Annotated in this window: 147 protein-coding genes, 1 tRNA gene and 3 pseudogenes; 66 read left to right on the top strand and 85 right to left on the bottom strand. The window is 72.6% G+C overall.

The window, feature by feature from the left end:
• Window positions 1-1,179: 1,179 nt before the first annotated feature.
• The 7 genes from ABZ370_RS28370 to ABZ370_RS28400 form a co-directional block, all read right to left on the bottom strand.
• Entirely contained in the window at window positions 1,180-2,031 is an 852-nt protein-coding gene (locus tag ABZ370_RS28370) for an amidohydrolase family protein (RefSeq protein ID WP_358626177.1), read from the bottom strand.
• 9 nt (window positions 2,032-2,040) lie between these two features.
• Window positions 2,041-3,036, bottom strand: coding sequence for an aldo/keto reductase (locus tag ABZ370_RS28375; RefSeq protein ID WP_358626179.1), 996 nt, complete (start codon window positions 3,034-3,036; stop codon window positions 2,041-2,043).
• Window positions 3,037-3,060: 24 nt separating this feature from the next.
• Window positions 3,061-4,101: an ABC transporter permease gene (locus ABZ370_RS28380; protein ID WP_358626181.1), complete on the bottom strand. Its 1,041-nt coding sequence runs from the start codon at window positions 4,099-4,101 to the stop codon at window positions 3,061-3,063.
• Window positions 4,098-5,681, bottom strand: coding sequence for a sugar ABC transporter ATP-binding protein (locus ABZ370_RS28385; RefSeq protein ID WP_358626423.1), 1,584 nt, complete (start codon window positions 5,679-5,681; stop codon window positions 4,098-4,100). The genes ABZ370_RS28380 and ABZ370_RS28385 overlap by 4 nt, the downstream gene beginning before the upstream one ends.
• Before the next feature lie 51 nt (window positions 5,682-5,732).
• On the bottom strand, window positions 5,733-6,767 hold the full coding sequence (locus ABZ370_RS28390; protein WP_358626183.1) for a sugar ABC transporter substrate-binding protein: 1,035 nt from the start codon (window positions 6,765-6,767) through the stop codon (window positions 5,733-5,735).
• Window positions 6,768-7,010: 243 nt separating this feature from the next.
• Window positions 7,011-7,787, bottom strand: coding sequence for an SDR family oxidoreductase (locus tag ABZ370_RS28395; RefSeq protein WP_358626185.1), 777 nt, complete (start codon window positions 7,785-7,787; stop codon window positions 7,011-7,013).
• Window positions 7,784-9,190: an enolase C-terminal domain-like protein gene (locus ABZ370_RS28400; protein ID WP_358626425.1), complete on the bottom strand. Its 1,407-nt coding sequence runs from the start codon at window positions 9,188-9,190 to the stop codon at window positions 7,784-7,786. Before ABZ370_RS28400 ends, ABZ370_RS28395 begins: the two co-directional genes overlap by 4 nt.
• Window positions 9,191-9,446: 256 nt before the next feature.
• On the opposite strand from ABZ370_RS28400, the gene ABZ370_RS28405 reads away from it, so the two are divergent.
• The gene (locus tag ABZ370_RS28405) at window positions 9,447-10,532 is read left to right on the top strand and encodes a PAC2 family protein (protein WP_358626187.1); all 1,086 of its coding nucleotides are present in this window, start codon (window positions 9,447-9,449) and stop codon (window positions 10,530-10,532) included.
• An 893-nt stretch (window positions 10,533-11,425) separates the two neighbouring features.
• Here the strand turns inward: ABZ370_RS28405 and mshC are convergent.
• The 4 genes from mshC to ABZ370_RS28425 all read right to left on the bottom strand — a co-directional run bounded on the left by mshC (window position 11,426) and on the right by ABZ370_RS28425 (window position 15,129).
• On the bottom strand, window positions 11,426-12,655 hold the full coding sequence (mshC, locus tag ABZ370_RS28410) for a cysteine--1-D-myo-inosityl 2-amino-2-deoxy-alpha-D-glucopyranoside ligase (protein ID WP_358626189.1): 1,230 nt from the start codon (window positions 12,653-12,655) through the stop codon (window positions 11,426-11,428).
• A 169-nt stretch (window positions 12,656-12,824) separates the two neighbouring features.
• Window positions 12,825-13,736, bottom strand: a complete 912-nt coding sequence (locus ABZ370_RS28415) for an SCO1664 family protein (RefSeq protein ID WP_358626191.1) — start codon at window positions 13,734-13,736, stop codon at window positions 12,825-12,827.
• Entirely contained in the window at window positions 13,700-14,290 is a 591-nt protein-coding gene (locus tag ABZ370_RS28420; protein ID WP_358626193.1) for a DUF3090 domain-containing protein, read from the bottom strand. The genes ABZ370_RS28415 and ABZ370_RS28420 overlap by 37 nt, the downstream gene beginning before the upstream one ends.
• A 143-nt stretch (window positions 14,291-14,433) precedes the next feature.
• Entirely contained in the window at window positions 14,434-15,129 is a 696-nt protein-coding gene (locus tag ABZ370_RS28425; protein ID WP_358626195.1) for a histidine phosphatase family protein, read from the bottom strand.
• 168 nt (window positions 15,130-15,297) lie between these two features.
• On the opposite strand from ABZ370_RS28425, the gene ABZ370_RS28430 reads away from it, so the two are divergent.
• The gene (locus tag ABZ370_RS28430) at window positions 15,298-16,290 is read left to right on the top strand and encodes a magnesium and cobalt transport protein CorA (protein WP_358626197.1); all 993 of its coding nucleotides are present in this window, start codon (window positions 15,298-15,300) and stop codon (window positions 16,288-16,290) included.
• 63 nt (window positions 16,291-16,353) lie between these two features.
• Here ABZ370_RS28430 and ABZ370_RS28435 read toward each other — a convergent pair whose 3' ends face one another.
• Together ABZ370_RS28435 and ABZ370_RS28440 are read right to left on the bottom strand one after the other, a co-directional pair.
• Window positions 16,354-17,154, bottom strand: coding sequence for a ferritin-like domain-containing protein (locus ABZ370_RS28435; protein ID WP_358626199.1), 801 nt, complete (start codon window positions 17,152-17,154; stop codon window positions 16,354-16,356).
• Between the two features lie 271 nt (window positions 17,155-17,425).
• Window positions 17,426-18,475: an LLM class F420-dependent oxidoreductase gene (locus ABZ370_RS28440; protein WP_358626201.1), complete on the bottom strand. Its 1,050-nt coding sequence runs from the start codon at window positions 18,473-18,475 to the stop codon at window positions 17,426-17,428.
• Window positions 18,476-18,676: 201 nt separating this feature from the next.
• Here ABZ370_RS28440 and ABZ370_RS28445 point away from each other — a divergent pair, with 201 nt between their 5' ends.
• Complete coding sequence (locus ABZ370_RS28445) at window positions 18,677-19,657, top strand: aldo/keto reductase (protein WP_358626203.1); 981 nt, start codon at window positions 18,677-18,679, stop codon at window positions 19,655-19,657.
• 1,124 nt (window positions 19,658-20,781) lie between these two features.
• Window positions 20,782-22,689 (top strand): annotated as a pseudogene (locus tag ABZ370_RS28450) (ATP-dependent RecD-like DNA helicase); the annotation flags it as partial.
• A gap of 70 nt (window positions 22,690-22,759) precedes the next feature.
• On the opposite strand, the gene ABZ370_RS28455 reads toward ABZ370_RS28450, so the two are convergent.
• On the bottom strand, window positions 22,760-23,437 hold the full coding sequence (locus tag ABZ370_RS28455; RefSeq protein WP_358626204.1) for a hypothetical protein: 678 nt from the start codon (window positions 23,435-23,437) through the stop codon (window positions 22,760-22,762).
• A gap of 47 nt (window positions 23,438-23,484) precedes the next feature.
• Here ABZ370_RS28455 and ABZ370_RS28460 point away from each other — a divergent pair, with 47 nt between their 5' ends.
• Window positions 23,485-23,673, top strand: coding sequence for a DUF5703 family protein (locus tag ABZ370_RS28460; RefSeq protein ID WP_079038522.1), 189 nt, complete (start codon window positions 23,485-23,487; stop codon window positions 23,671-23,673).
• A 106-nt stretch (window positions 23,674-23,779) separates the two neighbouring features.
• On the opposite strand, the gene ABZ370_RS28465 is transcribed toward ABZ370_RS28460, so the two are convergent.
• Together ABZ370_RS28465 and ABZ370_RS28470 are read right to left on the bottom strand one after the other, a co-directional pair.
• On the bottom strand, window positions 23,780-24,685 hold the full coding sequence (locus ABZ370_RS28465) for a chaplin (protein WP_358626206.1): 906 nt from the start codon (window positions 24,683-24,685) through the stop codon (window positions 23,780-23,782).
• Window positions 24,686-25,020: 335 nt separating this feature from the next.
• Complete coding sequence (locus ABZ370_RS28470; RefSeq protein WP_358626208.1) at window positions 25,021-26,361, bottom strand: M20/M25/M40 family metallo-hydrolase; 1,341 nt, start codon at window positions 26,359-26,361, stop codon at window positions 25,021-25,023.
• 245 nt (window positions 26,362-26,606) lie between these two features.
• Here ABZ370_RS28470 and ABZ370_RS28475 point away from each other — a divergent pair.
• Window positions 26,607-26,691 (top strand) — tRNA-Leu (locus ABZ370_RS28475).
• 199 nt (window positions 26,692-26,890) lie between these two features.
• Here the strand turns inward: ABZ370_RS28475 and ABZ370_RS28480 are convergent.
• Window positions 26,891-27,049, bottom strand: a complete 159-nt coding sequence (locus ABZ370_RS28480) for a hypothetical protein (protein ID WP_358626210.1) — start codon at window positions 27,047-27,049, stop codon at window positions 26,891-26,893.
• A 472-nt stretch (window positions 27,050-27,521) separates the two neighbouring features.
• Here ABZ370_RS28480 and ABZ370_RS28485 point away from each other — a divergent pair, with 472 nt between their 5' ends.
• The 3 genes from ABZ370_RS28485 to ABZ370_RS28495 all read left to right on the top strand — a co-directional run bounded on the left by ABZ370_RS28485 (window position 27,522) and on the right by ABZ370_RS28495 (window position 29,273).
• Complete coding sequence (locus ABZ370_RS28485) at window positions 27,522-28,061, top strand: carbonic anhydrase (RefSeq protein WP_358626212.1); 540 nt, start codon at window positions 27,522-27,524, stop codon at window positions 28,059-28,061.
• A gap of 565 nt (window positions 28,062-28,626) precedes the next feature.
• Complete coding sequence (locus ABZ370_RS28490) at window positions 28,627-28,857, top strand: antitoxin (protein ID WP_358626214.1); 231 nt, start codon at window positions 28,627-28,629, stop codon at window positions 28,855-28,857.
• Window positions 28,854-29,273, top strand: a complete 420-nt coding sequence (locus ABZ370_RS28495) for a type II toxin-antitoxin system VapC family toxin (protein WP_358626216.1) — start codon at window positions 28,854-28,856, stop codon at window positions 29,271-29,273. The genes ABZ370_RS28490 and ABZ370_RS28495 overlap by 4 nt, the downstream gene beginning before the upstream one ends.
• A gap of 97 nt (window positions 29,274-29,370) precedes the next feature.
• Here ABZ370_RS28495 and ABZ370_RS28500 read toward each other — a convergent pair whose 3' ends face one another.
• A complete protein-coding gene (locus tag ABZ370_RS28500; protein WP_358626218.1) occupies window positions 29,371-30,201 on the bottom strand; it encodes a CDP-alcohol phosphatidyltransferase family protein in 831 nt (276 codons plus the stop codon).
• 170 nt (window positions 30,202-30,371) lie between these two features.
• Between ABZ370_RS28500 and ABZ370_RS28505 the strand changes: the two genes are divergently transcribed.
• From ABZ370_RS28505 to ABZ370_RS28525, 5 genes and pseudogenes are all read left to right on the top strand, one after another.
• Window positions 30,372-31,343: a zinc-binding alcohol dehydrogenase gene (locus tag ABZ370_RS28505; RefSeq protein WP_358626220.1), complete on the top strand. Its 972-nt coding sequence runs from the start codon at window positions 30,372-30,374 to the stop codon at window positions 31,341-31,343.
• A 105-nt stretch (window positions 31,344-31,448) separates the two neighbouring features.
• Entirely contained in the window at window positions 31,449-31,847 is a 399-nt protein-coding gene (locus ABZ370_RS28510; protein WP_358626222.1) for a 6-carboxytetrahydropterin synthase, read from the top strand.
• An 83-nt stretch (window positions 31,848-31,930) separates the two neighbouring features.
• Window positions 31,931-33,001 carry a glycosyltransferase family 4 protein gene (locus ABZ370_RS28515; protein ID WP_358626427.1) on the top strand — a complete coding sequence of 357 codons (1,071 nt, stop codon included), beginning with the start codon at window positions 31,931-31,933 and terminating at the stop codon, window positions 32,999-33,001.
• The gene (locus ABZ370_RS28520; RefSeq protein WP_358626224.1) at window positions 32,998-33,855 is read left to right on the top strand and encodes a class I SAM-dependent methyltransferase; all 858 of its coding nucleotides are present in this window, start codon (window positions 32,998-33,000) and stop codon (window positions 33,853-33,855) included. Before ABZ370_RS28515 ends, ABZ370_RS28520 begins: the two co-directional genes overlap by 4 nt.
• A pseudogene (locus tag ABZ370_RS28525) lies at window positions 33,852-34,781 on the top strand (lysylphosphatidylglycerol synthase transmembrane domain-containing protein); the annotation flags it as partial. The gene ABZ370_RS28520 and the pseudogene ABZ370_RS28525, both read left to right, overlap by 4 nt.
• A 183-nt stretch (window positions 34,782-34,964) precedes the next feature.
• Here ABZ370_RS28525 and ABZ370_RS28530 read toward each other — a convergent pair.
• Window positions 34,965-35,603: pseudogene (locus ABZ370_RS28530) on the bottom strand (RibD family protein); the annotation flags it as partial.
• Window positions 35,600-36,361, bottom strand: a complete 762-nt coding sequence (locus ABZ370_RS28535; protein WP_358626226.1) for a creatininase family protein — start codon at window positions 36,359-36,361, stop codon at window positions 35,600-35,602. The gene ABZ370_RS28535 and the pseudogene ABZ370_RS28530, both read right to left, overlap by 4 nt.
• Window positions 36,362-36,482: 121 nt before the next feature.
• On the opposite strand from ABZ370_RS28535, the gene ribA reads away from it, so the two are divergent.
• The 4 genes from ribA to ABZ370_RS28555 all read left to right on the top strand — a co-directional run bounded on the left by ribA (window position 36,483) and on the right by ABZ370_RS28555 (window position 41,020).
• Window positions 36,483-37,160: a GTP cyclohydrolase II gene (ribA, locus tag ABZ370_RS28540; RefSeq protein WP_358626228.1), complete on the top strand. Its 678-nt coding sequence runs from the start codon at window positions 36,483-36,485 to the stop codon at window positions 37,158-37,160.
• Between the two features lie 139 nt (window positions 37,161-37,299).
• Window positions 37,300-37,887, top strand: a complete 588-nt coding sequence (locus ABZ370_RS28545; RefSeq protein WP_358626230.1) for a 2Fe-2S iron-sulfur cluster-binding protein — start codon at window positions 37,300-37,302, stop codon at window positions 37,885-37,887.
• Entirely contained in the window at window positions 37,884-38,885 is a 1,002-nt protein-coding gene (locus tag ABZ370_RS28550) for a xanthine dehydrogenase family protein subunit M (RefSeq protein WP_358626232.1), read from the top strand. Before ABZ370_RS28545 ends, ABZ370_RS28550 begins: the two co-directional genes overlap by 4 nt.
• Window positions 38,882-41,020, top strand: a complete 2,139-nt coding sequence (locus ABZ370_RS28555; protein WP_358626234.1) for a xanthine dehydrogenase family protein molybdopterin-binding subunit — start codon at window positions 38,882-38,884, stop codon at window positions 41,018-41,020. Before ABZ370_RS28550 ends, ABZ370_RS28555 begins: the two co-directional genes overlap by 4 nt.
• Window positions 41,021-41,065: 45 nt before the next feature.
• Here ABZ370_RS28555 and ABZ370_RS28560 read toward each other — a convergent pair whose 3' ends face one another.
• A complete protein-coding gene (locus ABZ370_RS28560) occupies window positions 41,066-42,265 on the bottom strand; it encodes a glycosyltransferase (protein ID WP_358626235.1) in 1,200 nt (399 codons plus the stop codon).
• Between the two features lie 324 nt (window positions 42,266-42,589).
• Here ABZ370_RS28560 and ABZ370_RS28565 point away from each other — a divergent pair, with 324 nt between their 5' ends.
• Complete coding sequence (locus tag ABZ370_RS28565; protein ID WP_358626237.1) at window positions 42,590-44,500, top strand: glycosyltransferase family 2 protein; 1,911 nt, start codon at window positions 42,590-42,592, stop codon at window positions 44,498-44,500.
• Between the two features lie 17 nt (window positions 44,501-44,517).
• On the opposite strand, the gene ABZ370_RS28570 is transcribed toward ABZ370_RS28565, so the two are convergent.
• The 4 genes from ABZ370_RS28570 to ABZ370_RS28585 form a co-directional block, all read right to left on the bottom strand.
• The gene (locus ABZ370_RS28570; protein ID WP_358626238.1) at window positions 44,518-45,531 is read right to left on the bottom strand and encodes a glycoside hydrolase family 6 protein; all 1,014 of its coding nucleotides are present in this window, start codon (window positions 45,529-45,531) and stop codon (window positions 44,518-44,520) included.
• 110 nt (window positions 45,532-45,641) lie between these two features.
• On the bottom strand, window positions 45,642-46,250 hold the full coding sequence (locus tag ABZ370_RS28575; protein WP_358626429.1) for a cytochrome b/b6 domain-containing protein: 609 nt from the start codon (window positions 46,248-46,250) through the stop codon (window positions 45,642-45,644).
• Window positions 46,251-46,332: 82 nt separating this feature from the next.
• Window positions 46,333-47,067: a molybdopterin-dependent oxidoreductase gene (locus tag ABZ370_RS28580; RefSeq protein WP_358626239.1), complete on the bottom strand. Its 735-nt coding sequence runs from the start codon at window positions 47,065-47,067 to the stop codon at window positions 46,333-46,335.
• Window positions 47,068-47,198: 131 nt separating this feature from the next.
• Window positions 47,199-48,854, bottom strand: coding sequence for an FAD-binding dehydrogenase (locus ABZ370_RS28585; RefSeq protein WP_358626241.1), 1,656 nt, complete (start codon window positions 48,852-48,854; stop codon window positions 47,199-47,201).
• A gap of 213 nt (window positions 48,855-49,067) precedes the next feature.
• Between ABZ370_RS28585 and ABZ370_RS28590 the strand changes: the two genes are divergently transcribed.
• Genes ABZ370_RS28590 through ABZ370_RS28605 form a run of 4 tightly spaced genes read left to right on the top strand, consistent with a single transcriptional unit; the run spans window position 49,068 to window position 51,148 of the window.
• The gene (locus tag ABZ370_RS28590; RefSeq protein ID WP_358626242.1) at window positions 49,068-49,871 is read left to right on the top strand and encodes a hypothetical protein; all 804 of its coding nucleotides are present in this window, start codon (window positions 49,068-49,070) and stop codon (window positions 49,869-49,871) included.
• Window positions 49,872-49,899: 28 nt separating this feature from the next.
• On the top strand, window positions 49,900-50,436 hold the full coding sequence (locus tag ABZ370_RS28595; RefSeq protein ID WP_358626244.1) for an NUDIX domain-containing protein: 537 nt from the start codon (window positions 49,900-49,902) through the stop codon (window positions 50,434-50,436).
• Window positions 50,437-50,459: 23 nt separating this feature from the next.
• Window positions 50,460-50,840 (top strand): DUF202 domain-containing protein, encoded by a 381-nt coding sequence (locus tag ABZ370_RS28600; RefSeq protein WP_358626431.1) that lies wholly within the window; start codon window positions 50,460-50,462, stop codon window positions 50,838-50,840.
• Window positions 50,828-51,148, top strand: coding sequence for a DUF202 domain-containing protein (locus ABZ370_RS28605; protein ID WP_358626246.1), 321 nt, complete (start codon window positions 50,828-50,830; stop codon window positions 51,146-51,148). Before ABZ370_RS28600 ends, ABZ370_RS28605 begins: the two co-directional genes overlap by 13 nt.
• 22 nt (window positions 51,149-51,170) lie before the next feature.
• On the opposite strand, the gene ABZ370_RS28610 is transcribed toward ABZ370_RS28605, so the two are convergent.
• Window positions 51,171-52,100: an NADP-dependent oxidoreductase gene (locus tag ABZ370_RS28610; RefSeq protein ID WP_358626248.1), complete on the bottom strand. Its 930-nt coding sequence runs from the start codon at window positions 52,098-52,100 to the stop codon at window positions 51,171-51,173.
• 201 nt (window positions 52,101-52,301) lie between these two features.
• Between ABZ370_RS28610 and ABZ370_RS28615 the strand changes: the two genes are divergently transcribed.
• Together ABZ370_RS28615 and ABZ370_RS28620 are read left to right on the top strand one after the other, a co-directional pair.
• The gene (locus ABZ370_RS28615) at window positions 52,302-53,327 is read left to right on the top strand and encodes a phosphotransferase family protein (RefSeq protein WP_358626250.1); all 1,026 of its coding nucleotides are present in this window, start codon (window positions 52,302-52,304) and stop codon (window positions 53,325-53,327) included.
• 8 nt (window positions 53,328-53,335) lie between these two features.
• Window positions 53,336-54,550, top strand: coding sequence for an acyl-CoA dehydrogenase family protein (locus ABZ370_RS28620; protein ID WP_358626252.1), 1,215 nt, complete (start codon window positions 53,336-53,338; stop codon window positions 54,548-54,550).
• Between the two features lie 63 nt (window positions 54,551-54,613).
• On the opposite strand, the gene ABZ370_RS28625 is transcribed toward ABZ370_RS28620, so the two are convergent.
• The 5 genes from ABZ370_RS28625 to ABZ370_RS28645 form a co-directional block, all read right to left on the bottom strand.
• Window positions 54,614-55,207 (bottom strand): TetR/AcrR family transcriptional regulator, encoded by a 594-nt coding sequence (locus ABZ370_RS28625; protein WP_358626254.1) that lies wholly within the window; start codon window positions 55,205-55,207, stop codon window positions 54,614-54,616.
• A 26-nt stretch (window positions 55,208-55,233) separates the two neighbouring features.
• Window positions 55,234-56,877: an AMP-binding protein gene (locus ABZ370_RS28630; protein ID WP_358626255.1), complete on the bottom strand. Its 1,644-nt coding sequence runs from the start codon at window positions 56,875-56,877 to the stop codon at window positions 55,234-55,236.
• The gene (locus ABZ370_RS28635; protein WP_358626257.1) at window positions 56,874-57,650 is read right to left on the bottom strand and encodes an SDR family oxidoreductase; all 777 of its coding nucleotides are present in this window, start codon (window positions 57,648-57,650) and stop codon (window positions 56,874-56,876) included. The genes ABZ370_RS28630 and ABZ370_RS28635 overlap by 4 nt, the downstream gene beginning before the upstream one ends.
• 170 nt (window positions 57,651-57,820) lie before the next feature.
• A complete protein-coding gene (locus ABZ370_RS28640; RefSeq protein WP_358626259.1) occupies window positions 57,821-58,873 on the bottom strand; it encodes a LysR family transcriptional regulator in 1,053 nt (350 codons plus the stop codon).
• Window positions 58,874-59,024: 151 nt separating this feature from the next.
• Window positions 59,025-61,850 carry a penicillin acylase family protein gene (locus tag ABZ370_RS28645; RefSeq protein ID WP_358626261.1) on the bottom strand — a complete coding sequence of 942 codons (2,826 nt, stop codon included), beginning with the start codon at window positions 61,848-61,850 and terminating at the stop codon, window positions 59,025-59,027.
• Window positions 61,851-62,038: 188 nt separating this feature from the next.
• Between ABZ370_RS28645 and ABZ370_RS28650 the strand changes: the two genes are divergently transcribed.
• Complete coding sequence (locus tag ABZ370_RS28650) at window positions 62,039-62,650, top strand: hypothetical protein (RefSeq protein WP_358626263.1); 612 nt, start codon at window positions 62,039-62,041, stop codon at window positions 62,648-62,650.
• Window positions 62,651-62,874: 224 nt separating this feature from the next.
• Window positions 62,875-63,336, top strand: a complete 462-nt coding sequence (locus ABZ370_RS28655) for a MaoC family dehydratase (RefSeq protein ID WP_358626264.1) — start codon at window positions 62,875-62,877, stop codon at window positions 63,334-63,336.
• Between the two features lie 18 nt (window positions 63,337-63,354).
• Here the strand turns inward: ABZ370_RS28655 and ABZ370_RS28660 are convergent, their stop codons facing one another.
• Window positions 63,355-63,990, bottom strand: coding sequence for a TetR/AcrR family transcriptional regulator (locus ABZ370_RS28660; protein ID WP_358626266.1), 636 nt, complete (start codon window positions 63,988-63,990; stop codon window positions 63,355-63,357).
• 71 nt (window positions 63,991-64,061) lie between these two features.
• Here ABZ370_RS28660 and ABZ370_RS28665 point away from each other — a divergent pair, with 71 nt between their 5' ends.
• A complete protein-coding gene (locus ABZ370_RS28665) occupies window positions 64,062-64,583 on the top strand; it encodes a DUF402 domain-containing protein (RefSeq protein WP_358626268.1) in 522 nt (173 codons plus the stop codon).
• Between the two features lie 21 nt (window positions 64,584-64,604).
• Here ABZ370_RS28665 and ABZ370_RS28670 read toward each other — a convergent pair whose 3' ends face one another.
• From ABZ370_RS28670 to ABZ370_RS28685, 4 genes are all read right to left on the bottom strand, one after another.
• Window positions 64,605-65,753, bottom strand: coding sequence for a Zn-dependent alcohol dehydrogenase (locus tag ABZ370_RS28670; protein WP_358626270.1), 1,149 nt, complete (start codon window positions 65,751-65,753; stop codon window positions 64,605-64,607).
• The gene (locus ABZ370_RS28675; RefSeq protein WP_358626272.1) at window positions 65,750-67,069 is read right to left on the bottom strand and encodes an MFS transporter; all 1,320 of its coding nucleotides are present in this window, start codon (window positions 67,067-67,069) and stop codon (window positions 65,750-65,752) included. Before ABZ370_RS28675 ends, ABZ370_RS28670 begins: the two co-directional genes overlap by 4 nt.
• Window positions 67,070-67,071: 2 nt before the next feature.
• The gene (locus ABZ370_RS28680; protein ID WP_358626274.1) at window positions 67,072-68,505 is read right to left on the bottom strand and encodes a citrate:proton symporter; all 1,434 of its coding nucleotides are present in this window, start codon (window positions 68,503-68,505) and stop codon (window positions 67,072-67,074) included.
• Between the two features lie 217 nt (window positions 68,506-68,722).
• Complete coding sequence (locus tag ABZ370_RS28685; RefSeq protein WP_358626276.1) at window positions 68,723-69,367, bottom strand: TetR/AcrR family transcriptional regulator; 645 nt, start codon at window positions 69,365-69,367, stop codon at window positions 68,723-68,725.
• A 65-nt stretch (window positions 69,368-69,432) separates the two neighbouring features.
• On the opposite strand from ABZ370_RS28685, the gene hmgA reads away from it, so the two are divergent.
• The 3 genes from hmgA to ABZ370_RS28700 all read left to right on the top strand — a co-directional run bounded on the left by hmgA (window position 69,433) and on the right by ABZ370_RS28700 (window position 72,887).
• Complete coding sequence (gene hmgA / locus ABZ370_RS28690) at window positions 69,433-70,770, top strand: homogentisate 1,2-dioxygenase (RefSeq protein ID WP_358626277.1); 1,338 nt, start codon at window positions 69,433-69,435, stop codon at window positions 70,768-70,770.
• 40 nt (window positions 70,771-70,810) lie between these two features.
• The gene (locus ABZ370_RS28695; RefSeq protein ID WP_358626279.1) at window positions 70,811-71,560 is read left to right on the top strand and encodes a GntR family transcriptional regulator; all 750 of its coding nucleotides are present in this window, start codon (window positions 70,811-70,813) and stop codon (window positions 71,558-71,560) included.
• Window positions 71,561-71,720: 160 nt separating this feature from the next.
• Entirely contained in the window at window positions 71,721-72,887 is a 1,167-nt protein-coding gene (locus ABZ370_RS28700; protein WP_358626281.1) for a type ISP restriction/modification enzyme, read from the top strand.
• A gap of 258 nt (window positions 72,888-73,145) precedes the next feature.
• Here the strand turns inward: ABZ370_RS28700 and ABZ370_RS28705 are convergent, their stop codons facing one another.
• Window positions 73,146-73,409, bottom strand: coding sequence for a hypothetical protein (locus ABZ370_RS28705; RefSeq protein ID WP_358626283.1), 264 nt, complete (start codon window positions 73,407-73,409; stop codon window positions 73,146-73,148).
• Window positions 73,410-73,660: 251 nt separating this feature from the next.
• Between ABZ370_RS28705 and ABZ370_RS28710 the strand changes: the two genes are divergently transcribed.
• The 4 genes from ABZ370_RS28710 (at window position 73,661) to ABZ370_RS28725 (ending at window position 80,096) form a co-directional block, all read left to right on the top strand.
• The gene (locus tag ABZ370_RS28710) at window positions 73,661-75,172 is read left to right on the top strand and encodes a DUF4331 domain-containing protein (RefSeq protein WP_358626285.1); all 1,512 of its coding nucleotides are present in this window, start codon (window positions 73,661-73,663) and stop codon (window positions 75,170-75,172) included.
• A 147-nt stretch (window positions 75,173-75,319) separates the two neighbouring features.
• Complete coding sequence (locus ABZ370_RS28715; RefSeq protein WP_358626287.1) at window positions 75,320-76,672, top strand: tetratricopeptide repeat protein; 1,353 nt, start codon at window positions 75,320-75,322, stop codon at window positions 76,670-76,672.
• Window positions 76,673-76,923: 251 nt separating this feature from the next.
• The gene (locus tag ABZ370_RS28720) at window positions 76,924-78,426 is read left to right on the top strand and encodes a nickel transporter (protein WP_358626433.1); all 1,503 of its coding nucleotides are present in this window, start codon (window positions 76,924-76,926) and stop codon (window positions 78,424-78,426) included.
• A gap of 44 nt (window positions 78,427-78,470) precedes the next feature.
• Window positions 78,471-80,096, top strand: coding sequence for a serine/threonine-protein kinase (locus tag ABZ370_RS28725; RefSeq protein WP_358626289.1), 1,626 nt, complete (start codon window positions 78,471-78,473; stop codon window positions 80,094-80,096).
• Here ABZ370_RS28725 and ABZ370_RS28730 read toward each other — a convergent pair.
• The gene (locus ABZ370_RS28730; protein ID WP_358626290.1) at window positions 80,066-80,872 is read right to left on the bottom strand and encodes an SGNH/GDSL hydrolase family protein; all 807 of its coding nucleotides are present in this window, start codon (window positions 80,870-80,872) and stop codon (window positions 80,066-80,068) included. The two genes, ABZ370_RS28725 and ABZ370_RS28730, sit on opposite strands and share 31 nt — an antisense overlap.
• 462 nt (window positions 80,873-81,334) lie before the next feature.
• On the opposite strand from ABZ370_RS28730, the gene ABZ370_RS28735 reads away from it, so the two are divergent.
• The 6 genes from ABZ370_RS28735 (at window position 81,335) to ABZ370_RS28760 (ending at window position 89,694) form a co-directional block, all read left to right on the top strand.
• On the top strand, window positions 81,335-81,700 hold the full coding sequence (locus ABZ370_RS28735; RefSeq protein WP_358626292.1) for a hypothetical protein: 366 nt from the start codon (window positions 81,335-81,337) through the stop codon (window positions 81,698-81,700).
• A 3-nt stretch (window positions 81,701-81,703) separates the two neighbouring features.
• On the top strand, window positions 81,704-82,816 hold the full coding sequence (locus tag ABZ370_RS28740) for a GNAT family N-acetyltransferase (protein WP_358626294.1): 1,113 nt from the start codon (window positions 81,704-81,706) through the stop codon (window positions 82,814-82,816).
• Window positions 82,817-83,231: 415 nt separating this feature from the next.
• Window positions 83,232-84,044, top strand: a complete 813-nt coding sequence (locus ABZ370_RS28745) for a glycosyltransferase family 2 protein (RefSeq protein WP_358626296.1) — start codon at window positions 83,232-83,234, stop codon at window positions 84,042-84,044.
• Window positions 84,041-85,120, top strand: a complete 1,080-nt coding sequence (locus tag ABZ370_RS28750) for a glycosyltransferase family 2 protein (RefSeq protein ID WP_358626298.1) — start codon at window positions 84,041-84,043, stop codon at window positions 85,118-85,120. The genes ABZ370_RS28745 and ABZ370_RS28750 overlap by 4 nt, the downstream gene beginning before the upstream one ends.
• A 130-nt stretch (window positions 85,121-85,250) precedes the next feature.
• Window positions 85,251-86,012 carry a polysaccharide deacetylase family protein gene (locus ABZ370_RS28755; protein WP_358626435.1) on the top strand — a complete coding sequence of 254 codons (762 nt, stop codon included), beginning with the start codon at window positions 85,251-85,253 and terminating at the stop codon, window positions 86,010-86,012.
• A 115-nt stretch (window positions 86,013-86,127) separates the two neighbouring features.
• Window positions 86,128-89,694, top strand: coding sequence for a polysaccharide biosynthesis C-terminal domain-containing protein (locus ABZ370_RS28760; protein WP_358626437.1), 3,567 nt, complete (start codon window positions 86,128-86,130; stop codon window positions 89,692-89,694).
• A 55-nt stretch (window positions 89,695-89,749) separates the two neighbouring features.
• Here ABZ370_RS28760 and ABZ370_RS28765 read toward each other — a convergent pair whose 3' ends face one another.
• Complete coding sequence (locus ABZ370_RS28765; protein WP_358626300.1) at window positions 89,750-91,075, bottom strand: xylan 1,4-beta-xylosidase; 1,326 nt, start codon at window positions 91,073-91,075, stop codon at window positions 89,750-89,752.
• Window positions 91,076-91,399: 324 nt separating this feature from the next.
• Between ABZ370_RS28765 and ABZ370_RS28770 the strand changes: the two genes are divergently transcribed.
• Window positions 91,400-92,497, top strand: coding sequence for a DUF5925 domain-containing protein (locus ABZ370_RS28770; RefSeq protein ID WP_358626439.1), 1,098 nt, complete (start codon window positions 91,400-91,402; stop codon window positions 92,495-92,497).
• Window positions 92,498-92,525: 28 nt separating this feature from the next.
• On the opposite strand, the gene ddaH is transcribed toward ABZ370_RS28770, so the two are convergent.
• The 3 genes from ddaH to ABZ370_RS28785 form a co-directional block, all read right to left on the bottom strand.
• Window positions 92,526-93,302 carry a dimethylargininase gene (gene ddaH / locus ABZ370_RS28775; protein ID WP_358626302.1) on the bottom strand — a complete coding sequence of 259 codons (777 nt, stop codon included), beginning with the start codon at window positions 93,300-93,302 and terminating at the stop codon, window positions 92,526-92,528.
• Complete coding sequence (locus tag ABZ370_RS28780) at window positions 93,299-93,682, bottom strand: GntR family transcriptional regulator (protein ID WP_358626304.1); 384 nt, start codon at window positions 93,680-93,682, stop codon at window positions 93,299-93,301. Before ABZ370_RS28780 ends, ddaH begins: the two co-directional genes overlap by 4 nt.
• Window positions 93,683-93,786: 104 nt before the next feature.
• Complete coding sequence (locus tag ABZ370_RS28785) at window positions 93,787-94,926, bottom strand: methyltransferase domain-containing protein (protein WP_358626305.1); 1,140 nt, start codon at window positions 94,924-94,926, stop codon at window positions 93,787-93,789.
• 85 nt (window positions 94,927-95,011) lie between these two features.
• Here ABZ370_RS28785 and ABZ370_RS28790 point away from each other — a divergent pair, with 85 nt between their 5' ends.
• From ABZ370_RS28790 to ABZ370_RS28810, 5 genes are all read left to right on the top strand, one after another.
• Window positions 95,012-95,179 carry a hypothetical protein gene (locus ABZ370_RS28790; protein ID WP_358626307.1) on the top strand — a complete coding sequence of 56 codons (168 nt, stop codon included), beginning with the start codon at window positions 95,012-95,014 and terminating at the stop codon, window positions 95,177-95,179.
• 99 nt (window positions 95,180-95,278) lie between these two features.
• Window positions 95,279-95,614 (top strand): helix-turn-helix transcriptional regulator, encoded by a 336-nt coding sequence (locus ABZ370_RS28795; protein WP_358626309.1) that lies wholly within the window; start codon window positions 95,279-95,281, stop codon window positions 95,612-95,614.
• A 118-nt stretch (window positions 95,615-95,732) separates the two neighbouring features.
• Window positions 95,733-97,028, top strand: a complete 1,296-nt coding sequence (locus ABZ370_RS28800) for an MFS transporter (protein WP_358626441.1) — start codon at window positions 95,733-95,735, stop codon at window positions 97,026-97,028.
• Window positions 97,003-98,784, top strand: coding sequence for a beta-galactosidase (locus tag ABZ370_RS28805; RefSeq protein ID WP_358626311.1), 1,782 nt, complete (start codon window positions 97,003-97,005; stop codon window positions 98,782-98,784). Before ABZ370_RS28800 ends, ABZ370_RS28805 begins: the two co-directional genes overlap by 26 nt.
• A 113-nt stretch (window positions 98,785-98,897) precedes the next feature.
• Window positions 98,898-99,947 carry a LacI family DNA-binding transcriptional regulator gene (locus ABZ370_RS28810; protein WP_358626313.1) on the top strand — a complete coding sequence of 350 codons (1,050 nt, stop codon included), beginning with the start codon at window positions 98,898-98,900 and terminating at the stop codon, window positions 99,945-99,947.
• A 125-nt stretch (window positions 99,948-100,072) separates the two neighbouring features.
• On the opposite strand, the gene ABZ370_RS28815 is transcribed toward ABZ370_RS28810, so the two are convergent.
• From ABZ370_RS28815 to ABZ370_RS28845, 7 genes are all read right to left on the bottom strand, one after another.
• The gene (locus tag ABZ370_RS28815; protein WP_358626315.1) at window positions 100,073-100,375 is read right to left on the bottom strand and encodes a hypothetical protein; all 303 of its coding nucleotides are present in this window, start codon (window positions 100,373-100,375) and stop codon (window positions 100,073-100,075) included.
• Between the two features lie 135 nt (window positions 100,376-100,510).
• Window positions 100,511-101,701, bottom strand: a complete 1,191-nt coding sequence (locus tag ABZ370_RS28820) for a type III PLP-dependent enzyme (RefSeq protein ID WP_358626317.1) — start codon at window positions 101,699-101,701, stop codon at window positions 100,511-100,513.
• A 44-nt stretch (window positions 101,702-101,745) separates the two neighbouring features.
• Complete coding sequence (locus ABZ370_RS28825) at window positions 101,746-103,488, bottom strand: IucA/IucC family protein (RefSeq protein ID WP_358626319.1); 1,743 nt, start codon at window positions 103,486-103,488, stop codon at window positions 101,746-101,748.
• Between the two features lie 68 nt (window positions 103,489-103,556).
• Window positions 103,557-105,683 carry an IucA/IucC family siderophore biosynthesis protein gene (locus ABZ370_RS28830; protein WP_358626321.1) on the bottom strand — a complete coding sequence of 709 codons (2,127 nt, stop codon included), beginning with the start codon at window positions 105,681-105,683 and terminating at the stop codon, window positions 103,557-103,559.
• Window positions 105,680-106,912, bottom strand: a complete 1,233-nt coding sequence (locus ABZ370_RS28835; protein ID WP_358626443.1) for an ATP-grasp domain-containing protein — start codon at window positions 106,910-106,912, stop codon at window positions 105,680-105,682. The genes ABZ370_RS28830 and ABZ370_RS28835 overlap by 4 nt, the downstream gene beginning before the upstream one ends.
• A 151-nt stretch (window positions 106,913-107,063) precedes the next feature.
• Window positions 107,064-109,073 (bottom strand): carboxyl transferase domain-containing protein, encoded by a 2,010-nt coding sequence (locus ABZ370_RS28840; protein WP_358626323.1) that lies wholly within the window; start codon window positions 109,071-109,073, stop codon window positions 107,064-107,066.
• 115 nt (window positions 109,074-109,188) lie between these two features.
• Window positions 109,189-109,686, bottom strand: a complete 498-nt coding sequence (locus ABZ370_RS28845) for a MarR family transcriptional regulator (protein ID WP_358626325.1) — start codon at window positions 109,684-109,686, stop codon at window positions 109,189-109,191.
• A 109-nt stretch (window positions 109,687-109,795) separates the two neighbouring features.
• Here ABZ370_RS28845 and ABZ370_RS28850 point away from each other — a divergent pair, with 109 nt between their 5' ends.
• Window positions 109,796-110,212, top strand: coding sequence for an organic hydroperoxide resistance protein (locus tag ABZ370_RS28850; protein ID WP_358626327.1), 417 nt, complete (start codon window positions 109,796-109,798; stop codon window positions 110,210-110,212).
• A gap of 96 nt (window positions 110,213-110,308) precedes the next feature.
• Here ABZ370_RS28850 and ABZ370_RS28855 read toward each other — a convergent pair whose 3' ends face one another.
• The 3 genes from ABZ370_RS28855 to dnaE all read right to left on the bottom strand — a co-directional run bounded on the left by ABZ370_RS28855 (window position 110,309) and on the right by dnaE (window position 115,895).
• Entirely contained in the window at window positions 110,309-111,172 is an 864-nt protein-coding gene (locus ABZ370_RS28855; RefSeq protein WP_358626329.1) for an alpha/beta fold hydrolase, read from the bottom strand.
• 230 nt (window positions 111,173-111,402) lie between these two features.
• Window positions 111,403-112,410 carry a helix-hairpin-helix domain-containing protein gene (locus ABZ370_RS28860; RefSeq protein WP_358626331.1) on the bottom strand — a complete coding sequence of 336 codons (1,008 nt, stop codon included), beginning with the start codon at window positions 112,408-112,410 and terminating at the stop codon, window positions 111,403-111,405.
• A complete protein-coding gene (gene dnaE, locus ABZ370_RS28865) occupies window positions 112,407-115,895 on the bottom strand; it encodes a DNA polymerase III subunit alpha (RefSeq protein ID WP_358626333.1) in 3,489 nt (1,162 codons plus the stop codon). Before dnaE ends, ABZ370_RS28860 begins: the two co-directional genes overlap by 4 nt.
• Before the next feature lie 229 nt (window positions 115,896-116,124).
• On the opposite strand from dnaE, the gene ABZ370_RS28870 reads away from it, so the two are divergent.
• Together ABZ370_RS28870 and ABZ370_RS28875 are read left to right on the top strand one after the other, a co-directional pair.
• The gene (locus ABZ370_RS28870) at window positions 116,125-116,577 is read left to right on the top strand and encodes a PPOX class F420-dependent oxidoreductase (protein ID WP_358626335.1); all 453 of its coding nucleotides are present in this window, start codon (window positions 116,125-116,127) and stop codon (window positions 116,575-116,577) included.
• A 373-nt stretch (window positions 116,578-116,950) separates the two neighbouring features.
• Window positions 116,951-117,397 (top strand): subtilase-type protease inhibitor, encoded by a 447-nt coding sequence (locus ABZ370_RS28875; RefSeq protein ID WP_358626337.1) that lies wholly within the window; start codon window positions 116,951-116,953, stop codon window positions 117,395-117,397.
• An 80-nt stretch (window positions 117,398-117,477) separates the two neighbouring features.
• Here the strand turns inward: ABZ370_RS28875 and ABZ370_RS28880 are convergent, their stop codons facing one another.
• A complete protein-coding gene (locus tag ABZ370_RS28880) occupies window positions 117,478-118,554 on the bottom strand; it encodes a S1 family peptidase (RefSeq protein ID WP_358626339.1) in 1,077 nt (358 codons plus the stop codon).
• Window positions 118,555-118,820: 266 nt separating this feature from the next.
• Entirely contained in the window at window positions 118,821-119,774 is a 954-nt protein-coding gene (locus tag ABZ370_RS28885) for a slipin family protein (protein WP_358626341.1), read from the bottom strand.
• 165 nt (window positions 119,775-119,939) lie between these two features.
• On the opposite strand from ABZ370_RS28885, the gene ABZ370_RS28890 reads away from it, so the two are divergent.
• Window positions 119,940-121,118: a UDP-N-acetylglucosamine--N-acetylmuramyl-(pentapeptide) pyrophosphoryl-undecaprenol N-acetylglucosamine transferase gene (locus ABZ370_RS28890; protein WP_358626343.1), complete on the top strand. Its 1,179-nt coding sequence runs from the start codon at window positions 119,940-119,942 to the stop codon at window positions 121,116-121,118.
• Between the two features lie 15 nt (window positions 121,119-121,133).
• Here the strand turns inward: ABZ370_RS28890 and ABZ370_RS28895 are convergent, their stop codons facing one another.
• Genes ABZ370_RS28895 through rfbB form a run of 4 tightly spaced genes read right to left on the bottom strand, consistent with a single transcriptional unit; the run spans window position 121,134 to window position 124,695 of the window.
• Window positions 121,134-121,565, bottom strand: coding sequence for a low molecular weight phosphotyrosine protein phosphatase (locus ABZ370_RS28895; protein WP_358626344.1), 432 nt, complete (start codon window positions 121,563-121,565; stop codon window positions 121,134-121,136).
• Complete coding sequence (locus ABZ370_RS28900; protein WP_358626346.1) at window positions 121,562-122,701, bottom strand: DegT/DnrJ/EryC1/StrS family aminotransferase; 1,140 nt, start codon at window positions 122,699-122,701, stop codon at window positions 121,562-121,564. The genes ABZ370_RS28895 and ABZ370_RS28900 overlap by 4 nt, the downstream gene beginning before the upstream one ends.
• Window positions 122,698-123,666, bottom strand: coding sequence for an ATP-grasp domain-containing protein (locus ABZ370_RS28905; RefSeq protein WP_358626348.1), 969 nt, complete (start codon window positions 123,664-123,666; stop codon window positions 122,698-122,700). Before ABZ370_RS28905 ends, ABZ370_RS28900 begins: the two co-directional genes overlap by 4 nt.
• A gap of 6 nt (window positions 123,667-123,672) precedes the next feature.
• Window positions 123,673-124,695 (bottom strand): dTDP-glucose 4,6-dehydratase, encoded by a 1,023-nt coding sequence (rfbB, locus tag ABZ370_RS28910; protein ID WP_358626349.1) that lies wholly within the window; start codon window positions 124,693-124,695, stop codon window positions 123,673-123,675.
• A 229-nt stretch (window positions 124,696-124,924) separates the two neighbouring features.
• On the opposite strand from rfbB, the gene ABZ370_RS28915 reads away from it, so the two are divergent.
• Complete coding sequence (locus ABZ370_RS28915; protein ID WP_358626351.1) at window positions 124,925-126,214, top strand: helix-turn-helix transcriptional regulator; 1,290 nt, start codon at window positions 124,925-124,927, stop codon at window positions 126,212-126,214.
• Window positions 126,215-126,429: 215 nt separating this feature from the next.
• Here the strand turns inward: ABZ370_RS28915 and ABZ370_RS28920 are convergent, their stop codons facing one another.
• From ABZ370_RS28920 to ABZ370_RS28955, 8 genes are all read right to left on the bottom strand, one after another.
• Window positions 126,430-127,335, bottom strand: coding sequence for a S1 family peptidase (locus ABZ370_RS28920; protein ID WP_358626353.1), 906 nt, complete (start codon window positions 127,333-127,335; stop codon window positions 126,430-126,432).
• Window positions 127,336-127,680: 345 nt separating this feature from the next.
• Window positions 127,681-128,985 (bottom strand): NtaA/DmoA family FMN-dependent monooxygenase, encoded by a 1,305-nt coding sequence (locus ABZ370_RS28925; protein WP_358626355.1) that lies wholly within the window; start codon window positions 128,983-128,985, stop codon window positions 127,681-127,683.
• Window positions 128,982-130,130 carry an LLM class flavin-dependent oxidoreductase gene (locus ABZ370_RS28930; RefSeq protein ID WP_358626357.1) on the bottom strand — a complete coding sequence of 383 codons (1,149 nt, stop codon included), beginning with the start codon at window positions 130,128-130,130 and terminating at the stop codon, window positions 128,982-128,984. Before ABZ370_RS28930 ends, ABZ370_RS28925 begins: the two co-directional genes overlap by 4 nt.
• A 30-nt stretch (window positions 130,131-130,160) precedes the next feature.
• Entirely contained in the window at window positions 130,161-131,123 is a 963-nt protein-coding gene (locus ABZ370_RS28935) for an ABC transporter substrate-binding protein (protein ID WP_358626359.1), read from the bottom strand.
• Window positions 131,124-131,152: 29 nt separating this feature from the next.
• On the bottom strand, window positions 131,153-131,905 hold the full coding sequence (locus ABZ370_RS28940; protein WP_358626445.1) for an amino acid ABC transporter ATP-binding protein: 753 nt from the start codon (window positions 131,903-131,905) through the stop codon (window positions 131,153-131,155).
• A gap of 5 nt (window positions 131,906-131,910) precedes the next feature.
• Window positions 131,911-132,801, bottom strand: a complete 891-nt coding sequence (locus ABZ370_RS28945) for an amino acid ABC transporter permease (protein WP_358626361.1) — start codon at window positions 132,799-132,801, stop codon at window positions 131,911-131,913.
• Window positions 132,802-132,874: 73 nt separating this feature from the next.
• Window positions 132,875-134,776, bottom strand: a complete 1,902-nt coding sequence (locus tag ABZ370_RS28950; protein WP_358626363.1) for an FAD/NAD(P)-binding protein — start codon at window positions 134,774-134,776, stop codon at window positions 132,875-132,877.
• Between the two features lie 432 nt (window positions 134,777-135,208).
• Window positions 135,209-136,441, bottom strand: coding sequence for a DUF5685 family protein (locus ABZ370_RS28955; protein ID WP_358626365.1), 1,233 nt, complete (start codon window positions 136,439-136,441; stop codon window positions 135,209-135,211).
• 233 nt (window positions 136,442-136,674) lie between these two features.
• Between ABZ370_RS28955 and sepF the strand changes: the two genes are divergently transcribed.
• Window positions 136,675-137,109, top strand: coding sequence for a cell division protein SepF (sepF, locus tag ABZ370_RS28960; RefSeq protein WP_358626367.1), 435 nt, complete (start codon window positions 136,675-136,677; stop codon window positions 137,107-137,109).
• A gap of 16 nt (window positions 137,110-137,125) precedes the next feature.
• On the opposite strand, the gene ABZ370_RS28965 is transcribed toward sepF, so the two are convergent.
• Window positions 137,126-138,313: an acyl-CoA dehydrogenase family protein gene (locus ABZ370_RS28965; RefSeq protein WP_358626369.1), complete on the bottom strand. Its 1,188-nt coding sequence runs from the start codon at window positions 138,311-138,313 to the stop codon at window positions 137,126-137,128.
• A 97-nt stretch (window positions 138,314-138,410) separates the two neighbouring features.
• Window positions 138,411-140,183, bottom strand: a complete 1,773-nt coding sequence (locus ABZ370_RS28970) for an MFS transporter (protein WP_358626371.1) — start codon at window positions 140,181-140,183, stop codon at window positions 138,411-138,413.
• A 368-nt stretch (window positions 140,184-140,551) separates the two neighbouring features.
• Here ABZ370_RS28970 and ABZ370_RS28975 point away from each other — a divergent pair, with 368 nt between their 5' ends.
• Window positions 140,552-141,736 (top strand): hypothetical protein, encoded by a 1,185-nt coding sequence (locus tag ABZ370_RS28975; RefSeq protein ID WP_358626373.1) that lies wholly within the window; start codon window positions 140,552-140,554, stop codon window positions 141,734-141,736.
• 252 nt (window positions 141,737-141,988) lie between these two features.
• Complete coding sequence (locus ABZ370_RS28980) at window positions 141,989-143,038, top strand: phosphatase PAP2 family protein (protein WP_358626375.1); 1,050 nt, start codon at window positions 141,989-141,991, stop codon at window positions 143,036-143,038.
• Between the two features lie 151 nt (window positions 143,039-143,189).
• Here ABZ370_RS28980 and ABZ370_RS28985 read toward each other — a convergent pair whose 3' ends face one another.
• Window positions 143,190-143,405 carry an I78 family peptidase inhibitor gene (locus ABZ370_RS28985; protein WP_358626377.1) on the bottom strand — a complete coding sequence of 72 codons (216 nt, stop codon included), beginning with the start codon at window positions 143,403-143,405 and terminating at the stop codon, window positions 143,190-143,192.
• A gap of 338 nt (window positions 143,406-143,743) precedes the next feature.
• Between ABZ370_RS28985 and gvpO the strand changes: the two genes are divergently transcribed.
• From gvpO to ctaD, 9 genes are all read left to right on the top strand, one after another.
• The gene (gene gvpO, locus ABZ370_RS28990) at window positions 143,744-144,046 is read left to right on the top strand and encodes a gas vesicle protein GvpO (RefSeq protein WP_358626379.1); all 303 of its coding nucleotides are present in this window, start codon (window positions 143,744-143,746) and stop codon (window positions 144,044-144,046) included.
• Window positions 144,047-144,097: 51 nt separating this feature from the next.
• On the top strand, window positions 144,098-144,571 hold the full coding sequence (locus ABZ370_RS28995) for a gas vesicle structural protein GvpA (protein ID WP_358626381.1): 474 nt from the start codon (window positions 144,098-144,100) through the stop codon (window positions 144,569-144,571).
• Window positions 144,571-145,290 (top strand): GvpL/GvpF family gas vesicle protein, encoded by a 720-nt coding sequence (locus ABZ370_RS29000; RefSeq protein ID WP_358626383.1) that lies wholly within the window; start codon window positions 144,571-144,573, stop codon window positions 145,288-145,290. The genes ABZ370_RS28995 and ABZ370_RS29000 overlap by 1 nt, the downstream gene beginning before the upstream one ends.
• The gene (locus tag ABZ370_RS29005) at window positions 145,290-145,496 is read left to right on the top strand and encodes a gas vesicle protein GvpG (RefSeq protein WP_358626385.1); all 207 of its coding nucleotides are present in this window, start codon (window positions 145,290-145,292) and stop codon (window positions 145,494-145,496) included. Before ABZ370_RS29000 ends, ABZ370_RS29005 begins: the two co-directional genes overlap by 1 nt.
• Complete coding sequence (locus ABZ370_RS29010) at window positions 145,475-145,864, top strand: gas vesicle protein (RefSeq protein WP_358626387.1); 390 nt, start codon at window positions 145,475-145,477, stop codon at window positions 145,862-145,864. Before ABZ370_RS29005 ends, ABZ370_RS29010 begins: the two co-directional genes overlap by 22 nt.
• Window positions 145,861-146,772 carry a GvpL/GvpF family gas vesicle protein gene (locus ABZ370_RS29015; RefSeq protein WP_358626388.1) on the top strand — a complete coding sequence of 304 codons (912 nt, stop codon included), beginning with the start codon at window positions 145,861-145,863 and terminating at the stop codon, window positions 146,770-146,772. The genes ABZ370_RS29010 and ABZ370_RS29015 overlap by 4 nt, the downstream gene beginning before the upstream one ends.
• Window positions 146,769-146,969 (top strand): gas vesicle protein, encoded by a 201-nt coding sequence (locus ABZ370_RS29020; RefSeq protein WP_358626390.1) that lies wholly within the window; start codon window positions 146,769-146,771, stop codon window positions 146,967-146,969. Before ABZ370_RS29015 ends, ABZ370_RS29020 begins: the two co-directional genes overlap by 4 nt.
• Window positions 146,966-147,244, top strand: coding sequence for a gas vesicle protein K (locus ABZ370_RS29025; RefSeq protein WP_358626391.1), 279 nt, complete (start codon window positions 146,966-146,968; stop codon window positions 147,242-147,244). Before ABZ370_RS29020 ends, ABZ370_RS29025 begins: the two co-directional genes overlap by 4 nt.
• A 104-nt stretch (window positions 147,245-147,348) precedes the next feature.
• Entirely contained in the window at window positions 147,349-149,133 is a 1,785-nt protein-coding gene (ctaD, locus tag ABZ370_RS29030; protein ID WP_358626393.1) for a cytochrome c oxidase subunit I, read from the top strand.
• Here the strand turns inward: ctaD and ABZ370_RS29035 are convergent.
• The 3 genes from ABZ370_RS29035 to ABZ370_RS29045 all read right to left on the bottom strand — a co-directional run bounded on the left by ABZ370_RS29035 (window position 149,042) and on the right by ABZ370_RS29045 (window position 152,283).
• Window positions 149,042-150,058 carry a YafY family protein gene (locus tag ABZ370_RS29035; protein WP_358626395.1) on the bottom strand — a complete coding sequence of 339 codons (1,017 nt, stop codon included), beginning with the start codon at window positions 150,056-150,058 and terminating at the stop codon, window positions 149,042-149,044. The genes ctaD and ABZ370_RS29035 overlap by 92 nt on opposite strands.
• Before the next feature lie 48 nt (window positions 150,059-150,106).
• Window positions 150,107-150,970: a hypothetical protein gene (locus ABZ370_RS29040; protein WP_358626397.1), complete on the bottom strand. Its 864-nt coding sequence runs from the start codon at window positions 150,968-150,970 to the stop codon at window positions 150,107-150,109.
• Between the two features lie 74 nt (window positions 150,971-151,044).
• Window positions 151,045-152,283 (bottom strand): glycosyltransferase family 4 protein, encoded by a 1,239-nt coding sequence (locus ABZ370_RS29045; RefSeq protein ID WP_358626399.1) that lies wholly within the window; start codon window positions 152,281-152,283, stop codon window positions 151,045-151,047.
• Window positions 152,284-152,552: 269 nt separating this feature from the next.
• On the opposite strand from ABZ370_RS29045, the gene ABZ370_RS29050 reads away from it, so the two are divergent.
• Both ABZ370_RS29050 and ABZ370_RS29055 read left to right on the top strand, forming a co-directional pair.
• On the top strand, window positions 152,553-153,407 hold the full coding sequence (locus ABZ370_RS29050; protein WP_358626401.1) for a hypothetical protein: 855 nt from the start codon (window positions 152,553-152,555) through the stop codon (window positions 153,405-153,407).
• A gap of 61 nt (window positions 153,408-153,468) precedes the next feature.
• Window positions 153,469-153,837 carry a hypothetical protein gene (locus ABZ370_RS29055; protein ID WP_358626403.1) on the top strand — a complete coding sequence of 123 codons (369 nt, stop codon included), beginning with the start codon at window positions 153,469-153,471 and terminating at the stop codon, window positions 153,835-153,837.
• A gap of 69 nt (window positions 153,838-153,906) precedes the next feature.
• Here ABZ370_RS29055 and der read toward each other — a convergent pair whose 3' ends face one another.
• The 13 genes from der to ABZ370_RS29120 all read right to left on the bottom strand — a co-directional run bounded on the left by der (window position 153,907) and on the right by ABZ370_RS29120 (window position 168,846).
• The gene (der, locus tag ABZ370_RS29060; protein WP_358626405.1) at window positions 153,907-155,370 is read right to left on the bottom strand and encodes a ribosome biogenesis GTPase Der; all 1,464 of its coding nucleotides are present in this window, start codon (window positions 155,368-155,370) and stop codon (window positions 153,907-153,909) included.
• Between the two features lie 54 nt (window positions 155,371-155,424).
• Window positions 155,425-156,105 carry a lysophospholipid acyltransferase family protein gene (locus ABZ370_RS29065; protein ID WP_358626407.1) on the bottom strand — a complete coding sequence of 227 codons (681 nt, stop codon included), beginning with the start codon at window positions 156,103-156,105 and terminating at the stop codon, window positions 155,425-155,427.
• Window positions 156,102-156,806, bottom strand: a complete 705-nt coding sequence (gene cmk, locus ABZ370_RS29070) for a (d)CMP kinase (protein ID WP_358626409.1) — start codon at window positions 156,804-156,806, stop codon at window positions 156,102-156,104. The genes ABZ370_RS29065 and cmk overlap by 4 nt, the downstream gene beginning before the upstream one ends.
• 90 nt (window positions 156,807-156,896) lie before the next feature.
• The gene (locus tag ABZ370_RS29075) at window positions 156,897-157,982 is read right to left on the bottom strand and encodes a prephenate dehydrogenase (protein WP_358626411.1); all 1,086 of its coding nucleotides are present in this window, start codon (window positions 157,980-157,982) and stop codon (window positions 156,897-156,899) included.
• The gene (gene aroH, locus ABZ370_RS29080; RefSeq protein ID WP_358626413.1) at window positions 157,979-158,341 is read right to left on the bottom strand and encodes a chorismate mutase; all 363 of its coding nucleotides are present in this window, start codon (window positions 158,339-158,341) and stop codon (window positions 157,979-157,981) included. Before aroH ends, ABZ370_RS29075 begins: the two co-directional genes overlap by 4 nt.
• A gap of 150 nt (window positions 158,342-158,491) precedes the next feature.
• Window positions 158,492-159,517 carry an ADP-ribosylglycohydrolase family protein gene (locus ABZ370_RS29085; RefSeq protein ID WP_358626446.1) on the bottom strand — a complete coding sequence of 342 codons (1,026 nt, stop codon included), beginning with the start codon at window positions 159,515-159,517 and terminating at the stop codon, window positions 158,492-158,494.
• The gene (locus ABZ370_RS29090; RefSeq protein WP_358626415.1) at window positions 159,514-160,629 is read right to left on the bottom strand and encodes a pseudouridine synthase; all 1,116 of its coding nucleotides are present in this window, start codon (window positions 160,627-160,629) and stop codon (window positions 159,514-159,516) included. The genes ABZ370_RS29085 and ABZ370_RS29090 overlap by 4 nt, the downstream gene beginning before the upstream one ends.
• The gene (gene scpB / locus ABZ370_RS29095) at window positions 160,629-161,306 is read right to left on the bottom strand and encodes an SMC-Scp complex subunit ScpB (RefSeq protein ID WP_358626417.1); all 678 of its coding nucleotides are present in this window, start codon (window positions 161,304-161,306) and stop codon (window positions 160,629-160,631) included. Before scpB ends, ABZ370_RS29090 begins: the two co-directional genes overlap by 1 nt.
• Window positions 161,303-162,601 carry a segregation/condensation protein A gene (locus ABZ370_RS29100; RefSeq protein ID WP_358626447.1) on the bottom strand — a complete coding sequence of 433 codons (1,299 nt, stop codon included), beginning with the start codon at window positions 162,599-162,601 and terminating at the stop codon, window positions 161,303-161,305. Before ABZ370_RS29100 ends, scpB begins: the two co-directional genes overlap by 4 nt.
• A gap of 780 nt (window positions 162,602-163,381) precedes the next feature.
• Window positions 163,382-163,990: a hypothetical protein gene (locus ABZ370_RS29105; RefSeq protein WP_358626419.1), complete on the bottom strand. Its 609-nt coding sequence runs from the start codon at window positions 163,988-163,990 to the stop codon at window positions 163,382-163,384.
• Entirely contained in the window at window positions 163,975-165,150 is a 1,176-nt protein-coding gene (locus ABZ370_RS29110) for a ParA family protein (protein WP_358626421.1), read from the bottom strand. The genes ABZ370_RS29105 and ABZ370_RS29110 overlap by 16 nt, the downstream gene beginning before the upstream one ends.
• A 384-nt stretch (window positions 165,151-165,534) precedes the next feature.
• The gene (ald, locus tag ABZ370_RS29115) at window positions 165,535-166,650 is read right to left on the bottom strand and encodes an alanine dehydrogenase (RefSeq protein WP_358626449.1); all 1,116 of its coding nucleotides are present in this window, start codon (window positions 166,648-166,650) and stop codon (window positions 165,535-165,537) included.
• Window positions 166,651-166,914: 264 nt separating this feature from the next.
• Entirely contained in the window at window positions 166,915-168,846 is a 1,932-nt protein-coding gene (locus tag ABZ370_RS29120; protein ID WP_358626451.1) for a tetratricopeptide repeat protein, read from the bottom strand.
• Window positions 168,847-170,207 lie beyond the last annotated feature (1,361 nt).

Below are 170,207 nucleotides of genomic sequence, written 5' to 3' on the forward strand. Positions count from 1 at the left end.
GGGTCGGTCCCCCACCCCGCCCATATCCGACCGGGGGCCCCGCCCGGACCCCCGCTCATCAACCGCCGGTGGGGGTGGTTGGGGGCGCCCCGCCCCCCCGACCGCGCTGCGGGGGCGGCGGTAGGGCACCGCCGCCCCGGACCCGGCTCCTTGAGCCCCGGATGAGCTGGGTGGGGACACCTCCGCCCGCGCCCGCTGCGGGGGCTCGGAGGGGCGCTGAGGTACCTCCGCCCTGGACCCGACTCGATGAGCGCCCGAGGGGCTCGGGGCAAGGCACCGCCGCCCCGGCCGCGGCCCGTTGAGCGCCGGAAGGGCGAGTGGGTGGACCCCTCTGCCCCGGACCCGGCTCCTTGAGCGCTGCAGGGGTGGGGGTGAGCACGTCCGCCCCGAACCCGACGCCTCAAGCGCCCGAAGGGCTGGGAGTGAGGCACCTCCGCACCGGACCCAACTCCTTGAGCGCCGGAAGGGCATGGGTGGGGCCCTTCCGCCCAGGCCCGCTGGGGGGCTCCAGAGGGGCTCGGTGGTGGGACCCGGCGCGTCGAGCGCCCGTAGGGCTGGGTGGTGGGGTATCTCCGCCACCGCCCCGGCCCGTTGGCCCGAAGGGCTGGGGTGGGTCACGTCCACCCTGGAGCCGCGCCTTGAGCACTGGAGGGGCTGGGTGGGGGCCCTTCCGCCCGGGCCCGCTGCGGGGGCTCCGGAGGGGCTCGGTGGTGGGACCCGGCGCGTCGAGCGCCCGTAGGGCTGGGTGGTGGGGTACCTCCGCCACGGACCCGGCCCGTTGGCCCGAAGGGCTGGGGTGGGTCACGTCCGCCCCGGACCCGGCGCCTTGAGTGCTGGAGGGGCTGGGGGTGGGGCACGGCCGCCGGGCCGCCGGTGCGGGGCGGTGTTGGGGCACCTTCGCCCTGGACCCGGCCCGTTGAGCGCCGGAAGGGCTGGGTGGTGGGGTACCTCCGCCCCGGCCGCCGCTGCGGGAGCTCTGAAGGGGGGGCACTTCCGCCCCGGGCCCCGCGCCTTGAGTCCTGGTGGGGCCGGGGATGGGGCACAGCCGCCCGGCCGCCGCTGCAGGGGCGGTGGTTGGGCACCCTCCGGCCCGGGCACGGTCCCTTGAGCGCCCAAGGGCGGGGGCAAGACACCTCCGTGCTGGGGGCGGTCCGGGGGCGAAGGCCGGGCGGGGGGCTGCTAGGGGCTCAGGTTGTAGGCGCGGGTGGCGTTGGTGGCGAAGACCGACTCGCGTTCAGCGTTGGTCAGGGGCGCGGTGGCCTGGGTGGCGAGGGTTACTACGTCCGCGTACGTGGCGGCCAGTTCGCATACCGGCCAGTCCGAGCCGAACAGCACCCGCTCGGGGCCGAACGCGTCCAGGACGTGACGGGCGTACGGGAGGATCTGGTCGGGCTTCCAGGTCTGCCAGTCGGCCTCGGTCACCAGGCCCGAGAGCTTGCAGTCGACGTTCGGCAGGGTGGCCAGTTCGGTCAGGAGGGCGGTCCAGGGGGCGCGGGCGCCGCTCGCGATGGGCGGCTTCGCCGCGTGGTCCAGGACGAAGCGCAGGCCGGGCAGTTCGCGTACCGCGGCGATCGCGGCGGGGAGTTCGCGCGGGGTGACCAGCAGGTCGTAGACAAGGCCCGCGTCGGCGGCGGCGGACAGGCCGCGGCGTACATCGGCGCGGGCCAGCCAGTCCGGGTCGGCCTCGTCCTGGACCTGGTGGCGCAGGCCGACCAGCCGGTCGCCGCCCGGCCCGGCGGCCAGGGCCGCGAGCACGCCGGGCAGGCCGGGATCGGTGAGGTCGGCCCAGCCGACGACGCCCGCGATCCGGTGCTCGGCGCCCGCCAGGGCGAGGAGTTCGCGCGTCTCGTCGTACGAGGAGCTGGACTGGACGACGACGGTGGCGTCGATGCCGTGCTCGTCGAGGTGCGGGACGAGGTCCGCCGGGGTGTACGTGCGGGCGATGGGGTCGGCCCAGGGGCCGTCCATCCATGGCTGGGGCCGACGGGACAGGTCCCATAGGTGGTGGTGGGCGTCGATGCGGCGCGACACGGGCTCTCCTCAGACCGGCAGCGGGATGTCGTCGTCGAGCAGGCCGCGCCGGACCAGCGCGTGCCACAGCTCGTCGGGGATGTCGTAGCCGAACATCTCGGCGTTGTCCCGCACTTCGGCCGGACCGGCGGCGCCGACGACCGCCGACGCCACGGCCGGGTGGCCGAAGGGGAAGCGCAGGGCGGCGGCCCGCAGCGGCACCCCGAACTCGGCGCAGACGGCGGCGAGCCGACGGGCCCGCTCGGCGATCTCAGGCGGCGCCTCCTGGTAGTTGTAGCGCGCGCCGGGACCCGGGTCGGCGAGCAGCCCGGAGTTGTAGACGCCGCCGACCACCACGGAGGTGCCGCGCCGCTCGCACACCGGCAGCAGATCGTCGTAGGCGGTGCGCTCCAGCAGGGTCCAGCGCCCGGCGCACAGGACGACGTCCACATCGAGGTCGGCGACGAAGCGGGCGAGGATGTCGCTGTAGTTCATGCCGAAGCCGATGGCCCGGACGAGCTTCTGGTCGCGCAGTTCGGCGAGCGCCGGGAAGGCCGTCTCGTACACCTCGCGGATGTGGTTCTCCGGGTCGTGGACGTAGACGATGTCGAGGGCGTCGACCCCGAGGCGTTCCAGGGAGGACTCCAGGGAGGCGCGGATGCCGTCCCGGGTGAAGTCCCACTCGCGGACGCGGTCGGGCGTGTCCGCGAACCCGTCCGCCTGGACGGGTTCGCCGGGCGCCCGGTCCCGCAACCGCCGCCCCACCTTGGTGGAGAGCGTGTACGAGGAGCGGGCGCGCCCCGCGAGCGCGCGCCCCACCCGCTCCTCGGACAGCCCGACGCCGTAGTGCGGCGCGGTGTCGAGATAGGTGCAGCCGACTTCCAGGGCGACGTCGACGGTCGCCAGGGCACGTTCCTCGGGCACCGCGGCGTACAGGTTGGCCAGCGGGGCGCAGCCGAGCCCGAGGGGTGGTACGTGGACGCCCGAGCGCCCCAGTTCACGCGGCCCCTGTGGTACCTGCGCCATGACTTCTCGCCTCTGTTCCTGTTCTCAGTCCTGCTTCTCGCCGCTCGCGTAACGGGAAATGATCAGCGCGACGATGATGATGGAGCCGTTGATGAACTGGTTCCACAGTGGCGGCACGCCACCGAGGGTCATCACATTGACGACTAATTGCAGCGTAAGCACACCCGTGAGGGCTCCGAAGAGCGTGCCGCGGCCGCCCTTGAGGCTGATGCCGCCGATGACCGCGGCGGCGAACACCTGGAAGATCCAGCCGTTGCCCTGGGTCGCGGCGACCGAGCCGTAGTGGCCGGTGTAGAGGATTCCGGCGAAGGCGGCCAGCATGCCGCCGACGCTGAGCACGATCCAGGTGATGCGGTCGACGCGGATACCGGCGGCGCGCGCCGCCTCGGGGTTGCCGCCGATCGCGTACAGGGCGCGGCCGTGCCGCAGATAACCCAGCGCGAGGCCGCCGAGCGCGTACAGGCCCAGGCACAGCCACACGGCGGCGGGCGCGCCCAGCCACTCGGCCTTGCCGAGGTAGCGGAACGACTCGGGGACGTTGACGATGGACTGGCCCTCGGCGATGCCGACCTGGAGCCCGCGCAGCATGGTGAGCATGCCCAGGGTCGCGATGAAGCCGTTGACGCGCAGCTTGAGCATCAGGAAGCCGTTGGCCGCCCCGATCAGGCCGCCGACCGCCAGGCACAGCGGGATGGCGGTCCATACGGGCAGCAGCCCGAGCCCTTCGAAGCGGGCGCCGTGGGACGGCAGCACCAGCCAGAGGGCGATCACGGGCGCCACGGCGATGGTGGACTCCAGGGAGAGGTCCATCCGGCCGCTGATCAGGATCAGCGCCTCCCCCAGCACCAGCAGCCCCAGCTCGGTGGACTGCTGGACGACGCCGATCAGGTTGTCCTCGGTGAGGAACGCGGGCGAGACGATGAAGCCGATCACGCCCAGCACGAAGATCACCGGGACCAGGGACAGATCGCGCCAGCGCGCGATGTCGATCCGCGGACGACCCCGGGCCCCCGCCGGGCCGTCCGCCACCGCCTCGGCGGGCTGCTGCCGTGCGGTACCGATCATGTCTGTGGTCCTCCCGTGCGGTCCGTGCGGTCTTCGGTTCCCCCGGCCGTGCTGTCCGTGCCCGGTTCCGTCATGCCCTCCATCGCGGCGACCAGCTGGCGGTCGCTCCAGCCGCTGCCGAACTCGGCGACGACCCGTCCGTGGAAGAACGCCAGGACCCGGTCGCAGACCCGCAGGTCGTCCAGCTCGTCGGAGACGATCAGCGCGCCGCTCCCGGCCGCCGCGACATCCCGTACGACGCCGAGCAGGGCATCCTTGGACTTCACGTCCACCCCGGCGGTCGGCCGGATCGCGACCAGCACGCTCGGTTCGCGCGCCAGCGCCCGCGCGATGACGACCTTCTGCTGATTGCCGCCGGACAGGCCGGAGACGGGCTGTGCGGGCCCCGAGGTCTTGATGTCGAGCGAGGTGATCATGCGCTGGGCGAACGCGCGGGTCCGGGACGGCAGCACCGTGCCGTACGGCCCGAGCTGGTCGGTGACGGTCAGCGTGGCGTTCTCTGCGACGCTGCGGCCCAGGACGAGCCCCTGGTCGTGGCGGTCCTCCGGGACGTACCCGATGCCCGCGTCGATGGCGTGCGGCACGCTGCCGGAACGTACCGGCCTGCCCCGTACGGAGACCCGGCCGCCGCCCGGCTTGCGCAGGCCGACCAGAGTCTCGCCGATCGCGGTGTTGCCGCTGGCGGTCGCCCCGGCCAGGCCCAGCACCTCGCCCGGCCGCACCACCAGGTCCAGCGGCGCGAACTCGTCCTCCAGGGTGAGCCCTTCGGTGCGCAGCACCGGCTCGCCGTCCGGGTCGGCCTTCCGCGCGGTGACGGGAGCGCGGACGGGAGCGCGGGCGGCGGTCCGGGAGTCGCCCCCGGGGGCGCCCTCGCCGTCGCCCGTCATCGCCGCGACCAGGTCCTCCTTGGGGAGGTCGGCGACCGGGGCGGTCAGCACATGGCGGGCGTCGCGGAAGACGGTGACGGTGTCGCAGAGGTCGTAGACCTCCTGCAGATGGTGCGAGATGAACAGAAAGGCGACGCCCTGACGGCGCAGTTCGAGCAGCTTGGTGAAGAGCCGGTCGATGCCGCCCGCGTCGAGCTGTGCGGTGGGCTCGTCGAGGATGATCAGCCGGGCGCCGAAGGAGAGGGCGCGGGCGATCTCCACGAACTGCCGCTGCTCGACGCCGAGGTCCTTCGCCCGGGTCCGGGGGTCCACGTCGACGCCGTACTCCCCCAGCAGCGCCCGGGCCTCCTCGCGCAGCGCGCGCCACCGGATGCGCCCGGTGCCCTGGAAGCGGCCCAGGTAGAGGTTCTCGGCGACCGTCAGATGCGGGACCACCATCGACTTCTGGTAGACGCAGGCGACCCGGCGCTGCCAGGCCGCGGTGTCGCCGTAGCCGGGGGCGGGTTCGCCGGAGAAGGTCACCTCGCCCTCGTCCGGGCGTTCCATGCCGGTGAGGACGGACACGAGTGTGGACTTGCCCGCCCCGTTGCGTCCGACGAGGGCGTGCGCCTCCCCGGACCGCACCGCCAGCTGGGCGTGGTCCAGGGCGACGGTCGGTCCGAAGCGTTTGACGACGCCCTCCGCCCGGACCACGGTGGGCTCTGCTGCCGCTGCCTCTGCTGCTGCCTCTGCCGCTGTCACCGGCTACTTCTTTTCGAGCTGGTTGGCCCACAGCTTCGGGTCGTCGACGTTCGTCTTGGTGACGAGCGGCGCCGGAAGCTGGTCCTCCAGACCGTTCTTGATCTTCACGATCTGCGAGCCGTGATCGGTCGGACCAGGCTGATACGTCTTGCCCTCAAGCGCCGCCTTGGCGTAGTTCAGCGCCCACTGGGCGTAGAGGTCGGCGGGCTGGGAGAGGGTGGCGTCGATCTTCCCGGCGCGGATCGCGTCCAGCTCCTCGGGGATGCCGTCGTTGGAGATGATGGTGATGTGCCCCGCCGAGCCTGCGGGCTTGAGCAGCTTCTTCTGCTCCAGCAGCGCCAGGGTGGACTGCAGGAAGGCGCCACCGGCCTGCATGTAGATGCCGTCGAGCTTGCGGTGCTGGGCCAGCAGGCTCTGCAGCTTCGCGGAGGCGACGTCGCCCTTCCAGTCGGTGGGCAGCTCGTGCACCGTGATGCCCGGGTATTTCTTCTTCATGCACGACGCGAACGCCTGTGACCGGTCCCGGCCGTTGATGGAGCTGAGGTCGCCCTGGAGCTCGGCGACCCGGCCCTTGCCGCCCAGCTGCTTGCCCAGGTATTCGCACGCCTTGGTGCCGTACGCCCGGTTGTCGGCCCGTACCACCATGTAGATCTTGCCCGCGTCGGGGCGGGTGTCCACGCTGATGACGGGGATCTTCTTCTCCTCCAGCTGTTCCAGGGTGGAGGAGACGGCCCCGGTGTCCTGGGGGGCCATGACAATCGCCTTGGCGCCCTGGTCGGTGAACGCCTGGACGTTGGAGACGAGCTTGGAGATGTCGTTCTGCGAGTTGGACAGCGGGAGCGCGGAGACCGTGCCCTTGTCGATGCCCTTCTCCAGGTACTGCTGGTAGGAGTTCCAGAAGTCGGTGTCGGTGCGCGGCATGTCGATACCGACCTTGCCGCCGCCGGAGCCGTTGCTCTCACGGTTGCAGCCGGCCAGCCCGGCGACGGCGAGCAGCACGGCGCAGGCCGCGGCTCCGGTCGTGCGGAGTCTCGTCATCGAGTCCCGTCCTTGGTCGAGTGGTGCGACGTGCGTGGTGCGGCGGTACGCGGTGCGCGGTGCGGGTGCGTGGTGCGGCAGTGCGGGCACGTGGTGCTGCTCGTGCGGGGCGCGGTACGGGTGCTCGGCGCGACGGCGCGGGGTGGTGCGGCGGCGCGGCGTGGTGCGGCGGTGCGGCGTGGTGCTTCGGTGCGGCGTGGTGCTGTGGGGTTCGGCGTGGTGCTGTGGGGTTCGGCGTGGTGCTCAGGTGGCGGGGCGCAGGCGCAGCCCCTGCATCCCTCCGTCGACGGCCAGCGCGGTGCCGGTGACGGCCGCGGCGGCGGGACTCGCCAGATACGCGACGGCCGCGGCGACCTCCTCGGCGGACACCAGCCGCCCGGTCGGCTGACGGGCCTCCAGCGCCGCGCGCTCGGCCGCCGGATCGGCGGCCTGGCCGAGCAGCCGCCCCACCCACGGGGTGTCGACGGTGCCGGGGTTGACGCAGTTGACGCGGATGCCCTCCCGTACGTGGTCGGCGGCCATGGCGAGGGTCAGCGACAGCACCGCACCCTTGCTGGCGCTGTACGCGGCGCGCTGCGGCAGTCCGGCGGTGGCGGCGATCGAGCAGGTGTGGGTGATGGACACGGCGCCGGGCCGGTCCGCCGCCGCGGCGCGCAGATGCGGCAGCGCGGCCCGCGCGGTGCGCACCAGGCCCAGCACGTTGACGTCCAGCAGCCGCTGCCACTCCTCGTCGGAGTTGTCCTCGACGGTGCCGATCGCGCCTATCCCGGCGTTGCCGACGACGGTGTGCAGGGCGCCGAATTCGGCCACCACCGCCTCCACCGCGGTCCGCACGCCCTCGTCGGAGGTGACGTCGGTCTTGACCGGCAGCGTGCCCGCCGGGGCGCCCGTCGGGTCCCGGTCGAGCACGGCGACCCGCGCACCGCGGTCGCGCAGCGTGGCGGCGATGGCGGCGCCGATGCCCGAGGCGCCGCCGGTGACGAGCGCGGCCAGCCCTTCGAAGTCGCCGGTGGGGCTCAAGAGGTCTCCTCCTGTCGTGCGGACTGCGGTGCGGTGTGCTGTGGTGCGGCTTGCTGTGCTGTGGCGTTGCGTGGTGTGGCGTGCTGCGATGGGGCGTTGCGGGCCTGCCATTCGGGCCCTTCGGGGTAGCGGTAGGCGGCGATCGACTCGGGGAGCATCCGGGCGGAGAAGCCCGGGGCGGCCGGGGCGCGGTACCGGCCCGCCTCGACGACCGCCGGGTCGGCGAAGTGTTCGTGGAGGTGGTCGACGTACTCGATGACCCGGTCGTCCCAGCTGCCCGAGACGGCCACGAAGTCGAACATGGCCAGATGCTGCACCAGTTCGCACAGGCCCACGCCGCCCGCGTGCGGGCATACCGGCACCCCGTGCTTAGCGGCGAGCAGCAGGATCGCCAGGTTCTCGTTGACCCCGGCCACGCGTGCCGCGTCGATCTGCACGAAGTCGACGGCTTCGGCCTGAAGCAGCTGTTTGAAGACGACGCGGTTGGCGACATGTTCACCGGTGGCGACCTTGACCGGCTGTCCGGCGCGGATGGCGGCGTGGCCGAGGATGTCGTCCGGGCTGGTCGGCTCCTCGATCCAGTGCGGGTCGTACGGCGCCAGGGCGCGCATCCAGCGCAGCGCCTCCGCGACGTCCCAGCGCTGGTTGGCGTCGACGGCTATCCGGATGTCCGGACCGACCGCCTCACGGGCCAGCCGCATCCGTCTGAGGTCCTCGTCGAGGTCGCCGCCCACCTTCAGCTTGATCTGGTCGAAGCCGTCGGCGACCGCCTCCTGGGCCAGCTTGATCATTTTCTCGTCGGAGTAGCCGAGCCAGCCCGCCGAGGTGGTGTAGGCGGGGTAGCCGCGCTCGCGCAGCAGCGCGGCGCGCTCGGCGCGGCCGGGCTCGGCGGCGCGCAGGATGGCGAGGGCCTCGTCGCGGGTGAGGGCGTCGGTGAGGTAGCGGAAGTCGACGAGGTCGACCAGCTCCTCGGGCGACATATCGGCCAGGAACTGCCACAGCGGCTTGCCCGCGTTCCGGGCGGCGAGGTCCCAGGCGGCGTTGACCACCGCACCGGCCGCCATATGCATGACGCCCTTCTCGGGGCCGAGCCAGCGCAGCTGCGAATCGTGGGTGAGATCACGGTAGAGGTCGGCCAGCCCGGCCGCGGTGAGCGGGGCGGGGCGGCCGACGACCTGGGGGCGCAGGGAGCGGATGGCGGCAGCGGTCACGTCGTTGCCGCGGCCGATGGTGAAGACGAAGCCATGTCCTTCCGCCCCGGTGGTGTTATCGGCGTCCGTACGGAGCACCACATACGCAGCGGAGTAGTCGGGGTCCGGATTCATGGCGTCCGAGCCGTCGAGCTGCTCCGAGGTGGGAAACCGGATGTCATGGACCTCGAACCCAGTGACGGTCGGGCGCAAACTCAATGGGGGCTCCCTGAACGAAGCGCGATAGAACATCGGACCTTTAGCGGTGATCCGATGTATAGCGCTGACTTGGGGGTCTCGTCCAGAGGTGTGCCGCAACTTTCGGGAAACAGGTCGGATGAATCACAGTGGGTTGCTGTAGAGGGGCTGCGGCGGGGCCCCCCTGAAGCCGTAGGCTTGGGGCGCACGCAAAAGAACTGCAGCCGGAGGCGGTACGAACCCGTCCGCCCCGGTCGGAAGGAGGCGCTGGGTGATCGAGCTTGAGGGGGTTCCCGAGCTGATCGACCCGGTCATGATCTGTGCCTTCGAGGGCTGGAACGACGCCGGAGACGCCGCCTCCACCGCGGTCGGGCACCTGGACCGGGAGTGGAAGGGCGAGGTCTTCGCCTCCCTCGACGCCGAGGACTACTACGACTTCCAGGTGAACCGGCCGACCGTCGCGCTGGACAACGGGGTCCGCAAGATCACTTGGCCCACCACCCGGCTCTCCGTGGTCCGCGCGGAGAACGGCGAGAAGACCCGCGACCTGGTGCTGGTGCGGGGTATCGAGCCGAGCATGCGGTGGCGGTCGTTCTGCAACGAGATCCTCGGCTACGCCCATGAGTTGGGCGTCGAGATGGTCGTCGTCCTCGGGGCGCTGCTCGGCGACACCCCGCACACCCGGCCGGTGCCGGTCAGCGGTGTCACCTCCGACCCGGACCTGGCCCGCACCCTCGACCTCGAGGAGACCCGCTACGAGGGCCCGACCGGCATCGTCGGCATCCTTCAGGAGGCCTGCACCCACGCCGGTGTCCCCGCGGTGAGCCTGTGGGCGGCCGTCCCGCACTACGTCTCCCAGCCGCCGAACCCGAAGGCGACCCTGGCCCTGCTGAACCGCCTGGAAGACCTGATCAGCGTCCGCATCCCGCTCGGCGAACTGGGCGAGGACGCGCGCGCCTGGCAGCTGGGCGTGGACCAACTGGCCTCGGAGGACAGCGAGGTCGCCGAGTACGTCCAGTCGCTGGAGGAGGCCCGGGACACGGCGGAGCTGCCGGAGGCGTCGGGCGAGGCGATCGCGCGGGAATTCGAGCGCTACCTGCGACGCCGGGACGGCTCACCGGGCACGCCGGGGGGCCATGCGACGGAGACGGGCACCGGCGGCGTGGCGGACGCCCGCGAGGGCGCCCCGTACCTGCGCGACCCCGGAACGGGCCACCCCCGCCCCCGGAAGCCGTCCGCGAAGGACGACGACGGCGACGAGGCCTCGGGCAGCGGCAGCGAGGACGCCGGGAGCACCGAGAGCGCGGAGAGCGCGGAGAGCAACGACGCGGAAGACCGCCCGGACGACCAGGGCTGACCCTCCGGACAACCCCCCCCGCCCCGCACCGACGCCCAGTGGGCTGTGCCCCGCCCGAAGGGAGAGGCACTGGCGGGGCCGGGGACGCCCCTTCCGCAGCGTGCCGCACCGCCGTTGAGCGGCGAACGTCCCCGCGACGGGGCCCGGAGGGGGCCAGAGGGGCAAAGCCCGTGGGAACGGGCCCGGGCGGACCTCGCGTAGCGCGCTGCGCCGCCGCTGAGCGGCGATCGTCCCGCCCGCGGCGGGACCCGGAGGGAGCACGGGCCCGGGGGCACCCTTGCGCAGCGTGCCGCGCCGCCGCTCAGCGGCAAGGGCGGCTCTCCCGCAGCCGAGGCCCGGGGCGAAGTCCCCGGAGATCGCGGCGCCGGGCAGGCCCGGCGGAGTCCCCCCGGGGGGCCGGGCCCGGACGGAGCTACCGCAACCTGCTGCGCCGCCGCTCAGCGGCGAAGCCCCTCCTGCGCGCCCGGCCCCGGGCCGGAGCCCTCACGGGCCAGACCGGGGGCCGAGGGCGGAGCCCTACCGCTACGGGGGCGCGGAGCAAAGACCAACAGGCCGCCGAGGGCCGGGGCAGAGTCCGGCAGAGTCCCCCCGGGGGCCGGGCCCGGACGGGCCTACCGCAACCTGCTGCGGCCGCCGCCCAACGGCGAAGCACGCCCGGACCCGGGCCGAAGCCCACGGGCCAGGCCGGGGGCCGAGGCCGGAGCCCTACCGCTACGGGGCGCGGAACGATGACCAGCAGGCCGCCGGGGGCCGGGGCAGAGCCCGGCGGGCCCAGGGGCTGAGCCCCGGGCCCGGCGGAGTCCACGGGGCTGAGCCCCGGGAGCGGGGCCCGGGCCCGGTGGGGGGCCGGGGGCGGAGCCCCCGGGGTCGGGGAGGGGCGGGGTGGGGAGCTCCTACAGGGCGACGCCCAGTAGCGCGTCCACCGCCCTCGACGCCAGGCCCGGGGCGCCCTCGTCCGTGCCGCCGGATGACGACTGGGCGGCCGCCCAGCGGTCGACGGCCGCGAGGGCCGACGGGGAGTCGAGGTCGTCCGCCAGAGCCACCCGTATCTCCTCCACCAGCGCGTCCGCCGACGGGCCGTCCGGGCGCGAGACGGCGGCGCGCCAGCGGGCGAGGCGGGCCTCGGCGTCCCGCAGGACGCCGTCGGTCCACTCCCAGTCGGAGCGGTAGTGGTGGGCCAGCAGGGCGAGCCGGATGGCCGCCGGGTCGACGCCGTCGCGCCGCAGCGCGGAGACGAAGACCAGATTGCCCTTGGACTTGGACATCTTCTCGCCGTTCAGCCCGACCATCCCGGCGTGCACGTACGACTGCGCGAACGGCCGCTCGCCGGTAAGGACCTGGGCGTGCGAGGCGCCCATCTCGTGGTGCGGGAAGGCGAGATCCGAGCCGCCGCCCTGAACGTCGAAGCCCATGCCGAGGTGGTCGAGGGCTATGGCCACGCACTCGATGTGCCAGCCGGGGCGGCCGGGGCCGAGGGAGCCACCGTCCCAACTCGGCTCGCCCTCACGGGCGGCCACCCACAACATCGGGTCCAGCGGGTTCTTCTTGCCCGGGCGCTCCGGGTCGCCGCCGCGCTCGGCGGACAGCATTCGCATGGCCTCGGCGTCGAGGCGGCTGACCGAGCCGAAGGCGGGGTCGGACTCCACGGAGAAGTAGACGTCGCCCTCGACCTCGTACGCCGCGCCCGCGTCCCGCAGCCGCTCCACGAGCGGCACGATCCCCGGTATGGACTCGACGGCACCGATGTAGTGGCGCGGGGGCAGCATCCGCAGGGCCGTCATGTCCTCGCGGAAGAGGGCGGTCTCGCGCTCGGCGAGGGCTGTCCAGTCGTCGCCGTTCGCCACGGCCCGCTCCAACAGCGGATCGTCGATGTCGGTGACGTTCTGGACGTAGTGGACCTGGCGCTTGGTGTCGAGCCACACGCGCTGAACGAGGTCGAACGCGTTGTAGGTCGCCGCATGACCCATGTGGGTCGCGTCGTACGGCGTGATGCCGCAAACGTAGATGCGGGCGACGGGGCCGGGGGTGAGGGTGATCGGTCCCCCGGTCGCGGTGTCGTGAATCCTCAGGTCGCGGCCACTGCCAGGCAGGGCGGGAACCTCGGAAGCGGGCCAGGCATACATGCAATGAGCGTAACCGGATGCCGGTTCCGGATACGAACCGGACCGGCCCTGCTGACCGTTTGTTGGCCGAATAGACGGTCTTGCGCATTCGCCCGTGAGCTGCTTCGTAGCCGTTCCACGGTGATCGGCAGCGGTCGGCAGCGGTCGGCAGCGGTCGGCGGCGGTCGGCTCAGACCGGCGGCCACGGAATGGCGGGCCACTGGCCGCTGGGCGCGGGGTGCACCCCGGTCCGCAGCAGCGCCGCCACCCGGGCCCGCAGCGCCTCGATCTCGGCGCCGGTGATCAGCTTCGCCAGCCGGGCGCCGAGCGACCCGTCGTCGGCGAGCTGGTCCGCCAGCCCGCGCAGCACGTCCAGCACTTCGTCCGGCAGCGGCTCCCCGGCCCATCCCCACAGCAGGGTGCGCAGCTTGTCCTCGGCGTTGAAGGTCACACCGTGATCAATCGCATAGAGCCGACCGCCCGCGGCGGGCAGCAGATGGCCGCCCTTGCGGTCGCCGTTGTTGATCACTGCGTCGAGGACGGCCAACCGCCGCAGCCGTACGTCATCGGCGTGCACCAGCAGCGCGGTGCGGCCCTCGCCCACCTCCGCGAAGCCGACCGCCTTCCAGCCGGGGCCCGGCTCGTCGCCCTCGATGAGCGCGAGCAGCTCGGTCCCGTCGGCGGCCGGGTCGTCGGAGTCACCGGACCCGTCAGAACCGTCAGAGCCATCGGGGCCGTCAGAGCCGTCGGGGCCGTCCCCCTCGGCCACCTCGACCCACAGCTGGCACATGCCCCGCCCGTACGGCCCGTCACGCAGCACGGTGGGCGGGACCAGGCCCCAGCCGGTCGCCTCGGAGATCTCGTACGCCGCGACCTCGCGCTGGGCAAGGGTGCCGTCCGGGAAGTCCCACAGCGGCCGCTCCCCCGCCACCGGCTTATAGACGCACGGCGCGCTGTGGCCGTCGTACTCGACCGTGCAGTAGAGCACCGCGTTGGACGCCTCCCGGACCCGGCCGCGCACCGTCAGCTCGCCCAGGGCCAGCAGCTCGGACGGCTCCGGGGGCGTCAGGCTTCGCGGCGGTATCCGTTCTGGCGCGGACATACGTGTCCCTCCGGGTCGAGCGGCAGGCTGCACAGCGGGCAGGGCGGGCGACCGGCGTTGACGACGTCCAGCGCCCGCTTGGCGAAGGCGCGGGCCTGGATGCCGGTGAGCCGGACCCGCAGCATGGGCGGCCCGTTCACGTCGTCCTGCAGGAGCCGTTCCTCGGCCTCGGCGAGGTCCTCCTCGGACTCCGCTTCCAGCTCGACGAGCGCCTGCGCCTCCACGATCATGCGCTGTTCCTCGCCGTCCCAGGCAAGGGCCATGGTGCCGACGCGGAATTCCTCTTCCACGGGGGCGTCCAGGGGTGCGGTGTCGCTGAGTTCGGAGGGGGCGACGGCCGGTACCGGGGCGTTGCCGCCGGTGCGCCGCACCACCTCGTCGAGCAGCTCGTCTATCCGCTCGGCAAGCGCCGCGACCTGGGTCTTCTCCAACGACACACTGGTGGTCCGGCCACCCGAGGACGCCTGCAGGAAAAAGGTACGGCGGCCAGGCAGCCCGACCGTACCGGCGACGAATCGGTCCGGCGGGTCAAAGAGGAACACCTGACGGGACAACGTCCTGCTCCATTTGCGTCGACTGGTCGGCTGGTTGACTACTGCGGCTGGCGGTTCCGGCGGGGCCGCCGGGGGTCACGGCTGCCCGGTCGCGGCTGCCGCGGCGCCTCCGCGCCGCGGCACCACCCTACTGCGCTCGGAGATCATGGTGCCCCCGCGTCGCCGCCCACCGCCGCGTCCCCGCCGCGGTCGGCCGGGGCGCTCTCCCGGGGCACGAGTCCCGCGAAGTCGCCGGTGTCGCCGAGCCGTACGACGAAGGGCCGGTTGGGGGTGTAGCGGATCGCGGTGACCGAGCAGGGCTCGACCGAGATGCGCTGGAAGAGGTCGAGGTGGAGACCGAGCGCGTCCGCGACGATCGCCTTGATGATGTCGCCGTGCGAGCACATCAGATAGGTCGCGTCGGCGCCGTGCTCCTCCGCGATCCGGGTGTTCCAGTCGCGCACCGCGTCGACCGCGCGTGCCTGCATGGCGCGCATGGACTCGCCGCCGGGGAAGGCGGCGGCGGACGGATGCTGCTGGACGATGTTCATCAGCGGTTCATCGGCCAGCTCGGCGAGTTTGCGGCCCGACCAGTCGCCGTAGTGGCACTCCCCGATCCGCTCCTCGGTGTGCGTCGGCAGTTCGGGGCGGGCGGCGAACAGCGGCGCGAGGGTCTCCTGGCAGCGCTGCAGCGGGCTGGTGACGGCGGCGGCGAGCGGCAGCCCGGCGAGCCGCCCGGGCAGCTCCGCGGCCTGGGCGGCGCCGCGCTCGTCGAGGGCGACACCGGGCGTCCAGCCCGCGAGGACGCCTGCCGTGTTCGCGGTGGACCGGCCGTGCCGGACGAGGATCAGCGTGGGCATGCGTGCCACCCTACGACCCCTCCGGACCCGCTCAGGATGGGTGTGCGCCCGTAGTGTGCGCCCGTCGTGTGCGCGGGCAGGTGCGCGGGCGGGTACGCCGCGTGGGCACTGCGGGTGCGCGCCGGGTGTGCTGCCCCGCGGTGCGCTTTCTTACCCGGGCGAGGGACAATGCCCGGCGTGATCGTGGATTGTGCCATTTACCAGGACGGGTGCCGGACCGAGGGACCCGCCGACTTCTCCGACGCCCTCGACCAGGCGCGCCTGACCGGGGACTCCTTCCTCTGGATCGGGCTGCACGAGCCGACGGAGAAGGAGTTCGGGCTCGTCACCAGCGAGTTCGGGCTGCACCCGCTGGCCGTGGAGGACGCGCTGACCGCGCACCAGCGGCCCAAGCTGGAGATCTATGACGACTCGCTGTTCCTCGTACTCAAACCGGTGCAGTACGAGGAGAAGGCCGGGACCGTCACCGCAGGTGAGCTGATGGTGTTCGTCGGTGACTCCTTCGTGGTGACCGTACGGCACGGCGAGGCCAATCCGCTGAGCGCGGTGCGCGAGCGGCTGGAGCACACCCCGGAGGTGCTGGCGCACGGGCCGACGGCGGTGATGTACGCGGTCGCCGACGCGGTCGTGGACCACTACCTGGATGTCGCGGACGGGCTCCACGAGGACCTGGACGAGCTGGAGACCGAGGTCTTCGCACCGGACGGCAACGCGGGCCACAACACGGCGGGCCGGATCTACGCCTTCAAGCGCGAGGTGCTCGAATTCCGCCGCGCGACGGGCCCGTTGGCGGAGCCGATGACCCGGCTCGCGGGCGCCGGGGTGCCGTTCGTCCACGAGGGGTCGCGGCCGTTCTTCCGTGACGTCCATGACCACCTGACCCGGGTGAACGAGCATGTGGAGGGCCTCGACCGGCTGCTGTCGGACATCCTCTCGGCCCATCTGGCGCAGATGGGGGTTCGGCAGAACGACGACATGCGCAAGATCTCGGCGTGGGCGGCGATGGCGGCGGTACCGACGCTGATCGCCGGTATCTACGGCATGAACTTCACGCACATGTGGGAGCTGCGCCAGCCGTGGGGCTATCCGGCCGCGGTGGGGCTGATGGCGGGCGTGATCGGGCTGCTCTTCCGCATGTTCAAGCGCCGCGGCTGGCTCTGACGCGGGAGGCCGCGGTTCATCGCCGTACGCGGCCGTATACGGCCATACGGGCGGGGGCGGGGCTCAGGCGAACTCGGGCGCCTCGGGAGCGGCCGTCTCCGTACCGGCGCCCAGCGCGTCCCGCCGCTCGGGCATCCGCAGCGTCACCATGCGGCGCCAGCCGCCCAGCCGCTCGTACCCGTACCCGGCCTTGACGCCCGCCGTCAGCACCGCGGACTTCCGCTTCGACCAGCCGAGGATGCGCCCCATCTGGGTCATCACGGCGAGGCTGACGCACCGGTGGACCTCCATCTCGACGAGCGCGCACTCGCGCAGCGCCCGGTGGATGGTCCGGCCGTACCCGGCGGCGGCCAGCCGCAGCAACTCCTCGTGGCAGTAGGCGAGGTGGTTCTCCTCGTCCTTGGAGATCATCGTGACCGCCCGGCCGATCTCCGGATGGTCGCCGAAGCAGGCGCGCAACATGGCCATCTGCGCGGCGGCGCGCTGCTCGGTGACCCGGCTGTGGGCGAGGTAGACGACGATGTCGTGCTCGGTGAGCGGTTCGTCGCGGCGCAGCTTCTCGTGGGCGAGGCCGACGCCGCGGGCCTCCAGCAGCATGGTGTAGTCCGCCGTGCGCGGTACCCCGACCGGCTCCAGACCGCGCTTGCGGAGCAGGGCGTTGAAGATCCGGCCGTGCTTGTCCTCGTCCGCGCCATGCCGGGTGATCTTGGGCGCGAGGGCGCGCTGGGTCTCGGGCACGAGCGCGGCGATCCGGCCGTTCTCCCAGCCGCCCTGCGCCTCGCCGCTGGCCGCGATGGAGCAGAACAGCCGGAACGACTCGTCGTTGCCGAGGATCTCCTGGAAGACGCTTTTCGCCGAGAGCATCGCTGCCACCTCCGGGCACGGCATGCACGCACGGAAAGTGCACGCATTGACGCGCGCTGACACGCACTGAAAAGAGTCAAATGCCGGGTATCGGAAGTGGCAACAGGTGGGACGTCCGGCTCATCCGTACGAGGGAATCACGAGCGAATACGGAGGGTCCCGCCGTGCGCGTAACCCCATGGCCCCGGCGGCGTTGTGCTCGGTGACGGCCGTGGCGGGGAAGACCCCCGAGCCTCCACCACGGCCGTGGAAACCTCCGCATACGCGTGTGCTACGCGAGCCCGGCGCGCTCCAGCGCCTCGACACCGGCCCGCAGCCCGGCCACCCGCTCCTCCAGCGTGAAGCCCGCGGGGCTGAGCGACAGGGTGGTGACACCGGCCTCGGCGTAGGCCTTCATACGGTCGGCGATGCGGTCCACCGGGCCGAGCAGCGCGGTGGAGTCGATCAGCTCGTGGGGAATGGCGGCGGCAGCGCCCTCCTTGTCCCCGGCCAGGTACTTCTCCTGGATCTCGGCGGCCTCCTTCTCGTACCCCATGCGCTGCGCCAGCTTGTTGTAGAAGTTCTGCTTGGCGCTGCCCATGCCGCCCACGTAGAGCGCGGTGTACGGACGGAACTGGTCGGCCAGCGCGCGGACGTCCTCACCGACCGCGAGCGGGACGGTGGGCACCAGGTCGAAGCCGTCGAGGGTCTTGCCCGCCTTCTCACGGCCCGCCCGCAGCGAGCCGAGGGTGGTCGCCTCGGCGTGCTCGGGGGCGAAGAAGATGACCAGCGCGCCGTCGGCGATCTCGCCGGTCTGCTCCAGGTTCTTCGGGCCGATGGCCGCGATGTAGAGCGGGATGTACTCGCGCACCGGGTGCACGGTGAGCTTGAGGGGCTTGCCGGGGCCGCCGGGCAGCGGCAGGGTCCAGTTCGCGCCCTCGTGGGTCAGCCGCTCGCGCGACATCGCCTTGCGGATGATCTCCACGTACTCACGGGTGCGGGCCAGCGGCTTGTCGAACCGCACGCCGTACCAGCCCTCCGAGACCTGCGGCCCCGAGACGCCGAGCCCGAGGCGGAACCGGCCTCCGGAGAGGGAGTCCAGGGTGGCGGCGGTCATCGCCGTCATCGCGGGCGTACGGGCCGGGATCTGGAAGATGGCGGAGCCGACGTCGATGCGCTCGGTCTGCGCGGCGACCCACGAGAGCACGGTGGCGGCATCCGATCCGTACGCCTCCGCGGCCCAGCAGACCGAGTAGCCGAGCCGGTCGGCCTCGCGCGCGACCGCGAGGTTGTCCGCGTCCATCCCGGCGCCCCAGTAGCCGAGGTTGATTCCGAGCCGCATACCCATGCCACACCTCTTACTGATCAGTAACGTCGCTGTTCCGGGGACTCTAGCGCGCGGAACCCCGGTACGTCAGGGGTGGGTCCGGGGTAGGCCGGGGACAGCTCGTGGGTGATCCACCGAGGGCTGATGGTGGGTTATCCACAGGCTGACACGGTCCGCTTCCCGGCCAGTAATCTCGATGTTCATGGAGCGACGTACATGGAGCTAAGGCACCTGGGCCGCACCGGCCTGCGCGTATCCCGGCTCGGGCTCGGCACGCTCACCTGGGGGAGGGATACCGGCGAACACGAAGCGGCGGATCAGCTCAAGGCGTTCTGGGAAGCGGGCGGGACGCTGATCGACACCGCCGATGTGTACGCGGACGGAGAGGCGGAGTATCTGCTCGGGCGGCTGATGGAGGGGCTGGTGCCGCGGCGCGATCTGCAGATCGCCACCAAGGCGGGCAGCGTCCCCGACCCGGACCGCCGTTTCGACGGCTCCCGCGGCCACCTGCTGGCGGCCCTGGACGCCTCGCTGGAGCGGCTCGGCACGGACCATGTCGACCTGTGGCAGGTGCACGCCTTCGACCCCGTCACCCCGCTGGAGGAGACCCTCCAGGCGCTCGACATAGCGGTCAGCAGCGGGCGGGCGCGGTATGTCGGCGTGTCCAACTTCTGCGGCTGGCAGCTCGCCAAGGCCGCCACCTGGCAGCTGGCCTCGTCCGGTGCCCACACCCGGCTCGCCAGCACCCAGATGGAGTATTCGCTGCTCCAGCGCGGCATCGAGCGCGAGGTGCTCCCGGCCGCCCTGGACCTCGGCATCGGCCTGCTGCCGTCCTCGCCGCTGGGGCGTGGCGTACTGACCGGAAAGTACCGCCACATGACGCCCTCCGACTCCCGCGGTGCCTCCGGGCTCGCCGCCTTCGTCGCCCCCTACCTCGACGAGGAGGCGAGCCGGATCGTCGACGCCGTCGCCATAGCCGCCGACGGTCTGGCGACGAGCGCCCTGCATGTCGCGCTCGCCTGGGTGCGCGACCGCCCGGGCGTGACCGCGCCCATCGTCGGCGCGCGCAACGCTCAGCAGTTGCGTGCGGCGCTGTCGGTGGAGGCCCTTAGTCTTCCGGACGAGATCTGCCAGGCGCTCGACGATGTGTCGGCGCCCGTGCACCGCTATCCCGATCAGGACTGGAGCACGCTGTGACGACCGACCACCTCGCCGGCGACCCCGCGCCCGAGGAGGCCACCGGGGCGAGCGCGGACCGCGCCGCGCCCGCCGCCCAACCGGCACCGGCACCGGCGCCGTCGGCGCCCGAGCGCCCCACCGGCGCGCCGGGCCCGGATCGGGACGGAGCCCCTGCCCCCGACGACGCGTCAGCGGCCCCCCGGCCGGGCGGCGAGCCCCAGGGCCGCCCCGCCGAGCCCGCCCCACCGGCCGCCGCGGCAGACTCGCCCCAGCCCGGCGAACCCGGGCAGCCCGACGCCGCGAGCCCCACCTCCGAAGCGGAACCCGACGCTCCCGAGCCCGGCACGCCCGAGCCCGACGCACAGGGCGAAACCGGGGCCGGTGCCGGGCCCACGGCGAGTCGGGCGGACGCCGCCGGGCAGACAGCCCCCGCAGCCGGTACACCGGCCGCCGAAAGCTCCGCCGCAGCACCCGGCCAGCCCGACGCCGCGAGCCCCACTTCCGAGGCGGAACCCAGTGCTCCCACGCCCGGGACCGACACGCCCGCCGAGGCCGCAGCCGGTTCGCCGGACGCACCGGCATCAGCCGCTGCCCCACAGCGCCCGGAGCAGCCCAGTACCAACGGGGACACCGACGCCGAGCAGACAGCCCCCGGAACCGGCACACCGGCCGCCGAAAGCTCCGCCGCAGCACCCGGCCAGCCCGGCACCGCGAGCCCCGCCGCCGAAGCGGAACCCAGCGCTCCCACGCCCGGGGCCGACGCGCCCGCCGAAGCCGGGGCCGGTTCGCCGGACGCACCGGCATCAGCCGCTGCACCGCAGCACCCGGAGCAGCCCGGCGCCAACGGGGGCACCGTCCCGCAGACAGCCCCCGAAGCCGGGACACCGGCCGCGGGCAGCGCCGCCGCAGAATCCGGGCAACCCGGCGTGGACGCGCGCGATGGCTCCGCCTTCACCTCCTCACCGGGGCACCCCGCCACAGCCGAAGCACTTGGGCGGGCGGGCGGGGCGCACGCCCAAGGCGGCCCGGGGGCACAGGACACCGGGGGGCCGGGTGCTGGTTCAGGCGCCGCCCCGGCCGCCGGGGCGGACGCCGGGCGGGCGTCTGCGGGCTCTGGGGGGCGGTCGGCGGCGGCTGAGGCGTTGGCTGCCGCCGTGCGGGCCGTGGAGAGCGGCGAGCGGTCGGCGGCGTCGTTCTTCAACGAGCCCCGCCCGGCCCCCGCCAAGCCGCGCGAACCGGCCCGGGCCAAGCCGCGCGAACCGGCCCGGGCCGCCGCTGCCGCTCCCGTCGCGCCACCGGCGCGTCCCGCGGCGGCGGGGGTGGCCGGAGTCCGGGAGGTGCTGGCGGCGGGCGGAGCGCCCGAGGCGCTGGCCGTACCGGTCGCCGAGACCCTCGGCGAGCGCGCCGCCGAGGCGCTGCGCGAGGACCCCTGGCAGCTGCTGGCCGTCCCCGGGGTGCGCCCCGACCAGGCCGATGGGTTCGCCCGCGCGCTGCTGGGGCCGGACTGCGGGCCGGGCGACGAGCGTCGCTCGCAGGCGCTCACCGGCTGGCTGCTGGAGCGCGCCGCCCTCGAAGGGCACACCGCGCTGGAGTCCTCCGCGCTGCGCGCCGCCCTCGCCAAGGTGTCCGTGCCGGACCCGGACGAGGCGCTGCAGGCGGCCATCGCGGGCGGCGGTGTGCTGGTCTTCCAGGACGCCCTGGAGACGCCCCCCGGCGCCCAGCCCGCACCCGCCACGCCCGACGACGACGAGGAGGAGCCCGAGCAGCCGGTCCGGGTGCTGCTGGGGCTCGACCGGTACGCGCTCGCGGAGGAGAGCCTGGCGGACGGTTTCGCGCGGCTGATCACCACCTTCGCCGATGTGCACACGCCCGCGCCGGACTGGGAGGCGGCGGCCACCGCCGCGCCGTCCCCGTCCGCCGCGGAGCTGATCCGTACCGTCGCGGCGCACGGCCTGGTCACGCACAGCGGCGGCGAGGCGGCCCGCGCCGAACCGGCGGCGCTGGTCGTCGCCGCGCGGTCGTCGGGGCTGCGGGTCTGCGCCGCCGCGCACAGCGAGGACGGCAGGCGGCGGCTGGCCGCGGAGGTCGGCGCCGACGCGGCCGTGACCGTCGCCGGGCTGCTCTCCGGCGGCGAGGGCCCGGGGCGCGACGAGGATGGCGCGCTGGCGCTCGACCTGATCGCCGTGCTGGACGCGCCCCAGCTGGACGTGGAGACGGCGGCGATGCTCGTCGAGTCCCTGCCGGACGGCGCCCGGCTGGTGCTGAGCGGGGACCCGGGCGTGCTGTGGTCGGCCGGGCCGGGCCGGGTGTTCGCGGATCTGGTGGCGGCCCGCCGCTGCCCGCAGGTGGTCTCCCGTACGCCCGACCCGGGGCCGATCGGCGAGCTGGTCTCGGGCATCGGCATCGGTGAGCTGAACCAGGTGGAGGCGCCGGGCAAGGAGGTCGTGATCGTCCCCGCGCGCGACGCGGGCGAGGCCGTGCACCGCACGGTGCAGCTGGTCGCGGATTCGGTGCCGCGCGCGATCGGGGTGCCGCCGGAGCAGACGCAGGTGATCACGCCGGGCCATGGTGGCGCGGCCGGGACGCGTGCCCTGAACACCGCGCTGAAGGAGCGGCTGAACCCCGGCCCCGGCCGGTTCGCCGGTTTCGACCCCGGCGACCGGGTCGCCTATACCCCGGCGCCTGGCCGTGCGATCCCGGGCACGGTGGTGTCGGCGGACGCGGAGGGGCTGCGGCTGGACTGCGCGGGTGCGCCGGTGGTGGTGCCCCGCGAGCAGGTCGGCGACCTGGTGCGGCACGGCTGGGCCCTCACCGCCCATCAGGCGGCCGGAACCCGCTGGCCCGCGGCGGTCGTGGTGCTCCCGGGGGACGCGGCGGCCGGGCTGACCCGCGCCTGGATCTACACGGCTTTCAGCCGGGGTGAGCGACATCTGTCCGTGGTGCACGGCGCGGACGCGGCGCTGCCACGGGCGGTCGCGGAGATCCCGTTCAAGGACCGCACCACGCGCCTGCGGTCCCTGCTCCAGACTCAGGCCCCGCCCACGGGGTGACGGGCGGTACGGGCCCTACGGCCGCAGGGCGGGCGGCCGAAGGGTCCGGGGTGCGGCGGTGCTGCCGGGGTCAGCTCCCCGGGCCCAGCACCTCGAGATCGTCTTCCTCCTCGTCGTCCAGCTCCTCGTCGAAGACCGAGCTGACGTCGAAACGGCAGACGATCTGCTCCGGATCGGCCTGGTCGAACGGGGCGGACAGCCACTCGCCCGGTTCGGCAGGTTCCTCGACGGCCGAGACCCAGAGGGTCGAGTCGCCCTCCTCAAGGCCGAACTCCTTGTGCCGGGAGGCGATCTCGTCCGGCTCGAACTCGCCGAACACGACGCCGAGAGCGGCATGGACGCTCTCACCGGCACCGGCCGTCCCACCGCCCAGGCGGCCGTTCCCGGTGTCGATGTCCGGATCGAGGTCGACGATGCGCTGGGCCTGCGACAGCAGCCGCTGCGGTTCGACCACCGCGTAGTCCCGGCGGATCAGCACGCTGAGCGCACTGGGTTCGTCCGGCCCCGCGTAGGCGGGCAGGCTGTCATCGCCCGGGATCTCGAAGGGCGTCACTTCGTCGTAGGTGTCATAAAGCAGCTCATCGTAGACCTCGGCTGCCGCCGCCAGTTCGTTGAACGCGGCGTAGACGGTCGGGTCGCCTTCCCCCGACCGGCGTTCGACGGCGTCGAGGTGACGGTCCAGTGCGGCCTTCACCGCTTCAGCGGCGGCACGTACCTCGGCAGCGGATGGCTGCGCAGCATCAGACATAGTGCAGACGCTATCCGTACCAGGGCAGTTCCCGCACAATAGATGCGATGCCGGAATACGAATTCTGCGACGTGTATGTGCCACGCGGGGTGTCCCGCAACGCCGCTACCCGCCTGCTCACCGACCATGCCGAATACGGACACTGGGAGTTGGATCGGCTAAGACTCAACCCCGACGGCAGCCGAAGAGTGCGGCTGCGGCGTCGTATCATCCGCCAGCTCCGCGCCACCTGGTGACGCGCAGCGGGCCCCGCACGAAGCGGGGCCCGCTGCGATCGGACCGGATCAGACCAGGTCAGACGGTGTACGTGGCCTTTGCGCGGCCTTGCGGAAGCGGAACGGGTCAGCGCCGCGCGACGCGCGCCCGGCGGTAGAGCACCGTGCCCGCGAGCAGCATGCCCGCGGCGGCCGGAATGGCCAGTTCCATCGGTCCGGCACCGGTGTGGGCGAGCTGCTCGCTGCCCGTGAGGTGGGAACCGCCGAGGTTCGCGGCCGGGTCGACGGTGTGCGCACCGTTCTGGTGCTGCCCGTTCCCGTTGTTGCCGTCGTTCCCGTTGTGGCCAGGGGTGTCATCTCCCGGGTTGTTCGGCTGGCCGGGGTTGCCGGGGGTACCGGGCTGACCCGGGTTTCCGGGGTTACCCGGGGTGCCAGGGTTACCGGGGTTCCCAGGGTTGCCCGGGTTCCCGGGGTTACCCGGATTTCCGGGGTTCCCAGGGTTGCCCGGGTTCCCGGGGTTACCGGGATTGCCCGGGTTCCCCGGGTTGTTCGGTACGGCTTCGACCATGCCGCAGCCGCCCGCGCTGTTCCCTGTCGCGATCACCCCGATGCCGTTCCCGCACACGTTGACCGGAACGTGCACCGGGACCTGGACGTTGTTGCCGGAGCCGACCCCCGGAGAGGTCTGGCTGCTGCCCTGCGCGGAGGAGCCGGAGGAGCTCCCCGCCTGGGAGCCGCTGGACGCACTGCCCGAGCTGCCCGAGGTACCGGAGCTGCCCGATCCGCCGGTGCCCTGCTGCGTACCGCCGCCGCACCGGGCGTCGTTGAGGAACCCGAGGACGTTCACGGTGTTTCCGCACAGGTTCACCGGCACGTGCACCGGCACCTGGATGTTGTTGCCCGACACGACCCCGGGCGAGTGCCCGGCGCTGCCGTTCGCCCCCGAATCCGCGTGTGCGTAGCCCCCGGTCACGGCCAGAACGCCGCTCGCCGCCGCTACGGTGATCAGGCCCTTTTTCGCAACCTGTCGCATAACTTTTCGCTCCCCTGCCGGTGGCCCGGCCGGAACCCGTGCGGGCGGTGTTCGCCCGAACCCCCATGCCCGGACGGCCCCGGAGTGCGTGGCGCACACTCCGGGCCCGCCGGGATCACGTTCCGGTGGACCGTGACTCGACGTCACGTGATCGATGCGGTAGTCGCCGAAGGCCGGGGTTCATCATCCCGCCCCCTCTTCGGCATCGCGGCCCGTTCACGAGCCGCACACCCCATGTAACGAGGAAGGAGCAATCAAGCTATCAAGCTACGACACCATTCACCCTTTTGTGATGCATTCAGTATGTGTGAACGATTAGGCCATCCAGGGTGTGCTCAGCACCCGTCGAGGAACCGGTCCAGGACCCGTACGCCGAACTTCAGCCCGTCCACCGGAACCCGCTCGTCCACGCCGTGGAACATCCCGGCGAAGTCCAGCTCCGGGGGCAGCTTCAGCGGCGCGAAGCCGAAGCAGCGGATGCCGAGGTCGTCGAAGGACTTGGCGTCCGTGCCGCCGGACAGGCAGTACGGCACGGCGCGCGCGATCGGGTCCTCGGCCTTGAGCGCCGTCTGCATGGCCTCGACCAGCGACCCGTCGAAGGTCGTCTCCAGTGCCTTGTCCGCGTGCACGTCCTCGCGCTTGACCCGCGGGCCGAGGATGCGGTCGAGGTCGGCCAGGAACTCGTCCTCCAGGCCCGGCAGGAAACGGCCGTCCACGTGGGCCGTCGCCTGCCCGGGGATGACGTTGACCTTGTAACCGGCGCCGAGCATGGTCGGCGCGGCGGTGTTCTGCAGCGTCGCCCCGATGAGTTTCGCGATCCCGCCGAGCTTGGCCAGCGTCTCGTCCATGTTCTCCGGGTCGAGAGGGGTGCCGAGCGCGTCGGACAGCTCGTCCAGGAAGGACCGTACGGTCTTGGTCACCCGGATCGGGAACTTGTGCCGCCCGAGCCGCCCGACCGCCTCCGACAGCTCGGTGATGGCGTTGTCGTTGTTGGTCATCGAGCCGTGGCCCGCGGTGCCGTCCACCGTGAGCCGCATCCAGTGCATGCCCTTCTGGGCGGTCTCGATCAGGTACAGCCGCAGGTCCTCGTTGACCGTGAAGGAGAAGCCGCCGACCTCGCCGATCGCCTCCGTCACGCCCTCGAACAGCTCCGGGTGATGGTTGACCAGGTGCCGCGCCCCGAAGACGCCACCCGCCTCCTCGTCGGCGAGGAAGGCGAGCACGATGTCGCGCGGGGGCTTGCGGCCGGTGCGCAGCCGCTCCCGTACGACGGCGAGCGTCATGGCGTCCATGTCCTTCATGTCCACCGCGCCCCGGCCCCAGACGCAGTCGTCGACGATCTCGCCGGAGAAGGGGTGGTGGGTCCAGTCCTCGGCGTTGGCCGGTACGACGTCGGTGTGGCCGTGGATGAGCAGCGCGGGCCGGGACGGGTCCTCGCCCTCGATACGGGCCACCGTCGAGGCCCGGCCCTTGGCGGACTCGACGATCAGCGGTTCGAGCCCCACCTCGGCGAGCTTTTCGGCGACGTACTCGGCGGCGGCCCGCTCCCCGGGCCCGGAGTGGTCGGGGCCGTAGTTACTGGTGTCGATCCGGATCAGATCACGGCACAGATCGACGACCTCGTCCTCGCCCCTGACCGTTCCGGCTTTCGTCCCGCCCGCTTGCGACTCACTCACGCTGCCTCCTCATCGTTCCCGCCCCCAGGCCGGGTCCACCCGGACCGGCCCGCCACGGGGCTCCTCCGCCATCCTCCACCCCCCGACGCCGCAGCCCAAGGCCGCAATATGGCTGTCATTCCCCATACACACTCTCCGCCCCTCGCCCCCGCTCCCCGCCTCCGACCTCGGGTGATCGAGCACGCCCGGATGTTTGCTATGGTTTTCCACGTCGGAACGGCCACGGGCCGAACGGCAGACACCTGGTCCGGGTGGCGGAATGGCAGACGCGCTAGCTTGAGGTGCTAGTGCCCTTTATCGGGCGTGGGGGTTCAAGTCCCCCCTCGGACACGTATTGATAGCCCACAGGCTTCGCGAGAGTGCTGGTCGAGTCTCATCTCGGCCAGCACTTTGTGTTTCCCGGAATCGTACGTGAGCCGCACTCCGAGCTGCCGGTAGATGTCGGCCTTGCCCTCGGGCTCGGCTTGCCGCAGAACAGCGGCCAGGTCCGTGATCGAGCCCATGAGCCGGTCGATCTCGTCGCGGGATATCAGGCCTCGCCGCCCTTCGAAGACGCGCAGAACTTGGCTTCGGCCCTGGCCCGGCGGGCTTGGGTTTCGGTGATCCCCTGGGTGGCGACGGCGGGGGCGCCGACCTGCGGAGGGAAGACCCCCGACTGCGGCCGCAGCAGCCACAGCGACCAGGACACGGCGAGTGCGCACGAAAGGACCTCCAGCGACGACTACGGGGCGGCGTGCCGACCTTGCCGCTGACCTGCCCAGTCCGCCTCGAAGCCCAGTTGAGGACCGATGGATTTGACGGGCGCTCGATCCCACCGGCGACCAGCCTTCGGTGCCGTGTTCTGGTTACCGCCCCACACAGGCGTCCGCGTTCGCCACCGCGACCAGGTCATGCTCCGCTGCCAAGGACATCGCCGAAGCGACCGGCGATCAGGACCTGCATGTCGCCCGCTTCGACCTCGTCGACGCCACCGCTGACGGTGGAGGCAGTCCGACGGAACGGGAGCGTCGAGTGCGCTCCGGACAATGCGGCTGCGGCAGCGCACGCGGATCTGGACGGAGAGCGGGGGTGTGGTCCGCGGCACCGTGTCATGCTGGAGGTGGAGGGGAAACGGGGTGCTCGCCCTCCGCCAAGGTTTCTTGATCTTGAAGGGACCAGCCATGCCGAACATCACCCCGTACCTGGAGCGCAACCGCGCTTTCGCGGCCTCCGGCGCCCAGGCCGACGTTCCCGAGATTCCCTTCGTCCCGTTCGGACAGCTGTACCTGATCACCTGCATCGACCCGCGCGTGGAGCCCGCGGCCATCATCGGCGTCCGGCTCGGGGAAGCGATCGTCGCGCGCAACGTCGGCGGCCGTGTGACCCCCGCGGTCATCAAGGACCTCGCCTGGATAGTGCACCTGCACGAGAACAAGACCCCCGACGCGGACTGGTTCGAGATCGCCGTCATCCACCACACCGACTGCGGCTCGGGACTGCTCGCCGACGACGATCTGCGCGCCGGCTACGCCGCACGCGGCGGCTGGGACGAGCAGACCTCCTTGAAAATGGCCGTCCTGGAGCCGTCCAAAACGGTCCAGGAAGACGTCGCCAAGCTGTGCTCGGCGCCCGAGCTCGCGCCGGGCATCGGCAACATCGCAGTCGGCGGCTACGCCTACGATCTCGCCACGGGGAAGGTCACCACGGTCGTCCGTGAGTGATCGCGGACGCTCAGCGGGTCGGCCCAGCAGATCGACACCGACGTGGCCGAGGTCCGGTGCACCGCACAGCGCCACCACCGCGGCCCACCCTTGCGGAACTTTCGGCTTCGTTGCTCTCCGCGGTCCGGATGTACCTGGACGAGCCAGAGCGTATTGATGCCATGGTGACCTGGACCGACATCGAGTGGCCGGTGGTGAGCACCCGGATTCCGGTCGTCGGCAGCGGCGTCACGCACCCGCACGCCACGCTTCGCGCCTGCGCGGCTGAGACCGGTCACCGAGGAAGGGCGTCGTCAGTTCAGTCGATCGCCATATCCACATGGAAGAGTGTGCGTTGAGGCATCGAGCACAAGCCCTTATCGGTTCAGCGACGTTTACTCAGCGAGGGAAGTCCGCTGGGTATGGCGCGGACGCTGGCGTCTGGTCCGTAAATCGGTGTAGCCCGGGGTGTTGCCTGCGGGACGAAGACTCCGCTCGCCGCACGTCTTCCATTCGCCGAAACTCATTCGGCAAACTTCCCAGCGAGTCGCCTGCATTTTGCCTGCAATGCTGCTAAAATGCAGGCATGACTGCTCTGACCATTCGCGATGTCCCTGATGACGCCCTTGCCACGCTGAAGGTCCGCGCCTCGAAGGCGGGCAAGTCGCTCCAGGCCTACGCGCTCGACGTCCTCGTCGGCGAAGCCGCCAGGCCCACGCTCACCGAGGCCGCCGCCCGCGCGGAAGCCGAGGCCGGGGCGAGCTTGAGTACGTCGGACGTGCTGGCCGCGATCGACGACGCGAGGGCGGGCCGTTGATCGTCGTCGACTGCTCGGCGCTCGTCTTCTTCCTGAGCGACGAGGGCCCCACCGGGCACCGTGTACGTGAGCGTGTCGCCAAGGAGGACCGTCTCGCCGCACCGCACTTGATCGATTACGAGATCATGTCCGCCTTGCTCGGCCTGGCACGCGGTCGGCGCGGCGGCGAGCCCAAGTTGAGCGAGAAGCAGCTCCGCAAGGCTGTGGCCACGTACCGCGATCTGGCGATCGACCGGCATGAGACGTTGATTCTCTGGGAGCGCGTCAAGGGCTTGTCGAGCAACCTCTCCGCCTACGACGCGCAGTACGTCGCCCTGGCCGAGAGTCTGGGTCTGCCGTTGATCACCAGCGACGCCAGGATCGACAAGAGCGGCGTCGCGCGCTGCGAGATCGAGACGTTCGAGACCTCTGCCTGAAGCAGCCACCGCGTGGCTTCCCCTCCTCGCGGAAGTGCTTCGCGGCTGTGTCGGGGCGTCGGCCCCCGCCCGCAGTTCCCGAGGGCCTTTCACGCGGTCATGCGCTGCGGGCCGGGAGTGCGGCGTCGTCCGGAGTGACGCGGGGGACCGGGCGTGTGAGGTGGGTGACGCGGGGGATGGGGCGGGTGGGGGGCGTCCGTCGTTCGGTGCGGGTGGCCTTGGCCTGGTTCCACAGCCATCCGATGTCCCGGGCGAAGGACCAGACCAGCGAGGTCAGGGCCAGGATGACGACCGCGAGGTTCGCGGGGGGCGGGAGGAGGCCGGTGGCTGCTGCGAGGAGGGCGACGCCCTGGAGGGCGGCCACCGTCTTGCGGGCCATGCTGTGCGGCAGGGCCGCGTTCATCCAGGGCAGGAAGCGGGCGGCGGCGACGAAGGCGTAGCGCATGCCGCCGATCAGCAGCACCCAGGGGCCCAGCGCGGTGGCGACGTAGACGCTGAGCACCAGGATGAGGATGGCGTCGACCTCCATGTCGAACCGGGCGCCGAGCGCCGAGGAGGTTCCGGTGCGGCGGGCCACCTGGCCGTCGACCGCGTCGAGGATCAGGGCCACCGCGGTGAGCGCGGTGAGGACCGCGGCCCGGGGCGGGCTCGTGAAGGAGTCGGCGACCAGTGCGGTCACGCCCCCGACGAGGGTGGCCCGGGCCAGGGTGACGCGGTTGGCGGGCCCGAAGGAGGACAGCCAGGAGCGGGAGACGGCGCGGGTCAGCACGGCCCAGGTGACGGCCGCGAAGGCGAGGCCGGTGAGCCAGCCCGCGGGCCCCAGGTCGAGCGAGGCACCCAGAAGCGTGAGCAGGAGGACCTGTACGCCCGCTCCCGCCGCGGTCTCCTGCCGCAACAGCCTCGCGTTGTCAGTGTGGTTCAGGGCCACCGGGCACCCCTCCGGCTGTGTGACAGTGTCGATTGGCGCCGCGTAGCGTGTGCGCGGCTTGATGATGTCCCGTACGTGGCGCGTCTCCCGTTTGTTCAGCGCCATGCGCGGCCCGTTGTTTCCGCTTGTCCCCGCGCGGAGTTTCCGCTCGATTCCTCAGGAGGACGCAGATGGAGCGCGTCGCCCGTGCTTTCTGGCTCAACTCCCCCGGTCACGGCGGGATACGGGATGTGGTGCTGCCCGAGCCCGCCGAGGGTGAGGTGGTGGTGCGCGCGCTGTGCTCCGGTGTGAGCCGTGGCACGGAGGCGCTGGTGTTCCGGGGCGGGGTGCCGGAGAGCCAGTACGGCGCGATGCGGGCGCCGTTCCAGGAGGGTGATTTTCCCGGGCCGGTGAAGTACGGCTACCTCAATGTGGGGGTGGTCGAGGAGGGGCCGCGGGAGCTGGTGGGCCGCACCGTCTTCTGTCTGTTCCCGCATCAGACGCGGTACGTGGTCCCGGCCGGCGCGGTGACGCCCCTGCCGGAGGGCGTGCCCGCCGAGCGGGCGGTGCTGGCCGGGACGGTGGAGACCGCGGTGAACGCCCTGTGGGACGCGGCGCCGCTGCTCGGCGACCGGATCGCGGTGGTCGGGGCGGGGATGGTCGGGGCGTCGGTGGCCGCGCTGCTGGCCCGCTATCCGGCCGTACGGGTCCAGCTGGTGGACGCCGACCCGGCGCGCGCCGAGGTCGCCAAGGCGCTCGGTGTCGACTTCGCGCTCCCCCAGGACGCGGAGGGCGACCGTGATCTCGTGGTGCACGCGAGTGCGAGCGAGGCCGGGCTCACGCGTTCGCTGGAACTCCTCGCTCCGGAGGGCACGGTCATCGAGCTGAGCTGGTACGGCGACCGCCGGATCAGCGTGCCGCTCGGCGAGGCGTTCCACTCCCGGCGGCTGACCGTGCGCGCCAGTCAGGTGGGGACGGTGTCCCCGGCCCGGGGCGGCCGCCGCGGCTACGCGGACCGGATGGCGCTCGCGCTGGAGCTGCTCGCCGATCCCGCGCTGGACGCGCTGGTCACCGGGGAATGCGCGTTCGAGGAACTACCGGATGTGATGGCCCGGATCACCGCCGGTGAGCTGCCGGGGCTCTGCCACCGGGTGCGTTACTGAACGGTGTCCTGGTCGCCGACCGAACTAGGCTGAGCTGGGGCTGAACACGGGGAAGGCATCGGCCGTACTAGAAGCCGAGATGTGCCGCCGGACCGGGAGGGCCCGTTGTTCACCATCACCGTCCGCGATCACCTGATGGTCGCCCACAGTTTCAGCGGAGAGGTCTTCGGACCCGCACAGCGTCTGCACGGAGCCACGTTTCTGGTGGACGCCACCTTCCGCCGCGCCACGCTGGACGACGACAACATCGTCGTCGACATCGGACTGGCCACCCAGGAACTGGGCGCGGTGGTCGGCGACCTCAACTACCGGAACCTCGATGACGAGCCCGCGTTCAAGGGGATCAACACCTCCACCGAGTTCCTGGCCAAGGTCATCGCCGACCGGCTCGCGGAGCGGGTGCACGCCGGGGCGCTCGGCGAGGGCGCGCGCGGCCTGTCCGGGCTCCAGGTCACCCTGCACGAATCGCATGTGGCCTGGGCGAGTTACGAGCGTGACCTGTGACCGCGCACGTGGAGAGCCCGGGGAGCCTGCTCGGCCTCGGCGGCGGTGCCGTCCCACCGCCGGCGCGCGAAGTGCACGTCGTCATGCCCGGCGGGGTGGACGATCCGGCCTCGCCGAGCGGCGGCAATACGTACGACCGGCGGATCTGCCGGGAGCTGCCCGGCATCGGCTGGGACGTCCGCGAGCACACGATCGCGGGCAGCTGGCCGCAGCCCGGGCCCGCGGCGCGCGCGGAACTGTCCCGGCTGCTGGCGGACTTGCCGGACGGCGGCATCGTCCTCCTCGACGGCCTCGTCGCCTGCGCCGTCCCCTACCTGGTCGTTCCCGAGGCGGAACGGCTGCGGACCGCGGTGCTGGTGCATCTGCCGCTGGGTGAGGAGACCGGGCTGGCGCCCGGCCGGGCGGCGGACCTGGACGCGCTGGAGCGCAAGACGCTGGGCGCGATGCCCGCGGTCGTGGCCACCAGCGGCTGGGCGGCCCGTCGGCTCGTGGCGCACCACGGGCTCGCCCCGGGCCGGGTCCATGTGGCCGCGCCCGGTGCCGATGTGGCGCCGCAGGCGTCCGGCACGGACGAGGGCACGCGGCTGCTGTGCGTCGCCTCGGTGACCCCGCGCAAGGGCCAGCACCGGCTGGTGGAGGCGCTGGCGGAGGTCACCGATGTGCCGTGGACGCTGGAGTGCGTCGGCGGTCTCGACCAGGACCCCGGCTATGTGGAACGGCTCCGCGAGCTGATCGCGGAGTGCGGGCTCGGCGACCGGGTGCGGCTCACCGGCCCGCGCGGCGGCGCGGAGCTGGAGGCGAGCTTCGCCGGTGCCGATCTGCTGGTGCTCGCCTCGTACGCCGAGACCTACGGAATGGTGGTGACCGAGGCGCTGGCGCACGGCGTTCCGGTGCTGGCCACCGCCGTGGGCGGGATTCCGGAGGCGCTCGGGTACGCGCCCGAGGGCAGTGTGCCGGGCCTGCTCGTCACCCCGGACGACCCGGACGCGCTCAGGGCGGCGCTGCGCCGCTGGCTGGGCGACCCCGATGTACGCCGCCGGCTGATCACGGCCGCCCGCGGCCGGCGCACCGCGCTGGACGGCTGGCAGACGACCGTCCGGGATCTGTCCGGTGCGCTGGAACGACTTCGCCGCGAACCCCGGAGGGCCGCGTGACCACCACCGATACGCCTCACTACGCACCCGAGTGGCTGGAGTTGCGCGAAGGCGCGGACGCCGCCGCCCGCGCGCCCGAACTGCTGGTGCCGCTGCGCGACCGGCTCGCCGAGGCGGCCGAGGGCACCGCGCGGGTGATCCATGACCTGGGCTGCGGCACCGGTTCGCTGGGCCGGTGGCTGGCGCCCCGGCTGGAGGGCCCGCAGGAGTGGGTGCTGCACGACCACGATCCCGCGCTGCTGGAGCTGGCCGCCGAGCGGGCGCCGCGTACGGCCGCCGACGGCGGTCCGGTCACGGTGCGCACGCACCGCGGTGACCTGGGCTCGCTGACCGCGGACGATCTGGCCGGTGCCGCGCTGGTGACGGCCTCCGCACTGCTGGACGTGCTCACCGCCGAGGAGGTGGAAGGGCTCGCCGCGGCCTGCGCCGGGGCGGGTTGTCCGGTGCTGCTGGCGCTGTCGGTGGCGGGCCGGGTCGAACTGACGCCGGGGGACCCGCTGGACGAGGAGATCGCGGAGGCGTTCAACGACCATCAGCGCCGCTCCGGGATGCTCGGGCCGGACGCGGTCGCGGTGGCCTCCGAGGCCTTCGCCCGGCACGGTGCGACGGTACGGACGCACGCGAGCCCCTGGCTGCTGGGCGCCGGGGAGTCGGCGCTGGCGGCGGAGTGGCTGCGGGGCTGGGTGGGCGCGGCCGTGGAACACCGGCCGGAGCTGGCGCCACGCGCCGAGACGTATCTGCGGCGGCGGCTGGCGGAGGCCGCGGCGGGCGGGCTGCGGGTGGTGGTGCACCATGACGACCTGCTCGCCCTGCCGCGTCCGGTGCACCCCGGACCGACGGACGGACTGTCATGAGCGCGACGATCCGGGCCCGGCTCGGCACCCTCGCCGGAGCGGCCATCATCGCGGTGCTGCTGTGGCAGATGGGCACCGGCGCCTTCCTGGCGGGCTTGCGCCGCATCGACGGTCTCACCCTGCTGGCCGCCCTCGGGCTCGGCCTGCTGACCACCGTGTTCAGCGCCTGGCGCTGGTGCGTGGTGGCTCGGGCGCTGCGCATCCGGCTGCCCCTGGTCCAGGCCGTCGGCGACTACTACCGCTCCCAGTTCCTCAACGCGGCGCTGCCCGGCGGTGTCCTCGGCGATGTGCACCGCGCGGTACGGCACGGGCGGACCGAGGGCGATGTCGCCCGCGGCGTGCGCGCCGTGGTGCTGGAGCGGACCGCGGGTCAGGTGGTGCTGGTGATGGTCGGCGTGGCGATTCTGCTCGCCCGGCCTTCGTTCGCCCTCTCCGAGGCCGGGCGGGTGCTCCACGCCGTGGCCACGACGCCCGGCGCCGCGGCCGCGCTGCTCGCGGTGTGCGGGCTCGGGGCCGTGGCCGTCGTACGGCTGCGCCGCAGGCCCGGCACCTCGCGGGGGCGCCGGGCGCTGCGCGCCGCGCTCACCGAGGCGCGGCTCGGGCTGCTGGCCCGCGCGAGCTGGCCGGGGGTCGTGATCTCTTCCGCGGTGGTGCTGGCGGGCTATCTCGGGATGTTCCTGCTGGCCGCGCGGGCAGCGGGATCAACCGCTCCGGCGGCCGAGCTGGTGCCCATCATGGTGCTGGCCCTGCTCGCCATGGCGCTGCCGCTGAACGTCGGCGGCTGGGGTCCCCGCGAGGGCGTCACCGCGTGGGCCTTCGGCACCGCGGGCCTGGGCGCCGCCCAGGGACTGACGGTCGCCGTCGTCTACGGGGTGCTCACCTTCGCCGCGAGCCTGCCCGGTCTGGGTGTGCTGGTCGGGCAGTGGGCCGTCGGGCTGCGGCGTTCCCAGGTCGAGCTCGAAGAGGGTGTCCTCGCCGAGGCGGGCCCGGCGGGTCCGGGGCCGCAGGGCGTCGCGCATGACGGAGGTGCCGTCGAAGCGCAGCCCGGGGATGCCGTCGCCGAGCAGAACCGGTGCCACGGTGACGTACAGCCGGTGCAGCGCGCCGTCGTGCAGAAAGCGCGACACCGTGACGCCGCCGCCCTCGATCAGCACCCGGCCGAGCCCCCGCGCCGCAAGCGCCTCCATCAGGCGCTGCGGCGCGAACGCGGCACGGTCCGGCAGGGTCAGTACGTCAACTCCGTCCGGCGCCGTCCGCCCGTCGCCGGAGTCCGCCCCCACCACCCACAGGGTCGGCGCTGAGCCGTCGGTGAAGACCCGGCGATGCGGAGGTACCCGGCCGTGGGGATCGAGAACGACGCGCACCGGATGCGGTCCGGAGCAGGCGCGCACGGTGAGCTGGGGGTCGTCCGCGACGGCGGTCCCGGCCCCGACCACCACGGCGTCGGTGAGGGCGCGCAGCCGGTGCAGATGGCACCGGTCCTCCTCGCCGGTGACGTAGTCGGCGTCGCCCGTGCGGGTCGCGATGAACCCGTCGAGGCTCTGGCCGAGCTGGGCGATCGTCAGCCGCGGCCCGGCCAGGCAGAGCGGCAGATAGCACTCGGCGAGTTCGTCCGCGTCCGGGGTGGCGTCCTGCCGCCAGCGCACCGCGCCGTCCGCGCCGCGCACCAGCCCGGCGGTCCGGGCCTCGGCCACGGTCCGTATGGAGCGCAGCCGCTCCCAGGCCTGTGCCGTGTCCAGGGTCGTCATCGCGTCTCCGTTTCCTGCCGCTCGCCGACCACAGAAAGGTACTCGGCGAAGGATTCGGTGAGTGCGGCGAGAAGTTCCTTTCCCTTCCCGGCAGACGCCAGGGAAGGACGGCCTATGACACCGGACTCGGTGTACTCGGCCATACCGAGGGTCAGCAGATGCTTCCGGTCGTCGGCGAGACAATCGGAGGTTTCATAACCGGGACGGACGAGTTCGGGATGGGCGTGCAACAGGATGGAGGTCTCCACTTCTCCCGCGTGCATATCGCTGTACGACGGGGTCAGGACACCGGCCCTGGTGCGGGCGGTGTCCCAGTCGGCCGAGCCCGGGAAAAGCGCCATGCGGGTACCGGTGCCGGCGGATTCCTGAACAATGTTGCGCAGGACGTAATTTCCGCCGTGCCCGTTCACCAGAATCAGCGAGCCGATACCGGAGCGGCGCAGCGATCCGGCGATGTCGCGTACCACGGCGTTCAGGGTCGCGGCGGATATGGAGACGGTCCCCGGCCAGTCCGCGTGCTCGTGCGAGCACGAGACGGTGACGGGCGGGAGGAGTTGGACCGGATACGCCGCGGCGATCTCCCGGGCGATGGTGCAGGCGATGACCGTGTCCGTCACCAGCGGGAGGTATGCGCCGTGTTGCTCGAAGCTGCCGATGGGCAGGACGGCGACACCGGCCCGCCGGTCCCGCACCTCCTCCGTGGTCGTCGGCGGCAGGAGCCCCGAGGCCCACTGGTCCGGCGTTTCCGAATCGCTCATGTTCTTCGGGCCTTTCGTTCTTCGTGCTGCGTTCTTCGTGCTCTGGGTGCGCGGCCAATCATCCGGCCGACTTTGCCATTTTCCCCTACGCCACCCGGCGTTTACCAGATAGGGTTGCAACATGACAGCAAGTGATAGCGTGTTGGTCGACAGTGCACGTCGATCGGATGTCGAACGAGTGGTGAATCTCCGGCTGTCCACCGTGCACGGCGAGTTTCTCGCTTTCGGCTACCAGGACCATAATCGCGGAGACGAACAGATCGCGCTGGTATACGGCGATGTCAAGGGCGAGGACGCACTGACGCGCGTGCATTCCGAGTGCCTGACCGGAGACGCCTTCGGCTCCCGGCACTGCGAATGCGGCGACCAACTGTCCGCGGCGCTGCGCGCCATCGTGAGCGAGGGGCGGGGCATCCTCGTCTACCTCCGCGGCCACGAGGGCCGGGGTATCGGCCTGCTGGCCAAGCTCCAGGCGATGCAGCTGCAGGCGGAAGGGCTCGACACGGTCGAGGCCAACCTCGCCCTCGGCCTCCCGGACGACGCCCGCGACTACCAGGTGGCGGCGGAGATGCTGCACGACCTCGGGGTGCGCTCCATACGGCTGCTCTCCAACAACCCGCGCAAGCGGGAGGCGCTGCTGCGTTACGGCATCAAGATCAGCGAGCAGGTTCCGCTGCTGATCCAGCCGTGCGAGGAGAACCTGCCCTACCTGCTGACCAAGCGGGAGCGGATGGACCACTACCTGCCGCATCTGGACGGTGTGCTGTCCTCCGTCGACGGCGGCGCGAAGCGGTCCTGAACAGCGCGCGGAACCGGTGGCGCCGACGGCGCGGCGGTGCGGACGGCTGAGCCCGCCGCGCCGTCGGCGATCTCTGTGCACCCCGCCGAGAACAGGCGAGAACAGGCGATCAGTGCACATGTGTCCGATGATGTGAAGCATGGACGTGGAGATCACGCTCCGGGTGGACGGTACGGAGCACCGGCTCACCGTCGACACCCGTACGACGCTGCTGGACGCCCTCCGTGAGCGGCTGGGGAACACCAGCCCCAAGAAGGGCTGTGACCATGGCCAGTGCGGGGCCTGCACGATCCTCCTCGACGGCCGCCGCGCGCTGGCCTGTCTGGCGCTGGCGGTGGCCCACCAGGGCGCCGACATCGTCACGGCCGCCGGTCTCGTGAACGGGGACGGCGGCGGCAACGGCGGCGGTGGCGACGGGGAGGCCGACGGGCTGCATCCGCTGCAGCGCTCGTTCATCGCCCATGACGCCTTCCAGTGCGGCTACTGCACCCCCGGCCAGATCTGCTCGGCGGTGGGCATGCTGCGCGAGGCGGCGGCGGGCTGGCCGAGCGCCGTGGCCAAGGACCCGAACGCCGCCGATGTGGTGCTGGACGACGAGGAGATCGCCGAGCGCATGAGCGGCAACCTTTGCCGCTGCGCCGCGTACGCCAACATCATCCCGGCCATCGCCGATGTCGCACACCGGGACGAGGTGGCGGCGCACCGGGACGAGGTGGAGCGCCGATGAAACCCTTCCGCTACGAGCATGCCGACACCGTGTCGGCGGCCGTGACCGCGCTGGCCGAGCAGCCGGAGGCGGCGTATCTGGCCGGTGGCACGAACCTGGTGGACCTGATGCGGCTGGAGGTGGCGACTCCGGAGGTGCTGATCGACGTCCGGCGGCTCACCTCGGACCGGATCGAGGAGCTGCCGGACGGGGCCCTGCGCATCGGCGCGGCCGTCCCCAACAGCGACCTGGCCGCCGACCGGCGGGTCCGGCGGCGCTATCCGGTGCTCTCGCAGGCCGTGTTGTCGGGCGCGTCGGGCCAGTTGCGCAACCTCGCCACCACCGGCGGGAACCTGTTGCAGCGCACCCGCTGCCCGTACTTCCAGAACCTGACCACCCCGTGCAACAAGCGCGAGCCGGGGTCGGGGTGTTCGGCGCTGGAGGGCTATCAGCGCGAGATGGCGATCCTCGGCACCTCACCGTCCTGTGTGGCCACCCACCCCTCCGACATGGCGGTCGCGCTGGCGGCGCTCGACGCGATGGTCTGTGTCCAGGGCGCCGGGAGTCCGGACGGTGAGCGGCGCATCCCGCTGACCGAGCTGCACCGGCTGCCCGGCGGCTCACCCGAGCAGGACACGGTGCTGCGGCGCGGGGAGCTGATCACGGCCGTGGAGCTGCCGCCGCCCGACTTCACCGCCACCTCCCGCTACCGCAAGGTGCGCGACCGCGCCTCGTACGCGTTCGCGCTGGTGTCGGTCGCCGCCGCGCTGGACATCGCGGACGGCGGGACCGTACGCGACGTACGCATCGCGCTGGGCGGCGTGGCGCACAAGCCGTGGCGGGCGTGGAAGGCCGAGGAGACGCTGCGCGGCACGCCCGCGACGTGGGACAGCTTCCGGGACGCCGCCGCGGCCGAACTGACCCAGGCGGACCCGCTGCCGGGTAACGCCTTCAAGGTGGCGCTCGCCCGCAACACCGTCGTCGCCACGCTGCTCGATCTGCTGGAGGTGGCGCGATGAGCGAGGTCCGCGAGGTCAGGGAGCGGCCGCGGGCGGTCGGCGCGCCGCTGCGCCGGATCGACGGCGCGCTGAAGGTCACCGGCACCGCCACCTACGCCTTCGAGTGGCCGGTCGAGCACCCCGCCTATCTCCATCCGCTGCAGGCCACCGTCGCCACCGGGCGGATCACCGGGGTGGACACGGCCGCCGCCGAGGCCGAGCCGGGGGTGCTGGCCGTACTCACCCATCTCACCGCGCCGCGGCTGACCATCCCCGATGATCCGGAGCTGGCGGTGCTGCAGTCGGACGAGGTGGCCTGGCGCGGGCAGTTCACCGGCGCGGTGGTCGCGGAGACCTTGGAGACGGCCCGGTACGCGGCGGGCCTGGTGCGGTTCAGCTACGCGCAGCGCCCGCCCGACGTGGCGCTGCGCGAGGACCGCGACGACCTCTACAAGCCGGTGGACGCGGCCCAGTTCGGCCAGGGCGGTGGCGAACTCCAGGACGGCTCCCCCGCCGACAGCGTCCTCGGCGATCCCGACGCGGCGCTGGCCGCCGCGCACACCACGCTGGACGCCAGGTACACCACGCCGATGAACCACAACAATCCGATGGAGCCGCACACCGCCGTGGTCAGCTGGAGCGACGGCCAGCTGCTGGTGTACTGCTCCACGCAGGGCGCCACGATGAGCCGCGATCTGATCGCCGCCACCCTGGGGCTGGAACCGGGCCGGGTGCGGGTGGTGTCCCCGCACGTCGGCGGCGGTTTCGGGTCGAAGGTGTATCCGCACACGTACGCGGTGCTCGCCGCGATGGCGTCGCGGACCGTGCGCCGACCGGTGAAGTTCGCGCTCACCCGTCAGCAGATGTTCGCGCTGGTGGGCTTCCGCCCGGCGTCGATCCAGCGCCTCCGGCTCGGCGCCGACGCCGACGGTCGGCTGACCGCCGTCACCCATGACGTGGTCGAGCAGACCGCCCGGGCCAAGGGGTACGCCGACCAGACCGCCGTCTGCACCCGGCTGATGTACACCGCCCCCCACCGGCGCACCACCCACCGGCTGGCGCCGCTGGACATCCCGGTGCCGACGATCATGCGGGCGCCGGGCGAGGCGCAGGGCATGTTCGCGCTGGAGTCGGCGATGGACGAGATGGCGATCGCGTGCGGCATGGACCCGGTGGAGTTCCGCATCCGCAACGAGCCGGACGTCCATCCCGAGTCGGGGCTGCCGTTCTCCAGCCGCCATCTGGTGGCCTGTCTGCGCGAGGGCGCCCGCCGGGCCGGATGGGAGCGGCGCGATCCGACGCCCCGGGCGCGCCGCAGGGGGCGCTGGCTGATCGGGACCGGAGTGGCCGCCTCCACGTACCCCTCGCCGCGCCTCCCGGGGAACGCGGCGACGGTCCGTCTCGCGCCGGACGGGCACTGCACGGTGCTCATCGCCGCCGCCGACCTGGGCACCGGCACCTGGACGGCGCTCACCCAGATCGCCGCCGACGCCCTCGGGGTGCCGGTGGAGCGGGTGGAGCTGCGCATCGGGGACACCACCCTGCCGAACGCCTCCCCCGCCGGTTTCTCCTCCGGCATCAACAGCTGGGGTTCGTCGATCGCGGAGGCCGCCCGCCAGATGCGGACGCTCCTGGAGACCGGGCACGGCGGAGAAGTACCGCCGGACGGTCTGGAGGTCACCGCCGACATGCCCGGGAACCCCGACGCCGAGCGGTTCGCGATGGACAGCTTCGGCGCGCAGTTCGCCGAGGTCCGGGTGGACGCGGACACCGGGGAGATCCGGGTGCCGAGGCTGCTGGGGATGTTCGACGTGGGCCGGGTCATCAACCCCAGAACCGCCCGCTCGCAGCTGCTGGGCGGCATGACGCAGGGCATGTCGATGGCGCTGTACGAACACAGCGTGCTGGACCCGCGCTTCGGGCATGTGGTCAACCAGGACTTCGCCCAGTACCACATCGCCGCCAACACCGATGTGCACGCGGTCGAGGCGCACTGGGTGGACGAGACGGACCCGCACACCAACGTGATGGGTGCCAAGGGCCTCGGCGAGGTGTGCATCGTGGGCACGGCCGCGGCCATCGCCAACGCCGTGCACCACGCGACCGGTGTACGGGTACGCGACCTGCCGATCACCCTCGACAAGCTGCTGCCCTGACCTGGCCCCTCCCGCCGGGCCGTCCGGCCGTACGGAGACGCCGGCTCATCCCGTGGGCGCGCCGCGCTCTCCGCCGCGTACCGAGCGCATTCCCGCCGCGGGGCCCCGCAGGCAGCCGTCCGGGCCGCAGGTGGTGGTGCGGTCGTAGAGGTCCATGAGGCGGCGGACGCCGCGGGCGATGTCGTACCGCTCGACCGCGTCCGGGACCGGGTAGCGCCGGGGGCCCTCGGCCAGTTGGCGGCGGAGCGCGTCGGCGAGGGGAGCCGCGCCGGGGGCGATGCGGCGGGCGGCGGGGGCGGCGTCGGAGGGGAGTTCGTCGAGGGCCGGACAGACGGTGTGCAGTACGGGCAGGCCGGACGCGAGGGCCTCCAGCGCCGCGAGCCCGAACGCCTCCTCGGCGGACGGCGACACCAGGACGTCCATGGCGGCCAGCAGCCCCGGCAGCCCGGCAGGCCGGTCGTCGGCCGAGGCCACGGCCCCGTCCCGCTCCCCCAGCAGCCGGATGCGGTCGGCCGCCCCGAGCCGGGCGGCCAGGTCCTCCAGGGCAGGGCGCTCGGGACCCTCGCCGACCAGCAGCAGCCGGGCCCCGGGGACGTTGGCGACGGCTCGTACCGCGGTGTCGAACCGCTTCGCGGCCACCAGGCGGCCGACCGCGCCGACGACGAAGGCGTGGTCGGGGATGGCCAGGCGGGCGCGGGCGGCGGTGCGGGCGGCGGGGGTGAAGGCGAAGTGGCGCGCGTCGATGCCGTTGGGCACCAGGTGGATGCGGTGGTTGGGCACGCCCCAGTCGCGCAGCCGGTCGGCGACGGCGGCCGAGACGGCGACGGTCGCCGAGCCCAGCCGTTCGGCGGCCAGATAGCGGGCGCGGACGGCGGGGCTCAGGGGGCGGCCGTCGACGCTGCGCCCGCCCAGGGCGTGTTCGGTGGCGATCACGGCCCGTACGCCCGCCAGCCGGGCGGCGATCCGGCCGTAGACACAGGCCCGGTAGAGGTGGGTGTGGACCAGGTCGTAGCCGCCGGAGCGGATGGTGCGCACCAGGGCGGGCAGCCCCCGCAGCTCGCCCGCGCGGCCGTCCAGGGGCAGATGCGTGACCGGGGTGCCGTCGGCGCGGATGCCGTGGGCGGTTCTGCCCGGTGCGGCGAGGACGACCACGTCGCAGCGCACCGGCACATGGCGCAGCAGCAGCCGCAGTTGCTGCTCGGCGCCGCCCGCGCCGAGGCGGGAGATGATGTGCAGGACTCTCATCGGGCGACCCCGCCCCATCCTCCGTTGTTCCGCCGTGGTTTCGCGTGGTTTCCGCTTTTCACGCGAGCTCCGACCTTGCCAGAGGGCGGGATGTAAATCACGTAAGACGCGCACTGATGGGCCGTCAGGGTGGCTTCTTCGTGGCCTGCCACCAGGGGCGCGCCGAAAATCCGATGTGCGCAATACCGGCACATCCGATTGTTACCTTCTCATCTCGCGCGATGACATGACGAATGTGGTCCGTCCGGGTCATCGCGGCGCGATGTCCGGTTCCAGTCAGCCGGTTTTCGAATGAGCCGTTCCAGACAGCCCGCGGGAGTGCCCATGTCTGCACAGACCCCCGTCAGAGATTCGAGAAAAGCACGAGATGCGCGCCGGCGCGCCGCCCCCGCCGCCGCGCGCACCGCCGGGCACGCCGCCGCACCCCCGCATGCGCGCCCCGCCCCGGAGGCGGTGCACCCCCGCCCGGCCTCGGTGTACGAGTACAAGCGGTACAGCGAGCTGGCGGGCCCGCTGACGGAGCCGCCCGCCGGCCGCCCGTACCGGGTGCGCAGCCGCAGCCTGCTGGCGCAGGAGCCGCACCGGGTCCGGGCGGCGCTGCTGCTGTGCGGGGCGCCGGTGTGCTCGGCGCTGCTGCTGTTCTGGCTGCTGCGGCCGGACCACTGGGCGACGCGCACCCATATGACGGCGTGGCAGACCGCGGCGGATGTGGCGATGCTGGTCTCGATCGCGCTGATCGAGACGTTCCGGCTGGTCACGGTCGTCTCCAACGCGCACGCGACGCTGATGGCCCGGGACCCGGTGCCGGTGACCGCCGAGCACGGCACCCGGGTGGCGTTCCTGACCAGTTTCGTGCCCGGCAAGGAGCCGATCGCGATGGTCCGGGCCACCCTGGAGGGCGCGGTGCGCATCCGGCACCAGGGGACGATGGACGTCTGGCTGCTGGACGAGGGGGACGACGCGGAGGTCAAGGATCTGTGCGCGCGGCTCGGCGTACGGCACTTCTCGCGCAAGGGAATCGAGAAGTGGAACCAGCCGAAGGGCGCTTTCCGGGCGAGGACCAAGCACGGGAATTACAACGCCTGGCTGGACGCGCACGGCGACGATTACGCGTTCATGGCGTGCGTGGACACCGACCATGTGCCGCTGCCCAACTTCCTGGAGCGCATGCTGGGTTACTTCCGCGATCCGGATGTCTCCTTCGTGGTGGGGCCGCAGGTGTACGGGAACTACGACTGCCCCGTCACCAAGGCCGCCGAAAGCCAGCAGTTCCTGTTCCACGCGCTCATCCAGCGGGCCGGGAACGCGTACGGATGCCCGATGTTCGTGGGCACCAACAACGCGGTGCGGATCAGCGCGCTGCGCTCCATCGGCGGGCTGTACGACTCGATCACCGAGGACATGGCCACCGGCTTCGAGCTGCACCGCCACCGCAACCCGGCCACCGGGAAGAAGTGGCGCTCGGTCTACACCCCGGACGTGCTCGCGGTCGGCGAGGGCCCCAGCTCCTGGACGGACTTCTTCACCCAGCAGATGCGGTGGAGCCGGGGCACCTACGAGACGGTGCTCAAGCAGTTCTGGAAGGCCCCGTTCACGCTGTCCCCGGGGAAGCTGCTCAACTACACGCTGCTGATCACGTACTACCCGATGACCGCGATCAACTGGGTGCTCTCCGCGCTGTCCTGCACGCTGTTCCTGATGCTGGGCGCGGCCGGGCTGCACATCCCGGCCGAGCTGTGGATGATGCTCTACAGCGACGCCGCCATGCTGCAGATCGGGCTGTACATCTGGAACCGCCGCCACAATGTCTCCCCGCATGAGCCCGAGGGATCGGGCGGACTCGCCGGAATGGCGCTCTCCGCCCTGTCCGCGCCGATCTACGTCAAGTCGCTGTTCGACGCGGCGCTGCGGCGCAAGAGCCGGTTCGTGGTCACGCCCAAGGGCGACTCGTCCAGTCCGGACCGGCTCTCCACGTTCCGCATCCATCTGCTGTGGGGCGGGCTCTTCGGCACCGCGCTCACGGCCTCGTTCTTCCTGGGGCATACGCATGCGGCGATGCGGGCGTGGGCCGTCCTCGCGCTCGCGCTGTGTCTGGCGCCGGTGGCCGTCTGGTACGGCGAGGTGGTGCGGGACCGGCGCCGCCCGGTGGCGGCGCCGGCCGTACCGACCGCGCGGGCGGACAGCCCCGGTCCCTGCGCTCCGGCGAAGGACCCGGACGCGGTGTGCGCCCTGTAAGAGCGAACCGCAGTGCCTCAGTGGTGGCCCGGGCCGTGTCCGTGACGGCGGCCCGGGCCGTCGGCGTTCCGGGCCAGGCCGAGCGCGTACTCGGGCCACCAGCGGCCCGCCAGGGGCCCGCCGTTGCACGTCCCGTCGGATTCGCCGGGGCGCTTGATCCACAGATACGCGTCCACCAGCGGATCGCCGGTGTGGGTGCTCGGCGGCTCGCCCAGCGCCCGCCCCGGCGGGTTGCACCAGGCCTCCCACGCCCGGACCCGGTGCCGGGCCGCGCTCCGGCGCCGCAGCGGGCCGTTGCCGTTGCGGCTGGTGTCGATGACGAAGTGCGCCCCGCCGACCGCCCTGGACAGCCGGTGGCCGTACCGCTTGGTGCGGCCGGTGCGCTGGAAGTTGGCGACGTTCAGGGCGAAACCGTCCGCCTGCTCGATGCCGCTCTTGAGCAGCGGCACCATCATCCGGGCGGGGTTCTTGATCCAGCCCGCGTGCCCGGCGTCGAGATACACCCGTACGCGGGGCAGCGCGGCGAACGCGGCGACCGCGTCGCGCAGCATCGCCAGCCGGGGGCCGACCACGCGGCGGGGCACGCAGCGGTCGACGACCTGCGCCACCGCGTCGGGCTCCAGCACGACCATCGCCTTCCGGTCACCGATGCCGAGCGCGACCTGCTCGATCCACCTCCGGTAGGCCGCGCCGTTCGCCGCGCCGCCCGCCGAGTGTCCGCCGCAGTCCCGGTGCGGGATGTTGTAGGCGACCAGCACCGGGGTGGTGCCGGTCCGGGCCGCGGATTCGGTGATGAAGCGCACCCGTTCGCGAGGGGGCTGCGGGCCGAGCCATTCGGCGACCGGCTGCCGTGCGATCCGGTTGATCAGGGCGGCGTCCCTGCCCTTGTTCTCGTGCTCGTTGCCGTTCTTCCCTTCCTCCTCCCGCTCACGGACATGGCGGGCGGCCGGACCGTCCGGGTTCACCCAGAGCCCGCCCCGCGGCGGCGGGGAGCCGGACAGCTGGCATCCGCTCAGCGGAAGCATCGTCATGGCACATGCGGCGACGGCCACCCATCTCCGCATAACAGACTTTTTTGGATTTTTCTCGCACATGCGACGCATCATGGCACCGGGTGCCGTCGGTTCAGTGGACGCCGCGTTCAGTCGTGGTGCTTGTCGTCCTCCTCCGGACGCCACAGCGGATGCTCGCGGGCCGCCCACCGAGGGTCGACCCGCCCAGTGCGCATCCCGCGCCGCGCCTCCGGGTCGGCGATCGCCTTCCCGATGTGCCCGATCACCACGATGCCGACGGCCAGCGCCAGCCAGTCGTGGACGAACGTGGCGCTGGTGCGCCACATCAGCGGGGCCAGCCCGGTGAACCACATCAGCGAACCGGTGGCCGCCATCACCAGCACCGCGCCCGCGGTCCAGGCGGCGTACACCTTCTGGCCCGCGTTGAACTTGCCCGCCGGACGCTCGGTACGGCTGTGGTCGCGGCGCAGCGCGGCCCGCAGCCAGCGGCGGTCATGCGGGCCGAAGCGGTTGAGGCGGCCCAGATCGGCCCGGAAGGCGCGGGAGACGAGACCGAGGAGGGCCGGGACGGGCGTGAGGATGCCGGTCCACTCGTGGACGGTGACCACGAGCACGCGGCGGCCCACGAGTTCGGCCAGGGCGGGTACGTACAGACAGGCCGCGCTCACCACGCACGCGCCCAGCAGGGCGGCGGTCGTACGGTGAATCCAGCGCTCGGCGGGGGTGAAGCGGCGCACCCGGCGCGCGGTGGCGGCCGGGGCGGCGCCGGCCTCGGCGGGCAGCGGGGGCCCGGGCCGCTGGGGCTCGGACAGTGGGGACTCAGACAGTGGGGGCATCGTCGCGTCCGTTCGACTTGCCGACCCAGGCGTCCACGTCGTATCCGCGGTCCTCCCAGTAGCCGGGGCGCACCTCGTCGGTGACGGTGATGCCGGAGAGCCACTTCGCCGACTTGTAGAAGTACATCGGCGCGACATAGAGCCGGACCGGGCCGCCATGCGCATGCCCCAGCGGCTTGTCCTGCATCCGCAGCGCCACCATGACGTCCGGGCGGCGCGCCTGGGCGAGGGTGAGGCTCTCGGAGTACGCGCCGTCGAAGCAGGTGAACCGGACGGCCCTGGCGCGCGGGCTCACCCCGGCGGCGTCCAGCAGCGTCGACAGCCGCACCCCCTCGAACGGTGTCTTCGGCACCCGCCACCCGGTGACGCACTGGACGTCCCGGACGAGCCGGGCCTGCGGGAGCGCGCGCAGCTCGGCGAGCCGGTAGTCGGCGGGCTTGTCGACGAGGCCGCGCACGGTGAGGCGGTAGCTCGTGGCGTCCTTGTGCGGAACGGAGGAGGTCACCGAGTAGTACCGGAACCCGCCGCCGTTGGGCAGCAGCCCGGTGAATCCGGTGGGGTCCTTGTCGGACAGCGCGCCGAGCGTGTTCTCCAGCCCGCGCTGCGCCCAGGGGGCGACGGCCATTCCGGCGGCGCCGAGGCCGAGCATGCCGAGGAGGATGCGGCGGCCGACGGGGGTGCCGCGCTCGTCGTCGCCGTCGCCGGGAATTGCGTCCATGCCCTGATGAGACCACCGGGCGGGGTGGCGCGCCATCGTCTGTGGCTTTTCGTCAGACTTCCGTCAGATCCGAACGCCCGGAACGCTACGACACCGCCCCGTACACCGCCTCCGTTACGGCACTGCCTCCGTTACGACACCGCCCGGGCCGCCGCGCGCCCCGCCGTCCGTCCCGAGAAGAGGCAGCCGCCCAGAAACGTGCCCTCCAGCGAGCGGTAGCCGTGCACGCCGCCGCCGCCGAAGCCCGCCGCCTCGCCCGCCGCGTAGACGCCCGGCAGCGGCTCCCCGCCCTCGGTCAGCACCCGTGACGAGAGGTCCGTCTCCAGCCCGCCCAGGGTCTTGCGGGTGAGGATGTTGAGCCGCACGGCGATCAGCGGACCCGCCTTGGGGTCGAGGATGCGGTGCGGGGCGGCGGTGCGGATGAGCCGGTCGGCGACGTACTTACGCGTCCCGCGCAGGGCGGTGACCTGGAGGTCCTTGGTGTAGGGGTTGGCGATCTCGCGGTCCCGGGCCACGATCTCGCGGCGCAGCTCGGCCTCGTCGATGAGCGGGTCCTTGGTCAGTTCGTTCATCCGCCGCACGAGGGCGGGCAGCGTGCGTTCCACGATGAAGTCCGCGCCGTGGTCCATGAACGCCTGGACCGGCCCCGGCGCCCCGGCCCGCCCGCGCCCGAGCACATCGCGGACGCTCTTGCCCGTGAGGTCCGGGTTCTGCTCGGAGCCGGAGAGCGCGAACTCCTTCTCGATGATCTTCCGGGTGAGGACGAACCAGGTGTAGTCGTATCCGGTCCGCATGATGTGTTCGAGGGTGCCGAGGGTGTCGAAGCCGGGGAAGAGCGGGACCGGGAGCCGCTTCCCCCGGGCGTCGAACCAGAGCGAGGAGGGGCCGGGCAGGATGCGGATGCCGTGCCGGGGCCAGATCGGGTTCCAGTTCTCGATGCCCTCGGTGTAGTGCCACATCCGGTCGCGGTTGATGAGGCGGCCACCGGCGGCCTCCGTGACGCCGAGCATCTTGCCGTCCACATGCGCGGGGACGCCGGAGATCATCCGCTCGGGCGGGGAGCCCAGCCGCTCGGGCCAGTTGGCGCGTACGAGGTCGTGGTTGCCGCCGATGCCGCCGGAGGTGATGATCACGGCCTGGGCGCGCAGTTCGAAGGAACCGGTCACCTCGCGGCTGCTGGCCGTGCCCCGCTCGGCGCGGCTCGGCTCCAGCACCTCGCCGGTGACGGTGTCGACGGCGCCCGCGCTCCGCGAGAGCCCGGTGACCCGGTGCCGGAAGCGCAGGTCGACCAGGCCGCGGGCGGCCGCGGCGCGCACCCGGCGCTCGAAGGGGGCGACGACGCCGGGGCCGGTGCCCCAGGTGATGTGGAAGCGGGGTACGGAGTTGCCGTGCCCGGTCGCGTCGTAGCCGCCGCGCTCGGCCCAGCCGACCAGGGGGAACAGCCGCAGCCCCTGGGCGTGCAGCCAGGACCGCTTCTCGCCCGCCGCGAAGTCCACGTATGCCTCGGCCCAGCGGCGCGGCCAGTGGTCCTCCTCGCGGTCAAAACCGGCCGTGCCCAGCCAGTCCTGCCAGGCGAGGTCGCGGCTGTCGCGGACGCGCAGCCGCCGCTGTTCGGGCGAGTCGACGAGGAAGAGGCCGCCGAAGGACCAGTGGGCCTGGCCGCCGAGCGACTGCTCGGGCTCCTGGTCGAGCAGGATGACCTTGCGGCCCGCGTCGGCCAGTTCGGCGGTGGCCGCGAGGCCCGCCAGGCCCGCCCCGACCACGATCACATCCGCGTCGTACGCCATCGTTGGTGGTATCCCGTCCTCGTCAGCCGGTCGACGGTGTCGTCGGGTGCGATCCTGCCTACCGGTCAGTACGGCGTCAACCGGTCCGGGAGCGGGGTGAGAGCGCTTTCCGGTCACGGTCATCTCCAGGCTATAGCTCACTTGTGCAGCAAAAGGGAACATTTCCTCCGCACTATTGGACACGCTTCGGCCAAACCGGCATCATCAACGACCATGGCTGACCGCTCCGTTGAGCAACCCGGGCCGCCGTACCAGGCGGACAAGCGCATCGTGAATCCGACACTTGTCACCCCCGGCCCTCAGCCCATCGAGGCCGGTGACGCGGTCATCCCGCACATCCTCCAGGGCGAGGTCATCGGCCCCCGGCACGCCCGTACCCGCCGCCGGGGCGTCGACCCGCGGCGCAAGGCGGCCGCCGGGGCGATCCTGCTGTCCGCCACCGGCGCGGCCACCGCGCTCTTCATGCTCATGGGCAAGGACGCACGCCAGGCGGAGGCCGCCCCGGGACACGACTCCTCGTCGGCCGTCCCCGACGAGCCCGAGCCGAAGGCCGCCGCGTTCGCCGAGTCGGCCGTCGGCGACAAGCCGATGCGCGGTTCGCGCACCTCCGAGCCCGCGGCCCCGGCGCCTGCCGCGAAGCCCACCACACAGGCCCCGGCCGCCCCCGCCGCCGGGTCCGGCACCCCGTCGTCCGGTCAGCACTCCGAGCCGTCCCGGTCCTGGCCGTCCCGGGCCGCGCAGTGGCAGGAGCGGGCCGAGGCCTGGAAGCGGTGGGCCGAGCAGGCCCGGCAGCAGCAGGCCGAACAGCAGGCGCAACAGCCCGCTAACGGCCAGGGCGGGGCGCCCGGCCAGGGCCAGGGCCAGGGCCAGGGGCGCTGGGGGAACGGACAGGGCAACGGCGGCGGCAACGGCTCCCCGGGCGGCGGCTCCGGCCCGTACGGCCAGGGCTCCGGATCATCCGGCCCGTACGGCGGCGGCGGGCAGGGCGGGCACCACGGCGGCGGCCCCTCGCGCTGACCGCGGCACCATCTGCTTGTATGGCCGTATGCCTGATCAGGAACCGCTTTCCGCCGACGAACTGCTGGACATCGTGGACGAGCAGGACCGGGTGATCAGCCAGGCCCGCCGCGGTGACGCGACCGCCCACCGGCTGCGCCACCGCTGTGCGTTCATCCTCGTACGCGACGCGGAGGGCCGCGTCTTCGTCCATCGCCGCACCGACCGGAAGCTGGTCTTCCCCTCGCTCTACGACATGTTCGTCGGCGGGGTCGTCGGGGCGGGCGAGAGCTACGACGAGGCGGCGCTGCGGGAGGCGGAGGAGGAGTTGGGCGTCCAGGGGCTGCCCGCGCCCGCACCGCTGTTCTCCTTCCTCTACGAAACCCCTGAGCACACCTGGTGGAGCCGGGTCTACGAGGTCCGCTGCGACCTGCCGGTCGCACCGCAGGAGGACGAGATCGCCTGGCACGCCTTCCTCACCGAGGAGGAGCTGCGGCGGCGGCTGGCCGAGTGGGAGTGGGTACCGGACGGCGCGGAGGCGTACCGGCGGCTGCTGGACTGGCGCCGGGAGAGGCCCACCCCGTGACCGGAGGCAGACTCGCGGGCGCCATGGCGAGCGTCCGGCTGTGGTTCGCGCCCGAGCGGCTCCGCGAGGAGGGCGACACCCCCGACTACCGCTTCTCGCTCGCCAACGAACGCACCTTCCTGGCCTGGCTGCGCACGGCGATGGCCCTGGTGGGCGGCGGTTTCGCGGTCGACCAGTTCCTGCCGGACACCGGCCGCCCGCTCCGGCTGGCCCTCGCGCTCACCCTGCTCGCGGGCGGCGCGGTGTGCGCGCTGCGCGCCATCAGCCACTGGATACGCTGCGAGCGGGCCATGCGGCGCGGCGAGGATCTGCCGGTGTCGCGCTTCCCGGTGCTGCTGGGCCTGGCCGTCGGGGTGGTCGCGCTGCTGATGGTGATCGTCGTCGCCGTGGGGTGGGGCGGGTGACCGAGCCGGTGCGGGACCCCGGGCTCCAGCCGGAGCGGACCCGGCTGGCGTGGCGGCGTACGACGCTGGCGTGCGCCGTGGCCGCCTCGCTCGCCGGGCGGCAGACCCTGCACGCGGGCCTCGGCCCGCTCCCGGTGCTCGCCCTGTCGCTGGTCGTCCTGTCCGGGCTCGCCTTCCTGGCCGTGGCCCACCGCCGCATCCGCCACCTCCACACCCCGCGCCCGCCCCTGCTGACCCCACGGACAGCGGTGGCCGCGGTGGGCTGCGTGATGGGCGCGGCGGCGTGCGGCGCCGCGATGCTGCGCTAGCCGCCTTCTTTGGGGGCTCGGCTCACTCGCCGACCGTGATGACGATCTTGCCCCGGGTGTGGCCCTCCGCGCTGCGCTGCTGCGCCTCCGCGGTCCGCTCCAGCGGGTACGTCGCCGACACCTCGACGCCCAGCGCGCCGCGTTCGGCGAGGTCGGTCAGGTCCTGGAGGTCGTCGGGGTCGGGGCGGACGAAGACGTAGTGGCCGCCGAGGCCGAGGACCGCGGGGTCCGCGATGGAGGCCAGCCGCCCGTCGGGCGCGAGCACCTCCGCGGAGGCGGTGAGGGCGTCGCCGCCGACCAGGTCGAACGCGGCCCGCACCCCGTCGGGGGCGAGCGCCCGCACCCGCTCGGTCAGCCCCTCCCCGTACACGGTCGGCTCGGCGCCCAGCGTCCGCAGATAGTCGTGGTTGTGCTCACCGGCGGTCCCGATGACGCGGGCGCCCAGGTGCCGGGCCAGCTGCACCGCCATCGAGCCGACGCCCCCGGCGGCCGCGTGCACCAGCACCGTGTCGCCCTCGCCGACCCGCAGCGCGCCGACCAGCGTCTGGTAGGCCGTCAGCCCCGCCAGCGGGATGCCCGCGGCCTGCTCGAAGGTGAGGTTGCGCGGCTTGCGGGCGAGCGTGCGCAGGGGCGCGGCCACGTACTCGGCGCAGGTGCCGCGGGACAGGAAGTCCTCGCGCACGTACCCGATCACCTCGTCCCCCTCCTGGAACCCGGTCACCGCCGGTCCGGCCCGCTCCACCACCCCGGCGACGTCCCAGCCCGGGATGACCGGGAAGACGGCGTCCAGGACGGGGTCGAGATATCCGGCCTGCGCCTTCCAGTCGACGGGGTTCACGGCGGCGGCCCTGACCCGGACCAGCACCGAGTCGGGCCCGACCTTGGGGTCCCGCACCTCGCCGAATTCGAGGACCTCGGGACCGCCGTAGCGGTGGTAGCTGATGGCCTTCATGGTGGCAGCTCCTTGCGGTTCCTGATGTCGTTCCCCAGCGCTCTCCCCCGTTCCCCCTACGACGCTCCTGCTCGGTAACCGCCACCGCAAATCCAGGTCCGGGGGCGGTCGGACACTGGACGGCATACCGACTGGTCGGCATCATGAGGTGGACATGGAGCGTACCGTCCGCCGCCCGCTTCCCAGGGAAGAAGAGATTCGATGAACGTAGGCAATCCGCCAGGACTCGACCTGACGCGGCTCCGCGCCCATCTCGACCGGGAGCGGCCCGGGCTGGTGGGCGGGGCGCTGGGTGCGGAGCTGATCGAGGGCGGGCGGTCGAATCTCACCTACTCCGTCACCGACGGCACCTCCCGCTGGGTGGTCCGCCGACCGCCGCTGGGGCATGTGCTGGCCACCGCCCATGACATGCGGCGCGAGCACCGGGTGATCAGCGCGCTGCACCCGACCAGCGTGCCGGTGCCGGAGCCGGTGCTGCTGTGCGAGGACGAGGAGGTGGCCGGGGCACCGTTCTACGTCATGGAGTTCGTGGACGGCACTCCGTACCGTACGGCCGAGCAGCTGGCCGTCATCGGGCCGGAGCGCACCCGGGGCGTGGTGCTGTCGCTGGTGGACACGCTCGTCGCGCTGCACTCCGTCGACCCCGCCGAGGTCGGGCTCGGCGACTTCGGACGGCCGGAGGGCTTCCTGGAGCGGCAGCTGCGGCGCTGGGGCAAGCAGCTGGAGGCCTCGCGCAACCGTGAGCTGCCCGGCATCGACGAGCTGCACGCCCGGCTCGCCAAGGCGCTGCCCGCCTCCCCCGCGCCCACCGTGGTGCACGGTGACTACCGCCTGGACAACGTCCTCGTGGGCGCCGACGACCGGATCAAGGCGATCCTCGACTGGGAGATGTCCACGCTCGGCGATCCGCTGACCGACCTCGGCCTGATCGTGATGTACAGCGAGCATCCGACGCTCGACGACGACGCGCCGATCTCCTCCACCCAGGGCGCCCCCGGTCACCCCGGCACCGACGAGCTGATCCGGCGGTACGCCGAGGGCTCGGGCCGGGACGTCGGCAACATCGCCTGGTACACCGCCTTCGCCTACTTCAAGCTCGCGGTGATCCTTGAGGGCATCCACTACCGCTTCACCCTCGGACAGACCGTCGGCGCGGGCTTCGACCGCATCGGCGACATCGTCCCGCGCTTCATCCACAACGGCCTCACCACCCTCCAGGAGAGCTGAGACACCTGATGGACTTCGCATTCGACGCCCGCACCGAAGAACTCCGCGCCAAACTGCTGACGTTCATGGACGAGCACGTCCACCCGGCCGAGTCGGTGGTGGAGGAGCAGCGCGCACAGCTCGGTTCGCCCTGGGAGACCCCGGCCGCCGTGGCGGAGCTGAAGGCCGAGGCCCGTCGGCAGGGGCTGTGGAACCTGTTCCTGCCCGACGCCGAGTACGGGGCCGGGCTGACCAACCTCCAGTACGCCCCGCTCGCCGAGATCACCGGCCGCAGCCCCCAGCTCGCCCCCACCGCCCTCAACTGCGCCGCGCCGGACACCGGCAACATGGAGGTGCTCACGCAGTTCGGCAACGAGCAGCAGCGCAAGCAGTGGCTGGAGCCGCTGCTCGCGGGCGAGATCCGGTCGGCCTTCGCGATGACCGAGCCCGAGGTGGCCTCGTCCGACGCGACCAACATCGAGACCCGCATCGAGCGGGACGGCGACGAGTACGTCGTCACCGGGCGCAAGTGGTACATCTCCGGGGCGATGAACCCCGACTGCAAGATCTTCATCGTGATGGGCAAGACCGACCCGGAGGGCGCGGATGTGCGCCGCCAGCAGTCGATGGTGCTGGTGCCGCGCGATACGCCCGGGGTCGAGGTGCGGCGGGCCATGAAGGTGTACGGCTACGAGGACCACTACCACGGCGGCCACGCCGAGGTCGTCTTCCACGGCGCCCGGGTCCCGGCCGCGAACCTCATCGGCGAGGAGGGCGGCGGCTTCGCCATCGCCCAGGCCCGGCTGGGCCCCGGCCGTATCCACCACTGCATGCGGCTGATCGGCATGGCCGAGCGGGCGATCGAGCTGATGTGCCGACGGGCGGTGGCCCGGCAGGCGTTCGGCAAGGCGCTCGCCCAGCAGGGCCAGGTCCACGAGTGGATCGCGGACGCCCGGGTGGCGGTCGAACAGCTGCGGCTGCTGGTCCTCAAGACGGCCTGGATGATGGACACGGTGGGCAACCGGGAGGCGCACACCGAGATCCAGGCCATCAAGATCGCCACGCCCCGGACGGTGGTGGACATCCTGGACCGGGCGGTGCAGCTGCACGGCGCGGGCGGGGTCAGCCAGGACTTCCCGCTGGCCGAGCTGTGGGCCGCGGCCCGTACGCTGCGGCTGGCCGACGGTCCGGACGAGGTGCATCAGCGGTCGCTGGCACGGCGCGAGCTGAAGCGGTACCTGTAGGGACGGGAGCACGCCGAGGGGGCGCCCACGGTGGTGGGCGCCCCCTCGGCTTCGTCCGCCGGCTTAAGGCCGCAGTGCGCGCAGCAACAGGTCGGCCAGATGGTCGGCCACCTGCTGGGGGGCGAGGGGGCCGCCGGGGCGGTACCAGGTGCCCAGGTGGTGCACGGAGCCGAAGTGGTAGTCGACCACCAGGTCCGCCGGGGTGTCGGCGGTGAACACCCCGGTCCGCTGGCCCTCCTCGACGAGCGCGCGGAACCGCTCGTGGTAGCGGCGCCGCTCGGCCCGCACCTGCTTGTACTTCTCCGGGCTCAGATGGTGCATCGACCGGAAGAAGATCGTGGTGTCGTCGAGGTTCTCGATGGTGGTCACGACGACGTCGGCCGCCGCGCCCCGCAGCCGCTCCTCGACCGGGGCGTCCGCGTCCGCGAAGCCGTCGAGCCGCTCCTGCTGGAGGCGGAGCACCCGGCCGTAGATCTCGTGGAGCAGGTCGTCCTTGGAGCCGAAGTAGTGGTACAGGGCTCCCTTGGTGACCCCCGCCGCCTCGACGATCTCCTGGACGGACGTCCGGTCGAACCCGCGCTCCGCGAAGAGGCGGGTGGCAGCGGCCAGCAGCCGCCGCGGCACCGGCTGTCCGTCGCCGTTCGTCGTTCTGGGCATGGTCGCCACCCGCTTCTCTTCCGTTCTCATCCTCGCAGTTCTCGTCGGAGGATCTTCCCACTCGTCGTCTTCGGGAGCTCCGGCAGGATGTCGACCTCCCGCGGGTACTTGTACGCGGCGAGCCGGTCCGCGCAGTACGCGGCCAGCTCGTCCGGCGTGACCTCGGCCCCGGGCCGCAGACTCACGTACGCCTTGACCGTTTCGCCCCGGTAGGGGTGGGGCTTGCCGACGACGGCCGCCTCGCGGACGGCGGGGTGAGTGTAGAGCACGTCCTCGACCTCACGCGGCCACACCTTGAACCCGGAGGCGTTGATCATGTCCTTCTTGCGGTCGACGACATACAGCCAGCCGTCCTCGTCCATGAAGCCGATGTCCCCGGTGCGCAGTTCGCCCCCGGGCATTCCGGCCTCGGTGGCGTCGGGGCGGCGCCAGTAGCCGGGGACGACCATGGGGCCGCTCACCACGATCTCGCCGGGCTCGCCGAACGGCACGTCCTTGCCGTCGTCACCGGCGATCCGTACGACGGTGTCCGCACCGGGCACGCCGACCGCCAGGGTGCCGGACTTCGGGTCGACGGGGGCCCGCACACCGGGCGGGACGCTGGCGCAGGGGGCGGTGCACTCGGTGAGTCCGTAGCCGTTGTGCAGATACGGGCCGAGGGCCGACTCGAACCGCTCGACCAGCGCGGGCGGCAGCGGGGCGCCGCCGGAGGAGACGATCAGGAAGGACGAGAAGTGGTCGCGGGTCGCCTGCGGATGGGCCATCAGCGCCATGAAGGCGGTCGAGGGGCCGACGGTGTACGCGGGCCGGTGCTCGGCGAACGCGTCCAGGACGACCCCGGTCTCGAAGCGGTACGCCAGCGCGAGCGTCCCCGCCCCGGCGAGGCTCGCGCCCAGCTCGCAGACCATGCCGGTGATATGGAACAGCGGCGCCAGCGCGAAGATCGCCGAGCCCGGGGGCAGCTCGTGGAGGAGGTGCTGCCGGTCGGCGTTGTACGAGACGTTGCCATGGGTGTTGATGGCGCCCTTGGGGGTGCCGCTGGTGCCGGACGTATAGCTGATCAGCGCGGTGTCGCCGGGCGCGGGCTCATGGACGGCGGGCGGCCGGGCCCCGGCGCGGGCGGCCGCGACGAGGTCCTCGGTGTCCGCGGGGACCGGGACGCGCTCGTCACGCAGCACCCGCTCGTCGTCGCGGGTCTGGAAGTCGTACGCGTCGGCGGTGAGCGCGATGCGCACCGGGGTGCCCTCGGCCGTCTGCCGTATGTACCCCTCCCAGGCGGTACGGGCGCACACCAGCGCGGTGACCTCGGCGTCGGTCAGGATGTGGGTGAGTTCGCCGCCCTTGTACATGGGGTTGACGGGGACCACGGCCCCGCCCGCCTTCCACGCGCCGAGCAGCGCGATCACGAAGTGCGGGGTGTTCTGCAGCATGATCGCGAGCCGGTCGCCGGGGGCGAAGCCGCGCCCGGTGAGGTGGCCCGACAGCCCGTCCGACAGCTCGTCCAGCTCCCGGTAGGTGAGCCGCCCGTCGAAGTACGCGATCGCGGGGTGGTCCGGGGCGTCGCGCACGGACTCCCGGAAGGCGTGCAGCACGCTCGGCCGCGGGGTGATCGGCTCGCGCTGCTTCGCGCTGAGCGTGCCGAGCCACGGCTTGTCCTGGTACGACGTCATCGGGGCGGCCTCTCTTCGGTCTCTTCGAGGGTGCGCTGCACACGGTTCATGCCCCGCAGCCACCGTTCGGTGTCGGTGGCCCGGGTGGCGTAATACTCGGCCACTTCGGGGTGCGGCAGGATCAGGAACCGGTTCTCGGCGATGCCCTTCAGCACGGCGTCGGCAACCTCCTCCGGTTCGATCGCGGTGGGCACGAGCACCAGATCCCCGGCGCTTCCGGTGCTCTCCAGCATGTTGGTACGGACGCCCTGCGGACAGACGGCGTGCACCTGGATACCGCGGTGACGGTACGTGGCCGAGAGCCATTCGGCGAAGGCGAGCGCCGCGTGCTTGGAGACGCTGTACGGCGCCGCGCCGACCATGGTGAGCAGCCCGGCGGCGGAGACGGTGGAGACGAACCGGCCGCCGCCCTGCTCCAGCCAGTCGGGCAGCAGCGCGCGGGCGGCCCGGACGTGGGCCATCACGTTGACGTCCCAGGCCTCGGCCCACAGCGCCTCGTCGGCCTCGGGGCCGCCGCCATGGCCGACGCCCGCGTTGGCGCAGAAGATGTCGATGGCGCCGCCGAGCGCGTCCCGGGCCGCCGGGACCACCGCGGAGGCGTCCCCGGCGACGGCGGTGCCGCCGATCTCGGCGGCGACGGCCTCCGCCCCGGCCGCGTCGAGGTCGTTGACCACGACCCGGGCGCCCTCGGCGGCGAAGCGGCGGGCCAGTGCGGCACCGATGCCGCCTCCCGCCCCGGTGACGACAACTCGCGCTCCACGCACGGTATCCACGATTGAGACGCTCCTCGGATGCGGCGCGGCCGTCGGCCCGGATCGGCCCGGCCGCAACGGCAGACTAACCAGTCGGTATGTTGAAGGGAAGGGGGCGGGAGACTGACGGGCGGATGACGTTGCGCTGACTGCGCGACGTCGGGTCCCAGCAGTCGCGCGGGCCCCGGGACCTACCGGTCGCGCGGGCTCCGGGGGCGCTGGTCGCCGATGACGCGGCGCCAGCGGGCGTTCTCCCCCGCGAGGGCGTTCCACAGCACGTTGAGCGGATGGCCGTCGTCCTGCGCGGCGCGCTCCCCGGCCCGGACGAAGACGCCGACGAGCACGTCCAGCTCCGGCGCGAGGTCATCGGCCAGCTCCAGCGTGCGCAGCCCGGCGCCGGTCCGCAGCCGTCCGTCGGCCACCGCGTCGCCGATCCCCTGGGTGACGAGCACCCCGCCGTGCAGCACGCCCGAGGAGAGCAGTTCCAGGCCGTACTGCACGGTGTCGATCTCGGCCGCGATGTGCAGCTCCTGGCGGTAACGGCCGCCGAACCAGCCGCGCAGGAAGCCGGGGATGAGGCCGTCGGCGGAGACCGCGAGCGGCAGCCCGGGCAGGGCGCTCACCGCGACGGAGGGGCCGGGCAGTTCCCCGGCGCCGAGGTTGGTGACCAGGGACAGGCCGCTGCGCCGCCACTCCATCACCTCGAACCCGTCCAGCCCGTGGTTCCGGCTTCCGTCGGCCAGCACGCTGCCGCAGACCAGGTCGAGTTCCTTGGAGCCGAGCCGGTCGAGCAGATCCCTGGTGCGCACGTGCTCGACCTTCAGCTCGACGCCGCGGCGCTCGAAGTCCGCGGTGACCAGTTCCACGGCGTTCAGCAGAAAGCCGAGGGTGTAGCGGGTGGAGCCGACGGCCAGCCGTCCGCCGAGCCTGTGGCGGCAGTCGCGCAGTTCCTCCTGCCATCCGCGCAGCGTGCCACGGGCGAGTTCGGCGAGGCTCTCCCCGGTGGCGGTGAAGAGCACATTCCGGCTGCGGCCGCGTTTGAGGACGAGCGGTTCTCCGCACAGGGTGCCGAAGTTCCGGTTCATCGTGTCGAGCTGTTTCTGAACGCTGGACTGCTCGCGGCCCAGCAGCCGGGCGGCGCCCAGCGCCGTACCGGTCTCATGGACCGCGAGCAGTGTGCGGAGTTGATCCATCGTCGTGTCCAGCAGCGCCGCGGGGTACTGCCACCGATCGCTTGAGGACATTCCGGTCTTCTGCTCCCCCGTACAAGAAAACGCGCCCTGACGATTCCGAGCATAGTGCAGCGCTTTTCCTGTCCGGGCCCGGCAGGGATATTCCGGAATTCGCGACGGAAACAACGGGAAATACCTGAACTACTCGCTACTCGCTACTCGCTCAGCGGTGGCGTGCGAACTCCACCACTTGCTGGAAGGTGGGACGGTTCTGCCAGCTGATCTTGTCGTGGGTCAGTCCGCCGACCGTGCGCTGGATGATGGCGTCGGCGCACCACTGGTCGCCCGCCGCACAGTTGTCGTCGCCGGGATAGACCTCGGTGGCGGGCTTCGCGGCGGCCTGCTTGAGGCTGCCGAGCAGGGCGTCGCGGCAGGCGCTCAGTTCGCCGCCGCCGCAGTAGGGCTTGGCGAGCGGGCCCTTGACGTCCTCGCCGAGGACCGCGCGCAGGTCCTTGTCGACATAGCTCCACCAGCCGTACTGGAAGGACGATCCGGCGTGCGAACCGGTCGGCCCGTGGCCCGCCGAGGGAGATTCGTCCACGCTCAGGTTGGTGCGCAGCGCGTCGTACAGCTCGCCGCCGAGACCCGGTTTGAACTCGGCCTCGACCAGCAGCGGCCACCACGCGTCCATGATGCGCACCGCGTCGGTGTGACCGTAGGTGTGCGAGCCCGCGCTCGTCTCGCGGCGCTGTGAACCGGCCGCCTGCCAGGACTCCAGGCTCTGTACGGCGGACGCCACGGCGGGGTCGTCGATGGGCTGGCTGCGCAGCACCTTCAGCAGTTCGGGCAGGACGTCCTCGCCGCGCAGATCGGTGACGGCGGCCTCGCCCATCGCCCGGGCGAGCGCGGCGCGGGTCACCCCGCCCTTCTTGACCAGGGCGCGCACCCGGTCGTCGAGGAGGTTGCCGCGGTGCACGGAGCCGTTGCCGAAGGCCGCGGCGCCGTAGTCCTTGGCGACCTTGTTGTTCCAGCTGATGTAGTAGTCCTGATCGACGGACTGGGGGTGTTCGGCGGCCGGGGTGTACGCGGCGGTGTTGACCGCCGGGTCGAAGTCCTTCCACTCGTAGGCCGGTTCCGCCTTCACGGGCAGCGACGGATCGACGCCGTCGGCGCGCCGCATGTTGAGCCCGCTGTTGTAGTAGGCGGTCTGCCGGGAGTCGGCGTAGAACCAGTTGAAGGTGTAGTTGATGTGCTGGGCGGCGCTCTGGAAGGACTTCGCGTCGGTCACGTAGCCCGGGTCGTTGAACATCTGGAAGCCGACGATCGAGTCGGCCTCATGGCGGTAGGTGGCGCGCAGCGAGGTGTAGGCGACCGGTTTGCCGCCGACCGTGGCGCGATGGGTGACGAGGCCGTACTTGGTGCGGTACACCTGCATCCGGTAGGAGCCCGCGGCGGTGGAGTCGGCGACGGTGGGCTTCCAGGCGTTGCGCCGCTCCAGCTTGTCCATGGGCAGGCATTCGCCGTGGTAGCGGTAGTACGTCGCGTCCTTGGTGGGCGCGGAGCCGTCCGGTGAGCACAGCTCGACCGCGTAGGTGTCGGTGACGTCCTGTGCGGAGGTGGTGGCGCTCCACGCGTAGTCCTGGCCGCGCCCGAGCTGGACGTACATGCCGACGCCCGCGAAGGAGGCGCCGCGGGCGCTGATCCCGGGGCCCTGGATCTCCTGGAGCATCAGCAGCTGCGGGGCGAAGTAGCCGGTCTGCGGGCCGAAGACGGCGACCGGTTTGCCGCTCGCGGTGTACTTGCCGGAGACCACGAGCGCGTTGGACATGCCCTTCTTGCGGCTGAACAGATCGCGGGGCAGCACCCCGTCGTCGTAGATGCCGCGCAGCTTGTCGAGCTTGGCGGGCGCCTTGACCGTGGTGCGGGCCCCCGCCTTGGCCGGGGTGGCGCTGCCCTCGCGGTCGTATACGAGCGGTTCGGCGGTGACGGAGCCGGGGTCGGGCATGGCGGTGCCCTTGGGTGAAGCGGGCTTGTCCGCGTACGGGAAGCCCTTGCCGTCGTGGACGGTCAGCACGGCCTCCGGGTCGTTGCGCTGCCGGAAGGACTCCCACACCTTGGTGCCCTCGGCGAGGCCGTACTTCTGCTGGGCGGCCAGCATCGACAGCGCGCCCTCCACCTCGCCGCCCCCGCCGTTGCCGAAGAGGGCGCCGACGACGGAGGCCAGGGCTATCAGGTCGGTGAGCTTGAAGGGCGCGATCTCCCCGGCGTTGGTGATCGCGTCGATGTGCCCGGTGAGCACGTACTCGCCGGGGAAGTAGCGGCCGTCCTTGGCCTTCTTGGCGTAGGCGTTGATGCCGTCGACATACGCCTGGGCATCGGCGAGCGCCTGCTTTCCGCGCTCGCCGCCGGTGGCCAGGATGTAGTCGATCTGCGCCTGATAGTCCGCCTCGTTGTACGGCGCCTGGCGGAAGAAGTCCTGTTCCAGGCCCTGGTTGGAGGCGGCGCCACCGGCGAACGAGGTCAGCTCGCCGCGTCCGACGTGACGGAAGAGATCCATCAGCCACAGCCGGTCCTGGGCGGCGGCATATCCGGCGCCGAACTCGGTGCCCTCGCGGGTGGTGCCCTGGATGTGCGGGACGCCGGTCTTCTTGTCCCGGGTGATCGAGACGTCGTCGCGGGGCTTGGTGACGGACTCGACCTGGTCCGCCGGGACCCCGAACGACGAGTCGTTGAAGAAGGTGTTCAGCTTGTCGTCGGTGAGCGTCGGGTAGCCCTGGGCCAGGTCGCTGTACGGGCCGAGCTGGTCGGCGCTGTGCGCGGGGTGGGTGCCGAACACCCGGTTGGCGAGGATGTCGGCCAGGGTCGCGTTGCCGGTCGCGCCGGGCGGCAGGATGTCGGAGCACTGTCCGCCGCAGTAGTCGGTGTCGGCCTGGGCGGCGGGCGCCGCCTGGGCCTCTTGCGGCAGCGGGGCCGCGAACGTGGCGCCGAGCGCCAATACCGCGGCCGCGGCGATGGCGACACGGGTGAGCTTGCCGGTTCTGAAACGCATATCCGCTCCTCCCGGATGCAGTTGAGGGGGAGGTTACCGGCGGTACAACAACCCGGGAAGGTGAGCGACCGTCAACTTCCTTCATTTGATTGCCTCGCGACTTTCTGGAAACACGAGGGAACGGGATCGCGCTGCGTTACGTCCATTCGACAACGAGTCGGGTCCGCACAACGCGGAGGTGGTAAGAAGTGGCCGGTTTCAGAGCACTCGCACGAGAGGTTCGTAATCCACGCAGACACGTCACCGCCCGGCGCACCTCGCTGCGCAAATGCCTGGAACGGTTCGCGCCGTACGGGCACCGGGCGACCTGGCACCATCTGTGTGCCAGGACCGGGATCACCCCGGAGGACCGTCAGCCTGAACCCACACGTTTGATCACGGCACTCGAAGAACTCGAGGAGGCCCGCACCCTGTGGCTCGCGTACGAGGCGGACTTCGCCGCCCGGCGCAGGCTGGAGAAACACCACGGCATCCGGCAGCCCAGCGCCGTCGACGACTGGCACCTGCACACCTGGGGCGGTTGCGACATCATGCCGTGCGAATCTCCCTCGACCTATCCCGACGGCCGCCTCGCCGACGTCCTGCGGCGGCTGATCGTGGCCATGGAGGCGGGACCCGGATCGGCCTGCCCGGTCTGCGACCAGGACCGGCTGGTCTGGCGCGAGGACCTGGACCGCTATCCCGTGGCCGGACCGGTCTGCGAGGACTGCGGCATCGTGGTGCCGGTCCCGCTGCTCACCACCGAGGCGCTGTCGGCCTCCCGGCGCACCGGCTGCGTCCCGCGGTACGCGGCGGCCTGAGCGGCCGGAGGCCCGGCCCCGGGCCGGGGGCGCGCTCGCCGGGACGTGGCGAGCGCGCCCCGAACGCCATGACGGGATGGCCAGACGGGCGGCGCGCACCCGGGAGCGTTGACAGGACCCGGGCCACCCGAGCATGCTGAGCAGTCGCTTAGCCGCATCGCTTAATCGCGTTGCTCAGCCGCATCGCTCAGCAGCATCGCGAGTCGCCCGGGAGGCAGTTACACATGGCAGAGCCCAGGATCTTCACCTCGCCCGAGGAACTGCGCGCCGCGGTCGGCGAGGAGCTCGGTCCCACCGAGTGGCTGGAGATCGACCAGAAGCGGATCGACCTGTTCGCCGAGGCGACCGGCGACCACCAGTGGATTCACGTCGACCCCGAGAAGGCCGCCGCGGGCCCCTTCGGCACGACCATCGCGCACGGCTATCTGACGCTCTCCCTGCTGCCGTACTTCAGCCCGCGGCTGCTGAGCGTCGAGGGCGTACGGATGGGCGTCAACTACGGCAGCAACAAGGTCCGCTTCCCCTCCCCCGTCCCGGTCGGCTCCCGGCTGCGCGCCACGGGCCGCATCGCCGAGGTGGCCGAGGTGAAGGACGGACTCCAGCTGACGCTCAACGTCACCGTCGAGCGCGAGGGCGGCACCAAACCGGCCTGCGTGGCGGAAACGGTGTCCCGCTTCTACCTCTAGCGGCTCGCCAGCCGCTCGCTAGCGGCTCGTGCCTTCCGCGCCGACCATGCGCAGCACCAGCCCGGCATAGAGGTCGCCGACCTCGTCGGGTGTGCTGCGCCCCCGCGCGTTGAACCAGCGGGCGACGTCGATGCACAGCGACAGCACCGCGACCGTGGTGCCCCGCACATCCGGCACGTCGAAGTCGCCCGACCGCACCCCGTCCTCGATGATCGAGCGCACCGCCGCGTCCGTGTCCCGCCGTATGGCGATGACCTCCGCGTGGTGCTCCTCCCCGAGCGCGCCCAGCTCGTACTGCACCACCCGCGCGGTCGTATGGTGCTCGGCGTGCCACCGCACGAAGCCCCGCACCGCCGTGGCGAGCCGCTCGGCGGGGGCCCCGCCCCCGTCCCGCGCCTCCTCCAGGATGTCCAGCGCGAGCCGGTGGCCGACCTTGCTGATCTGGTAGAGCAGCTCTTCCTTGGTCTTGTAGTGGATGTAGAGCGCGGCCGGACTCATCCCGGCGCGCCCCGCGATGTCCCGCGTGGTGGTGGCGTGATAGCCACGTTCCGCGAAGGCGTGCACGGCGGCGCTCACCAGCCGCCGGGCCGCGTCCGGCGTAATGTCTCCCCACGCCTCGGCCCGGCCCCCGGCGTTCTTCCGCTCCACGTCCATGGCGGACACCCTACACGGAGGGTGAGCAAGCGCTTAGGAGTCGACTCCGACCGAAGGTTAGGATCGCTTTCATGCCATCTCAGGTCCAGGTCAACTACCGGAAATACGACGGCACTCTGCACTGGAATCTGCGCATGCGCAGACTGGGCGAGGACGAGCACGGGGTGTGGCTGGGGCTGCCCGCCGACTCGGTGATGCGCAAGGGGGACGGCCCCGAGGTGCCCATCGAGTGCGCGCACGTGATCCTCTTCCCGCGCGGGACATGGTGGACCGCGGTGTTCAACGCCCCGCCGCGCTCGACCGAGGTGTACTGCGACATCACCACTCCGGTGGAGTGGGTCTCGCCGGACGAGGTCACCATGGTCGACCTGGATCTGGACGTGATCCGGAAGCGGCCCGACGGGCGGACGCTCTTGGTGGACGAGGACGAGTTCGCGGAGCACCAGGTGCGGTACGGGTATCCGGCGGAGGTCGTCGCGCGGGCGGAGGCGGCCGGGCAGTGGCTGCTGGAGGCGGTCAAGGGAGGCGCCGAACCGTTCGGGAAGGCGTACCGGCCGTGGCTGGCCATGGTGGCGGGCGGGAACGGCGGCTAGGCCTGTCGTTCGGATCAGGCCCTAGAAGACCACGAGTGCCCGGCCGCCGCGTCCCGCGAGCATCGCGTCGAAGGCGGCCGGGATGCCGTCCAGGCCGATCCGCTCGGTCACCATCGCCGACAGGTCGAAGCGTCCCGCGCGGATGTGCTCGGCGACGACGGGGAGGTCGCGGGCCGGGTCGCTGTTGCCGTAGACGCAGCCGGACAGGGTGCGGCCGAAGTAGAACAGCTCCAGCGCCGAGAAGGTGACCTGCTGGTCCTTGCCGCCGATGCCGACGACGGTCGTCCGGCCGCCGCGGCGGGTGGCGGACCAGGCGGCGCGGATGGTGTCGGCGCGGCCGACACATTCGATGGCGACGTCGGCGCCGTGACCGCCGGTGAGGGCGCGAATCCGCTTGGCCGGGTCGCCGCCGCCGGTCGCGCCCGTTGCGCCCGTTGCATCCGTCTGTCCGGATTCACGAGTCGCGCCGGGTGCGCCGGTGAGGACGAACTCGGTGGCGCCCGCCGCACGGGCCAGTTCCTCCTTCCCGGGTGACACATCCACCGCGACGATCGTCCCGGCGCCCGCGACGCGCGCCGCCTGGAGCACGGCGAGGCCGACCCCGCCGATGCCGAAGACGGCGACGGACTCGCCGGGGCGCACCCGGGCGCTGTGGTGGACGGCGCCGTACCCGGTGAGCACCGCGCACCCCAGCAGGGCGCCGTCGGTGAGCGGGACGCCGTCCGGGAGCGGGAGCACGGCGTGCGCCGGTACGACGGTCTCATCGGCGAACGCGGCCGTGCCCAGCCCCGGGTACAGCGCGCTGCCGTCGGCGGCGAGCGTGGCGTACGGCGTGGCCGCGGCGTCCCCGGCCCTGGCGCACAGCCAGGGCTCGCCGAGGCCGCAGTAGTGGCAGGTCCCGCAGGACGGGGCCCAGTTGAGGACGACGGCGTCGCCCGGGGCGACCCCCGTCACGCCGTCGCCGACCGCCGTCACGGTGCCCGCGCCCTCGTGGCCGAGGACGGCGGGGACGGGCTGGCGGAGTGTTCCGTCGGACAGCGACAGATCCGAGTGGCACACCCCGGCCGCGGCGAGCCGCACCCGCACCTGGGCCGGTCCGGGGTCGGGGAGCTCGATGTCCTGGACGCGGAGCGGACCGCCGATGGCGGGAAGGACGGCGGCGCGGATCATGGCATGGGCTCCTCGGGGTCGGTGCGGGCCGGTGTTTCCCCCGGCCCATACCTCCGCGAAACCGCGCTCGGCTCCGCCTCGGGGCCGCGCCGGGGTGTGCGCGCGGCCGGCAGGGCCACCGTACCGGCGGCCCGCCGGAGTGGCCGTACGGCTATCGCCGCCGAGGCGAGCAGCAGCGCGCCGAGCATGACGAAGGGGGCGGCGGTGCCCGCGACCCCGGCGAGCACTCCGGCCGAGGCGGGCGCGGCGACCTGGCCGAGGCGGTTGCCGGTCAGCCGCAGCGCGAGGGCGGTACTGCGCGCCTCGTCGGGCGCGGCCTGGACGACGGTGCTCATGGACAGCGGCTGGCCGACGCCGAGGCAGAAGCCCAGCGCGGCCAGCAGCACGCCGAGCGCCCAGGCGGGCAGCGGCAGGGCGACGGCCGCGCACAGCAGCCCGGCGCCCAGACAGCTGACGGCCATCAGCACGGTACGGCCCATCAGCCGGATCATCGGGGTCATCACCAGGCGGCAGGCGACGGTGGCGGCGGCCCGCAGGCTGAGCAGTACGCCGACGACGGCGGGCGAGATGGCGCGCTGTTCGCCGACGACGGGCAGATAGGCGGTGAGGATGTCGGTGGCGGAGAGCACGGCGAGGCTGATGAAGATGCCGGAGGCGACGCCGCGGGTGCGCAGGATGCCGAACACCGGCACCCGCCGGGCGGGGGACGCGGCGGACTTCGTCACCGGCCCGTCGGCCGCGCGGTGCTCGATCCGCCACAGCGAGGTGACCGAACAGGCCGCGACGACGGCGGCGACCAAGAGCGCGACGGCGCTGGTGCGGGCCAGCGCGCCGTCGTGGCCGGAGACGAGCTGCCCGGCGGCGATCGGTCCGACGAGCTGGCCGAGCGAGGCGCCTACGGTGAAGTGGCCGAAGTTGCGGTCCTGGTCGGCCGGGGCGCTCTGCCGGGCGACGAGTGACTGCGCACCGATGACGAATGACAGATGACCAAGTCCCATCACCCCACTCCACGCGGCCATTTCCGGCAGCGAGTCCGCCATGCCGCTGAGTCCGCATCCGGCGGCGATGAGCACGACGCCGACCGGCAGCAGCGGAGCGCACCGGCCGTGGTCGGTGCGCCGCCCGAGCGGTACGGCGGCGAACAGCGGCAGCAGCGCGTAGACGCCCGCGATCACGCCGACCGCACGGGCGTCGGCGCCCAGCGCGAGAGCCCGGTAGGAGACGGCCGGTCTGGCCATGCTCACCGCCCCCTGCGCGAAGGAGAAGGCGATGACCAGGCGCAGCAACCAGCCCCTACCGGGCTCCGAAATCGTCACGGTCAGATGATGCCGAACGCGATGCCCGCGGCGAGCACCACCAGGGAGGTGAGCACCGCCCATTTCACCGTGAACTTGGTGTGGTCGCCGAATTCGACCTTCGCCATGCCGACCAGCACGTAGACGGCGGGGACGAGCGGGCTCGACATGTGCAGGGCCTGGCCGACGAGCGAGGCGCGGGCGATCTCCAGTGTGCCGACGCCGTGGGCGTGACCGGCCTCGGCGAGGATGGGCACGATGCCGAAGTAGAAGCCGTCGTTGGACATGAAGTACGTGAGCGGGATCGAGAGCACGCCGGTGACCAGGCCCATCTGCGGGCCCATGGCGTCGGGGACGCCGTCGACCAGCCAGCGGGCCATGTGCTCGACCATGCCGGTGCCGGTGAGTACGCCGGTGAAGACGGCCGCGGCGAAGACCATGCCGGAGACGTTGACGACGTTCTCGGCGTGGGCGGCGATGCGGGCCTTCTGGTCGGCGATGCGCGGGAAGTTGACAGTGAGCGCGACGGCCGCGGCGAGCAGGAAGAGGACCGGGATATCCAGCGTCTCGGTGATCATCAGGGCCAGCAGGGCGACGGTGAGCGCCGCGTTGAACCAGTAGAGCTTGGGGCGCAGGGTGGCGCGGTTCGGGTCGAGGCCCTTGAACTCGTCGTCGTCCTCGGCCGGGCCGCTCGCCGCCGGGCCGCCCGCGGGGGCCTCGGCGTCCGTACCGCCGCCGGCGCCGCCGGTGCGCTTGCCCAGGCTGACACCCTTGCCGGTGCCGCTGCCCGCGCCCACGAGCACCGTCTCCGGGTCGTCCGCCGTGACCTCGTCGATGGTCAGCACGCCGAGGCGCTTGCGCTCGCGCAGTCCGAGACCGTACGAGAGGGCGAAGACGAAGACCAGACCGACCGCGAGGGCGGGGATCATCGGGACGAAGATGTCGCTCGCGTCGACCTTGAGCGCGGCGGCGGCGCGGGCGGTGGGACCGCCCCAGGGCAGCGTGTTCATCACACCGTTGGCCATGGCGGCGACACCGGTCATCACGACCAGGCTCATCTTCAGCTTCCGGTAGAGCGGCACCATCGCCGACACCGTGATCATGAAGGTGGTGGAACCGTCGCCGTCGAGCGAGACGATCGACGCGAGCACCGCGGTGCCGACGACGACCCGCATCGGGTCCGCCTTGCAGAACCGCAGGATGACGCGGACGATCGGGTCGAACAGGCCGACGTCGATCATCACCCCGAAGTAGATGATCGCGAACATCAGCATGGCCGCGGTGGGCGCCAGATCGCCGACGCCGTCGAGGACGTAATCCCCGAGATGTGCCCCCTTCCCGACGAGGATGCAGAAGAGCGCCGGGATGAGCACCAGCGCGCCCATCGGGGACATCTTTTTCATCATGATCAAAACAAGAAATGTAGCGATCATGACGAAACCGAGGATTGTCAGCATGTGGCTACCTCACGTTCGCCTTTGAACTCCCCCAGATTTGGCGGTCGGGGCGACGTTAGGTGGCGCAACTTGGCGTTAACAAGGTCTTGACGCGTGAGCAATAAGCGCAAAACCCCAGGTCAGTCCCGTTGGGCGGCCATGGTGACGGTGAGCGGAAGGGCCGTCACCCGCACCGGACATCCGTGGAGCACCGCCGCGTGGTTTCGTTGCCGAAGCGTTAGTCCAGCACGCGCGCCAGATACGCCCGCAGCAGCTCCTTGGTCTCGGCCACGACCGCCGGGTCGCCTTCCGGGTGCACCCGGAAGGCGAGCCGCAGCAGCGCGTCCGCCGTCTCGACCGCGAGCAGGAAGGCGACCCGCAGGTGTTCGTCGGCCTCGGCGGTGCCGTCGATGCCCAGCGGCTCGGCGAGGATCGCGCGGAGGCGGTCGGCCACCAGGTGGTTGGGCTGGTCGGGCAGGCCGGTCGCGGGGACCGGCATGCCGAACTCGATGAGCGCGAAGCCCGGCGCACCCCGCTTCATCTCCAGGTATTCGTCCACCACGACGTCCATCGCGGCACGCCAGTCGCTTCCGTCCGCCCCCGTCCCGGCCAGCCGCCGGGTGATGCGCGTGGCGTACTCGTCGAGGTTGCGGTGGGCCAGCGCCTCGGCCATCGCCCGTTTGTTGGAGAAGAAGCGGTAGACGGAGCCGATGGGCACCCGGGCGCGCTCGGCCACCGCACGGGTACTCAGCTGCTCATAGCTCATCTCGTCGAGCAGCTCGGCGCAGGCGTCGAGAATCCGGCCGAGGCGTTCGGCGCTGCGGCGCTGGACCGGTGGGCGGCGAAGGGGCGGTATGGGCACGCCACCATCCTGCCCGATCATTGACGCAAGCCCTCTTCGATTCCTATCGTAGGACAGAGGATTCGTCGGAGCGTCGGGAGCACGCCATGGGCGAGGGCATGGGGATCGAGCGAGCGCGCAAGGCGGCCGAAGGGCTTGCCTACGTCTCGGGGTTCGGCAATGAGCACACCAGCGAGGCGGTCCCCGGCGCACTGCCCGTCGGCCGCAACGCGCCCCAGCGCGCCCCGCTCGGGCTGTACGCGGAGCAGCTGAGCGGCACCGCGTTCACCGAGCCGCGCGCCCACAACCGCCGCTCCTGGCTGTACCGCATCCGCCCCTCCGCCGCGCACCCGCCGTTCATCCGCGTCGACAACGGCACCCTGAGCGGCGCCCCCTTCACCGGCTCCGCCCCGGACCCCAACCGGCTGCGCTGGGACCCGCTGCCCGAGCCCGCCGGGTCCACCGACTTCCTGTCCGGCCTGTGGACGCTGGGCGGCAACGGCGACGCGGCGCAGCGCACCGGCATGGCGATCCACCTCTACGTCGCCAACGCACCCATGACCGACCGGGTCTTCAGCGACGCGGACGGCGAGCTGCTGATCGTTCCCGAGCACGGCGGGCTGCTGCTCCACACCGAGCTGGGGCTGCTGCGCGCCGAGCCGGGCCACATCGCGCTCATCCCGCGCGGGGTGCGGTTCCGGGTCGAGCCGCTCGACGCCGTGGTGCGCGGATACGTCTGCGAGAACTACGGCCGCCCCTTCGTCCTCCCCGAGCTCGGCCCGATCGGCGCCAACGGGCTGGCCAACGCCCGCGACTTCCTGGCCCCCGTCGCGGCGTACGAGGACGTGGAGCGCCCGGTGGAGGTGGTCAACAAGTTCTGCGGCAATCTGTGGGCCGCGACGTACGACCACTCCCCGCTCGACGTCGTCGCCTGGCACGGCAACCATGTGCCGTTCGTATACGATCTGCGCCGTTTCAACGTCATGGGGACCATCAGTTACGACCACCCCGACCCGTCCATCTTCACGGTGCTCACCTCACCGTCGGACACCCCCGGGCTCGCGGGCGTCGACTTCGTGGTATTCGCGCCGCGCTGGCTGGTCGGCGAGGACACCTTCCGGCCGCCGTACTTCCACCGCAATGTGATGAGCGAGTACATGGGCCTGATCGAGGGCGCGTACGACGCCAAGACGGCCGGTCCCGGCGGCTTCGTCCCCGGCGGCGGCTCGCTGCACAACATGATGTCGGCGCACGGCCCCGACCACGACACCTTCGAGGCGGCGAGCGCGGCCGAGCTGACGCCCCGCAAGCTGGACGACGGGCTGGCCTTCATGTTCGAGACGCGCTGGCCGGTGACGGCCACCCGGCAGGCGCTGGAGTCCGACCGGCTCCAGGGGGCCTACGACGCGGTGTGGCAGGGTCTGGAGCGCCACTTCCACGCGTGAGCCCCAGGCCCTTCCGTGACCGTTACCGGAGAACCGCGCTGTGACCACCTTCGCCCCCGACTCCCTCGCCCTCAACCGCAAGCTGCCGCTCTGGTACCAGGTCTCGCAGTCGCTGCGCGCCTCGATACTCGGGCGCGGGCCCGATGAGCCGCTGCGGCTGCCCACCGAGGACCGGCTCGCCGAGCACTACGGCGTCAGCGTCCTCACCATGCGGCAGGCGCTGAAGGAACTGGAGACGGAGGGCCTGATCAGCCGCTACCGGCGGCGCGGCACCTTCATCGAACCGAGCGCGCGGCGCGGCACGCCGGTGCGGCTGCTGGGCTCGGTGGACGCGATCGTGGCCCAGCAGTCCGGCGAGCGGACCACGGTGCTGGAGCATGGCCCGGCGCCGGTCCCGGCGGAGCTGGCCGGGTACTTCCCCGGCCTGGAGGAGGCCGCCTCCTACCGCAGGCTGCGCCGGGACGAGCGCGGCGGCGAGCCCACCAACTGGGCCGAGAACCTGGTCCGCCCCGAACTCGCCGCCCGTATCGACCTCGCCGACCTGGCGCGCTGGCCGATGACGAAGGTGCTGCGGGACGCGGTGGGGGTACGGATCAGCCGCATCACCGACACCGTGGAGGCCCGCCTGGCCGACCCGGAGACCGCCCGCCTCCTCCAGATCCCGCTGCTCAGCCCGATCCTGCACTACACGGGGGTGACGTACGACGACACGGGCCGCGTCGTCGACGTGGCCCGCATCCACTACCGCGGCGACCGCTTCTCGTTCTCGGTGACGGTGGACGCCGACTGACCGCCGTCGACACCGGCTGAGGCGCCCGGAGGCAAGCCGAGCCTTGAAGGCACGGTTACGATGCCGGGGCTGACCGAGTACGTGCCGGGTGAAAGGCGGCAGGGTGACGGCTACCCGAGACGTGACGGCAACCCGAGACGCATCGCTGCTTGCGGATCTCATGCCCTGGTCCGTGCGGCCGCCACGGTTCGGGCGCGGCTGGGTCGTGGGGCCGGACGCGGGCGCGCTGCGGGCTCGCTGGGCGCGGCTGGTGGGCGCCGGGGACGAGGCCGAGCGGGCGGCGCTGTTCCGGCCGAGCCGCGCCCGTACGCTGCACACCTCCGTACCGCAGCTGCCCGGCCAGGCCACCTCGACCGCCCGGCTGGCCCGCGAGGGCGGGCCGTGTCCGGAGCCGGTCCGGGTCGCGCACGGGCCGTTCGACCAGCAGTGGCTGATACCGGATCACCGCGTGATCGACGCCGCCCGCCCGGAGCTGTGGCGGGTCGCGGACGACCGGCAGATCCATGTGGTGGAGGCGGGCGGGCCCGGCCCCGACCCGGCGCTCACCTTCTCCGCGCTGCTGCCGGACGGCCACTCCCCCGCCGGGCGCCCCGGGCTGATCCGCCCGTTCTACCGCCGCCCCGGCGGACGCGAGCCCAATCTCGCGCCGGGGCTCCTCGACCACCTCGGCGAACGGCTCGGGCGGCCGGTCGCCGCCGAGGACTTCCTCGCCTGGGCCGCCGCCGCGCACCGGGGCGCGCCATGCGCCGTACCGCTGACCGCCGATCCCGAGATCTGGGAGACGGGCGTGGAGCTGGGCCGCCGTGCGCTGTGGCTGCATACGCGCGGGGCGCACAGTGGTGAACGCCCGCGCATGCCGGGTGGCCAGCGCCCCTATGTGCGCGCCGCGCTGCCCGAGCGCGGGCTGCCGGACACGATTGGTTACGACCCGGAGGAGGCGGCCCTCCAGCTGGGCGCGGGGCGTATCTCCCCCGTACCGCGGGCCGCGTGGGAGGCCCACGCGGGCGGCGTGCGGGTGCTGGAGGCGTGGTTCGAGCGGCGTACGGCACACGCCGAGCCGGGCTCGCTGGAGGCGGTCGGCGCACCGGCCGGATGGCCGCGGGACTGGACGTCCGAGCTGCTGGAGCTGATCACCGTACTGGCGCTGCTCGCCGAGCTGCGCCCGGCCCGGCAGGCGCTGGCCGACCGGGTGGCGGAGGGGCCGGTGGTCGGCCCGGAGGAACTGCGCGCCGCCGGGGTGCTGCCGGTGCCCGCGGCGGCCCGCCGCCCGGCGTCGGTGCTGGATCACCAGGAGGAGGGGCCGGAGGGCCAGTTCGCGCTGCTGTGACCCGCGCGGCGGTGTGGTGGCCCGGCGCCGTGACCTGCGCCTGCGCGGCGCTGCGGGCCCGGCTACGAACGGTGCGCATCCCGGGGAGACAGCGGTGTGCCGTGCCTCGCAGGGCGGTCTGGAATGACCGCGCAGCACGGACTCACCGGCTGGAGCGGGCCGGTTCGTCCGGTGCCTGCCCGGGATGCGGACGCGATCGCGCGCGGGTCTGACGCGCCTTGGCGGGGCGGTCGGGCGCGGTGGGTCAGGCTCGGTGGGTCAGGCGCGGTTGCCGAACAGCGAGCGCCTCAGCCGGCGCAGCGGCGCGAACAGCGACACCCGGGCACCCCGGCTGTTCTTCGCGCGTGTGTGATCGCGTGCGGTCAGCTCCTGCATCAGCACCGTCGCGCCTTCGGCCTCCCGCGAGGGGACGGCCGGGCCGCCCAGCACCGCGAGATGGCGGTCGAGGCGCGCGCTTGACGCTCCGCTCCCACAATGAATGGCAGGCACTCGGGGCCTGCTGCGTACTGCTATCTGCTCCATGTCACTCCCCACCCGTACGAGGGCACCCGCCCCGGGCAGAGTAACCCTACCTCCCCGAGGCGTCACCCGCGCATCCAAGGTTCCTGATTCACCACCACGTCAAGGGTGTTGACGCCCATACCGTGAAGATCAGCCCCGGTGGGAGCCCCTTTGCGATTCGTGACAAATTACAGAACGCGCCAAGCCATTCGGCCCTCCGCCTCGAATAGCCGCATGAAGGAACATCCGGCAAGGTGCGAAGGACCGACACGATGACCGCATTCACCAGGAGCCTGGCAGGGCTCGTCTGCTGCTCGCTGGCCGCGGGCGCGCTCACGGCCACCGGCGTGGCGGCACTGCAGCCGCAGACGGCGGAAGCCTCCAGCCACCGCGAGGCGCCACTGATCTCGGGGCAGCCGCAGTACGACGCGACGGACGTGTACGCGTTCCAAAGCCCCGACAAGCCGGACATGACCACCCTGATCACGAACTTCCTGCCGTTCCAGGACCCGGCGGGCGGACCGAACTTCTACACGTTCGGCACGGACGCCCGGTACGACCTGCACATCGACAACGACGGCGACGGCCAGGGCGATCTGCTCTTCCGCTGGACGTTCCAGGACTATGTGAAGAACAAGAACACGTTCCTCTACAACACCGGCCCGGTCGATTCGCTCGACGACCCGGACCTCAACTTCACCCAGAGCTACGACCTTGAGGTCATCAAGCTCAAGAACCAGCGGGCCGTCGCGCGGGCCAAGCTCGGCGACGACCTGCCGGTCGCCCCGTCGAACGTCGGCAAGGCGTCCATGCCCGACTACAAGAAGCTCCGCGACCAGTCGGTCCAGGAGATCGGCTACAGCGGCGGCTCGACCAGCTTCGCCGGTCAGGCCGACGACCCCTTCTTCGCCGATCTGCGGGTCTTCGACCTGCTCTACGGCGGCGACATGTCCGAGATCGGCAACGACACCCTCAAGGGCTACAACGTCCAGTCCCTGGCCCTCCAGGTGCCGACCAAGGCGCTCACCGAGTCCGAGGACCAGCCGGTGATCGGCGTGTGGTCCACCGTCCACCGCAAGAACGCCCGCGGTGACTATGCCCAGGTCTCCCGGCTCGGCAACCCGCTGGTCAACGAGGTGGTCCTGCCGCGCAAGGACAAGGACAAGTTCAACGCCTCGGCCCCGTGGGACGACGGCCAGTTCCTGAAGTCCGTCACGGAACCCGAACTGCCCAAGCTGATCGAGCAGATCTACAAGATCGAGGCCCCGGACACCCCGCGTGACGACCTCGTGCAGGTCTTCCTGACCGGTGTGCCGAAGCTCAACCAGCCGCCGCACGTCCGCCCCTCCGAGATGCTGCGGCTCAACACGTCCATCGCGCCCTCGAAGGACCCCAAGCGGCTCGGTGTGCTCGACGGCGACAACGCCGGGTTCCCCAACGGGCGGCGGCCGCTCGACGACGTCCTCGACATCTCGCTGCAGGCCGTGGAGGGCGAGCTCCTCGGTAAGAAGAACGACCTGGGTGACGCGGTCGACAAGAACGACCAGGAGTTCTACGGCTCCTTCCCGTTCCTCGCGCTGCCCAGCTCCGGTTCGGACGCCAAGGCCGTCTCGAAGAGTGCCGGTTCCTCCCTGCTGGAGGGCGGCGCGGGCATCGGCGACTCCTCCGACTCCATGATGCTCGCCGGGTCCGCGGCGGGTGGCGGCGGCGCCGTACTGCTGCTGGGCCTCGGCCTCCTGTGGTGGCGCAAGTCGCGCCGTCCCGCCCCCGCGCGCAGGCACTGACCCGCGCCCGTCGCCTCTCGCACCACCCCGCGGGCGCGGTCCCGCCCTCCCACACCCCCGTGAGCCGCGCGGGACCGCGCCCCTCCCCCTCCTCTCCTCCGCCCCGGAACCGTCCCGGCACCGTCCCGGCGAAAGGCAGCTGTCACCATGGCTCTCCGGCCACCTCTCCCCCGCACGGTCCGCACGGCGGCCGTCGTCTGCACCCTCGCGGTGGGCCTGACCGCCGGCTCGTCCGTACTCGGCGGGACGCCCGCCGACCGGCCCGCCGAACCGGTGTCGCTGCGCTCCGCCGGGGCTCCGGCATCGCTCCAGCAGGTCTCGGCCGACGGCCTCGCGGGGCGGATCAGCGCCCTGCAGAAGCACTTGCGCGCCCAGCCGAAGGACGCCTCGGGCTGGTCCGGCCTGGGTGCTGCCTACATCGAGCAGGCCCGCAGCACCGGCGACCCCACCCGCTATCCGCAGGCGGAGAAGACCTTCGCCCGCGCGCTCGCCGTCCAGCCGCGCGACAACGACGAGGCACTCGCCGGGCGCGCCTCCCTCGCCGCCGCCCGGCACGACTTCACGAGCGCGCTGCGGGACGCCGACAAGGCGCTGAAGATCAACTCCTACAGCCAGTCGGCGATGGCCGTCCGCATCGACGCCCTGGTGGAGCTGGGCCGCTACAAGGACGCGACCGCCGCCGCCGATCACGCCGACTCGGTGCGGCCCGGCATCCCCGTCTTCACCCGGCTCGCCTACGTCATGGAGCTGCGCGGCGATCCGAAGGGGGCACACCGGGTCCTGGAAACCGCCCGGGAGTCCGCGACCTCACCCAGCGACATCGCCTACGTCTCCACCTCGCTCGGCCAGCTCGCCTTCGGCCAGGGCGAGTACGCCACCGCGCGCCGCGCCCTGGGCGCCGCCCTGCGCGCCGTGCCCGGCTATCTCCCGGCCCTGGAGTACCGGGGCCGCACAGCGGTCGCGGAGGGGCGTACCGGGGCCGGTATCCGCGACCTGGAAGCGGTCGTACGGCGCTCTCCGCTGCCCGCGCAGCTGGCGGCGCTGGGCGAGGCGTACGAGGCGCGCGGCGACGCCAAGAAGGCGAAGCAGCAGTACGCGGTCGTCGACACCTGGATCACCCTGGCCCGCGCGAACGGCGTGGCCACCGACCTCGACAGCGCCCTCGTCGCGGCCGACCACGGCGACGTCAAGGAGGCCCTGAAGGCGGCCCGCGCCGAATGGGACCGACGGCAGACCGTCCACACCGCCGACGCCCTGGCCTGGGCCCTGCACCGCAACGGCAAGGACCGCGAGGCCCTCACCGCCGCCAAGCGAGCCGCCGAACCGGGCTACCGCAACGCGGCGTTCCTCTACCACCGAGGCGTGATCGAGAAGTCCCTGGGCGACAAGCAGTCCGCCCGCGACCACCTCAAGGCCGCCCTCGACCTCAACCCGGGCTTCTCCCCGACGGGCGCCCGCGACGCGAAGACAACCCTGAACCACCTGGGCGGCACCCGATGACACCCCCCACCGGGCCCCAGCCCCCGACGACCCCTGAGGCCACGCCTGCCAAGGCCGCACCAGCAGCGGCAGAGCCCGAGCCAGAGCACCCCACGAAGCCCAGTGCGCAGCATCCGGCAGGGTCCGGGGCGGAGCCCCGGGGTCGGGTAGGGGCGGGGTGGGGGAAGGCGTCCGGGCATCCCCGTGACGTGGCCGCTCGGCGGCGGCTGCGGCGGCGGGTCGTCGCTGCCGGGGTGCTCCTGGGGGCCGCGATGGCGGTCCTGGTGCCCGCCGGGAGCGCCGAGGCGCATCCCCTCGGCAACTTCACCGTCAACCGCTACGACGGACTGGTCATCACGCAGGACGCCGTCCGCGTCGACCACGTCGAGGACCTGGCCGAGATCCCGTCCGCGCAGGCGAAGGCGGAGATCGACCGGAACGTCGACGACGCGCTCTCCCGGAGCGAGCTGGCCGCCTGGGCCAAGACCCGCTGCGCGACCGCCGCGGACAAGGCGCGGCTGACCGTGGACGGCCGCGAGACCGACGTCCGCGTCCAGCACAGCGCGGCCCGCGACCGGCCCGGCCAGGCCGGGCTGCCGACCGTACGCGTGACCTGCCGGCTGACGGCCGAACTGGCGCACGCGCGGAAGGCGACCATCACCTACCGCCCCCACGACGTCGGCGCGGGCCCCGGCTGGCGCGAACTGACGGCCCGGGGCGACCGGATGACGCTCGCCGACTCGACCGTCCCGGCCCGCTCGGCCTCCCACCGGCTGGTCAGCTATCCCAAGGGCCAGCTCTCCTCGCCGCTCGACCAGCGCACGGCCACCCTCCGGGTCGAGCCGGGCGGCCCCGCGCTCGCCGCGACCACCCCGGCGTCCGACCGGGACGACGCGGTGGGTTCGTCGGTGCTGCCGCGCGGCGCGGACCGCTGGACGCAGGCGCTCACCTCCATGGTGGCGCGGCACGACATCACCTTCGGCTTCGCGCTCACCGCCTTCGGTATCGCGGTCCTGCTGGGCGCGATGCACGCGCTCGCCCCGGGCCACGGGAAGACGATGATGGCGGCGGCCGCCGCGGCGGGCGGGCGCGGTGCGCTGCGCGATGTGCTGACGCTCGGCGCCTCGGTGACGGTCACCCACACCCTGGGGGTGTTCGCCCTGGGGCTGCTGGTCACGGCGGGTTCGGCGGCCGCGCCCTCGGTGATCTCCTGGCTGGGCATCGCGAGTGGGGCGCTGGTCGCGCTGACGGGCGCGGGGCTGCTGCGCAAGGCGGTCCGCAGACACCGTCATGTGAAGGCCCATCAGCACCAGCATCAGCACCACGAGCACGATCACGAGCACGGACACAGTCACGACCACGGGCACTCGCACACCCACTCCCACGACCACGGAGACGGCCACACCCACACCCATGAGCTCCGCCCCACCCTGCGCGGCACCCTCCTGATGGGCTTCGCGGGCGGCATGGTCCCCAGCCCCTCCGCCGTCGTCGTGCTGGTCGGCGCCGCCGCGCTCGGTCAGGCCTGGTTCGGGGTCGTGCTGGTGGTGGCGTACGGGATCGGGCTGGCGCTGACCCTCACCGCGGCCGGGTTCGCGGCGGTACGCGTGGGCCAGGAGGCCGCCGAACGGCTCATGGCCCGCCGGGAGCGCGCGGGCCGGGGTCACAAGCTGTTGGGAGTGCTGCACCGCGCGTCGCCGTTCGGGACGGCCGCCGTCGTCCTCGTGCTCGGCTGCGGATTGGTACTCAGGGGGGCGGCAACAACGCTCGGTTGAGGTACATTCAGCCCGAATTGCTCGGTTGGGGGGAGGGCTCGGCCATGAGCGAAGAGGGTGTCGGCCGACGGGGTGAGCGGCTGGCCGGGGGGCGTTACCGCCTCCTCGGCGAGCTGGGCCGCGGCGGCATGGGCGTGGTGTGGCGGGCGTACGACGAGGCGCTGGGCCGCGAGGTCGCCATCAAGGAGGTACGGGCTCCGGCCGGGCTCGGCGACCGCGCCGTCGACCGGCTGTACGCGCGGCTGGAGCGGGAGGGCCGGGCGGCGGCCCGGGTCTCGCACCGCAACGTGGTCACGGTGTACGACGTGGCGGTGGAGGGCGGCCGCCCGTGGATCGTCATGGAGCTGGTGCGCGGGCTGTCCTTCGCGGACGTACTGGAGGCGCAGGGGTCGGTGCCGCCCGCGCGCGCCGCGTTCCTCGGCGCCGAGGTGCTGGCGGCGCTGCGGGCCGCGCACGCGGTGGGCGTGCTGCACCGGGACGTCAAACCCGGCAACGTACTGATCGCGAACGACGGCCGGGTGGTGCTCTCCGACTTCGGGATCGCCATGGTGGAGGGTGACGCGGCGCTGACGCTGACCGGGGAACTGGTCGGCTCGCCGGAGTTCCTCGCCCCGGAGCGGGCGCTCGGCCGGTCCCCGGGCCCGGAGGCGGATCTGTGGTCGCTGGGCGTGATGCTGTACGCGGCGGTGGAGGGCTTCTCGCCATTCCGGCAGGACACGCCGCTGTCGACGCTGCGGGCCGTGGTGGACGCGGCGTTACCGCCGCCCCGCTGGGCCGGGCCGCTGAGGTCCGTACTGGAGGGACTGCTGCACAAGAATCCGCGGCAGCGGACGACGGCGGCGCAGGCGGAGCGGCTGCTGCGGCTGGTGGCCGCGGGCGGCACGCCCGCCGACGTACCGCCACGGCCGAACGCGACGCCGACGCCAGCCACCCGGCCCCTGGCACCGTCGGCGGCGACACCGCCGGGCGGTCATCCGGCCGCCCTCTCCCCCGCTCCCGCTCCCGGCCCGGCGGACGATCAGCCTCCGCCGGAGTACCCCCGGCGGGCCGTGGCGGCGGTCGCGGCCGGGACACTGCTGGGCGTGCTGGCGCTGACCGGACTCACCTGGGCGCTGCTGAACGAGAGCGATCAGGGCGACACCAGCGGTGGCAGCGGCGGCATGACGACCGCCACCGGCACCCACCGTACGGACACCACCAAGAGCGGCGACGACGCCTCCCGCCCCGCGACCACCGCCACGCCCGGCCTCACCATCACCGTCGTCATCAAGACCGAGCGCGCCGACTACCGGGGCGCGTGCCCGCCCCCGACCGGCGAGGCGCCGTCCTTCTCCGCGACGCTCTCCGTGAACCGGGCGCCCGCGCGGGTCGAGTACCGCTGGATCACCGGCAGCGGCCGGGTGGTGGACGGGGGCTGGAAGCGGGTGGACTTCAGGCATGGCACCACGTCCCGCACGGTGCGCCACATCGAGCCGTCCTACGAGGCGGGCGGCGCGCACAAGGACTGGATCGCCGTGGAGACCAGGGGCGGCGCGAAGGGCGTCACGTCCCCGCGCGTCGGCTTCGCCACGACGTGCGAGGAGGCCCCGGCGAACGGGGCCTCCTCCGATGCGCCGGACGCGTCAGGGCAGGGCGCGGATCAAGCGGCCGAGGTGAACACCGGGAGGTAGCCACCGGACTGACCGGCGGCGGTCGGGTGGTAGGACTCCTCGATGGGGAGGGTGACGCTGTTCAGCCAGGCACTGCCGGAGCAGATCTCGTGTCCGGTGAAGGTCGTGGTGACGTCGCCGAAGGAGAAGCCGTGGTCGGCGGCGCGCTTGGCGGTGACGGAGTTGAGGAGGTCCGCGGCGTTGTTGATGGCGGCGCGCGAGGCCTCGCTGATGCCCAGGAGGCAGGAGCCCTTCAGCTTGTAGAAGCGCGGGTAGCCGAGGACGACGACATGGGCGGACGGGGCCTTGGCGCCGATGGCGTCGTACACCTGGTCGAGCTTGCCGGGCAGGGTGCCCTCGGCGTACGTACGGGCGTTGGCCACGGCGGTGAGGCAGGCGCTCTCGCCCTGCAGCGCACAGGTGGTCATCACGCCGGCGAAACCGGCGTCGTTGCCGCCGATGCTGATGCTGACGAGTCCGGTGGAGGAGTTGAGGGGTCCGAGCTGACCGCTGAGCACATCACCGGTCTTGGCGCCCGAACAGGCGGTGAAGGCGAAGCTGGAGGGGGAGTGGGCGGCGGCCCAGAGCGCGGGGTACGCCTTGGTGCTGCGTTTGCAGGCACCGCTGGCACTGTCGTAGCTGCCCGAGCCGACCCCGGAGGAGTAGGAGTCACCGAGCGCCACATAGGCGGGTCCGGCGCTCTGCCCGGCGGCGTGGGCGGCACCGGCCCCGGTGAGGGCGAGGACAGTGCCTACGACGAACGCACCTAAGGTCGCCGTGAGTCTGGACAGTTTCATTCGATCTCCCTAGCAGGATCACTGCTGTGCCGATGTGAGGTGCGATCACCCCGCAGCGGGGCAATCGCGTTCGAAACCGTCAATCACGCCACCGCGCATATATCGGCGGCATGACATGGCTATGTCATGCCGCCGAAAATCATGATCTATGCGCGGAAGTGTCCAAAATCTTTCGATCACTCAAAAGAGTGAATCCTGCACGCAACTCCCGGTGTGCGCCCGGCGCACACGGCGCACAAACCCCTTGGTGGGCGCTCAACCACGCGCTCCCGCATGACCTCTTCGCACACTTTTCCCGTCTTGACGGGCCTCGGCGCGCTGCGCGACATTGAAGCCCGGCATCCGGCGCGTCGGGGGGCAAAGTCGCCAATGCAGACCAACACAGACAGGGCTGGCAGGGCTGACAGAGCCGGCACGGCTCACATCGCTGACCAGAGATCGGCGCATGCCGAGCTGCTGCCGGTGGCCGCGGGGGCGGCCGTCGGCATCGCGGTCACCGGCGCCGCGCTCACACTGGCGGACTTCGACTCGCCGCTGCGCGCGCCGTTCACCCTGTTCTTCCTCGTGGCGGCGCCCGCCGCGGCGCTGGGCAGCGCCCTGCGGGGGCTCGACGCGGCGGCCCGCGCGGTGCTGGGGGTGGCGGGCGCGCTCGCCCTCGATCTGCTGGTGGCACAGGCCATGCTCGCGCTGCACATCTGGTCGGTGCGCGGCGGAGTGGCCGCGGTGGGCCTGCTGAGCCTGCTGGTGCTGATCCCGCCCCTCCTCGTACAGGCCCGACGCCCCGACCGGAGGCGCACCGCGCCCCAGAAGAACAGCGGGGGCGGCTGACAGGTGGAGATCCGTGTGTACCGGCCGGGCGAGCTGTCCGCCGCGGACCGGGCCGCCTGGACGGCCATCCAGGCCCAGGCGCATCTGCTGGGCGCGCCACAGCTGGCGAACCCCTTCCTGTCACCCGAGTTCACGCTCGCGCTCGGCCGCTGCCGACGCGGGGTGCGCATCGCCGTGGTGCGTGAGGACGGCGAGCCGGTGAGCTTCCTCCCGTTCCAGCGGACCCGGTTCGGAGTGGGCCGGGCGATCGGCCTGGGCCTGTCGGACGCACAGGGGCTGGTCCACCGGCCGGGGTTCCAGTGGGACGCGCGGGAGCTGCTGCGGGCGTGCGGGCTGGCGGTGTGGGAGTACGACCATCTGGTCGAGGGGCAGAAGCCGTTCGAGGTGGCGGCGCGGGGGACGTACGACTCCCCCGTGATCGACGTGGACCAGGGGTACGAGGCGTATCTCGCCCATCTGCGCGCCCGCTCGCCGAAGTTCACGCGCTCGACGCTGGCCAAGGAGCGCAAGCTCGGCCGGGATGTCGGCGAGGTGTCCTACGTCCATGACGAGCGCGATCCGGCCGTGCTGCGCACCCTGATGGGGTGGAAGTCCGCGCAGTACCGCAGGACCGGGCGGAGCGACCGCTTCGCCCAACCGTGGATCACCCGGCTGGTGCGGCAGCTGTTCCACACCCGGGGGGACTCCTTCGCGGGCGTCCTGTCGGTGCTGTACGCGGACGGACGGCCGGTCGCCGCGCACTTCGGGCTGCGTTCGGAACGGGTCATGGCCTGCTGGTTTCCGGCGTACGACACGGACTTCGCCAAATTCTCGCCCGGTCTGGTGCTGCACTTGCGGATGGCGGAGGGAGCCGCCGCCCAAGGGATGGACTATCTGGATCTCGGGCGCGGCGAGAAGGAATACAAAGACTCCCTCAAGACACGCGATCTCAGCGTGTCGGAGGGATGGGTGACGCGCCGCCACCCGGTGGCGCTGGGGCATCGGGCACGGCGTGCTCCGGTGCGGGCGCTGCGGAACGCGGTGCTTTCCCGGCCGGAGCTGTTCGGTCCGGCCGACCGGCTGCTGAAACGCATGGGGAGTGTGCGAGCGGCCGGGAACAAAGGGGAGGAGAAATGACGGACAACGTTTTCGAAAGAGGTGTCGCCGCCGCCCTCTTGTCCTAGAGTCAAGAGGCTCAAGAGGTTCATCAGCAGCAATACCGTCGTTACTCAACCCGCATCGGACCATCATTCAACGCGGCTCAAGGGGAGGGCTCGAGCGCCGCGATGGATTCCGGGCGGGGCGCGGTAGGGGGGTGCCGCGTCCGGTTGTTCCTGCCTGCTGTGAGGGGCGAGGGGTGCCGGGACGCGGGCCGCGAGGCCAGTAACAGCCAGCTTGTCCGTCCTGGACGGTGTGCACGGTGCGCCTGATGTGCTTGGTGCACACGTGAGTCCATGCCGTCATGGGCGGACGAGAACCCCCCTTTCGAACCGGATACACCAAAGGACCGCCGTGGGGACGGTGGTCCACCGGACGAGAGGGAAACATCGTCATGAGTTCTTTTGTGCGACCGGCCACGTCCGACATCGCACCAGCCGCCGGATCATCTCGATACCGGCCCATCACCTCGCATCTCGCGATCGCGCCGCCGGTGAGCGTCGTGATTCCGGCGATGAACGAGGCCGAGAATCTTCCGTATGTCTTCAAGACCCTGCCCGACTGGATTCACGAAGTCGTCCTGGTGGACGGCAATTCCACGGATGACACGGTCCGGGTGGCCCGCGAACTGTGGCCGGATGTGAAAGTGGTGCCGCAGCGCGGCAAGGGCAAGGGAAACGCGCTCATCACCGGATTCGCCGCCTGCACCGGCGAGATCGTGGTGATGGTGGACGCGGACGGCTCCGCCGACGGGTCCGAGATCGTCAGCTATGTGTCCGCGCTGGTGTCGGGCGCCGACTTCGCGAAGGGGTCGCGCTTCGCCAACGGGGGCGGCACGGACGACATGACGCCGATCCGCAAGCTCGGCAACTTCGCGCTCACCACGATCGTCAACCGCAAGTTCGGCGCCCGCTACACCGATCTGTGCTACGGCTACAACGCCTTCTGGCGCCGCTGCCTGGACGACATCGCGCTGGACTGCGCCGGGTTCGAGGTGGAGACGCTGATGAACATCCGGGTGGTCAAGGCCGGGCTGCGGGTCCAGGAGATCCCCAGCCATGAGTACGAGCGCATCCACGGCGCCAGCAATCTGCGGGCCGTCCGCGACGGGCTGCGGGTGCTCAGGGTGATCCTGCGCGAGCGCGGCGTCCGGCGGCCCCGCCGCCCGGCCGTGGCACCCGCGGCGGTACGAGGGGAGGTGTCTTGACCCTCGACCGGCCGCAGCCGCGGATCTCGGTGGTGATCTGCGTCTACACCGAGGACCGCTGGGACGACATCCTCGCCGCGGTGGCCTCGGTGGGCGACCAGTCGTGGCCCGCCGAGGAGACGCTGCTCGTGGTGGACCACAACCCGGCGCTGCTGCGGCGGCTCCGGGACCACTACGAGGGCGCCGGGGGCAGTGAGGGGGTGCGGGTGCTCGCCAACGCGGGCCCCCGCGGCCTGTCCGCGGGCCGTAACACCGGCATCGCCGCGTCCACCGGCGAGGTGATCGCGTTCCTCGACGACGACGCGGTCGCCGAGCGGGACTGGCTGCGCCACTTCGCCGCCGGGTTCGCCGATCCGCGGGTACTGGCAGTCGGCGGGCGCACCGAACCGGCGTGGGCGTCCCGGCGCCGCCCGGCCTGGTTCCCGGAGGAGTTCGACTGGGTCGTGGGGTGTACGTACCGGGGGCTGCCGCCCGGCCGGGTCCGGGTGCGCAACGTACTCGGCGGCAACGCCTCGTTCCGCAGGGCGGCGTTCGACGCGGTCGGCGGGTTCGCGAGCGGCATCGGGCGGGACGGCGACAAGCGGCCGCTGGGCTGCGAGGAGACCGAGCTGTGCATCCGGCTGACGCAACGCCGGCCGGACGCGGTGCTGCTGATCGACGACCGCGCGGTGATCCACCACAAGGTGCCCGCGGCCCGGGAGCGGTTCGCCTACTTCCGCGGCCGGGCGTATGCCGAGGGGCTGTCGAAGGCCCTGGTCGCCCGCAGTGTGGGGGCCCGGGCCGGGCTGGCGACCGAGCGCCGCTACACCACCCGAGTGCTGCCCGCGGGCGTCGCCCGGGGGCTGCGGGACGCCCTGCTCGGCCGGGCGGGCGGGGCCGGTCGCGCGGGCGCGATCGTGGCCGGGGTGGCGGCCGCGGCGGGCGGCTATCTGGTCGGCACCGCCCGGGCCCGCCGGGCGGGCGGTGCCCGCTTCACGATCGCGGCGGTGCCGGGGGCTTCGGCGTCCGGCACTTCGGGGCCCGGCGCCCGTACCGACGACGGGCCCGCCCCATCGAGACACGAGGGGGCGGCATGACGGTGGGACGGCGACCCGCCGGGAGGCGATGGGTCGCAGCCGTCGGCGCGATCGCGGGCCGCGGGGATGTGGGCCGGGGCGGAGCCGGCAGGGGAGGCTCCCCGTGACGACAAGACCGGTGCCGATACTGATGTACCACGCCGTGGCCCACGCACCGGCCCGGGCGACGCACGGGCTGTCCGTCTCACCGGGGGCGTTCGCCGAGCAGATGGAGCTGCTCGGCGGGTCCGGCTTCACCCCGGTGACCTGCGCGCGGCTCGCCGAGGCCTGGCGCGGGGGCCCGGCGCTGCCCCCGGACCCCGTGCTGATCACCTTCGACGACGGCTACGAGGGCGTGCACCGGCACGCCCTCCCCGTCCTCGACGGGCACGGCTTCGCGGCCACCCTGTTCGCCTCGACGGGGTGGCTGCGCGGCCGGTACGAGACCGACGGCGCGCTCGACCTGATGCTCGACTGGGGGCAGGTGCGCGAACTCGCCGCGGCCGGGATGGAGATCGGCGGGCACAGCCACACCCATCCGCAGCTCGACCAGCTCACGGACGAGCGGCTCCGGTTCGAGGTGGTGCGCTGCCGGGACATCATCGCGGCCGAGCTGGGCCGTCCGCCGGTGTCGTTCGCCTACCCCTACGGCTACTCCGACCGCCGGGTGCGGCGGGTGGTGCGGGAGGCCGGGTTCGGGGTGTCGGTCGCCGTGGGCAACGCGCTGGCGGCGCGCTGCCAGGGGCCGTACGCGCTGCGCCGGGTGACGGTCGCCCGCAGCACCGGCATCGAGGAGTTCGAGCGGCTGGTCCACGGCCGGGCCGTCGGCCGCGCGTTCGCCGGGGACCGGGCCCTCACCAAGTGCTATGCCGTCGTCCGCAGATCACGTCAGCTTCTAGGGAAGGTGCGCTGAGCCCGTGTCCGACACGACCACCCGGGCCGAGGCCGAGGAGCGTCCGGCCGCCGAGCAGCCGCCGCCGACCGGGTCCGGCGGCGGCAGCCAGCTGTTCCGCAACGCGTACGCGCTGATGCTCAACACGGGCATCTCGGCCGTCCTCGGCCTCGGCTTCTGGCTGGCCGCGGCCCGTTACTACGCGGAGGACGCGGTCGGCCAGGGCTCGGCGGCCATCGCCGCGATGAAGCTCCTCGCGGGGCTCACCGCGGTGACGCTGACCGGCGCCCTGGCCCGGTTCATCCCGGTCGCCGGGCGTACGACGGGGCGGCTGGTGGGTTTCACCTACGCGGCGAGTTCGGTGGTCGTGGCGTGCGCCGCCGTGGTCTTCCTGCTCACGCTGAACCTGTGGGGCCCCTCGTACCGCTTTCTGCACGGCCCGGTGCACGGCGTCGGGTTCGTCGTGGCGGTCGTCGGCTGGTCGCTGCTGACCCTTCAGGACGGAGTGCTCACCGGGCTGCGCAGCGCGTTCTGGGTGCCGGTGGGCAACACGGTGTTCCTGGCGGCGAAGCTGCTGCTGCTCGTCGCGTTCGCCGCCACGATCCCCACCGCCGGGGTGTTCGTCTCCTGGGTGGTCTCCATCGGGCTGTCCGTACTGCCGCTGGGCTGGCTGGTGTTCCGGCGGCTGGTGCCGCGGCACGCGAAGGCGACGGACGACCGGGCGCGGCCCGCGTCGTACCGGGAGATGGGCCGCTTCCTCGCCGGTGACTACACCGGGTCGCTGTTCTCGCTGGCCGTGGTGTACGCGGTGCCGGTCATCGTCGCGTCGCAGGTCAGCGCGGCCGACAACGCGTACTTCTACATCACCACCACCATCGGCGGCACGGTCAACCTGCTCGCCATCAACATGGGCGCGTCGCTGACCGTCGAGGGCGCGCACGACCCGGCGCGGCTCGCCGAGAACTGCCGGGCGGCGCTGCGCCGGATGGCGCGCATCATGGTGCCGGTCTGCCTGACGCTGTTCGTCTTCGCCCCGCAGATCCTGGGCGTGTTCGGGGCGGGCTACGCGGACGCGGCCGCGCCGCTGCTGCGCTGGTTCGCGGTGGGCGCGGCGCTGCGGGTGGTCATCGAGGTGTACTTCGCGGTGCTGCGGGCGCAGAGCCGTACCTCGGGGCTGGCGTATCTCCAGGGGCTGTTGTGTGTGCTGGTGCTGGGGCTGACGTTGCTGCTGCTGCCGCGGATGGGGCTGGTGGGGGCGGGGGTCGCGGAGATCTCCAGCCTGGCGGTGATCGCCTCGATCGCGTCGGTGAAGCTGTACCGGGTGGTCAGGGCGCAGCCCGCGGCCCCGGCGCCCGCTCCGGCCCGGATTCCGCCTCCGCCCGGCCCGACGCCGGTGCTGGAGCGCGCCACCGCGCCCGACGGTGACCTGGCGGATCTGGCGGTGGACGGCGACCGTCGCGCCAAGCGTTCCCGTGGCGCGGACGACCCGCGCTACGGCACCCGCTGGGCGCTGCGCGCGGCGCTGGACGCGGACACCCTGGCGCTGGGCGTCCGCATGGACTTCGACCACCCCGAACGCCGCCCCGACGCGCGGTACGGGCCTCAGCCCGTACCGCCCGCCCCTTCCATGTCGCCCGTACCCTCCGTATCGCCCGTACCGTCGGCCCCATCCGTACCGCCCTCTCCAGCACCGCGCGCTAAGGGCAAGGCGCGGCCGCGGACCATGGTGGCCGTCCTGTGGGCGGTGCTGGCCGCCGGTCTCGGCCTCTACTGGCTGCCGCTGCTCGGCCTGGACGACGCCGACCTGGACCGGATGGGCGGGCTCGGGCTCGTCTCGGTGCTGCCCGGGCCGACGCTGGTGGGGGCCGCGCTGCTCGTCGCCGCGTTCGCCGGTGCGCTGGGGCTCGGCCGACAGCGCCGTGCGCTCCTGGCCGTCACCCTGCTGGCCACCGTCGTCTCGCTGCACGCCGTGCCCGCCGTGCTGGAGACCTACCCGCGGTTCCCGACCGCCTGGCAGCACCTGGGGTTCCTGGACTACATCGGCCGGACCGGCGACGCCGTGCCCGACCTCGACGCGCGCTGGAGCTGGCCGGGCTTCTTCGCCGGGGCCGCGTTCCTCGCCGAGGCCTGCGGCGTACGGGACTTCTCCGCGCTGCTGCGCTGGTGGCCGACCGTCATCCAGCTGCTCTACCTCGCCCCTTTGATGGTGCTGCTGCGCGCGCTGCGGGCGAGCTGGCGGGCCAAGTGGACGGCGGTGTGGCTGTTCGGCTTGAGCGGCTGGGTCGGCCAGGACTACTTCTCGCCGCAGGGGTTCACGTACCTCTTCTATCTGGTGTTCGTCGCCGTGCTGCTGGTGTGGTTCCGCGAACCTCGGGTGCTGGGGGCCAAGCACAGGCCCGGTGAGGCGGAGGTCGCGGAGGCGACGCGCGGGCAGCGCGCGGCGCTGCTCGGGCTGCTGATCGCGCTGTTCGCGGCGTCGGTGGCGGCGCATCAGCTGACCCCGTTCGTGATGCTCGGGGTGGTGACCGCGCTGGTCCTGGTGCGGCGCTCCGATCTGTACGGGCTGCCGCTGCTGTGCGGGGTGATGGTGGCCGTCTGGGTGGGGTTCCTGGCGGAGCCGTACTGGTCGGGCCACTGGAACGAGCTGTTCGGCGGGGTCGGCGGGGTCGGCGGCAATGTGTCCTCGTCCGTCTCCGGCCGGATCGAGGGCGGCAGCAGTGTGCACAAGCTGGTGCTGTACGTGCGGGTGGCGCTGGCGGGCGGGGTGCTGGCGTGCGCCTGCTGGGGGGTGCTGCGGCGGCGCGCGGCGGGCTTCACCGAGCGGGCGTTGCTGGTGCTGACCTTCGTACCGTTCCTGGGCTTCGCCATGCAGAGTTACGGCGGCGAGATGGCGCTGCGCGTCTTCATGTTCGCGCTGCCGGGCGCCTGTGTGCTCGGGGCGCTGGCGATCTTCCCCCGGGTGCGGGCGGACCGCCGGGGCCTGGCGCCGCTCGCGGCCCTGGTGGCGGGTCTGACGCTGATGTCCGGCTTCCTGGTCGCCCGCTGGGGCAACGAGGCGTTCGAGCGGGTGCGGCCGGGCGAGGTCGCGGCCATGGAGTATCTGTACGCGCACGACAAGCCGACCGTGCGGGTGCTGTGGATGAGCGACGACCCCGTCAACAGCGTCACCCCCGCGATGCCGTGGGGGGCGCGGGACATGGAGCGGGTCGCGTACGAGCCGACGCTCGCGCCGCGCGATCCGGTGCTGGTGGGCGGGCTGGTGGCGGCGCTGCATGACGCCGGGCCGCGCTCGTATCTGATGGTGGGCCGCGGCCAGTCCGTCTCGCTCCAGCTGGACTCCGGTTACGGGGTGCGCTGGCAGGAGCGGCTGCTGCGCTCCCTGGACCAGCGCCCCGAACTGCGCCGGGTGCTGTCCAACGACGACGCGTCGCTGTACGAGCTGACGTCGCCGCCACGCGGGGCGGTGCCGGAGCCGAAGCCGGGCCCGGCCGGGCCGCAGATCACCTGGACGCCGTGGTCGGTGACGGGCGCGCTGGCGGCGGTGGTGCTGATGGTACTGCTCGCGGCGCGCGAGGTGGTGCGGGTGGCGGTGCGGCCGAGCGTGCGGCGGCTGCGCCTGTTGCAGGGCTCGTACTGGTTCGCGCTGCCGCTGTTGCTGGTGGTGCTGGCGTCGCTGGTGCAGCGGTTCCTGACGATGGCGTGAGGAGACGTACGACGTGGCCTTGACCCTGCCCCTGCCGCTGCCCTTACCGCTGCCCTTACCGCTTGAGCCAGCGCACCTCGTACGCGTCCATGGCGAACGACCGCCCGTCGACCTTCGCCTTGATCGACCGGCCCAGGGTGTTGACCACCAGGGCCGCGTCGTCGTCGGCGAGCACCTGCACATTGGGCCGGTCGTCGGCGGCGATGTCCACCGAGCGGAAGCGGGTGCCCGGCGGGAACTCGCGGCCGAAGCGGCTCAGCAGCTCCATCATGGGCAGCGCCGCGCCGCCGTCGTCCAGTTCGGTGGGGCGCCACAGACAGCCGGGGCATGCGGCGCCCGTCGTCTCCGGGTTCCAGTAGAAGGCGGTGGCGGCGCCGCCGCGGGCCAGCCGGGACAGGGCGGAGGCCTGGACGGCGACGCGGTGCGCCTCGCTCCACCGGCCGCCGTCGCCGTCCCTGCTGGTGTCGGCGGCAGGCTCGACGTACCACTCGGCCCACCACACCGGCAGCTTCGTGAGCCCGTCGAGCCAGCGGGTGACGTCCTCGAACTTCTGGGTGGCGCCGAACGCGTCCGGGATCAGCCGGTCGTCCGCGCGGGTGTAGCTGGAGCCGTCGACCACGACGAAGTCGGCGCCCGCCTTGTGCTCGTTCCAGTACGTGATCGCGTCGACGGAGCGCCGGTCGAGCGTGCCCCAGGGGCCGCGCACCGTGTCGTCCCCGTCCGCCGCGCCGGGCGGGTCGCTGTCGGCGACCACATACGGGCCGCCGACCAGGTTCTTCGGGTTCCGCTTCTTCAGCTCTTCGTAGACGAGGTTGTAGAGCTTGGTGTAGCCCTCGTAGTCCCAGCGGTTCTTGCCGTCGTCGTAGAAGCCCTTGAACTCGTTCCAGACGATGAAGTGGCGCACCTCCGGGTAGCGGTCGGCGACCTTCCCGGCGAGCTTCGCGAAGTCCTTGTAGTGGTCGGGGGTCGGCGCGGTCTCCAGGGCCTTCTGCGACCAGTCGGTGCTCCCCGCGTCGCCGCCCTTCATCCAATCGGGCGCACAGCACAGCGTGAGCACGGGCTCGGTGCCGGTCTTGCGCATCAGGGCGACGCGCCGGTCCAGGTCGGCGAAGTCGTAGCGGCCGGGGGACGGCTCGGGGTTGCCCGCGCCCCATCCCATGATGTGCTGGTTCTGCGGCATCGGACGGCCGGACAGCAGCGACTCCGCGGCCTTCCTGGCGCTGTCGGTGCCGCGGTCGGCGCTGTACTGGGTGTGGGTGAAGCCCCAGCCGAGACCGGCCGACGCCGCGCGCTCCCGGGCCGAGGCCGACGCCCCCGGCCGCCCCGTGCTGTCACCCGGCCAGCCCGTGCACGTGGTCAGCAGCAGGGCCAGGGCGCCCATGCCGACGGCGAGCAGTGTGGTGATCCGCCACCGCCGCGCCGACGCCCGGCGCCCGGCCGCTTCCGATAATCCTGCTCGCGATAATCCCGCCCGCGGTGATCCTGCTCGCGCTGCCGTCCGAAACCCCACCCGCGCCCCGCCCCGTTCCCGTCCTTGACGCCCTACAAAGGGTAAGAGTATCCCTGAACGCCCCCATTCCGGTGGGCTTCTTCGGAACAGCTCGGTAAACGGCCGTAAACCCCGGTGCGCCGACGCCTCTCGTGCTGGATCATGGGGCGGGGTGCGCCGACCGCCGCACCGGACCGCTTTCTCAGGAGGCAGACCCTGCCCGCTACACCCGCCGAACAGTCCCTTCCGATCCGGCTGAACGTCGATGACAGCGATTCGCCGTCGGATGTCGTCGACGCGCTCTTTCTCGGCCGGTTCGCGACCGGAGAGCAGCCCTATGCCCGCAGCCACTCCGTCGACCGGGTGAAGTCGGGCGCCACGCTGCTGCCGCCCGCCGCGACCGTGCTGCGCGCGGCCCGCGACGACGACCGCAGCGCCACGCTCGCCGAGGGCGACGGCTGGACCCTGCTGGTGTCCCGGTGGAACCGGGGCGCGGACGTGACCGTGACCGCGGTCGAGGACGACCTTGCCGAAACGGTGCTGCGGCAGGCGGTCGACGGCGCGGAGGACGATCCGGACCCCCAGCCGGAGAACGTGGCGATGGGCTTCTGGTACGTCTCGCCGCGCCGCGGCCCGCACCGCACCACGCGCCAGATCACGGCCGGGACATGGGAGGAGATCCGCGACAACTACACCGGGCCGGTCGCCGAGGCCATGGACGGGCTGATGAAGGTCACCCCGGACGACATCGCGGGCCGCCTTCTGCTGCTGCACGGCCCGCCGGGCACCGGCAAGACCTCCGCGCTGCGCACCCTCGCCCGCTCCTGGCGCGACTGGTGCCAGGTGGACTGCGTCCTGGACCCGGAGCGGCTGTTCACCGACGTCGGCTATCTGATGGACATCGCCATCGGCGAGGACGACGGCTCGGCCAAGGGCCGCTGGCGGCTGCTGCTCCTGGAGGACTGCGACGAGCTGATCCGCGGCGAGGCCAAGCACACCGCGGGCCAGGCGCTGTCCCGGCTGCTCAACCTGACGGACGGTCTGCTGGGCCAGGGGCGCAACGTCCTGGTCGGGGTGACCACCAACGAGGACCTGGAGCGGCTGCACCCCGCGGTGGTCCGCCCCGGCCGCTGTCTGGCCCGCATCGAGGTCGGCAAGCTGAACCGCACGGAGGCGGTCAACTGGCTCGGCGCGGAGGAGGGCATCGGCCGGGACGGCGCGACGCTCGCGGAGCTGTTCGCCCTCCGCCGCGGCACCCGCCCCGCCTCGGTCCCCTTCCAGCCGGGCGAGACGGACGCGGGGCTGTACCTCTGACGCCTCCGAAACGACCGTACGTGAACCGCTAGCCGTACAGCTCCCGCAGCCGCACCGACAGACAGGTCACACAGCCCTCCATCTTCTCGAACTCGCCGATGTCGACCGGCACCGGCTCATACCCGAGGTCGGCGAAGAGCGCCGCGCTGCGCGGCGCGCTCGCCGCCATCAGCAGCCTGCCGCCGCCCAGCAGCACCACATGCGCCCCGGACTCCTCCGGCACCGGCAGGAAGCGCGGGAAGGCGGCCGGGTCGTCGACCAGCGGCGGATACCCGATCACGGTCCCGTCCGGCAGCGCCGTGACCGCCGACTTCAGGTGCAGCACCTTGCTGACCGGCACGGCCACCACCCGCGCCCCCAACGGCTCGAAGGCGGCGCGCACCTGGCGCACGCCCTCGCCGTTCGTCCGGCCGCCGCGCCCCACGTACACCGTGTCGCCGATCTTCAGTACATCGCCACCCTCCAGCGTCCCCGGCTCGCGCACCCGGTTGACCGAGCAGCCGAGCGCCGTCACGGCCGCCTCGGCGGCCGCGGTCTCGGGGCGGCGGGACTCGGCGCCGGGGCGCGCGATCAGCGCGACGTTCCGGTGGACGACCATCGTGTCCTCGACGAAGACCCCGTCCGGGCAGTCATCGACCGGGTCCGCCTCCACCGTCTCCCAGCCGTGGGTGCGCAGGGCGGCGACGTAGGCCTCCCACTGCCGCAGCGCGAGCGCGGCGTCCACCGGCGTGCGGTCGATGTGGGTGACGAGCCCGTCGGCGAGCCGCGGGCTCGGCCGCCGGACCAGAGCTATACGGCTGGTCACACGGCCTCCTCGTCATACGTGGCCCGCAGCGCGTCCTCGACGGCGGCGAGCGCCGCCGCGCGGTCCAGGCCGAGCCGCCGAGCGCGCTGGGCGTACGTCTGCGCCGCCTCGGCGGCCCGGCGCCCGGCCGCGTCACCGGCCGCCGCGACGAACGTGCCGTGGCGGCCACGGGTCTCGATCACCCCGTCCGACTCCAGCGCGCGGTACGCCTTGGCGACGGTGTTCGCCGCCAGCCCCAGCTCCTCGGCGAAGCCGCGTACGGTGGGCAGCTTGTAGCCCACCGGGAGCGCGCCGGAGCGCGCCTGCTCGGCGATCTGCGCGCGGATCTGCTCGAAGGGGGCGGTCGCCGCGTCGGCGTCGACGGTGATCTGCAAGGCCACGTGGGGCTCCTGGGGTGGGCGCAGGTTTGTCGCACCCATTGTGTGCCGCTTCGGGCGCCTCTGGAAATCCGGCGCCGGGACCTGTGTCCCGGGGAGAGCGGACGTCATCGCGCGGGCCCCGACGCCGCCAGCGTCACCAGCCGGTCCGGGCCGCCGGGGGCGAACGCGATGGTGTCCCCCGGCTCGTGCCAGTGCAGGGCGAACCGCTCCCCGGCCCGGTACGCCTCCACGCCCGCCCTGCAGTACGCCACCATGTCCTCCGGCAGGGCGTCCAGCGCGAACCACCCGATCTCCGAGCACTTGTCCGGCTCGCGGTTGACCGGCTCCGGCGCGCCCTCCGTCAGCTCCGCCTCGAAGAACCAGCCGGTACGGGCCGTGCCCGTGGGCGACTTGTGCTGCATGACGAGCGCCACCCGCACCTCGTCCGGGGTGAGCCGGATGCCGATCTCCTCCGCTGCCTCGCGGAGCACTGCGGTCCGTACGTCCTCGCCGTCCTCCACATGGCCGGACGGCGCGTGCAGCAGCCCGTCCGCGTACCCCGTGCCCGCGCGGCGCGCGAGCAGGATCTCGCCGCCGCGCCGCAGCAGCAGATGGACATCGACGATCTCGGCGTGCCGCCGGGGCGGGGCGAGGTCCGCGCGCAGCACATAGCGCTCGTCGCGCACCGGCCGCCCCCACAGCGCCGCGTCCGCCGCCAGCTGTTCGACATGCGTACGGGACGCCAGCGGCTCGACCATCCGCAGCAGGTCACCGGCGGCCAGCCCGGCCGGGTCCGACTCGCCCCACCGCCCCTCGATCAGCACCAGCGTTCCACCCGGCCGCAGCAGCCGCGCCCACCGCCGCAGCACCGCCTCCCGGCCGGGCAGCAGCCACAGCAGATGGCGCACCAGGACGACATCGAAGCCGCCCTCCCCCACCGGCGGCGCCGCCGCGTCCCCGACGAGCACGGTGGCGTCCGTCCCGGCGAGTTTGGCGCGGGCGCGCTCGGCCATCCGCGGCGACCGGTCGATGCCCGTCACCCGGTGGCCCTGCTCGGCCGCGAGGCGGGCCAGGCTGCCCGTGCCGCAGCCGAGGTCGAGCACATCGCAGGGCCGCGCGGGCAGCCAGTCCCGCAGCCGCCCGGCCCACGCCTCGCGTACGGCCGGATCGCGCAGCCCGTGGTCGGGCTCGTCGTCGAAGCCGTCCGCGGCGGCGTCCCAGTAGTCGGCGGTTCCGTTGCCGGCGGTCGAACCCTCAGCGCACATGTGGCGATGGTGTCACCCGCCACCGACAACGCCCCGGGCACGACTCCACTCGGTAATGTTGTCGGCGACATATATCGTGCACGACATGGACGCCCTGTACGCCATCGAGGTCGAGCCCGAGATCAGGACCTGGCTCGAACTGCTACCCGGCAAGCTCTACCGCAAGGTGGAGGCCTACGCCGAGTTACTGGCCGAGCTGGGGCCACACACCCCGGTGCCCTATGCCCGCCCGCCGCAAGACCAGGACCCATGAGGAAGCCCAGATCAGTAGGACGGTGCTGGCGAAGAAGGAGTGCGAAGCCGAGCATGGCCCAGCACATTCAGAGTTCATCCGCATGGAAGGAGACGAGTGATGGGGCACAGCCGCTGGAGGTTGGCGCGTGAACGCGAGCTGGCCGAGGGGCACCGGGAGACCGCCGAGGTCGAACAGGAGCGCCAAGAGCACCGGGTGTCCATGGCGCTGGCCAAGGTCGTCTACGACCGTCGCGTGGAACTCGGGCTTTCCCAGAGCGAGCTGGCCACCCGTACCGGACTGTCCCAGGCCAAGATTTCCCGGATCGAGGGGTCCGACACTGTTCCCACACTGCCTCTGCTCGCAAAGCTGGCCAAGGGGCTGAACGCCTCCCTGAACATCGCCATCGACGAGGACGACGCACAGGTGACGCTTACGGCTCACGAAGCGGCTTAAGGGTCACGACCCGCGAGAGGGACATCCAGGCCTGACGCGGATCTCCAGGGATGCTCAAGCACGTCTTGACGGCAGAAATGTTAGCGGTAACACTCGGCTGGTGGACACCGTCGACAATGTGGACAAGCACGTAGGCCAGAGTCCGGATCCCTCTCCACCCGACGCCGCGTCACCGCTGTTCAGCCGCGCCGCCGTGGTCGCGTCGTGCGTCGGCTTCATCCTCATCGGTGCGCTCCAGGCCCTCTACGGCCCGTCGATCCCCGCCTTCCGCGACACCTACGGACTGTCGCCCTCGGCCGCCGGGCTGGCCTTGAGCGCGCACTTCGTCGGCGGTGTCGCGGGCGTCCTCGGCTTCGACCGGCTCTTCGGCCGCATCGGCAACCGCACGATGCTCGGCTGCTCGTATCTGCTCATGGCGGGCGGCGCGGCCGGGTTCGCGCTCGCCCCCAACTGGCCGCTCGCCTTGGGGCTGGCACTGATCGCGGGGCTCGGCTTCGGCGGTATCGACTACGGGCTCAACCAGCTGTTCGCGGTCGGCTTCGGGCGGCGCGGCGCCGCCATGCTCAACATCCTCAACGCCCATTTCGGCATCGGCGCGATCCTCGGCCCGGCCCTCATCGGCCTGGTCGGGGCGGAGCACTACGCCGTGGTGTTCCTGGGTTTCGCCGTGCTCACGCTGCCGCTGACGCTGTGTCTGGCCGGGGTGCGGGACGAGGCCCCGGCGCACGGCGGCGGCGAGCCGGAGACAACCGGCACAGCCACCGGCACAGCCCGTAACCGCAGCCTCGCCACCGTCCTGGGCGCGTTCGTGCTGCTCTACGTCCTCCACGTCGGCGTCGAGGCCGGGGTCGGCGGCTGGGAGCCCACCCATCTGGAGACCGTCGGGTACGGCGCGACCGCCGCCGCCTCCGCGACCTCCGTGTACTGGCTGATGATGACCGTCGGCCGGTTCCTGGCCGCCCCGCTCGCGCTGCGCTGGTCCGCCCCGGCCATCATCGCGGTCAGCTGTGCGGGCATGACCGGCTGTCTGCTGCTCGCCACGATCCCGGCGCTGGCCCCGTACGCGTACGCGGGCGTCGGCCTGTTCATCGCGCCGGTCTTCCCGACCGGGCTGCCCTGGCTGGGCCGGGCGGCGCCGCGGGCCCGCCGGGCCGGGGCGCTGGTGATCGCCGCCTCGATGATCGGCGGGGTGGCCGCGGGGCCCGTGCTCGGCAAGGCGATCGAGCTGGCGGGCATCCGTGCCGTACCGCTCGTCCTGGGCGGTGTTTCGGCCGTCTGCCTGATCACCACCGTTTGGCTGATCCGCGCTACGTCCTCGTCCGTATCCCCTACGAACACCCTCCCCACCGCACCCGCTCCCGCCCGTGCGGTCGAAAGGACTTCGGCCCATGCCCGCCCTGACGCTCAGCGATGACGGCTTCCTGCTCCACGGCAAGCCCTTCCGGATTCTCTCCGGCGCCCTCCACTACTTCCGCACCCACCCCGACCAGTGGGCCGACCGGCTGCGCAAGGCCCGGCTGCTGGGGCTCAATACGGTCGAGACGTACGTCCCCTGGAACCTCCACCAGCCCACCCCGGACGGCCCGCTCGACCTCGACGGCCTGCTCGACCTCCCCCGCTTCCTGGAACTCGCCCGCGCCGAGGGGCTGTACGTCCTGCTGCGCCCCGGCCCGTACATCTGCGCCGAATGGGAGGGCGGCGGGCTGCCCTCCTGGCTGACCGCGGACCACCGGGTCCGGCAGCGCAGCAGCGATCCGCGGTTCACCGGCGCCGTGGACGCGTACCTCGATCTGCTGCTGCCGCCGCTCGCCCCCTACCTGGCGGAGTCCGGCGGTCCGGTCATCGCGGTCCAGGTGGAGAACGAGTACGGCGCCTACGGGGACGACACCGCCTACCTCGCCCATCTGGCCGACGCCCTGCGCAAGCGCGGCGTCGAGGAGCTGCTGTTCACCTGCGACCAGGCCGACACGGCGAAGCTGACCGCCGGAAGCCTGCCCGGGGTGCTCTCCACCGGCACCTTCGGCGGCCGCATCGGCGACTCGCTGGAGGCGCTGCGCGCCCACCAGGAGAGCGGGCCGCTGATGTGCGCGGAGTTCTGGATCGGCTGGTTCGACCACTGGGGCGAGCCGCACCATGTGCGGGCGGCGGACGACGCGGCCGCCGATCTGGACGCGCTGCTGTCGGTGGGGGCGTCGGTGAACATCTACATGTTCCACGGCGGCACCAACTTCGCCTTCACCAGCGGCGCGAACCACGATCACGCCTACGCGCCCGCCGTCACCTCCTACGACTACGACGCGGTGCTGACCGAGTGCGGCGACCCGGGCCCCAAGTACGCGGCGTTCCGCGAGGTCATCGCCCGCCACGCGGCCGTACCGGACGAACCGCTTCCGGAGCCGTCGCCCAAGCTGCCGCCCACCGAGGTCCAGCTGACCGCCTCGGCGAACGCCCTGGTCTGCGCCGAGTTCCTGTCTCCGGCGTTCCCGGCGTCCCCGGCGGAGCGCTTCACCGACCCGCCGACCATGGAGGCGCTCGGCCAGTCCAACGGCTTCGTCCTCTACGGCGCCGAACTGCCCGTCATCGGCGACCACGTGCTGCACTTCACGGGCGGGGTCGGCGACCGGGCGCAGGTGTTCGTGAACGGCGCCCCGGCCGGTGTCGTCGAGCGCGAGCGTCACGGGGACAGCATCCATGTGCGCAGCCCCGAATACGGCGCCCGGCTGGACGTCCTGGTCGAGAACATGGGCCGCGCCAACTACGGCGCCCGCATCGGCGACCCCAAGGGCATCACCGGCCCGGTCACCCTCGACGGTGAGCCGCTGGAGGGCTGGACCTGCCACCGTCTCCCCCTGGACCGGCTCCCCGAGCTCCCCTTCCGCACCACGGACACCCCCGTCGCGGGCCCGTCCTTCCACCGCGGCACGTTCACCGTGGAGACGCCCGCCGACGCGTATCTCGACCTGCCGGGCTGGACCAAGGGCCTGGCCTGGGTCAACGGCTTCAACCTGGGCCGCTACTGGTCGCGCGGCCCGCAGCGGCGACTGTACGTGCCGTGGCCGGTGCTGAAGGCGGGCGAGAACGAACTGACCCTGCTGGAACTACAGTCGGCGACGACCCGGGTGGCCCATCTCGTCGACGAACCGGACCTGGGCTGGACCGCGACGGACTGACCCGGGAGCCCCGGGTGCGAGCCGCACCCGGGGTAAGCGCCCGAGGTACGCACCCGGGGCACGCCCCCGGGTACGCGCCCGAGGTACGCACCTCCGAAAGGAAGCGAGACCGCATGGCGGAGCCATCCCGCACCCCCACCCGACGACGCCGCCCCACCACCGGCGGCGGTGTGGTGATGGCGGACGTCGCCCGGCTCGCCGGGGTCTCCGACCAGACCGTCTCCCGCGTCCTCAACGACCACCCCCGGGTACGCCCCGAGACCCGCGAACGCGTCCGCGCCGCCATGCGCGAGCTGGGCTACCGCCCCATGGCCAGCGCCCGCACCCTGGCCAGCGGCCGCAGCCGCACCCTCGGCGTGATCTCCTTCGACGCGGCCCGCTTCGGCCCGGCCGCCACGCTCGCCGGGATCAACGAGGCGGCCCAGGAGGCCGGTTACCTCGTCAGCACGATCGCCCTCACCGCCGCCGACCAGGCCGCCGTCACCGGCGCGGTGGACCGCCTGCTCGGCCAGGGCGCGGACGGCATCATCGCCATCGCGCCCCAGCGCTCGGTCGGCCAGGCCCTGGTCGAGGCGGATCACGGCATTCCGATGGTCACCCTGGACAAGAGCTTCGGCGCGCACATCCCGGTCGTCGCGGGCGACTCCGCCTCCGGCGCCCGTCAGGCCACCGCACACCTCCTCGGCCTCGGCCACCGCACCGTCCGCCACATCGCGGGCCCCACCGGCTGGATCGCCGCCGAGGCCCGCGTCGACGGCTGGCGCGCCGCGCTCACGGCCGCGGGTGCCGAGATCCACGAACCACTGCTCGGCGACTGGAGCGCCGACTCCGGCTACGAGCTGGGCCGCCGCATCGCCCGGCAGCCCGGCCTCACCGCGCTGTTCGTCTCCAACGACCAGATGGCCGTCGGCGTCCTGCGCGCCCTCCACGAGGCGGGCCGACAGGTCCCCGAGGACGTCAGCGTGGTCGGCTACGACGACATCCCCGAAGCCGCCCATCTACTCCCGCCGCTCACCACGATCCGCACCGACTTCACCGAGATCGGCCGGCGCTGTCTGACCCTGATGCTCGACCAGCTCGACCGCTCCCCGGAGCCCGATGTCCGCGTGACCATCCCCACCGAACTGGTCATCCGCCACAGCACGGCTGCCGCCCGCCCGTAGCTGCGCAGGTCAGCGGGTCAGGGGCACCACCTGGCCGAAGCGACGTTCTTGTAGTACACCGTGCCCGACAGGAGTTTGGCCGCCGGGCAGGCGGCCGCGTTCGCGGAGGGCGCTGGAACGATCAGTTAGGACTTCCGGCGCCAGGGCGGACCGTACGGGAGATACAGGAGGGCGAGCCCCACCAGCCCGTAGCCGGTGTACGCGGCGCCCCGCGCGAAGAGGTCGTCCTGCCGTGCGGCCTGCGCGTTCTTCCGCTGCTCGTACGTCGCGGTACCCGTCGGACGCTCACCGTCGTACAGCGCGCAGGTCTGGCCCCTGCGCATGGGCCCCGGGTGATCCTCGCCGTCCTCGCCCAGGATGATGCCCGGGCACGGGGCTCCGGAGGAGGCCGCCACACCTCCGAGCAGCGTGAACAGCCCCCATGCCACCGGCAGAAGGAACAACAGCGCTAACCCGCTACGGAACTTCACAGTCCCTCCAAGACGCCCCAGAGCAGGCGCTCAACGTAGCGGACGACGACAGCCAGGGCCCAGCCGGGCCGGGCGCACACACAGGTCACACGGTCACTCCACGAGGTAGTGGAAGCCCGGCTTGGGGTGCATGAGGAAGTCGTGGTGCGAGATGTTCCAGGCGTACGCGCCCGCCAGCGCGAAGGCGACGCGGTCCCCGGCGCGCAGCTCCGCGACCGGGATGCCGCGGGCCAGGACGTCCTTGGGGGTGCACAGCTGGCCGACCAGGGTGACGGGTTCCCGGTGGGCGGCGGGGCGGGGCCAGTCCCGGTCCCAGCGGGAAGTGGGGAGCACCTGGAAGGGGTGGTCGTGCTGTTTGGCGGCCGGGGTGCGCAGGTGGTGGGTGCCGCCGCGGAGCACCGCGAACGCCTCGCCGCGGCTGTGCTTGAGGTCCAGCACCTCCGTGACGTACCAGCCGCAGTAGGCGGTCAGCGCCCGGCCCGGCTCGATGCGCAGGGTCAGGCCGGGGTTCCGGTCGGCGATGTCGGCCAGGCCCGCGCCGTACGCCTTCCAGTCGAAGCGGGTGTCGGGGCGGCTGTAGTCCACGCCCATGCCGCCGCCCACGTTGACCTCGGTCAGGCCCAGGCCGTGACGCTCGGACAGCTCGCGCGTCCACGCGGCGATCCGCGCGGCCACGGCGGTCTGGGCCGGGGCGTCGAGGCCGCTCGCGAGGTGGGCGTGGATGCCGCGCAGGCGGAGGGGGCCGTCCGGGGTGAACAGCGGCAGGCAGTGCTCGACCCGGTCGGGGTCGAGGCCGAAGGGGCTGGGGCGGCCGCCCATGGCGAGCGCCGCGCCGCCCAGCGCCTCGTCGGTCAGGGGGAGGTTGACGCGGAGCAGGACGTCCACGGGGTGGTCGGCGAGCTGTGCGAGACAGCGCAGCTCGTGCTCGCTCTCCACGTGGAACCGTTCCACCCCCAGCTCCAGCGCCCGCCGCAGCTCCGTCTCCGTCTTGCCCGGTCCGCCGAAGGCGAGCGGCCGTTCGGGGACGGCCTCACGGACATGCGCCAGCTCGCCGCCCGAGGCGACCTCGTAGCCGGTGATGTGCGGGGCGAGCGCGCGCAGGATCTGCGGTGCCGGGTTGGCCTTCGCCGCGTAGTACAGCTCGACGTGCCGAGGAAGCGCGGCCCGGATCTCCTGGGCGTGGGCGTCGAGGGCGGTGAGGTCGTAGACGTACGCGGGGAGGCCGTCCCCGGTGAGCGTCTCGGCGAGCGCGGCGGCCGGTGCGGTCAGCGGCTGGGTGTTCAACGAGATATTCGACGAGGTGTTCAACGAGGTATGCGACGAGGTGTTCAACGGGCGCTCCCGGGGGCGATGACGCGGGCCGCCTCGGACAGCAGGTCGGAGGCGAGCGGGCTGACGATACGGACGTAACCGGCGTCGCGGTCGGCCTTGCGGCCCCAGCGGGTCAGCAGGTTGGCCTTGGCGGGCAGCGGCACGCCCGCCACCAGGGCGCGCAGCTCGGGCGGGTCGTCGTGGGCGGCGGCGCGTGTCCACAGGACGCGGCGGACCGCCGACCACAGCTCGGGCTCCAGGCGCGGGTGGCGGTCGGCGAGGGCGGCGACCATCTCGGCGAGGTGGTTGACCAGCAGGCAGTACACCACCCGGTCCCAGCCGCGCTCGCCCCCGTACGTCATGGGGCGGGCCACCGCCTCGGGCAGCGCCGCGAGCGCGGCGGCGTGGCGGCCGGACACCAGCTTGGTGCCCTCCAAGTCGCGGAAGAGCACCTGGCGCGGGGTGCCGGTGGCGTCCACGCCGATGACCACGTTCTGGAGGTGGGGTTCGAGGACCACGCCGTGGTCGAAGTAGGCGGCCAGGACGGGCGGTACGAGAAGGCCGAGATACGCCTCCCACCAGGCGAGCGCGTGATCGGGCCCGGTGCCGCCGAGCAGGTGGGAGACCTGGGCGCCGCTGGTCGGGTACTCGTCGGCGACGGCCGCCGCCAGCAGCCCGGTGAGCCCCGGCCGCAGCCGGGCGGCCAGCCCCTCGCGGACGATCACGCCGAAGCCCTCGGACAGATGGCGGTCGGCGAGGTCGAGCGTGCGGTAGCCGGGTTCGCGCAGCAGGTCGGCGCCGGGGAAGCGGGCGGCGAGGTCGGCGGCGACGGGCTCCAGCAGCCGGGTGAGGGCGACGGCGCCGGACAGCTCGTAGTCGGCGTTCTTGCGGAGGCAGTTGGTGATGCGCACATTCAGGCTGAACTTGAGGAAGTCCCGGCCGTCGTAGAGCGTGCGGACCGAGGCGGTCGGCGCGAAATCCGGCCCGCCGGGCCCCAGGTCGAGGATGTCGCAGCGGTCGAGCGCCGCCCGCAGCACCCGGTGCTCGCGGAGCATGGCGTACTGCCAGGGGTGGGCGGGGAGCAGCTGGTAGCCGTCGGGGACCGGCCGCTGGCGGTCCAGCGGCGCGAGCGCCCCGGCGTACGCCGTCTCCTCACGTACGTACTCCCGGCGCACGGCGAGGTGGTGCAGCGGGAAACGGGCACCGGCCTCCGGCGCGAACAGCGACCAGGAGGCGGGGCTTCCGGTGCGGGCCTTGGGGGTGGGGTGGAAGCGGTGGCCGAAGAAGAGGGACTGTTCGGAGGCCAGATAGGGGTCCGGCGCCGGGTTCCCCGCGGCCTTCTCCCGCTCCTCCAGGGCAGCCGTCATGCCCGCGTGGCTGGAGGCGACCTGTGCGAGGAACTCGTCGTTGCGGACCCCCGTGCGCAGCTGGAGTTCCCGCTGGATGCGCTCGGCCAGGCCGCGCCAGGAGACCTCCGCCCAGCTGCCGTCGCGCTGCTCGCTGACCGGTCCGGTGAACCGGTGCGCGCCGATCAGCGACGTACGGCGCAGCCCCACCCCCAGCAGCACCCCGCTGCGGGGCAGCCGCAGCCGCAACCGGCCGTCGGCCACGACGGTCTGGTGTTCCGGGCCCGACACCTCGCGCAGCAGACAGTTGAGCAGGGTGTGGGCGGTCGCGTGGTCGGCGGAGACCGGCGCCGTGGCGGGCGGTACCGGCGAGGCCGACGAGACGGCCGAGGAGGGCGAGGAGGTCGTAGGCATGGAGCGGCTCCAGCGGGTGCGGAGAGGAGAAATGTGGAGGGATAAGAGGGAGAGGGAGGTCGCGGCCGTCATCTGCCGCGCCCTCGCAGAAGGTAGTTGGGCCCGGTCACGTAGTGCTTGTTGACGTCGGCGGCGCCCGACCGGTCCTTGGTGAAGAGCGTGCCCGCGGTCACCATCGCCTTGACCGGCAGCCGGTCCGCGTCCAGCACCCGGGCGCGCAGCACGGCGGCGGCCCTCCCGGGGTACGCCGCGCCGAGCCGGCCTGTGGCCTCGGTAAGCCGGTCGCGCAGCTGCCGCAGCAGGACGTCCAGGGGCGCGCGGCCGAGGGCGGCCAGTTCGAAGGCGAGCGCGGCGGCGCACAGATGGACGGTGATGGTGGTGAACACGTCCGCCACCGGGCCGTCGCCGCCCGTCAGGATGCGGCGGTCGTCGAAGCCGCACAGATCGGCGGCGTCGGCCCCGCCGATCATCGCGGCGAGCCGGATGGCGTGGACGCGCGGCCCGTCGTGGTCCTTGATGAGCAGCCGCAGCCGTGGGGTGGCCGGGCCGCCGGTGTCGTCGAAGACGAGGGAGGTGTTCTGCTGATGCGACTCCAGGGCGATGCCGTAGGCGAAGAGGGTGGTGTGGAAGTCGAAGAGGAGGGTGAGGTACGCGTCGAACAGGGCGAGCACGTCCCCGCCGTAGTGACGCTCGGCGAGCGCGTCCACCACGAGCGTGTCGTCCGGGGTACCGCCGTCCGAGGCATCTGGGGTACGGGCCAGCAGCCCGGCCAACGGCACGACCTGGGCATTCTCCAGACCCGGCGGATAGCGGCGGACGAGTGTGGCCAGCAGCTCGTGCCCGGCGTGGAGATGGGTGGTCTCGTCGGCCATCAGCACGGTGTCCGCGAACCGGGGCTCGCGCGCGATCACCTCCTCCACCAGGCGCTGCGCCACCTCGCCGTCGACGAGCGTGCCCGGCTTGACGGTCCGCCGGTTGCGCACCCCCAGGGTGGCGGTGGTGAGCGGCAGCTTGAGGTGGGTGAGCGGATCGTCGGTGACGGCGACGGTCCGCATCGACAGCGTGGGCCGCACCTCCAGCCACGGCCGCTCGGCGAGGTGCGCCCGTGGCCGGAGCCCGGTCGCGTCGAGGGCGGCGGTGAGGGGGCGGCCGACGGTCAGCGGATGGACGGGGAACGCGAGATGGTCGGCGTCGAGCCGCGCGGGCAGCCCCAGCTCCCCGGGTTTCGGCCACCACGCGGGCAGCCGCCCCGGATCGCCGCCGACCGCCTCGCGCGGCAGGGCGAGCCAGCGCAGCGCGAAGCGGGGCGCGAACTCGGGCGCGTGGGCGCGCAGGGCGTCCTCGCCGAACACCGACCGGGCGCGGCTGGTCGGGTAGACGGGATGGTCCCGGAAGGCGGCCAGCGTGTCGTACGCGACGCCCCCGCCCATCCCGGCCCACCGCCCGGCCTGCCCGTACCGCACGGCCAGCCCCCGGACGACGCCGGGCCGGATACGGGCGTGCAACCGCGCGGCGTCCAGCGCCCGGTGGCACTCCCCCACGAAGACGTCGTACAGCTCCCGGTCCTCGACCGCCACGGCCCCCCGCAACCCCCCGAGCACGGCGTCAAGCCCCCTGGCGAGGACGGCCGGAACCCCGTCGCCGGGCCTCGCGTGCGCCCCGGCACGGGCAGGTCCGGGGCCGCCATCGGCGCGGTCCGGGCGCGGCCCGACACGGTGCGCCCGCACGGGCTCGCCAGGCTGCCCGGCGCGGGCAGGCTCGGCGCCGGGGCTCCTGCCCCCGGGCTGCGTCGCGTGGCCCACTTCCGTACCGCCCGACCCGGATTCGGCGACGGCACGGTGCGGCCCGCCGGAACCCGTCACGACGGATTGCGGCGCGGCGCCGCCCTCGCCGGTAGTGCGGTCCGAGCCCGGCTCGGCACGGGCGGGTCCGGGTCCGGGAGCCCCCGCCGGGGTCGGCGTCTCGTACTCCAGGTGGGGCGGGCGGCGGGCGCGGATCTCGCACTGGAAGCCTTCCGGTTCCACCGGCAGCAGCACGTTTCCGCCCTCCCTCAGCGCGATGCGCAGCCAGTCGCCGTCGGTGCGGCGCACGGTGCGGGCGCGGCGGCGCAGCCGGTACGCGTCCTCCCGGAGCAGGGTGTCGAGCACCCGGCCGAGGAGTTCCTCCTCGGCCTCCTCCCCTTCCGCACGGCTCATGACGCGATCTCCCATCGGTGGGACGCCAGGAACTCCGTCACGGCCGCGTCGATCCGCCGCTGGTCGGTGCCGGTCGCGCGCAGGACGCCGAGGAAGTCGCGGTTGGTGCGGTAGAGGGGGTGGTCCTCGCCGATGTCGCGCAGCGGGCGGTAGTCGAGCCGTATGCCGCCGCGTTCGGTCACGCTCGCCGCCGGGGCGGCGACGAGGCGGCCGGGGCGGTCGGCCATGACGTACTCCATGCGGACCCGGCCGTCCGTGCGGGCGCCGAGGTCGGCCGGGAGGGGTTCGCCGAGGTGGGTGCGGAGGATGTGCTCGAAGAGCGGGATGCCGAGGAGTTCGGCCAGCACCAAGTCGCACTGGTCGCCGATGGCACGGTAGTTGACCTCGATGAGGCGGGCCCGGTCGCCCTGGACGACGTATTCGGTGTGGCAAGCGCCGAATCCTACTCCCAGGGCCCGGAGCTGGGACAGCACCTGCTCGGTGTGGGGCTGCGGAGGCGGGTGGGGCAGAAGGTGCAGCCGTTCCTCGATGAAGTGCGGGAATGGGGAGATGTCGGTGCGGAAGGCGCCGAGGACGTGGAGGGTGTGACCGTCGCCGAGGGTTTCGAGGGTGCGCAGCTCGCCGTCCAGGTACTCCTCGATCACCAGCGCCGCGTCGGGCCGGTGGGCGCGTATGCCGTGGCAGCTGCGGACGAGTTCGGCGGCGTCGGCGACGAGGACGACGTCCTCGCTGGCCACGCCTTCGCGCGGCTTGACGACGCAGGGGAAGGGCGCGTCGAGGGCCGCGAGGGTGGACGGGTCGTCGCCGGTGCCGAGTTCGGCGGACCAGATCGTGTCGGCACCGGCCACGGCGAGGGCGCGGCGCAGCTCGGCCTTGTTCTTGGTGCGCAGCGCCGCGCGCCAGTCCTTGCCGGGGAGGCCGAAGTACGCGGCGGCGAGGGCGGCCTGGGTCTGGAGGTGGTCGCTGTTGGTGAAGACGGCCCGGGGCGGTCGGCCGCCGTCCGGGGCGGCGGCGATCCGGCTGATGACCTCGCGGAAGTCCCGTACGTCGCAGGCGGCGACGTCGAGCGCGGCGGGAAGCCGTCCGCCGTGGGCCGCGTGACGGGCGTACGCGCGCTCGTGCGCCTCGGGCTGGTCGGTGAGGAGGGTGACGGCGAGGCCGAGGCGGGCTGCGGCGGGGAGGAACCCTTCGGTGACGGAGTCGGTGGGGTTGAGGGCGAGAAGGTGGATTCGCGCGGGGTGGGGAGGGACAGGGGCAGGGGTGGAGGACGGCCGAGGCGCCGTGTCGAGATCATTCTCGTTCACGAGCCGAGATTAGGTTAGGCATGCCTAAGACTGCCAATTCGGCTGGCCGCTACGCCCGTTTGGCCCTGTTACGACGTCAACTCGGCAGCCCGATACGGCGATGCCGGGCCCGGCGGGCGGCGAGCCGCTCGGCGGAGTCCTGGGCCCGGAGGGCGGCGAGTTCGGCGCCGAGGATACGCCCGAGGCGCCCGAGGAAGCCCTCGCCCTCCTCCCCGTCCTCCCCATCCTCCTCTACGACCTGATCGACGATGCCGCTGGCCAGGAGGTCGGCGGAGCGCACCCCTTGCCGGTCGGCGACCTCGTACGCCCGCTCCGTGGTCCGGTGGAGGATGGCCGACGCGCCCTCCGGCGGCAGCGGCGACAGCCAGGCGTGCCGCGCCGCGACGACCCGGTCGGCGGGCAACAGCGCGAGCGCGGCCCCGCCCGCGCCCTGGCCGAGCAGCAGACACAGGGTGGGCGCGGGCAGCGTCACCATGTCGGCGAGGCACCGGGCGATCTCCCCCGCCAGCCCGCCCTCCTCGGCCTCCCGGCTGAGCGCCGCCCCGGCGGTGTCGATGACGGTGAGCAACGGCAGCCCCAGCTCGGCCGCGATGTGCATCCCGCGCCGCGCGGTACGCAGCCCGGCGGGCCCCAGCGGCTGGCCCTCGGCCGACGCGCGCTCGCCACCCCGCCGCCCGCTCCGGTTGTGCCCGAGCACCACGCAGGGCACCCCGCCGACCCGCGCGAGGGCGAGCAGCAGCCCGGGATCGTGCTCCCCGGCGCCGGTCCCGCTGAGCGGACTCACGTCCTCCGCCGCAACCCGCAACAGATCCCGCACCCCGGGCCGATCCCCCCGCCGCGAGGCCCGAATCGACTCCTCGGCCGAGGGCCCCACCGCCGTAGCCCCCGCCACCGCACCGGAAGACGGCGTCCGCGCCCCACCACCCGGTACGACGTCACCCGCCGAAGCCGCCGAAGCCTCCGCAGACCCGGCAGCCGACCCGTCCGACGCGCCACGCTCAGGCCTCGCCCCGGTCGACGGCGAGCCAGGCCCGGCCTCCGCAGACCCGACAGGCACACGGCCACCCGAGGCACCCCCGCCCCCGGTCCCGGCAGCGGGCGCGGACGGCCCGGACCCCGCCCCGCTCGACGGCGAGGCAGGCCCGGCGGGCCCGGCAGCGGACGCGGGCGTCCCATCGCTCTGCCCCGCAGGAGGCACACCCGAAGCCCCGGCGGCCGGGGCATCCGGCGCTCCGGACGCGGGCGGCGGCGCGGGCCGTCCCGCACCCGGGGCCACCCCGCCCGGTACCGCCGCAGACTCGGACGGCTCGGCGCCTGGCCGGAAATCGGCCCCGTCGGAGGGCCCGGCTCCGCCGGAAAGGGCGGTCGGTGGTGGGGATTCGTCGCCGCACAGGACCCGCAGCACCCGCGCCGCGACCTCCGCGAGGCGGCTCGTCGGGAGCACCGCGTCGATCAGGCCGTGGTTCATCAGGTTCTCGGCGACCTGTACGCCCGCCGGGAACTCCTCGCCGTACAGGGCCTCGTGCACCCGCGGGCCCATGAAGCCGATGAGGGCGCCCGGCTCGGCGGCGGTGACGTGGCCAAGGGAACCCCAGGAGGCGAGGACGCCGCCGGTGGTGGGGTGGCGCACATGCACCAGGTACGGCAGGCCCGCGGCCTTGTGGTCGGTTATCGCCGCCGCCACCTTCACCATCTGCAGGAAGGCGACGGTGCCCTCCTGCATCCGGGTCCCGCCGGACGCCGGGGCGGCCAGCAGCGGGAGCCGTTCCGCCGTGGCGCGCTCGACGGCGCGCACCAGCCGCTCCCCCGCCACGACCCCGATCGAACCGGCGAGGAAGCGGAATTCGCAGGCCACATAGGCGACCCGGCGCCCCTCGACGCGCCCCTCCCCCGTGATCACCGACTCGTCGAGCCCGGTGCGCTCGCGGGCCCGCTCCAGGTCGGCCCGGTAGTCGGGGTCGGTCGTGGTGATCTCGACCGGCTGGTCCCAGCCGCGTCGGCTGCCGGGGTCGAGGAAGGTCTCGACCAGGTCGAGGGCGGACTTACGGGCGTTACGGGCACCCGCGCGGGGATCAGTTCCGGTCATGCCTGACACCTTCCACGCACACCGCACCGCTCAACCACCTGACGGCACCCCGGAACCGAGCGCTCCGGTATCGCCCCGGCCCCGGCCCCGGTCGACGATCACAGCTCGGGCCCGCTCAGGCCTCGTCGTCGGCCAGCGCGGCGTCGAGCGCCGCCGTCAGCCGCTGCACCCGGGACCGCAGATCGACCAGCTCCTCCCGGTCCAGACCGCTCGCCCGGATCACCTTCAGGGGCACTCCCCGGGCGCGCTCCTTGAGCGCTTCGCCCTCCGCCGTCAGCCGGACCGTCACCGAGCGCTCGTCGTGCGCGCTGCGCTCGCGTTCGACGAGCCCGGCCGACTGCATCCGCTTGAGCAGCGGCGACAGCGTGCCCGAGTCGAGCCGCAGGAACTCGCCCAGCTGCTTGACCGGCATCTCCCCGTGCTCCCACAGCACCAGCAGCGCCAGGTACTGCGGATACGTCAGCTCCGTGTCGTGCAGCACCCGTCGGTAGATGCCGCCGAAAGCGCGCGAGGCGGCGTGCAGGGCGAAGCAGAGCTGCAGATCGAGCCGGAGCGGATCGTCCGCCGTGGCGGCCCCGCTCTGCGCGGGAAGCGGGTCGGGCTGAGATGACATATGACCAGCGTACCTCTTAGTTGTGTGCAATTTAATTGTGTGCTCTACTCATCCCACCGCCGGACCGCCGGACTCCCCGGCTACCGGGACTCGAAAGGGATTGGTCTTCATGGACGCGCTCTACACCGCGGTGGCCACGGCGAACGGCCGCGACGGCCGCGCCGTCAGCTCCGACGGCCGGCTCGACCTGCCCCTCGCCATGCCGCCCGCCCTCGGCGGCGACGGCCAGGGCACCAACCCGGAGCAGCTGTTCGCCGCGGGCTACGCCGCCTGCTTCGCGAGCGCGCTCGGCCTCGTCGGCAGCCAGGCCAAGGTGGACACCAAGGACATCTCCGTCACCGCCGAGGTCGGCATCGGCAAGGACGAGTCGGACGGCGGCTTCGCCCTCAAGGTGACGCTCCGCGTCGAGCTGCCCGGCGACCTGGAGAACGAGACCGGCCGCAAGCTGGTCGAGCAGGCGCACCAGGTGTGCCCGTACTCGAAGGCGACGAAGGGCAACGTCGAGGTCGAGCTGATCGCCGAATAAGCGGCGCGGACCATTCCGCGACTACGGCCCAGGCGAACCGCCGATCGGCACCGCCTGGGCCGCGCTCCACGACGAAGGCTGCGATTCGGCCCCGCGTCAGTCGTCCGACGCGCAGGTCGTGGGGGTGGCGCGCGCGGGGTCGAGGGCGTTGGCGGCTTCGTGGAAGGCGAGCCGGTCGGTCATCGCGATGGTCAGATGCTCGGACAGGTCGGAGGCGCACAGGTCTTGGAGCACGACGTTCTTGACGTCCGGGCCGGTCAGGAACTGGCTGCGGTACGGCGTGACCACCTCGTCGTACCGGGTGGAGATGACGGTGTACCGGACGCCGGGAACGGTGTCGCCGCCCGCGTTGAGCCGGTTCAGCAGGTCCGACCCGGCCACCTGGTCCCTCAGCCCCGGGGCCGCCCTGGCGATGGCCCCGTCGAGACCGGGGAAGAGGTCCAGCAGCTTCGTCAGCCCGGACAGGGTCGTGCCGTGGTTGGACGGGGCGAGGCCGACCAGGGCGTTCACCTTCGCCGCGCCGCCGAGGAACTTGAGGTAGTAGCGGGGCATCATCCCGCCCTGGGAGTGGCCGACCAGATCGACCTTCGAGGTGCCGGTGGCGGCGAGCACCCGGTCGACATACGACGACAGCTGCCCGGCGGACCGGTCGACGGGGCCGAGCCCGTGGAAGAGGGGCACACCCGGGAGCTGGCCGTAGTCGAGGGAGAAGACGCAGTAGCCGCGGTCGACCAGGTAGGGGGCGAAAGCGAGCCAGTTGTCGACGGAGTTGCCGAGGGTGCCGTGGACGAGGACGACGGGGCGGGGGTGCTGGGCGGAGGGCTTGCAGGAGTAGTCGTTCCAGCCGCTGCTGGTGATCTGCGACGACTGGGCGGCCGCGGCGGCGGGGGCCGCGGTGACCGCCGCGGCCGCCAGGGCCAGGGCGGGCAGTAAGGTACGGATATGCCTCCAGGGCAGCATCACATGAACTCCTCGCGGTGGGGAGGTAGTCGCACTGACGGTGCACCCTGTGACCCGGATCACAAATGCGTGGCGCGGGGATCAAATTACGCGTGAGTAGCAAAGAGTTCCAGCCATACGCCGGTGAAAAAGCGTTCACGCAACTCTCACGCGACGTCCAGGTCTTACGCGACGGCCAGCCCTGACGACGACCAGCCCTTACGACGGCCAGGCCTGACGACGGCCAGGTCCTACGCGACGTCCAGGAACCCGGCGGGCCGGACCGCGGACACGCCGAAGCGGGCCCGCGCCCGGTCGGCGGCGGCCTCCACCCGGCGGGACGTGTCGTCCCCGGCGTCGAAGGACAGCTGATGAGCGGCGAGTTCGGCGCCCATCAGCCCCTCGGCCCGCAGCGCGACGGACCGCACCCGGGCCCGCTGCAGCCCGAGCGCGTCATGCAGCGCGTACGCGGCGGCGGTCAGCACCGGGGTGTGGGCGGTCGGCTCGGCCAAGGTCCGGGAACGGGTCGTCGAGGAGCGGTCGGCGTACCGGACGGTGAGGCTGAGCCGGGACGCGATCTGCCCGCTCGTCCGCAGTCGGATGCCGAGCCCGTCGGCGAGCGTCAGCAGCGCCCGGCGCCGCCGGACCGGGTCCAGCTCATCGCGGTCGAAGCGGTGTTCGGCGCCCACGGCGCGGGCGGGGGCGTTCGGGGTGACGGGCGCGGGATCGATGCCGTGCGCCCAGGCGTGCACCCGGCGCGCGGTCGCCGCACCGAGAATCCGCTGCAGCGTGGCCGGGGGCGCGGCGGCGATCCGCTCGGTGCTGTCGAGCCCGTACGCACACAGGGCCCTGGCGGTCGCGGCACCCACGCCGGGCAGGGCGATGGGCGGCTTACGGGCCAGGAACCCGGCGACGGCACCGGGGTCGCCGGGGACGGTACGGACCGTGCCGGGCGTGTTCGGCGGGGTGTCGTGGGCGGCCATGCGGGCGAGCATGGGGTTGGCGGCGACGCCCACGGTGCAGTCGACGCCGTACCGGGCCAGCGCCCGCACCCGCACGATCTCCGCGAGCCCCGCCGCGTCCCGCCCGAAGTACCGCAGCGCGCCCCGGACATCGGCGAGCGCGGCATCGGGCGGCAACGCCTCCACGACGGGCGTCACCTCGCCGAGCAGCGCGAGCAGCTCCTGATAGACGTCCTCGGCGAGCACGGCATCGGCCTGGAACCGCACATACAGCACATGGGGGTTTTCGGTCGTCATCCCGCGCTCCCCGGGCTCGCGTGCCACAGTTTGCGGCCGGTGGCGGACTGGTCGCCCGCGGGCTGGAGGTCGGCCCAGGGGTGCATGGCGTAGCCGGTGGAAAGCTGGATGCGGCGGCCGGAATCGGCACCGGCACCATCCGCGTCCGGGCCCGCGCCCGCGAGTTCGGCGGCGACCGCCTCCAGGCCGCCTTCGCCGCGCAGCCGGGCCAGTTCGGCGAGGTTCCAGACGGCCGACCCGACGACGCTGAGGCTGCGCGGGCCGCGGCGCTGGACGACGCCGCGCACCAGCAGCAGCCAGGAGTGGAAGACGGTGTGCGCGCAGGCGGCGTGGCTGTCGTCGAAGAAGGCGCAGTCGACCAGGCCCGTACCGTCGTCCAGGGTGGTGAAGATGACCCGGCGGCCGGAGCGGATCGGCGGGGTCTGGGTGGCGGCCTTGGCGCCCGCGACGAGCACCGTCTCCCCGTGCCGGGCCGACCGCAGCCGCTTGGCGGGCATCGCGCCCAGCTCGTCCAGGAAGGCTCGGTGGTCGGCCATCAGATGGCGGGAGACGTCCATGCCGAGGATGCCCAGCTCGGCGCCGAGGCGTTCGCCGTCGTCGAGGTCGGGCAGCCCGGCGGGGGCGGGCGGACCGGTTTCGGCCAGCGGCAGCTGACCCTCGTCGTGGGTACCGCCGCGCTGCCGGTGCAGTTCGGCGATGTGCAGCAGCAGATCGCGGCGGCCCGCGCCGAACGCGTCCAACGCCCCGACCTGGGCCAGCCGTTCGGCGACGGGCCGTCCGGGGTGGGCGCGCAGCCACAGGTCCTGGAGCGAGGAGTAGGGCTGCCCGGCGGCGATCCGCCGCGTCTCGGCCTCGCTGATGCCGTGGACGTCGCTCAGCGCCAGCCGGACGCCCACATCGCCGCCACCGGACACCAGTTCGATTCGGTAGTCGGCACCCGAGCGGTTCACATCGAGCGGAAGGATCGGCACACCCCGCCGCCGCGCGTCCGCCAGCAGCAGCCGCTTCGGGTACATCCCGGGGTCGTGGGTGAGCAGTCCCGCGTAGAAGGCCGCCGGATGGTGCGCCTTGAGCCAGGCGGACTGGTACGTCGGGACCGCGAAGGCGACCGCGTGCGCCTTGCAGAAACCGTACGAACCGAACGCCTCGACGATCTCCCAGGTACGGCTCAGCACCTCCGCCGTGTACCCCCGCCGGCCCGCCTCGGCGTGGAACCAGGCCCGCACCCGGCCCTGCCGTTCGGGGTCGGACAGGGCGCGGCGCGCCTCGTCGGCGAGGTCCCGTTCACATCCGGTCATGATCGACAGGATTTTGATGATCTGCTCGTGGAAGACGACGACCCCATGGGTCTCGCGCAGCGCGTCCTCCAGGTCCGGATGCGGATAGCGGGCGGGGCGGCGGCCGTGCCGGGCCTCGATGAAGGGGCGCACCATGTCGGCGGCGACCGGGCCCGGCCGGAAGAGCGATATGTCGACCACGAGGTCGTGGAAGGAGTCGGGCTGGAGCCGCCCGAGGAGATCGCGCTGACCGGGCGACTCGATCTGGAAGCAGCCGAGCGTCTCGGTGGAGCGGATCAGGTCGTAGGTCGCCGGGTCACCGGGCCGGACCTGCGCGGTGTCGTCGATGTCCACGGTCTTACCCGTCGCCCGCCGGATCTCGGCGACCGCGTGCGCCATCGCGGACTGCATCCGCACACCGAGGACGTCGAGCTTGAGCAGCCCCAGCTCCTCGACGTCGTCCTTGTCGAACTGCGACATGGGGAAGCCCTCGCCACTGGTCGGCACGATGGGGGTACGGGCCCGCAGCCCGGCGTCCGAGAGCAGGACCCCGCAGGGGTGCATGGCGATGCCGCGCGGCAGGCCGTCGAGCGCCTCGACCAGCTCCCAGAGCTTGCCGAAACGTTCCTGCTCTGCCGCTACCTCTTTCAGCTCGGGCAGTTCGGCGAGCGCCGCCCGCGCGTCGCGGGCGCGGATGTGCGGGAAGGACTTGGCGAGCCGGTCAACCTCGGCCGGGTCCATGCCGAGGGCCGTGCCCACGTCCCGTACGGCGTGCCGCACCCGGTAGGTCTCGGGCATCGAGACGGTCGCGACCCGCTCCGCCCCGAAGCGGTCGAAGATCGCGCGGTAGACGTCGAGGCGGCGCGCGGACTCCACGTCGATGTCGATGTCGGGCAGCGCGGCCCGCCGCACCGACAGGAAGCGCTCCATCAGCAGATCGCAGGCCACGGGGTCGGCGTGGGCGATGCCGAGCAGATGGTTGACGAACGAGCCCGCGCCGGAGCCCCGGGCGGCCACCCGCACCCCGAGCTCCCGGGTGTCGTCCACGACCCGGGCGACGGTGAGGAAGTACGAGGCGTAGCCGAGCCGTTCGATGGTGCGCAGCTCGTCCTCGAGGCGCTCCCAGCGCACCCGGTCGCGGTCGTAGCCCCGCAGCACCATGGCGGCGGCGCAGCGCGACCGCAGCACCCGCTCCGCGCTCCGCCGCCCCGCCCCGACCAGGCGCGGTTCGGGGAAGTGGACGGTGCCGAGGCCGATGTGGTCCTCGGGGTCGACCAGGCAGGCGGCGGCGGTGCGCGCCGTCTCCTCCAGCAGCCGGTACGCGCCGTCCCGCCGCATGCCCGCCGCCTCCGCGATCCGCTCGGCGGCGCGCGCCATGTCGCGCGGGCCCTTGAGCCAGCGCTCACCGCTGTCGAGCGAGGCGGGGTCGCGCGGATCGATGGGGACGAGCCTGCGGGCGGAGTCCAGGACGTCGGCGACCGGGCCCTCGCCGGGGTCGGCGTAGCGGACGGCGTTGCTGAGGACGGCCCGGACGCCCTGGTCGGCGGCGAAGCCGACGGTACGGGCGGCCAGCCGCAGCGAGCCGGGCCCGGTGCCGTCGCGGCCGTGCCATACGGCCTCAAGACGCAGCGCGTCGCCGAACAGCTCGCGCCAGGGGACGAGTCGCCGGGCGGCCCGGTCGGGGCGTCCGGCGGCCAGGGCGCGGCCGACGTCGGAGTCCGGGCCGAGGAGCACGGTCACGGGGGCGAGCGCCCCGGGGGCGGCGGCCACCAGATCGCGCCAGTGCAGCAGGGGCGGCCCGTCGCCGCTCGTACGGGCGGAGCCGGGGTGGGCGAGCCCGGCGTGGGCGGCGGAGACCAGCCCGCACAGGACGGCCCAGCCGGGGGCGCCGTCCCGGGCGAGGAAGACCGCCCGGGGCGTGGACTCGTCGATGAACGCCCCACCGCGCACCGGCGTGCGCCGCCGGGCCGTGCGCCCCGGGTCCGGAAGTTCCGCCTGGACGGCCAGATCCACCCCGAAGAGTGGTCTGACCCCCGCGGCCTCACTCGCCCGGGCGAACCGCACCGCTCCGGCGAGGCTGTCGCGGTCGGTCAGCGCGATGGCGTCCATGCCCCGCTCGGCGGCGCGCGCCGCCAGCCGCTCCGGGTGCGCGGCGCCGTACCGCAGGGAGAACCCGGAGGCGGTGTGGAGATGCGTGAAGCCTGGCATCCGCACCTCCCGCTGCTCACACCCCCTGGCCGATCCTGCTCTGCTCGTCCTCCCCGGCCCCCACCTTAACCCCATTCTCGAACAAGCGTGCGAGTGACTCCGTACGACCACCGGACGCCCCTCGCGGCGCTTCCATATACACCATAAGCACGCAAACCCCCTCTTCATTCCGCGTGCCCGCGTGCCACATCCCGGGAAACCGGCCACCGGCGCACGTACTCTGACCACCATGACGGAGCCGACCCTGCTCGACCTGCTGCGGGAACAGCGCACCGGCGCGCTCGTCACCCTCAAGCGCGACGGCCGCCCCCAGCTGTCCAACGTCGCCTACAGCTACGACCCGGACGGGCACCTCATCCGCGTCTCGGTCACCGACGACCGCGCCAAGACCCGCAACCTGCGCCGCGATCCGCGCGCGAGCTTCTACGTCACCAGCGGCGACCGCTTCTCCTATCTGGTGGCCGAGGGCGACGCCGAGCTGACGCCGGTGACGACCGACCCCCATGACGCCACCGCCGACGAGCTGGTCGAGGTCTACCGCGCCATCCAGGGCGACCACCCGGACTGGGAGGAGTTCCGCGCCGCGATGGTGGCCGACCGGCGGCTGGTGGTGCGGCTGCGCGCCGACCGCGCGTACGGCTGGGGCCGCCACACCGGCCCGCTCAGCGGCGGGCTCGACTAGCCCTCCCGGCCACCCCGGAAGCCACCGGCTTCGTCCCGTTACGGTCGGCTTGCCCTGGCAGATTCTCGCTCTGGTGTCACTCGCACACCGGCACTTTCGACATGCCTCACATCTGAGCATTTCTGAATCGATTTGAGCGGTACTGAACTGCCGTTCGGCAACGTGGCGAGGCAACCGCACTCCCTCGGCCCGCACATCAGCCCACACCCGGTCGACACGCGGCGTTCCGCCGGGCCACACCTTGCACACGCGACAATGAGCCACCGAATGACTACTTGTAGCGACCGGAAGTGCTCGATCAACGTGCGTTCCCGACTCGCGGGGCGTAGAACTCCGTCCGGTATCTGCAACCACGAGCAAGGGAGTGTTCGATATGCGGAAGACGACAGGGGCGATCGGCGGCCTCGGCGCCGCGCTGGCCATGAGCGCCGCGCTCGGACTGGGGGCGAGCGGCACGGCACACGCCGAGTCCGCGACGACGAAGAGCCTGTATCCGCCCTCCGCGCTGGTCCTCAGCATCGGCTACGGGCCCGACGCGGCCTCGATGGCCGTACAGCGGGCGGTGACGGTGAGCTGTCAGCCCACCCCCACGGGTACCCACCCGGCGCCCGCCCGCGCCTGCGCCGAACTGCGCGCCGTGAACGGCGAGTTCTCCACCCTGACCGAGGCGACCGAGTCCGGCCGGGTGTGCACCAAGGAGTGGCGGCCGGTGACCGTCACCGCGGAGGGCATCTGGGACGGCCAGCGGGTGGCGTACGAGCACACCTTCGCCAACGACTGCCTCAAGAACGCGACCCTGACCCAGGTCTTCGAGTTCTGAGCGGCCGCGCACGCCGAGTGGGCTGAGCGAAGCGAAGGCCCCCGGACACCGTCCACGGGTGTCCGGGGGCCTTCGGGCCGTCAGCCGATCTCGGCGCCGTACGCCTTCAGCGCCTCCGGCACCGGCTGGAAGAACGTCTCGCCGCCCGAGGAGCAGTCGCCGCTGCCGCCGGAGGTCAGACCGAGCGCGGTGTCGCCCGCGAAGAGCGCGCCGCCGCTGTCGCCGGGCTCGGCGCAGACGTTGGTCTGGATCAGCCCGCTGACCGAGCCCTCCTGGTAGTTGACGGTCGCGTCGAGGCCGGTGACCTCGCCGTCGTGCACCTGGGTGGTGGAGCCGCTGCGGGTCACCTTCTGGCCGACGGTGGCGTCACCGGCCTTGGAGATGGCCTGGGTGCCGCCGCCGTAGAGGTTCACCTCGCTCGGGTGCGGGACGTCCTTGGTGTACTTGACCAGGCCGTAGTCGTTGCCGGGGAAGTCGCTGCCCTCGTTGGCGCCGATCTCGCCGCCGCCCTGCGAGTCGGACCAGCTCTTGATGGACTCGGTGCAGTGACCGGCGGTCAGGAAGTACGGCTCGCCGCCCTTGACCACGTTGAAGCCCAGCGAGCAGCGCCCGCCGCCGCCCCAGATGGCGTCGCCGCCCGCGAGGAAGGTGGAGAACTTACCGGCCGAGCGCTTCACCTCGACCTTGCTGCCCAGGCTCTTGGCGACCTTGTCGAGCGTGGCCATCCGGCTGCCCTTGACGCTGCTGTCCGCGGTGACGACGACCTTGTTGGCTCTGGGGTCCACCGACCACGAGGTGCCGGGAATGGTCGCCTTGTCCTTCAGGGTGGTACGCGCCTGCCCCAGCTGGGCCAGCGTGTGCTCGACCACCTTGACCTCGGCGCCCGCGTCGCGGACCCGCTCGGCGGCGGCCTTGTTCACCACGTTGACCACGAGCTTCTTGGCCTTGGTGTCGTAGTACGAACCGGCGGCGTCACCCTTGAGCGCCGAGGTGAGGCTGCCCGCGAGCTTGCCCGCGGCGTTCACCGACAGCGTGTGGGGCTGCGGCTCAACCGGGGCGGCGTTGGCGTTCTGCAGGGTGAGCGCGGCGGCGGCGAGAGCCACGACTCCGGTCCCGGCGATGGCGACCCGGCGCTTGGGTATGCGGCGGTGGTTCAACTCTCTGTCCTCCAGTGGGGGGTTGGGCCGTCGGCAGTGGGGTGCCCGGCCCGGAGGGCGTACGGCACGGGGCGCGCCTGCCCGAGCGGGAGCGCGTCCATGCCAAATTGCGCCGCCGAGTATTCCCAGCGGCGCCGGGGGCGCACAAGACCGTGTTCACATCATCTGCGTGAAATTTATGGAGCGTCGATCCTCATATCCGGACATGACGGTGCCCGCGCGCCTCTAACGGGCACACGGGCACGTACGCGCTCAACGGGCGCGGTTCACCGCTCCACGGAACGCTCCGACGCACGCTCCGACGCGCGTTCCGGTTCACGCTCCGGTTCGCGCTCGGTCAGGGTGGGGACCGCCGCGGCGGGCGGGATCTCCTCCTGCGCGGCGGGCGGGGAGGCCTGCCGCGCGGCGGACACCGGCTCCTTGGCGCCGGCGCCGTTCGCCCGGGCCGCCTCCGGGGTCTGCTGACCGCCCCTCTCCAGGAAGCGCAGCAGCTCCACCGGTATGGGCAGGACCAGCGTGGAGTTCTTCTCGGCGGCGACCGCCATCACCGTCTGCAGCAGCCGCAGCTGGAGGGCGGACGGGGTCTCGGCCATCTGCGCGGCGGCCTCGGCGAGCTTCTTCGACGCCTGCAGCTCCGCGTCCGCGTTGATCACCCGGGCCCGGCGCTCCCGGTCGGCCTCCGCCTGGCGGGCCATCGACCGCTTCATGGTCTCCGGCAGCGACACGTCCTTGATCTCGACGCGGTCGATATGGACGCCCCAGCCGATGGCCGGGCTGTCGATCATCAGCTCCAGCCCCTGGTTGAGCTTCTCCCGGTTGGAGAGCAGATCGTCCAGATCGCTCTTGCCGATGATCGAACGCAGCGAGGTCTGGGCCATCTGGGAGACCGCGAAGCGGTAGTCCTCGACCGCGACGATCGCCTCGGCCGGGTCCACGACCTTGAAGTACACGACCGCGTCGACCCGCACGGTCACATTGTCGCGGGTGATGCCCTCCTGGGCGGGCACGGGCATCGTCACGATCTGCATGTTCACCTTGCGGAGCCGGTCGAAGGCCGGAGCGATCATGGTGAAGCCGGGCCCCCGGACATCCTGACGGAGCCTGCCGAGCCGGAACACCACCCCCCGCTCGTACTGCTTGACCACGCGGGCCGCCGCCATGGCGCAGACGACACCTGCACAGGCCAGGATCACCACCACTGTCACGAGTGCACCGAGCATCACGGCCACCTGCCGTCCGTATCGCGAACGATGCCCCACCCGGGGTACCGATGTCCACGATAGTCCCGCTCCGTCCGACCCGGGAGGCCTGTGGATAACCCCCGCCGAGGGAAAGTGACTGCCGAATGCACGTCCGGGCCGGGGCGAGCTACTAGGGTGCGCGGGGTGAATGAACCTTCCCGTCTGTCGAGCACCTTCCGCCTCATCGTCACGGGGGGAGGCACTGGCGGCCACACCTATCCCGCTCTCACCTCGGTCCGGGCGTTGCAGGCCCGGCTGGCGGCCGAGGGCCGCGCGCTCGACGTCCTCTGGATCGGCACGTCTGACGGGCTGGAGGCCCGTGTCGCCCCGGCCGAGGGCATCGCCTTCACGACAGTCGCGACCGGCAAGATTCGCAGGTCCGCGAATCCACTCAGGATGATGTCACCGGCGAACGTCAAGGACATGGCGCGGGTGCCGCTCGGTGTCGCTCAGGCTCGCAAGATCGTGTCGGACTTCCGCCCGGACGTTGTCCTCGCGACCGGAGGGTACGTCGCCGTCCCGGCCGGGCTGGCGGCGCGGCTGTGCAAGCGTCCGCTGGTGCTGCATGAGCAGACCGTGCGGCTCGGGCTGGCGAACCGGAAGTTGGCCGGCTCGGCGGCGCGCATCGCCGTCTCCTCGGAGTCGACGCTCCCGCTCCTCCCGGAAGCCGTACGGTCCGTGGCCGTCGTCACCGGGAACCCCGTCCGCCCGGAAGTGCTGGCCGGCCACGCGGAGAAGGCGGTCGCCGCGCTCGGGTTGGCCGGCTTCGACCGGCGGCTCCCGACGCTCTACTTCACCGGCGGGGCCCAGGGCGCGCAGCAGATCAACAACGTCGTGCGGGACGCCCTCCCGTGGCTGCTGGAGCGCGCGAACGTGGTGCACCAGTGTGGGCCGGCGAACGTCGAGGCCTTGCGCGCGAGCGCGGCCGGGCTCCCGCCGCAGCTCGCCGGGCGGTACTACCTCACCGGGTTTGTCGGGCAGGAGCTGCCCGATGTTCTGGCGCTCGCCGACATCGTGGTCTCCCGTAGCGGCGCCGGCACCCTCGCGGAGCTCACCGCCCTCGGAAAGCCGGCCGTGTTCGTGCCGCTCGCCTCCTCCGCGGGGAATGAGCAGGCGCACAACGCCCGGCACCTCGAGGGCGCCGGCGCCGCCGTCGCACTCACCGGGGAGGTCACCGCGGCGCGGTTGCAGGACGCGCTCGAGCCGCTCCTCACCGACCCGGCGCGGCGTGCCGGGATGGCGGAGGCGGCCCGGGCGCACGGGCGGCCGGACGCGGCGGACAGGCTCGTGGACGTGCTCCTGTCCGCCGCGTCAGGCGGCTGACCGGCCGGGCCGGGTCTACGGGAGGTGCCGTGGGGCGCCGTCCTCGATGAGGCGGACGAGGTCGGCGAATGCCTCCGGCTCCTTGCCCCAGGGGTCGGGGACGTCCCGGTCACCGAGGTAGAGGCCGAGCTTCGGGGCGGTCGCCTCGTCAGCGAGGGCACGGAGCGCGGTGAGATTGCCGGTATCCATGGCGAGGACGGCGTCCGCCCACTCCAGCAGGCCGGGGGTCACCTGCACGCCGCGGTGCGCAGTGAGGTCGTAGCCGGCCGCCGCCGCGGCGGTCACCATCTGCGCATGCGCGGGGTGCCCGACCCACTTGTCTCGGGTACCGGCCGACCGCACATCAACGGCCGGGCCGCCGAGCTCGGCGAGGATGAGCGCGGCGAGCGGTGAGCGGCAGTGGTTCCCGAGGCACACGGTGAGCAGCCGCCGCGGCCGGGCAGTCACCGGCCGGCTCCTGCCGTGAGGGCCCGGCGGAGCTCGCCGACGACGTGCCCGGCGTCGGCCTCCGTGAGGTGCTGGTGGAACGGCAAGGTGATGATCTCGCGGCCCAAGCGCTCGGTGACCGGCAGCGGCCGGTGCCAGGCGGAGAAGGCCGGCTGCGTGTGGTTCGGCGGGTAGTGGACGCCGACGCCAATGCCGCGGTTCCGCAGCGTGCGGAATACCGCATCGCGGCGGCCGTCGAGGACGCGGACGGCGCACATCGGCGGCACGGTGCGCTCAATGTCGGCGTCGACCAAAACGGCGCCGTCGACTCCGTCGAGGGCGACGGCGTAAGCCCGCCAGAGGGAGCGACGCCGGTCCTCCGCATCCGCGAAGTGGTCGAGCTGCACCAGCCCGACGGCGGCGTTCAGCGGTGACATCTGCACACGCATGCCGAACCCATCGACCGTGTACGTCGTCGTCTCGGCGCGCCGGGCCGCGGACTCGATGATGCCGAGGCCGCGGAGCCGCCGGCAGGTGTCGGCCTCCAGCGGCGTACGGGGCACGATCGCGCCGCCGAGCCCGCACGTGAGGTTCTTCACCGGCCCGAAGGAGAAGCACGTGACCACGCCGGTCGCGCCGACCCGGCGCTCTCCCTGCCAGGAGCCGAAGGCCTGCGCGGCGTCCTCGACAACGGTCACGCCTTGCCCGTCCAGCGCAGGCCGGGCCGGGGTGAGGTCGACAGCCCGGCCCCCGTAGAGGACCGGCATCACAGCGCGGGTGTCCGGCTTGAGGGCGTCCAGGACTGCGGCGGGCTCGACGCAGCACGTGCCGGGATTGACCTCGATGAACCGCGGCCGGGCCCCTGTCGCGATGATGGCCTGCACGGTTGCGCAGAACGTGAAAGAGGGCACCAGGACTTCGTGCCCGGGGCCGACGCCGGCGGCGAGTAGGGCGACGTGGAGGGCAGCCGTGCCGGAGGCGACCGCGACGACTTCCGGCACGCCGAGGAACCCGGCAACCCGTTGCTCGAACTCTTCCGTGACCGCGCCGTGGTTGTACTGCCCGGCGCTCAACGCCGAGGCGATAGCAGCCTCCTCGCCGCCATAGAGGTACGGGCGCGCGTTCCGTGCGACGTTCGGGGATGCAATGCGGGTCATCGGGCCGCCCCTTCGCTGGTGGCCAGCGTCTCGACGTACTTCGTGAGGGTGACGTCCGGCTTGTACTTGAGCCGGTCATGGTCGACGTCCTGGTGGAACAGGCCGCGGAGGTACTGCCCCACGTAGTCCGCGCCGGCCGCGACGGAGGCGGGGAAGCCTCCGCCGACCCTGGCGTTCGCCTCGGTGATGACCACCCGCTCCGGGCCCTCCTCGTCTCGGACAAAGCCCTGCACGCAGCACGCCCCGGTGACCCCGGTCGCAGTGAGCGTCGCGCGGACGCACTCGGCCGCCTCGGGGTCGGCGAAAGTGCGGGAGACCACGGCGAGCCCGCCCTTGACCAGGAGCCGGTATCGGAGGATCACCGAGGCCCGGCCGGCACGGTCCACGAGGCAGTCCGCGGTGAACTCCCGGCCGCTCACATGTTCCTGCACGACCGGAGCCGGGACGAGCTCGCATAACACCCGGGCCTGCTCGCGCGTCTGGCACACGTGTACGCCCTCCGCGCCCTGCCCGTAGCGCGGCTTGACGACGAGGAGGCCGTCCGACGCACGGTCAAGCTCGTCCGGGAGGACAGTGCGCGGCGTCGGCACCTGGTGGTCGCCCAGCACGGCGGCGAACCGGGCTTTGTCCCCGCACGCCGTCGCCGCCTCCCGGGTCGGGAGCCAGGTGGTGACGCCGAGGTCCGCCAGGGGCCGGCGGAGGGCGATGAGCCGCGGGAGCTCCCGCTCGACCGTCGAGAGGACGGCGTCCGGGCGGGCCTTCGCGCACAGCCGGAGCATGGCCGCGCGGTACGCGGCGTCCGCCGCCGGCGGGAGAAGGTGTGCGGTGACCTCCGGGAGGAGGAGCCCGGCCGCGTGCGGGTCCGCGTCAGCCGCGAGGACCTTGCAGCCGAGCCGCTGGAGGGACCGGGCGAGGTCGAAGCCGGGGGCGCCGCCGACGCCGGTCACGAGGATGCGCTTCGCCACCGTCGGTCACCGCCCGGCCGGAGCGGCGGGCACGGCGCGCCGCGCGGGCGGAGGTGCGGCCTGCGGGTTCCGCATGAGCGGCGCCCATCGGTCGGGGTTACGGCGGTACCAGTCGGCGGCCTCGGCGAGCCCGTCTTCCAGGTCCCGCGCGGGCCGGTACCCGAGCTGGGCGGAGGCCTTTGACCAGTCGATCGAGTACCGCAGGTCATTCGCCGGCCGGTCGGGGACGTAGGTGACCGCATCCCAGGTCGCGCCACAGATACGGAGCAGGCGTTCGGTGAGCTCGCGGCCGGTAAGGTCCGTGCCGCCGCCGAGGTTGTAGACCTCCCCCGGGACACCGTCGCGGAGGACGGCCTCGACGCCGGCGCAGTTGTCTTCGACGTGGAGCCAGTTGCGGACGTGCTCGCCCCGGCCGTGGAGGGTGACCGGCTCACCGCGTAGAAGCCGGGTGATGAACAGGGGGATGATCTTCTCGGGGTGCTGGTACGGGCCGTAGTTGTTCGAGGACCGCGTCACGCACACCGGTACTCCGTATGTCTGCCAGTACGAGAGGGCAACCAGATCGCTCGCGGCCTTCGCCGCGGCGTAGGGGACGGACGGGCGGAGCGGGAACTCCTCGGTCGCCATGCCTTCCAGGAGCGGGCCGTAGACCTCGTCCGTCGAGACATGCACGAACTTCGGCACCGCGTGCCGCATCGCGGCGTCGAGGAGGATCTGCGTGCCGCGGACGTTCGTCTCCAGAAACGCCCCGGCCGCGAAGAACGAGCGATCGACGTGGGACTCCGCGGCGAAGTGAACGACCATCGTGCGATTGGTCATCAGACCGTCCACAAGCTCGGCGTCGAGGATGTTGCCGTGGACGAACCTCAGCTTCGGGCTGAGGAACGCTGTCCCCAGATTCTCGACACGGCCGGCGTAGGTGAGGGCGTCGAGGACGGTCACCGTCGCGATGTCGTCCGACGCGAGGACGCGCTTGACGAAGTGCGAGCCGATGAAGCCCGCCCCACCGGTCACGAGCACGTGTTCCATACGAGCCTCCCTGGAGGGAAGGAGACGGCTCGGCAAGGCCGCGCCATCAGGAAATACCCGACCGACCGGCCGGACGCTCCCACAATGCGGGCCACAGGTGAGGGCCGGGAGGTACCCGCCGCCGGTCCGTACACGGTGTGCGAGGCACGCACATCGTGTGCATCCGTACGCCCTCCCGGCGCCGGGAGGTTGGCGCTACCGTCGTCCCTCCCGCCCGTAGGAGGTACCTATGGAGGGCGTCAGAACAGCACGTGAGATCGGGGCCGAGCTGCGCGGAGCCCGGGCCCGTGCCGGCCTTACACAGCGACAAGTCGGGAAACAGGTCGGCTACTCGGCTTCGGCCGTCTCCCGGATCGAGGCCGGCAAATTGCGGCTGGAATGTGACCGGCTGTTGGCGTTCGCTTCGGTCCTGCACATCGCACCCGACAGGCTGATCGGGACTCCTGTGCCTGGCGGTGCCGTGCTCGGTACGGTGGAGCGTCCAGCGAACGAGGAGGATGCGGTGCGTCGTAGGAACCTGTTCACTGGGTCGCTGGCGATCGGAGTCACTTCAGCTCTTGGAAGCCCGCAAACCAGTGTCGCCGCTGGCCGGGTCCCCTCCGGGGCAGGGCTGGAGGAGGCGCTGCTTTCCGGGTTGCCGCAGTGCGAGTCCGCGCCGACCGCGGTTGCCCTGCAGTGTGCGGTCACGCGCGCACGCGCAGCGTTGGAGGCCGGTGCTTACAAGGAGCTGGATGCGAGCCTCCCCCAGCAGCTTGCGCTCGCCACCGCCGCAGTCCGCGAGGGGCACGGCACGGATGGGTTGTCCGCGTTGTACGCCATCGCTGCGCGAGTGGCGATCAAAGCGGGTGACGACCACCTGTTGATCGTGGCTGCCGACCGAGCGGTGCGGGCTGCACGCGACGGCGGCCACGCCCTGGCGCTTGCGGAGGCACACCGGATGGTCTCAAGCGGGTATCGGCGCGCAGGCCGTTATGATCGGGCGGCTCAGGTCGCCGTCCGGGCAGCTGATGAACTCGCGAATGCACGGGACGTTCCTGCCGAATCGCGGGCCTCAGCTCAGGGCCAATTGCTGGCCACGGCCGCGTATACGGCGGCAAAGGGCGCGGACCGAAGCGGCGCCATGGAGTTGCTGGCGCGGGCGGACACCGCAGCTGGCCGGAGTGCTGATGAGCATACGGCCGGCGGCTGGTTTGGTCCCCGGCAGGTGATCTTGCACGAGGTATCCGTGCATCAAGTGCTCAGCGCTCCTGACAAAGCCGTGGCGGCTGCGCGGCGGGTCGACCCGCGGGGGCTGCCGCTGGAACGCGTGGCCCGACTGGGGCTTGATGTTGCCCGGGCCTACAACGACTGGAGGCGTCCGGAGGAGTGCTTGCGGGCGTTGCTCTCGGTAGAGCGCGCGGTGCCGCAAGAGGTGCGACGGCCGGGTACTCGCGCGTTGACGGCGAGTTTGCTGTTCGGGCCTGCCCATGTGCCAGGGCTTCGCGAGTTCGCCGCTCGCACCGGAGCCCTTCCCGTTTGACGTGCCGCATTCTCGTGCGGTCGGCGGCCAGAAGCGTCCGAGGCCGCCCGCGCAAAGCGCTCGGCCGGGAAACCCCAGCCGAGCGCCTCGCCAAGCTCCTGACCACAGCCCGTTGATCACGTGTGTTGCAACGACCCTTGGAATCCGCCGTGGCCCGGGCAGGGTTCGACGACCGCGGTGGCGGGTGTCCGTCGCGACGGACGCCCGCAGCATGATCAGTAAACGCTCACGCCGTACGCGTTCAGCGCCTCGACGACCGGCTGGAAGAACGTGGTGCCGCCGGAGGTGCAGTCGCCGCTGCCGCCGGAGGTGAGGCCGAGGGCGGTGGAACCGGCGTAGAGGGGGCCGCCGCTGTCGCCGGGCTCGGCGCAGACGGTGGTCTGGATCATGCCGTACACGATGTCGCCGTTGCCGTAGTTGACGGTGGCGTTCAGCGCGGTGACCCGGCCGCTGTGGATGCCGGTGGTGCTGCCGCGCCGGGTGACCGTCTGGCCCACGGTCGGGTTGGCGGCGGTGGTGATGTCCTGGCTGCCGACGGTGCCCTGGGGGGTGACCGAGCCGCTGTACCGGACCAGACCGTAGTCGTTGGTCGGGAAGCTGGAGCCGGACGTCGGGCCGATGGTGGTGGTGTGGCCGGAGTTCGACCACCAGGTGCCCGCACCGTCGGTGCAGTGACCCGCGGTGACGAAGTAGTTCGCCCCGCTGCTGTTGCGTACGTTGAAGCCGAGCGAGCAGCGCCAGCTACTCGCGTAGATCGCGTCTCCGCCGGAGATCAGCTTCTGGATCTTGCCGGAGGTGCGGTTGACCTCGACCGCGTCGGCGTTGCTGCCCGCCGCGTCCTTGATCTTGGTTATCTCACCCTGGGAGACAGTGCTGTCGGCGGTGACGACCAGGGTGTTGGTCGCCTTGTCGACATACCAGGCGGTGCCCGCGACATCGGCCTTCAGGACCGCGTCGCCCGCCGCCTTGGCCTCGGCCGCGGTGAAGGTGCGGGTCGCGTCGTTCCCCGCGTAGGCGGCGGGGGCGGCGAGCGCCGTCCCGGCCACGAGGGCCGAGGTGGCGGCGAGGAGTGCGATGCGTCTCGCCTGGGCGCCGTGGGGGGTGGTGCGCTTGATCCTCAACTCTTCCTCCGAGGGAATCGGGGGTCTGCTTGGGTGGGCAGGCCCGTGAGGCGCAGTCAGCGAGCACGCCGGACGGGTTTTCCGGCGTGCTCCTGACAAGCGCTGCCCGGAAGTATTCGTGGCGAAGACCACAAAGGGCAAGAGGACAATTCGGAAACCCACCGGGCACACGTCACATGGCCCCGGCGCCTTTCGGCCGCCGGGGCAGTGTGCCCATCCCCTCGGACACCCGGTAGGACGGGTACGGCGGCGGCCAGGTTCCGTTTGCCGGGCGGTTCCGTGGCCCCGCCCTCGTACGACCGGCTCCGCTACCGCCGGCTCCGGATCACGCCGGTTCGCTCCGGCTCATTCCGGGGCAGCCGGGAGGGAAAGTCCCAGATGGTCGCGGAGGGTGCGGCCCGTGTACGCGGTGCGGAAGACGCCCCGTTCCTGGAGCAGCGGAACCACTTGGTCCACGAAGTCGTCGAGCCCGCCGGGGGTCAGATGCGGTACCAGGATGAAGCCGTCGGCGGCCTCCTCCCGTACGAATCGCGCCATCTCCCCGGCGACCGCGTCCGGGGTGCCGATGAACGACTGCCGACCGGTCGTCTCGATGACGGTCTGCCGGATGGAGAGCCCCTTCTCCTCCGACAGCGCCCGCCACTTGGCGGCGAGCGCCAGCGGATCGGCGTGCCGCACCCGGCCCTGGACGAGCTGGGAGCCGGGGTCCGGGTCGAAGTCCGGAAGGGGCCCCTCCGGGTCGTGTCCGGACAGGTCCACGCCCCAGATCTGCTCCAGGGCGAGGAGCGCGTTCTGCGGCGAGACCTGCTGCCGCCGGATCTCGGCGGCCTTCTCCTGGGCCTCGGCCGCGGTGTCGCCGAGGACGAAGGTCACCCCGGGCATGATCTTCAGATCGCCGGGCGCCCGGTCGTACGCCGCCAGCCGCCGCTTGACGTCGGCGTAGAAGGCGCGGCCCGCCTCCAGGGAGCCGTGCCGGGTGAAGATGATGTCGGCGGCGGAGGCCGCGAACTCCCGGCCCTCACCGGAGTCCCCGGCCTGGATCACCACCGGATGGCCCTGCGGGGATCGCGGCACACCGAACCGCCCCTCGATGTCGAACTGCTCGCCCCGGTGGGCGAACGGCCGTTGCGGGCCGCCGTCCGGCCAGGAGTCCCACAGCTCGCGCGCGAGGGCGACGAACTCGGCGGCCCGGGTGTAGCGGTCGGCCCGGTCGAGATAGCCGCCGCGCCGGAAGTTCTCGCCGGTGAACGCGTCGGAGGAGGTGACGACGTTCCAGGCGGCGCGGCCCTCGCTGAGGTGGTCGAGCGAGGCGAGGCGGCGGGCGAGTTCGTACGGCTCGTTGAAGGTCGCGTTGACGGTGGCGGCCAGGCCCAGCCATTCCGTGACGGCCGCGAGCGCGTTCAGCACGGTGAGCGACTCGGGCCTGCCGACCACATCGAGATCGTGGACGCGGCCGTTGTGCTCCCGCAGCCGCAGCCCCTCGGCGAGGAAGAAGAAGTCGAACAGACCGCGTTCGGCGGTGCGCGCCAGATGCTCGAAGGAGGAGAAGTCGATTTGGCTGCCGGACCGTGGATCGGCCCACACGGTGGTGTTGTTGACGCCGGGGAAGTGTGCGGCGAGATGGATCTGCCGGGGCTGCTGGTCGGTCATCGCGCGTTCTCCGTCGCTCGGGCGTAGCGGTTGGCCGGGCGCGGCCGTCCCAGGTGCTCGCGGAGCGTCGTACCGGGATAGAAGGTGCGGAAGAGCCCGCGGTGCTGGAGCAGCGCGACCGTGCCGTTGACGAACCGCTCCAGGTCGCGGCGCGGGACCACGGGAGCGATGTGGAAGCCGTCCACGGCCCCGGCGGAGTGCCATCCGGCGATCAGGTCCGCGAGGTCGACCGGTCCCCCGCGGTACAGCGGCGGGGCGCCGTCCCGGGCGGTCAGCGGGGCCTGGGCCGCGGGGTCGGGGCCGGGTTCGGCCGCGCGTTCGCCGTCGCCCAGGTCCACCGCGAGGTCGGCGAGCACGGTGAGCGCGCCGGGGTCCCGGCCGGACTCCGCCGCGCGGCGCCGCAGTTCGTCCCGGACCCGGCCCGCCGCGCCCGCGTCGGTCGCCCGTACGTAGGCCACATCGGCGTGGCGGGCCGCGGTGTCCCAGGTCACCGGGTCGGTGGCGGCGACGGCGACCACCGGGTGGCCCTGGGGCGGCCGGGGCACGATGGCCGGGCCGCGCACCCGGAAGGTGCCGCCCTCGAAGTCGACGTAGTGCAGTTTGCCGCGGTCGACGAAGCGGCCCGTGGCGGTGTCGCGGATCTCGGCTCCGTCCTCCCAGCTGTCCCACAGCCGGGCGGAGACATCGGCCACCTCGCCCGCCTCCGCCCAGAGTTCGGGGGCGGGGGCGGCGGGGCGGCGGCCCACCAGCCGCGCCTCCGCCTCCGTCTCCGACACCGCGACGGTCCAGCCCGCCCGGCCGCGGCTCACCCAGTCCAGGGTGGCCACGGCGGACGAGACGTGGAACGGCTCGGTGTGGGTGGTGGTGACGGCCGGCACCAGGCCGATGCGCTCGGTGGCGGGCGCGACGCGCGCGAGGACGGCGAGCGCGTCGAGCCTGCCCTGCCCGTCCCCCGGCGGGCCGAACGTGTCGTCCAGGGTGACGAAGTCGAGTACGCCGCGCTCGGCGAGGCGCGCCAGCTCGATGTAGTACGGCGCCGCGTACTGGCCCGGCTGGCCCGTCTGGTCCGGCTGACCCGTCTGGTCCGGCTGGTCCGTGCCGTCGATGGCGGCGGCCAGATGCAGCGGGCCGGTGGGTATGGCCATGGTCAGGGGCCCTTCTCGGTCGGGGAGCCGTCAGCTCGTGGGCAGGCCGCGCGGGTTGATCTCGGACTTCTTCACGGCCTCGTTGGAGAGCCCCCAGCGCTTCAGGACCCGGGCATACGAACCGTCCTGGATGATGCGGTCGATGGCGGCGGCGTACGCGTCGACCAGCCCGCTGCCCTTCTTGGTGGTGGCCGCGATCTTGCCCTGGATCTGGTCGCCGCCGCCGGAGATGTGGCCGACGATCTGGGTCTGACCGGCCGAGGCGACGTGATAGGCGGCGCTGGGCTGGGGGCCGAGGTAGGCGTCGATACGCTTGGACTGGAGGGCGAGGTAGTAGTCGGTGTCCTTCTGGAAGTACTTGATGTTCACCGGCTTGCGGCCCGCCTTCTGGTTCTCCTTGCTCCAGTCGACGAGGATCTTCTCCTGGTTGGTGCCGGAGGAGACGGAGATGGTCTTGCCCGCGACGTCCGCCGGGGCCTTCACCCGCCAGCTGGTGCCCTTGGTGGCCTCGAAGGCGAGGTCGTCCAGCCGGTAGGTCGCGAAGTCGTACTTCTCCTTGCGCTCCTCGGTGACCGTGACGTTGGAGAAGACGGCGTCGAACTTCGAGCTGTCCAGGCCGACGAAGAGGTTCTCCCAGGAGACCGCCTCGAAGTGGATCTTGAGCCCGAGGGTGTCGGCGACCAGGGTGGCGAGGTCGATCTCGACGCCGATCCGGGTCTTGTCGTCGGTCGCGTAGAAGCCGAGCGGCGGCGAGGCGTCGGCGCTGCCGCCGAGGCGCAGCGTGCCGCGGCGGCGGATCTTCTCGGGCACCTTGGCCGCGATCGCGTCGACCTTCTTGCCTCTGATGCGGTGCTGGTCGGGGCCGATGTTGAGGCCGCCGTTCTTGCCCTTCGAGCCCACCGTGGCCTGGGCGTCGCCGTCGCCGCAGGCTGCGAGCAGGCCCGAGGAAGCGGAGGCGGCGAGGACGGCGAGAAGGGTGCGGCGGGTGGTCACGGGGGTGCTCCTTGTGTGCATGGGGTGGTTCACAGGACCTTGGAGAGGAACGCCTTGGTGCGTTCGTGGTGGGGGTTGTCGAGCACCTCGGAGGGCGGGCCCTGCTCGACGATCCGGCCGTCGTCCATGAAGACGACGGTGTCGGCGACCTCGCGGGCGAAGCCGATCTCATGGGTGACGACGATCATCGTGGTGCCCTGGTGGGCCAGGTCCTTGATGACGTCGAGGACCTCGCCGACCAGTTCGGGGTCGAGGGCCGAGGTCGGCTCGTCGAACAGCAGCAGCTCCGGCTCCAGGGCCAGGGCGCGGGCGATGGCCACCCGCTGCTGCTGCCCGCCGGAGAGCTGCCGGGGGTACGCGGACGACTTGTCCGCGAGGCCGACGCGGGCGAGCAGCGTCTCGGCGGTCTCCACCGCCTGCTTCCTGGAGCGGCCCAGGGCGGACACCGGGGCCTCGGTGATGTTCTCCAGGACGGTCAGATGCGGGAACAGGTTGAAGTTCTGGAAGACGAAGCCGATCCGGGTGCGCTGCTTGAGGATGTCGCGCTCGCGCAGCTCGTACAGCTTGTCGTTCTTCTTGCGGTAGCCGACCAGCGTCCCGGCGACACTGATCCAGCCGCTGTCCACCTTCTCCAGGTGGTTGATGGTGCGCAGCAGCGTGGACTTGCCGGAGCCGGACGGGCCGAGGACGACGGCCACCTCTCCGGTGCGTACCTCCAGATCGATGCCGCGCAGCACCTCCAGCGGCCCGAAGCTCTTGTGGACGGAGCGGATGTCGACCATGGCGGTCATCGGGTGGCTCCCCGGGAGAAATGGCGCTCGACGTAGTACTGGGCGATCGAGAGCAGAGTGGTCAGGATGATGTACCAGACGGTCGCGACCATCAGGAGCGGTACGACGCGGCCGTTGCGCCCGTAGATGACCTGCACCTGGTAGAAGAGTTCGCCGATCGCCATGACGGAGACGATCGAGGTGCCCTTGAACAGGGAGATGACCTCGTTGGCGGCGTTCGGCAGGATCGAGCGCATCGCCTGCGGCAGCACGATGCGGCGCAGCTGCCGCAGCCGGGGGATGCCGAGGGCGGCGGCCGCCTCCAGCTGTCCGGGGTCGACGGCGAGGACGCCGCCGCGCACGATCTCGGCCGCGTACGCCGCCTGGTGCAGGGCGAGTCCGAGGACGGCCGCGCTCATCGCGCCGACCAGTCCGGCGGTGTCGAAGGAGAAGAAGCCGGGCCCGAACGGGATGCCGAAGTCGAGCTCCTTGTAGAGATAGGTGAGGTTGAACCAGAAGAGCAGCTGGACGATGAGCGGGATGGAGCGGAACGCCCAGATGTAGGTGAAGGCGACCGACTTCAGGAACGGGCTCGCGGACAGCCGCATAAAGGCCAGGACGATACCGAGGGCGAAGCCGATCGCGGTGCCGTAGAAGGTCAGCTGAAGGGTGATCCAGACGGCCTTGAGGATGGTCTCGGTGGTGAAGAAATCGGCGAAGACGTCCCATTCCCAGCCGGGGTTGGTCACCAGCCCGTGGGCGAACTGGGCGACCAGTACGGCCGTCACGGCGACGGCGGCCCAGCGCCAGGGGTGGCGTACGGGCACGACCTTGAGCGCGGAGTATTCATCGGGCGGCGCGGCGCGTCCGGGCGCCTTGTTCAGGGGTGGGTCGGAGGTCAGAGACACGGGTGTCCTTAGGCGAAGGGTTTTCGGGAGCGAAGGGCTTTCGGGAGGCGAAAGGTATTCGGGGGAAGCGGGCTCAGACGGTGAGCGGGGCGCGACAGGACAGCTCGCGCAGACACCGCAGCAGGGCGCGCGCGGTCGCGTCGTTCTGCCGGAACGCGGGGGCGTTGGTCCGGGGCCGGGCGAAGGCGCCGGAGGAGCGGCCGTCGGTGTACGGGCCGAGCGCGAAGCGGCGCGGATGGGGGCGGCCCGCCCGGTCCAGGACCCGGGCGTCGTCCGGGCTGACGGCGAGCAGCCCCGCGGGGGTGGCGGCCGCGCCGTCCCGGTGGAGCGCGCGCAGCAGCGGATCGCGGGAGCGGTCGACCGTCGGCTCCGGCAGCCGCGCCTCGACCAGGGCGCGGGTCTCGACTCCGCTCCCGGGGACGCTGGTGCTCCGGGCCCGGAACACCCTGCGGCGCGGGTCGGTCTCCACGGTCATCCCGGCGCCGAGGAAGCGGACGACCCCGGCGCGGGACAGCGCGAGGAGCTGTTCGAGGCGCGGCCCGGGCGGACCGGAGGCGAGATAGCTGAAGAAGCCGTGCCACCAGCCGCCGTCGCCGAGGTCCCCGAGCCGGGTGAGCTGGCCGTAGACGGAGAGCAGGGCGAGGAAGACGGCCAGGTCGGTGCTGTGCGCGGGGTCGTGGCGGCGGGCGAGATCGGCCTCGATGTAGCCGCGCAGCCCCTCCTGGAGGGCGTCATGGCCGGGGAAGCGCAGCCCGTCGAGCGGATGGTCGAGGGCGTCGAGGTCGAGCCGGTCGGCCGGGTCGGGGACGGCGGCGGCCACCAGGGCGTGCAGTTCGGCGCTGCCGGGCGGGCAGGCGGCGTAACTCTCCTCGAAGTCGCTCCAGTCGGCGGCCGTGCGCTCCGGGTGGACGGTGAACAGCCGGTGGTAGTGGGCGAATCCGAGTTCTTTGTCGATCAGTGGCCGGATGTCGCGCCGGAAGTCGGGCGGCGTGGGGCGCCGCCGCAACGCCTCGACCTGGGCGGGGCCGAAGAAGCGGGGTACGGGCGGCCGTTCGCCGGACAGCTGGTAGCCGATCTTGGCGTGGTACGGGACGCCTCGGCGGGAGCCGACGTACAGCACGGGTTCGCGCCCGGAGGGCCGGTAGACCGGCTCTCCGTCGGGCCCGTGCTCGTACCGTCCGCCGCGCCCCTCGGTGACCAGCGCCATCAGGTCGACGAAGGCGAGGCCGAAGCCGCGGACGATGACCGGTTCACCGGGCCGCAGCCCGCTCAGATCGCTGTCGGCGGTGAACTCGGGCGGCAGGTGGACGAGGTGGTGTTCGGCGGCGAACGCGGCCAGCGCACGCTGTTCGGGGCCGGGTTCGGCGTCGAGGTGGCCGAGGGCGAGGACCACGGCGTCCCCGGCGAGCGGGGTGGCGCGCCCTTCCAGCCACACCTGCTGGCGGCCGTCCCGCGGCCCGGTGACCCGTACGGCGCGGCACCGGTGTTCCTGGACGGTGATCCCGGGCGGCAGGGCGGCCACCGACCGCTTGTACACCCAGTGCAGATAGGCGCTCTGCAGCCGCCGGGTGGCGAAGCCGCGGCCGGTCAGCGCCGTGGCCTCGGCGACGATCTCGGGCGGCAGGGCGGCCAGTTCGGCGGCGGGCAGCGCCCCGCGGCGAACCCGGTCGGCCCATGCGGCGAGGGAGGGGCCGGGGCGGACCGGACCGTCCTGTTCCACCGACTCGTCGCTGAAGATGGTGATGTCCTCGGCCATGGAGTTCATCCACAGCAGCGGGGACTGGTCGGGGCGCCAGACACGGCCGCGGCCGTGCGGATGCGGATCGACCAGGTGGAGGGTGACCGGGGTGCCGTCGCCGTACAGTTCCGGCGCGTTGGCCGCGAGGCGCTCCACGAGCCCGATGGCACGCGGGCCCGCGCCGACGATGACGACGGCGTACGGCGGTCGGGAAGGGAGGTCCGGGGTGGCGGACATGCGAAGGCTCCGTGAGTTCGTAAGTGAACACACGCATTGCCTTGACACACACGGAAGCCGAGCCCCTCAGCACGGCGTGACGCCGAGGTTAAGGCGTCTCCACCGTCCGTTGTCAAGGCTGTCCGAACTGTGAGCGGCGCGTCTCACGGCGGTTGACGCAGAAGCGGAAGGCTGCTCCACTTACTCCCATGTACTCATGGCAGCGACTGGTCACGCGCGACCACATCGACTTCGGTCGGGTGTGGTCGTCGTCCTGTTCGGGCTGACGCCGCCCGCCTCCGCTGCCCCTGGGGCTCTTGAGGCTTCGCCTGCCCACCGGCCGTGCCGGTGTGGCCGTCACATCCGCGTCGTCACGCGCCTTCACACACGCTTCCGCGCTTCACCCCTCCCCTCGCACAGCCAGTTTTCGCACGGCCTGTTTCGGAGCGTCGGCTAGCAGCCGCAATCGCAGCCGCAGTCACAACCGTCACAGCAGTTGCCGCAGCAGTCACCACAGTTGCTGCAACAGTCACAGTCACAACAGTCCGAGCAGTCGTCGCACTTGTGGCACCAGCCCTCGCGCGGCTCCCCCGACCACGGGTCGTGATACGGATCACGGCAGCACACCTGGCAGGTACAGAAGAGCCCGGTCCACACCGCGCACCCGGCCATCAGGCCACGCCGCCTGCCCCGGTCCGGCGGCTCGGGCGGAGTACCACCGGGACCGCCGGGCCCCGGCGGGGTGATCCACGGCGACTGCGGCGGCGGCGCGCCCTGGGACGACTCCGGGGCGTCCCCGGTCGGCCCGGTGTGCGTACACGCTGTGGTGCCGAACGCCCGGTCCACCGCGCGCGGCAGCTCATGCGCCAGCAGCACATGGGCAAGCTTGCCGGACCGCTTGCTCGCGAATGCGACGTCCTGGAGCGCCAGCCGTACCCCGCGCACCGCGTCGTCGCACAGCCGGCGCGCCTCGGCGAGGTCCGCCCCGGTGGCCGTGATCGGGTTCCAGGCACCCGTAGCGGCGTCCTCGCCCAGGTCCTCGACCGCGTCCAGCAGATGCGCGAGCCTGCCGAAGAGCCGTCCCACCTCCTCCAGCGGCGCCCGGTTGCCGGGCTTTCCGGCCAGTACGGCGGTGTGTCCGAAAGCCGCGGCGGTCGCGGTCTCGGTCGGCTCCGTGATCGTCAGCAGCGAGGTACCGGCCACGGCCAGCTCCTCTATCTCCTGCTGCCGCCCGACCGCGTCCAGCAGCACGGCCGTGTCGAAGCCGACCTCGGCACCGCTGCGGGCCCCCGCCCGGTCCCACCGCCCGGCCACCCGGCGGGCGGCCGCGGCGACCGGCCGACGGGCCAACGCGCCGTCGCCGTCGGCCACATGGTCCCGTACCTTCGCGGAGGCCAGCACCAGCGAGACGGTCGCCGCGAGCCGCGCGCCCTCGCCCCGGGCCACCGACGCGGTACGCATCCCGCGCAGCGGACACGGCCCCGCGGTGCGCCGCCAGCCGTCGGAGCGACCGGCCTGAGCCTCCACCAGAACGGATATGACCAGCCCGTCGTAGTTGGTGGCCAGGCGGGCGAACTGACCGTGGTCACCGCGCAGCGCGAGGCACAACCCGCACAGATGCGCCATCCATTCCGTCCGCAGGTTTTGTGACAGCCGGTGCCGACAAGGCCGGATAATGCCAAACAAAACTGTCCCCGTTCACCCGTACGTCCCCGGTGTCACCCGTCCGGCCTGCGGAGTCTATCCAGCGCTCCGTCAGCCCCCTTCATCAGGTGTGACCCTGATATGGCGCCAAACGTTGTGCACCGGTAACGTCACAAATCCGCTGTGCGGCCGCAATCCACGTGGCACATCATCCGCATCATGGACGACGATAGAGGGGCGGACAGTACACACCGTCAAGAGGAGAGGAGGCGTCCATGGGATCGGTGCGCAAGGCGAGCGCTTGGCTTGGCCTCGTCGACGACAGCGATGACGAGCGCTACTACGACGACGACTACGCCGAGGGACCCGAGCCCGGCGACTCCTGGGTGACCGACCCGCGGGTGCGGGTGGCCGACCAGGCCGCACACGACCAGGGCACGCGGATCGCGACGGTCACCCCGGACGGATTCCGGGACGCCCGCGGAATCGGTGAGATGTTCCGGGAGGGCATTCCGGTCATCGTCAACCTGACGACGATGGACTCCGCCGACGCCAAGCGCGTGGTGGACTTCGCCGCCGGGCTGACGTTCGGGCTCCGCGGCTCCATCGAGCGCGTCGCCAACCGCGTCTTCCTCCTCACCCCCGCCGACTACCAGATCGTCACGGGGGAGTCCAACCGCGGCATCGGCGGCTTCTTCAACCAGAGCTGAGCTCGGCAAGGCCGCCTCACCGGAAGGCATCCAGACCGGTGAGCGCCTTGCCGAGTACCAGTTGGTGCATTTCGACGGTGCCCTCGTAGGTGAGCACCGATTCCAGATTCGTCGCGTGCCGCATCACGGGGTACTCCAGGGAGATCCCGTTGGCGCCCAGGATGGTCCGGGCCGTACGGCAGATCTCGATCGCCTCGCGCACGTTGTTCAGCTTGCCGAAGCTGACCTGCTCCGGCCGCAGCCGCCCCGCGTCCATCCGCCGCCCGAGATGGTGGGCGAGCAGCACGCCCTTGTGCAGTTCCAGCGCCATGTCGGCGAGCTTGGCCTGGGTGAGCTGGAAGCCACCGATGGGCCGCCCGAACTGCTCCCGGGTCCGGGCGTACTCCAGCGCCGAGCCGAAGGACGCGCGCGCCGCGCCCAGCGCGCCCCAGATGATGCCGTAGCGGGCGTGGCTCAGACAGCTCAGCGGTCCGCGCAACCCCGTGACCTCGGGGAGGGCGGCGTCGGCGGGCAGCCGCACCTCGTCCAGGACCAGTTCGCTGGTGACCGAGGCGCGCAGCGACCATTTGTGCTTGATCTCGGGGGCGGAGAAGCCGGGCGCGTCGGTGGGGACGACGAAGCCGCGGATGCCCTCGTCGGTGCGGGCCCAGACCACCGCGACCCCGGCCACCGAGCCATTGGTGATCCACATCTTGCGGCCGGTCAGCACCCAGTCCGTGCCGTCCCGCTTGGCGTGGGTGCGCATACCGGCCGGGTCGGAGCCGTGGTCCGGTTCGGTCAGCCCGAAGCAGCCGATGACCTCGCCGGACGCCATCCGCGGCAGCCACTGTTGCTTCTGCTCCTCGGAGCCGAAGCGGTGGATGGCGTACATGGCGAGCGAGCCCTGCACCGAGACCAGGGAGCGAATCCCGGAGTCGGCGGCCTCCAGCTCCAGACAGGCCAGCCCGTACTGGACGGCGCTGGCGCCCGCGCAGCCGTACCCGGTGAGGGACATGCCGAGCGCGCCGAGGGAACCGAGTTCGCGGGTCAGCTCCCGGATGCCGGGCAGTTCGCCGCGCTCGTACCAGTCGGCGATATGGGGCAGGACGCGGTCGGCGGCCCACTGCCGCACGGTGGTCCGGACCGCCAGGTCCTCCGGCTCCAGCAGATCGTCGATGCCCAGCGGGTCGTCGGGGTCGAACGGCGGCAGGGTGCCAGCGGACATGGGTAGCGACCTCCGGTTCGGTGTGGCTTCCGGCCGCTGACGCTACGGCCGGGTAACGCCTGCCGTCCAGACCGTGTGGATCAGCCGGGGACCGGGGTCAGCCCCGGGATTCGGCGCCGACGACGGCGGCCGGGTCGCGGCGCGACGGAATGTCCGGCGCGTCCGGTGTGTCCGCCGCGTCCATGACTTCCGGGGCTTCCGGGACCTCGGGGGCGTCCGCGGACCGAGCCCCGGCGCGGTGCGTGCCGTCCGCGTCCTTGTGGCCGGTCTTGTCGGCGTCCTTATGGCCGTCCTCGTCGTCGGACGCGCATTCCATGGTCTTCGGCAGCCGCAGCGCGGCCAGCGCGCCCGTCAGCAGCAGACCGGCGCTGACGGCGAGCGTCACATGCAGACCGTGGACGAAGGAGGCGCGGGCCGCGGCCAGCAGCGCGGCCCCGGCCTTCCCGCCGAGCTGGGCGGAGACGTCGTACGCCGCACCCAGCGACTGACTCGCGTCCGCGCTGGCCCGGCCGGGCACCCCGGGCACCGAGGAGACGCCCGGCTTGTAGGCGGCGTTCATGACACTGCCCAGGAGAGCTATGCCGATCCCGGCGCCGAGCTGGTAGGAGGTCTCGCCGATGGCGGCGGCGCCGCCCGCCGACTTGGCGGAGGCCTCGTTGAGCATGGACTCGTACGCGCTGAACAGCGTGGTCTCCAGGCCGAAGCCGAGGACGACGAACCCGGCCACGAGCAGCGCGGGCTGGTCGGACTGGCCCAGGGTGATCAGCGACAGGACGCCGACGGCGGTGAGTACGAAGCCGAGCGCCACCATCATGCGGGGACCGAGCCGCTGAAGCATCCGGGAGCCGACGAGTCCGGCGGCCATGGCGGCGAAGGTGAGCGGCAACAGCCTCAGCCCGGTCTCCAGCGGGGTGAGCCCCAGGACGAGCTGAAGGTACTGCGCCGCTATCAGCTCCAGGCCGACGAGCGCGAGCAGCGCGACCACGATGCAGCCGACGGAGATCGAGAAGGCGGGCCGGGCGAACAGCTTGAGGTCGACCAGCGGATGCGTACGGCGCCGCTGGCGGCGGACGAAGAGCACCAGCACCACCAGCCCCACCAGGACCGGGGTGCCGGTGAGGACGTCCAGCACCCCCTCGCCGCTGCCCATCCGCTTCACCCCGAAGACCAGGCAGAACAGCCCGGCGGCGGCCATGAGCGCGCCCAGCACGTCCCAGGGTCCGTTCCGTTCGCCGGTGGACTCGGGCAGCAGCCAGCGGCCGACCGGCAGCGCCACGGCCATCAGCGGGAGGTTGACCAGGAAGACCGAGCCCCACCAGAAGTTCTCGACCAGGAAGCCGCCGAGCAGCGGGCCGACGGCCGCGCCGACCGCCGCGACCGCGCTCCAGACGCCGATGGCCATGGCCCGCTCCCGGCGGTCCGGGAAGACCTGGCGCAGTATCGACAGCGTCGCGGGCATGATCATCGCGCCGCCGACGCCCAGCAGGGCGCGGGCCACGATGAGGATCTGCGGGGTGGCGGCGAAGGCCGCAAGCGCCGAGGCGGCGCCGAAGAACGCGTAGCCGAGCAGCAGCACCCGGCGGCGGCCGACCCGGTCGCCGAGGGTGCCGAAGAGGATCAGCAGCGAGGCGCAGACCAGGGGGTAGGCGTCCACGATCCACAGCAGTTCGATCGCGCCGGGCCGCAGGTCCTCGGTCACCGCCGGAACGGCGACGTGCAGCACGGTCGCGTCCACGGCGACGAGCAGCAGGCTGACGCAGAGCACGAGGAGCACGATCCAGCGGTTCGCGCCGCCGCCCGCCTCGATACCGCGCCATTGCCGGGGAACGGCCGCCGACCGCCGAGCGCGGGCCGTGGTCGTCCCGGACATGTACGCACCTCCCTGGTCTTGCGCTCGCGTCGCGCCGGGACGGGACGAACGTCACTTCATAGGGACGTCCGGCGGCCCGGCGACGAAGGCACGAGTGGAGAGGTCAGGGTACGCGAGTCGCCGCGCGCGACGTGTGCCGCAGGTCATGTTGCGGGCATCGCCGCAGGTGAAGGCGGTGGAGTACGTTCCGCCGTTCCCCTTTTGCCCCCGTCTCCCCACAGTCCCCTTCCCATATGCCGACCGTACGCCGCCCGTACGCCGCCCGCCTCCGGTGGCCCCCGGCCGTCCTTCCGCCGTCCGCCCGCTGTTCGTCCGCCGGTTATCCACAGGCCCGGCGGGCCCGGGAAACATCCCCGATAATCATCGCCGTGACTGATCTCGCCCAAGCCGACACCGCGCCGTCCGGCGCCGGGCGGCCGGGCGGCGTGGCACTCGCCACGCTGCGCCGGGCCGCCCCGGCGCTGCTGCTGTACGCCGGCACGCGCGTCCTCGGCCTCGTGGTTCTCGCGGTCTGGGGGGCGGCTGCGGACAGGAGTCCGCACCAGCTCCTCTCGGCCCGCTGGGACTCGCTCTGGTACGCCCGCATCGCCGAGGAGGGATACGGCTACACGATCCATCTGGCCGATGGCTCGGTCCACTCCAATCTGGCGTTCTTCCCGCTGCTCCCCTGGCTGGAGCGCGGTATAGCGGCCGTGACACCGCTGACCGTGCCGGACGCGGGGCTGGTCGTGAGCGCGGTCACCTCGCTGCTGGCCGCGTGGGGGATCTTCGCGGTCGGCGACCTGGTGTACGGGCGCCGGGTGGGGATCGCCCTCGCCGTGCTGTGGGGCGCGCTGCCGGTCGGGATCGTGCAGTCGATGGCGTATTCGGAGTCGCTCTTCACGGCGCTGGCCGCCTGGTCGGTGTACGCGGTGCTGACCCGGCGCTGGGTGTGGGCGGGGGTCCTCGCGGCGCTCGCGGGGCTCACCCGGCCGGTGGGGGCGGCGGTGGTCGCCGCGGTGTGGATCACGGCGGCGGTGGAGCTGCTGCCCGGCGGGCGGTGGCGCCAGGCGCCGCGTACCCATCGGCGCCTGCTGGCCGGGCTGGTGATCGCCCCGCTGGGCTGGCTGGGCTATGTGGTCTGGGTGGGGATGCGGACCGACAGCCCGACCGGCTACTTCGACGTCCAGAACGGCTGGGGGAACGGTTTCGACGGCGGGCTGGCCTTCGCGGCCTTCATCGGCGGGCTGCTGGTGCAGCCGCCGTTCGTCGCCGGAATCGGGCTGCTCCTCGGCGTGGCCGCGCTGATCTGGCTGTACGTGTGCTGCATACGGCAGCGCCAGCCGCTGCCGCTGCTGGTGTACGGCGGCGCGGTGCTCGTCCTCGCGCTGGCCGCCAAGGGGTACTTCGGCTCGAAGCCGCGGCTGCTCATACCCGCCTTCCCGGTGCTGGTCCCGCTCGCGATCGCGCTGGCCCGGCTGCGCCCGGCGCGCACGGCGCTGGTCCTGGGCTCGGTGGCGGTGGGCTCCGCGGTGTACGCGGCCTGGTGGCTGCATGGCTCGGGACCGCCGTGACGCCCGGGCGACGCCCCGGGAAACAGTGAGGAACGCCACGGCCAATCGCCGATAAACACCCCTGTAAGAATTCTATAAAGAGATCGCGGATCGCTGATAGGAACGCCAGCGCACAAATGCGCCCGGGCCTCGTGCATTCCTTGGAAAGGGGCGGCCAAAAGCTGCCCGACGAGACGCACCCCACATCACATCGTCATCACAAAGCGACCTGATCGACTGAACCCCCCTGTCACGCAATGTAACGTCGATTAGGTGCGTACCGAAGACAAGCTCCTCAAGGAGGAGCGACCTACCGATCTCGCGCGGCGCGATCTCGCGCGACCGCGGATGACCCGAACACGCTTCTGGCTGCTCGGAACCACCCTCGCGGTCTATGCCGCGACCGTGATCGGCGTGCTCACCACCTCATGGCTGGTGAAGCTCGACTGGCAGATCATGCTCTTCCGGCCCTACAAGCAGTGGCCGGAGTTCCACATGCTCCTGGACTACTTCGTGGTGATGGGCCAGCGCGGTCCCACCGCGGTGGCGGTCGCCGCCTGGCTGGGGTGGTGCTGCTACCAGCAACGGACCTTGCGGCCGGGGCTGGTACTGGGCACCTCACTGCTGCTGCTGAACATCACCGTGGGCGCCGTGAAGATCGGCTTCGGGCGGCTCGGCCCGCACTACGCGACGAGCGTCGGCTCCAATGAGATGTGGGACATCGGCGATATATTTCCTTCGGGTCACACCGCGAACGCCGTGGTCACCTGGGGTGTGCTGGCCTATCTGGCGACCACTCCCCTGGCCCGCAGGGTCGCCTCGCTGATCGCCGCGGGCTTCGCCTTCGGCGTTGGCATGACAACCGTCTACCTCGGTACCCACTGGCTGAGCGACGTGGTGCTGGGCTGGGCCGCCGGGGTGCTGGTCCTGCTGGCCCTGCCGTGGCTGGAGCCCGCGATGGCCCGTGCCGAGGCGCTGGTGCTGGGCCTGTACCGGCGGCTGCGCGACGGCAGGGCGCCGGTGCGCGTACCCTCCGCACGGCCTGCCCCCGGCCCCGACCTGGCCACACCGTGGGCGGCGGCGCGCGACGACGGGTCCCCGGTGCGCGAGCCGGTGAGCGTGGTCGGCCGGCCGGGCGCCTCCGGGCGGGTGCCCGAGGCGCGCCCGCACCACGCGGGGCGGCAGCACACCGTCCGCTCCGAGCGCACCCCGGTCACCCCGGTCGGCAGCCGCCGTCCGCCGCACGCCGACCGCGTGCCCCGCACCACGACCCCGTTCGGCCCCTCGGCCGGGCGCGGCCGCACCCCCGCCACCGGCGGCTAGCCGCCCGGCGCACCGCGGGCCGGTACGCACACCCCCGCGGCCCGCAGCGCAACGACGGCCCAGCGCCACGGAAACGGCCCCGGAAGCTCCTGAGAGAGCTTCCGGGGCCGTTTCCGTGCCCGCGGGCCGGGCGGGATACGGAAGGCGCGCGTCAACCGCGCCAGCAGCGCCGCACGGCGTCGTCGGCGACCTCGAAATTAATACGGCCGCGCAGATACTCCATCGTGATGATCGCGCCCGGCGGAAGCGCCCGCACGGTGGTCCAGCCACGCTCGCGCGCCACATCCTCGGCGGCCCGGGCATCGAGCCCCACATAACTGTCGAGGTCGTCATCGGGTTCGGCCGGAAGGTTCGGTACAGGTCCCATGACAGCCACGGTAGGCGCAGCCGAAGTCATTCGTCACACTTGTGTCACAGAAAACACGCCCGGGTTTGTCATCGACTTTGTCACTCTTACGAGCCGCGTGTTGACGTCCGAAAGATGACGGAGAGTTTTCGTCGATATCCCTTGTCAAAGGCGAGGCTCTGGTATGGACCGGAGGCCTCCCATGACATGTCCCGAGGGGAATTCACCGGCCACGGGAATATGCCACCGCTGATCGGGCACCCGGCATCCGGAGCGCACAATTCCGACACAAATCGGGGAATTCGAACCCCGAGGTTTACCCCGCCGGGACCGCGGTACCCGGCGCCATCGAGGCGAACATGACAGACGCATCCGATGGAACCCGCAAGAAGACGGCGACCGGTGGCCCGAGCCCACTGGCGCTCCTGCGATCCGCCCGGGAACAGCTCACCGAACTGACGGGCCTGTACCCCGAGTCGATGCCCCGTCTGGAGGAGACCGACGAGGGCTGGGTCCTGGACGTCGAGGTGGTGGAGCTGGCCAGGGTGCCGGAGACGATGAGCCTGATGGCCCTGTACGAGGTGACGCTCGACGCGGACGGCCAGCTCACCGGCTACCGCCGCATCCGCCGTTACGAGCGCGGGCGAAGTGACCGCGGCTGACCGGCAAGGGGGAACGGCCGGCCCGGCCGGACACGAGAGGACACACACGAGATGACCACGGTTGTTCCGGCACAACAGGGCAGGGGCGGGGGCGGCAGCAGCGGCCTCTACGATGTCCTGGAACTGATCCTCGACCGCGGCCTGGTGATCGACGCGTTCATCCGCGTCTCCCTGGTCGGCATCGAGATCCTCAAGATCGATATCCGCGTCGTGGTGGCGAGCGTCGACACCTACCTCCGGTTCGCCGAGGCGTGCAACCGCCTCGACCTGGAGTCCGGGCCGAACAAGTCCCCCGGCATCCCCGAGATCCTCGAGGGCGCCACCGAGAGCGGCGCCCGCAGCAAGACCAAGGGCGCGCTGTCCGGGGCCGGTGAGACCGTCTCCAAGGCCGCCCACTCGGTGGCCGATGCGCTCCGGGGCGACGAGGAGCCCGAGCCAGAGGAAGCGCCCGCGCGCACCCGCTCCCGGCGCCCGGCGGCCCGCAAGTCGGGTCAGTCCGCGTCGCGGAAGGCGGAGGAGAGCTGATGAGCACCTATGTGTACGGGATCGCCCGCGGCTCCCTCCCGGACCTGGGCGACACGCTGCTCGGCATCGGCGATCCACCGCTGCCGGTCCGCGCCCTGAACGAGGGCGAGCTGGCCGCGATCGTCAGCGACTGCCCGCCGGAGCTGAAGCCCCGGCGCCGCGATCTGCTGGCCCACCAGCACGTGCTGACCGAGATGAGCGACAAGCGCTCGGTGCTGCCGATGCGGTTCGGCTCGGTCTCCGCCAGCGACGAGGACGTCCGCTCGGTGCTGCACCAGCACGCCGACCGCTATGAGGACCAGCTCCAACGGCTGGCCGACCGGGTGGAGTACAACGTCAAGGCGGTGCACGACGAGGACGCGGTGCTCCACCAAGTGCTCTCCGAGGAGCCGGAGTTGCGGCAGATGGCCGAGGCCAACCGGGCCGCCGGCGGCGGCACCCACGAGGAGCGGATGCGCTTCGGCGAGCTGGTGGCGAACGCGGTACGGGCCAGTGAGGTGCGCGACGCGCGGATCGTGGAGGAGGCGCTCGCCCCCACCGTCGAGGCGGCGCGTCCCGGCCCGGAGGGCGGCGGCTGGTTCCTGAGCCTGTCGCTGCTGCTGGCCAAGGACGGCGCCGAACCGCTGCTGGAGGCGGTCGCCGACCTGGAGAGCACCCACCCCTGGATGAAGCTGCGGGTGAACGGCCCGCTGCCGCCCTACAGCTTCGTCGAATCCTGATGCTGCTGATCGGCTGGGTGCTCGGACAGGTGCTCGCGGCGGCGGAACGCGAGTACTACGACCCGGCCGCGATCCAGCGCGAGCTGATGGCCCTGGCGACGCGGCTGGAGGACGGGGAGATCGACGAGGCGGAGTTCGAGCAGCGGGAGGACGTGCTGCTCGACCGGCTGGAGGAGGCGCAGCAATGGGCGAACGGGACCCTGTGACCACCGCGTACGGCTCACCCTCGGCGTCATCGGCGTACGGATCGTCGGCGCCATACGGTGCGCCCGGCGGGTCCGGGCTCGCCACCCGTGGTGAATCGGCCAACCTCGCCGACATCCTGGAGCGGGTGCTCGACAAGGGCGTGGTCATCGCGGGCGACATCCGCATCAATCTGCTCGACATCGAACTCCTCACGATCAAGCTGCGGCTGATCGTGGCCTCCGTCGACAAGGCCAAGGAGATGGGCATCGACTGGTGGGAGCACGACCCGTCGCTGTCGTCGCGCGCCCGCCGCGACCCGGCGTCCGTACCGGCGTCCGCACCGGCACCGCCGGTGGAGAACGGCACGAGCGAGGAGGCGCCCGGATGACCGACGCGACCCACCTGAGCGAAGCGGCCGAAGCAGCCGAAGCGACGGAAACGACCGCGCCGACCGCGCCGACCGCGGCGGCCGAAGCGGCCGAAGCGACCGAAGCGACCGAAGCGACCGAAGCGACCGGAACGCTGGAGTACGCGTACGCCGTCGTCCGCGAGGCCGACATCCCGCGCACCGCCCTGGAACCGGTGCGCGGGGTCGCGGGCGAACCGGTGCGCGCCGTCCGCCATCTGGGGCTCGCCGTGCTGACGGGCCCCGTACCGGCCGCCGACTTCGACGCGGAGCCGCTGCGCGCGCGGCTGGAGGACCTGGCGTGGCTGGAGGGAGTCGCCCGCGCCCATCAGCGGGTGGTCGACACCGCCGGGGCGGACACCTGCGTCATCCCGGTCCGGATGGCCACCGTCTGCCGTGGCGAGGACGGGCTGCGGCGGATGCTCGCCACCGGCCGGGACCGGTTCACGGCGGCGCTGGACCGGCTGGAGGGCCGGGTGGAGTGGGGCGTCAAGGTGTACGCGGCGTCCGTCCCGGCCGAGGAGCCGCCCGCCGAGCCCTCGGCCGCCGCCTCGGGCCGCGACTATCTGCGCCGCCGCAGCGCGCAGCGGCGCGCCTCCGAACAGCGCTGGGAGCACACGGAGGAGGGCGCGCGCCGGGTGCACGAGACGCTCACCGCGCTCGCCGAGGGCGCCCGGCTGCATTCGCCGCAGGACGTACGGCTGTCCGGGGAGGCGGCTCGCAATGTGCTCAACGCGGCGTACCTCGTCCCGGGCGAGGACAGCGAGGTGTTCGCGGAGCGGGTGGGCGAGCTGGCCGGGCGCGAGAGCGGGCTGCGGCTGGAGCTGACCGGCCCGTGGGCGCCGTACTCCTTCGTCGCCGCCGAGGGCAACGAACGGGCCGAGCCATGACCACGAGCCCGCTCGCGCACCGGCAGATCGCCCTGGTGGACCTGCTGGACCGGCTGCTCGCGGGCGGCGTCGTCATCACCGGCGACGTGACCCTGCGCATCGCCGACGTGGACCTCGTACGCATCGATCTGCGCGCGCTCATCAGCTCGGTGAACGAGAACGTGCCGTCCCCCTGGGACGGATGGGAGGAACCGTGAGCCGGAAGGTGGAGCTGGACCAGGACACGGTCGAGCGCGATCTGATGAAGCTGGTGCTGACCGTCGTCGAGCTGCTCCGGCAGCTGATGGAACGGCAGGCGCTGCGCCGGGTGGACCAGGGCGATCTGACCGAGGACCAGGAGGAGCGGATCGGGCAGACCCTGATGCTGCTGGAGGACCGTATGGGGACGCTGTGCGACCGCTACGGCATCGAGGAGTCCGACCTGAACCTCGACCTCGGGCCGCTCGGCCCGCTGCTGCCCCCAAGGGAGTGACAGCGCCCTGAGAGCGTGACACCTGGGACATAGCCTCGCGGATCACCGCAAACAGGGCGATCATGGGCCGGAGCCGATCCCAGTGACAGCTTCAGGGAGCCCCGATGGTGACGGACACCGAGCGCCCCGCGGCCGGACGGGCCCGGCCGCCGCGCCGGGGCCGGGGCGGCGGCCGGGTGATGGTCGACTGGCTGACCACGACCGACCACAAGAAGATCGGCCATCTCTATCTGATCTCCTCGTTCGGCTTCTTCCTGGCGGGCGGGGTGCTGGCGCTGCTGATGCGCGCCGAACTGGCCCGCCCCGGCATCCAGATCCTCTCCCAGGAGGCCTACAACCAGGCGTTCACCCTGCACGGCACGATCATGCTGCTGCTGTTCGCGACCCCCGCCTTCGCCGGGTTCGCCAACGAGATCATGCCGCTGCAGATCGGCGCGCCCGATGTCGCCTTCCCCCGTCTCAACATGCTGTCGTACTGGCTGTATCTGTTCGGCGGGCTGATCGTGGTGGCCGGTCTCATGACGCCGGGCGGCGGCGCGGACTTCGGCTGGACCGCCTATGCCCCGCTGAACAGCGGCGTGCGCTCGCCCGGCGTCGGCGCCGACATGTGGATCATGGGGCTCGCGCTCTCCGGGTTCGGCACCATCCTCGGCGCGGTGAACTTCCTGACGACCATCATCACGATGCGCGCCCCGGGAATGACGATGTTCCGGATGCCGATCTTCACCTGGAACACCCTCTTCACCTCGATCCTGATCCTGCTGGCGTTCCCGGTGCTGGCGGCGGCGCTGCTGGTGCTGGAGGCGGACCGGCGGTTCGGGGCGAGGGTCTTCGAGGCGGCGAACGGCGGGGCGCTGCTGTGGCAGCACCTGTTCTGGTTCTTCGGCCATCCCGAGGTCTACATCATCGCGCTGCCGTTCTTCGGCATCATCACCGAGATCATCCCGGTCTTCTCACGCAAGCCGGTCTTCGGCTATCTGACGCTGGTCGGCGCGACGATGGCCATCACCGCGCTGTCGGTGGTGGTCTGGGCCCACCATATGTTCGCCACCGGGGCGGTACTGCTGCCCTTCTTCTCCCTGCTGTCCTTTCTGATCGCGGTGCCCACCGGGGTGAAGTTCTTCAACTGGATCGGCACCATGCGGGGCGGTTCGCTGTCCTTCGAGGCGCCCATGCTGTGGGCGGTCGGCTTCATGGTGAGCTTCCTGTTCGGCGGGCTGACCGGCGTCATCCTGGCCTCGCCCCCGCTGGACTTCCACGTCACGGACAGCTATTTCGTCGTCGGCCACTTCCACTACGTGGTCTTCGGGACCGTGGTGTTCGCGATGTTCGCGGGCTTCTACTTCTGGTGGCCCAAGTTCACCGGGAAGATGCTGGACGAGCGGCTGGCCCGGATTCACTTCTGGACGCTGTTCACCGGCTTCCATCTCACGTTCCTGGTGCAGCACTGGCTGGGCGCGGAGGGGATGCCGCGCCGCTACGCCGACTATCTGGCGGCGGACGGCTTCACGGCGCTCAACACGGTCTCCACGATCGGCGCCTTCCTGCTGGGGCTCTCGACGCTGCCGTTCCTCTACAACGTCTGGAAGACGGCCCGGTACGGCAGAGAGGTCGAGGCGGACGACCCCTGGGGGTTCGGCCGCTCGCTGGAGTGGGCGACCTCCTGTCCGCCGCCCCGCCACAACTTCCTGACGCTGCCGCGGGTGCGCACCGAGTCGCCCGCCTTCGACCTGCACCATCCCGAGGTGGCCCAGATCGAGCAGGAGCGGGACCAGCAGCTGACGGGGCAAGGCTCGGTCAGCCCGGGGCCGGATCGTCCGGAAGGCGATCGTCCGGAGTCCGGTCGCCCAGGGCGCGGTCGTCCAGGGCGCGGTCCAGCCGGTCCCTGAGCGCGCGGATGTGCCCGGTGAGCGCGGCCGGTTCGCGCACCTCGAAGTCGAAGCCGGTCAGCGCGATGTGGACCACCAGGGCGTCGAGGGCATGGGCCCCGGTGTGCAGCAGACAACTGTGCTCGTCGACCGCCTCCAACACCCCCACCAGGGGCGAGATGCGCTGCGCCGCCCGCTCTGCGGGCACCCGCAGCAGGACGGTGGCCCGCTCGCGGTAGACGGCGCCGGACACGCCCCGGGCGACATACTCGGCGAGATCGTCCGCGGGCGGGCGGCGCGGGGTGAAGCGGGGGCCGTGCGGCGGAGTGGGGGTGATGCGGTCGGCCCGGTACGTACGCCAGTCGTCCCGGTCCACGTCCCAGGCGACCAGGTACCACCTGCGCTGCGCGGCGACGAGGCGGTGGGGTTCCGCGGTGCGGCGGGTGACCGTACCGCCGTGGTCGCGGTAGGTGAAGCGCAGCCGCTGGGCGTCCCGGCAGGCGCCCGCGATCTCGATCAGGACCGCCGGGTCCACCCCGGCGCCCGGGGGCGTGCCGAGCATCGGCACGGTGAACGAACTCAGCGCGCTCACCCGGCGGCGCAGCCGGTCCGGCAGCACCTGTTCCAGTTTGGCGAGGGCGCGTACCGAGGTCTCCTCGATGCCCTCGACACCGCCCGCGGCCTGGCGCAGCCCGACCGCGACCGCCACCGCCTCCTCGTCGTCCAGCAGCAGCGGCGGCAGCTGGGCGCCCGCGCCGAGCCGGTAGCCGCCCGCCGTGCCGGGGGCGGAGTGCACGGGGTAGCCCAGCTCGCGCAGCCGGTCGATGTCACGGCGCACCGTGCGCGGGGTGACGCCGAGCCGGTCGGCGAGGTCCGTGCCGGACCATTCGCGGTGGGCCTGCAGAAGGGAGAGCAGACGGAGCAGCCGGGCCGAGGTCTCCAACATGAGGCCGAGTCTGCCAGCCCTTGAGGACGGGTCGTGTCCTCAAGGGTCTCAGTCCGGGTCGGCGACCTTCACCGACAGATCGTTGTCGACGGTGTAGTACGGACGGACCGTGGCGGTGCCGTGCGGGGCGTCGACCGTGCGCACCGGATAGGTGAAGATCTCCTTCTTGTCCGCGACGTCGTCCAGTATCCGGGCGAGCCGGACCGGGGCCGCCGTCCCGTCCGCCGGGCGCAGCCACAGGTTCCACAGGTCCGCGCCGCCGCCCCAGTTCTCCGCGAGCCGCGCGTACGGAAGGGTGAAGGAGAACCCGGCGCCGTCCGCCGTCACCGGCGCCGTGCGCACCAGGGTCTTGTCGCGGCGGCAGCGCGCCTCGACCACCGCACCGGCCAGCCAGTCGCCCGGCGACTCCACCCGGTACAGCCGCCCGCTGACCGCCATCGCGCCGTCCTCCAGCCGGATCTCCCCGGCCTCGGCGTGCGGCACCCGGCGCCAGGTGCGCAGGCTGAGGTTGTCGTGCTTGGTGGCGTAGGGGATGCGGACGGACAGCGGCGAGGTGCTGGGGCCGGGCCTGCGGTCGACCAGGGAGCGCAGATCGCGCAGGCCCGGGGCGAGCCGCTCGGGCTCCTGGTCCCCGTACGCGACGAACACGTCCCAGCGGCCCTCGGGCAGGGCGACGGTGCCGGGCAGCGCGGCCTGTAACCGGCCGTCGGCGGTGGGGCCGAGCGGCAGCCGGACCTCGTCGTCGGCGGCGGGCGGCCCGGCGCCGCGCAGCCTCAGGACCAGCGCCCCGTTCCAGTCGTCGTAGCTCCCCGGCTCCGGGCGGGGCCAGTCGGAGATGTGGAAGGTGAGTCCACCGGCGGAGTCCGCGACGCAGTCGGCGCGCGTCGGGGCGGCCTCGGCGGCTTCACTCATGCTGTCCCCTTCAATGGGCTCCATGGGCTCCCCGGGCTCAATGGGCTCGGCTGCTCTCGCTGTCGCGCTCCCGCTCATGCCATTCGCACCCTTCGCATCGCCTCGGTCGTCGCCATCGCCCCGCCGACCAGCGAGCCGCGGGCCCGGTGCAGCGAGCCGCGCAGTCCGCCGCGCGTCGCCAGATCGGCGAAGAGGGACTCGTAGCGCCCGGCCACCCGGGACGGGTCGAAGCGCGCGGAGTCCCGCAGCGCCGCCTGGCCCATCTGCTGCCGCAGTTCGTCGTCGTTGATGAGGTCCAGCAGCGCGGCGGCGATCGCCTCCGTGTCGCCGGAGGGGACGAGACGGCCGTCCACGCCGTCGTCGATGATCTCGGCCGGGCCGTGCGGGCAGTCCGTGGCGACCACCGGCAGACCGCAGCGCATGGCCTCCACGATGGTCATGCCGAACGACTCCAGGCTGGAGGTGACGGCCGCTATCGAGCCCTTGGCCCACTCGGGGTCGAGGGGGTTGGCGGGGCCCATGAGGAAGACGTGGTTGTAGAGGCCGAGCTTGTCGATGAGGGCGCGCAGCTTGGCGCGCTGCTCGCCGCCGCCGTAGATCCGCAGCCGCCAGTCCGGGCGGGCCGCGCTGACCTTCGCGAACGCCCGTATCAGCAGGTCGTACCGTTTCACCGGGGCGAGCCGGCCGGCCGCGACGACCCATTTGCCGGTGCCGTCGGCCGGTTCCACCCCGGGCTCGGGAACGCTGTTGGGCACGGACTCGATCCGTACGCCCGGCAGCCGCATGTCGTCGCGGTAGTCCTTGGCGTCGGCCTCGGTGACGGTGGTGACCGCGTCCAGCCGCGGGTAGAAGCCGCGCAGCGTCCGCTTCAGCCCCTTGGAGTGAGTGCTGAGCGTCAGATGTTCCTGGCCGACCCGGACCGGGCCGCGGCGCGCCTCCCGGGCGATGTGCACATTGAGGCCCGGGCGGGTGCCGACCACCACGTCGGCCTCGATCTGCCGCAGATGGTCGCCGATCCGGCGGTCGGTGAGCGCGCTGTACTGCTCGTACCGGCCCTCGGTGACCGGGAAGGCGTGCGCGGGCCGCGTGTACGCGGGGTCGTCGCCTTCGTAGCCGGGGCTGTTCTTACGGATGTCGACGAGATGCCTGACCCGCACGTTCGGCCCCGGGTCGAAGATCGGCTGATCCCGGTGGCGGAACACCGAGACGACCTCCACGTCGTGTTGCTCGCTCAGCGTGCGGGCAAGGTTGTACGTGGTCCGGATCGTCCCGCCGATCCCGTACGCGTTGTGAATCAGGAATGAGATGTGCATCTGTCCCGTATCCCACCGTTTCCCCGCGGACAGGAGGTCTCGTCCGCCTTCTACGAGGTAAGACCACAAAAGCGGTTGCATGGTTGGGTGCCATCACCGTCTTGTTCCCCAACAGATAGGAAATCGGTAGCCAATTCAGGGAACTTCCAGGGGAACATGTGCATCACAGGTGTGGCGGGCGGTGGCCGCGTGACCCCCGCCGTGGATGGCCGTTGTCTACGTATGAGCCGGGGACCGCCCGGCGACGGACCGAGACCGAGGAGCCACCCGTGCCGCGCATGCTCGACGTCAGCGATGACGTACGCGCCGAGATCGGCGACGAAGAAGCCGACCGGCTGCTCGCCGGTGACCAAGCCCCGGGCGCCTACGACTGCACGTCCTGCCGCACCCCCGGCAACTCCGACCAGGAGCGCACCAGCACGGTGCTGTTCGTGGGGCAGGAGACCGCCGTACTCGCGTTCGCGCACGCCACCTGCGTCCCCTCCCAGGTCGTCCCGGTCTCCGAGGAGCAGCTGGCCGGTGCCGTACGGTCCATCACCGCCGAGGAATCCTCGCCGTACGGGGCCGAGCCGCCCGCCGCCTCCGCCTATCCCTACTCCGCCCCGTACTCCACCCAGCACTCCGTGCCGCATGCCGCCCCGCCGCCGCCCCAGCAGGCGGTGCTCGGCGTCACCAGCGGGGTGGTGCTGGTGGGCGGCGAGCAGCGCCCGGCGCTGGTCGTCGAGCCGACCGGGCCGATCACCCGGCCCGGCGCGACCGGGCACGGCGACGACTTCCTGCCGCTCCTCACCGAGCAGGGCTTCCTGCCGGTGGTCGACCTCGGCCGGCCGCCGGTGGCCATCCCCGGCTGGTCGGTGCTGCTCGCCATGGGACAGCTGCACGCGGTGCTGATGCCGGCGGCGAACGGCGGCTCCCCGGTGGCCTGGTGGCAGGCGCACAACCCGATGCCGCTCAGCGAGGGCTGGCGCAGCGCGGTGGGCCGCTCCCAGCAGGTCCTGGTGTACGCGGCCGCGGCGGGCACGATCGGCACCCAGCCGCGGGAGGACCAGCTGCGCACCGCCCTGGACCGGGCCGCCGCGCGCGGCGCGCTGGTCGGCGCCTCGATGCCGCTCGCGGGTACCTGAGCCGGTGACCCACCCCGTCCCGGGCTGCCGCTGCCTGATCAAAGCGGCCCATTCGCCGCCGATGCCGCATCCCAAGAGCGGCCTGGTCGTTGGCACATACGTGCACGGATACGACCTCCCCTACCGCTCCCCCTCTTACGCCCACATCCCGGCCATGCGCCCGGCGCTGGAGGCGTCGCCCGACCCGTGGCGGCACTCCGCGACGCCGATCTACGACGCGCTGTACGCGGAGTACCGGCGGCTGTTCCGGGCGCTGCCCGGTGACCGGTCGGACGAGGAGGATCTGGGGTTCGTCGCGTTCAGCGCCATCGGCCAGCCCCGCGGCCTGACCAGCGGCGGCCACGGCGGAGCCTGGGACACCGGCGGGCTGTACTACCGCACGACGTACCTCCCCGCCCTGCCGCCCGGCCAGCGCGACGGGCGCTACTGAGCGCCGCCGAGGACGTGGCGCCACCGCCTCCGGTGGCGCCCCTCGCGGTCGTTACCTCTTGCGCGGTCGTTACTTCTTGCGGCCGCGCTTCTCGCGCACCCGCACCGAGATCTGGATCGGGGTGCCCTCGAAGCCGAACTCCTCGCGCAGCCGCCGCTCGATGAAGCGCCGGTAGCCCGCCTCCAGGAAGCCCGAGGCGAAGAGGACGAACCTCGGCGGCCGGGTTCCGGCCTGGGTGCCGAACAGGATGCGGGGCTGCTTGCCGCCGCGGACCGGGTGCGGGTGGGAGGCGACGATCTCGCCGAGGAACGAGTTCAGCCGCCCGGTCGGCACCCGGGTCTCCCAGCCCGCCAGCGCCGTCTCGATCGCCGGGACGAGCTTCTCCATGTGGCGGCCGGTGCGGGCCGAGACGTTGACCCGGGGCGCCCACTGGATCTGCGCCAGCTCGGTCTCGATCTCGCGCTCCAGGTAGTAGCGGCGCTCCTCGTCGAGGGTGTCCCACTTGTTGTACGCGATGACCAGCGCGCGCCCGGCCTCCACGGCCATCGTGATGATCCGCTGGTCCTGGACGCTGATGGACTCGCTGGTGTCGATGAGGATGACCGCGACCTCGGCCTTCTCCACGGCGGCCGCGGTGCGCAGCGAGGCGTAGTAGTCCGCGCCCTCCTGGAGGTGGACGCGGCGGCGGATACCGGCGGTGTCCACGAACTTCCAGGTGACCCCGCCGAGTTCGATCAGCTCGTCCACCGGGTCGCGGGTGGTGCCCGCGACCTCGTTGACGACCACGCGCTCCTGGCCCGCCACCTTGTTGAGCAGCGAGGACTTGCCGACGTTCGGGCGGCCGATGAGCGCGATACGGCGCGGGCCGCCGACGGTGGCCCCGAAGATCTGGGACGGGCCCTCGGGCAGCGCCTCCAGCACCGCGTCGAGCATGTCGCCGGTGCCCCGGCCGTGCAGGGCGGAGACCGGCTGCGGCTCGCCGAGGCCGAGCGACCACAGCATCGACGCGTCCGCCTCGCCGCTCTGGCCGTCGACCTTGTTGGCGCACAGCACGACCGGCTTCCCGGCCCGGCGCAGCAGCTTGACGACGGCCTCGTCGGTGTCGGTCGCGCCGACCGTGGCGTCCACCACGAAGAGCACCGCGTCGGCGGCCTCGATGGCGAACTCGGCCTGCGTGGCGACAGACGCGTCGATGCCGAGCACGTCCTGTTCCCAGCCGCCGGTGTCGACCACCTTGAAGCGGCGGCCGGACCACTCGGCCTCGTAGGTGACGCGGTCGCGGGTGACGCCCGGCTTGTCCTCGACGACCGCCTCACGGCGGCCGATGATCCGGTTCACCAGGGTCGACTTGCCGACATTCGGGCGGCCTACGACGGCGAGCACCGGCAGCGGGCCGTGGCCCGCCGCGGCGAGATCGCCCTCGACCTGTTCCAGGTCGAAGCCCTCCTGCGCGGCGAGGTCCATGAACTCCGCGTACTCGGCGTCGCCCAGCTCTCCGTGCTCGTCGCCGCCGCTGTGGATCTGGTCGTTCATGAAGTGATGTCCTCGTCGTCCCTCAGTGCCGCGCGCCCTCGTTGAGCGCGCGGTCTATGTCTCGTTGTGGCGGCCGGTGAGCCGCCTGGCGCTCTCCAGGTGCTCGCCCAGACGCTTCTGGATGAGCGCGGTCGCCTCGTCCAGCGCCGCCCGGGTCCGCCGGCCGCTGCCGTCCCCCGCCCGGAACGGGTCGCCGTAGACCACGTCGACCCGGCTGCGCAGCCTCGGCAGCGCCCGGGCCCGCCCGTCGGCCCGCCGCTGCTCACCGGTGCCGAGCACGGCGACCGGCACGATCGGGGCGCCGGACCGGACCGCGAAGTACGCGAGCCCCGAGCGCAGCGACGCGAAGTCGCCCTCGCCGCGGGTGCCCTCCGGGAAGATCCCCAGCACGCCGCCGCGCTCCAGCAGGCCCAGCGTGTGGGTGATCGCGGTGCGGTCGGCGCTCGTCCGGTCCACCTTCACCTGGCCGAGGGAGCGCATGATCGGGTCCAGGGGACCGACGAACGCCTCCTTCTTGACCATGAAGTGCGTCGGGCGGGGCGAGGTGCCGATGATCATCGGGCCGTCGACGTTGTGGGAGTGGTTCCCGGCCAGGATGACCGGACCGCCGGTCGGGACCCGCCAGGCGCCCAGCACCCGCGGCCGCCACAGTCCGTACATCAGGCCGATGCCGATGCGGCGCCCCACCACGGCGCCGGCCGCGCTCGGCAGCGCCGGGTCGGCGGGGGCGCTCACGCGGCGGCCCGCTTCTCCTCGACCAGCGTGACCACGCACTCGATGACCTGGTCGAGGGTGAGATCGGTGGTGTCGACCTCGACCGCGTCGTCCGCCTTCGCCAGCGGCGACGCCTTGCGGCCCGAGTCGGCGGCGTCCCGCTTGGCGAGCGCCGCCTGGGTGGCGGCCAGGTCGGAGGCGTCCTTGCCCTTGAGCTCACCGCTGCGGCGGGCGGCCCGCGCCTCGGCGGAGGCGGTGAGGAAGACCTTGAGGTCGGCATCCGGGAGCACGGTGGTGCCGATGTCCCGGCCCTCGACGACCATGCCGCGCGGCGCCTCGGTGGCGATCGTCCGCTGCAGCTCGGTGATCACCTGGCGCACCTCGGGGACCGCGCTGACCGCGCTGACCCGGGAGGTGACCTCCTGGGTGCGGATCGGCCCGGAGACGTCGGCGCCGTCGACGGTGATCGCCGGGGCGGCCGGGTCGGTGCCGGAGACGATGACCGGCTTGCGGGCGGCGTCGGCCACGGCGATGGCGTCGTCGACGTCGATGCCGTTGTTCACCATCCACCAGGTGATCGCCCGGTACTGGGCGCCGGTGTCCAGGTAGCCGAGGCCGAGCTTGGCCGCGACGGCCTTGGAGGTACTGGACTTGCCCGTGCCAGCGGGGCCGTCGATCGCGACAATCACTGCTGCCGGGGCGGTCCGGGCGGCGGTTTCCACGGTGACAGACACCTTTCGTATGCACGGGGCTGGGTTGAACGGAGCTTATTGAGTCCCGGACAAGGTTACTGGCTCATCCGGGGCTCCCGGTCACTGCCGGATGGACCAGCCCCGCTCGCGGAGGGCCTTGGTCAGCCCGGGGGCGGCGGACGGCTCCACCATCAGCTGGATCAGGCCCGCCTGCTGGCCGGTGGCGTGCTCGATCCGTACGTCCTCGATGTTGACGCCCGCCCGGCCCGCGTCGGCGAAGATCCGGGCCAGCTCGCCCGGCTGGTCGCCGATGAGAACCGTCACGGTCTCATAGACGGCCGAGGCGGCGCCGTGCTTGCCCGGCACCCGCTCGCGCCCGGCGTTGCCGCGGCGCAGCACGTCCTCGATCCCGGCCGCTCCCCCGCCGCGCTTGGCCTCGTCGGCCGACTGCAGCGCGCGCAGCGCCCGTACCGTCTCGTCCAGGTCGGCGGCGACCCCGGCGAGCACGTCGGCGACCGGGCCGGGGTTGGCGGACAGGATGTCGATCCACATGGCCGGGTCGGAGGCCGCGATCCGGGTCACATCGCGGATGCCCTGGCCACAGAGGCGTACCGCGGTCTCGTCGGCGTCCCGCAGCCGCGCCGCGACCATGCTGGAGAGCAGATGCGGGGTGTGCGAGACGAGCGCCACGGCCCGGTCGTGGGCGTCGGCGTCCATCACCACGGGCACGGCGCGACAGAGCGCGACCAGTTCCAGTGCGAGATTGAGCACTTCGGTATCGGTGTCGGGGCCGGGTGTGAGCACCCATGGCCGCCCCTCGAACAGATCCGCGGTGGCGGCCAGCGGCCCGGAGCGCTCCCGGCCGGCCATCGGATGCGTCCCGATGTACCGGGTCAGGTCGCAGCCCAGCTCGTCCAGCTCACGGCGCGGCCCGCCCTTGACGCTGGCCACGTCCAGACAGGCCCGCGCCACGCCCCGGCGCAGCACGTCGGCCACCGTGCGGGCGACGTACGCGGGCGGTACGGCGACGATCGCCAGGTCCACCGGCCCGTCCGGCTCCTCCTGGGTACCGGCGCCGAGCGCCTCGGCGGTCCGGGCCGCGTCCGCGTCGTGGTCGGCGAGGTGGACGTGGATACCGCGGCCCGCGAGGGTGAGCGCGGCGGAGGTACCGATCAGTCCGGTGCCGATGACGAGGGCTGTTCTCACTGGGCGATGTCCTTGCGGAGGGTCGCCGCGGCGCCGAGGTAGACATGGGCGACGTCGGTCTTGGCGAGGTCGGTCTCGACGTGCGCGAGTATCCGGACGACCCGCGGCATGGCCCCGGCGATGTCCAGCTCCTGCGCGCAGATCAGCGGCACGTCGGTGATCCCGAGCTTGCGCGCGGCCACCGCGGGGAAGTCGCTGTGCAGATCGGGTGTGGCGGTGAACCAGACGCTGATCAGATCGTCCGGCACCAGGCTGTTGCGCTCCAGGATGGCGGTCATCAGCTCGGAGACCTGCTCCTGCATGTGCCCCGCCTCGTCCCGCTCCAGCTGGACCGCCCCGCGAACCGCTCGTACCGCCACGTCTGTGCTCCCTGCGCGTGCTGTGCCTGTGCCTGTGCTGCGTCTCACGCGTGTCCCGCGCGTCTGTCCTCCGTGCGTCCTACGCGCCGTACGCGTCGTACGCGTCCCCAGTGTCCCCGATCAGCCTAACGAGCCGGGCCCGTCCCCCGCTCACGCGTCCCACCGGGAGCCGAGCGACAGCAGCTCCTCGCGGTACTCGATCCGCTCCGTCCACTCCTCGGGCCAGGCCCCGGCGCCCAGATACGCACCGGCGAAGGCTCCGGCGAGGCAGCCGAGGGAGTCCGAGTCGCCGGAGGAGCAGGCGGCCCGGCGCAGGGCGAGCACCGGCTCCTCGGGGAAGAGCAGGAAACACAGCAGCCCGGTGGCCAGCGCCTCCTCCGCGATCCAGCCCGCGCCGGTGGCCAGGCACGGATCGGCCTCCGGGTCGGGGGCGCGCAGCGCGTCGTCCAGCCGGTCGAGGACGCCCAGGCACTCGTCCCAGCCGCGGGCCATGAACGTCGTGGGCGAGGGGTCGTGGGAGTGCCGCCAGAGGTCGCCGAGCCAGTCCTCGCGGTAGCGGGTGCGGTTCTCCTCGGCGTACGCGCGCAAGAGCCCGGGCAGCTCGGCCGGGCGGGCGCCCCGCGCCAGCACGTACACCGCGTGCGCGGTCAGCTCGCTCGCGGCGAGCGCCGTCGGATGCCCGTGGGTCAGCGCGGACTGGAGCTGCGCGGCCCCCGCCCGCTGGTCGCCGGTCAGCCCGGGTGCCAGCCCGAGGGGGGCGACGCGCATATTGGCGCCGCAGCCCTTGGAGCCGATCTGGCTGGCCTCCGCCCAGGGGCGCTCCTCCTGGCTGAGCAGATGGCAGGCCCGCAGACAGGTGGCGCCGGGGGCCCGGTTGTTGTCCGGGGAGCGCCACCACTCCACGAACTCCTCCCGCACCGGCCGGGTGAAGCGCGACGGCGCGAGCGGGCCGCGCTCCATCGCCGTGCGCAGTCCGCGGCCGAGCGCCAGGGTCATCTGGGTGTCGTCGGTGACGTACGCGGTGCCCGGGTGCCCCGGCAGCTCCATCTGCCGCCAGGGTCCGCAGGTGGCGAGGATCGCCGGGACGTCGTGGAACTCGGTCGGGAAGCCGAGGGCGTCACCGAGTGCCAGTCCGAGCAGAGATCCGGTCGCCGGGCGCCTGGCGGGCCCTATCAGAGCTCCACCTCGCGCATCAGCATGCCGACCTCGGTGTTGGTGAGGCGGCGGAGCCAGCCGGACTTCTGGTCGCCCAGGGGGATGGGGCCGAAGGCGGTGCGGACCAGCTTCTCGACCGGGAATCCGGCCTCGGAGAGCATGCGGCGGACGATGTGCTTGCGGCCCTCGTGGAGGCTGACCTCGACGAGGTAGTTCTTGCCGGTGTTCTGGACCACCTTGAAGTGGTCCGCGCGGGCGTAGCCGTCCTCCAGCTCGATGCCGTTCTTGAGCTGCTTGCCGAGGTCGCGCGGCAGCGGGCCCTGGATGGCGGCGAGGTAGGTCTTCTTGACGCCGTACCGGGGGTGGGTGAGGCGGTGGGCCAGCTCGCCGTGGTTGGTGAGCAGGATGATGCCCTCGGTCTCGGTGTCGAGGCGGCCGACGTGGAAGAGCCGGGTCTCGCGGTTGGTGACGTAGTCGCCCAGGCACTGGCGGCCGTCCGGGTCCTCCATGGTGGAGACCACACCGGCGGGCTTGTTCAGCGCGAAGAACAGATACGACTGGGTGGCGACGGTCAGCCCGTCGACCTTGATCTCGTCCTTCTCCGGGTCGACGCGCAGCCCCTGCTCGGTGACGACCTGGCCGTTGACCTCGACGCGGGCCTGGTCGATCAGGTCCTCGCAGGCGCGGCGCGAGCCCATGCCCGCACGGGCCAGGACCTTCTGCAGCCGCTCGCCGTCCTGCTCGCCGAACGTCTTGGGCAGCTTGGTCTGCGGCTTGTTGTGACGGGCCCGGTTCCGCTCCTCTATCTGGGCCTCGTACTCGCGCGGGCGGGCCGGGGCGGTCGGCTTCCGGCGGCCGCCGGTGCCCTTGGGGGCACCGCTCTTGGACGCGCCGCCCCGGGGGCCGCCGCCGCTGGGCTTCGGGGCGCTCGCGTCGTAACGGCGCTCCTCGGGGCGGGGGCGATCGGTGCGCTTCTGCTTGTCGTCGCGGCCGTTCCCGGCCCCGCGGTGGTTCTTGCCGCCGCTGCCGCCGCTACCGCCGCCGCTGCGGCCGTTACCGCCGCCGCTGCGGCCGTTACCGCCGCCGCTGCGGCCGCTACCGCTGCCCCTGCTGTTCCTGCCGCTGCTTCGCATCAAGTTTCCGTCTGAGAGTGGCTGGTGTCGTCTACGTCTACGTCTACGGGTGTTACGTCTGTGTCCGGTGCGTCCGGGTCGAACGAGGGCACGCCCTCCTGGGACTCGCCCTCGACCGCGTCCACCTCGGGGAGGAACGGTGCCAGCTCCGGAAGCTCGTCCAGGCCGCGCAGGCCCATCCGCTCCAGGAAGTAGTTCGTCGTCCTGTACAGGATCGCACCTGTTTCGGGTTCCGTGCCCGCCTCCTCCACCAGTCCGCGCTGCAGGAGGGTGCGCATCACGCCATCGCAGTTCACTCCACGGACGGCGGAGACGCGGGAACGGCTGACCGGCTGACGGTACGCGACTACCGCGAGGGTTTCCAAAGCGGCCTGGGTGAGCCGGGCGTGCTGGCCGTCCAGGACGAAGCCCTCGACGGCCGCGGCGAAGGCGGGCCGGGTGTAGTACCGCCAGCCGCCCGCGACCACCCGCAGCTCGAAGCCGCGGCCCTGCGCCGTGTACTCGTCCGCCAGCTCGCGCAGCGCGCCCGCGACCGCGCGGCGCGGGCGGTCCAGCACCTTGGCGAGGTGCTCCTCGGTGGCGGGTTCGTCGACGACCATGAGGACGGCTTCCAGCGCGGGCTTGAGGTCGAGCTCCGCGACCTCCGAGATCTCGGCCTCGGCGACCGGCTCACTCATGTCCGTACCTCCTGTGCCTGCGCGTTCTGTGGCTGTGCCTCTTGGTCGAACTCGTCGGTGACCAGCGGCCGCTGTCCGTCCTCCGCGCCCGACCAGCGCACCATGAGCGCGCCCAGCGCCTCCGGCTGTTCGAGCAGGACGGCGCGCTCCCGGTACAGCTCCAGCAGGGCCAGGAAGCGGGCCACGACGGTGAGGGTGTCCGGCGCGTCCGCGGTGAGCGTGGCGAAACTGGCCTCCCCCAGCTCCCGCAGCCGCCCCACCACCACCTCCGCCTGCTCCCGCACGCTGACCAGCGGGGCGTGGATGTGGTCGACGTACACCTGCGGCTTGGGCTTGGCCTGCATCGCCTTGACGGCCAGCTTCGCGAACCCCTCCGGGCCGATACGGATGACGACGTCGGGCAGCAGCTCGGCGTGGTGCGGCTCCAGGCCGACGGTGCGGGGGTAGCGGCGGGCCTCCTCGATCAGCCGGTCGTTGAAGATGTCCGCGATCCGCTTGTACGCGCGGTACTGGAGCAGCCGCGCGAACAACAGGTCCCGGGCCTCCAGCAGCGCGAGGTCCGCCTCGTCCTCCACCTCGGCGGCGGGCAGCAGCCGGGCCGCCTTGAGGTCGAGCAGGGTCGCCGCGACCACGAGGAACTCGGTCGTCTGGTCGAGGTCCCAGTCCGGCCCCATGGCCCGGATGTGCGCCATGAACTCGTCGGTGACCTTGGAGAGGGCGACCTCGGTGACGTCCATCTTGTGCTTGGAGATCAGCTGAAGGAGCAGATCGAAGGGCCCCTCGAAGTTGTCGAGCCGCACGGTGAACGTACCGTTGTGGTCCTCGGCTGCCACGCCCTCGTCGGCACTCGCGCCGTCCCCAGCAGGCTCGCCGTCCTGCGGGCCCTCGGCGCCCGTGACGGCGGCTTCGCCGTCACCGCCCCCGGACGGGCCCGCGCCGCCGTCGAGCGGCACCCCGTGGCCCCGGACAGCGCCCCCGTCCGGCCCGTCCTCACCCCCGGCCCGCTCATGCGCGGGCTCGGACTCCCCGACCGACGCCCCACCAGCCCCTGACGGCGCGTACTCGCCCCGAGGACGGACCGGCTGCTGGGGCGACGCGTCGCCCTGCGCGGGCGGAGCGTCGTGGGCTTCCGCCGCGCCCGCGTCGCCGCCGGGCGGCGGAACGGCGTCGGGACCGGGAGCCGCGGGCCCGGCCGGGAGCGGGGCGGCGGGACCGGAGGCCTCGGCCTCGCCAGACGCGGCCTGCCCCGCGGTCTCCCGCGCCCCGGGCGCCGGGGCGGCACCACGGGCCTCCACCGCGCCTCCGGCCGTGGACGCCGAAACGGCCGATGTCCGGCCAGTCTTCGACGGCGCGTCCTCGCTCCCCCCGCCCCCACCCCGGGGGCGGGCCGGGCGCTGGGGCGACGCGGCGCCCTGCGCGGGCGGTGGAGCCGTCCCGGCCTGCCCGGCGGGGCCCTCGCCTCCCCGCGTACCGCGAGCCGGGGACACAGCGCCCTGGGCTTCCGCAACGCCTGCGTCGGGCGGCGGAACGGCGGCGGGACCGGAAGCCGCGTGCCCGGCCGGGAGCGGGGCGGCGGGACCGGAGGCCTCGGCCTCGCCGGGCGCGGCCTGCGCCGCGGCCTCCCGCGCCCCGGGCGGCGGGGCGGTACCAGGGGCCTCCACCGCGCTTCCGGCCCTGGACACCGACACCGTCGACGCCCCGTCAGGTCCCGACGGCACGCCCCGGGGGCGGGGTGGCGCATCGCGCTGCGCGGGCGGAGTGGCGTGGGCTTCCGCCGGGGCCGCGTCGCCGCCGGTCGGGGGTGGGGGGTCCGGCTCGGCGGTGGCGTTGTGGGGCTCGGCCTTCCGCGCTGTGGTGTCTCGGGGGCCGGGACGGCCCGGCGCTTCCGGGTCCGCCTCGGACGGGGCGGGGCCGTCGTCCGGTCCGGCGGCGGGCGGGGCGGTGCCGGGGCCTCGGCCCAGGGGGCGGCGGCGGGACGGCGGGTCGTGCGGGGCGTTCGTCGGCATCGCGGTCCAGGGTGCTCAGGGCCGGGCGGGTCAGCCCGCGCGATCCGGGCAGGCTATCGCCCGGCCCGGTCAGCGGCCGCGCAGGCGGCGCACCAGAATGCTCGCGTCGCCGCGCGACTCGAGGTCGGCGAGGACGACCGCGACCGCTTCGCGGACGATCCGGCCGCGGTCGACCGCGAGTCCGTGTTCGCCCCGCAGCACCAGTCGCGCGTGTTCGAGGTCCATGAGCTCCTCGGCGGAGACGTAGACCGTGATCTTCTCGTCGTGGCGCTCGCGCCCGCTGGGGCGCCGGTTGGCCGCGCGGGCCCGGCGGCGGGCGGGGCCGCCCTGGGCGGGCGGGGAGGCCCCGTCGGGCGCCTGGCGGCCCTTGGCGGACCGCTCCCCGGTCCCGGCCCCGGTTCCGGCCGCCCCGGCCGCGGCGGGGCGGCCGCCGCCCGCGTCCTGAGGGGTGGTCTCACGGCCCGTGTGCTCGGCCGCGCCGGACTGCTCGCCGCCGTCGGCCGGTGCGCCGCCCGGCGCCGCCTCGCCCGGGTCGGACTCGGTGGCGGGGGCGGGCACCCGTGGGGCCTCGCCGTTCGCCTGGCGGCGGCCGGACGCGGGCGAGGAGGACTGGAGCCCCATCCCTCCCGTGGTGCGGAACAGTTCGTCGGCGCCCGGCAGACTCACTCGGCGTGACACCGGGCGAGCACCTCCCTGGCGAGCTGGCGATAGGCGGCGGCACCGACGGAGTTGGACGCGTACGTGGTGATCGGCTCACCGGCGACCGTGGTCTCCGGGAAGCGGACCGTACGGCCGATGACCGTGTGGTAGACGTGATCGTCGAACGCCTCGACCACCCGGGCCAGGACCTCACGGCTGTGCACGGTGCGCGAGTCGTACATGGTGGCGAGGATGCCGTCGAGCTCCAGGTCGGGGTTGAGCCGCTCCTGGACCTTCTCGATGGTCTCCGTGAGCAACGCCACACCGCGCAGCGCGAAGAACTCGCACTCCAGCGGCACGATCACCTTGTGCGCCGCGGTGAGCGCGTTGACGGTGAGCAGGCCGAGCGAGGGCTGGCAGTCGATGACGATGTAGTCGTAGTCCGCCAGCAGCGGCTTGAGCGCCCGCTGCAGCGTGGACTCACGGGCCACCTCGCTGACGAGCTGCACCTCGGCGGCCGACAAGTCGATATTGCTGGGCAGCAGGTCCATGTTGGGCACGGCCGTCTTCAGCAGCACCTCGTCGGCCGACATGCCCCGCTCCATGAGCAGGTTGTAGACGGTGAGGTCCAGCTCCATGGGGTTGACCCCGAGGCCGACCGAGAGCGCGCCCTGCGGGTCGAAGTCGACGAGCAGGACCCGGCGCCCGTACTCGGCGAGCGCGGCACCCAGGTTGATGGTGGACGTGGTCTTGCCGACCCCGCCCTTCTGGTTGCACATCGCGATGATCTTCGCGGGGCCGTGGTCGGTCAGCGGTCCCGGGATCGGGAAGTACGGCAGCGGCCGGCCGGTGGGGCCGACGCGCTCACGCCGCTGGCGGGCCGCGTCGGGGGCGAGGGTGGCCGCGTACTCGGGATCGGGCTCGTACTCGGCGTCCGGGTCGTAGAAGTGCCCGTCGGGCAGGGCGTCGTAGTCGGCGAAGCGGGCGGGTTCGTTGCCCCCCTGGTCGCCGGCCATGGCGTTCACGTGATGGCCGTCCATGCTGTGGCTCTGGTGGGCTGTGGTCATGCTCGTCACGCTCTGGTGGGTTGCGAAGGTACGGACAGCGACGGAGCCGACAGCCTCGAGCCCCGAGGGGCCCTGGCCCCGCGCAGCCGGTCCTGGTTGACCACCCCCGGGAGAAAATGTCGACTCATTCACAAGTCGTCCTACCTCCTTGGTGACCAGGAAATTTCTCGATAGGTCAGCGTGACACCATGCCGACGGTTGGCGACTCTATGGCGTGTCGGCGGTCCGCAGCAACACAATCCACCGGACACGGCACGATGTGTCGGCAATCGAACACCCCGATGTCAAGGGCGTATGGACGGCGGCGCGGAGATTTCACCACCCCCCAAAGCGTCTGGATAGTTACATTCAGGGCGAGTTGACGGACGCCCGAGTCGGGCCTGATCCGGGGCGTACCGGACACACCCGCGGCCGGGTCCCGCCCCTCGGCAAGACCCGGCCGGATGCCCGGTGTTGACCTGATGTTGACGACGTGGGTTGACCCGCCGTCGCCCGGAGTTGACCGCCCGCGCGGCCTCAGCCGATCAGCGAGGCCAGTTCGACCGAGGGCAGCTCGTGGGCCTCGGCGACCGGCCCGTAGACGACCTGTCCCTCATGGGTGTTGAGCCCCTTGGCCAGCGCGGCGTCCCGGCGCACGGCCTCCCGCCAGCCGCGGTTGGCCAGCTCGACGATGTACGGGAGCGTGGCGTTGGTGAGCGCGTGGGTGGAGGTGTTGGGCACCGCGCCCGGCATGTTGGCGACACAGTAGAAGACCGAGTTGTGGACCGTGAAGGTCGGCTCGGCGTGGGTGGTGGGACGGGAGTCCTCGAAGCAGCCGCCCTGGTCGATCGCGATGTCGACAAGGACACTTCCCGGCTTCATGCGGGACACCAGTTCGTTGGTGACCAGCTTGGGCGCCTTGGCGCCGGGGATGAGCACCGCGCCGATGACGAGGTCGGCGTCGAGAACCGCCTTCTCCAGCTCGTAGGCGTTGGAGGTGATGGTCTGCACCTTGTTGCCGAAGATCCGGTCGGCCTCGCGCAGCTTGTTGATGTCCTTGTCGAGCAGGGTCACATGGAAGCCCATGCCGATGGCGATCTGCGCGGCGTTCCAGCCGGAGACGCCACCGCCGATGACGACCGCGCGGGCGGCGGCGACGCCGGGCACACCGCCGGGCAGCGCGCCGCGGCCACCGGCCGACCGCATCAGGTGGTACGCGCCGACCTGCGGTGCGATCCGGCCCGCGACCTCGGACATCGGGGCGAGCAGCGGCAGCGTGCGGTTCGCGGCCTCGACGGTCTCGTACGCGATGGCGGTGGTGCCGGACTCCAGCAGCGCGTCGGTGCACGCGCGGGACGCGGCGAGGTGGAGGTAGGTGAAGAGCGTCTGGTCCTTGCGCAGCCGGTGGTACTCCTCCGCGATCGGCTCCTTGACCTTCAGCAGCAGGTCGGCGATGGCCCAGACCTCGTCGGCGGTGGCGAGGATGCCGGCGCCGGCGGCGACGTACTCCTCGTCGGTGATGGAGGAGCCCAGGCCGGCGCTCTGCTCCACGAAGACCTCGTGGCCGTTGCGTACCAGCTCGTGCACGCCTGCGGGGGTGATGGCCACACGGAACTCGTTGTTCTTGACCTCGCGGGGGATACCGACCTTCACGTCGATCACGGTCCTTGATATGGGGGGACTATGGGCTTGACCGGCCACAACCGGTCATAGACCGGCCAGGACCGGCCATAGACCAGCAAAACGGAATACATCCGCATGCCTGGGACACCCGCAGCGGTCGCGGGTACAGCCAGTGTAATGAAGGACGTCTCGCTGTCTAGCCTTGCATTGCTTCTATCTTTCGCGAGACCACCACTGATTTCGTAGGTCGACTCGCGATCTCCCTTCAACCCCGGGGTTCGCGGCCCCGCGCCGTCATGTGTCCTCACCGCGCCGAGACCGCTCGGACCGCTCGGGTCCCTGGGACCGCTCGGGCCCCTGGGCCCTGGCCCGCTCGTCCGCCCGCCGCGCCGCCGCGGCCGCCTCCGACCAGCTGCGCAGCGCCTCCTTCGAGCGCCCCGTCTTCTCCTGGGCCTTCGCCGTGCCGCTCAGCGCCCGCGCGTACCCCTCCAGGTCCCCGGCCCGGCGGCAGGCGGCCGCGGCGGCCCGCCAGTCGCGCAGCGCCTCGGCCCAGCGGCCCGCGTAGCCGCGGACGGTGCCCAGCCGGGCGTACAGCCGGGCCTCGGCGGCCAGGTCACGGCGGCTCAGCCGCAGTTCCAGGGCGCGGCCGTACCAGTCGGCGGCCCGGCTCCAGTCCTCCAGCTCCTGGTACGTCCCGCCGATGGACTCCAGGGCCCGCCCGGTCGTATACGGATCGCCCGCCGCGCGAGCCGCCTCCAGCGCGCCCTTGTAGCGGGCGAGAGCCTTGTCGACCCGGCCCGCGCCCGCGTCCAGATCGCCCAGGTTCAGCAGCGCCGCCGCCCGTTCCACCGGCAGGTCGCGGCGCCGGGCCACGTCCAGCACCAGCTGGTGCAGCCCGTACAGTTCGGGCGCCGCGCCCTCGGCGCCCCGGTGCGCGGTCAGCGCGTGGGTGAGCGCGGACACCAGCCGCCGGGCCAGGGTGTCGACCTCACCGGCCTCGACGGCCAGCCGGGCGGCCTCGACGAGCGCGGGCAACCGGCTCTCCAGCCACTCCCCCGCTGCCTCCGCCGACGGAAACCGCAGCGACCCCGGCAGCGCCGCCAGCTTCTTGCGGGCCGGGGAGCCCGTCGGCTCGGTGGCCAGCCGACAGGCGTGCAGCTGCCGTACGGTGCGCTCCAGCATCCGGGCCCGGGCCAGCTCCACCTCCGCCGGACGCTCCGTCGCCTCCAGCAGCTCGCGCAGCAGCGGGTCCAGACAGCCGGGCAGCTCGTACCGGCCCTCCTCGCGCGGCCGCAGCATCCCGTACGCGGCGAAGCCCTCCAGCGCCGCCCGGCCGTCCGCCACCGAGCATCCGGCCAGCGCGGACGCGGTGTGCGCGTCGGCCGAACCGGCGGGGGCGAGCGTGAGCAGCCGCAGCATCCGGGCGGCGGCCGGGGGCAGCGAGGCGTACGCCAGCCGGAAGGCGCGGGCCAGCGGGCGGACGCCGCGGTCGACGTCCCCGTCGGACGGCGGCAGTTCGCGCAGCCGCTCGATGACGTCGGACACCGAGGCCTCGGGCCGGGCGGCGAGCCAGCCGCCGACGAGCACGAGCGCGGCGGGCTGACCGGCGCACTCCTCGACCAGGCTCTGCGCGGCCACCGGGTCGCAGGTGATCCGGGTGGGCCCGGCCGACTGCGCCAGCAGCCCGACCGCCGCGCTCACGTCCAGCCCGCCGAGGGTGCACGGACGGACGTCCGGTACGCCGGTCAGCGGGCCCCGCGAGACCGCGATGACCAGGCAGTCGGGCTCGTCCGGCAGCAGCGCGTCCACCTGCTCGGCGCCCGCCACGTCGTCGAGCAGCAGCAGGACCCGCTTGCCGTCCAGCGTGTCGCGGAGCGATTCCCCCAGCTCGTCCTCGTCCGCGCCGGGCGGGGCGGTCACGCCGAGCCGGACCAGCAGGTCGCGGGCTGTGCGCTCGGTGGGGACGGGGTCGCCGGAGGACGTCATCAGCCGCGCCTGGAGCACCCCGTCGGGGTAGTCGTCGGCCAGCCGCCGGGCCAGCTCCTCGGCCAGCGCGGTACGGCCCCAGCCGGGCCGCCCCGCGATCAGCAGCACCCGGCTGCGGGCGGCCTTGCGGCCTGCGATCGTGTCGAGCCCGGCGCGGTCGATATCGGCCCGCAGCGCGAGCAGCTCCCGGCGGCGCCCCGCGAACCCCCGGCCCACGGTGGCGGCGGCCGCGAACAACACCGCGCGTGTCGCACCGCTCCACACCCCGCCGTCGGCCGCGCGGGCCGGAGGCACTCCGTCCGCATCCACGTCCGCGGGTTCGCCCAGGGGCTCCCCGTCGGTGTCGACCGCCTGCTCCGCCACGGGCCCCACTCCCGTCCACCTGCGCATACGAGCCCGCCGCGGCTGCGGTCAGGGTTCGTACGAGCGTAGTTCACTCCGCGTCAGGTCCCGGGCACTCCGGGCCGGTGACGCGGACCGAAAATCACCCCATCGGATGGTGCGACGGGCATGCGCCACCGCCCCCGTCACCACGGCGGGGCAGCCACACGCCCCGGCGTGCCCGGGCCCCGGGTGCGGCGGCGACGCCCCGAAGGGACCGCACGGCAGACGCGGGGGCGGGCGCCACGCCCGGCGGGGACAGCCCAGGCACGCCTGGCCCGGACCAAGCCGGGGCACGGGCCCCGCCCCGAACACACGAGCCAGCCACAGGCATCCACCGGCGCGGCCAGCAGCAGGGCCCGACCTGCGGAACACCCCAGCGCGCCCAACCGCGCGACGGCCGGGCACCACGCCCCAGCGGGGCAAGGATCGGCCAGGGCAGCGGGGACAACGGATACGCCACGGAAAGGCGGGCCGACCGGGGCGCGTCCAACGGCCCCGCCCCCGTAGAACACCCCAGCGCGGCAGACGCGGGGGCGGGCCCACGCCCCGGCGGGGACAGGCCAGGCCCCCTCGCCCGGACCGAGCCGGGGCACGGGCATCCACCGGCGCAGAGCGCCCACCAGCACGGGCGGCAGCAGGACCCGACCTGCGGAACACCCCAGCGCGCCAGACCCGTACGGCGGCCTGGCGCCACGCCCCGGCAGGCACACGCCCCTGCAGGGCACGAGCCGGACCGGGTCGGGGCAACGGGGCAGCGGCTACGCCTCGAAAATGCGGGCCGACCGGGGCGCGTCGAGCGGGCGCAGGGCGCCCACGCCAGCGCCCGCAAGCGGGCGGCAGCGGGCCCGCCCCCGTGGAACCCCAGCGCCGCGAACGCGCACGACGGCCGGGCGCCACGCCCCGTAAGCACACGTCCCGGCGGGGCGGGGTGGTGGCTGCGTCTCGGAGGGGCGGCGGAGCGGGGCGTGTTCGGCGGGGCGCGGCGCCGCCCGCAAGCGCGGGTGGCGGCGGGGCCGCCGCCGTGGAACACCCCAGCGCGGGGCCAGGGCAGTCGCGTCACCTGGCGCGGGTGGGGACGGGCCGGGGCCGGCCGGGGCCAAGGGCCGCGGCCCCGGGGCTAGGGCCTGTCGTTTGGATCAGGGCCGGGCTCGCGGGCCCTGGCACGCGCATCTGCGGCGTTGTCGTCACTCGCCGACGCTCCGCGTCGACTCCCTCCT

It is taken from the genome of Streptomyces sp. NPDC005962, from assembly GCF_040629205.1.
GTDB lineage: Bacteria > Actinomycetota > Actinomycetes > Streptomycetales > Streptomycetaceae > Streptomyces.

Excerpts from the sequence above, each read along its gene's own strand:
- ABZ370_RS28600 (WP_358626431.1), top strand. The coding sequence starts at position 50,460 with ATGGCGAGCGTCCGGCTGTGGTTCGCGCCCGAGCGGCTCCGCGAGGAG.
- ABZ370_RS28585 (WP_358626241.1), bottom strand. The coding sequence starts at position 48,854 with ATGGCGTACGACGCGGATGTGATCGTGGTCGGGGCGGGCCTGGCGGGC.
- ABZ370_RS28730 (WP_358626290.1), bottom strand. The coding sequence starts at position 80,872 with ATGAAACTGTCCAGACTCACGGCGACCTTAGGTGCGTTCGTCGTAGGC.
- ABZ370_RS28825 (WP_358626319.1), bottom strand. The coding sequence starts at position 103,488 with ATGCCTACGACCTCCTCGCCCTCCTCGGCCGTCTCGTCGGCCTCGCCG.
- ABZ370_RS28755 (WP_358626435.1), top strand. The coding sequence starts at position 85,251 with ATGTACCACGCCGTGGCCCACGCACCGGCCCGGGCGACGCACGGGCTG.
- ABZ370_RS28430 (WP_358626197.1), top strand. The coding sequence starts at position 15,298 with ATGCCCGGCGTGATCGTGGATTGTGCCATTTACCAGGACGGGTGCCGG.
- ABZ370_RS28390 (WP_358626183.1), bottom strand. The coding sequence starts at position 6,767 with ATGACGAGACTCCGCACGACCGGAGCCGCGGCCTGCGCCGTGCTGCTC.
- ABZ370_RS28490 (WP_358626214.1), top strand. The coding sequence starts at position 28,627 with ATGACTGCTCTGACCATTCGCGATGTCCCTGATGACGCCCTTGCCACG.
- ABZ370_RS28545 (WP_358626230.1), top strand. The coding sequence starts at position 37,300 with ATGGACGTGGAGATCACGCTCCGGGTGGACGGTACGGAGCACCGGCTC.
- ABZ370_RS28580 (WP_358626239.1), bottom strand. The coding sequence starts at position 47,067 with ATGGACGCAATTCCCGGCGACGGCGACGACGAGCGCGGCACCCCCGTC.
- ABZ370_RS28790 (WP_358626307.1), top strand. The coding sequence starts at position 95,012 with ATGGACGCCCTGTACGCCATCGAGGTCGAGCCCGAGATCAGGACCTGG.
- ABZ370_RS28940 (WP_358626445.1), bottom strand. The coding sequence starts at position 131,905 with ATGGTCGACATCCGCTCCGTCCACAAGAGCTTCGGGCCGCTGGAGGTG.
- ABZ370_RS28425 (WP_358626195.1), bottom strand. The coding sequence starts at position 15,129 with ATGCCCACGCTGATCCTCGTCCGGCACGGCCGGTCCACCGCGAACACG.
- ABZ370_RS29040 (WP_358626397.1), bottom strand. The coding sequence starts at position 150,970 with ATGAGTGAAGCCGCCGAGGCCGCCCCGACGCGCGCCGACTGCGTCGCG.
- sepF (WP_358626367.1), top strand. The coding sequence starts at position 136,675 with ATGGGATCGGTGCGCAAGGCGAGCGCTTGGCTTGGCCTCGTCGACGAC.
- ABZ370_RS28615 (WP_358626250.1), top strand. The coding sequence starts at position 52,302 with ATGAACGTAGGCAATCCGCCAGGACTCGACCTGACGCGGCTCCGCGCC.
- ABZ370_RS28875 (WP_358626337.1), top strand. The coding sequence starts at position 116,951 with ATGCGGAAGACGACAGGGGCGATCGGCGGCCTCGGCGCCGCGCTGGCC.
- ABZ370_RS28505 (WP_358626220.1), top strand. The coding sequence starts at position 30,372 with ATGGAGCGCGTCGCCCGTGCTTTCTGGCTCAACTCCCCCGGTCACGGC.
- ABZ370_RS28625 (WP_358626254.1), bottom strand. The coding sequence starts at position 55,207 with ATGCCCAGAACGACGAACGGCGACGGACAGCCGGTGCCGCGGCGGCTG.
- ABZ370_RS29005 (WP_358626385.1), top strand. The coding sequence starts at position 145,290 with ATGCTGCTGATCGGCTGGGTGCTCGGACAGGTGCTCGCGGCGGCGGAA.
- ABZ370_RS28380 (WP_358626181.1), bottom strand. The coding sequence starts at position 4,101 with ATGATCGGTACCGCACGGCAGCAGCCCGCCGAGGCGGTGGCGGACGGC.
- scpB (WP_358626417.1), bottom strand. The coding sequence starts at position 161,306 with ATGAGTGAGCCGGTCGCCGAGGCCGAGATCTCGGAGGTCGCGGAGCTC.
- ABZ370_RS28830 (WP_358626321.1), bottom strand. The coding sequence starts at position 105,683 with ATGAGCCGTGCGGAAGGGGAGGAGGCCGAGGAGGAACTCCTCGGCCGG.
- ABZ370_RS28785 (WP_358626305.1), bottom strand. The coding sequence starts at position 94,926 with ATGTGCGCTGAGGGTTCGACCGCCGGCAACGGAACCGCCGACTACTGG.
- ABZ370_RS28930 (WP_358626357.1), bottom strand. The coding sequence starts at position 130,130 with ATGGCCATACCCACCGGCCCGCTGCATCTGGCCGCCGCCATCGACGGC.
- ABZ370_RS28640 (WP_358626259.1), bottom strand. The coding sequence starts at position 58,873 with ATGTCCTCAAGCGATCGGTGGCAGTACCCCGCGGCGCTGCTGGACACG.
- ABZ370_RS28630 (WP_358626255.1), bottom strand. The coding sequence starts at position 56,877 with ATGACGTCGTACCAGGACAAGCCGTGGCTCGGCACGCTCAGCGCGAAG.
- ABZ370_RS28515 (WP_358626427.1), top strand. The coding sequence starts at position 31,931 with ATGCCCGGCGGGGTGGACGATCCGGCCTCGCCGAGCGGCGGCAATACG.
- ABZ370_RS28950 (WP_358626363.1), bottom strand. The coding sequence starts at position 134,776 with ATGTCCGCCACCCCGGACCTCCCTTCCCGACCGCCGTACGCCGTCGTC.
- ABZ370_RS28670 (WP_358626270.1), bottom strand. The coding sequence starts at position 65,753 with ATGATCCGCGCCGCCGTCCTTCCCGCCATCGGCGGTCCGCTCCGCGTC.
- ABZ370_RS28995 (WP_358626381.1), top strand. The coding sequence starts at position 144,098 with ATGACCACGGTTGTTCCGGCACAACAGGGCAGGGGCGGGGGCGGCAGC.
- ctaD (WP_358626393.1), top strand. The coding sequence starts at position 147,349 with ATGGTGACGGACACCGAGCGCCCCGCGGCCGGACGGGCCCGGCCGCCG.
- ABZ370_RS29020 (WP_358626390.1), top strand. The coding sequence starts at position 146,769 with ATGACCACGAGCCCGCTCGCGCACCGGCAGATCGCCCTGGTGGACCTG.
- ABZ370_RS28985 (WP_358626377.1), bottom strand. The coding sequence starts at position 143,405 with ATGGGACCTGTACCGAACCTTCCGGCCGAACCCGATGACGACCTCGAC.
- ABZ370_RS28925 (WP_358626355.1), bottom strand. The coding sequence starts at position 128,985 with ATGACCGACCAGCAGCCCCGGCAGATCCATCTCGCCGCACACTTCCCC.
- ABZ370_RS28665 (WP_358626268.1), top strand. The coding sequence starts at position 64,062 with ATGCCATCTCAGGTCCAGGTCAACTACCGGAAATACGACGGCACTCTG.
- ABZ370_RS29045 (WP_358626399.1), bottom strand. The coding sequence starts at position 152,283 with ATGCACATCTCATTCCTGATTCACAACGCGTACGGGATCGGCGGGACG.
- ABZ370_RS28595 (WP_358626244.1), top strand. The coding sequence starts at position 49,900 with ATGCCTGATCAGGAACCGCTTTCCGCCGACGAACTGCTGGACATCGTG.
- ABZ370_RS28745 (WP_358626296.1), top strand. The coding sequence starts at position 83,232 with ATGAGTTCTTTTGTGCGACCGGCCACGTCCGACATCGCACCAGCCGCC.
- ABZ370_RS28550 (WP_358626232.1), top strand. The coding sequence starts at position 37,884 with ATGAAACCCTTCCGCTACGAGCATGCCGACACCGTGTCGGCGGCCGTG.
- ABZ370_RS28885 (WP_358626341.1), bottom strand. The coding sequence starts at position 119,774 with ATGCTCGGTGCACTCGTGACAGTGGTGGTGATCCTGGCCTGTGCAGGT.
- ABZ370_RS28965 (WP_358626369.1), bottom strand. The coding sequence starts at position 138,313 with ATGTCCGCTGGCACCCTGCCGCCGTTCGACCCCGACGACCCGCTGGGC.
- ABZ370_RS28535 (WP_358626226.1), bottom strand. The coding sequence starts at position 36,361 with ATGAGCGATTCGGAAACGCCGGACCAGTGGGCCTCGGGGCTCCTGCCG.
- ABZ370_RS28795 (WP_358626309.1), top strand. The coding sequence starts at position 95,279 with ATGGGGCACAGCCGCTGGAGGTTGGCGCGTGAACGCGAGCTGGCCGAG.
- ABZ370_RS28620 (WP_358626252.1), top strand. The coding sequence starts at position 53,336 with ATGGACTTCGCATTCGACGCCCGCACCGAAGAACTCCGCGCCAAACTG.
- dnaE (WP_358626333.1), bottom strand. The coding sequence starts at position 115,895 with ATGCCAGGCTTCACGCATCTCCACACCGCCTCCGGGTTCTCCCTGCGG.
- ABZ370_RS28560 (WP_358626235.1), bottom strand. The coding sequence starts at position 42,265 with ATGAGAGTCCTGCACATCATCTCCCGCCTCGGCGCGGGCGGCGCCGAG.
- ABZ370_RS28915 (WP_358626351.1), top strand. The coding sequence starts at position 124,925 with ATGGAGGGCGTCAGAACAGCACGTGAGATCGGGGCCGAGCTGCGCGGA.
- ABZ370_RS28555 (WP_358626234.1), top strand. The coding sequence starts at position 38,882 with ATGAGCGAGGTCCGCGAGGTCAGGGAGCGGCCGCGGGCGGTCGGCGCG.
- ABZ370_RS28845 (WP_358626325.1), bottom strand. The coding sequence starts at position 109,686 with ATGTCATCTCAGCCCGACCCGCTTCCCGCGCAGAGCGGGGCCGCCACG.
- ABZ370_RS28660 (WP_358626266.1), bottom strand. The coding sequence starts at position 63,990 with ATGGACGTGGAGCGGAAGAACGCCGGGGGCCGGGCCGAGGCGTGGGGA.
- ABZ370_RS29010 (WP_358626387.1), top strand. The coding sequence starts at position 145,475 with ATGGGCGAACGGGACCCTGTGACCACCGCGTACGGCTCACCCTCGGCG.
- ABZ370_RS28565 (WP_358626237.1), top strand. The coding sequence starts at position 42,590 with ATGTCTGCACAGACCCCCGTCAGAGATTCGAGAAAAGCACGAGATGCG.
- ABZ370_RS28900 (WP_358626346.1), bottom strand. The coding sequence starts at position 122,701 with ATGACCCGCATTGCATCCCCGAACGTCGCACGGAACGCGCGCCCGTAC.
- ABZ370_RS28375 (WP_358626179.1), bottom strand. The coding sequence starts at position 3,036 with ATGGCGCAGGTACCACAGGGGCCGCGTGAACTGGGGCGCTCGGGCGTC.
- ABZ370_RS28710 (WP_358626285.1), top strand. The coding sequence starts at position 73,661 with ATGACCGCATTCACCAGGAGCCTGGCAGGGCTCGTCTGCTGCTCGCTG.
- ABZ370_RS28570 (WP_358626238.1), bottom strand. The coding sequence starts at position 45,531 with ATGACGATGCTTCCGCTGAGCGGATGCCAGCTGTCCGGCTCCCCGCCG.
- ABZ370_RS28765 (WP_358626300.1), bottom strand. The coding sequence starts at position 91,075 with ATGGGCGCCCTGGCCCTGCTGCTGACCACGTGCACGGGCTGGCCGGGT.
- der (WP_358626405.1), bottom strand. The coding sequence starts at position 155,370 with ATGAACGACCAGATCCACAGCGGCGGCGACGAGCACGGAGAGCTGGGC.
- ABZ370_RS28460 (WP_079038522.1), top strand. The coding sequence starts at position 23,485 with ATGCCGGAATACGAATTCTGCGACGTGTATGTGCCACGCGGGGTGTCC.
- ABZ370_RS28485 (WP_358626212.1), top strand. The coding sequence starts at position 27,522 with ATGCCGAACATCACCCCGTACCTGGAGCGCAACCGCGCTTTCGCGGCC.
- mshC (WP_358626189.1), bottom strand. The coding sequence starts at position 12,655 with ATGTATGCCTGGCCCGCTTCCGAGGTTCCCGCCCTGCCTGGCAGTGGC.
- ABZ370_RS28705 (WP_358626283.1), bottom strand. The coding sequence starts at position 73,409 with ATGGAGCAGATAGCAGTACGCAGCAGGCCCCGAGTGCCTGCCATTCAT.
- ABZ370_RS29035 (WP_358626395.1), bottom strand. The coding sequence starts at position 150,058 with ATGTTGGAGACCTCGGCCCGGCTGCTCCGTCTGCTCTCCCTTCTGCAG.
- ribA (WP_358626228.1), top strand. The coding sequence starts at position 36,483 with ATGACAGCAAGTGATAGCGTGTTGGTCGACAGTGCACGTCGATCGGAT.
- ABZ370_RS28465 (WP_358626206.1), bottom strand. The coding sequence starts at position 24,685 with ATGCGACAGGTTGCGAAAAAGGGCCTGATCACCGTAGCGGCGGCGAGC.
- rfbB (WP_358626349.1), bottom strand. The coding sequence starts at position 124,695 with ATGGAACACGTGCTCGTGACCGGTGGGGCGGGCTTCATCGGCTCGCAC.
- ABZ370_RS28445 (WP_358626203.1), top strand. The coding sequence starts at position 18,677 with ATGGAGCTAAGGCACCTGGGCCGCACCGGCCTGCGCGTATCCCGGCTC.
- ABZ370_RS28720 (WP_358626433.1), top strand. The coding sequence starts at position 76,924 with ATGGCGGTCCTGGTGCCCGCCGGGAGCGCCGAGGCGCATCCCCTCGGC.
- ABZ370_RS28590 (WP_358626242.1), top strand. The coding sequence starts at position 49,068 with ATGGCTGACCGCTCCGTTGAGCAACCCGGGCCGCCGTACCAGGCGGAC.
- ABZ370_RS28805 (WP_358626311.1), top strand. The coding sequence starts at position 97,003 with ATGCCCGCCCTGACGCTCAGCGATGACGGCTTCCTGCTCCACGGCAAG.
- ABZ370_RS28685 (WP_358626276.1), bottom strand. The coding sequence starts at position 69,367 with ATGATCGGGCAGGATGGTGGCGTGCCCATACCGCCCCTTCGCCGCCCA.
- ABZ370_RS29000 (WP_358626383.1), top strand. The coding sequence starts at position 144,571 with ATGAGCACCTATGTGTACGGGATCGCCCGCGGCTCCCTCCCGGACCTG.
- ABZ370_RS28855 (WP_358626329.1), bottom strand. The coding sequence starts at position 111,172 with ATGCTGCCCTGGAGGCATATCCGTACCTTACTGCCCGCCCTGGCCCTG.
- ABZ370_RS28725 (WP_358626289.1), top strand. The coding sequence starts at position 78,471 with ATGAGCGAAGAGGGTGTCGGCCGACGGGGTGAGCGGCTGGCCGGGGGG.
- ABZ370_RS28610 (WP_358626248.1), bottom strand. The coding sequence starts at position 52,100 with ATGAAGGCCATCAGCTACCACCGCTACGGCGGTCCCGAGGTCCTCGAA.
- ABZ370_RS28860 (WP_358626331.1), bottom strand. The coding sequence starts at position 112,410 with ATGACGACCGAAAACCCCCATGTGCTGTATGTGCGGTTCCAGGCCGAT.
- gvpO (WP_358626379.1), top strand. The coding sequence starts at position 143,744 with ATGACAGACGCATCCGATGGAACCCGCAAGAAGACGGCGACCGGTGGC.
- ABZ370_RS28870 (WP_358626335.1), top strand. The coding sequence starts at position 116,125 with ATGACGGAGCCGACCCTGCTCGACCTGCTGCGGGAACAGCGCACCGGC.
- ABZ370_RS29055 (WP_358626403.1), top strand. The coding sequence starts at position 153,469 with ATGCCGCATCCCAAGAGCGGCCTGGTCGTTGGCACATACGTGCACGGA.
- ABZ370_RS28655 (WP_358626264.1), top strand. The coding sequence starts at position 62,875 with ATGGCAGAGCCCAGGATCTTCACCTCGCCCGAGGAACTGCGCGCCGCG.
- ABZ370_RS28970 (WP_358626371.1), bottom strand. The coding sequence starts at position 140,183 with ATGTCCGGGACGACCACGGCCCGCGCTCGGCGGTCGGCGGCCGTTCCC.
- ABZ370_RS28455 (WP_358626204.1), bottom strand. The coding sequence starts at position 23,437 with ATGTCTGATGCTGCGCAGCCATCCGCTGCCGAGGTACGTGCCGCCGCT.
- ABZ370_RS28715 (WP_358626287.1), top strand. The coding sequence starts at position 75,320 with ATGGCTCTCCGGCCACCTCTCCCCCGCACGGTCCGCACGGCGGCCGTC.
- hmgA (WP_358626277.1), top strand. The coding sequence starts at position 69,433 with ATGGGCGAGGGCATGGGGATCGAGCGAGCGCGCAAGGCGGCCGAAGGG.
- ABZ370_RS28440 (WP_358626201.1), bottom strand. The coding sequence starts at position 18,475 with ATGCGGCTCGGAATCAACCTCGGCTACTGGGGCGCCGGGATGGACGCG.
- ABZ370_RS28435 (WP_358626199.1), bottom strand. The coding sequence starts at position 17,154 with ATGCTCTCGGCGAAAAGCGTCTTCCAGGAGATCCTCGGCAACGACGAG.
- ABZ370_RS28840 (WP_358626323.1), bottom strand. The coding sequence starts at position 109,073 with ATGACCGGAACTGATCCCCGCGCGGGTGCCCGTAACGCCCGTAAGTCC.
- ABZ370_RS28680 (WP_358626274.1), bottom strand. The coding sequence starts at position 68,505 with ATGCTGACAATCCTCGGTTTCGTCATGATCGCTACATTTCTTGTTTTG.
- ABZ370_RS28700 (WP_358626281.1), top strand. The coding sequence starts at position 71,721 with ATGCCCTGGTCCGTGCGGCCGCCACGGTTCGGGCGCGGCTGGGTCGTG.
- ABZ370_RS29090 (WP_358626415.1), bottom strand. The coding sequence starts at position 160,629 with ATGCGAAGCAGCGGCAGGAACAGCAGGGGCAGCGGTAGCGGCCGCAGC.
- ABZ370_RS29015 (WP_358626388.1), top strand. The coding sequence starts at position 145,861 with ATGACCGACGCGACCCACCTGAGCGAAGCGGCCGAAGCAGCCGAAGCG.
- ABZ370_RS28645 (WP_358626261.1), bottom strand. The coding sequence starts at position 61,850 with ATGCGTTTCAGAACCGGCAAGCTCACCCGTGTCGCCATCGCCGCGGCC.
- ABZ370_RS28810 (WP_358626313.1), top strand. The coding sequence starts at position 98,898 with ATGGCGGAGCCATCCCGCACCCCCACCCGACGACGCCGCCCCACCACC.
- ABZ370_RS28415 (WP_358626191.1), bottom strand. The coding sequence starts at position 13,736 with ATGTCCGCGCCAGAACGGATACCGCCGCGAAGCCTGACGCCCCCGGAG.
- ABZ370_RS28760 (WP_358626437.1), top strand. The coding sequence starts at position 86,128 with ATGCTCAACACGGGCATCTCGGCCGTCCTCGGCCTCGGCTTCTGGCTG.
- ABZ370_RS28850 (WP_358626327.1), top strand. The coding sequence starts at position 109,796 with ATGGACGCGCTCTACACCGCGGTGGCCACGGCGAACGGCCGCGACGGC.